The 230,686-nt window shown below is 44.2% G+C and carries 222 protein-coding genes and 2 tRNA genes (2 of these 224 cut by a window edge); 102 read left to right on the plus strand and 122 right to left on the minus strand.

The genetic code is table 11. The annotated features are described in order from the left end of the window. The 3 genes from putA to ACYTXU_RS09790 form a co-directional block, all read left to right on the plus strand. Positions 1–1,818 carry the 3' portion of a bifunctional proline dehydrogenase/L-glutamate gamma-semialdehyde dehydrogenase PutA gene (gene putA, locus ACYTXU_RS09780; protein ID WP_462206533.1) on the plus strand. It extends 1,341 nt beyond the left edge of the window, so only the last 1,818 of its 3,159 coding nucleotides appear in the window; its start codon lies off the left edge, out of view; it ends in the stop codon at positions 1,816–1,818. 370 nt (positions 1,819–2,188) lie between these two features. After that, positions 2,189–3,637, plus strand: coding sequence for a 16S rRNA (cytosine(1407)-C(5))-methyltransferase RsmF (gene rsmF, locus ACYTXU_RS09785; protein ID WP_462206534.1), 1,449 nt, complete (start codon positions 2,189–2,191; stop codon positions 3,635–3,637). A gap of 27 nt (positions 3,638–3,664) precedes the next feature. Further along, positions 3,665–6,529: a M16 family metallopeptidase gene (locus tag ACYTXU_RS09790; RefSeq protein ID WP_462206535.1), complete on the plus strand. Its 2,865-nt coding sequence runs from the start codon at positions 3,665–3,667 to the stop codon at positions 6,527–6,529. Here ACYTXU_RS09790 and ACYTXU_RS09795 read toward each other — a convergent pair. Together ACYTXU_RS09795 and ACYTXU_RS09800 are read right to left on the minus strand one after the other, a co-directional pair. Further along, complete coding sequence (locus tag ACYTXU_RS09795) at positions 6,519–7,280, minus strand: general secretion pathway protein GspB (protein ID WP_462206536.1); 762 nt, start codon at positions 7,278–7,280, stop codon at positions 6,519–6,521. The two genes, ACYTXU_RS09790 and ACYTXU_RS09795, sit on opposite strands and share 11 nt — an antisense overlap. Beyond that, on the minus strand, positions 7,281–8,984 hold the full coding sequence (locus ACYTXU_RS09800) for an ExeA family protein (protein WP_462206537.1): 1,704 nt from the start codon (positions 8,982–8,984) through the stop codon (positions 7,281–7,283). A gap of 102 nt (positions 8,985–9,086) precedes the next feature. Here ACYTXU_RS09800 and ACYTXU_RS09805 point away from each other — a divergent pair, with 102 nt between their 5' ends. Together ACYTXU_RS09805 and ACYTXU_RS09810 are read left to right on the plus strand one after the other, a co-directional pair. Next, positions 9,087–9,557 (plus strand): DUF4124 domain-containing protein, encoded by a 471-nt coding sequence (locus tag ACYTXU_RS09805; protein ID WP_462206539.1) that lies wholly within the window; start codon positions 9,087–9,089, stop codon positions 9,555–9,557. A 42-nt stretch (positions 9,558–9,599) separates the two neighbouring features. After that, a complete protein-coding gene (locus ACYTXU_RS09810; protein ID WP_462206540.1) occupies positions 9,600–10,829 on the plus strand; it encodes a multifunctional CCA addition/repair protein in 1,230 nt (409 codons plus the stop codon). Between the two features lie 246 nt (positions 10,830–11,075). On the opposite strand, the gene ACYTXU_RS09815 is transcribed toward ACYTXU_RS09810, so the two are convergent. From ACYTXU_RS09815 to folB, 6 genes are all read right to left on the minus strand, one after another. Then, positions 11,076–11,900: an undecaprenyl-diphosphate phosphatase gene (locus ACYTXU_RS09815; RefSeq protein WP_462206541.1), complete on the minus strand. Its 825-nt coding sequence runs from the start codon at positions 11,898–11,900 to the stop codon at positions 11,076–11,078. Positions 11,901–12,347: 447 nt separating this feature from the next. Beyond that, entirely contained in the window at positions 12,348–12,611 is a 264-nt protein-coding gene (locus ACYTXU_RS09820) for a hypothetical protein (RefSeq protein WP_462206543.1), read from the minus strand. After that, positions 12,608–13,822 (minus strand): class I SAM-dependent methyltransferase, encoded by a 1,215-nt coding sequence (locus ACYTXU_RS09825; protein WP_462206544.1) that lies wholly within the window; start codon positions 13,820–13,822, stop codon positions 12,608–12,610. The genes ACYTXU_RS09820 and ACYTXU_RS09825 overlap by 4 nt, the downstream gene beginning before the upstream one ends. Before the next feature lie 37 nt (positions 13,823–13,859). Then, positions 13,860–14,576, minus strand: a complete 717-nt coding sequence (locus ACYTXU_RS09830) for an SDR family oxidoreductase (RefSeq protein ID WP_462206545.1) — start codon at positions 14,574–14,576, stop codon at positions 13,860–13,862. Positions 14,577–14,582: 6 nt separating this feature from the next. Next, positions 14,583–15,086, minus strand: a complete 504-nt coding sequence (gene folK, locus ACYTXU_RS09835; RefSeq protein ID WP_462206546.1) for a 2-amino-4-hydroxy-6-hydroxymethyldihydropteridine diphosphokinase — start codon at positions 15,084–15,086, stop codon at positions 14,583–14,585. 3 nt (positions 15,087–15,089) lie between these two features. Next, positions 15,090–15,443, minus strand: coding sequence for a dihydroneopterin aldolase (gene folB, locus ACYTXU_RS09840; RefSeq protein ID WP_462206548.1), 354 nt, complete (start codon positions 15,441–15,443; stop codon positions 15,090–15,092). Positions 15,444–15,681: 238 nt separating this feature from the next. Here folB and plsY point away from each other — a divergent pair, with 238 nt between their 5' ends. From plsY to ACYTXU_RS09860, 4 genes are all read left to right on the plus strand, one after another. Further along, positions 15,682–16,272, plus strand: a complete 591-nt coding sequence (plsY, locus tag ACYTXU_RS09845; protein WP_462206550.1) for a glycerol-3-phosphate 1-O-acyltransferase PlsY — start codon at positions 15,682–15,684, stop codon at positions 16,270–16,272. 539 nt (positions 16,273–16,811) lie between these two features. After that, the gene (locus ACYTXU_RS09850; protein WP_462206551.1) at positions 16,812–17,990 is read left to right on the plus strand and encodes a multidrug effflux MFS transporter; all 1,179 of its coding nucleotides are present in this window, start codon (positions 16,812–16,814) and stop codon (positions 17,988–17,990) included. Between the two features lie 313 nt (positions 17,991–18,303). Continuing rightward, a complete protein-coding gene (locus ACYTXU_RS09855) occupies positions 18,304–19,581 on the plus strand; it encodes a S41 family peptidase (RefSeq protein ID WP_462206553.1) in 1,278 nt (425 codons plus the stop codon). Between the two features lie 233 nt (positions 19,582–19,814). Then, complete coding sequence (locus tag ACYTXU_RS09860; protein ID WP_462206554.1) at positions 19,815–20,111, plus strand: hypothetical protein; 297 nt, start codon at positions 19,815–19,817, stop codon at positions 20,109–20,111. Between the two features lie 117 nt (positions 20,112–20,228). Here the strand turns inward: ACYTXU_RS09860 and ACYTXU_RS09865 are convergent, their stop codons facing one another. The 3 genes from ACYTXU_RS09865 to tsaD all read right to left on the minus strand — a co-directional run bounded on the left by ACYTXU_RS09865 (position 20,229) and on the right by tsaD (position 21,912). After that, positions 20,229–20,453 (minus strand): hypothetical protein, encoded by a 225-nt coding sequence (locus ACYTXU_RS09865; protein ID WP_462206555.1) that lies wholly within the window; start codon positions 20,451–20,453, stop codon positions 20,229–20,231. 94 nt (positions 20,454–20,547) lie between these two features. Beyond that, on the minus strand, positions 20,548–20,772 hold the full coding sequence (locus tag ACYTXU_RS09870; RefSeq protein ID WP_462206556.1) for a hypothetical protein: 225 nt from the start codon (positions 20,770–20,772) through the stop codon (positions 20,548–20,550). Between the two features lie 117 nt (positions 20,773–20,889). Next, positions 20,890–21,912, minus strand: coding sequence for a tRNA (adenosine(37)-N6)-threonylcarbamoyltransferase complex transferase subunit TsaD (tsaD, locus tag ACYTXU_RS09875; RefSeq protein WP_462206557.1), 1,023 nt, complete (start codon positions 21,910–21,912; stop codon positions 20,890–20,892). Between the two features lie 306 nt (positions 21,913–22,218). Between tsaD and rpsU the strand changes: the two genes are divergently transcribed. The 5 genes from rpsU (at position 22,219) to ACYTXU_RS09900 (ending at position 27,414) form a co-directional block, all read left to right on the plus strand. Continuing rightward, entirely contained in the window at positions 22,219–22,434 is a 216-nt protein-coding gene (rpsU, locus tag ACYTXU_RS09880) for a 30S ribosomal protein S21 (protein ID WP_015781188.1), read from the plus strand. 73 nt (positions 22,435–22,507) lie between these two features. After that, entirely contained in the window at positions 22,508–22,954 is a 447-nt protein-coding gene (locus ACYTXU_RS09885; RefSeq protein WP_462206559.1) for a GatB/YqeY domain-containing protein, read from the plus strand. A 503-nt stretch (positions 22,955–23,457) separates the two neighbouring features. Next, positions 23,458–25,236: a DNA primase gene (gene dnaG, locus ACYTXU_RS09890; protein WP_462206560.1), complete on the plus strand. Its 1,779-nt coding sequence runs from the start codon at positions 23,458–23,460 to the stop codon at positions 25,234–25,236. Positions 25,237–25,348: 112 nt separating this feature from the next. Next, positions 25,349–27,199: an RNA polymerase sigma factor RpoD gene (gene rpoD / locus ACYTXU_RS09895; RefSeq protein ID WP_462206562.1), complete on the plus strand. Its 1,851-nt coding sequence runs from the start codon at positions 25,349–25,351 to the stop codon at positions 27,197–27,199. A 138-nt stretch (positions 27,200–27,337) separates the two neighbouring features. Continuing rightward, positions 27,338–27,414: transfer RNA gene (locus ACYTXU_RS09900), tRNA-Ile, on the plus strand. A gap of 87 nt (positions 27,415–27,501) precedes the next feature. On the opposite strand, the gene ACYTXU_RS09905 is transcribed toward ACYTXU_RS09900, so the two are convergent. The 10 genes from ACYTXU_RS09905 to ACYTXU_RS09950 all read right to left on the minus strand — a co-directional run bounded on the left by ACYTXU_RS09905 (position 27,502) and on the right by ACYTXU_RS09950 (position 37,300). Further along, a complete protein-coding gene (locus ACYTXU_RS09905) occupies positions 27,502–28,038 on the minus strand; it encodes a hypothetical protein (RefSeq protein WP_462206563.1) in 537 nt (178 codons plus the stop codon). 54 nt (positions 28,039–28,092) lie between these two features. Next, the gene (locus ACYTXU_RS09910) at positions 28,093–28,440 is read right to left on the minus strand and encodes a low molecular weight protein tyrosine phosphatase family protein (RefSeq protein ID WP_462206564.1); all 348 of its coding nucleotides are present in this window, start codon (positions 28,438–28,440) and stop codon (positions 28,093–28,095) included. Positions 28,441–28,512: 72 nt separating this feature from the next. Beyond that, entirely contained in the window at positions 28,513–28,953 is a 441-nt protein-coding gene (locus tag ACYTXU_RS09915) for a hypothetical protein (RefSeq protein ID WP_462206565.1), read from the minus strand. Positions 28,954–29,053: 100 nt separating this feature from the next. Continuing rightward, entirely contained in the window at positions 29,054–29,308 is a 255-nt protein-coding gene (locus tag ACYTXU_RS09920; RefSeq protein ID WP_462206566.1) for a hypothetical protein, read from the minus strand. Between the two features lie 123 nt (positions 29,309–29,431). Beyond that, complete coding sequence (locus ACYTXU_RS09925; RefSeq protein ID WP_462206568.1) at positions 29,432–29,662, minus strand: ChaB family protein; 231 nt, start codon at positions 29,660–29,662, stop codon at positions 29,432–29,434. A gap of 119 nt (positions 29,663–29,781) precedes the next feature. Next, positions 29,782–31,374: a protein-glutamine glutaminase family protein gene (locus ACYTXU_RS09930; protein ID WP_462206570.1), complete on the minus strand. Its 1,593-nt coding sequence runs from the start codon at positions 31,372–31,374 to the stop codon at positions 29,782–29,784. Positions 31,375–32,140: 766 nt separating this feature from the next. Further along, the gene (locus tag ACYTXU_RS09935) at positions 32,141–32,449 is read right to left on the minus strand and encodes a hypothetical protein (protein ID WP_462206571.1); all 309 of its coding nucleotides are present in this window, start codon (positions 32,447–32,449) and stop codon (positions 32,141–32,143) included. Positions 32,450–32,654: 205 nt separating this feature from the next. Continuing rightward, complete coding sequence (locus ACYTXU_RS09940; protein ID WP_462206572.1) at positions 32,655–33,605, minus strand: polysaccharide deacetylase family protein; 951 nt, start codon at positions 33,603–33,605, stop codon at positions 32,655–32,657. After that, positions 33,595–34,974 carry an amidohydrolase family protein gene (locus ACYTXU_RS09945; protein ID WP_462206573.1) on the minus strand — a complete coding sequence of 460 codons (1,380 nt, stop codon included), beginning with the start codon at positions 34,972–34,974 and terminating at the stop codon, positions 33,595–33,597. Before ACYTXU_RS09945 ends, ACYTXU_RS09940 begins: the two co-directional genes overlap by 11 nt. A gap of 70 nt (positions 34,975–35,044) precedes the next feature. Then, on the minus strand, positions 35,045–37,300 hold the full coding sequence (locus ACYTXU_RS09950) for an EAL domain-containing protein (RefSeq protein ID WP_462206574.1): 2,256 nt from the start codon (positions 37,298–37,300) through the stop codon (positions 35,045–35,047). A gap of 769 nt (positions 37,301–38,069) precedes the next feature. Here ACYTXU_RS09950 and ACYTXU_RS09955 point away from each other — a divergent pair. Both ACYTXU_RS09955 and ACYTXU_RS09960 read left to right on the plus strand, forming a co-directional pair. Then, on the plus strand, positions 38,070–38,831 hold the full coding sequence (locus tag ACYTXU_RS09955; protein WP_462206575.1) for a methyltransferase family protein: 762 nt from the start codon (positions 38,070–38,072) through the stop codon (positions 38,829–38,831). After that, complete coding sequence (locus ACYTXU_RS09960; RefSeq protein ID WP_462206576.1) at positions 38,831–39,784, plus strand: CE1 family esterase; 954 nt, start codon at positions 38,831–38,833, stop codon at positions 39,782–39,784. The genes ACYTXU_RS09955 and ACYTXU_RS09960 overlap by 1 nt, the downstream gene beginning before the upstream one ends. A gap of 7 nt (positions 39,785–39,791) precedes the next feature. Here ACYTXU_RS09960 and ACYTXU_RS09965 read toward each other — a convergent pair whose 3' ends face one another. Next, a complete protein-coding gene (locus tag ACYTXU_RS09965; protein ID WP_462206577.1) occupies positions 39,792–41,162 on the minus strand; it encodes a S41 family peptidase in 1,371 nt (456 codons plus the stop codon). Positions 41,163–41,356: 194 nt separating this feature from the next. Next, positions 41,357–42,418, minus strand: a complete 1,062-nt coding sequence (locus tag ACYTXU_RS09970; RefSeq protein ID WP_462206578.1) for a GlxA family transcriptional regulator — start codon at positions 42,416–42,418, stop codon at positions 41,357–41,359. A gap of 134 nt (positions 42,419–42,552) precedes the next feature. Here ACYTXU_RS09970 and ACYTXU_RS09975 point away from each other — a divergent pair, with 134 nt between their 5' ends. From ACYTXU_RS09975 to ACYTXU_RS09985, 3 genes are all read left to right on the plus strand, one after another. Further along, positions 42,553–43,620, plus strand: coding sequence for a class I SAM-dependent methyltransferase (locus ACYTXU_RS09975; protein WP_462206579.1), 1,068 nt, complete (start codon positions 42,553–42,555; stop codon positions 43,618–43,620). A 2-nt stretch (positions 43,621–43,622) separates the two neighbouring features. After that, the gene (locus tag ACYTXU_RS09980) at positions 43,623–44,105 is read left to right on the plus strand and encodes a DUF4442 domain-containing protein (protein WP_462206580.1); all 483 of its coding nucleotides are present in this window, start codon (positions 43,623–43,625) and stop codon (positions 44,103–44,105) included. Between the two features lie 523 nt (positions 44,106–44,628). Next, complete coding sequence (locus ACYTXU_RS09985; RefSeq protein WP_462206581.1) at positions 44,629–44,784, plus strand: hypothetical protein; 156 nt, start codon at positions 44,629–44,631, stop codon at positions 44,782–44,784. A 64-nt stretch (positions 44,785–44,848) separates the two neighbouring features. Here the strand turns inward: ACYTXU_RS09985 and ACYTXU_RS09990 are convergent, their stop codons facing one another. Continuing rightward, the gene (locus ACYTXU_RS09990) at positions 44,849–45,544 is read right to left on the minus strand and encodes a Crp/Fnr family transcriptional regulator (RefSeq protein WP_462206582.1); all 696 of its coding nucleotides are present in this window, start codon (positions 45,542–45,544) and stop codon (positions 44,849–44,851) included. Between the two features lie 293 nt (positions 45,545–45,837). Between ACYTXU_RS09990 and ACYTXU_RS09995 the strand changes: the two genes are divergently transcribed. Beyond that, a complete protein-coding gene (locus tag ACYTXU_RS09995; RefSeq protein ID WP_462206583.1) occupies positions 45,838–48,672 on the plus strand; it encodes a M1 family metallopeptidase in 2,835 nt (944 codons plus the stop codon). A 44-nt stretch (positions 48,673–48,716) separates the two neighbouring features. Here ACYTXU_RS09995 and ACYTXU_RS10000 read toward each other — a convergent pair whose 3' ends face one another. The 4 genes from ACYTXU_RS10000 to acnA form a co-directional block, all read right to left on the minus strand. Continuing rightward, on the minus strand, positions 48,717–49,916 hold the full coding sequence (locus ACYTXU_RS10000) for an MFS transporter (RefSeq protein WP_462206585.1): 1,200 nt from the start codon (positions 49,914–49,916) through the stop codon (positions 48,717–48,719). A 135-nt stretch (positions 49,917–50,051) separates the two neighbouring features. Then, the gene (locus tag ACYTXU_RS10005) at positions 50,052–50,474 is read right to left on the minus strand and encodes a hypothetical protein (RefSeq protein WP_462206586.1); all 423 of its coding nucleotides are present in this window, start codon (positions 50,472–50,474) and stop codon (positions 50,052–50,054) included. Positions 50,475–50,575: 101 nt separating this feature from the next. Further along, positions 50,576–51,925 (minus strand): MFS transporter, encoded by a 1,350-nt coding sequence (locus ACYTXU_RS10010; RefSeq protein WP_462206587.1) that lies wholly within the window; start codon positions 51,923–51,925, stop codon positions 50,576–50,578. 380 nt (positions 51,926–52,305) lie between these two features. Beyond that, a complete protein-coding gene (gene acnA, locus ACYTXU_RS10015; protein ID WP_462206589.1) occupies positions 52,306–55,005 on the minus strand; it encodes an aconitate hydratase AcnA in 2,700 nt (899 codons plus the stop codon). Between the two features lie 259 nt (positions 55,006–55,264). Between acnA and ACYTXU_RS10020 the strand changes: the two genes are divergently transcribed. Continuing rightward, complete coding sequence (locus ACYTXU_RS10020; protein WP_462206590.1) at positions 55,265–56,371, plus strand: phosphoribosylaminoimidazolesuccinocarboxamide synthase; 1,107 nt, start codon at positions 55,265–55,267, stop codon at positions 56,369–56,371. 52 nt (positions 56,372–56,423) lie between these two features. Here ACYTXU_RS10020 and ACYTXU_RS10025 read toward each other — a convergent pair whose 3' ends face one another. Next, the gene (locus tag ACYTXU_RS10025; protein ID WP_462206591.1) at positions 56,424–57,596 is read right to left on the minus strand and encodes a YncE family protein; all 1,173 of its coding nucleotides are present in this window, start codon (positions 57,594–57,596) and stop codon (positions 56,424–56,426) included. Between the two features lie 110 nt (positions 57,597–57,706). Between ACYTXU_RS10025 and ACYTXU_RS10030 the strand changes: the two genes are divergently transcribed. Both ACYTXU_RS10030 and ACYTXU_RS10035 read left to right on the plus strand, forming a co-directional pair. Next, complete coding sequence (locus ACYTXU_RS10030) at positions 57,707–58,078, plus strand: hypothetical protein (protein WP_462206593.1); 372 nt, start codon at positions 57,707–57,709, stop codon at positions 58,076–58,078. Positions 58,079–58,224: 146 nt separating this feature from the next. Then, complete coding sequence (locus ACYTXU_RS10035; RefSeq protein ID WP_462206594.1) at positions 58,225–59,526, plus strand: hypothetical protein; 1,302 nt, start codon at positions 58,225–58,227, stop codon at positions 59,524–59,526. Between the two features lie 95 nt (positions 59,527–59,621). Here ACYTXU_RS10035 and ACYTXU_RS10040 read toward each other — a convergent pair whose 3' ends face one another. The 6 genes from ACYTXU_RS10040 to ACYTXU_RS10065 all read right to left on the minus strand — a co-directional run bounded on the left by ACYTXU_RS10040 (position 59,622) and on the right by ACYTXU_RS10065 (position 64,775). After that, positions 59,622–60,707 carry a RelA/SpoT domain-containing protein gene (locus ACYTXU_RS10040; protein ID WP_462206595.1) on the minus strand — a complete coding sequence of 362 codons (1,086 nt, stop codon included), beginning with the start codon at positions 60,705–60,707 and terminating at the stop codon, positions 59,622–59,624. Between the two features lie 31 nt (positions 60,708–60,738). Then, on the minus strand, positions 60,739–61,467 hold the full coding sequence (locus ACYTXU_RS10045; RefSeq protein ID WP_462206597.1) for an SIR2 family NAD-dependent protein deacylase: 729 nt from the start codon (positions 61,465–61,467) through the stop codon (positions 60,739–60,741). 25 nt (positions 61,468–61,492) lie between these two features. After that, positions 61,493–62,134, minus strand: coding sequence for a dUTP diphosphatase (locus ACYTXU_RS10050; protein ID WP_462206598.1), 642 nt, complete (start codon positions 62,132–62,134; stop codon positions 61,493–61,495). A 77-nt stretch (positions 62,135–62,211) separates the two neighbouring features. Continuing rightward, positions 62,212–63,024, minus strand: a complete 813-nt coding sequence (gene djlA, locus ACYTXU_RS10055) for a co-chaperone DjlA (protein WP_462206599.1) — start codon at positions 63,022–63,024, stop codon at positions 62,212–62,214. 27 nt (positions 63,025–63,051) lie between these two features. Continuing rightward, positions 63,052–63,744, minus strand: a complete 693-nt coding sequence (murU, locus tag ACYTXU_RS10060) for an N-acetylmuramate alpha-1-phosphate uridylyltransferase MurU (RefSeq protein ID WP_462206600.1) — start codon at positions 63,742–63,744, stop codon at positions 63,052–63,054. Then, the gene (locus tag ACYTXU_RS10065; protein ID WP_462206601.1) at positions 63,741–64,775 is read right to left on the minus strand and encodes an aminoglycoside phosphotransferase family protein; all 1,035 of its coding nucleotides are present in this window, start codon (positions 64,773–64,775) and stop codon (positions 63,741–63,743) included. Before ACYTXU_RS10065 ends, murU begins: the two co-directional genes overlap by 4 nt. A gap of 128 nt (positions 64,776–64,903) precedes the next feature. Here ACYTXU_RS10065 and ACYTXU_RS10070 point away from each other — a divergent pair, with 128 nt between their 5' ends. The 7 genes from ACYTXU_RS10070 to ACYTXU_RS10100 all read left to right on the plus strand — a co-directional run bounded on the left by ACYTXU_RS10070 (position 64,904) and on the right by ACYTXU_RS10100 (position 72,562). Beyond that, positions 64,904–67,309 carry an LPS-assembly protein LptD gene (locus tag ACYTXU_RS10070; protein ID WP_462206602.1) on the plus strand — a complete coding sequence of 802 codons (2,406 nt, stop codon included), beginning with the start codon at positions 64,904–64,906 and terminating at the stop codon, positions 67,307–67,309. 3 nt (positions 67,310–67,312) lie between these two features. Beyond that, positions 67,313–68,596, plus strand: coding sequence for a peptidylprolyl isomerase (locus tag ACYTXU_RS10075; protein ID WP_462206604.1), 1,284 nt, complete (start codon positions 67,313–67,315; stop codon positions 68,594–68,596). Further along, positions 68,593–69,591, plus strand: a complete 999-nt coding sequence (gene pdxA, locus ACYTXU_RS10080; RefSeq protein WP_462206605.1) for a 4-hydroxythreonine-4-phosphate dehydrogenase PdxA — start codon at positions 68,593–68,595, stop codon at positions 69,589–69,591. The genes ACYTXU_RS10075 and pdxA overlap by 4 nt, the downstream gene beginning before the upstream one ends. 21 nt (positions 69,592–69,612) lie before the next feature. Then, entirely contained in the window at positions 69,613–70,422 is an 810-nt protein-coding gene (gene rsmA, locus ACYTXU_RS10085; protein ID WP_462206606.1) for a 16S rRNA (adenine(1518)-N(6)/adenine(1519)-N(6))-dimethyltransferase RsmA, read from the plus strand. Between the two features lie 90 nt (positions 70,423–70,512). Further along, complete coding sequence (locus tag ACYTXU_RS10090) at positions 70,513–70,806, plus strand: PilZ domain-containing protein (protein WP_462206607.1); 294 nt, start codon at positions 70,513–70,515, stop codon at positions 70,804–70,806. Positions 70,807–70,930: 124 nt separating this feature from the next. Further along, positions 70,931–71,572, plus strand: coding sequence for an orotate phosphoribosyltransferase (pyrE, locus tag ACYTXU_RS10095; protein ID WP_462206608.1), 642 nt, complete (start codon positions 70,931–70,933; stop codon positions 71,570–71,572). Between the two features lie 24 nt (positions 71,573–71,596). Continuing rightward, the gene (locus ACYTXU_RS10100) at positions 71,597–72,562 is read left to right on the plus strand and encodes a hypothetical protein (RefSeq protein WP_462206609.1); all 966 of its coding nucleotides are present in this window, start codon (positions 71,597–71,599) and stop codon (positions 72,560–72,562) included. Between the two features lie 43 nt (positions 72,563–72,605). On the opposite strand, the gene slmA is transcribed toward ACYTXU_RS10100, so the two are convergent. The 3 genes from slmA to coaBC all read right to left on the minus strand — a co-directional run bounded on the left by slmA (position 72,606) and on the right by coaBC (position 76,960). Continuing rightward, positions 72,606–73,199, minus strand: coding sequence for a nucleoid occlusion factor SlmA (slmA, locus tag ACYTXU_RS10105; RefSeq protein WP_462206610.1), 594 nt, complete (start codon positions 73,197–73,199; stop codon positions 72,606–72,608). Between the two features lie 43 nt (positions 73,200–73,242). After that, positions 73,243–75,663 (minus strand): phosphomannomutase/phosphoglucomutase, encoded by a 2,421-nt coding sequence (locus ACYTXU_RS10110; RefSeq protein WP_462206611.1) that lies wholly within the window; start codon positions 75,661–75,663, stop codon positions 73,243–73,245. A 97-nt stretch (positions 75,664–75,760) separates the two neighbouring features. After that, the gene (gene coaBC / locus ACYTXU_RS10115; protein ID WP_462206612.1) at positions 75,761–76,960 is read right to left on the minus strand and encodes a bifunctional phosphopantothenoylcysteine decarboxylase/phosphopantothenate--cysteine ligase CoaBC; all 1,200 of its coding nucleotides are present in this window, start codon (positions 76,958–76,960) and stop codon (positions 75,761–75,763) included. A gap of 150 nt (positions 76,961–77,110) precedes the next feature. On the opposite strand from coaBC, the gene radC reads away from it, so the two are divergent. From radC to ACYTXU_RS10155, 8 genes are all read left to right on the plus strand, one after another. Next, the gene (radC, locus tag ACYTXU_RS10120) at positions 77,111–77,785 is read left to right on the plus strand and encodes a RadC family protein (protein WP_462206614.1); all 675 of its coding nucleotides are present in this window, start codon (positions 77,111–77,113) and stop codon (positions 77,783–77,785) included. A 207-nt stretch (positions 77,786–77,992) separates the two neighbouring features. Continuing rightward, the gene (gene rpmB / locus ACYTXU_RS10125) at positions 77,993–78,229 is read left to right on the plus strand and encodes a 50S ribosomal protein L28 (RefSeq protein ID WP_015781237.1); all 237 of its coding nucleotides are present in this window, start codon (positions 77,993–77,995) and stop codon (positions 78,227–78,229) included. 12 nt (positions 78,230–78,241) lie between these two features. After that, positions 78,242–78,397: a 50S ribosomal protein L33 gene (gene rpmG / locus ACYTXU_RS10130; RefSeq protein WP_015781238.1), complete on the plus strand. Its 156-nt coding sequence runs from the start codon at positions 78,242–78,244 to the stop codon at positions 78,395–78,397. Between the two features lie 163 nt (positions 78,398–78,560). Further along, positions 78,561–79,370 (plus strand): bifunctional DNA-formamidopyrimidine glycosylase/DNA-(apurinic or apyrimidinic site) lyase, encoded by an 810-nt coding sequence (gene mutM, locus ACYTXU_RS10135; RefSeq protein ID WP_462206615.1) that lies wholly within the window; start codon positions 78,561–78,563, stop codon positions 79,368–79,370. A gap of 130 nt (positions 79,371–79,500) precedes the next feature. After that, entirely contained in the window at positions 79,501–79,917 is a 417-nt protein-coding gene (locus ACYTXU_RS10140; protein ID WP_462206616.1) for an ExbD/TolR family protein, read from the plus strand. Between the two features lie 178 nt (positions 79,918–80,095). After that, a complete protein-coding gene (locus ACYTXU_RS10145; RefSeq protein WP_462206617.1) occupies positions 80,096–80,509 on the plus strand; it encodes an ExbD/TolR family protein in 414 nt (137 codons plus the stop codon). 92 nt (positions 80,510–80,601) lie between these two features. Further along, positions 80,602–80,901: a DUF3301 domain-containing protein gene (locus tag ACYTXU_RS10150; RefSeq protein WP_462206619.1), complete on the plus strand. Its 300-nt coding sequence runs from the start codon at positions 80,602–80,604 to the stop codon at positions 80,899–80,901. A 20-nt stretch (positions 80,902–80,921) separates the two neighbouring features. After that, the gene (locus tag ACYTXU_RS10155) at positions 80,922–81,824 is read left to right on the plus strand and encodes a hypothetical protein (RefSeq protein WP_462206620.1); all 903 of its coding nucleotides are present in this window, start codon (positions 80,922–80,924) and stop codon (positions 81,822–81,824) included. An 82-nt stretch (positions 81,825–81,906) separates the two neighbouring features. On the opposite strand, the gene ACYTXU_RS10160 is transcribed toward ACYTXU_RS10155, so the two are convergent. The 17 genes from ACYTXU_RS10160 to ACYTXU_RS10240 all read right to left on the minus strand — a co-directional run bounded on the left by ACYTXU_RS10160 (position 81,907) and on the right by ACYTXU_RS10240 (position 97,777). Next, positions 81,907–82,284, minus strand: coding sequence for a YkgJ family cysteine cluster protein (locus ACYTXU_RS10160; RefSeq protein ID WP_462206621.1), 378 nt, complete (start codon positions 82,282–82,284; stop codon positions 81,907–81,909). A 96-nt stretch (positions 82,285–82,380) separates the two neighbouring features. Further along, complete coding sequence (locus ACYTXU_RS10165; RefSeq protein ID WP_462206622.1) at positions 82,381–83,145, minus strand: patatin-like phospholipase family protein; 765 nt, start codon at positions 83,143–83,145, stop codon at positions 82,381–82,383. A gap of 59 nt (positions 83,146–83,204) precedes the next feature. Further along, positions 83,205–83,465 (minus strand): YfhL family 4Fe-4S dicluster ferredoxin, encoded by a 261-nt coding sequence (locus tag ACYTXU_RS10170; RefSeq protein WP_462206623.1) that lies wholly within the window; start codon positions 83,463–83,465, stop codon positions 83,205–83,207. A gap of 106 nt (positions 83,466–83,571) precedes the next feature. Next, positions 83,572–84,054 (minus strand): pantetheine-phosphate adenylyltransferase, encoded by a 483-nt coding sequence (coaD, locus tag ACYTXU_RS10175; protein WP_462206624.1) that lies wholly within the window; start codon positions 84,052–84,054, stop codon positions 83,572–83,574. Positions 84,055–84,095: 41 nt separating this feature from the next. After that, positions 84,096–85,649 carry a GMC family oxidoreductase N-terminal domain-containing protein gene (locus tag ACYTXU_RS10180; RefSeq protein ID WP_462206625.1) on the minus strand — a complete coding sequence of 518 codons (1,554 nt, stop codon included), beginning with the start codon at positions 85,647–85,649 and terminating at the stop codon, positions 84,096–84,098. Next, positions 85,636–86,223: a hypothetical protein gene (locus tag ACYTXU_RS10185; protein WP_462206626.1), complete on the minus strand. Its 588-nt coding sequence runs from the start codon at positions 86,221–86,223 to the stop codon at positions 85,636–85,638. Before ACYTXU_RS10185 ends, ACYTXU_RS10180 begins: the two co-directional genes overlap by 14 nt. A 12-nt stretch (positions 86,224–86,235) precedes the next feature. Continuing rightward, positions 86,236–87,618 (minus strand): coniferyl aldehyde dehydrogenase, encoded by a 1,383-nt coding sequence (locus ACYTXU_RS10190; RefSeq protein WP_462206627.1) that lies wholly within the window; start codon positions 87,616–87,618, stop codon positions 86,236–86,238. Between the two features lie 95 nt (positions 87,619–87,713). Continuing rightward, complete coding sequence (locus ACYTXU_RS10195) at positions 87,714–88,712, minus strand: hydrolase (protein ID WP_462206628.1); 999 nt, start codon at positions 88,710–88,712, stop codon at positions 87,714–87,716. Between the two features lie 17 nt (positions 88,713–88,729). Beyond that, entirely contained in the window at positions 88,730–89,797 is a 1,068-nt protein-coding gene (gene hemE / locus ACYTXU_RS10200) for a uroporphyrinogen decarboxylase (protein ID WP_462206629.1), read from the minus strand. 75 nt (positions 89,798–89,872) lie between these two features. Further along, entirely contained in the window at positions 89,873–91,111 is a 1,239-nt protein-coding gene (locus ACYTXU_RS10205) for an SPOR domain-containing protein (protein ID WP_462206630.1), read from the minus strand. A 12-nt stretch (positions 91,112–91,123) separates the two neighbouring features. Further along, entirely contained in the window at positions 91,124–92,206 is a 1,083-nt protein-coding gene (gene aroB / locus ACYTXU_RS10210; protein WP_462206632.1) for a 3-dehydroquinate synthase, read from the minus strand. A gap of 13 nt (positions 92,207–92,219) precedes the next feature. After that, complete coding sequence (gene aroK / locus ACYTXU_RS10215; RefSeq protein WP_462206634.1) at positions 92,220–92,744, minus strand: shikimate kinase AroK; 525 nt, start codon at positions 92,742–92,744, stop codon at positions 92,220–92,222. Positions 92,745–92,840: 96 nt separating this feature from the next. Next, positions 92,841–94,940 (minus strand): type IV pilus secretin PilQ, encoded by a 2,100-nt coding sequence (gene pilQ / locus ACYTXU_RS10220; protein ID WP_462206636.1) that lies wholly within the window; start codon positions 94,938–94,940, stop codon positions 92,841–92,843. Between the two features lie 11 nt (positions 94,941–94,951). Then, positions 94,952–95,512 carry a pilus assembly protein PilP gene (locus tag ACYTXU_RS10225; RefSeq protein ID WP_462206637.1) on the minus strand — a complete coding sequence of 187 codons (561 nt, stop codon included), beginning with the start codon at positions 95,510–95,512 and terminating at the stop codon, positions 94,952–94,954. Then, positions 95,509–96,138, minus strand: a complete 630-nt coding sequence (locus ACYTXU_RS10230; protein WP_462206638.1) for a type IV pilus inner membrane component PilO — start codon at positions 96,136–96,138, stop codon at positions 95,509–95,511. The genes ACYTXU_RS10225 and ACYTXU_RS10230 overlap by 4 nt, the downstream gene beginning before the upstream one ends. Further along, positions 96,138–96,710: a PilN domain-containing protein gene (locus ACYTXU_RS10235; RefSeq protein ID WP_462206639.1), complete on the minus strand. Its 573-nt coding sequence runs from the start codon at positions 96,708–96,710 to the stop codon at positions 96,138–96,140. Before ACYTXU_RS10235 ends, ACYTXU_RS10230 begins: the two co-directional genes overlap by 1 nt. Continuing rightward, complete coding sequence (locus tag ACYTXU_RS10240) at positions 96,710–97,777, minus strand: pilus assembly protein PilM (RefSeq protein WP_462206640.1); 1,068 nt, start codon at positions 97,775–97,777, stop codon at positions 96,710–96,712. Before ACYTXU_RS10240 ends, ACYTXU_RS10235 begins: the two co-directional genes overlap by 1 nt. Before the next feature lie 278 nt (positions 97,778–98,055). Here ACYTXU_RS10240 and ACYTXU_RS10245 point away from each other — a divergent pair, with 278 nt between their 5' ends. Beyond that, complete coding sequence (locus ACYTXU_RS10245; protein ID WP_462206641.1) at positions 98,056–100,662, plus strand: penicillin-binding protein 1A; 2,607 nt, start codon at positions 98,056–98,058, stop codon at positions 100,660–100,662. 104 nt (positions 100,663–100,766) lie between these two features. Here ACYTXU_RS10245 and rpmE read toward each other — a convergent pair whose 3' ends face one another. The 6 genes from rpmE to ACYTXU_RS10275 all read right to left on the minus strand — a co-directional run bounded on the left by rpmE (position 100,767) and on the right by ACYTXU_RS10275 (position 106,495). Then, positions 100,767–100,976: a 50S ribosomal protein L31 gene (gene rpmE, locus ACYTXU_RS10250; RefSeq protein WP_462206642.1), complete on the minus strand. Its 210-nt coding sequence runs from the start codon at positions 100,974–100,976 to the stop codon at positions 100,767–100,769. A 155-nt stretch (positions 100,977–101,131) separates the two neighbouring features. Next, positions 101,132–103,735, minus strand: a complete 2,604-nt coding sequence (locus ACYTXU_RS10255) for a carboxypeptidase regulatory-like domain-containing protein (protein WP_462206644.1) — start codon at positions 103,733–103,735, stop codon at positions 101,132–101,134. 59 nt (positions 103,736–103,794) lie between these two features. Next, positions 103,795–104,649, minus strand: coding sequence for a fimbrial biogenesis chaperone (locus ACYTXU_RS10260; protein WP_462206645.1), 855 nt, complete (start codon positions 104,647–104,649; stop codon positions 103,795–103,797). A gap of 25 nt (positions 104,650–104,674) precedes the next feature. Then, the gene (locus ACYTXU_RS10265; RefSeq protein WP_462206646.1) at positions 104,675–105,286 is read right to left on the minus strand and encodes a hypothetical protein; all 612 of its coding nucleotides are present in this window, start codon (positions 105,284–105,286) and stop codon (positions 104,675–104,677) included. Between the two features lie 51 nt (positions 105,287–105,337). Continuing rightward, the gene (locus tag ACYTXU_RS10270; protein WP_462206647.1) at positions 105,338–105,868 is read right to left on the minus strand and encodes a hypothetical protein; all 531 of its coding nucleotides are present in this window, start codon (positions 105,866–105,868) and stop codon (positions 105,338–105,340) included. Between the two features lie 315 nt (positions 105,869–106,183). Next, entirely contained in the window at positions 106,184–106,495 is a 312-nt protein-coding gene (locus ACYTXU_RS10275; RefSeq protein WP_462206649.1) for a hypothetical protein, read from the minus strand. Between the two features lie 235 nt (positions 106,496–106,730). Between ACYTXU_RS10275 and priA the strand changes: the two genes are divergently transcribed. The 19 genes from priA to ACYTXU_RS10370 all read left to right on the plus strand — a co-directional run bounded on the left by priA (position 106,731) and on the right by ACYTXU_RS10370 (position 127,934). Beyond that, the gene (priA, locus tag ACYTXU_RS10280; protein WP_462206650.1) at positions 106,731–108,923 is read left to right on the plus strand and encodes a primosomal protein N'; all 2,193 of its coding nucleotides are present in this window, start codon (positions 106,731–106,733) and stop codon (positions 108,921–108,923) included. Between the two features lie 225 nt (positions 108,924–109,148). After that, the gene (locus ACYTXU_RS10285) at positions 109,149–109,709 is read left to right on the plus strand and encodes an SPOR domain-containing protein (RefSeq protein ID WP_462206651.1); all 561 of its coding nucleotides are present in this window, start codon (positions 109,149–109,151) and stop codon (positions 109,707–109,709) included. Between the two features lie 168 nt (positions 109,710–109,877). Then, a complete protein-coding gene (gene hslV, locus ACYTXU_RS10290; RefSeq protein ID WP_015781269.1) occupies positions 109,878–110,417 on the plus strand; it encodes an ATP-dependent protease subunit HslV in 540 nt (179 codons plus the stop codon). 124 nt (positions 110,418–110,541) lie between these two features. Beyond that, positions 110,542–111,876 (plus strand): ATP-dependent protease ATPase subunit HslU, encoded by a 1,335-nt coding sequence (hslU, locus tag ACYTXU_RS10295; RefSeq protein ID WP_462206652.1) that lies wholly within the window; start codon positions 110,542–110,544, stop codon positions 111,874–111,876. A gap of 433 nt (positions 111,877–112,309) precedes the next feature. Further along, positions 112,310–114,163, plus strand: a complete 1,854-nt coding sequence (locus ACYTXU_RS10300; protein WP_462206653.1) for a S8 family serine peptidase — start codon at positions 112,310–112,312, stop codon at positions 114,161–114,163. A 174-nt stretch (positions 114,164–114,337) separates the two neighbouring features. Then, positions 114,338–114,742, plus strand: coding sequence for a gamma-butyrobetaine hydroxylase family protein (locus tag ACYTXU_RS10305; RefSeq protein ID WP_462206654.1), 405 nt, complete (start codon positions 114,338–114,340; stop codon positions 114,740–114,742). 17 nt (positions 114,743–114,759) lie between these two features. Continuing rightward, on the plus strand, positions 114,760–115,527 hold the full coding sequence (gene ubiE / locus ACYTXU_RS10310) for a bifunctional demethylmenaquinone methyltransferase/2-methoxy-6-polyprenyl-1,4-benzoquinol methylase UbiE (RefSeq protein ID WP_462206655.1): 768 nt from the start codon (positions 114,760–114,762) through the stop codon (positions 115,525–115,527). Between the two features lie 33 nt (positions 115,528–115,560). After that, positions 115,561–116,190, plus strand: a complete 630-nt coding sequence (locus ACYTXU_RS10315) for a ubiquinone biosynthesis accessory factor UbiJ (RefSeq protein WP_462206656.1) — start codon at positions 115,561–115,563, stop codon at positions 116,188–116,190. 27 nt (positions 116,191–116,217) lie between these two features. Further along, positions 116,218–117,864: a ubiquinone biosynthesis regulatory protein kinase UbiB gene (gene ubiB, locus ACYTXU_RS10320; protein WP_462206657.1), complete on the plus strand. Its 1,647-nt coding sequence runs from the start codon at positions 116,218–116,220 to the stop codon at positions 117,862–117,864. 36 nt (positions 117,865–117,900) lie between these two features. After that, positions 117,901–118,239, plus strand: coding sequence for a histidine triad nucleotide-binding protein (locus ACYTXU_RS10325; protein WP_462206658.1), 339 nt, complete (start codon positions 117,901–117,903; stop codon positions 118,237–118,239). Positions 118,240–118,262: 23 nt separating this feature from the next. Further along, the gene (gene tatA, locus ACYTXU_RS10330) at positions 118,263–118,520 is read left to right on the plus strand and encodes a twin-arginine translocase TatA/TatE family subunit (RefSeq protein WP_462206659.1); all 258 of its coding nucleotides are present in this window, start codon (positions 118,263–118,265) and stop codon (positions 118,518–118,520) included. 32 nt (positions 118,521–118,552) lie between these two features. Then, positions 118,553–118,927 (plus strand): Sec-independent protein translocase protein TatB, encoded by a 375-nt coding sequence (tatB, locus tag ACYTXU_RS10335; RefSeq protein WP_462206661.1) that lies wholly within the window; start codon positions 118,553–118,555, stop codon positions 118,925–118,927. Beyond that, positions 118,927–119,679 (plus strand): twin-arginine translocase subunit TatC, encoded by a 753-nt coding sequence (gene tatC / locus ACYTXU_RS10340; protein WP_462206663.1) that lies wholly within the window; start codon positions 118,927–118,929, stop codon positions 119,677–119,679. The genes tatB and tatC overlap by 1 nt, the downstream gene beginning before the upstream one ends. A gap of 14 nt (positions 119,680–119,693) precedes the next feature. Then, entirely contained in the window at positions 119,694–120,158 is a 465-nt protein-coding gene (locus ACYTXU_RS10345; protein WP_462206665.1) for a DUF4442 domain-containing protein, read from the plus strand. Positions 120,159–120,269: 111 nt separating this feature from the next. Beyond that, positions 120,270–121,553: a diguanylate cyclase domain-containing protein gene (locus tag ACYTXU_RS10350; protein WP_462206666.1), complete on the plus strand. Its 1,284-nt coding sequence runs from the start codon at positions 120,270–120,272 to the stop codon at positions 121,551–121,553. Positions 121,554–121,747: 194 nt separating this feature from the next. Further along, on the plus strand, positions 121,748–122,242 hold the full coding sequence (locus tag ACYTXU_RS10355; protein ID WP_462206667.1) for a TetR/AcrR family transcriptional regulator: 495 nt from the start codon (positions 121,748–121,750) through the stop codon (positions 122,240–122,242). 12 nt (positions 122,243–122,254) lie between these two features. Then, entirely contained in the window at positions 122,255–123,379 is a 1,125-nt protein-coding gene (locus ACYTXU_RS10360; protein WP_462206668.1) for an efflux RND transporter periplasmic adaptor subunit, read from the plus strand. A gap of 12 nt (positions 123,380–123,391) precedes the next feature. Beyond that, positions 123,392–126,532 carry a multidrug efflux RND transporter permease subunit gene (locus ACYTXU_RS10365; RefSeq protein ID WP_462206669.1) on the plus strand — a complete coding sequence of 1,047 codons (3,141 nt, stop codon included), beginning with the start codon at positions 123,392–123,394 and terminating at the stop codon, positions 126,530–126,532. Next, positions 126,522–127,934 (plus strand): efflux transporter outer membrane subunit, encoded by a 1,413-nt coding sequence (locus ACYTXU_RS10370; RefSeq protein WP_462206670.1) that lies wholly within the window; start codon positions 126,522–126,524, stop codon positions 127,932–127,934. Before ACYTXU_RS10365 ends, ACYTXU_RS10370 begins: the two co-directional genes overlap by 11 nt. A 182-nt stretch (positions 127,935–128,116) precedes the next feature. On the opposite strand, the gene ACYTXU_RS10375 is transcribed toward ACYTXU_RS10370, so the two are convergent. Then, positions 128,117–129,163 (minus strand): AI-2E family transporter, encoded by a 1,047-nt coding sequence (locus ACYTXU_RS10375; RefSeq protein WP_462206671.1) that lies wholly within the window; start codon positions 129,161–129,163, stop codon positions 128,117–128,119. Positions 129,164–129,251: 88 nt separating this feature from the next. Here ACYTXU_RS10375 and ACYTXU_RS10380 point away from each other — a divergent pair, with 88 nt between their 5' ends. Genes ACYTXU_RS10380 through ACYTXU_RS10390 form a run of 3 tightly spaced genes read left to right on the plus strand, consistent with a single transcriptional unit; the run spans position 129,252 to position 132,532 of the window. Continuing rightward, the gene (locus ACYTXU_RS10380; RefSeq protein ID WP_462206672.1) at positions 129,252–130,058 is read left to right on the plus strand and encodes a TatD family hydrolase; all 807 of its coding nucleotides are present in this window, start codon (positions 129,252–129,254) and stop codon (positions 130,056–130,058) included. Positions 130,059–130,084: 26 nt separating this feature from the next. Then, the gene (locus ACYTXU_RS10385; RefSeq protein WP_462206673.1) at positions 130,085–131,962 is read left to right on the plus strand and encodes an MFS transporter; all 1,878 of its coding nucleotides are present in this window, start codon (positions 130,085–130,087) and stop codon (positions 131,960–131,962) included. Positions 131,963–131,977: 15 nt separating this feature from the next. After that, entirely contained in the window at positions 131,978–132,532 is a 555-nt protein-coding gene (locus ACYTXU_RS10390) for an SRPBCC family protein (protein WP_462206674.1), read from the plus strand. A 6-nt stretch (positions 132,533–132,538) separates the two neighbouring features. On the opposite strand, the gene dtd is transcribed toward ACYTXU_RS10390, so the two are convergent. From dtd to ACYTXU_RS10415, 5 genes are all read right to left on the minus strand, one after another. Then, complete coding sequence (gene dtd / locus ACYTXU_RS10395) at positions 132,539–132,976, minus strand: D-aminoacyl-tRNA deacylase (RefSeq protein WP_462206675.1); 438 nt, start codon at positions 132,974–132,976, stop codon at positions 132,539–132,541. A 21-nt stretch (positions 132,977–132,997) separates the two neighbouring features. Then, complete coding sequence (locus ACYTXU_RS10400) at positions 132,998–133,369, minus strand: hypothetical protein (protein WP_462206676.1); 372 nt, start codon at positions 133,367–133,369, stop codon at positions 132,998–133,000. Positions 133,370–133,562: 193 nt separating this feature from the next. Next, positions 133,563–135,386, minus strand: a complete 1,824-nt coding sequence (gene typA / locus ACYTXU_RS10405; RefSeq protein WP_462206677.1) for a translational GTPase TypA — start codon at positions 135,384–135,386, stop codon at positions 133,563–133,565. Positions 135,387–135,558: 172 nt separating this feature from the next. After that, positions 135,559–137,703 carry a sensor domain-containing diguanylate cyclase gene (locus tag ACYTXU_RS10410; protein ID WP_462206678.1) on the minus strand — a complete coding sequence of 715 codons (2,145 nt, stop codon included), beginning with the start codon at positions 137,701–137,703 and terminating at the stop codon, positions 135,559–135,561. A gap of 17 nt (positions 137,704–137,720) precedes the next feature. Beyond that, positions 137,721–139,802 carry a sensor domain-containing diguanylate cyclase gene (locus ACYTXU_RS10415; RefSeq protein WP_462206679.1) on the minus strand — a complete coding sequence of 694 codons (2,082 nt, stop codon included), beginning with the start codon at positions 139,800–139,802 and terminating at the stop codon, positions 137,721–137,723. A gap of 272 nt (positions 139,803–140,074) precedes the next feature. Between ACYTXU_RS10415 and ACYTXU_RS10420 the strand changes: the two genes are divergently transcribed. Next, on the plus strand, positions 140,075–141,163 hold the full coding sequence (locus tag ACYTXU_RS10420; RefSeq protein WP_462206681.1) for a tRNA (5-methylaminomethyl-2-thiouridylate)-methyltransferase: 1,089 nt from the start codon (positions 140,075–140,077) through the stop codon (positions 141,161–141,163). Continuing rightward, complete coding sequence (locus ACYTXU_RS10425; RefSeq protein WP_462206682.1) at positions 141,160–141,393, plus strand: sulfurtransferase TusA family protein; 234 nt, start codon at positions 141,160–141,162, stop codon at positions 141,391–141,393. Before ACYTXU_RS10420 ends, ACYTXU_RS10425 begins: the two co-directional genes overlap by 4 nt. 10 nt (positions 141,394–141,403) lie before the next feature. Here ACYTXU_RS10425 and ACYTXU_RS10430 read toward each other — a convergent pair whose 3' ends face one another. After that, the gene (locus tag ACYTXU_RS10430) at positions 141,404–142,063 is read right to left on the minus strand and encodes a TIGR02466 family protein (protein WP_462206683.1); all 660 of its coding nucleotides are present in this window, start codon (positions 142,061–142,063) and stop codon (positions 141,404–141,406) included. A gap of 55 nt (positions 142,064–142,118) precedes the next feature. On the opposite strand from ACYTXU_RS10430, the gene ACYTXU_RS10435 reads away from it, so the two are divergent. Beyond that, positions 142,119–143,093 (plus strand): class I SAM-dependent methyltransferase, encoded by a 975-nt coding sequence (locus ACYTXU_RS10435; protein WP_462206685.1) that lies wholly within the window; start codon positions 142,119–142,121, stop codon positions 143,091–143,093. A gap of 67 nt (positions 143,094–143,160) precedes the next feature. On the opposite strand, the gene ACYTXU_RS10440 is transcribed toward ACYTXU_RS10435, so the two are convergent. Further along, positions 143,161–145,827: a TonB-dependent receptor plug domain-containing protein gene (locus tag ACYTXU_RS10440; RefSeq protein ID WP_462206686.1), complete on the minus strand. Its 2,667-nt coding sequence runs from the start codon at positions 145,825–145,827 to the stop codon at positions 143,161–143,163. A 435-nt stretch (positions 145,828–146,262) separates the two neighbouring features. Here ACYTXU_RS10440 and glnA point away from each other — a divergent pair, with 435 nt between their 5' ends. From glnA to trmL, 5 genes are all read left to right on the plus strand, one after another. Beyond that, positions 146,263–147,672: a glutamate--ammonia ligase gene (gene glnA / locus ACYTXU_RS10445; RefSeq protein ID WP_462206687.1), complete on the plus strand. Its 1,410-nt coding sequence runs from the start codon at positions 146,263–146,265 to the stop codon at positions 147,670–147,672. A gap of 156 nt (positions 147,673–147,828) precedes the next feature. Beyond that, positions 147,829–148,344 (plus strand): DUF4124 domain-containing protein, encoded by a 516-nt coding sequence (locus ACYTXU_RS10450; RefSeq protein ID WP_462206688.1) that lies wholly within the window; start codon positions 147,829–147,831, stop codon positions 148,342–148,344. Positions 148,345–148,442: 98 nt separating this feature from the next. Continuing rightward, positions 148,443–149,510 (plus strand): nitrogen regulation protein NR(II), encoded by a 1,068-nt coding sequence (glnL, locus tag ACYTXU_RS10455; RefSeq protein WP_462206689.1) that lies wholly within the window; start codon positions 148,443–148,445, stop codon positions 149,508–149,510. Continuing rightward, positions 149,503–150,111: a response regulator gene (locus ACYTXU_RS10460; protein ID WP_462206690.1), complete on the plus strand. Its 609-nt coding sequence runs from the start codon at positions 149,503–149,505 to the stop codon at positions 150,109–150,111. Before glnL ends, ACYTXU_RS10460 begins: the two co-directional genes overlap by 8 nt. Next, a complete protein-coding gene (gene trmL, locus ACYTXU_RS10465; RefSeq protein ID WP_462206691.1) occupies positions 150,112–150,573 on the plus strand; it encodes a tRNA (uridine(34)/cytosine(34)/5-carboxymethylaminomethyluridine(34)-2'-O)-methyltransferase TrmL in 462 nt (153 codons plus the stop codon). Positions 150,574–150,588: 15 nt separating this feature from the next. Here trmL and gpsA read toward each other — a convergent pair whose 3' ends face one another. The 6 genes from gpsA to ACYTXU_RS10495 all read right to left on the minus strand — a co-directional run bounded on the left by gpsA (position 150,589) and on the right by ACYTXU_RS10495 (position 154,406). Next, positions 150,589–151,599: an NAD(P)H-dependent glycerol-3-phosphate dehydrogenase gene (gene gpsA / locus ACYTXU_RS10470; RefSeq protein WP_462206692.1), complete on the minus strand. Its 1,011-nt coding sequence runs from the start codon at positions 151,597–151,599 to the stop codon at positions 150,589–150,591. Continuing rightward, positions 151,599–152,108, minus strand: a complete 510-nt coding sequence (gene secB / locus ACYTXU_RS10475) for a protein-export chaperone SecB (protein WP_462206694.1) — start codon at positions 152,106–152,108, stop codon at positions 151,599–151,601. The genes gpsA and secB overlap by 1 nt, the downstream gene beginning before the upstream one ends. A gap of 26 nt (positions 152,109–152,134) precedes the next feature. Then, a complete protein-coding gene (gene grxC / locus ACYTXU_RS10480; RefSeq protein ID WP_462206695.1) occupies positions 152,135–152,398 on the minus strand; it encodes a glutaredoxin 3 in 264 nt (87 codons plus the stop codon). Between the two features lie 32 nt (positions 152,399–152,430). After that, on the minus strand, positions 152,431–152,856 hold the full coding sequence (locus ACYTXU_RS10485) for a rhodanese-like domain-containing protein (RefSeq protein ID WP_462206697.1): 426 nt from the start codon (positions 152,854–152,856) through the stop codon (positions 152,431–152,433). A gap of 158 nt (positions 152,857–153,014) precedes the next feature. Next, positions 153,015–153,479 carry an NfeD family protein gene (locus ACYTXU_RS10490; protein WP_462206699.1) on the minus strand — a complete coding sequence of 155 codons (465 nt, stop codon included), beginning with the start codon at positions 153,477–153,479 and terminating at the stop codon, positions 153,015–153,017. A 9-nt stretch (positions 153,480–153,488) separates the two neighbouring features. Further along, complete coding sequence (locus ACYTXU_RS10495; protein WP_462206700.1) at positions 153,489–154,406, minus strand: SPFH domain-containing protein; 918 nt, start codon at positions 154,404–154,406, stop codon at positions 153,489–153,491. Positions 154,407–154,594: 188 nt separating this feature from the next. Here ACYTXU_RS10495 and gpmI point away from each other — a divergent pair, with 188 nt between their 5' ends. The 5 genes from gpmI (at position 154,595) to ACYTXU_RS10520 (ending at position 161,204) form a co-directional block, all read left to right on the plus strand. Beyond that, positions 154,595–156,130: a 2,3-bisphosphoglycerate-independent phosphoglycerate mutase gene (gene gpmI, locus ACYTXU_RS10500; RefSeq protein WP_462206701.1), complete on the plus strand. Its 1,536-nt coding sequence runs from the start codon at positions 154,595–154,597 to the stop codon at positions 156,128–156,130. After that, complete coding sequence (locus ACYTXU_RS10505; RefSeq protein ID WP_462206703.1) at positions 156,117–157,292, plus strand: murein hydrolase activator EnvC family protein; 1,176 nt, start codon at positions 156,117–156,119, stop codon at positions 157,290–157,292. Before gpmI ends, ACYTXU_RS10505 begins: the two co-directional genes overlap by 14 nt. Before the next feature lie 27 nt (positions 157,293–157,319). Further along, on the plus strand, positions 157,320–158,570 hold the full coding sequence (locus ACYTXU_RS10510) for a S41 family peptidase (protein WP_462206704.1): 1,251 nt from the start codon (positions 157,320–157,322) through the stop codon (positions 158,568–158,570). A gap of 201 nt (positions 158,571–158,771) precedes the next feature. Then, on the plus strand, positions 158,772–160,646 hold the full coding sequence (locus ACYTXU_RS10515) for a PKD domain-containing protein (RefSeq protein WP_462206706.1): 1,875 nt from the start codon (positions 158,772–158,774) through the stop codon (positions 160,644–160,646). Positions 160,647–160,673: 27 nt separating this feature from the next. Beyond that, positions 160,674–161,204: a hypothetical protein gene (locus ACYTXU_RS10520; protein WP_462206707.1), complete on the plus strand. Its 531-nt coding sequence runs from the start codon at positions 160,674–160,676 to the stop codon at positions 161,202–161,204. Between the two features lie 76 nt (positions 161,205–161,280). Here ACYTXU_RS10520 and nudE read toward each other — a convergent pair whose 3' ends face one another. The 14 genes from nudE to gspC are packed head-to-tail and all read right to left on the minus strand — an operon-like array spanning position 161,281 to position 174,106. Then, a complete protein-coding gene (nudE, locus tag ACYTXU_RS10525; RefSeq protein ID WP_462206708.1) occupies positions 161,281–161,826 on the minus strand; it encodes an ADP compounds hydrolase NudE in 546 nt (181 codons plus the stop codon). 7 nt (positions 161,827–161,833) lie between these two features. After that, complete coding sequence (gene yrfG, locus ACYTXU_RS10530) at positions 161,834–162,508, minus strand: GMP/IMP nucleotidase (RefSeq protein ID WP_462206710.1); 675 nt, start codon at positions 162,506–162,508, stop codon at positions 161,834–161,836. After that, positions 162,487–163,233 (minus strand): type II secretion system protein N, encoded by a 747-nt coding sequence (gene gspN, locus ACYTXU_RS10535; protein ID WP_462206712.1) that lies wholly within the window; start codon positions 163,231–163,233, stop codon positions 162,487–162,489. The genes yrfG and gspN overlap by 22 nt, the downstream gene beginning before the upstream one ends. Beyond that, positions 163,230–163,712: a type II secretion system protein GspM gene (gene gspM / locus ACYTXU_RS10540; RefSeq protein ID WP_462206713.1), complete on the minus strand. Its 483-nt coding sequence runs from the start codon at positions 163,710–163,712 to the stop codon at positions 163,230–163,232. Before gspM ends, gspN begins: the two co-directional genes overlap by 4 nt. Then, entirely contained in the window at positions 163,709–164,944 is a 1,236-nt protein-coding gene (gspL, locus tag ACYTXU_RS10545) for a type II secretion system protein GspL (protein ID WP_462206714.1), read from the minus strand. Before gspL ends, gspM begins: the two co-directional genes overlap by 4 nt. Positions 164,945–164,946: 2 nt before the next feature. After that, positions 164,947–166,041 carry a type II secretion system minor pseudopilin GspK gene (gene gspK / locus ACYTXU_RS10550; protein ID WP_462206716.1) on the minus strand — a complete coding sequence of 365 codons (1,095 nt, stop codon included), beginning with the start codon at positions 166,039–166,041 and terminating at the stop codon, positions 164,947–164,949. Positions 166,042–166,043: 2 nt separating this feature from the next. After that, a complete protein-coding gene (gspJ, locus tag ACYTXU_RS10555; protein ID WP_462206717.1) occupies positions 166,044–166,736 on the minus strand; it encodes a type II secretion system minor pseudopilin GspJ in 693 nt (230 codons plus the stop codon). Beyond that, positions 166,736–167,119, minus strand: coding sequence for a type II secretion system minor pseudopilin GspI (gene gspI, locus ACYTXU_RS10560; protein WP_462206718.1), 384 nt, complete (start codon positions 167,117–167,119; stop codon positions 166,736–166,738). The genes gspJ and gspI overlap by 1 nt, the downstream gene beginning before the upstream one ends. 21 nt (positions 167,120–167,140) lie before the next feature. Next, positions 167,141–167,794, minus strand: a complete 654-nt coding sequence (gene gspH, locus ACYTXU_RS10565; protein ID WP_462206719.1) for a type II secretion system minor pseudopilin GspH — start codon at positions 167,792–167,794, stop codon at positions 167,141–167,143. Then, on the minus strand, positions 167,763–168,233 hold the full coding sequence (gene gspG, locus ACYTXU_RS10570) for a type II secretion system major pseudopilin GspG (protein ID WP_462206720.1): 471 nt from the start codon (positions 168,231–168,233) through the stop codon (positions 167,763–167,765). Before gspG ends, gspH begins: the two co-directional genes overlap by 32 nt. 20 nt (positions 168,234–168,253) lie before the next feature. Continuing rightward, positions 168,254–169,477, minus strand: coding sequence for a type II secretion system inner membrane protein GspF (gene gspF / locus ACYTXU_RS10575; protein WP_462206721.1), 1,224 nt, complete (start codon positions 169,475–169,477; stop codon positions 168,254–168,256). Then, on the minus strand, positions 169,477–171,012 hold the full coding sequence (gene gspE, locus ACYTXU_RS10580) for a type II secretion system ATPase GspE (RefSeq protein WP_462206722.1): 1,536 nt from the start codon (positions 171,010–171,012) through the stop codon (positions 169,477–169,479). The genes gspF and gspE overlap by 1 nt, the downstream gene beginning before the upstream one ends. Then, complete coding sequence (gene gspD / locus ACYTXU_RS10585) at positions 171,012–173,156, minus strand: type II secretion system secretin GspD (RefSeq protein WP_462206723.1); 2,145 nt, start codon at positions 173,154–173,156, stop codon at positions 171,012–171,014. Before gspD ends, gspE begins: the two co-directional genes overlap by 1 nt. Then, entirely contained in the window at positions 173,153–174,106 is a 954-nt protein-coding gene (gene gspC / locus ACYTXU_RS10590) for a type II secretion system protein GspC (protein WP_462206724.1), read from the minus strand. The genes gspD and gspC overlap by 4 nt, the downstream gene beginning before the upstream one ends. A gap of 140 nt (positions 174,107–174,246) precedes the next feature. Here gspC and ACYTXU_RS10595 point away from each other — a divergent pair, with 140 nt between their 5' ends. Both ACYTXU_RS10595 and hslO read left to right on the plus strand, forming a co-directional pair. Continuing rightward, positions 174,247–174,633 (plus strand): RNA-binding S4 domain-containing protein, encoded by a 387-nt coding sequence (locus tag ACYTXU_RS10595; RefSeq protein ID WP_462206725.1) that lies wholly within the window; start codon positions 174,247–174,249, stop codon positions 174,631–174,633. Positions 174,634–174,687: 54 nt separating this feature from the next. Then, the gene (gene hslO, locus ACYTXU_RS10600) at positions 174,688–175,560 is read left to right on the plus strand and encodes an Hsp33 family molecular chaperone HslO (RefSeq protein WP_462206726.1); all 873 of its coding nucleotides are present in this window, start codon (positions 174,688–174,690) and stop codon (positions 175,558–175,560) included. A gap of 14 nt (positions 175,561–175,574) precedes the next feature. Here hslO and envZ read toward each other — a convergent pair whose 3' ends face one another. Continuing rightward, positions 175,575–176,879, minus strand: coding sequence for a two-component system sensor histidine kinase EnvZ (gene envZ / locus ACYTXU_RS10605; protein WP_462206727.1), 1,305 nt, complete (start codon positions 176,877–176,879; stop codon positions 175,575–175,577). 49 nt (positions 176,880–176,928) lie between these two features. Further along, positions 176,929–177,651, minus strand: coding sequence for an osmolarity response regulator transcription factor OmpR (gene ompR, locus ACYTXU_RS10610; protein ID WP_015781335.1), 723 nt, complete (start codon positions 177,649–177,651; stop codon positions 176,929–176,931). Between the two features lie 276 nt (positions 177,652–177,927). Between ompR and ACYTXU_RS10615 the strand changes: the two genes are divergently transcribed. The 3 genes from ACYTXU_RS10615 (at position 177,928) to ACYTXU_RS10625 (ending at position 181,244) form a co-directional block, all read left to right on the plus strand. Continuing rightward, complete coding sequence (locus ACYTXU_RS10615; RefSeq protein WP_462206728.1) at positions 177,928–180,249, plus strand: Tex family protein; 2,322 nt, start codon at positions 177,928–177,930, stop codon at positions 180,247–180,249. A 162-nt stretch (positions 180,250–180,411) separates the two neighbouring features. Next, positions 180,412–180,924, plus strand: coding sequence for a disulfide bond formation protein B (locus tag ACYTXU_RS10620; RefSeq protein ID WP_462206729.1), 513 nt, complete (start codon positions 180,412–180,414; stop codon positions 180,922–180,924). Between the two features lie 23 nt (positions 180,925–180,947). After that, a complete protein-coding gene (locus tag ACYTXU_RS10625; protein WP_462206730.1) occupies positions 180,948–181,244 on the plus strand; it encodes an antibiotic biosynthesis monooxygenase family protein in 297 nt (98 codons plus the stop codon). 585 nt (positions 181,245–181,829) lie between these two features. On the opposite strand, the gene ACYTXU_RS10630 is transcribed toward ACYTXU_RS10625, so the two are convergent. The 4 genes from ACYTXU_RS10630 to ACYTXU_RS10645 all read right to left on the minus strand — a co-directional run bounded on the left by ACYTXU_RS10630 (position 181,830) and on the right by ACYTXU_RS10645 (position 184,114). After that, positions 181,830–182,156 (minus strand): Mpo1-like protein, encoded by a 327-nt coding sequence (locus ACYTXU_RS10630; protein WP_462206731.1) that lies wholly within the window; start codon positions 182,154–182,156, stop codon positions 181,830–181,832. Between the two features lie 18 nt (positions 182,157–182,174). Next, the gene (gene fkpA / locus ACYTXU_RS10635; RefSeq protein WP_462206733.1) at positions 182,175–183,125 is read right to left on the minus strand and encodes an FKBP-type peptidyl-prolyl cis-trans isomerase; all 951 of its coding nucleotides are present in this window, start codon (positions 183,123–183,125) and stop codon (positions 182,175–182,177) included. Between the two features lie 66 nt (positions 183,126–183,191). Continuing rightward, positions 183,192–183,698: a TIGR02444 family protein gene (locus ACYTXU_RS10640; protein ID WP_462206734.1), complete on the minus strand. Its 507-nt coding sequence runs from the start codon at positions 183,696–183,698 to the stop codon at positions 183,192–183,194. A gap of 35 nt (positions 183,699–183,733) precedes the next feature. After that, a complete protein-coding gene (locus ACYTXU_RS10645; RefSeq protein WP_462206735.1) occupies positions 183,734–184,114 on the minus strand; it encodes a DUF423 domain-containing protein in 381 nt (126 codons plus the stop codon). Between the two features lie 125 nt (positions 184,115–184,239). Between ACYTXU_RS10645 and ACYTXU_RS10650 the strand changes: the two genes are divergently transcribed. Next, positions 184,240–185,730, plus strand: coding sequence for a lysophospholipid acyltransferase family protein (locus ACYTXU_RS10650; protein ID WP_462206736.1), 1,491 nt, complete (start codon positions 184,240–184,242; stop codon positions 185,728–185,730). Between the two features lie 5 nt (positions 185,731–185,735). On the opposite strand, the gene ACYTXU_RS10655 is transcribed toward ACYTXU_RS10650, so the two are convergent. The 7 genes from ACYTXU_RS10655 to ACYTXU_RS10685 all read right to left on the minus strand — a co-directional run bounded on the left by ACYTXU_RS10655 (position 185,736) and on the right by ACYTXU_RS10685 (position 192,609). Then, positions 185,736–186,761 (minus strand): glycosyltransferase family 9 protein, encoded by a 1,026-nt coding sequence (locus ACYTXU_RS10655; protein WP_462206738.1) that lies wholly within the window; start codon positions 186,759–186,761, stop codon positions 185,736–185,738. Positions 186,762–186,791: 30 nt separating this feature from the next. Further along, positions 186,792–188,177 carry an MATE family efflux transporter gene (locus ACYTXU_RS10660; protein ID WP_462206740.1) on the minus strand — a complete coding sequence of 462 codons (1,386 nt, stop codon included), beginning with the start codon at positions 188,175–188,177 and terminating at the stop codon, positions 186,792–186,794. A 316-nt stretch (positions 188,178–188,493) separates the two neighbouring features. Beyond that, the gene (locus ACYTXU_RS10665; RefSeq protein WP_462206741.1) at positions 188,494–189,144 is read right to left on the minus strand and encodes an SCO family protein; all 651 of its coding nucleotides are present in this window, start codon (positions 189,142–189,144) and stop codon (positions 188,494–188,496) included. Between the two features lie 18 nt (positions 189,145–189,162). Continuing rightward, positions 189,163–190,110, minus strand: a complete 948-nt coding sequence (gene cyoE / locus ACYTXU_RS10670; protein WP_462206742.1) for a heme o synthase — start codon at positions 190,108–190,110, stop codon at positions 189,163–189,165. After that, positions 190,103–191,212 carry a COX15/CtaA family protein gene (locus ACYTXU_RS10675; protein WP_462206743.1) on the minus strand — a complete coding sequence of 370 codons (1,110 nt, stop codon included), beginning with the start codon at positions 191,210–191,212 and terminating at the stop codon, positions 190,103–190,105. The genes cyoE and ACYTXU_RS10675 overlap by 8 nt, the downstream gene beginning before the upstream one ends. A 13-nt stretch (positions 191,213–191,225) precedes the next feature. After that, positions 191,226–191,837 carry a hypothetical protein gene (locus ACYTXU_RS10680; RefSeq protein ID WP_462206745.1) on the minus strand — a complete coding sequence of 204 codons (612 nt, stop codon included), beginning with the start codon at positions 191,835–191,837 and terminating at the stop codon, positions 191,226–191,228. Continuing rightward, complete coding sequence (locus tag ACYTXU_RS10685; RefSeq protein WP_462206746.1) at positions 191,818–192,609, minus strand: SURF1 family protein; 792 nt, start codon at positions 192,607–192,609, stop codon at positions 191,818–191,820. Before ACYTXU_RS10685 ends, ACYTXU_RS10680 begins: the two co-directional genes overlap by 20 nt. Positions 192,610–192,729: 120 nt before the next feature. On the opposite strand from ACYTXU_RS10685, the gene ACYTXU_RS10690 reads away from it, so the two are divergent. Beyond that, positions 192,730–193,002: a twin transmembrane helix small protein gene (locus ACYTXU_RS10690; protein WP_462206748.1), complete on the plus strand. Its 273-nt coding sequence runs from the start codon at positions 192,730–192,732 to the stop codon at positions 193,000–193,002. Continuing rightward, the gene (locus ACYTXU_RS10695; RefSeq protein ID WP_462206749.1) at positions 192,971–194,005 is read left to right on the plus strand and encodes a DUF3667 domain-containing protein; all 1,035 of its coding nucleotides are present in this window, start codon (positions 192,971–192,973) and stop codon (positions 194,003–194,005) included. The genes ACYTXU_RS10690 and ACYTXU_RS10695 overlap by 32 nt, the downstream gene beginning before the upstream one ends. Positions 194,006–194,039: 34 nt before the next feature. On the opposite strand, the gene ACYTXU_RS10700 is transcribed toward ACYTXU_RS10695, so the two are convergent. Next, positions 194,040–194,759: a 3-deoxy-D-manno-octulosonic acid kinase gene (locus ACYTXU_RS10700; protein WP_462206751.1), complete on the minus strand. Its 720-nt coding sequence runs from the start codon at positions 194,757–194,759 to the stop codon at positions 194,040–194,042. 30 nt (positions 194,760–194,789) lie between these two features. Here ACYTXU_RS10700 and ACYTXU_RS10705 point away from each other — a divergent pair, with 30 nt between their 5' ends. Beyond that, positions 194,790–195,926, plus strand: a complete 1,137-nt coding sequence (locus ACYTXU_RS10705) for a glycosyltransferase family 9 protein (RefSeq protein ID WP_462206752.1) — start codon at positions 194,790–194,792, stop codon at positions 195,924–195,926. On the opposite strand, the gene ACYTXU_RS10710 is transcribed toward ACYTXU_RS10705, so the two are convergent. The 3 genes from ACYTXU_RS10710 to ACYTXU_RS10720 form a co-directional block, all read right to left on the minus strand. Further along, the gene (locus ACYTXU_RS10710) at positions 195,888–196,016 is read right to left on the minus strand and encodes a hypothetical protein (protein ID WP_462206753.1); all 129 of its coding nucleotides are present in this window, start codon (positions 196,014–196,016) and stop codon (positions 195,888–195,890) included. The genes ACYTXU_RS10705 and ACYTXU_RS10710 overlap by 39 nt on opposite strands. A 186-nt stretch (positions 196,017–196,202) precedes the next feature. Continuing rightward, positions 196,203–196,856 carry a winged helix-turn-helix domain-containing protein gene (locus ACYTXU_RS10715; protein WP_462206754.1) on the minus strand — a complete coding sequence of 218 codons (654 nt, stop codon included), beginning with the start codon at positions 196,854–196,856 and terminating at the stop codon, positions 196,203–196,205. A gap of 447 nt (positions 196,857–197,303) precedes the next feature. Then, positions 197,304–198,899 (minus strand): BamA/TamA family outer membrane protein, encoded by a 1,596-nt coding sequence (locus ACYTXU_RS10720; protein ID WP_462206755.1) that lies wholly within the window; start codon positions 198,897–198,899, stop codon positions 197,304–197,306. Positions 198,900–199,187: 288 nt separating this feature from the next. Here ACYTXU_RS10720 and ACYTXU_RS10725 point away from each other — a divergent pair, with 288 nt between their 5' ends. The 9 genes from ACYTXU_RS10725 (at position 199,188) to ACYTXU_RS10765 (ending at position 207,930) form a co-directional block, all read left to right on the plus strand. Continuing rightward, positions 199,188–199,967 (plus strand): hypothetical protein, encoded by a 780-nt coding sequence (locus ACYTXU_RS10725; protein WP_462206756.1) that lies wholly within the window; start codon positions 199,188–199,190, stop codon positions 199,965–199,967. A gap of 13 nt (positions 199,968–199,980) precedes the next feature. Next, positions 199,981–200,829, plus strand: coding sequence for a hypothetical protein (locus ACYTXU_RS10730; protein ID WP_462206757.1), 849 nt, complete (start codon positions 199,981–199,983; stop codon positions 200,827–200,829). A gap of 5 nt (positions 200,830–200,834) precedes the next feature. Continuing rightward, positions 200,835–201,536 carry a hypothetical protein gene (locus tag ACYTXU_RS10735; protein ID WP_462206758.1) on the plus strand — a complete coding sequence of 234 codons (702 nt, stop codon included), beginning with the start codon at positions 200,835–200,837 and terminating at the stop codon, positions 201,534–201,536. Positions 201,537–201,606: 70 nt separating this feature from the next. Continuing rightward, positions 201,607–203,508 (plus strand): aminotransferase class I/II-fold pyridoxal phosphate-dependent enzyme, encoded by a 1,902-nt coding sequence (locus ACYTXU_RS10740; RefSeq protein WP_462209413.1) that lies wholly within the window; start codon positions 201,607–201,609, stop codon positions 203,506–203,508. Between the two features lie 142 nt (positions 203,509–203,650). Further along, the gene (locus ACYTXU_RS10745) at positions 203,651–204,877 is read left to right on the plus strand and encodes an RNA polymerase sigma factor (protein WP_462206759.1); all 1,227 of its coding nucleotides are present in this window, start codon (positions 203,651–203,653) and stop codon (positions 204,875–204,877) included. 78 nt (positions 204,878–204,955) lie between these two features. Next, complete coding sequence (locus ACYTXU_RS10750) at positions 204,956–205,774, plus strand: YciI family protein (RefSeq protein WP_462206760.1); 819 nt, start codon at positions 204,956–204,958, stop codon at positions 205,772–205,774. 73 nt (positions 205,775–205,847) lie between these two features. Beyond that, entirely contained in the window at positions 205,848–206,228 is a 381-nt protein-coding gene (locus ACYTXU_RS10755) for a YciI family protein (RefSeq protein WP_462206761.1), read from the plus strand. Positions 206,229–206,402: 174 nt separating this feature from the next. Further along, entirely contained in the window at positions 206,403–206,972 is a 570-nt protein-coding gene (locus ACYTXU_RS10760; RefSeq protein ID WP_462206763.1) for an NADPH-dependent FMN reductase, read from the plus strand. A gap of 25 nt (positions 206,973–206,997) precedes the next feature. Next, a complete protein-coding gene (locus ACYTXU_RS10765) occupies positions 206,998–207,930 on the plus strand; it encodes an arylamine N-acetyltransferase family protein (RefSeq protein ID WP_462206764.1) in 933 nt (310 codons plus the stop codon). A gap of 4 nt (positions 207,931–207,934) precedes the next feature. Here ACYTXU_RS10765 and soxR read toward each other — a convergent pair whose 3' ends face one another. The 4 genes from soxR to tpiA all read right to left on the minus strand — a co-directional run bounded on the left by soxR (position 207,935) and on the right by tpiA (position 209,967). Next, on the minus strand, positions 207,935–208,405 hold the full coding sequence (gene soxR / locus ACYTXU_RS10770; RefSeq protein ID WP_462206766.1) for a redox-sensitive transcriptional activator SoxR: 471 nt from the start codon (positions 208,403–208,405) through the stop codon (positions 207,935–207,937). A 238-nt stretch (positions 208,406–208,643) separates the two neighbouring features. Then, positions 208,644–208,729: transfer RNA gene (locus ACYTXU_RS10775), tRNA-Leu, on the minus strand. Between the two features lie 19 nt (positions 208,730–208,748). Next, positions 208,749–209,210, minus strand: a complete 462-nt coding sequence (gene secG, locus ACYTXU_RS10780; RefSeq protein WP_462206767.1) for a preprotein translocase subunit SecG — start codon at positions 209,208–209,210, stop codon at positions 208,749–208,751. Positions 209,211–209,214: 4 nt separating this feature from the next. Next, a complete protein-coding gene (tpiA, locus tag ACYTXU_RS10785; protein ID WP_462206768.1) occupies positions 209,215–209,967 on the minus strand; it encodes a triose-phosphate isomerase in 753 nt (250 codons plus the stop codon). Positions 209,968–210,389: 422 nt separating this feature from the next. Between tpiA and ACYTXU_RS10790 the strand changes: the two genes are divergently transcribed. The 7 genes from ACYTXU_RS10790 (at position 210,390) to ACYTXU_RS10820 (ending at position 217,279) form a co-directional block, all read left to right on the plus strand. Next, positions 210,390–211,736 carry a Na(+)-translocating NADH-quinone reductase subunit A gene (locus ACYTXU_RS10790; protein WP_462206770.1) on the plus strand — a complete coding sequence of 449 codons (1,347 nt, stop codon included), beginning with the start codon at positions 210,390–210,392 and terminating at the stop codon, positions 211,734–211,736. Between the two features lie 11 nt (positions 211,737–211,747). After that, positions 211,748–212,953 (plus strand): NADH:ubiquinone reductase (Na(+)-transporting) subunit B, encoded by a 1,206-nt coding sequence (locus ACYTXU_RS10795; protein WP_462206771.1) that lies wholly within the window; start codon positions 211,748–211,750, stop codon positions 212,951–212,953. Continuing rightward, positions 212,946–213,707 carry a Na(+)-translocating NADH-quinone reductase subunit C gene (locus ACYTXU_RS10800; protein ID WP_462206772.1) on the plus strand — a complete coding sequence of 254 codons (762 nt, stop codon included), beginning with the start codon at positions 212,946–212,948 and terminating at the stop codon, positions 213,705–213,707. Before ACYTXU_RS10795 ends, ACYTXU_RS10800 begins: the two co-directional genes overlap by 8 nt. A 1-nt stretch (position 213,708) precedes the next feature. Next, positions 213,709–214,344 carry an NADH:ubiquinone reductase (Na(+)-transporting) subunit D gene (locus ACYTXU_RS10805; RefSeq protein WP_462206773.1) on the plus strand — a complete coding sequence of 212 codons (636 nt, stop codon included), beginning with the start codon at positions 213,709–213,711 and terminating at the stop codon, positions 214,342–214,344. Then, complete coding sequence (gene nqrE / locus ACYTXU_RS10810; protein ID WP_462206774.1) at positions 214,344–214,952, plus strand: NADH:ubiquinone reductase (Na(+)-transporting) subunit E; 609 nt, start codon at positions 214,344–214,346, stop codon at positions 214,950–214,952. The genes ACYTXU_RS10805 and nqrE overlap by 1 nt, the downstream gene beginning before the upstream one ends. Before the next feature lie 19 nt (positions 214,953–214,971). Then, positions 214,972–216,198: an NADH:ubiquinone reductase (Na(+)-transporting) subunit F gene (nqrF, locus tag ACYTXU_RS10815; RefSeq protein WP_462206775.1), complete on the plus strand. Its 1,227-nt coding sequence runs from the start codon at positions 214,972–214,974 to the stop codon at positions 216,196–216,198. Positions 216,199–216,265: 67 nt separating this feature from the next. After that, on the plus strand, positions 216,266–217,279 hold the full coding sequence (locus ACYTXU_RS10820) for an FAD:protein FMN transferase (protein WP_462206776.1): 1,014 nt from the start codon (positions 216,266–216,268) through the stop codon (positions 217,277–217,279). A gap of 35 nt (positions 217,280–217,314) precedes the next feature. On the opposite strand, the gene ACYTXU_RS10825 is transcribed toward ACYTXU_RS10820, so the two are convergent. After that, positions 217,315–217,692 carry a hypothetical protein gene (locus ACYTXU_RS10825; protein WP_462206777.1) on the minus strand — a complete coding sequence of 126 codons (378 nt, stop codon included), beginning with the start codon at positions 217,690–217,692 and terminating at the stop codon, positions 217,315–217,317. Between the two features lie 185 nt (positions 217,693–217,877). Here ACYTXU_RS10825 and nqrM point away from each other — a divergent pair, with 185 nt between their 5' ends. Continuing rightward, positions 217,878–218,138: a (Na+)-NQR maturation NqrM gene (gene nqrM / locus ACYTXU_RS10830; RefSeq protein WP_462206778.1), complete on the plus strand. Its 261-nt coding sequence runs from the start codon at positions 217,878–217,880 to the stop codon at positions 218,136–218,138. Between the two features lie 11 nt (positions 218,139–218,149). Here the strand turns inward: nqrM and ACYTXU_RS10835 are convergent, their stop codons facing one another. The 6 genes from ACYTXU_RS10835 to rlmE form a co-directional block, all read right to left on the minus strand. Continuing rightward, positions 218,150–218,554, minus strand: coding sequence for a CBS domain-containing protein (locus ACYTXU_RS10835; RefSeq protein WP_462206779.1), 405 nt, complete (start codon positions 218,552–218,554; stop codon positions 218,150–218,152). Between the two features lie 140 nt (positions 218,555–218,694). After that, positions 218,695–219,828 (minus strand): OmpA family protein, encoded by a 1,134-nt coding sequence (locus ACYTXU_RS10840; RefSeq protein WP_462206781.1) that lies wholly within the window; start codon positions 219,826–219,828, stop codon positions 218,695–218,697. Positions 219,829–219,931: 103 nt separating this feature from the next. Next, positions 219,932–221,272 (minus strand): phosphoglucosamine mutase, encoded by a 1,341-nt coding sequence (glmM, locus tag ACYTXU_RS10845; RefSeq protein ID WP_462206782.1) that lies wholly within the window; start codon positions 221,270–221,272, stop codon positions 219,932–219,934. A gap of 20 nt (positions 221,273–221,292) precedes the next feature. Beyond that, on the minus strand, positions 221,293–222,105 hold the full coding sequence (folP, locus tag ACYTXU_RS10850; RefSeq protein ID WP_462206784.1) for a dihydropteroate synthase: 813 nt from the start codon (positions 222,103–222,105) through the stop codon (positions 221,293–221,295). Between the two features lie 47 nt (positions 222,106–222,152). After that, positions 222,153–224,078: an ATP-dependent zinc metalloprotease FtsH gene (gene ftsH, locus ACYTXU_RS10855; RefSeq protein ID WP_462206785.1), complete on the minus strand. Its 1,926-nt coding sequence runs from the start codon at positions 224,076–224,078 to the stop codon at positions 222,153–222,155. Between the two features lie 147 nt (positions 224,079–224,225). Continuing rightward, positions 224,226–224,846 (minus strand): 23S rRNA (uridine(2552)-2'-O)-methyltransferase RlmE, encoded by a 621-nt coding sequence (rlmE, locus tag ACYTXU_RS10860; RefSeq protein ID WP_462206786.1) that lies wholly within the window; start codon positions 224,844–224,846, stop codon positions 224,226–224,228. Positions 224,847–224,939: 93 nt separating this feature from the next. Here rlmE and yhbY point away from each other — a divergent pair, with 93 nt between their 5' ends. Together yhbY and ACYTXU_RS10870 are read left to right on the plus strand one after the other, a co-directional pair. Further along, positions 224,940–225,236 carry a ribosome assembly RNA-binding protein YhbY gene (gene yhbY, locus ACYTXU_RS10865; RefSeq protein ID WP_462209414.1) on the plus strand — a complete coding sequence of 99 codons (297 nt, stop codon included), beginning with the start codon at positions 224,940–224,942 and terminating at the stop codon, positions 225,234–225,236. A 47-nt stretch (positions 225,237–225,283) separates the two neighbouring features. Beyond that, positions 225,284–225,970, plus strand: coding sequence for a response regulator transcription factor (locus ACYTXU_RS10870; protein ID WP_462206788.1), 687 nt, complete (start codon positions 225,284–225,286; stop codon positions 225,968–225,970). Between the two features lie 19 nt (positions 225,971–225,989). On the opposite strand, the gene ACYTXU_RS10875 is transcribed toward ACYTXU_RS10870, so the two are convergent. The 5 genes from ACYTXU_RS10875 to ACYTXU_RS10895 all read right to left on the minus strand — a co-directional run. Continuing rightward, on the minus strand, positions 225,990–227,294 hold the full coding sequence (locus ACYTXU_RS10875; protein WP_462206789.1) for a sensor histidine kinase: 1,305 nt from the start codon (positions 227,292–227,294) through the stop codon (positions 225,990–225,992). A gap of 112 nt (positions 227,295–227,406) precedes the next feature. Further along, positions 227,407–228,441: an SAM-dependent methyltransferase gene (locus ACYTXU_RS10880; protein ID WP_462206790.1), complete on the minus strand. Its 1,035-nt coding sequence runs from the start codon at positions 228,439–228,441 to the stop codon at positions 227,407–227,409. 21 nt (positions 228,442–228,462) lie between these two features. Next, entirely contained in the window at positions 228,463–229,257 is a 795-nt protein-coding gene (locus ACYTXU_RS10885; protein WP_462206792.1) for a DUF1295 domain-containing protein, read from the minus strand. Further along, positions 229,248–229,814, minus strand: coding sequence for a DUF2878 domain-containing protein (locus tag ACYTXU_RS10890; protein ID WP_462206793.1), 567 nt, complete (start codon positions 229,812–229,814; stop codon positions 229,248–229,250). Before ACYTXU_RS10890 ends, ACYTXU_RS10885 begins: the two co-directional genes overlap by 10 nt. Beyond that, positions 229,793–230,686 carry the 3' portion of a class I SAM-dependent methyltransferase gene (locus ACYTXU_RS10895; protein WP_462206794.1) on the minus strand. 423 nt of this gene lie beyond the right edge of the window, so 894 of the gene's 1,317 nt are visible here — the last part of the coding sequence; the start codon falls outside the window, past its right edge; it ends in the stop codon at positions 229,793–229,795. The genes ACYTXU_RS10890 and ACYTXU_RS10895 overlap by 22 nt, the downstream gene beginning before the upstream one ends.

A 230,686-nucleotide genomic window follows, 5' to 3' on the forward strand; every position in this document is an offset into this window, starting at 1 on the left:
ATTTTAGAGCGCTATCCCGGTTTGAAATGCCGTATTTATGCGCCAGTGGGTAATCACAAAGAATTGCTACCCTATCTGGTGCGTCGCTTATTGGAAAATGGTGCCAATACCTCTTTCGTTCATCAGTTAGTCGATAAAGCGACTCCTGTAATGAGTCTGGTCGAGCATCCATGTCTTGTGCTGAAGCGTTACCCGACGCTGCACAACGATCGCATTCCATTGCCGCCTCATATTTATGGTCCTGACCGCGTTAACTCAGCAGGTACTAATCTCCACATTAACAGCCAGATCGAGCCTTTTATGCAAAACGTACAACAGTATTTAGACAATCAATGGCACGCCAAGCCCATTATTGATGGTAAAGAGCTTACCACTAACGAAGAAGCCGTTTTCTGCCCGTATGACAACTCGCATCAAATCGGCACCGTACACAAAGTCAGCGAAGAGATGGCGTTAGACGCACTCTCTATTGCGCACAAGAATTTCATCGCCTGGGACATGACACCAGTTGAACAGCGCGCCCAGATCCTGGAAAAAATAGCGGATGTCTTCGAAGAGAACGAACCTGAATTGATTGCTTTATGTAGTCGTGACGGTGGTAAAACCATGCAGGACGGTATTGACGAAGTCCGTGAAGCAGTCGATTTCTGTCGCTATTACGCCAATAAAGCGCGTGAAGATTTTGGTCAGGAAATTACCTTGCCCGGCCCAACAGGCGAAAGTAATCACCTCTATCTTCAAGGCCGTGGCGTATTTGCCTGTATCAGCCCATGGAACTTCCCATTGGCAATCTTCACTGGTCAGGTGGTAGCTGCTTTAGTTGCCGGTAACACGGTTCTGGCAAAATCTGCTGACCAAACCACTTTGGTGGCTTATCGCGCGGTTCAATTAATGCATCAGGCGGGCGTTCCGACCAGCGTCTTGCAATTTGTGCCTTGCCGCGGCTCAACCTTCGGTAACCTCATTTTGTCTGACATTCGCGTTGCAGGCGTTTGCTTCACTGGCTCAACCTCAACCGCGCAAACCATTAACCGCACTTTGGCGACTCGCGACGGCATGTTATCACCGCTTATCGCTGAAACCGGTGGTCAAAATGCTATGATCGTGGATAGCTCTGCGTTACCAGAGCAAGTGGTTGCCGACGTTATTCAATCAGCTTTCACCAGCGCCGGTCAGCGTTGTTCAGCACTACGCGTACTTTATGTGCAGGAAGATGTGGCCGACCGGATTCTGGAAGTGCTTGCTGGCGCGATGCAGGAATTGAAACTGGGCGATCCAACCGACTTGTCTACCGACATTGGCCCAGTGATTGATGCAATTTCACGTGAAGAATTAGCTGGTCACGTTGAGCAATTGCGTGCAACCGGTAACCTGATTGCGGAAACGCCAATGCCTGCTGGTCTGGAAAAAGGCTGTTACCTGGCTCCAACTGCATTCTTTATCAATCATATCAATGACTTGACTCAAGAATGGTTTGGTCCGATTTTGCATGTCATAAAATACAAAGCGAAAGAGCTGGATAAGGTAATTGACCAGATTAACGGTTATGGCTTTGGTTTGACGCTAGGCATTCATTCACGCAACGAAAGCACCGCTACTTACATTGATAAACGTGCCCGTGTGGGTAACGTCTATATCAACCGTAATATGATTGGTGCCACCGTTGGTGTACAACCATTTGGTGGGCAAGGCTTATCAGGTACTGGCCCGAAAGCAGGCGGCCCATTCTACCTGCACCGCTTTGCTACCGAGCACACACGCACCAACAACACAGCAGCGATCGGTGGTAATGCGACCTTGCTGTCGTTAGGCGATTAATTCAATTCGAGGTAAACTAAAGGGCATCAGGGGCTATTAACACTCCTGATGCCCTTTTTTTATGGTTCATCACATATTTATTATGAAGTTATAGGATGGGTTAGCCGCAGGCGTAACCCATCGCTGTATTATGACCGTGTGTTATGGCGATTTGGATTGATGGGTTACGCCTGCGGCTAACCCATCCTATATTTCAAGCTGCTACGATGTTGGGCTCACTCATGTAGTGAGGTTCTGCCGGGGCAGGTCAGCATGTCGGCCCAATTAGCTCTCCCTTAACGCCTTCCTTCAAGGACTTGCGGAAGAGGAACGTTTTTGCATTACCTATTATTTTTTTACGATTATATTCAATTGATATGACCAAAGCGCCATGACTACTATTTCACCAGACTTTATTGAGCACATTGCCCAACAACTTAATGACCCCGATGCGTTACAAGCACTACTGGATTACAGCCAGAAACCGTTGCGCAAAAGTATTCGCATTAATCCGTTACGAGCAGATAAAGCTACTGTCCTCAGCAAATGGCAACAAGCTGGTTATAAGTTGGATCCAATTCCCTGGTGTGATGATGGCTTCTGGATTGATGAAGAGCATAAGTCGCTTGCAGATGGTTTTGGTAAATTGGTACCACATTTAGCCGGGCAGTTTTATATTCAGGAGTCGAGCTCTATGTTGCCGGTAAGTGCATTATTTGCAGCTCATCCCGAACCAGAGATGGTACTCGATGTAGCGGCGGCTCCTGGATCTAAAACCACTCAAATTTCCGCAACAATGAACAACGACGGATTAGTTGTCGCCAATGAACTATCCTCCTCCAGACTCAAGGTCTTGTACGCCAACTTAGAGCGCACGGGAGTCAGTAATACGATTCTGTGCCACCATGATGGTCGTCAGTTCGGCAAAGCCGCCGAGCAAACCTTTGATGCTATCTTGCTGGATGCGCCCTGTGGTGGCGAAGGTACAGTGCGTAAAGATCCTGAGGCATTAAGCAACTGGTCATTGGCTAACGTTTTAAGCATCTCTGAGTTGCAGAAAGAACTGATTATGAGCGCTTTCAATGCGCTCAAGCCTGGCGGCACTCTGGTTTATTCCACCTGTACCCTATCCAAAGAAGAGAATCAGTTAGTATGCCAGCACTTGCTGGATAACCATTCCAATAGCGTTGAAATTTTTCCGTTGAATGCATTATTTGCTGATGCTGATAAAGTCGCAACGCCTGAAGGCTACTTGCACGTATATCCGCACCTTTTTGATAGCGAGGGTTTCTTTGTTGCCTGCTTCAAAAAAAAAGAAGACCCAATCTCAGACGATGAATCAGCACTCAACAGCGAACTTGGCTCCCGCTTTCCGTTTGCTCCTCTAAACAAGAAAGAATATCAAGAAGTTGCGCAGCACTGCTCAAGCCTTGGCTGGCAACTGGAGCCCATCAAAAAGCAACTGTGGAAGCGCGATAACGAAATATGGTTCTTCCCACAAGGTATTGAAAAGCTGATTGGCAAGCTACGAATGAGTCGAATTGGTGTTAAACTGGCAGAAAGCCATCGCAGTGGCTATCGTCTGCAACATCAGGCTGCTATTGCTTTTGGCCATGAATTTAATCAACAAACCTATGAACTCAACAGCAAACAAGCTGTCGAGTATTATCAGGGGCGTGATATCGCTATAGAAAAACTTGCGACTCTTAAAAAAGGCGAAGTAGCTGTCCTCTATCAAGGTGCGGTCATTGGACTTGCTAAAAATTTGGGTAACAAATTAAAGAATTCATTACCCCGATATCTGGTTCAAGACACACCATTTAACACACTTGAATGTTAATGCTTGCTCTAAAGTACGGATAATTTAATGACACTTAATTTTATTAAATACAAAATAACACTTCTTTTACTCAGTCTGATATTTCTGGTTGCCTGCCAAACTTTGCAGCCTGTTGAGGACCCTTACCGTTTACCTTTATCTCCGGCGGTGACCACCGGTGAGCTTGATAACGGCCTCAAATATTATATTCATCCTAACCGCAAGCCTACTGACAAAGCTTATATTACTTTGTTGCTCAATGTTGGTTCATTGCAGGAAGAAGACCACGAACGTGGGGCAGCCCATTTTGTTGAGCATATGGCGTTTAATGGCTCAACCCATTTCAATAAAAATGAACTGATTACTGCACTAGAGCAACTGGGCATGCAGTTTGGCTCAGACATTAATGCATTTACCAATTTTGACAACACTCGTTACCACCTGGAAATTCCAACTGATAATCCTGATAACTGGTCCACCATCACTCTGATCCTTGACGATTGGATGACTGGTATCAAGTTTGATGCCGAAGATGTTGAGAAAGAACGCAAAGTAATACTGTCAGAAAAGCGTGCTCGTAAAGGATTAGGCGAGCGTCTATCCGAAGTGCTCAACCCGATTAGTTTTAGTGGCGCACGCCATGCTGAAAGAATGCCGATTGGTACTGATGAGACTCTCAAAAGCATGACAGCAGAAGACCTCAAAGCCTTTTACCTGAAGTGGTATCAACCACAAAATATGGCATTAATTATCACTGGTGATGTCGAGCCAGAGAACACCATTAAATTGTTCAATAATACCATTGGTCAAATTCAATCATCGAACGATATCAAACCCAAAGAATATTTAATTCCTGGTAAAACTGAGCCCGTTTTTGAAGTCGTTAAAGACCCTGAGATTCTTACTAAATCGATTCATATTCGCTACCAAACCCACAGCGTTACTTTGGATAACTTTAATGCACTACGCTACAGGCTTCTTAACCAAATCGTCGTCAGTCTCTTTAGCAGTAGAATGTATGAGTTAGTTGATAGCGCCGAAAAACCGTTTGAAGGTGCAGACCTGGGTTATTCGCAACTGGGTAATGATAAATTATTGTTTAACTTCTCGGTGACCCCTAAAGATGGAGAATATGAGCAAGGCTATACTCGCCTATTCGAAGAAATCAAACGCGTTGAACAGCATGGATTCCTGCCCAGTGAACTGGAGCGCTATCGTAAAGAAGTTCTCAATAGCAGCTTACTCTCAATCGAAGATCTCGACTCAATACATTCGCGTAGCTTGACCGATCGCTACTTGTCGCATTTCCTGTATGGCGAGCACTACTTCTCTCCTATCCAACGTCACGTATTACTGGAAAGTATTCTGCCTACTATTAGTGCAGCCGAAGTGTCGCAGCACTTCAATCAATTACTATCCAGCAAGCTTCATTCAGTTGTGGCTTACGCTCCGGAAAGTGAACTTCCACCGACTGAGTGGAAGCAGGATATTGTGACACTGATCAGTAAACCGATGAGCCTCTCTCCTTATCAGGAATCCAATCTAGAAGCCCCTCTGCTCAGTGAGTTACCGCAAAAAGGCAAGATTATTGATCAAACTGCCATAGAAGCCGTTGAAGCCAACAAGTACCAACTGAGTAATGGGGCAACAGTTATCATCCGGCCTAGCAATCTGACTAATACTGAAGTCTTATTGTTTGCTTATGCGCCAGGTGGCTACTCGCTTGCCAGCGCCGAACAACAACGCTCAGCAATGGAGTCAGCAAAACTGGTAGCATCGTCGGGAATCGGTGATTATTCAAGAACAGATCTGGGCAAGAAACTACACGATAAAACCGTTCAGCTAAACTTGAATATTGGTCGCTATTATTCTCAGTTATCATCCAGTAGTGCCCCTAAGGATCTGGAGCTGATGTTCCAATTAATCCACCTGTATTTTACCCAGCCCAAGATTGATCCGATTATTGCTGAAAACTATAAGAACTCAATTATTCAGTATCAGCGCAATCGCCTTAATGATCCTGAGCAACGATATGCTGACGAATTACATCTGCTGCTCACTAATAACCACCCCAAGGCGCAGCCTTGGTCAGTTGAAGAAGCAGAAAAAATTGATCATGCAGCTGCTTTAAAATTTTATGAAGACCGATTCTCAAAGGCCAATAACTTTACCTTTATCATCGTAGGTAATATTCAACCCAAAGAAATTGAGCCAATGATCGAACAATACATTGCCAGTTTGCCGGCAACTGAGAAAAAAGAAACCTGGCTTGATGAAAAGATTCGTACCGTACAGAGGGATGTTGAATTTTCACGTGATACAGCACTTGATGAAAAAACCAAAGTTCAATTGCAGTTTCATAAACCTATTTACAACTATGTTTCTGAAACTCGTTTCCGCTTAGGGCTTTACCAGGAATTACTTCAACAGGAACTGCAGGCCACGCTGCGAGAAGAGCTCGGTGAAGTTTATTCAATCGGCGTCAGCGCCAATGTCGAGCGCTATCCGACCGAATGGTTTAACTTATTGATCGGCTTTAATTCGGAACCGGGCCGAGAAGACTTATTAATTGATACCATCCAGGACATTATTGATACGACTTTATCTAAGCCACTGGCACAGGACAAACTGGATAATATTAAACAACAACGTCGCGTATCATTTACGGAGGGGCAACAAAGTAATCATTTCTGGCTCAGTCAAATCACACTGTATGAGCGTGAAAATATTGATTACTCCTATTTCACCAATTACATGGATCGTTTAGACGCAGTTACGATTGATCAGATTCAAGAAACTGCGAAAATGCTACTTGAAGATAGCTATCTGGTGACCAGTATTATGCGGCCAAAAGATGATGCGGATATGGCAACAGAATCGCAAGACAAAGAAGAACAGGCCGTTACGGATTAACGTCTGTCAGACTGGGGACAATCACTTTTTGTCCCTGGTAATCAACCAATAAGTCATTCTCTAGAATATCCACCACAGTTAAATTTTTGCTTATGGCATCCCCAATGCTATAAGCCTTGCCATTCAGCATGACAAACCTGTCTGCTGGTTCTGTAGCATAGATATGAGTGGTATAAATTAAAGTTGGCCAATGGTCATGATCAATGGCGGCCAAAAAGACAGGTTTGTTACTATGGTTGCTCGCCTGACTGTTCCGTGTCTGTTGTTGCATTTCGGCTTGCTCTACAACCTCAGTAACTGGACGTCGGCTAACTGCTTCAACAACTTGAGATGGCGTTAACTGTACAGCCGGCTGCTGAACTTTCAGTGGTTCTTTTTTGATAACCAGGCCCGATGCTGCAGATGATTTCATTGATTCAGAGCTACTCTCATCGACACTCATATTGTTCATTAGAACGTCAGTAGACTCAGTAGTTTCTACTGTTTTCTGTTGTGAGCCTTTGCTCATAGGTTCGGCTTGTTCGCTATGACTGACTACTCCAAGCTTATTGTCACCAAGTTCTGGCTTCAATACTAACCAGAGCACCACTCCAACCAGCACAGCGATAACGACTACCAGTGGTAATAACCAGCGCTTGCTTTCATCCTCTTCAATAAAAGCGGTGTGTTGATGTTCACTATTTAAGTTAGGTACATCACCGTCTTTTTGACCTGACTCAGTCTTTTTGATTGCATCAAGAATATAAGACATTTAGTTCACCGCCTGAAAATTGGTTGATTTAAGTTTGGGTATACTGGGTTCGGCTAAATTGTTAATCACCATAATCGAATGCTTGCCTAAGATGCCATCCGACACCAGACCATGCTCCATCTGGAACAATGCCAACCAATCAGAGACCTGTTCTGAAAAAACATTAGCAGGAAAAATTGCAACACCTTCGCTTGCCTCAATAAAAGCAGTCAGCCAACTAACGGCCGCTCCCCTACCACCAATCCCGACAGGCTCATTAAAACCCGCTGGCTTTTTCCAGAAAAGCTGATACTCACCAGTCCATAGTGGATTCAATTTTTTGCGTTCAATGGTCACCTGGTTATCACCAAATTGCATGACCACCGATTGTTCTTCCATAGCAATCAAGGTTCCCCAGAAGTCACCCCCTTGCGTGGTAGTAAATTTCAGGTTGGCAGGACGATTCAACTGACCTAAAAACTTCCAGTCGGTCAGCCCCTGATCGCAACCCAGTCCATAAGTTCCCGCCAAGCTACAGGCATCGCTCGATTGAAAGGGAAGATAAGATACCCCCCATAACGCCAGTAAATTCTGGCTGGCAATGGCACCGCTTCGATCCCAGCTCTGTTCTCCCCAAAAATCTTCTGCCAGTTCACTGGGGCTTTTATTCACTTCGACCTTTGATGGTTCTTGCGCGGTATCGGCCAGTCCTGAACCATTAGGCTCAGTTACAGTACTGGGGTTCATTCCTGTCTCGGGCTCTTGCTTCTCAGCAAAGCTAACAGTCGCTTTATCGGTTGCCTTATCAAACAAACCAAAAGACCATGCTGTGATACCTAACATCAGCCCAATCAGTAATACCGGGATTGCCCATTTCCAGTGGTCCATTACCAATGGTGCTTGCTGGTATTCAGTTTTATGACCTAGCACCTCTTCAACGGCTTTTTCAACCGTCCGTGTGTCCACATGATGCAAATTGCCTGCAAAGGCTCCCAGCATAGCCCGATCACTGATGACATTAATCAGCCGTGGTATCCCGCCACTGGCTTTATGAATCAGCTTCATAGCTTTAGTTTTAAACACTGGGCGCATAACGCCTGCAATACGTAGACGATGTTCCAGGTAGGATTTCGTTTCGTTAAGTGATAAAGGACGCAAATGGTAACGAGCGGTAATTCGCTGTGCTAACTGGCGCAGTTCTTTCTTGGCCAGTAACTCTTGCAATTCAGGCTGGCCAATTAAGATGATCTGCAAAAGCTTTTTCTGATTAGTTTCAAGATTAGTCAGTAACCTGATTTGCTCCAAAACTTCAACGCTTAAGTTTTGCGCCTCATCAATCATCAAAACCGTATTCAAGCCTTGCTCATGATTATCCAGTAAACGGCGGCTCAGGAGATCAGTAAAAGTTTTCAGACTGGATTCTTTAGGATCGTATTGAATTCCCAGCTCATCACACATGGTGGCCATTAACTCGATGGCATTCAGCTTAGGATTCAGGATATAGGCAAGACGCACATTGGCTGGCAACTGTTCCAACAAACAACGACAAACCGTTGTTTTGCCAGTACCTACTTCGCCCGTTAACAACACAAAGCCACCTCCGGCACCAATTCCATATAACAGGTGTGCCAAGGCATCACGGTGACGCTCGCTCATGAACAAATAGCGAGGATCGGGGGCGATAGTGAACGGTGTTTCTTTTAACCCAAAGAAGTCGTTATACATACCAGTGCCCAAAGTTCCCTATTGAATATTGTATAGTTATTGTGCTTTGCATATTATGACCTATAGTTTACAACCTCTCAATCTAAGGGATAGTCACAGAATATGCACGGGTTTTTACTTACTTTTACGCTCGTCCTGATGCTCTTCATTACTGCGGGCAGCCAGGCCTTCGAAGGCAAAATATACAAGTGGACTGACAAAGATGGAAAAATCCACTTTTCGGATAAACCACCCAAAGATCAGTCTATTAACGTTGAAGAACAAAAAATTGATTCCAGTAAGCTGACCATCACCAGTATGCCTCGCTCACAGAAGCAAACGCCGCTTTCGGCGTCAGAATGTCAATCGGCTATCGACAACCTGAAGCACACGGAACCGCTCTATCGGGGCGAACTGGTGGAAAAATTAGCCGCAAAGCAGATTACTGATGAGCAATTTGCAGAGAGTCTAAAAAAACTGGATGATTTGAGAAGTATCACTAACCCCGAAGCCTGTAGAAAAGCTGAACCTGAAGACCGAGCTTTGCTAAACTGTGTAGCACAAAATAAAGATGCCAGAAGCTGTATAAAATAGTGGTCTAGGGCAACTGGATAACACAACTCACATAAGGTAAGTATGCAAATCTATTTGGTTGGCGGCGCAGTTAGAGACAAACTCTTAGGGCTTGATGTTGTGGATAACGACCATGTAGTGGTTGGCGCAACGCCGGAGCAAATGACAGCCAAGGGCTTTAAGGAAGTAGGCAAAGACTTCCCTGTATTTCTCCACCCTAAAACGGGCGAGGAATACGCTCTTGCCAGGACCGAACGCAAATCAGGCAAAGGATACAAAGGATTCCGCGTCGATTTCTCACCTGAGATCACTTTAGAGCAAGACTTAATTCGCCGCGATCTGACCATCAATGCCATGGCGCAGGATGAACAAGGCAATCTTATTGACCCCTACGATGGGCAAAAAGATTTGCACAACAAAATCTTACGCCATGTCTCCCCCGCTTTCGCCGAAGACCCTTTGCGTGTTCTGCGCGTGGCACGTTTTGCCGCTCGCTTTGCTCATTTAGGCTTTATCATCGCCGATGAAACCTTTGCTTTAATGCAGCAGCTCTCGTTTGGTGATGAGCTAAAGCATTTAACGCCCGAGCGTGTCTGGACAGAAACGGAAAAAGCATTAGCGACCGAATCGCCACAAGTTTATTTTGATGTGCTTCATCAGTGCGGGGCTTTAGCGGTCTTGATGCCTGAAATGGATTGCCTGTGGGGGATTCCGAACCCAGAAAAGTGGCACCCCGAAATTGATACTGGCATTCACACCCTAATGGTTATTGAGCAAGCCACTAAAAAGACGTCTGATTTGCGTGTTCGTTTTGCTGCAGCTGTTCATGATCTGGGTAAAGGCGCCACACCACGTGACCAACTGCCACAACACCGCGGTCATGAAGAGTCAGGCATCCCAATTATCAAAAAACTCTGCAAGCGTCTGAAAATCCCTAAAGTCTACGAACAGTTGGCCACGCAGGTTTCTCGCTATCATTTGCACAGCCACAAAATGTTTGAGCTGCGCCCCAGTACTGTTTTAAAAATGCTGAAAGGCTTGAGTGCTTATCGCAATCCTGACTTTTTAGAAGCCTTTATTCTAACCTGTGAAGCGGATTTTAACGGACGACTGGGTAATGAAGATAAAGCTTACCCGCAAGGTGACCTGCTAAGACAATGCTTCAAGGTCTCTGAAACGGTTGATGTTCAGTCATTAATCGAAAAAGGATACGAAGGAGCCAAGCTCGGCGAAGCCATCGATCGAGCTCGGTTAAAAGCTATAAAAGAGCTCAAAGAGCGTGTTACTCTTTGAGATTCGTTTTTGCAGCAGTTTGTTTGGTTTTTATACAAGGCATCACGTGTGAAGGTGTAGTCATTCTCCATCCACGCGTGATAACGCAGTAGAAGAGCCAAACAAACGCTGCCCTTCGGGTTCAATCAAAAGCGTCCTGCTCTTTGTTGCTCGTCATTAGCTTAGAGTGACTAGGCTACATAACGAGCGTCGCGATCAGAACACTTTTGTCTTGAACAAAAATTGAATATCAAAGAGTAACACGCTCTACCCCATAAATACGATAGCGAATAAAACCACACCTAAAATCAGGCGATACCAGACGAATGGCATAAAACCAATTTTTTCCAGCCACTTCAGAAACAGGTGAATACAGGCAAAGGCACTCAGTGCTGAAACCACAATGCCTAAAATTAAAAAGTCCCAATCAAACTTAGCGCCTTCTTGCGCCAGTTGAACACCTTTTAAGCCACCCGGTAATACAATGGCAGGGATCGACAATAGGAAAGAATAGCGGGCCGCAGCAGTGCGAGAAAATCCTAATAAGGCCGCAGCAGTCATAGTGATACCTGAACGCGATGTGCCCGGAATCAAAGCCAATGCTTGAGCACCACCGATGGTAAAAATATCGCGCCAGCGCAGCTGATACTCATCCTTAAACTGCTCAGGCGATTTGCCCTTGTATTGACGCTCGGCATACCACAACAACAAACCAAAAATAATAGTGGTAATCGCAATCACATAAGTCTCACGCAAATACAAATCGACAATATCAAAAGCTTCAAGGAATAAACCAAACAAACCCACCGGAATAGTGCCAAAAATAACCGCCCAGGCCAGACGCGAATTCGCCGTCGGCTTACCACCCAACACCGCCTTAAACCAGGCACTAATCATCTCAGCCACTTCCTTACGGAAATAAACCAGCACCGCAGTCAGCGTACCAACATGCACCGCCACATCAAACGCCAACCCCTGATCCTGCCACTGCAAAACCTTCGAAGTCAGAATCAAATGCGCCGAGCTCGAGATCGGAAGAAACTCAGTTAAGCCCTGAATTAATGCTAGAAATAATGCTTGAAGCCAGTCCATATAAATATTCTCAATTTTCTAGGTCCCCACTTTTGTGGGAATGACAATAATAAACAATTTTCTGCTTGCTTGATGATTAACACAACCGTCCATAATTACTGATTATTTCAGACTTGCCCCAATTACCCCCTTATGTTGAGCTGAGACCAGAACTAGCTATAGCAATTCAAAACAGGACGTTTTGAATAGTAAAATTCGGGCCAGGGATGGAACGTATTTTACGGTGCGTTAAGTAGCTAGAGCTGGTCGAAGGTAGTCATTCTATGAATGACCTTAATATCGGGGTGGCCTTCTCTTTGATTACTTTCTCTTGGCCACGCAAGAGAAAGTAATTCGCCGAGGGGCGAAAACCAAACTCAGATAAAACACAAAAGTTAATCTTTTTATCAAAATTTATATCAATATCAATCTAACAAACCATAACAACAAAATAACCAGCAATAGTAATTACTTAGTTAAGCCAACATAAAACCCATACAACATCACCTGAATAAAAATCAAAAACCAAAACCAGGCGCCGAAGCCGACGGCTTTGGTGGCGAAGGTATCGAGTTTTTTACTTTTCCAAACCAAGATAGCGGAAAGGGTGGCGGAGATTATTACGGCCAGTCCCACCAGCCAGTACCAGTTATCAAAGCTAGTCGCGGCAAATGCCAATTGGGGCAACAGCAGTAGGGCCAAAACAAAGAGTACTTTGGTGATGATATTCATAGTCGGTGTAATTTATTGCTCAACGCAAAACCTTGTAATTGGATGGGGCAATTCTTTGAAGCGATGAGCACTTTGCAGTTCTCGCCCATCTCATCAGGCATCAGTAATTTCTTAAGTTGATGGCTGATTTTAACCTGCGTCATTGTATCAGATCCGAGCGTTTCCGCTAGCTTTGCCGCCCGCTCTTCGATGCCGCTGGACATTAGAAACAGAGCCTGCTCGCAGTAGCCAACGATCTCGGCCCCTAGCTTATGTGCGGCGTAGGCAATCTGGCTAAAGTTGACCGATGCTGTTATATCCTGCAAGCCAGGTAATAATAATGGAGCATTATGTTTATGCTGACGATAGTAACACTGCAAAGTGCCCTCGCTTCTTTGCGGTGCATAATATTCGTCTGCGCTGTAGCCATAATCGATCAGAATAATGGCACCTTGGGTTAAACACTCAACCAGTCCAGCTAGCCAGAACTCAGTCTGCACATGCTGCTCTGTAGTATAGCCATGTGGCCATTGCTTAACATAAGGATTGGTTTCCAGCATTGGCGCTGTATCTTGCCAACTTAATCTGAAGCCAGAGTCATCCAGTTTAACCTGTGCTTTTTGCAGACTAGTCTTTTGCTTGCGTACCAGATCAACCGGTAATGCATCCGCCACCTCGTTAGCAAAAATAGCACCAGCAAACTCTTCAGGTAATTGGTCAAGCCATTCAAAACGGTTGGCCAGATGCGGGATCTTCTGCTCGATGGTTTGTCGTTGTCGCTGTTTTAAATCAGCTGAAACTTCCAGAATATAATATCGCTCAGGCAAGCTGTCCTGCGCTTCAAGTTCTTTCACTAACTCAACCGCGAAAGCTCCTGTACCTGCACCTAGTTCCAGTACATTGGCTGTACTTTGCTCAAATATTGCAATAAAACTCTTAGCCAGCGTTTGCGCAAATAATGGCGAGAGTTCAGGAGCCGTTACGAAATCACCGCCCTCACCCAGCTTATGACTACCCGCACTGTAATAACCTAAACCCGGTTCATACAAGGCATGATGCATAAATTGACTGAACGGAATTGCCCCTGCTTTTTCAATTTCTCCGGCAATAGTCTGACTTAATTTGTAACTGACTTTTCCCTGCATACCACTGACCCAGGGAACTTTAAGCCCCTTACATTGCTGGGTTAGCCAGTCAAAATAGGTTGGATAATCCTTTAAAAATTGAGTCATATATCTCTTATAAATAATGGGTTCTAAATGTTGTTAATTATAAAAACTCACCACCATCAACCGGAATGATTGTGCCGGTGATAAATGACTGCTTAATTAGAAATGCTATCGCATCAGCGATTGCTTGAGGGTTGCCGGTTCTCTTGAGCGGTATCTGTTCCGCCATTCGTGCAAAATGATCCGCATCAGCTCCCGGCGGAGGCAAAATAGCCCCCAATGCCAGCCCATTGACCTGAATTGCTGGTGCGAAGTCGCGAGCCAACGACTCGGTCAAATGCCATAGTCCTGCCTTCGACAAACGATAAACAATGTGGTCACCGGCAGGATGGTTAATACGAGCATCTAAAATATTGATGATGTGAGCTTGCTGAGGTTTGCTTGCGGCAAAAGCCTGACTGAGCAACAAAGGCGCGCGCAAATTTAAATTCATCACTTCATCCCAATGAGCCAGGATATCAGCCATAGTGTCCTGTTCTGGGAAAATCGCTGCACTATTGATCAAAACTGCCAACTCGCCTAGTTCCGCCGCTTGTCTAATAATATCTTCACAACGATCTGGATGAGCAAGGTCTGCCTGAATCAATGTAACTGGCGCGCCTAACGCCTTAATCTCACTGGCAGTTTGCTGCGCTTGCTCCATCGAATGATGATAGTGCAGTGCAATAGCAAAACCCTGTTTTGCTAACTCAAGTGCAATGGCTCGCCCTACTCGAATGGCGCCGCCGGTTACGATTGCAACTTGTTGCTGACTCATGAATATTTACCTTTGTTCCCGTTGCCAATCAAAATTAATGGGCCACAGCTTTTGCTGATCTCTATTATCAAAAGCTTGCCATAAATCCTGGTAGCTTTGCAGTACGATGGGATGTTTGCGATTCGGTTCAATTTCAGCCAGAGGTTGCAACACAAATGCATGATACAAGATCTCCCCACGCGGCAAACGTATTGGCTGCTCGCAGATAATATCGTCATACAGTAATAAGTCGATATCCAGAGCACGATCGCTAAACTTTTCACCATTTATAAGTCGTCCCGCTTCTTTCTCAATAGCCTTAAAGACCTGCTCGACCTGGGCAATGGTCATCTGAGTTTCAGCTCTAGCAACCAGATTCAAAAAATTATCCCCTTTGAAACCCACTGCTTCACTTTCATAGACTGTCGACAGCTTTAAATGGCTAAACATCTCATCAAGGCGCTGCACACCAAAACGAATCTGCCTCGCTGCATCCTGATTACTGCCGATACTGATAAAAATGTTCGCCATAAATTACTTACTGCCGCGCTCTATAATCACGCCGACATTTTTCGAGCCACGCACAGCGCCAGGCTTACTGAGTTTCAATTTAAGCCAAGGTACATTGAATTCATCACGCACAATCTGAGCTATGCGTTCAGCCAGAGTTTCCACCAACTGGAATTCTGACTCTTCAACAAATGCAATAATGCGCTTAGCCACCGACTTGTAGTCAAGACACTTATCGATGGTATCTTCCTGTGCCGCAGGCTGAATATCGTGCGCCATTTCCAGATCAATGCTGATGGTTTGACGAATTTGTCGCTCCCAGTCATAAATCCCAATGACAGTATCTACTTTTAAGTCTTCAATAAAAACGATGTCCACAGGCGTCTCTTGTTATGCTTTTAAAGTTTGATGTGGGCCATAGGATAGCAAAGAAACAGGCATTTGATTACACAAATCAAAGACTTTCCCATGACCTGATTAAAAAATAACAGTATCCTATAACAAATCCGCTGGCGTTCTGGTTTTCAATCTAACGTTTGTTAATAAGATGGAGTTTATTTAAATTCATGTCTGCTGTTGTTATTTTAAAAAGCTGCGCAAAGGATAAGGATTAACCATGGAATGGCAGCTTGCCGGGCTTTGGGTGCTGGCCTATCTGTCGGGGTCGATTTCGAGTGCGATTATTGTGTGTCGCATTATGGGCTTGCCTGATCCGCGTAAGTTTGGCTCCTATAACCCTGGCGCGACCAATGTTCTGCGCCTGGGAGGTAAAAAGGCAGCTATATTCACCCTGCTTGGTGACATGCTCAAAGCCATTATCCCGATCCTGATTGGTTACGCCCTCGAATTACACACCCGAAACCTTGGCTGGGTTGGCTTCATGGCCTTTATTGGTCATCTCTATCCGATATATTTCCGCTTTCGTGGGGGTAAGGGTATGGCCACCTATTTTGGCGCTCTCGTTGCCCTGTCGCCATTACTGTTGGCTTACTGCATCACCACCTGGCTGATCACTGCATTCTTTACTCGCTATGCATCGCTTGCATCCATACTATCCAGTTTTGCTGTTGCCGCCTTCGGCTTTTATCTGGATCATAGGTACTTCTTCCCGCTGTTTGCCATGTTCCTGTTCATGACTGCAAGACACCACCGCAATATTCGTAACTTATGGAATGGCACAGAACGTAAAATCACTGATAAGAAATAATACAAATAAGCAATTTGAGATGAAACTAAAAACAGATATTTATTCAGGCCAAAAGATATATCGAAAGGGCGATGAATTACCATGGGTGAAGGTATATGGTTCATTTATAATTTATGTATTAGTTATTGCACCAGTTATCTTCAATGAGACTTATGTCCAAAGAGATATAAACTTAGGCTATTTCCTGCTTCTAGGGGGCTTCTTGCCCCTAATTTACTTACTGTTCTACCGTTCAGTTTTCGGTATAGAAGAAGTTCGCTGGATATTCATAAACAGTATTCTTGGTATTTTTGGTACATTCGCAGAACTAAATTGGCTACTAAAATATCTTTACGAGAAGCAAATTTCTGACTTCCCTTTTTACTATCATATAGTTCCTATAATTCACTATATCTTATTAACTTATGTTTTAAGGCAGGCAGTCATTGACACTTTTCGCGCAAGGGACAATGAAAAAAGACGTATCTATGTCAATATTCTTTATGTCATATTTAGCATCTTAATATACTTTTCACTCTATTTTATTAACTAGCTGCTTTATGAACCAAACACGTATATATCATTTGCTTCCTCTGCTGGCTTCAATGGTGGCGATTACGCCGTTGGCAATTGATATGTATTTGCCGGCAATGCCGATCATCGCTAAAGAGTTAGGTACCACATCGAGTGCGATTCAAGTTTCTCTCAGCTTATATCTGGCCGGTTACGCCCTGGGCATGATGATGTTCGGCCCCATCGCCGATCGGATTGGTCGTCGCAAGGTTGCTTTGGTCGGTTTATCAGGCTTTATCATCACTAGCTTATTACTGGCTTTTACCGAATCGGTTAATCAATTTCTGGCTTACCGTTTTATTCAAGCAGCCTTTGGTAGCGGTGCTACGGTCGTTGTACCCGGCATTATTCGCGACCTTTATAAAGAGCACACTGCTAAAGGCCTGTCCTACGTCAGCCTGATTATGATGGTAGCCCCTATGATTGCGCCCGGAATTGGTAGCCTTATTTTGGAGCTGTCAGTTTGGCGTACAATATTCCTGAGCCTTGCCGGTTATGCGGTTCTGATCCTGCTGTTGGTGCTGTGGAAACTGCCACGCGGTTTGCCTTTACGTTCAGATCGTAATTGGCTGCATGAATTTGCCAGCAACTACAAGTTAGTATTTGGCCATCCCGCCTCGAGGCTCAATATCATCAGCTCAATGATGGGTTCCTTCGGCTTTTTCTGCTACATCACCACCATTTCCTTTGTTTATATTGAGTATTTCGGTATTTCTGAGGGTAAATTCAGCATTCTCTTTGGCGCCAATGTGGTCGCTCTGATGATCACCAACATCATCAATAGCCGGGTTGTTGAGCGCGCAGGCTCGGCCAAGATGCTGATGATTGGCACTATCACGGCCAATGTCTTTGCTTTATGCCTGGTTCTGGTCACCATTTTCGATTGGTCGCTTTATTGGACAGTAGTTGCTTTATTCCCTCTGATAGGCTCTTTGGCGCTTATCACGGTCAACTCAGATGGCCTTATCCTCAATCAGTTCCCGCAGCAAACCGGCACTGCAACGGCCGTGATCGGCACCTTACGCTTCGGCAGCGGCGCCCTTGCCGGGCCAGCTTTGGGTCTATTATTCGATGGCACACCACTTAATTTCGCTATTTTAATGTTCACATCGGTTCTGGTTGTGCTGATCGTGCAACTGATAAGACATCGCCTGAAACTCACCTAACTTGTTGTTTTTAAAATAATAGCTCCCAAATTTGTGACCAAATCACTTGCTGGCACAGGTTTTACAATTGATCAGCAAAGTTCACTTGATATTCACATTAAATCGATGCTTATATGGTTAAATGTTAATCAATTGTCTTCTAGGGCAAAAGACTTCAGACCAAAAGTGTCAAACTTTTTTACATATTATGGACAGAATTAGTTGTAAAAAATCCTGACAGGTATATTATAGACATCAGACAGATGTAAAAAATCCTGACAGTTTTAGTGATTGATACAACTTCTTCAATAGGTAACCGACCAGGAGGGTCCAGATGAAGATTTTCAGCAAACAAGCATTATCGCTCCTTTTAGCCCTACCCTTATTAGCGGCTATTACTTCTCATACTGCAGTTGCAGTTAGTCAGGCAGATGCTGAAAAATGGAGCCAGGACATTGATGCTTACTGGAGAGTGCTTGAAGAAAAACACATCGACCTTTACCACCAGTTGACCTATAACGATTTCGAACGTGAAATCAACGCCATCAAGAATCAGCTTCCCTCTTTGACTCATGAACAGATTGTCATTGAGCTCATGCGCCTGACTCGTAAAGTCGGTGATGGCCACACCACTATTCCTCTATGGGATCAGCAATACCAAAAATTTCCGCTGGAACTTAAAGTCATCAATGATGAAGTTCTAGTCACAGGTTCATCTAATGAATACGTTAATTTAATCGGCAATGAATTGGTTGCCATTAATGACACACCAATTGAGCAAGTCTACCAACTGTTTTCAGGGATAGTGCCATTTGCCGAGAACGATTATTCGACCCCTGTCCGCGTCGCTGACTACATGATGACAGCTGAGCTGCTACGCGGCTTCGGCATCATTAACGACCTCAATTCCGTTGAGTTTACGTTTGAAAATATGGGTCAAAGCTTTAAGTATCACTTAGCGGCCAGTAATAAAACCCAAATCACTCAACGCATCAACTTCAAACAGAAGCTCCCCTTCAAGCCTTATGGTGGGGTGGATGATGACCTTTGGTATGGAGCTGCCGACAAAGGCAAAACGGTTTATGTAAACTTCGAGAAATACAGCTCGATGACCAAAATGGATGAAATGTCAGCAGAGCTGCTACGCTTCATCAATTACTACAAAACAGAGAACATCATTATTGATTTGCGCGGCAATGAAGGCGGTGACTTCTTTATCGGGCTTAAGCTGGCGCAGGTGTTAGTACTCGCTAACAGTATTAACTGGAAGTCAGGTGTCTATGTCATGATCGATAATGAAACCTACTCAGCGGCGATGTCGAATGCTTCCCAGTATGCCCAACTATTGAATGCAACCCTGGTTGGCCAACCTACAGGCTCAAAGCCCAATGGCTATCAGGATATGTGGCAGTTTAGTTTGCCCAACTCTGGCTTGATCGTGACCTACTCGAAAAGAATGTATCGCTTTAAAGCCGGTGAAAAAGACGCAATATTCCCTGATGTGGCGATCGAGCTAACCGCTGAAGATTACATGCGCGCAAACGATAAAAGCTTGCAATGGGTGATTCAAGACATCAACAGTCGTAAGACTCATACCGTTGCCCAAAAATAGGAAGAGCTCCTTAACGTAACGAAAAATTCTACCTACCCCTGATGATCTATCATTGAATTTACCGACTCATTTGAGTCGGTTTTTTTGGGGGTTATACAATGACAATAATAAATACATAACAATGAAATAATCTTGCGCTAAAACTAACAGCAAGAAAGAGAGAAATTAACATATAGCAACGGAGAAACGGAATGAAAGCTTCAGGATGGCTTCTGCTCACAGGAATGTTAATAATGCTAGAAACTGCTGGCTGCCAACAGCAGACAGTAGAGCCTCGTATTGATACCAGCAACAAACAAGCTTATATCAAAAGTCTCAATCAAGTTCGCTCTCAAGTTGAAGCGGAGTGCATCGAACAATTTGATCGAGCCATTCGATACGCTCAAAGCCGTTATCAATTACAGCAACAATATAGCTTGCTGCCTGCCAGCAACCCTCTTAACGGGCTCAGTGCAAGAGGAGTTTTAGAGCTGCTACCCGAAAACCAGAAACATAACCCAAGAAGACTGCGCAGCTGGACCACTATTTAGAAAGCCCTAAGCTAATGTCAAAAGGGACTACCTAAAGAAGCAGATATTATTTATAGGATGGGTTAGGCAGCGTTAGCCCAGCCGTAACCCATCATTTCTGAATCTTAAAAGGAGACCTCACGCTTGCTCAGATGGCACAGAACCAGCATCTTTCTCCTTCATAAAGCTCAATATGACTAACGCAATAAGACTCAGCGGAGGAACAAACGCCAGAAAGAAGTGAACAAGGGTCACAGGGATAACGCTTTTAACTCGCGTCTTTGCCAAAAAGTAAGCCAAAGGGGTGGCAATTAAAATCCAAACAAAAATCACATTCATAGCAACTGTTGCATCAATATTCATCTTTCAACTCCATGTTTTAATTCATTCTAAAGAACGATCTTTATAGGATGGGTTAGGCGCTAGCCGTAACCCATCAGCTTATCTTTATTAACCATTAGCCTTGCTCAGATGGCACCGAACCGGCATCTTTCTCCTTCATAAAACTAAATATAACCAGTGCAATAAGGCTTAGTGGCGGAATAAACGCCAGAAAAAAATGAACGATAGTCACAGGGATAACACTTTTAACCCGCGTTCTTGCCAAATAATAGGCCAAAGGGGTGGCAATTAAAATCCACACAAAAATTACATTAGCCGCTATGGTTGCATCAATTTTCATCTTATAACTCCATGTTTTAATTCATTCTAAATAACGATCTTTATAGGATGGGTTAGGCAGCGTTAGCCTAGCCGTAACCCATCAATATCTTAATTCAATCTTCCAACTCTCAATCTTCTAACTCAAGTCAGCAATCGGCCAGCGCGGCTGCGCACGAATCACCGGTTCTTCAAATTCACCCTGCTGCTTGAGAATCGCCTGATAGCGGCAATAACCCGCGTAGGCAATCATGGCGCCATTATCGGTGCAGAACTGCGGTCTTGGGTAATAAGCTTTGCCGCCTTTGCTTGCCAATAAGTCGGAGAGCTTCTGGCGCAATGCTATGTTAGCGCTCACTCCGCCCGAAACCACCAGATATTTATGACCAGTCTGCTCCAGCGCCCGACGACACTTAATATAAATGGTATCCACCACCGCTTCCTGAAAAGCGTAAGCAATATCCGCCAGATCCTGTTCTGACTTATCCGAACTCCGATACAGGTTAGCCACCGCGGTTTTCAGACCACTGAAACTGAAATCCAGCCCGGGTCTGTCAGTCATAGGTCGCGGTAATTTATAAACTCCGGCGCGCCCTTTTTCCGCCAGCTTAGCCAAAGCTGGTCCACCCGGATAACCCAAGCCCATAATCTTGGCAGTTTTATCGAAAGCTTCACCCGCCGCATCATCAATTGATTCACCTAGAATGGTGTACTGGCCTAAACCCTGCACATCCACTAATAAGGTATGGCCACCGGAAACCAGTAGCGCCACAAATGGAAACTCAGGCTGCTCCTCTTCCAGCATCGGCGCCAATAGATGACCTTCCATGTGATGAATGCCAATGGCAGGAACATCCCACGCATACGCCAGGCTGCGACCGATTCCAACGCCGACAAATAATGCACCAATCAGGCCGGGGCCTTTGGTGTAGGCAATGGCATCAATATCAGCAGGCGTGCACCCTGAGTCAGCCATAACCTTTTTAATCAGCGGAATCGTCTTACGCACATGGTCACGTGACGCTAACTCAGGCACCACACCGCCATACTCAGCATGTAACTTCACCTGGCTGAATAGCGCATCCGCAATGATCCCCCGCTCGCTATCATAAATAGCAATGCCGGTTTCATCGCAGGAGGTTTCAATACCCAGTATTTTCATCAAGTTACAACCTTATAATTAGCTGGCTGTCGCGGAATTCCGCGCTCTCAGCAAACGCTTTCTTCAAGCTCTTTCAACAGAACGGGCAATTTTAATCGAGTTTGTTCCATTTAGCGAGTTTGCAACGGATTCCTTTTAAGGCCTGCAATCCGCATTAAATCAATATTTAATGGCTTTCTCTTTGCTTTTTGATCAAAAAATGATTAAAATTTGCGCCCTCTTGGTGATTCTCACGTCTCACCAATGGTAACGTTTTGATTTTATTACTTTTTAATAAACCCACATTTTAAGGTTAGGTGATTTTTAATGCCAAGCGTAAGAGTAAAAGATAACGAGCCTTTTGACGTTGCATTACGTCGCTTCAAGCGCTCATGCGAAAAAGCAGGTATTTTGGCTGAAGTTCGTAAGCGTGAATACTACGAGAAGCCAACATCTGTACGCAAGCGTGAAAAAGCAGCGGCAGTAAAGCGTGCAGCGAAAAAAGTATCTCGCGAAAACGCTCGTCGCATCCGCTTGTATTAATAGTTATTTTAGGCTTTTTCCTGGATTTGCTCCGGGTCAAAGCCTAAATTCTATTAAATAGAAGGATAAACACATGTCTGCTCTAAATGATCGAATTAAAGAAGCCATGAAAGATGCCATGCGTGCCAAAGAAAAGGCCCGCCTGTCAACCATCCGTTTAGTCCTGTCTGCTATTAAGCAAGTTGAAGTCGATACCCGTACTGAGTTAGACGATACCGCTATCCTTGCCATTCTCGATAAAATGGTCAAACAGCGTCGTGAGTCTATCAAGCAGTATGAAGATGCAGGCCGTCAAGAACTGGCCGACATCGAACACGCCGAAATAGAAGTTCTTCAAGAATTCCTTCCAAAGCCATTAACTGATGACGAAATAGCCGAACTTATCGAGCAAGCCATCAGCAGCACTGGCGCAGAATCCATTAAAGACATGGGCAAAGTAATGGGCATCCTAAAGCCACAATTACAAGGCCGTGCCGATATGGGACAAGTCAGCGGAAAAATCAAAAGCCGCTTAGGTTAGTTACACCCCCGCTAATCCTTATAAAACTTCGCCATACCATGGCACCTGTACCTTTTTGACAAATAAGTAAGCCACTTTAAACTGACAACACTTGCAGTTGGCACCCAATTCCCCCGTTAAAAGTTAGCCTCATTGCTCAAAATTATAGAGCTTATAGGATGGGTTACGCTACGCTAACCCATCAAATTGCCTTTATAGCCAGCTATCTTAAATTGTTATGTTTTGGACGCTCCTTTAAGGGACATGAACACCTGTAATTCCTTGCTATGAACATTAACTGATGGGTTACGCTACGCTAACCCATCCTATAAATTAACTCTACGGTTGTAAGGTATGAAGAAGATAGCAGCACCAAGGTCACCTTCCCTGATGGAATTTCCAAATGACCACCCCATACCCATTCAACACCTCAAGCAAAGAACAATTCCAATCCGCGTACTATGTAAAAACAAGTAGCTCTGCTATGATTGCCCAATTAAGCCTTACCTAATTATAAATACTCCATGGGCCTGATCCCGCAACATTTTATACACGAACTTTTGGCTCGGGTTGATATTGTCGACCTGATTGATTCTCGTGTGCCGCTGAAAAAAGCGGGGGCTAATTATAAAGCCTGTTGCCCTTTCCACGGTGAGAAAACACCTTCTTTTACGGTCAGTCAGGATAAGCAGTTCTACCATTGCTTCGGCTGCGGCCTGCATGGCAACGCGATTGGCTTTTTGATGGAGTACGATCGGCTCGAATTCCCTGATGCGGTAGAAGAATTGGCTGCCATGATGGGTATGGAAGTGCCGCGCGAAGAGACGGTGTCCAACAAACCTAAAGTCGACACCTCACTTTACGACCTGATGGAAAAAGTCGCTAACTACTACCAAAAGCAGCTAAAAAGCAATAAAACTGCAATAGATTACCTGAAAAGCCGTGGCTTAAGTGGTGAGATCGCTAAGCAGTTCGCTATTGGCTATGTGCCGGGCGAATGGCGCAATCTGGAAACCGTGTTTCCTAAGCTGCAACAGGACAAGAAACTGCAACAGCAGCTGGTCGATTGCGGCATGCTGATCCGCAAAGACAAGTCGCTGTATGACCGCTTCCGCGATCGCATCATGTTCCCCATCAAAGACAAACGAGGCCGTGTGATTGCATTCGGTGGCCGCGTTATGGGTCAAGGCGAACCCAAGTACCTCAACTCACCCGAAACTCCAATATTCCATAAAAGCAATGAGCTGTATGGCTTATATCAGGCACGTCAGGCCAATCGAAAGCTCAGTCGCTTATTGATTGTCGAAGGCTATATGGATGTTGTCGCCTTAGCTCAATTCGACATCAACTATGCCGTTGCCACACTGGGCACAGCAACCACCAGCAGTCATTTACAGCAGCTATTTCGGGCTGCGCGCGAGCTGGTGCTTTGCTTTGATGGTGATAGAGCTGGCCGTGATGCCGCCCTACGCGCGCTTGAGCATGGCTTATCGCAGATGCGCGAAGGGCGCGAGATCCGCCTGATGTTCCTGCCCGATGGCGAAGATCCGGATTCAATGGTTCGCAAAGTGGGTAAAGAACAGTTTGAACAAATGATCAGTGAAGCCACCCCATTATTTGAGTTTATCCTCGAACACCTGTCTTCTCAGGTCGATTTAGGCTCTGTTTCAGGTCGTGGGCAGCTGGTACACCTGGCTAAGCCCTATCTCGACAAAATCACTGATCCCATCTATCACGAGTTCTTCAGCAGTGCGCTGGCTGAAAAAGCCAATCTTTCGGAAAGCAAGCTGGCCGCCATTATCGAGGCTCCAGCCCAGTCACAACAGGCGCGAAAACCCAAGCCAAACGTGCCACAAAGCCCGAAAGCCAATAAAACACTGCAACTGGCTATCACCCTGCTGTTACAGAAGCCCAGCCTGGCATTAAGCATCAATAATTACGGCTGGTTGCAGACGCTGCCTGATAAAGGCTCAAAACTTTTGCACCAATTACTTGAAATTATTCATAAAACCCCCAAGATCAATACAAGTATGCTGCTTGAGCACTGGCGCGACAATACCAAGCTGTATGATCGGCTGGCCAGCTTAGCCATGAGCGAGCGCGAAGAGCGTATCCAAGGCCATGAGCAGCAGGAGTTACAAGATTGTATTAATCGCCTCTTATTGCACGCCCGCAAGATTCGGGTGGACTATTTGCAACATAAAGCGGCAGAACAAGGTCTAACCAATCAGGAAAAGTCCGAATACCGGCAATTACTATTGCTGGCCAAACAAAGCTCCAACAGTAACAGCGCCAATAAGTAGCGCTTGCTGTAGCAGGGGCAAATTCTGTATAATTCGCGGTTCGCTATGCGCAAGCCGTCGCTTGGTTTTTGACTCGCAAAATGTCTTGCGGGCCCTACAAAGGTTATTCTAGATGTCAGAGAATTCGCAACAGTCACAATTAAAGTTACTTATTGCTCGTGGTAAAGAGCAGGGTTACCTCACTTATGCCGAAGTGAATGACCACTTACCGCCAGATATCGTTGATCCCGAGCAAATCGAAGACATTATTCGCATGATCAATGACATGGGTATCCAGGTTTATGAAACTACACCCGATGCCGATGAGTTATTGATGAATGACGAATCCGTAACCGATGAAGAAGCCGCTGAAGAGGCTGCTGCTGCATTGGCTAACGTAGACAGCGAATTCGGTCGCACCACTGACCCGGTTCGTATGTACATGCGTGAAATGGGTAGCGTTGAGCTACTGACTCGCGAAGGCGAGATTGACATCGCAAAACGCATCGAAGAAGGCATCCGCCAGGTTCTAGGCGCAATCGCCAACTATCCGGACACTATCCGCATTCTGTTAGAAGAGTACGCGCTCTACGAAGAAGAGCAGGTACGCTTAACCGAAATCGTGACCGGCTTTTCTGATGGCGAAGAAGCAGAGTTTGTTCAGGAAGAATCCGAAGCAGCGCAGATCGCAGCCAGTGCCAGCGAAGAACTGGACAGCGATGATGATGCTGATGACGATGATGACGACGAAGATGAAACCGAAGTAGATACTGGCCCAGATCCAGAAGAAGCCGCAGCGCGTTTCGGCGAGTTGAAAAAGCAATACGACAAAACGGTTAAAGCCGTTGAGAAATACGGTCGTTCGCATAAATCAACCATCAAGCAACTAGATGCCATGAAAGAGTTGTTCATGCAACTTCGCCTGGCACCAAGAATGTTTGACTCGCTGGTTACTAACCTGCGTCAGAAAATGGACGGCATCCGTGAGCAAGAACGTTACATCATGATGTTGTCAGTTAACGGCGCTCGTATGCCGCGTAAAACCTTTATCTCAACCTTCTCAGGTTCAGAGACTGATCCAAGCTGGATCGAGCAACACGTCAAAAAGAAAAGCAAATACTCAGAACCTTTGGCCGAACACGCCGAAGAGATTCTAAAAGCACAGCGTAAACTGCAACTGATCGAAGAAAGCTGTAGCTTGAGCGTGCTGGAAATTAAAGAAGCCAACCGCGAAATGTCGATTGGTGAAGCCAAAGCACGCCGCGCCAAGAAAGAAATGGTCGAAGCTAACCTACGTCTGGTTATCTCTATCGCTAAGAAATACACCAACCGTGGTTTGCAGTTCCTCGATCTGATTCAGGAAGGCAACATCGGCTTGATGAAAGCGGTCGACAAATTCGAATACCGCCGTGGTTATAAGTTCTCGACTTACGCCACCTGGTGGATTCGTCAGGCAATAACGCGTTCGATTGCTGACCAGGCACGCACCATCCGTATTCCGGTTCACATGATTGAGACCATCAATAAATTGAACCGTATTTCTCGCCAGATGCTACAGGAAATGGGCCGCGAGCCACAGCCTGAAGAATTGGCAGAGCGTATGGAAATGCCGGAAGACAAAATCCGTAAAGTGCTAAAAATCGCCAAAGAGCCAATCTCAATGGAAACGCCAATTGGTGATGACGAAGATTCGCATTTAGGTGACTTTATCGAAGACACCACCATCGATTCACCAGTCGACGCAGCAACAGGCGAAAGCTTGAAAGAAGTCACTGATGAAATCCTGGCGGGTCTAACGGCACGTGAAGCGAAAGTCTTGCGTATGCGTTTCGGAATCGACATGAATACCGACCACACTCTCGAAGAAGTCGGCAAACAGTTCGACGTCACCCGTGAGCGTATTCGTCAGATCGAAGCCAAGGCATTGCGTAAACTACGCCACCCAAGCCGTTCAGAAAAGCTTAGAACCTATCTTGATGAGTAAGCTAGACGAATAAAACAAAGCATAAATATTGCAAGCGCAGGAGATTTCTCGTAAACTCCTGCGCGTTCTTTTTCAAGAAACACATCCTAAATTTGTAGAACAATTAGGCCCCGCCTGATTAACTACTCTTGGAAAAATGGGCCTTTAGCTCAGTTGGTTAGAGCACCCGACTCATAATCGGTAGGTCCCCAGTTCAAGTCTGGGAAGGCCCACCATTTTTCCTAATCCGTCTTTACTCCCTGCTCGTGTATCCGCCTTTATCTACTCAGGACTACTATAAAGTTTGTGCTTGTCCAGTGCAGCTACTGGTTATGCCCTGACTCTTCAATTTGCCTAAGCTCCGAAATCACCATATGCGAAATGTGAAACAGTTTTGATAATGGATCACGATTTTCACCTAAATCTACTTCTTTTGCAGAATAGCTTGTAACACCACTGCGCCCAATGAAATAGAACTTGACCTCGCCATTTGATGGGTAAGGAAAAGCAGAAGCTAATTTTGTTTGAGGACGAAAGTGATTTGCACCTGAAAGTAGTATTGAGCTCGCTTTCTTTACATTTTCATGCGTCCCCGCACCGATGATACCGCCGCCATTACTGAAATATAGACTTGTTGTGCCGTCGGCTAAAACCAACAAAGTAAAGCTACCGTTTTCAAAGCCTGTTTCCATAAGCAGACCAAAAACTTCATTTGGAAAGTTTTCTGGCGTTAATCCGATTTCTTCGGCCTTTAAATTTAACGCCATTGTTCTCATGCCATCAATTACAGATTGGTTGGCCGAAGCCTCCTGAGCACCAAGTCCAAACAAGGCCAAAATGATAGCGACTATTTTCTTCATGTACGGTACTGCTCCTTATAGGCATAACGCCTCGCTCAGCCGCAGCTTACTTTGTTAAGTGTTTGTCTCACGCTCTAGTATGTCGGAGACCTTACACTCAAGCTCAGACACCAACTCTGAGTCCATATATTTGTACTCATCAGGAATATCTAGCACGAATACTGATTTATGATCCATCATGCGGGTGAACTCGGCCATGAGCCTATTTTGGTGCTTCTTTTCCATGACAAATATGTAGTCAGCCCAGCGGATATCCGCTGAGCTAACTGTTCTCTTAGCATTTGGGCTTGTCCCCGCTGAGCGAGAGTTAAAACCTGAACGTTTTCGCCAGACTGTCTCTCCAGTAGGGCTTCTCCACTGATTTCGACTGCAAATAAAAAGCAGGTTTAAACTATTCTTCATCAAGAATATTATTTCTATTTCTTTTCAGGATTAACAGCCAATCTATCTGTTCCTATTAATTCTCTTACATGCTTAGCAAGGTACTGCATAAGTTGAGTCTATCTCTATTGGCATTTTTTCTTTTATCCATATGGGATTCTGGGTGAATCTACAAGATGGTATATCGACTATTTCATCCTTCAAGTAATTATTCACTAATTCTATACGCACACTCCAACATCGACCTGTCTCACCAAAAGCTTGATCAATAACCTTTACAACTTTGAACTGCAATTCAGGCTCAAATAGCTTTACCTCTTTTACATATCCACGGTCTATATCTCTAGTGGTAGGGTAGAGCGTATAACTGCTACCAATGACGCCATATTTTATTACAGATGTCCACTGAGTTGTTTTATAACATTTCCCTATGATTTCTTTTGCAACAAGCTCATCTGAACGATCATAGTTAAAGATAGCGCAACTGTTAATAGTTATAGCCAATAAAATAATTATCAAAAACCTGTAGTTCAATTATCTACTCCAAAGATTCATAAAAATATAACCAGACAATCCCGTTCATAATTAATGGGGTCAGTGTAATTAATGGGGTCAGTGTACATTAATTTCGCCATCACTTTATTTCTATTCCTGGCTCTATGGCCAATGATGAAAAATGCATATTATCTTTTTGATTTTTATTTTTAACGTAAATTTCGATATCACCTAAGCCAGCTTCACCTTCCCACTTACTTTGAATATGAAAGTGCTGCTCATTGTCATTTCTAATTTCTTGTAATAATGAAATAAAATGATCAATTTCCTCGTTACTTAATCCAAGAGCAAGGCCTTGCCATCCTTCTTCCCATTTTTCTATTTCTGCTATCATAATCTACCTTTCTTAAACCTTATAACATTATATTACCCTGTAAGTGGTGTCAGGAATTAATAGGGTCAGAGCATTATCGGTAAGCTACCGAAACAAGTATCCTCCAGCTCAACCAGTTGTCCCTTACGATTTGTCTCGAACCCACTCCTCGCCTTCCTTGTGATACTCATTTTTTACGGCCGACCAGGCTACCTTGTGAGCGACTTCCTCGCGACTGTCGTCCCCCCTGCGATCCTCGGGGTTCTTGTATTCTTCCCAAGCAGAGTTAAAGGCTTTTTGGTAAATTTCCTGGGCATGCCTGGGCAGATTATTCCGAACACTATCAGGCAGTTCGTCGTTGGATTTGTATGGCATTTTAAAACTCCTTTTTAAATTGTGAGGCCAGAGAACTATTATGAATAAGCATCCAGCTCCAAATCAGTCACACCCAATTAGTCTTACGTGCTTAACTGTTCGTCATTGCCGGCAAGTCATTATGGACTGATTCTGTTACCCTTTTCCAACTTAGCAAGTGCTTTGCGTGCTTCTTCTAGCCTTTCCTCTTTTGAAAAATTCTTTACCACTGTCGGGTGAAATGCGTCACGGTTGGTTATGGATAATGTATTGCTTCCTATATTCATGGCATCTAACGGCACGGGAAATCCGACACTATACACAGTATCTGGGTTACTAATTCCCATCAAGGACAACCATTGAGCGGTTGTTACTGGGCGATCAGCGATTAGTGGATCAATGATCATCTTATCAACGTTTCCGTTGCTACCCTCAACATAGACGACAGGTGCCACATGATAACTCCAGGGAATTTTATTTTTTTTACTTTTTAGGAAACCTGAAGCCCAAGCCTTATCAGCATTGACACCCTCTTTTTCAAACATATCCACCATTAGCTCAGTACGTGCGAATGCACCATCTTGAGATTCTGACCAGGCCATATTTTTCATTGCCTTGGCTTTTTTGAAAAGCGTTTTGGCCTTGTTTGCAGATATAGCCTTAACGGATCCCGGTTCAAATTTGGGCATATCTTTCAAGGCAGCGTGCGTGTAATAGGTATTATCTTTACGGCGAATGCCCGCCGGTAGGAATGCCTTATTTATGTACTGACTGATGATTTCACCATTAACTTTTTCAACCAGGTGAACAAATTGCAGTGCTGAGCGCTCTTCATTGGTCTGAACACCCAGAGAGATGATGTCATCTTTGAACTTTGTTGGGCAGTTAGGAATGATCTCTTTAAGGTAATCGCTGAAGTCTGGATCCTGAAAAGTGAAATATGCGGTGACATTATTCTGTAGATTTTCAGGGACCTTGCGGGCATTAGTAAGGCGAGAATGCTTATACTCTTCGTTATATCGTATAAACGTTGTAAGCAAGCCCCAAACCTTCAAGGCTTCCGGGTCATTTTTAGTGAACTTTGCTTCTCCCTTACTGTTTCGAGTGTAGCTTATAGGCAGAAAGAACTTTTTTTCCCGATCAAATAAAAGATAATGGTTGTCACCACAGGACATAAAAGGACAGGTGCCGGGAGTCAATTCTTCGCACTCTTGATAACCATTTCCCTTCGAGAATAAAAACATAGGTTCCCTTGGACCGGCAACCTCCCCTGCGAATTTTCGAGCATTACCAACAAGCAGCTCTTGTAATGCAGTCAGTTCACTGACTATCTCAGGTTGGTTTTGCTTTGCGGAATCAATATTCTTGCTGAGCCTATTTGCATGGCTGCTAAGTGCCTTCAATATAGTAATGGGAGTTTCGTATTCGGGAACGTCAACATCCTCGTAGACTTCATCACTGAGTAGGTTGTAATAATTTGTTGTGCCATTTTCTGAAACAGACTTAACAGAGAATGGGCGGGCCTCTTTTTCGCCCAGGACAACTCCCATTAACTCACCACTTTCGTCAAGCTGTATGATCGCTTTGTCATCACCTTCTGTACAGTAAGCAATTGGTACATTTTGGGGAACACTGCAGTCATCGAACCGTAATTCATCTGAAAAAATAACAGATGTCGCGTTGGAGTAAAGCGGCAAAGCCAATAGAAGCGCTAAAAGGTATTTAGTTTTCATGTGTAGTCCTGAATAATTATCCATAAAGCCTGTCAGGCTATTTTACTTAGTGTTATTCAGAACATAATAATAACGGCGGCTGTGTTTTGCAAATGACCACCTTCGGAAGGATTTCAAGCTCTGCTTTCTAGTAAGCACTAATTCGTAATTGGCTTGTTCATTTATAAAATGAATCCTTCAACTCTTATAATATAAAAATTATTGGTGTCAGAGTACATTATCGACAAGCTACCGAAAAAAATTTACTTTGGCCACATCAATATTCTCGCTTACTTTGATTGTTACGTCCCTTGTATCCACAGCGTGGACACTCTTCCATTTCATCTAAATACCTTAACCAGCTGCTTGTGCTCTTATTGCTAATTGCATAAAAGAGCCAACTTTTTGAGCAATTAGGACAATTCACTAATAGGCAGGAGATTATACCGATTAAAACTGTAAGCCCAAATATTGAAGTAGCCAGACCGAGATTTGAATCTGTCGCGAATAAATACATCATGTAAATTCCAGACACCACGAAAAACAAAGCAAACAAGTTAAAACGTACTCTTCGGCCTGATGATTTAAACAACTTCATTTGTGCGTACCTAACATTTACCGGACACCGCGGATAACCTTTAATTATCCAACTATTTATTTTAATGTCTGTTATATGGCAAGTTTAAGATAGAACAGACATTAAATGTTGTTTTCTTCTGCCAAGTGGGGGCATAGTGCATTACCAACAATCAACCAACGAGTAATCTACCTTACACTATTTCTCGCATTAATTTACCAGCTCAAATATGACGCCAACGAGAACTGATAACACTGCAAGAAGCAGTGCGGTTCTAGTCAACATAAGGTGCCATTTACCGGCCGCCCCTAGCTGCTCCAACTGAGGTAGATCTGAACCTGGCTGAATGTACTTAGCTTTTAGTGAGGTGATAGGTGGCATTCCCACTGCTAGGGTCTTTGCAGTATCAATGCTTGATTCCGGGTTGCCTCGCTTTCTTACCACTGCTTTTAGCAAATAAGATGCAATAACAGCGATCAGTATAAAAAATAGCGCGGCAATTAGTCCAATTTCGATCATTTGATTGCCTTATCCTTAACTTTGCATTACCGGACACTGCCGATGACCTTTAATTATCCAACTATTTATTTTAATGTCTGTTTTATCGTTAGTTTCAGATAAAACAGACATTAATTTGTTTTTTGCTTCAATCGATAGTAGCAAAGTCGGTATGTTAGGGAAAGCGCATATTTAGGTGTGCGCTCTCCCGTCCATTCAAAGTTAGTTACTGGCATAACTCTTTATATAAAGTCATTACCCCTTCTGGTGGTTCTGGTTGGCCATAGACTGATAGCTTTCTCTTGAGTTGTTTAGCCCAGCGCATTAGCCACGATGGGCCGAAGCGTTTGCTGGGTGCTGTTTCGATTTGATAGGCGGGGGCTTTCATGGCTTGTTCCAGCGTTATAAATTCATAACCGCGTTTTTTTAATAGCGCTATTTGCTGTTCTAAAGTCTCTGCGTTGATTGAGTTGGCGTGTATCAACCAGATTTGTGGGATTTGTCTGTCAAACAGTTCATCGCTCATGGTTTCGAATGCATCAAGGGCATCGTTTAAGTGCAGGAGGTAGTCTTGTTTAATCTGAGCAATATCCTCTTCCGATTCTCTAGATCTATCATAGGCACAGGAAAACAGGTAGTCGGTGTGTTCTATGGTAAATGGCGCGACTTCAAGTCCCTGTTGCTTCAAGAAGTTTTCAAACTCTGTTTTCTCTTCAACACTGTTGCCGGTCTGAGTAAAGGGATGCCTGAAATAGCGATAAGGTTTATTGTATTTTTTTGATAACCATTCGCTGACCACTCGTCCTTTTATAACCGATTCTTTCATGGCGTCTAATGGGGTTTGATTCATTCCAGAGTGATCGAATGTATGATTGCCCAGTTCTATGCCCGCTTCGAGCCATTGCTCCAGAATGGCGATATGGCCATCGACTTCGCCTTCTACCAACAGTTTTTTCTCATTCACAAAGCCAACAGCTTCTATATTATGTTTCTTTAGGCTTGCCAGTAATTTTTCAGTCAAGGCAGTCTTTTCTTCCAGTGACTTGTTGGTACTTGCTGTGAATGGCAGGTCATCAATGGTTACTGCAATTTTTTTGTTCGCTTTGGCCAGACTTTCAGCTGAGTAGAAAGCCATACAATAGACTAATAATAAAATTCCAATTACTTTAATCTTCATTACCTAATCCTCTTTCTAATTCTGCTCCTAACTCTTTTCCTAACTGGCCTTCTAAACCTTTGCGTAAATCTTGTGGCGTGTATGTCACGCCATTCTTTATAATCATTTTAATATCATTAATATTCTGCGGTGCGCTTTCTAAATCGCCCCTTACGATAATCAAATCAGCGCGATAGCCCTCTTTGACATAACCTCGATCTTTAAAGCCTAACAATTTAGCTCCATTGGCACTCATCACCTGAATAGCTTCCTGAATGGTAAAGCCACCCTGGATCAGTAGTTGAAAGTTTCGCTGGTCGGCAAAGCCGGGAATACTGTGTAATCCCGGGTCGGGGCCGATGGTGAGCAAGCCACCTCGCTTGAGGAATAGTAAGTCATGCTCTAGAGTTCTCTCCAACCACTCTGGCTTGAAGTACCAGCTATCATCGGCTTTTTCTCGCCTTTGCAGATAGTTTTCAGCGCGCTCTAAAAGATGCGGAGCAAGATAAGTTTTGTAGGCTGGGTTTATTGGACTCTTCGGCGTTTGCGCTTCAAAGATGGATGGCGTTGAACTGATGGCAACTTTCTCAGCTATCAGCAATTCATGCAATGCCTTTAATGCTTCGCCCTGTATATCCAAGGAGTTGCGGAAACTATTACTTCCATCGCATTCGCCGGCTGATTTGTCTTCAGCGAAATCATAAGCATGGATAAAACCATGCTCAATGGTATCAATACCCAGCTCTGCTGCCTGCTGCATGGTGATGCTGCAAAGGTGGCCGGTGACTTTCGCTCCCCGTTTATGAGCAGATGCGATAATGGCTTTCAGTTGAGATTCTGTGGTGTGGCGGTAGACCTTAAACCAGCTCACGCCTCTGTCGACCCATTGCTCCATCTCTTTATCGATAGCGTCAGCGTCTGTCATGCGCAACATGACTGTATTGCCATCAGGCCCAGTGAAGTATGGCCCCGTTGCTACGATATCTGGGCCAGCAACTTTTCCCTGCTCAATATCTTGCTTAAGTTGCAACTCGCTTAAAGGCTCAGCAGCGCCTGTAGTCTGCATGGTTGTAACACCACCAGCCAGATAGAGTCTCGCACCCGCCTCACCGAGAAAGGTTGCACCGGGCATGTGCAGATGGTTGTGGGTGGCGACAAAGCCAGGGATGAGCGTTGAATTGGTTCCGTCGATCACACGATAAGGTTCTTCTGATTGAATACTGGGAGCGATCTCCTGAATCAGGCCATCGACGATTAGCAGATCAACAGCATCAATTGACTGTTGAGAATCAATGATCTTGATATTCTTAACAAGTAGAGGCGAGGAAGTGTTGGCCAGTGCTGTTGATATACTCAATATCAACAAGATGGTTGTTATAATTTTAGGCATTGCCTGTGCTAATAGTCACGGAGTTTTTGACATAATCTCACCTTCCAGCAGTGACATCAATAATGACGTGTCAGGATTGGCTTGAAAGCTTCTGTTCATTACCTCTAAACTCGGGCGCAGAACCCAGCAATGACAAAACATCCGTGCCTGCAACAGGCTTGGAGATCAGGTAGCCCTGAATACGGTCACAATTTAGGCCTGACAACACCTGATAAGTTTTCAGATCTTCCACACCTTCCGCAACTACGACTAACCCCAGTGCATGAGCTAGTTCAATGGTGGAACTAACAATTTTGAGGGTACGATCATTTTTATGCAGCGAAGCGATAAAACTTCTATCGAGTTTGACTTCATCAACAGATAAATCATTTAAATAGGATAAAGAAGAGTAGCCTGAACCGAAGTCATCTGCGGCACAGCTAATACCCAGCGACTCAAGCTCCAACATAACCCATTTTGCTTTATCTTTCTCCTCCAGCAACTCACTTTCTGTTACTTCAAAAATCAAACTGTGAGTCTCTAAGCTTTTGACGGCCTCTCTGACAAACTCAATAAATGAGTCATCAACCAGGTCCCTGGTGGTAATATTAACGCTGAACTTGATGTTATTTGTTTGTGGTTTATGGCTGTTTATAAAACTGATCACTTCCTGAATAACCCAGCGGGTTACTTTGCTAATGTTACCTGACTCTTCGAGAAGCGGAATGAATAGATAAGGCGAAACCATACCAAGCGTTGGATGAACCCATCTAATTAATGCTTCTACATGGGTAATGGTACTGGTTTTAACATCAATTTGCGGCTGATAATGCAAAATAAATTGCTCACAACCGACTTTATAAAAGTCACTTAGTAGCTTTAGATTTCGGCTGTCAGGTTCAAGATCTGGATTGTAGTCTGCGACAAGAATGCGCTTTCGCTCGGCATAGTTCATCGCTGTTATGGCTTTTCTTACCAGCTCAGAAGATCTGGGATGTTTATCCTCTGGTTTGACTCTAAGCTCATAGACTCCAATCACTGGCACTGGATAAATTTCATTAGTATCTATATCAGCGTGTTCGCCTAAGACGCGAATGACATCATCGACATCTTGTTGAAAATTAGTCGCAACCACAAATAGCCCATCACCAAAGTGTGCCGAAAGAGCCTGATCAAAAATTGACAACTTTCTGGCTACACTGACAACAATATCAATTGCTTTACGATATCCAAATACACTAATGATAGAAACTATATTGGTGATTCTAATGGCAATGACAAATAACTCTTTATTATTGGTAATAGCATTTTTTATTTTATCGTCAAGAAGATCAAATAACGCCTTACGATTTAACAGCTTTGTGGTGCTGTCATGTGTGGCATTAAAAACAAATTTTTTCTGAAGTGCTTGACTACTCTTTAGCTCTCGCTCTAACTGTTCTGTTTTATGGACGACCTTGCGTCTTAGCAGAGTATTAAGTATAAAAATGACAGAAATAATGATAATTAAACTGGCCATCAACCAGGAAAGTTGTCCAAAGCTTTTCCAGAAGCTTTGTGGCTTCCACTCTAGTTCGGACTCCCATTTTTCATAGATTTCACTGTAAGTGCCATCCACGATAATTTGCGCTAATTGACTTTGCAACTCCTCAAGAGTTTTTGCATTCCCTTTCTTTACAGCAAAAGCATAGGGTCTGGGCCAAAATGGGGAGCTAGACAGTTTCACGTTTAATCTATAGCTCTTTGCAAGCCTTTTCGATGTAACAATCACTTCTAAACAGGCATGTGCCTCATTATTTGAAACAAGCGTTAGGCACTCCAGTTCAGTATCGGTTAATACAACCTCAACATCGTAATCGGAACCTTCTATAGCTGTCTTAGCATAGGCGCCTTTAACCACAGCAACTTTTTCCCCTCGCATATCGGCGAGCGTAACCGGTTCCCTATTGTCATTATGAGTAAATAGACCATGTGCAACGTAATAAAATGGCTCGGTAAAATCATAATATTGACTTCGCTCTTTTGAATGAATAAGTGCAATGGCATCTGCACTACCATCCTGCACCGACTGTAAGGCCTCTTCCCAACGCATGAGCTGAATTTCAGTGCTGGCTCCGGAAGATTGTGCCATGGCATATTGCAAGTCAGTTATGAATCCTTCAGGCAATTTTTCATCAGATAAAGATTCGAGAGGCGGGTAATACTCGGAGCCAACATAAGTGATATGCACAGGTTTTGCTGAATCGTTAATTGACTCAGATCCTTGGCTCCCCTGAGATGCTAACAAACAACAAGCTAGTAACAAAAAGGGTAGGTTTTTAAAAGAATTATCCAATATGCGATCCATTCATATTCATATTCCTGTTCAGTTTTTGTACCACACCAATCTTATTTTAGCAATTTAACACTGCAAGAGAATGTTAATAGACTCTAATCAGCTAGCGCCGTCTAATATAAAACCAACGCATATTATTTAATTTATACATTCGCTTTTATCAATTTTTCGTGAAGAACACTAAATACGTTTATTTCTTCTCCGGTAAACTATTTCCTTAAAATCTACTACTGCTTTTCTTGTGCGATAAGCATGAAGACGAACAGGATGTCACAACCAAAATAGTCCAAGCGAACCCCTGCCGCCCCTTATTACCAAGCCTACGGTTACTACTCCTGGACTTAACCTAAAACTACCCTACTATTGTTAATAGCCGGCTGAGCACTCACCGGTGCTTAGCTATCATCCAAGCATCTCTTAATTAAATACCGCTCGTCTTGTCGTTTTTGGCACAAATGTCCCTAAAGTGTATTTTTTCACTTAAGTGCTATCACTATTTTTGCAATAGAATTCTCCTTGAAGCTTACCCCATAAGTGTTCCAAACGATTTGGTTAACCAGAATCATTTTTGCACGTAGGTCATAAGTGAAGGGGAAGACTTTGGCGGGAGAAAAGCTTTAAGTGGAAACTTTCTTTTTAAACGGTTTCTTCATATAAGCTATCTTAATAAGGCTCTAGACTCTCTCAATGCTCGGCCTTGTTGGTCTGATCAACCTCGGTGCTGGGCTCCATTTTTAGTTTTTACTAACTCCATAGTTTACAATTTTCCAAGGTGATACAGGTGACTAAAAAACTCTTAATACTTCTTTACGCAATGGGAGGTTATCTTGCTGGCATAGCAAGCCTTCTATATTTGATGGGATTCATTATTAATATCGGCATACCCAAAGGTATTGATGATGGTGACTCCTTTTCCTTTTGGTGGTCAGTAGTAATCAACGCCAGCCTCATTACTTTGTTTGGTTTACATCATTCGCTCACCGCCCGTACCTCATTTAAAAAATGGGTTAGTGCTTATATTCCAGCCCCAGCACAAAGAGCAACTTATCTTTACCTTACAGCACTGATAACCGCTGTATTGGTTTTCTTCTGGCAACCCATAAACTTAACCATTTGGCAGCTCGAACATCCATACATGGTTAACGTTATTCTCGCTGTGTACTTTTCATTGTGGATTACCATGGTGCTCTGCTCGTTTCCAATCGGTCATTTTCACCTGTTGGGTTTAGCGCATGCCTGGAACAATTTTCTTAATAAGTGCGATGCCGAGCCTCCCTTTTCACGGAAATTCCTATACGGGCTTGTCAGACATCCAATATCAAGCTGCTGGATTTTAATTGCCTGGTGCACCCCAGTCATGACCGTAGGCCATTTGATTTTTTCTGTGGGGGTTACAGTTTATATTTTAATAGCGACACCACATGAGGAACATGACCTGGCAAAAGCCATTGGTCCTCCGTACCTAAAATATCAAAAAGAAGTACCACCTTTCCTACCGTCATTAACGCGTCCTACTAAATCAACTCATCAGGATAAACGATAATGAATGTTTTACCTCTTAAACTTATTTTTGTCATAGGTAACTTGCTGCTTACTAATAACCCGTATGCAAAAGACCAAACAGGTAAAACACCACTGGTCTTTAGCGAGCCCGTCATTGAAACTATCGATTTAGATATCTCAGGAGTAAGCCGTCAGTATCAACTGTATATGCCAGCTGATCTGGCAGCTGGACTGAGTCCCCCTAAAGCACTGCTGTTTGATTTTCATGGCTCAGGAAGCCATCCGCAGGAGCAATTAGCTATCAGCAACTCCCCACAGATTGCTAAGAACATACAAGCTTTGCTAGTTGCCCCCAAAGCTAGTCGCCCCTTCCCTAGAGGAGGCTTCACCTGGAATACTCCTTTCCAAAAAGAATTTGATGATGACATCAAGTTTAGCCGGGCAATCATTGAGCAAATCAAGAACAGGCTTGATCTATCAGGACTTCCGGTGGTCGTAACTGGATTCTCAGGAGGTGCCCGAATGGCTTCACTTCTGGCCTGCAAAATGCCTGACAGAATTGCAGCAGTAGCTCTAGTCGCAGGAGCTCGTCAGCCAGAGCTGGATGGGGAACAGTGCCATGATAAAGATACAACACACATAGTCTCTTTTCACAGCACCAAGGATACTATTAATCCCTATAGGCTAGATGAGAAGTCATCTAGCCCGACTTACTGGAGGTATGGCGTAGAAGAAGCACTTAAAGCCTGGGGCAGTCGTTATAACTGCCAAACAGACCCCAGCCATGTAGAGGTGAGTGACACTGTCGACCAGATTAGGTACCAGCAGTGTGCTGATGATACACGACTAATTTCTTATCGACTTACTGAAGGAGGACATACCTGGCCAGGCAGTCAATTTACATTCCCTGATTACCTTGGTTCAGTCAATACTTCTATTAATGCGACCCAAATAATTAGCACATTCTTTCATGAAGCCTTGTCTGACAAATAGAGCTGAGTTAATTGTTCAGCTCTAACCTTTTCTGTATAGACTCTATCCATAAATGCTCAGGAGTTGAATCATGGATAAAGTAATCAGGCTGTATGCCAATATCATCGATTGGAAAGTCAGGAAGCCTTTCGGTTAGAGAGGTGGCGTACCATAACCTGAACTGTCCGTCAGGCGAGTCAACCTGGTGGACGTTTGACACATCAAGCACCCCCATTGTTGTGCGACCAAAAAGTTTAACCTTAGAGCTCTGCTTGGCAGCCAAAAGGAACTGTTCGGCAGTACTTCCATTTCCTTGATCTATGATAATAGCAACTTTATCAGGTCGAGGCATGACACTGCTTTCTTCATGTACACTAACTGCATATTTGTTAGGTCTAACAAACCCTCCAACATTTTGGCTGAGTTTATCGTAGAGACTTTTAATCCATTTCTTATCTTCATCTGACCAGGCGTCATTACTTAATATTTGCTCATACTTTGAGTTATTTAGAGGTGTGGATAAAAGTTTAGTACCAACGGTTTGTATCGGGTTTGTATATAGCAAAGGAATCAATGCAGAATAACTGGCATCACTGCCACCACCATTACCTCGAATATCAATGATCAGGTTTTCGCGAGCGATGATAAGGCCCAAGTTATCTTCTACAAGCGAATCTATCTTAGCTTTATTTTCATAAGAAAAAGATGGGATTCGAATATAGCCAGTACTGTCAGAAAGTATTTTGAAATATGGCTCACTTCTTTCTATAAACTCTATGTATTGTTTCTCTTCTTTGCTTAACTCAACTTCTGGTTTAAGGCGATACCAGGTTGAAATTCCTGTTTCTAAGATATTGTTAGATATGAGCTTAATCGAATCAATCGCCCTGGGACTATGGTCGCGCATATAAAATTTTCCGGACCACTGTGAGTTAAGTTTTTCGAAATGTAGCTTGATTTGTCCGGGGTGCCAATAAACACCATCTGCCTCAATAATAAATCCAACGTATTTGTCATCTGATTCGGTTATACCAACTGTATAATTACCCGATTTCCAAATACCTTCAAAGTTATTGCCTTCTAACTCACGGACTCTATTTTTAAACTCTGCAATATTAATTGGATGCTTTGGAAACTTCTGGAATTGAATTTTTAATTGCTCATCACTTAATGCCTGTTGCGAAGATTGTTTTGCTCGATAGCCTATTCCGATATGGCCTGTTCGGAAATAATTAAGCCATGCTCTCATTAACTCCTCACACTCTTCAAAGTCTTCAATCAAAGAAGCGTGCTCAAGATGCCTGGTATTATGCTTACTAATTGAATGCTCGCCTTTCTTATCCACAACATGCTGGTAGCCAGCGTCATTTTTGGAAAATGTGTCTATCAGCCAGCTCATGTTTTGGTGACACATACTGAGAGTCTCAGGATTGGCTGAGGTTGTGCCGCTAAAGAAAAAGAGGCTAAGTATAAGGTAACCCATATATCTCATGTTAAGTCCCGATAATTAAAATTAGGCTATTATGCTGTTGCTTTTATTGACGCACAAAACAACCTGTCCTGAATAACCAGACAATGGCCTGTTTGTCTTAATTACTGCAGATGTTTTCGTAACATAGCGAATTTTTTACGGTATTGCGCGGGGGTTATACCAACCATCTTATTAAATTTTCGGCCAAAGAAGCTGGCATCCTGATAACCCACCTCATTAGCAATTGCTTCAACAGGCAGGGTTGTAGTTTCTAGCATTTGCTTAGCTTCTTCTATCCGCAGGGTTAGCACATATTCGATGGGACTCATTCCAGTTGCCAGCTTGAAGCGGCGTTTGAAAGTTCGCTCAGTTAGCCCACTACGTTTGACGGCTTCTGTGACCGGAGCCGGATGTTCGTAGTTTTGCGCTAACCATACCTGACTGTCAGCGATAATGGCATCTTCTGATTGTCTTGCGCGATTCAAATAAACATAAGGTTGCTGACCATGCTCATGCCATTCAATAATTTGCACCTTAGCTGTTTTAATCGCCTCCTCGACTCCAACAAACCTGGAAATCAAATACAAACCCAGATCCATCCACGAAGTGCCGCCACCAGCCATAATCAACCGCTGCCCCTCGCCTGCAGTTACCAAAGCACGATTGGGAGCAAGATGTATTTTAGGGTAGTTATTTTGAAAAAATTCACAGTAGGCCCAATGTGTTGTTGCCTCCTGATTCTCAAGCAACCCCGCAGCCGCCAGCAGCAAAGAGCCTGTACAGGCTGCAGCGACCGTGCCTCCCTTTTGCCAATAGTTTCTCAACCACTGCAACTCCCCCTTGAAGTCTTCAGTTAGCTGAGAGGGTTTAACCTTCGGGTCAACAAACACTTCCAACACACAAACGGCATCAGGAAAGTAATCTTCCGTTAATTTTCGGTGTGGGTGAATGTATCCATGATTAACTGCACTGATAGGCTGGCCTGTCAGGGAGACAATCGACGGCTTGATTAACGAGGGGCCCAGTTCTCCCCGAGTGACAAATGGCCAGTCCCGTCCAACTGAACATAAGAGATCATTCATTCCATACACTGTGGATGGCGTTGCTTGTGAAATAGCCAGAATAGCTACTTCCATGGGGCGTTGTATTTGTTGAGTGTTTTCAGATAGTGCGTTTTGAGTCACGGCATTGATCCTTTCATCCCAATAACTTATTTAATTATGGCATATTTGACCTGAAATTGTACTTTTCAACTTTAATGGTTTCTGGGGAACTGGAATAGGATTACAACTCGAAACTGAAAATTGAAGGACAATATATGACGATTCAAGAAACACAAGCACCGGAAATATTCGCAGAACGCCTGGTAGAAATGCTTAACCATGCCTCTATTACAGTCATGATTTCGCTTGGCCACAAACTAGGCTTATTTGATGCAATGGAGGAGTTGGAAACGGTAGCTCCACACGAGCTTGCCGATAACACAGGATGTAGCGAACGGTATATACGTGAATGGTTATCAGTGATGGTAACTGCAAAAATTATGCATTTTGATCCTGCAGATAATACATTTACCCTACCCAGTAACCATGCCATGTTCTTATGTCGAAAATTCTCACCTGATAACATCGCAGTGACCAGTCAGTTCATACCCATCATGGGCCAAATGGTTCCCCATCTTGAGCAATGCTTCAGAACTGGTGAAGGTCTGCAATATTCAGACTATCCATGCTTCCACTCAGTCATGGCAGAAGATAGCTTCCAAACGGTTGTTTACGCATTGTTCGATCAGATTTTGCCGCTGATGCCTGATGTGTCAGAAAAATTGCAGAGTGGGATACGAGTCCTTGATGCTGGCTGTGGTAAAGGCCTGGCTCTGCTGAAAATGGCCCAGGAGTTCCCTAACAGTTATTTTGTTGGTTATGACTTATGTGGTGATGCTTTTGAAGAAACTGTTGAACAGGCAAGGTTCCTGCGTTTGACCAATATCGAATTTGTCGCACAAGACATGCAGAACTTTAAGCAACCGGAAAGCTTTGATCTAATCACATCATTTGATGCCGTTCATGATCAGGCTGACCCACAAGGATTGCTCGACTCTATCTTCGAAGCTCTAAAGCCCGGTGGAACCTACCTCATGCAGGATATCGCTGGCTCCAGTTATCTTGAAAATAATCTTAAGCACCCGCTTGGTCCACTAATTTACAGCATCTCATGTACGCATTGCACCCCGGTTTCATTGGGACAAAATGGCCCTGGACTTGGTACCATGTGGGGCGAAGAGCTAGCGACAAGCATGCTACAGTGCGCAGGCTTCAGCAAAATAGAGAAATACACTCTCGAGCATGATCCTTTTAATGTCTATTTTATTAACAGGAAATCGTAGCAATGCGCGCTGGGTTACTTAAGTTTTTATTAAATATCTACCCCCCGTACCTTGGTGCGGGGATCCGGGTTAAGCATATCAGCGCTGATTTCAGAACCTTTGAAGTTGAAATGAAGCTTCGCTGGTATAACCGAAACATGATGGGCACCCACTTCGGTGGTAATCTATCCAGTATGACCGATCCTTTCTTTATGCTGATACTCATACACAATCTTGGTAAGAACTATATCGTTTGGGATCAGGCCAGCAGCATGACTTTTAAGCGCCCCGGGAGAAGCAAGGTTTCGGCAAGATTCAAAGTCAGCCAGGAAGAAATTCAAATGATAATGTCAGAGACAGAAGGTGGTGCGCCATTCCGCCCTGCTTTTTTTGTTGATATCGTTGATGAACAAGACAATGTCATTACACAGGTTGAAAAAGTGCTCTATGTGAAGAAAAAAGAACCCAAAAAAATCTACCACAGTCTTTACCAAACGACTCACTAAGATATTTTTTTCTACTGTGTACGCTAGCGCACAGATAATAGTGGCATTTAGGAACACATTATATCCATCAGTTTCAACATGGTGTTGAGCTGATAACTCATGACCTTTAAGGAGAATCCTATGAGTAATAAAGCAAAGCAAGCTCCAGCTAGCAAAAGCGCCCCAAAACAAGCTGCACCAAAACAAAATGCAGCTAAAAGTGCTCCTAGCCGCAGCGGCAAGAAATAATCCCGTTCGATAGCATAGTCCAACCTTTCAACGCCTCGAAAGTTCGCTTTCGGGGCGTTTTATTTATGCAACGTATTCTCTTAAATTATCAAGGTTCTGTTTAATCAGTGTCACTTGCTTCTTCGAACCGGTAGCACTAAAGACTCAAGCAACATATAACTGGCATCTATTCTTAATATCTCACTGCTAAGTTCGACAGCGAACGGATAAAGACTTCGATTAAGCGCATAGTGATCACATCAGCGTACAGCATTCTGCTGCATGCTGAAGACTCGAGAACTTCAAGGAGAATCTTATGAGTAATAATTATGGTAATACCATCAAAGACAAGCAAGCTTCCGCTATCCAAAGCCCGCAAAAACAGGCGGCTCCGAAACAGGATGTAGAAAAACAAAAAGACGCGGAAGTTGCAGCAGAAAAAGGCGCTCCCGGCCATAGTGATAAAAAATAACACTGCTACATCACTATAGTTAAATCTTTGAGCAGCCCGACAGTTGTCTGTCGGGCTGTTTAATTTATAGGTTCTTTAGTTGTTTCAAGTCGTTATAGCACTCGCAGGTTAGCTGCTCCAGCCGCTTGCGGTTCAGTATTTTGATATGGCCTCTCTTGTAATCAATAATGCCTTCCAATTGCAGCTTATGAGCCGCTGCGGAAATACCTTCCCGTCTCACGCCTAACAAATGAGCAATCTCTTCATGGGTAACGTCTAAGATAGGAGCATCAACCTGTTCGACAACTTCCAATAACCAGCAACACAGCTGTTGATGAATGGTATGAAACCGATAACAAGCGACTTTCTGCATCATTTGATGATTAATCCTAGCGCAGGCTTTTAATATCGGCTCTCGAAATTCTCGTTCATTATTAAACCAATACAGTGCCTCTTTGGCGGGTAATACTAAAGCCTCGCCAGACAACAACACCTGAGCCCTAACTGGCGACTTTTTATGTCCGGTGAACATGGCATCTCCGCAAATGTCATGGCGTCCCAGACAGGCTATTTGCACTTCATCACCATCATCCACCTCGTAAATCATGTGGATGACGCAGTTGATAGGAAAATAGAGGTAGCTCAGAGCTTCCTGGCTTGAGAACAATGTTTTACCTGCTGGCAATTCTAACTGCTTAACGCTCGTGCAAAGACGTCTTTGTAGCGATACAGAAAATGAAGAAAAGACATGATTAGAAAGACCATTATTGGTTTTCAACATAACAGGACAACACCCTAAAGGTATAAGTACTCTATGTTACGCTTGCTGCCTTTGTTTAGCTATAGCCGCACAATATGACAGTCAAAACTACTGAAACCTTTGCGCCTAAGAAGCAGAAATAGCCCATATAGTGAGCCCTTAGACAAGAATTGTAACAGTATATTAAGAAACCACTCTGGCTCAAGCCTATTTAGAGTATTATGCTGACAACAGAGCTTGACTAAATTCTCAGCAAATATCTAATAATAGAGAGTTAGTCAGGTAAGAGGTAAATAGTATTTAAGGGGATAACAATGAGTAAATCATGTTTGGCCACCATTTATCTGTTGGTCGGATTGTTAACATTTGGCTGCCAGCCCGATGATCAAAAACAGCAAGAGGATACTCGCAAGACACAGGTTTCAGAGCATGAGACCCTGGTCAAATCAATCGCAGAAACTGAATCTTCGGCAGAAGACACAGTCCTGACCGATCCAGCAGAATTTGAAAGCGACTATCCTGACCAGATTCCGACGGGGCGCCTGCCTGAGCTGGCACGCCCGACAATGTATTGGCTCGACTTAACCATTGATCCGGACCAGGAATCATTCACAGGGACAGTTAAGATCAATATTGAGCTGGACACAGCCACTCAGCATCTCTGGATACATGGCCGGGACATAACCGCTCAGTCGGTTGAAGCCAAGCTTAGTAATGGTGAGTCTATCAGCGGTACCTATCAGGAAGTTGACCCCACCGGTGTGGTTAAAATTGGTTTTAAGAAGCCTTTACCCGCTGGCAAGTTTGATTTAATCATTAACTATCAGGCACCTTTCAACGAAGCTTTGGAAGGCTTATATCGTGTTAATGATGGCGGTTTAAATTATGCCTTTAGTCAATTCGAAGCAACATCTGCACGCCTGGCCTTCCCCGGCTTTGATGAGCCAGCATTTAAAGTCCCTTTCAACTATAAGATAACCGTTCGCGCCGACCATAAAGCCTTTACCAACACTCCGGCAATGACACTCACGGATCTGGATAATGGCTGGAAAGAAATTGTTTTTGCTCGTTCCAAGCCAATGCCAACCTACCTTGTGGCGTTTGCTGTGGGCGACTTAGATGTCGTTGAATGGAAAGCCATTCCTGCTACTGATGTGCGTGACCGCGAAATTCCTTTGCGCGGCATTGCAACTAAGGGCAAAGGAAAAAAACTAACCTATGCTCTGGAAAATACCAAAGATATTTTGAACTCTCTGGAAGAATATTTCCAGATACCCTACCCCTACGCCAAACTCGATATTGTTGCAGTACCAGATTTTAATTTTGGTGCCATGGAAAATGTTGGCCTGATTATCTACCGTGAACAACTGCTGCTATTTGATGACACCATTTCACTGGATCAAAAACGTGCCTACATGAATGTCCATGCCCATGAGTTGGCGCACCAATGGTTTGGCAATCTGGTTACTCCGGTCTGGTGGGATGATATCTGGTTAAATGAAGCCTTCGCGACCTGGATGGCTCATGTCTCCAATAACAAGCTTTATCCTGAGCAAAAATTCCGCCAAACGTTGCTGGAGCGCTCGCTAGGCGCGATGCGTCAGGACAGCCTGATCAACGCACGCCAGATTCGTCAGCCAATTGCCAGCAACCACGATATTCAGTCCGCTTTTGATGGCATCACCTATTCCAAAGGTGGCGGTGTTTTAAGCATGATTGAGTCATTCTTGACCCCGGAAGAATTTCGCGCCGGCATTCAGCATTATATGAAAAAGCATGAGTTTGGAACCGCTACTGCCAATGACTTCATTACCGCTATCGGTGAAAAGTCTACTAAAGTACCGGTCGAAACCATTCGCTCAGCCTTTAACAGTTTCCTGGAGCAACCGGGTATCCCTTACCTTCAGCTTGAGGTCAATTGTGATAACGAACAAGCCACAGTTGAGCTAACCCAGTCACGTTACCTGCCGATTGGTTCAAAAGGGTCGAGCCAGCAAAGCTGGGAAGTACCGGCCTGTATTGAATACGCCATTGATGGCAATCAGCACGAATATTGCAGCGTTATAGATACGCCTGAATTCAGCGTTGAGCTCCCTGAAGCCGGTTGCCCCGACTACGTCATGCCAAATTCGGAAGGCGCTGGCTACTACCGTTTCTCAATGTCTGGTGAGAATTGGCAGAATCTGTTGAAGCATAAAGACATGCTTTCAACCGAAGATATGATCTCAGTCAATGACAGTTTCTCAGCCGCTATCAATGCCGGAAAACTTAGCTTCCTTGACCTGATTGAAATTGCACCTGAAATTATTGATTCAGAATCGCCTCGAGTTGCTATGGCACCGACCGATGTACTGAGCTTTGCTTACGACAAGGTGGCTAATACTAAAGAAGAAAAAGCGACTCTTGCCACCTTAAATCGTGAGCTGTATCAACACAAATTAGATGAGCTTGGACTGATTACCCGCAAGGAAGATTCTGTCGATGAAGTTCAGATGCGCAACGCCCTAGTTAGCTTTTTAGCGGACAAAGGACGAGACAAAAACCTGCGTCATTATTTAACCAAAATGGCTACCGATTACACCGGCTATCAGAGTGACAACAGCCTTCATCCAGCCAAGGCCGACAGTAACGTTATTAATACAGCGATGATTGTTGCAGTTGAAGAGCTTGGCGTTCCTTTTGCTGAACATTTATTAGCTCAATTAAATGAATCTAACGATGGCACCGTACGTGGACGCATATTAATCGGCCTGGGTGCCGTTCAAGATGCAGAGTATGCGGCAGAACTTCGTGAGCTGATTCTGTCCGAGTCATTACGGGATAATGAAATCTATTACATTTTGATGGGGCAAATGGACAAACCCAAACTACAAGATGCAATGTGGGATTGGTTTAAGGAAAATATTGAAGGCGTAAAGTCGCGCATACCTCCGTTTGGCCAGAATCGTTTACCGGTGATTGGTAGTGGTTTCTGCTCAGAAGAGAAAAAGAAAGACTTTGTCGCTTTCTTTGAACCGATTGTTGAAGAGCTCCCCGGCGCGCCACGTCCCTTTAGGCAGTCAGTTGAAAGCATCGAACTCTGTATTGCGAAAGTAGAGCACCACTCGGAGAGTGTGCAACGATACATTGAGCAGCAAACTAATCCATAAGACTGCTTCAGTATAAAAAAGGTGCTCAATTGAGCGCCTTTTTCTTATGGCTTCTCAGCCAGGATTTTTTTCTGAATTAATACAATACAGACAACACCATAGGCGAAAGCAAAAGCCAGAAAGTTATTGATATCATCGAATAACGAAAACAGGTACGGCGCAACTCCTGTTGAGATAATCATCACAGCCGATACCAATGCTCTGATCGCACCTAGATGGGTATTACCAAATACTTCCGCATAAAACGAATTGACCACGGGACCATTCGCTGCGACTGTCATGCCCGCTAAAATCATGAAAGCCATTAGCCACCAGTCACTTTGTCCATACCACAGACAGGCTACTCCCAATAACAGTGGCAACAGATACCAGCGCAAAAACTTACGCGGATGAGTGGCATCCACTAAAGGCCCTGTCACTAATGCCCCAACCACATGGATAACGCCATAAGTGGCCAGAGTGACCGACAGCCATTCAATTTCCCAGCCTTTACCATCCACCAGCAAAGTCTGATGGAAGAAAATACCAGTGATTAAAAAAGCCGGTGCAATAATGGCTGGCAAAATTAACCAGAAACGCCAATCCGCCATCACTTGCTTTCGAGTCCAGTCATTATTCTCGGCAACTTCTTCAGCTCCCTCGGTGTCACGATGAATCGGCTCTAGTTTGGCTTTGTGCAAGCACCACATCATGAAAGGGAACATCACCAAACTACTGACTAAAGCATACAGATACCAACTGCTGGTATGGCCGTAGTTAAGTAACAAGTGCACTGCCATAATCGGCAACACAATCTCACCGGCTCCCATCCCCTGCAAGGCCAGACTCACCGCCTTACCTCTATGATTCGGGATGTAGCGCATCAAGGTCGTTACAGCGATATGAGTCATCAACCCCTGACCACAAAGACGTATGCCCAGATAGGCAATAAACAGCATCCACAAGTTTGTGCTACTGGCAAAAATCACACAGGCAGTGACCAGACCAATCACCACCAGGGTAGTGAACTTCCTAACCGGAATATCATCAATCTTGGCACCGACAAAAAACAGCGTAAAACCGCTAATCAGAGTTGCGACTGAATAGACCAAGCTTAAATTATCCTTTTCTAACAATAAGTTAGTGATCAAATCCTTGTTAAATAGCGAAATAAAGAAGGTCTGCCCAAGGTTACCCAAAAAGACACAGAGAAAACCGAATAGCAGTAAATATTTATTGGATTTAACGAACTGAAGATAATTCATATCAAGCGAACACTAAGTTCTAGAATGGTTGTGGCCGCGTATTATAGAGATTGTTGCTTAAGATCTCTAACCAGCTGAGGGATTTAGCCATTAAAAAAGGCACGTCGCGTGCCTTTTTTAAGATGATGGCTCAAATTAAGATAGCCAACCCCTGCTTTTGCTAAAGTTCGAGAACCATAACAAAAAGATAGCAACAATAGATAACACAGCAGGTAACACCGCTGCTTGTGTACCAATGAGCTCAATGCTATCACTCATAAACAGAATGTAGCTCGCTTGCACCAGTACCGCGATTAATGAAATCAAAAAGAATAGTTGAGCAACACTTTTTCTTAACAGCAATAAAACACTGGCCAAAGCTCCCGCAAAGACGGCGGTTGCAAAAGCGCCCGTCACCCAGGCAGGTGTAGCATTATGCAGCTGCTGCATGGCCTCACTCATTTGCGCAAAAGCTTCCGGCGTAATGAGACGCATGCTGATGTATTGATAAACGCCAACAAGATTCCAGACCAAAGCCAATATCGCAATAATCCAGAACCACATAGGTAACTTATTCATGACCATTTCCCCCATTGTTGTAACTTTATTGTTTAATAACTCTCTTGTTATACCTTAAGGTTTATTGAATTATCAATGGGTTATTCTTCTTGCTCCTCTTCTTACACCTCTTCCTGCACCTCATTTAGACCTAACGCTATCCATGATGACAACAAACACATTAGTGTCATTACTATCATCACTGCATGTAAACCAAAATATTCAGCAATCACACTGAACACGGATCCCGCCAACAGTAGAAGACCTATGATGGTATTGGAAAGCGCCGTATAAGCGGCACGATTATCAGCATCAGCCATATCCACAAGATGGGTAGAGCGCCCCAAACGCACGCCATGATAAGCAATCATTAAGATAAACAGTAACGCTGGCAGTACTATGGATTTGTGTAGCCAGCCTTGCCAATCGAATAAAGCCGTCAGTGCTAAAGCAACAGCAGCAAATAGCCCAGAGTAAATCAAGACTCTGCGACTTGATCGATCCGACAAATGACCCCACACATAACTGCTTAACAAACTCGCCAATGCCGAGGCAAACACCAAGGAGCCCAAACCACTTAACCCATTTGCGACCGCACTTTCCCCGATCAGGGTCACCATAAATGGTGGGGCAAGAGCAGTAGCGATTAAGAGTCCGCGCACAGCAATAAATCGAACCAATTGCCTGTCTTTAATCAATAACGAGAGATTTTCACGAGCGACCGTTAATGGATTACCACCACCTTCTGTTGCGCCTTTCTCTTCAGCCAAGCTGGTAAACAAAACGCTGGCAAAAATCCACAAGGCACCAGCCACTAATAAGCCACCGAGCACTAAGCTTTGCCTTTCTAACCAGCCTGAACTTAACAGCAATGCATAAGCAATTACAGCACCAGCAGCAATCGAAGCAGCCAGTCCGGTTGTGCGTCCACGCATCGACTTTGAAACGGTTTTGCCTAACACATCTTTATAAGAAACTGAGCAGACACTTCGCGCCACCGCAAGCACTGCAAGCAAACTTAAAATAGTCCAACCTGCAACTTCTGGCGCTAGAAAAAGAGCACTCATCGCCATGCCTACTGCACAAGCACCCTGCACGAAGCTTCCCGCCGCCCACGCCCACTTGCGCTGTGGTAAACGACGCAATGCCCCTGCAGTAAACAGTTGTGGTAACAGAGCACCTGCTTCGCGAATAGGCACTAACAAACCGATCATGAAAGATGACGCACCCAGCACTGACAGCAACCAACTCAAAATCAGTTTGGGATCAATCAACCCATCCGCGACCTTTGTAGAGGTTAGCGAGATAACATGAGTAACAACATTTTTAGGTTGATGATGACAAGCCGACTCGGGAATATCTTTGCAGACACGGCCGTCGTCTTCGGAAGTTAGGGATTGGTAAACCGCCTCCAGAGTCGAGGCGGTTTCATTTGAGGATTGTTTTGATTGAGCTTTTAATGACTCAGTCATAAAACTCCTGTGATGGATTAATATTATAAGTTGTATTCATTCACCAACGGTTCTGAACTTAGCAAATACTTTGACTGTATTCATTCCAGTATTAATGGTTTCGCTACTCAGCGAGTTACTTTTCTTGCGTGGTCAAGAAAAGTAACCAAAAGAAGACCACCCCGTGATTGAGGTTTCGCTTCGCTCAACTGCCTTCGTATCCGCCAAATCATTTAACGCACCGTAAAATACGCTCCTTCCCTGGCCCGAATTTTACTATTCAAAACTTCCTGTTTTGAATTGCTATGCCTTGGCTACTACTTAGCTCAATCAAAAGGGGTTTTTGGTGCTAAATCTAAGCACCTAGTCTCTATTTTTGTGTTAGAAGTAACCGCCGTTAATTAAGCCTCATTGATAAACTGACGTAACACATAATGCAGGATACCGCCATTTTTGTAGTATTCCAGTTCTACGCGAGAATCGAGTCGTGAGATCACTTCAAACTTGATGGTTTTTTCATCACTGGCTTTGGCTTCCACCTTAAGTGTTTGCCCGGTCGAAATGCCTTCATCCAACCCGAGAATATTAAATGTCTCATCACCACTTAACCCTAAGGTCTCGGCATCTTCTCCGGGTTTAAACTGCAGTGGCAGCACGCCCATACCAACCAGGTTGCTGCGGTGAATACGCTCGTAGCTCTCAGCAATGACGGCTTTAATACCAAGCAGGGTTGTACCCTTTGCAGCCCAGTCACGAGACGAACCGCTACCATATTCCTGGCCAGCCAATACAATTAAAGGTGTATTTGATTCTTGATACTTCTCTGCTGCATCAAATACGGTCATGGTTTCACCGGTTGGAATAAAGCGTGTGTAACCGCCCTCTTTATCCACCAACTGATTTTTAATGCGCACGTTAGCAAAAGTACCCCGCACCATCACCTCGTCGTTACCACGTCGTGAACCGTAAGAATTAAACAGACGTTTTTCAACGCCCTTACCTAGCAGATACTGGCCGGCAGGTGTATTTTCTGAAAAACCACCCGCTGGAGAAATATGATCTGTGGTTATTGAGTCGCCCAGTTTGAGCAATACTTTCGCGCCTTCAATATTGCCCGGCTCTTCTATCTCCGGCTTCAAGCCTTTAAAGAATGGCGCCTCTTTAATGTAAGTGGATTTATCATCCCATTGATAGACTTTATCTTTCGAGACTTCAAGGTTATCCCACTGCTTATCACCCTTGAAAATCTCGCCATAAGTTTTAGCATAATCCGCAGGGGTCAGAACTTCGGCCATTACCTTCTGGATTTCTTCATTAGATGGCCATAGATCTTTAAAATAAACTGGTTTATCGTCAACCGTGTAAGTTACCGGCTCACTGTCAAAATCTATATCAACACGTCCTGCCAGTGCGTATATCACCACTAGCATCGGCGACATTAAAAAGTTCATTTTGACGTCAGAGTGCACGCGCGCCTCAAAATTGCGATTACCCGACAGCACTGATGACACACTCAAGTCATGTTCTTTTACCGCTTTACCTATCGCCTCAGGCAATGGACCTGAGTTGCCGATACAGGAAGTACAGCCATAGCCGACCAGGAAAAATTTCAGTGCTTCAAGATCATCCATTAAGCCGGAATGCTCGAGATAATCGGTGACCACTTTTGAACCTGGGGCCAATGACGTTTTTACCCAGGGCTTTACTTTCAACCCTAAGTCGTTCGCTTTTTTCGCAACCAGGCCTGCTCCTAACATAACGCTAGGGTTTGAAGTATTGGTGCAGGAAGTAATGGCAGCAATCACAATCGAGCCATCGTGCAACTGGTAACCTTCTCCCGGCACATTAACGGTTTTAATAAATCCCTCTTTGCTATCTTCAACAGTCCGATCTTCATAAAGCTGATATTTACGACCGTAATTTAGCTCCATCAAGGTTTTAAACTGAACCTTCAAGTTAGAGACTTCAATTTTATCCTGCGGACGCTTAGGTCCTGATACCGTAGGCACAATCGAACCTAAGTCCAATTCAACCACGCTGCTGTAGCGAATCTGGTCTTCATCCACCCGCCATAGCAGATTGTTTTTGCAATAGGTTTCAACGCGCTTAATCAAGGATTCATCACGATTGGTATCGTGCATATACTCGAGCGTTCGATCATCAATCGGGAAATAGGTTACTGTGCAACCAAACTCAGGCGACATATTGGAGATGGTCGCTCGGTCGGTCACCGTTAAGTTATCCAAACCATCACCAAACACTTCCACGAACTTGCCGACCACACCGTGTTTACGCAACAACTCTGTAATAGTCAGCACCAAATCGGTAGCGGTTGTGCCGACCGGCATGTTACCGCTCAGTTTCAAACCCACTACTTCCGGCATCAGGAAATAAATCGGCTGACCAAGGATCGCAGCTTCCGCTTCAATACCGCCGACACCCCAGGCAAGCACACCAATACCATTAACCATTGGCGTATGTGAATCGGTGCCGACCAAGGTGTCAAGGAATAAAGCACCATCACGCTCAATCACACCCTTCGCCAAATACTCAAGATTGACCTGGTGACAAATCCCCATGCCCGGAGGTACCACAGTAAGATTATCAAATGCAGTCTGCGCCCACTTTAAAAACTGATAGCGCTCGCGGTTACGCTCGTATTCCATATCAATATTTTGTTCGAGCGATGTTTTGCTGCCGAAATAGTCCACCTGAACCGAGTGGTCAATCACTAAATCTACAGGTATCAGTGGATTAATTTTTTGCGCATCAACGTCATGACGACTCGCTTCTTGACGTAAAGAAGCTAAATCCACTATTCCCGGCACACCGGTAAAATCCTGCATCAAGACACGCGCAGGTTTAAAAGGAACCTCTTCTTGTTCCGGAACCGGCCCCCAGTTCAATAGGGTCTCAATATGCTCGTCGGTAACGCCCAGACCATCACGATTACGTAAGGCGTTTTCTAAAAGAATTCGAATCGAAAAGGGAAGTTGTTTAATATCATGACCTTGCTTGTTTAAAGCAGCCAGACTCCACACATCAAAGTTTTTTCCGCTCACTTTCATCTGCTGCTTACTATCTTGCGATAAATTGCTCATTAGCCTCTCCCTATCCATTAAAAGATCGTTAAATCAGACAGTTATATGAACATCACTATAACGCACTTAGACGCCCATTTAAAAATAAACCCCTCACAATGTGGGTTTATTTTCCCTTTGTCATAGTTTTAATTTATCGGATGCAATGTGAGCGAAAACTAGCCTATAGCATAGATTCTGGTATCATATGCGCTCTAAATTCACCCAGCCATCCCACACTGGGACTGGCTTCGTAATTTCTGGAATAGGACACCTTGGTATGAGCCTTGCACAAAAAGTTTTAGCTGTTAACAACGACCTTCCCATTCGTACAAACCAACCTGTCCATAGCGGAAAAGTTCGTTCCGTTTATTGGCTCACTGAAGAAGACAGCAAACGTCTGATTCAAGAGCGTGGCTATAACGTCGCAGCTGACGCACCACTGGCCATTATGGTAATCAGTGACCGTATCTCTGCCTTCGATGCCATCTGGCACGGTGAAGACGGTTTAAACGGCGTACCGGGCAAAGGCGCAGCGCTAAACGCTATCTCAAACCACTGGTTCAAGCTATTCCGTGAAAACGGCCTGGCCGACAGCCATATTCTGGAAATTCCACACCCATTCGTCTGGATAGTACAGAAAGCACGCCCAGTCATGATTGAAGCGATTGCCCGCCAATACATCACAGGCTCTATGTGGCGCGCCTACGCCAAAGGCGAACGTGAATTCTGCGGCATGCGTATTCCTGATGGCCTGCAAAAAGACCAGAAACTTGATGAGCTACTGATCACGCCATCAACCAAAGGTATTCTGAAAGGCATTCCAGGCGTACCTGAAGCGGATGACGTTAACATCACGCGTCAAAACATTGACGACAACTATCAAGCCTTCAACTTCCGTAACAAAGACGACATCGACTTGTACGAAAAATTGTTAAAAGAAGGTTTCGACGTCATCAGCAGCGAACTGGAAAAATTAGACCAGATGTTCGTTGATACCAAATTCGAGTTTGGTTATGTCACCGACAAAGACGGCAACGAAAAATTGATCTACATGGACGAAGTGGGCACACCAGATTCATCACGCATCTGGGACGGTAAAGCATTCCGTGAAGAAGGTAAAGTAGTCGAAAATTCAAAAGAAGGCTTCCGCCAGTTCTTGCTAAACCACTTCGAAGATTCAGACATTCTTTTGAACAAAGACCGCATGGACGAACGTCAGGCGCTAGCCCGCGACAACGCCCTACCAGTTGATGCATTGATGGATGTTTCCAGAACCTACATCGGTATTGCTGAAAAGATTACAGGCAAGAAAATTGAATTGTCTGATAATCCCAAAGCAGAGATTGTTCAGATTTTAAAAGACGAGTTTAAGCTGGTTGATTAACTCGGTATATTAATTGGCGACTCTCACGAGTCGCCAATCTTATTTTGCCCTGCTAATGTCCGGCAAGATGATTCCACTCAGGCAACAACACGATAGAATTTGGATTGAAGCCATTGGCTTTAAAGGTATCAATTCTATGAGTCACCTCATTACTAGCCATATCCACTACCGTTATTTCACCATCGCTCATCCCGGGTAAATTTAAAAATGAGTTTTGTACAAACCCTAAACTACCATCCTTTGTGAAAGCAATATGGTGAGCTCCTTCAGCTGTCACATATGTTTTTACCAGATTAGGTTTGGCGCTGTTTTTTGAAATATCAAAAACATGCACCTTCCCCGGTTTAGCAGTAGAAACATATAGCGTGTTAGCATCGTCGCTAAAATAGATTTCAAGCGGCACCCCTGCACCCTCAGTTGAAAAATCAAATACTTCAGCAGCATCAAAATCTTTCTTTTTCTCGTCCCAGGTTAAAGTCCATAAAGTACCACCCTGCATATTGGTTACATAAGCAACAACCGGGTTACTGTTAGGTACAAACAAGACTTCAACAGGTGCCTCACCTGCAGGTCCATCCTTGTTCGATACTTTGATTGACTTCATAACCTTGTGAGTACTTGCTTCAATCACTGAAATATAATCACCCGCTTTAGTCATATCTGGACTGACGGTGCTGGTCACTAAGATACGATCAATGTCATTATTAATTGCAATTCCATGCGGATAAGGTTGTGGCATTTTAATCTCATCCAGCACTTTATCCGTTTTGGTGTCTCCAACATAAACATTGTCGGAACCCATACAGGTTAAATACCATTTGCTGTTATCAGCTGAAAAGACAACATCTTCACCCATCTTACAATTATCAAGCTCAATGAGCTTAAGTCGATAGGGGAATTGGTTCAGGTCCATAACCCGTAACTCACTTTTGCCAAGGGCAGTGATATAGGCCTTAGTCATTTTTTTGTCGTAAAAGATATGATGTGCCACTAAGTCAGCAGGCAAAGGAATATCGATTAGGATTTTTCCAAAAGCATCTGATTTTGGGTCTACATCCATGACAGCGATACCTTCTTCCCTTTGTTGTGTTCCTGAAAGCTTAAGGGATTTCAATGAGTCTGCAGGTTTGCTCTCATAATTGATTAAGGCAAGTATTTCGCCTTGGCTAGTGCTCGAATAGGCTCCAAGCACCATAATAATAAGCGTTATAACTAACTTAAACATAAACAACTCCTTGTTCTACTCCGTAAGGGGGACTAATTACTATATATAGTAAAGTGGTGCATTTCACCTCAAATTTGTATATATTTTAACCAAGCAAAGGAGCTGTATCTATGAAACTATCATCCAAAGTCGGAACTGTGTCCATCACCCTTCTCGTTTTAATGCTTTCACTGAACCCGATAACCCTAGATGCTGGAAATACAGCTGACGAGATAGACGTCAATATTGTTCAAGGAAAGGTAGAAGGTGAAGACACTTTAAGATTTAATCAAAACGAAAAAATCACGATTACAATCAAATCAGATAAGCCGATAGAACTTCATGTGCATGGATATGATATTGCGTTAAGTTTAAAAGCAAACGATGTGGCGACATTAGAGTTTGATGCAGTGACCGCCGGAAGATTTGCAGTAACCCAGCATGATGCTCATGGCAGCGATAGTCATGGGGCTATTTTTTATATTGAGATTTACCCTGAATGAGGGTGCAGAGCCGTAAACTAATCTGGATATTCTTAACTGGACTGTGCATTAGTGGTTTAATTAGCAAGCCTCTGTTTGCTCACTCCTTTGGTGAGCGATACGACCTGCCACTTCCTTTATCCATGTACCTAACCTCAGCCGCCATAGTGGTGCTGGTTTCCTTTATCATCGCAGCAGTCTTTTTACGCCAATCAAAACTGGCCAATCTATCACCCTCTTTCGAGCTTAGCTGGTTGCTCCCGCGAGGCTCAACGAGCCGAAAAATCACTAAGCTTATTTTTCAAATTATTGGAGTCGCACTTTTCTTCTTAACATTGATAACGGCTTACTTTGGAGATAATGATACCTTTAATAATTTCTCGCCAACATTTGTCTGGGTCATCTGGTGGGTCGGCTTTACCTTTATCGTAGCTTTGGTAGCGAATGTATGGCCAATTCTTAATCCTTGGCGAACACTTGCACTCTGGAGTCATTTGTTTAGCGTAGAAAATCGACGCCCCTATCCTTCAAAGCTGGCTGCCTGGCCAGTTGTAATTAGCTTCCTGATTTTTGCCTGGCTAGAACTGATTGCTCAAGGACCAGAAATACCAGGTACGCTATTCTGGTTAATCCTAATCTACAGTTTGTATACCTGGATAGGAATGGCCATCTTTGGAATCAAAAACTGGTTGCGACATGCCGACTTGTTCAGTCATTTTTTCAATCTATTCGGTCGCTTCTCATTATTCAATCTTGAAAGTAACAATATAAGAATTCGCATCCCAGGCTCGGGACTTACCCATGACAGGCCATTACACTTTTCTGAAACGGTCTTTGTAATTTTACTTCTTTCAACCGTATCTTTTGACGGCATTTTAGAAACGCCACTGTGGAAAGATCTACTTAATTTTATCGCTGAAAACCAATTGATAAGACCACTGTTAATAGACTTGCAGTCTAGTGGGATAAATATAATCATACTAATCAAAAGCTTGGCTTTGATTGTGATGCCATGTCTTTTATTAATAGTATTAATATTCTTTTGCTATCTAAGCGTTAAAGCTGGAAGAAGAAAAATGCAACTAACAGTTGCTGCTGGACACTACGTATTATCACTCGTGCCAATTGCACTGGCATATCATATAGCCCATTACATTTTTTACTTAATGATTGCAGGGCAACAAATCATTCCACTTGCTTCCGATCCCCTAGGTTACGGATGGGATATTTTTGGCACCAAAAACTATGCAATAGATATTGGCGTGATCAATGCTAAAACCGTATGGTTTATCTCCATATACGCCATCATCATTGGTCATATTATAGGCGTCGTATTAGCTCACTATTCCGCAATAAAGATTTATCAAAACCACAAACAAACGCTAATGAGTCAAATCCCACTGTTATTTTTAATGATTGGATATACCATGCTCAGCCTGTGGATCTTGTCTCAACCCATTGTAGAGTAGTGCCAGTCTTATAAGAGCACTAATGGAGCCATAGAATAGTTGAATGAGGCTTGTGAACACAACCGTAGAAAAGTTTTATTTACCGAGGTATAGCTCTACCTTCTATACCTCGGCAACTTTAAAACTTGCTGCCTAAGCCAGCCCATTTGAATACCTTTATTTTGCTCTAAAACTACATTTAAGTGGTCCATAAAAACTGTTGAGTCAGCAAAGTAATTGGGATAAGCTTTTTTTAGATTAGTTATTGAATCTGTTGATACAAGGGCTACAATTAAATTCTCATTCAAAGCCGCTTCTTTTTCTCTGACTAAGTACTCAGACATTGCGTGCTTGCTATCTTCACTCTTATATGGAGTAACATTTACATTTCCTTTCGATAAGTCAATCAGCAGTAAGTAGTATCCTGCACTACCCTTTCGTAAAACTTTTTCTTCCAGAACATTCAGAGAACCAGCAAAAGCTTCAAACTTATTTTTAACTCCTAACTTATTAACCAGTTCAGTTACAACTTTAAGGGACTTTTCTTGTTCGCTTTCTTCAACAAACTCACCTTCAAATAAAGCAAATTGCTTACTCACCTCCTTAAAAAAATCCTTCCACTCTTTTTTCCCTTGGTTGGACTTGATCGCCTGTTTAGTAAAGAGATCTATAATCTCAACAGCAGTTGCCCAAGAATGCTGAATCCTAGATCTGAGTTGTATTTCAACTTTGTACCGGTTAACTGATACACCGCTATAGTAACCTACTAAGTGAATTCCCCTGTACCCATCAGCTTTAGGCCTCTTAATGTAGTTGTCTTTCAATTCAATATTACTGTCTCTAAGTAGCTCACGCTTTAATTTATGTACTTTCTTTATAGAGGTGACTATTGAGCGGCAACCAGCGATATCCTGCATTGTTCTAAGCTTCATAGTTTCAAACCTCAGAAGCTTACTAATAATGGAAGGAGTTCTTTTAAGTCTATGGACAACAATACCTTTCTTGTCAAGCTTGTTAGTTTTTTCCTCCAGATTTTTTACTGCTTTATCTAAAGGAACAATATGACTAGATCTCCAATTGGATAATACATCCATAGCGGCAGCAAACTCTTCAGGCGACTCAGTTGCAACATTTGGCTTTACTAAAACCTCACCAGCTTTCCTAACTTGCTTTTTAGTATATTTTAATTTTGTTCCTACCAATGCACTCTCCTCCTACTTTTATTAAAATTTATCAAGCTAAAACCTCTCCCGCTTTCCCTGCTATCTGGTAATCCACCACTGAGCTATTGGTCGGCTCGGGGTTTATCTCTATCACTTTCGCGCCTTGGCTTTTGGCCAGTGCGGCGAGTCCTGCGGCGGGATAAACCTGGCTGGAGGTTCCTACGGATAAAAAGAGGTCGCAGGAATAGGCAGCGCTTTCGGCTTCTCGCCAGGCTTGTTCGGGAAGGGCTTCACCAAACCAGACGACGGAAGGTCTAACCTGGCCACCACAATGCTCGCATTCTGGAACCTGTTCTATTGCTTCAACGGATGCTTGGTGGATTTGATTACATTGCAGGCAATGGTTACGCCAGATATTGCCGTGTAGCTCAGTGACGGGATCGGAACCTGCTTTTTGGTGCAGTCCATCGACATTCTGAGTAATTAAGCTGACAAGCTGAGTGCCGTTTTGCTGGGTGCGCTTTTGCCATTGAGCTATGGCGAGGTGGGCTGGATTGGGCTGTTTATCTTTGTTGACGTTTCTTCGCCATTGATACCATTGCCAAACGGTTTGTGGATCTTTGAGGAAGCCATCGATGCTGGCCAGCTGTTGTGGATCGTATTGACTCCATAAACCTTTACCTTCCTGCGCATCGCGGAAGGTCGCTATGCCACTTTCTGCTGAGACGCCGGCGCCTGTTAAAATACAGACGCGTTTGGCGCTTTTGATACAGTCGAGAACTTCCCGCTCGATTTGCATTGAGCTATTTTTTTACTATTAAAGATTATTTACTATCGGGACGCGGATAGTTGTCGGCCAGTTCTTGATAAAGAAGGTGTCTAAAGTCTTCTTCTTCAGAGTCCAGCTTATTCAGAATTTCGACCAACACTTCGTTGTCTTCACGACCATCCCACTCTTTGATGTAGGTACCTTCTTTGTAGCCTTTATCCTGACGGAAAAAGTTTAAGGTATTTTTGCCGACATAGCTTTTGAATAACTCTTCGAACGGCATGTCCATTTGTTGCATACAACCGGCGAAACTGGCGCCATCAAAATGTTGATACATCACGGCCTGTCCTGCCATTGCTTCGAGCGTTTGTTTAAAGTCATCTTTTACCGTTGGTTCAAGCATTTCGTTGGTAAGTTCTTCCGCGATAGCTTCGAAACTCGTCTCACCATCAATACGTGAACTCAAACCAAAATGGAAAATATCCACCAGTTCCATTTTCACTTGCTCGGCATCAGGCTTTTGATGTTTCCACCATTTCCAACCGTAGTGTTCCAACATTTCAGCACACTCAATCCAGATCGCACGATACCATTCAAAACCTTTTTCGAACCACTGTTCATTTACTTTGGAGTTCATTGCATTCTGCATTTCGAGCATCACTGCAATTTGTTTAATCATCGTGTCTTTGTTTGGCATAACGTTTCCTTAAATACTTTATAAACTCCCCACTATTGGGGAATGACCATACTTAAACTGTCTATCACACACTCAAACTACCAATCTTTATGACGTTTAATCAATTCGTAGGCTGCTTTAATTTCCTGAGTCTTTTCGGTAGCCATTTTGATCATCTGCTCAGGCAGCCCTTTAGCTACCAGTTTATCAGGATGATGCTGTGACATCAGCCGACGATAAGCTCTTTTTACACTTTGCTGGTCATCGCTCGCTTTAACACCGAGCACCTGATAGGCCTGTTCGACGCTGGGACCGCTGGCTGCCTGATAGCCTGGACCGCCATGCTGACCGCCCTGTTGTTGTGAATGTTGATAAAAGCGTTGTTGAGCCTGCACCATTTTAATCAGCTGATCAATCATAAAGCCCGGAAAGCCAAGTGACTTGCCCACTTCATGCAAAACGGCTCTTTCGCGTTCATGCACTATGCCATCGGCCATCGCCATGCTGATCTGTACTTCCATGAACATCTGCATTAAGTTGCGACGTCGGTGACATTCGCGCTTAAATTGTTCCAGCACTCCATGCAGGTCAAAGTCCTGTGCTTTACCCTGGCTGAATAATTCGACAGCCAGTTGGCGCGCAGTCTGATCGAGGCCCATTCGTCGCATCACTTCTTCGGCATGGCGAATTTCCACTTCAGTCACGCGACCATCAGCTTTGGCGATATGACCCATTACCGAAAAGGTTGCAGTAAAGAATGCCGCCTGCACGCGCTCTTGCGAACCCGGCTCTAGCTGCTCTTCACCTTTCTTATCAATTTGATGGCCAACCACACCACCTAACACCGCACCGATAGGGCCGCCAAGTGAAAAGCCAATGACACCGCCTAATAATTTTCCAAACCAACTCATACGTTTTTATCGTTCTCTAGATTAAATTCATAAGTTAAATTCAATGGTTTTCAGTTTGCGCTGAAAACTTTCGTTTAGTTTCTGCAAGCGTTCAGGTGTGCCAATATCGTGCCAACGGCCCTGATATAGCTCATAAGTCACTTCATCCTCTTCCATCAACTCGCGCAAGATCGGACCTAATGGAACCGCCTCATCTTCAGGCAGGTCTGCAAACACTTTGGGATGATAAACGCCAATACCTGAAAAAGTCAGCTTTGGCTCACCCTCAGATTTGACCTTGCCACCTTCGGTAACACAAAAATCCCCTTCCGGATGATGTTCGGGATTGGGCACCAGAACAATGTGTGCACTGTTCTCAGGCGCCTTTGTAATAGCTGTATAGTCAATATCAGTCCACACATCGCCATTAACCACAATGAAAGGTTCATTGTCGAAAAAGTCCAGTGCCTTACGAATTCCTCCAGCAGTTTCCAGCGCCTGCTCTTCGGGCGAGAAGCTCAGCTTAACGCCCCAATAAGCGCCGTCACCCAAATACTCCGGGATCAGCTCACCCAGCCATGAAGTATTGATAATGATCTCATCAATGCCGGCTTCTTTAAGTGCTTCAATATGCCACTCAATCAGCGCTTTGCCATTGACCTTGAGCAATGGCTTTGGGCGTTCATCAGTCAGCGGACGCATTCGTTCACCGCGGCCCGCCGCCAGAATCATGGCTTTCATGCACCGACTCCCAGCGCATCTTCTTCTAACCGCTTCTGATAAAGCGGCATAATGGTCTCTTGTAACCACTGATGGAAATTAGCCATTTCAGGATAGTTTTCTGCTTGCTGAAGGATATAGTTGAGGGTTAACGGGATATCTTTCAAGTAATCAGACTTGCCATCGCGGAAATTCAGGCGTGAAAAAATACCCGCGACCTTAATATGGCGCTGCAAGCCCATCCAATCAAACCATCTTAAAAAGGTCTGCTTTTCAAGTGAAAAGGGTGATTGTTCAATATAATAATCAACCCAGGCCAGTACTTTGTCCTGTGGCCATTGGATATAGCAATCGCGCAATAAAGACAGTAAATCATAGGTTATCGGGCCATAGACCGCATCCTGGAAATCGATAATGCCAGGCTCCTGTCCTTCGATATACATGATATTTCTGGAATGATAATCGCGATGAACGAACACTTGCGGCTGCGCTTGAGCACTACGCGTCAGTTGCTCGAAAGTCTTGTCCAATAACAGATGCTCCTGCTCCGAGAGCCGATAATTTAAATAACGACCTAAAAACCACTCGCGAAACAACTCCATCTCAGTATTCAACAAATTACTGTCATAAGCAGGAAGTGAATCAGCATCCTCAATCGACTGCATGGTGACCAGGCTATCGATTGCATTTTTATACAGAGCATCAGCATCTGGCGCAGATTGAGAAGGATTGAGTAGTAGTGGCAAGTACAGCTGATCGCCTAAATCTGACAGCAACATAAAACCATCAGCAAGGTCGTAGGCCAATACCTGCGGGGCATTGACCACTTGCAGCATATCGGCGACTGTTATGAACTGTTCGGAATTTTCATGCTCAGGAGGCGCATCCACGCAGATCCAGCTCTGCTGGTCATTGCCCCAACGAAAATAGCGGCGGAAACTGGCGTCACCGGACACCATGCTCCATTCCATATTTCCAACATGGGGATTTAGAGTGCGAATTTTGGCGTATGCCCAGAATTTAAGAGCTTCTTGTCGACTATCTTTTTCCATTATAGGTTTTCATTCTTGCAAATAAGCGTTTATCATTGTGCCATTCTATCACTTGGTCACTTTCCGCGCCTTGAAACCTATGTAACAAAGCGTTGGTGGCGAATAGCGGAAGGTAAAATAACGGATACATGGTAAGCAAGAAAACTCCTTGGGTACACCCTTTTTTAGCGACTGGCTTCCTGTTTGCGGCATGCTCTATGCCGGCATCTGGCTTGGCTGCTGAAAATCAAACTGCTACACAGGAAACTCTTTCAGAAGAAATTTCTTCAGAAGAATCCCGCTCTGAGCAAACCCTCTCTGAACAAACCCGTATTGAGCAGTCGGAAGAGAATGATTCTGTCAGCAAAGACCTTGGCTTTAAGTTTCCTGAATTCTATACCTGTCCCAGCCAACCAATGGAACCTATCCGGTACCAAGCCGTTCAAAGTGAAGAAACCGGTCCCATTCGAGTCTATTCAGACAGCGCAGTGCGCGAAGGTGATAGAGCCTATTTGAATGGCAATGTAATCGTCACTCAAGATGGCCAGCAACTCACTGCCAATAGCCTGACAGCTGATAACCTGACCCAAAGTTACCGAGCGGAAGGTGACTTATTATTTACTAACCAGAATTTTGTGGTTGGTGCTGATAACCTGAGCTTCCAGGCCCTTGAAGGGAAAACAAAAATCAGCAACACTCGCTTTCACCTATACAGCAACAATGGTAACGGTTCTGCTGAAACGATTACCATTGATAATAACCAGGTTCTAACACTTTCTAACTCCGAGTTTTCTACCTGCCCGACTAATCAGCGCAGCTGGGCATTTGAGTCTGACGAAATTGTTATTGATCGTGAAAGTGGCTGGGGCAAAGCTTACAACAGTGTAGTCAAAGTAGCCGATGTGCCGGTATTTTGGCTGCCCTACATTACTTTCCCAATTGATGACCGCCGCAAAAGCGGTATTTTGCCACCATCCTTCAGTAATTCTGATCGTAATGGTCGTGATGTTAGCGCACCTTATTATTTCAATCTGGCGCCCAACTATGATTTGACCCTTACTCCGCGTTATATGACATCGCGAGGCTCAATGTTGGGTTCCGAGTTTCGTTATTTGACCGAAGCCAGCAACGGTGAATTGTTTTTCGAGTATCTGCCTAACGATAAAGACCCCAATGCCTTGGGTGATAAGCGGTGGCAATATAACGTGCAACATCTGACCGCAATCGATGATACCTGGACCACTGGCATTAATGCCCGTAACGTCAGCGATGATGGCTATTATCAAGATTTTGGCGGTAGCCTGGAAAACAGCAATCAGGATATTTTATCGCAGAACCTGTATGTCCAGCACCGCAGTAACGATTGGTTTTTCCGTACCGAATATCAGGATTGGCAACTACTGAACAGCCCTGTAGAGCGTTACACCATTGCCCCGCGCATACAGGCCACAAGATTTTTTGAGCCTTCTGAGCATGGCTTCAGTGCAAAAATTCATAGCGAGCTAACCCGTTTTGATAAGGACAATGCGATAACGGCTAATCGTTATCATCTGGAACCAACGATCAGTTGGAGTCACGAAACCTTATACAGCTTCTTCCGCCCACAGATCCGTTATTCTTTGACTCACTACCAGCAGGAAGACCTTATCGGCAATGTCGATCATATAACACGCTCCCTACCTACAGCGTCGGTTGATACAGGGCTTTATTTCGAGCGCTTCATAGATGGGGATGATGAGCGCTATACGCACACTTTAGAGCCAAGACTGTTCTATCTTTACACGCCCTACGAAGCGCAAAGTGATATTGGCGTCTATGACACCAGCTTACCAACTTTTAACTTCACCCAGCTGTTCAGCAGCAATCGATTCAGTGGTATTGACCGTATCGGTGATGCCAACCAAATCAGCGGTGCACTGACTAGCCGTATTCTCGATTCTGAAGGGCGTGAAAAGGCATCCATGTCACTGGGGCGCATCGTTTATCTAGCTGACCGTCAAGTGCAACTTATCGACACAGTTGGCCGTGAAACAAAAAAACAGTCAGGGTTACTTGCCGAGGTTAACTGGCGCTGGACTGATGCGATTGAATTTAAATCGGTTATAGAGTGGGATGATCAGACCAACAACACCACTCATGGCTTAATCAATATGCACTATGAGCCTGAACCCAACCACATTATCAATCTAGGTCACCGCTATCGCGAACGCCTGGATAGAACACAAGAAGAAGCAGAGCTAGCTTTTGCGTGGCCAATCAAAGATAATTGGCGGCTTTTAGGCCGTTACAATCAGGATTTGATTGAAAATCGAACCAATGACTCCTTTATTGGTCTAGAGTATGAGTCATGTTGTTGGGCCGTGCGCTTAGTGGCACGACGCTATTTGAATATTCAGCTCGACAGCGAAGGATTTATCTTGCCGGGGCAAAACGATGAACATAACTCCGGCGTCTTTTTACAGTTTGTCTTAAAAGGGATTGGTAGTCTGCGCGGCAGTACCACAGAGTTTTTAGAAGACAGCATTTACGGTTACGAAGATTTATTAGGCAAATAATCTATGATTCTTAAAAAAGCATTAATTAGTTTTACTTTATGCCTTGCGGCATTTTCTCTTCAGGCAGAAGTCATTGATAAAGTTATTGCGCATGTGGATGAAGACGTCATTCTGCAAAGCGAGCTTGATCGTAAAGTGGTGCAAGCCAAACAGCAGATTCGTTCGCGTGGAGGCCAACTACCTCCTGAAGACGTGTTGAAGAAAGAGTTGCTTGAGCAACTTATTATACAAAGTTTGCAATACCAAATGGCTCGTCGCTCAGGCATGCAAATACAACCATCTGAACTGCAACAGTATGCTACTCAGGTAGCACAAAGTAGCGGCATGACACTGGATGAATTCCGCTTAAACCTTGCACGGCAGGGAATTGCATATGAATTGTTTTTAGATGACTTACGCAAAGAAATTTTAACTGGCCAGTTCCGCGATGCTTTTGTTTCACGCCGTATTAAAGTCAGCGATAAAGAGATCGATTCACTCATTCAGGCAATGAACGCACAAAACCAGGTTGAATATAATCTTGGACACATTTTGATTTCAGTTCCAGAAAATGCCGATGAACAAACAGAAAGCCAGGCCAAGCAAAAAGCCTTTGCCGTTATCAAAGAACTTAAAGCAGGGGCTGATTTTGCTGAAACGGCCAGAACAGTCTCAAGCAGCCCTGACGGACAAGAAGGTGGTGACTTTGGCTGGCGCACCGAAAGTAACATGCCTAATCTGTTCGCTAACGTGGTAAGTTTTTTGAGAAAAGGTGAAATTTCACAACCCATCCGTAGTCCATCAGGATTTCATATCCTGAAGTTAAAGAACAAGCGTGGCGAGCAACAGCATTTAGTCCAACAAACCAATGCCCGCCATATTTTAATCCGCCCAGATGCCATTACCACTGAGGCTGATGCTAAACAGCAACTGCAAAATATTCGCCAGCGAGTTTTAGCGGGCGATGCAGACTTTTCAGATGAAGCAAAAAAGCACTCAGATGATCCTGGCTCAGCAAAGTTAGGCGGTGATCTTGGCTGGAATAACCTGGGTGTATATGACCCGGTTTTCGAACAGACCTTAGCAGGGCTAGACGTTAATGAAATTAGTGAACCATTCCAGTCTAACTTTGGCTGGCATATCGTACAGCTTCTAGGGCGTCGTACCGATGATCAAACTGATGCCATGAAACGTCAACAAGCTGTGCGCATTCTACAACAGCGCAAGTTTGGCGAAGAAGTTGAAAACTGGATTCGCGAATTACGTGACGAAGCATACGTTAAGAAGATTGTGGAAGAAGACGCTTGATAAAACCGGCAAGAATTCTGATTACGGCAGGGGAACCTGCCGGGATCGGCCCTGAAATTATCGTAAAACTGGCGCAACTGGACCATAGTGATCAACTGATAGTTTGTGCCTCGCCAACGCTGCTTCAAGATACCGCACAACAGCTACAACTTCCTTTAGAGCTCACCGAGTTTGATGACAGCCAACCAGCTGCAGCTCATCGTTCTGGCCACCTCTGGATCCTTCCTATCGAACTAGGTGTCCCTGCAATAGCAGGCAAACTGGAACAGGGCAATGCTGCTTACGTCATAAAGACTTTGCAAATGGCCCATCAGCTGGCCTCTGACGGTATCATCGATGCCATTCTGACGGGGCCTGTTCATAAGGGTATTATTAATCAATCAGGTTTAACCTTCACTGGACACACGGAATTTTTTGCCGAGCAAAGCAATACCAGCAAAGTGGTTATGATGCTGGCCACCGAAGGCCTGCGGGTTGCGCTAGCAACCACTCACCTACCCTTAAAAGAAGTCTCTGACGCTATAACGCCACAACTTCTAGAACAAGTTATTACCATTCTGGTTAACGATTTACACACTAAATTTTCTCTGAAACACCCCAGAGTTTTAATCTGTGGATTAAACCCCCATGCTGGCGAAGACGGACATTTAGGCCGAGAAGAATTAGATGTCATCATTCCTGCTCTTGAAAGAATACGCCCTCAGGTTAATGCTGAACTGATTGGCCCCATTCCCGCAGACACAGCCTTCCAACCCAAATGGTTAGAGCAAGTCGATGCGGTTCTAGCCATGTACCACGATCAAGGCCTACCAACCTTGAAGTACAAAGGTTTCGGCAACGCGATTAATTTAACCTTGGGCCTGCCCTACATTCGTACTTCCGTTGATCATGGCACTGGGCTGGATATAGCAGGCAAAGGCCTTGCTGATATCGGTAGTATGCAATATACGCTACAATTCACTCAGCAATTAATCCGTAACAGCAAGTCCAACTAACCACTTAAGATATTTAATAACATGGCAAAATCTCGTATGGTTCAGGGGCATCAGGCCCGTAAGCGCTTCGGACAGAACTTTCTATCCGACAACCACTATATTCAACGTATTGTGGAGTCTATTGCGGCGCAAGCTGATGATCGGCTGGTTGAAATTGGACCCGGTCTTGGCGCCATTACCGAGCATTTAGTGAATAAGGTAGCCGAACTGCACGTGGTTGAGCTGGATCGCGACTTGATACCAAGGCTTGAACAAAAGTTTGGGCAATGCAAAAACTTCACCATTCACCATCATGATGCATTAAAGTTCGATTTCAGCCAATTGGCTGATACAAGCCAAATTCGTATTGTCGGCAATCTGCCGTACAACATCTCAACACCACTCATTTTTCATCTACTCAATCAACGTGAAAGCATTAAAGATATGTTCTTCATGTTACAAAAGGAAGTGGTGGAGCGAATTTGCGCACAGCCCGGAACCGGTTCCTATGGCCGCTTAAGCGTTATGGTTCAATATTATTGCCAAGCCGACTTGCTATTCTTAGTGCCACCCGGAGCCTTCCAGCCACCACCTAAGGTTGAATCTGCCATTGTTCGGTTGCAGCCGCATGACACTCTGCCCTTCCCTGTTCAGGACGAAAAACTTCTCAATCACATAGTTACTGCAGCCTTTGGCCAACGCCGTAAGACGTTACGCAACAGCTTGAAAAACTTCATTGATGCCGAGGGTCTTGAGCAACTGGGTATAAAGCCCACAGAACGCGCCGAACAACTGTCGTTACAACAGTTTGTCGATATCTGCCGAAAAGTGGAGTCAGATCAAATAGATTAAGTGTCTGTTTGACCAACAATTTTGCCTCTTTACAGCATAGATGACTTTGACTATTATGGAAATTCATGGAAATCACTCAAGGAGATGAGTATGAAATCTAACACAGTACCTTATATGGAAGATGCACGTCGTTTTTATCGCGTAACCGTTCACCTGCCTGTTGCTGTTCGACAGCATGACTCGCAAGTATTCTTAACTGAAAGCCTTGATATTTCTGAAGGTGGCGTCCTCATAAAAAATAATCTCGGTGACCGAGTCAATTCAGGTGATGTCGTTAAAGTTCATATTGAGGGTATTCTCGGTGAGGACGAAAGCAAAATGATTCTCCATGCAATGCGTATCGTTCGGATTGACGATGAAAAAATTGCCCTGGAATTTGTGTAAGTCTTCTCTCGTTATTTTATAGTCGTCGATTCTTCATCAGCTGTTTCTCATAGACTGATGCTTTTTTTTTCGCCCTGTACGGGCTATCATGCACTCATCTACCATCAGCCCTTCAGCAGCCTTAATGCAAGATTACCAAAAACAGTTTATTGAGCTGGCGCTCAGTAAGAATGTCCTAAAACTTGGCGAATTCACTTTGAAAAGTGGTCGCATAAGTCCCTACTTTTTCAATACCGGTTTATTTGACAGTGGCTTTGATTTAGCCCAGCTTGGCCGTTGCTATGCGCAAACTATCGTAGACAACAAGATCTCTTTTGATCTCTTGTTTGGCCCGGCTTACAAAGGAATTCCGCTAGTCAGCGCCACCTCGGTTGCCCTTTCTGAGCATCATAATATCAATACGCCTTACAGCTTTAACCGTAAGGAAAAGAAAGACCATGGCGAGGGAGGCAATATTGTCGGTAGCGCACTTCATGGTAAAGTCTTAATTATTGATGATGTGATTTCTGCTGGCACAGCCATCAGGGAGTCCATTGATATTATTAAAGATAGTGGCGCAAAACCTTGTGGTGTATTAATTGCATTGGATAGACAAGAGCGCGGGAAAGGTGAACTATCAGCCGTTCAAGAAGTCGAACGTGATTATGGTATTCCAGTCTACTCCATCATCAAGCTGCAAGATCTTATCAACTATTTGCAACAGAACACTGAATTTGGCGATTTCTATGATAAAGTTATCGAATACCGTCAAGCTTATGGCGTCTAACAAACTCAAATCCTTTGGAGCTTTATGAAGAAATCCCTGCTTCTTTTTCTATCCCTGTTACTTGTAAATCAGGTTGCATTCAGTAAAAACTTTTATCGCTATAAAGACAGCGATGGTCGCCTTATTGTTAAAGATTACCTGCCTACAGAGGCAGTCACCCAAGGCTACGAGATCATCAATGAAGAAGGGCGAGTGCTAGAGCGCGTACCTGCGGCCCTTACCACGGAAGAAAAAGAAGCAGAAAGAATTAAACAAGAGCAGCTTGATGCTTTGAAAAAGAAACAAATGGAAGAAAGACGTCGCGATATTTTGTTAATGCGTCAATATAAAACCACGGAAGATATTCAGCGTACCGAAAAAAATCAGACCGCAGCCTTACGAGCCAATATCGATCTCCTTAATGGACACAATGCTAGCCTGACTAAAAAGCTTGAAGATCTACAGAGCCGAGCGGCAAACTTTGAGCGCCAGGGTAAAACAGTTCCACAAAATACATTAAAAGAAATCGATGCCACCAAGTCTCAAATTGAAACTAACAACGCATCAATCACTCGCTATAAACACAAAATTGAAGCGATTAAACAACAGTTCCAAAATGATCTCATCCGTTTCAAGGAGCTGCAGGCAGAACAGTTAATTGAGCGACATCGATCTAATACTGGGGAGTCGGCTATTGGTACCGTTTATAGCTGCACAGATAAATTATCTTGCGATAAAGCATGGAAATTCGCACAGATATTTGCCCATGAAAATGCTTCCAATAAACTGGAAATTGTTACTGACACTTTAATCGTAAGTGGTAAAGCTCAATCAGAAAATCAAATTTCTTTATCCATAACACGAATTCCAGGGGCGGACGAAAGTATGCAAATTGTTATGGAAGTCAATTGTCACTCTTCGCAGGCCGGAACTAAGCTTTGCGCCAGTCAGGAAGTGACCAATCTTAAAGCTCAGTTCAAAGATTATCTAGCTGAAAGAGAAGCTCTATAACATCCCTGTTCTTGATGAGCAGCCCCGATCCCGATATAGGCGTTTAACCCAAATAAACCATCTCTGTAAGCAGGGGCCATTGTTGGTCCCAGCTTGCTAATGGTGATTGTAAGAAATCAGTACGAACATACTGCTGAATACGTCCCTCAACAATAGCCATTAACAAATTCGCACGACAGGCTACATCAGGGGTAAATTTATCATTAGCCGTCACTTCATACTGTCTAAGCTGCTGCTTAAGATGTGTTTCAATGCGGTTAAACAATTGGCTGATGCGGCCTCTCAGACGTTCATGCTCTCCGGCCAAAGCCTCCCCTGTCAGTAATCGACAAATACCCGGATTACGGCTGGCAAAAGTCAACACCAACGTCATTATCTGAAAACATTGTTCTCGGATGTCATCTTGCTCTTTGCTAATACGGTTAAGCCTGGAGAAAAGTGCTTCTTCTGTAAACTCTATTAACCCCTCAAACATTCTCGCCTTACTTGGAAAATGGCGATATAACGCTGCTTCAGAAACCCCTACCTCTTGTGCTAATTTTGCCGTAGTAATTCGTTCCCCAGGCCCTTTCTCTAACATCAGGGCCAAAGCTTGCAAGATCTCATCTTTTCGTTTTGTATTCTTTTTGGTTGTCATAATACTCTCTATATTTTCTCAAACTTTTATCAATTTAGACGTATTAAAAATTAATCTTTAGTTTAGGGGCGATACTCAACAACTGTTCCCTCAACAGTGTTTTGATCTCCTCCAACCCCTCACTGGTATCTGCTTCAAATTTAACCACAATACTTGGTGTTGTATTCGAGGCTCTAGCCAATAACCAACGGTCAGGATACTCTACCCGAATACCGTCAATTGTTGATATATTTCCATCTTCAAACCGCCCTTTTTTAATCAACACTTCTATCAGTTTAAATTTGATTTTATCCGCCACTGGCACATTAATTTCTTCGGTTTCCAGACTCTGTGGCAACTTCTCAAATATTTCTGCCACCGAGCGTGGCTCCTTGCCTAATATCTCAAGTAATCGCGCTGCGGCATATAGAGCATCATCAAAACCATACCAACGCTCTTTAAAATAAATATGCCCACTACCTTCACCACCAAGTTGCGCCCCGGTCTCTTGCATCTTGGCTTTCATCAAAGAATGCCCAGTTTTCCAGATAACCGGATGGCCGCCGTGTTTTTTGATCACTTCAGGCAAGTGACGCGTACATTTAACATCGTAAATGATTTCAGCACCTTTCTTGCGTGACAACACATCCATCGCAAATAGCATCAGCAGACGGTCAGTCCAAACCACGTTACCCTGATTATCAATAACCCCCAGTCTATCGCCGTCACCATCAAATGCTAAGCCAAGATCTGCTTTTTCCTGTAAGACCATAGCCATAACATCTTGCAGATTTTTAGCATGATTTGGGTCGGGATGATGGTTAGGGAAGTTTCCATCAATTTTGGTGTGTAGCCCAATAACATCGCAACCAAGAGCCTGAAATAGACGAGGAGCAATATTACCTGTTACTCCATTGCCGCTATCGATAACCAGCTTTAATGGTTTATCAACCTTAATCTTTGAGGCAACCTCTTCAAGGTATTCTTGTTCAATTTGATGCTCAGTAATCTGACCATGGCCACTTAAAAAATCCTGCTCTCTGATTCTTGTATATAAGGCTTTAACATCCTTTCCGTACAAGGTTTCGCCAGCTAATACTACCTTCAGGCCATTATGGTTAGGAGGATTATGACTCCCAGTCAACATCACTCCTGAATGAGTATCCAGCTTATGAGTGGCGAAATAAAGCAAGGGGGTTGGCACCATACCTAAGTCAATGACATCGCGCCCACTCTCCATCAATCCCTGTTTTAAAGCTTCATGCAATTCTGGACTTGAAAGACGACCGTCTCTGGCAACAACTACTTTTTGCTCACCTCGTGCATAGGCTTCGCTTCCTACAGCCAATCCCAGCGCATACACCACTCCCGCATCAAAATCTTTATCGACTCTTCCGCGAACATCATACTCGCGGAAAATGTCCGCGCTTATGTCATGACCTATAGCTTCCAGGTCATAACCTCCATTATTTTGAGCAGTTTGCTTTCTTGGCGCAGACTGCTCGCCGTCTTCAGCAACGTCTTCATCAACCTCTAAAGCACCTTCCTCAGCATGCTCTGTCTCCGATGACTCTTCAATGGGTTCTTTAAGGCCAGCCACTCGGCGGTAACTTGACGCGATATCATTAAAAAACTTCAGATGAAAATGATCGGGCATATGCTGATCATTAACACCTTGAATGAATTCTAGAGCATCTTTATTCAGTAGCCGCTTTAAACTCAGCATAGGCATTAATGCGGCAATTAAAAGCGCAATAACGGCCCCCAGCATCAATAGAATTGGCAATAAACCAGCCGTGGCCAGAAAGTTACCGGAACCCTGCCAGAATGCGACCGTCCAGTTTGCGCCAAATGGAGTAGAAATCACCAATGGTTGACCCACTCCTGGATTGGTACCAACCGAAGCAATGGTGTGGTGTGACTCGGCAAAACTCTGGCGCAATTCAAAATAAGTGCCAGGGTCTGATGAACCCAGCACATCAATCATCTGACTGGGTTGTACGATAGCCATCACTGCTCTTTCATCATTCAGCTTATGAACAAAAGCTACGTATGAAGGCTGCCCTTTGTTCAAAATCAATTCAGGGGGGACATCCTCACCAGCCATCGATTTTCTTAATAAATCGACCACCACATGAGTCACAACCGGACGACTGTCCAGATTGACCTGAAAATCTTCGGGAGAAAAGAATTGAATCTGATCGGCTTGTGGGATTGAGGCTTTCAAGTCGCGAACTAACTGAGCTTCATCAGTGTCACCGCCAGTTTGGCTAGCGACAGAAATAGTACTTTGGATTTGATTGATCTTTTGTTCGATGAGATCAGCACGCTCTTCAATCTGCGAGCCGATCAATTGCTTTGCTTGTACTTCAAGTGGCTGTTGGATGCCAAGGTAATACAGCACCGCTCCAACCACACACAGCAAAGCCAAACCAATAATTAGTGGTAGTAGAAAAAAGCTAACCAGACTTTTACCTTTCCCCATGCATCCCCCTTATGGATCCTTCACGGTCTCATTGTTTGCATTGATAAAGCAAAGAGCTAATTACAGCAGTTATCGGTCACCTGTAGCAATCGATGAACTATTTTAAGTCAGGTAAGAAACTGACCAACTGTTCTGCTATCACTGTTTTCAGCGCAGGCCCTAACCGCTCTACCTGCATTGCTCCATTGTTTTTATAGTAAACACTCACTTCATTATTGTCACTTGAAAATCCAATATCTTTACGGCTGACGTCATTGGCACAGATAACATTGATGCCCTTCTTGGCCATCTTGGCTGCCGCATATTCTTCGATATTATTAGTTTCTGCAGCAAAGCCAACACAAAATGCTGTATTTTGCTCTGCAGCCCACTTCAAAATATCCGGATTTTGCGTCAACTCGATGGTTAAGCCATTATCCGATTGTTTCTTGAGCTTTTGGGTGGCAGCTTCTTTCGGTCGGTAATCCGATACTGCCGCACAGGCGACAAAAGTATCAACACCTTTAAACTCACTTTGCACAGCTTCAAACATTTGCTGTGCTGTTTGTACGTCGATACGCTTGATTACAGCGCTAGCCATCAGGTTCACAGGCCCGGTCACCAGAGTCACCTCAGCACCTGCTTTCGAAGCCGCCTCAGCAATGGCAAAGCCCATTTTGCCTGAACTGCGATTCGCCAGATAACGCACCGGGTCAATCGGCTCTACTGTTGGGCCAGCAGTAATCAACCAGCGCTGGCCTTGCAATGGCTTATCATTGAAGTGGTCATCAATTCGGTTTAATAAATCAGCAGGCTCCAACATTCGACCAGGGCCAACATCGCCACAGGCTTGGTCGCCCGCATCAGGCCCCCAAATTTCGATGCCTTTTTTGATTAGCTGCTGAATATTATGTTGAGTAGCAGGATTAGCCCACATCTGCTGATTCATGGCAGGAGCTACAGCGATTGGACTGTTAGTAGCCAAACACAACGTCGTCAGTAAATCATCGGCCATACCGGCATTCAGACGCGCCATAAAGTCGGCAGAGGCTGGCGCAATAACAATGAAGTCCGCCCAACGAGCCAACTCGATATGACCCATCGCTGCTTCCGCGGCAGGATCGAGCAGATCATGATGAACAGGATTTCCACTGAGCGCCTGCAGCGTCAAAGGTGTGATAAAAGCTTGTGCGCCTTTAGTCATTACAACCCGCACTCCAGCACCCGCTTTTTTCAGGTTACGACACAGCTCTGCACTCTTGTACGCAGCGATACCACCTGTAATGCCCAGAAGGACTTTTTTTCCTTGCAACTTCATGCTAACCGATTGATTTAACTTAACTTATAATATTTGGCACAGTTTACGCCTTTACGCACAAAATTTATAGCGAAAATCCTAATTACAGTTTTGCTCATACTATTTATCATTCGTCACCTTCAAAAGTTAACACGTAAAACAGGGAAGACCATGAAGATAATGGAATGGCCACAGGATGAAAGGCCAAGAGAACGATTGTTACGCCAGGGCCCACAAAGCCTTTCCGATGCAGAGCTTTTAGCCATTTTCCTGCGCACAGGAACGCAGGGTCTGAACGCAGTCGACCTAGCTCGGCATTTGCTTAGTGAATTTGGTAGCTTACGCGCGCTGCTTGAAGCTGACCTGAAAAACTTCACCAGCCACCTCGGCCTTGGCAGTGCCAAATATTGTCAATTACAGGCCTGTTTAGAGCTTTCCAAGCGCTATTTACAGGAGAACTTGCAACACAGCCAGTCATTCAGCAATCCTAATGACGTTAAACTCTATTTAAAGAGTCTGCTGAGCCATCACAAGCGTGAACAGTTTGTTGCTCTGTTCCTCAATAACCAACACCAGTTGCTATCCTCAGAAACTCTATTTCAGGGCACCATAAACAGTTCCGAAGTACATCCCCGAGTGGTCGTCGAGAAGGCCCTGACTTATCACGCAGCCGCGGTTATTTTGGCTCATAACCACCCCAGCGGCTCATTGGAGCCCAGCCCATCCGATCGCCATATTACTGATAAAATTCAAGAGGCTCTTGGTTTACTGGACATCCGCACTCTGGATCATATCATCGTCGCCCAGGGCGGTAGCTATTCCTTTGCTGAGCACGGGCTACTATAATGGCCAAACGACTGCAGATACCGAAAATCAGTCGTGAATGACCAAATTCAACAAATTAAGCCAGAAACAGGCCTTTTGATCTGAGTTTTGTTGTCAAGCAGGCTGCTTTCTGGTATAAAGTGCGCCCAATTTGAAGAGCTGCGATGTCCGAATATCCAACATCGTGCGCTTAAACCGTTTTTTTGAGTTATTTTTTGGAGGCTATCCATGGCTAAGGTTTGTCAGGTAACAGGTAAGCGCCCAGTGACCGGTAACAATGTGTCACACGCTAAGAATAGAACCAAGCGTCGCTTCTTGCCTAATTTACATTCTCACCGTTTCTGGGTTGAGAGTGAGAAGCGTTTCGTTAGATTACGTGTATCTGCAAAAGGTATGCGCGTTATCGATAAGAAAGGTATCGATACTGTGCTTACTGAATTGCGTGCTCGTGGCGAAAAAGTATAAGGAGCGATAGAGATGCGCGATAAAATCCGTTTAGTATCAAGTGCCGGAACAGGTCACTTCTACACTACAGACAAAAACAAGAAAAACATGCCAGGCAAAATGGAGATCAAAAAATTTGATCCAACTATTCGCCAGCATGTTATCTACAAAGAAGCTAAAATTAAGTAATTTCGCTTAGTCGGTTCTTTATCGAACCGTTAAGCACTTTAAGTTTTCTGCCTCCAAGAAAACGCTTCTATGTACGCAAAAGCCCAGTTTACTCTGGGCTTTTTGCGTTGTAATCGATATTATTAGACCCACTTCCAAACTTCCCCTTATCTTTTGAATTCTAATGCCTGAATTACCCGAAGTAGAAACCACCAAGAATGGCCTGGCCCCACATATTGTTGGTAAGCAGATCACAGCAGTTAATATCTATCAGCCACAATTACGCTGGCCAATTGCCGAAGAGGCCAAAACATTAGTAGGCTTAGCGTCCGATGAGATTGAACGACGTGCTAAATATATGCTGTGGCATTTTGCAACCGGTAGTTTAGTCATGCATCTTGGCATGTCAGGCAGCATGCGCGTCGTCAGCACTCAAACCGCCTTAAAGAAACATGACCATTTTGAAGTAGTGTTCGAGGATAATAGCGCCTTACGCTTTAACGACCCGCGTCGCTTTGGCGCTATCCTGTGGCAACCTAAAGGCGATACCCTGAGTGTTCTGAGCCAGCTGGGACCTGAGCCCTTAAGTGATGAATTTCATGGTCTATACCTTCACCGAGCCTTATCCAAACGCAAAGGTGCCATAAAAAACGCCATTATGGACAACAAAGTGGTAGTGGGTGTTGGCAATATCTACGCCAGTGAGTCGCTATTTATGAGCGGCATTCATCCTAAACGTGCCGCCAATAAAGTCAGTCTGGCACGCTGCAATCTACTGGCTGGCTTTATCAAAAGCGTACTCGAAAAAGCGATTGGTGAGGGTGGGACAACCTTAAAGGACTTCACCCAGACTGACGGCTCACCGGGCTACTTTGCTCAACAGTTAAATGTTTATGGGCGTGCTGACCTGCCTTGTAATCAATGCGGTGCCATCATCAAAAAACAGGTCATAGGCCAACGCTCTAGCTTCTATTGCCCCAAATGCCAACGGTAGATCAGACACTAATACAGATCCGAAACGCTAGCTTCCTTGTAAAACTTCTGCTAAGTTGAAAGCAAGCCTTGCAAATAGACGTCTAAAAGGCTCTGTTGCGCTACTGTCAGAAAAAAACAAGGAGCCAGTCATGCTGAAACACACCAAAAGCAAAACCTATCAAGCCGTAACCTCAGATGCGAAAGTGGATATGACATCTCTACTGGATATCGTTTTCATTATGCTGCTTTTTTTCATCGTCACTACCAGCTTTGTCAAAGCCCAGGCGGTAGATATTGCTCAACCAAGTAACCAATGCCAGGCTAACTGCGAGCAAGACGAGAAACCAATTTTAGTCAGTATCAATGAAGATAGTCAGGTGATTTTTAATAATAGAATCATTGACATAGAGGCTGTTAGAGCCAACATTGAAAGTCAGCTGGTCAACTCTCCCAAAGCTCCATTATTAATTCGAGTTAATGAAATGGCGCAGCATGAAGCACTGATAGGCGCGTTGGATCAGGCTAAACAGGCTGGAATTCAACAAGTTAGCGTTACTCGCTGGTAAGCGTAAAAAGCGAAATGTGATTTACAAAATTTACACTAGACATTTAGTTCTGGATCACATTTAATGTGCCAGCTATACTTGATGAATTGGTGAATTTGTCGCCCAGATGTAACTTTGTAGGGCTGGCCTTAAACAAGCTTAGTCATACAAACAGGCAGAGCGATAGGATTAGAGAAATATGCGTAAAAGAAATAAAGAAGTTGAAGAAACCTCCATTGATATGACACCAATGCTAGACATTGTGTTTATCATGCTTATTTTCTTCATCGTAACAACTTCATTCGTTAAAGAATCAGCGGTCGATTTAGCCCGTCCTACAACAAACCAGGACACTACTCCACCGGAAAACCCTCCACCATTAATTGTGGTATCAATTGATGAGTCGAGTAATGTCATTATGAACGAACGTACTATCGATAAAGAAGCTATTCGTGCCAATATCGAATCCCAACTGGCCGTAGATCCACGCTCTCCAGTATTGGTTCGGGTGCATGAAGACGCTTATAACGAAGTACTGATTGCAGCGGTTGACCAAGCCAAAGATGCAGGCGTTGAAAAAGTTAACGTTGCAAAATGGATTGTTGCAAAATAGCAGCTATTGACAGCTATAAAAATAAAGGCGGCATTAGCCGCCTTTATTTTATCTAGCAACCCAATCCTACCTAATCATTAATAACCTAATATATGCTCAATTTACTTATCATCCTGATCATTGCTCTTGGTATCGGTTTTTGGCTGTATAACAGTCGGATTAGCGAACAGGCTCATAAGACAGCAATTAAAGCCTGTCAGGAAGCCTATGTGCAAAACCTGGATGGTTATGTAGCCCTGAAAAAGGTTTATTTCGATAAAAGCCCAGAGGGTAAGTGGCGCTTTCTACGACGCTATCAATTCGAGTTCGCCACTGATGGGGCTAAACGTTACGTTGGCCACGTTATCATGCAAGGCCGTTGGCCAATCATTGTAGAAATGGAATCAATTTAATAAAATTTAAAGGTAATATAATGAAGCGCATCATAATACTCACCTTACTTGTACTAACATTATCTGCTTGTTTTAAAAAGTACAATGAAGCAGCTATGGCAATCGCCTTCACCCCTAAATCCCAACAAGGGTTATTGATAGGCTCTTTTACCATCACAGGTTATGCGGAGTCAGCCCCTGTATTGGAGTTTACTAACGTGAAAGGAAGCATCGTAAGGTCTATTACTGCCAATAAAGGAATGTTCGGCTTTAAAAGCGATACCCATAGAGCAGCAGCTTCATTATTTTCGATCGAATTGCCTCCTGGGGTGTATTACTTCAGAAATGTATCCATGACAACTGCAAAAACTTTTGGCTATTACACCCACGTTAACACCGACTCTGATGATTTAAGGCTTAAGTTCACTATCGAGTCAGGAAAAATCACTTACATAGGGGACTTGATGGCAGAATACAGTTCAGGTTTTGGAGGGTTCTCTCCCAAACTCAGAGACTTTCAAGTACGAGATCTGTGGCAGGCAGATAAAACATACTTCCACGAGAAGTTTTCTTATTTAGAAGGCACCCAACCAATTATAAATACAGATTTTTTTGAAGCTTTCTATCAACGTCAGGCGGAATACAAAGCTAAATTGAGCTCTAACGACGAAACTGTCCGCATTCAAACCCTCAAAGAAATGTATAACACCAAGTACAACGAGGTTGAGTTATTGGAATATTTATCTCAGCTCTTAATCAGCAACGCTACAGATCCAGATGCCAATCAGGAAGATTATTATGCTTGGATAGCTCGAGTGTTGGGGGCAAGTGATAGAGAAGAGTACATAGAGGTGCTACAACATACTATAGCTAACACTAGCTCAAGTAAAATAGAGCGGCATGCAAAAAACGCTCTTGAAATGTTAATAAGCCGCACCAGTTAAACAGCGATAGGAATACCGTTATTTATCATATCACGCAATAAGGCTGGGCTAGTGACTTCATAAGTCCTCAGGCCAGCCGATACTAGGCGACAATCTCAACATCACCATTCTCAGGGTCAATCTGCACCACATGAATGGGAACCAACCCATAGCGCGCTCGAGCGCGATCACAGGAAGGGTTAATGCCATCAACATTAATCTCGAAATCTCGGCAAGGACTCGGTCTATTCTCATAAATAGTGCAAATAGCATCCTTCCCCACAGTGCCCTGCAAAGCCACACATCTTGGGTTTGCGGCTTGAGTACCACTCATACAGACACGCTGTGGGCTGATTTTTTCAGTTAACTCTGCAGGAACTTTGCCATAGGGTGCCAGAGTGGTTTCACCCCAATAAAAAGACACTCGATAGGTTGCGCAGCATGCGCCACAGGTAATGCAAGGATTCGGATTGGTGCTCATCGCTCAACAGGACGCCAAACAGTCACACAACAAAAGAGCAGTTATTCTAAATGAGACAAAAGAAGCTTGTCTACAAATCTTTTATGAAGGTAAGGCTTAAGGTATTAAGCTTATGTTACCGCCCACAACCGGCATATCCAGCGCTCGCTGAGTTGCCTGATAAGCCTTTTGATAGGCAGTTTGACCCACCTCTAGTTTGAATGGGCCTGAGCGAGGCAAATCATGAATTACCAGGCTGGTTAAATTGTCACGACTGGGAACTTGTATTGCGCTGGAATTCTTACGTCGCCAAGGTGATTTTGAGGCGATGTGATGATAAAAAATTCTCTCTCCTGGTTTAGTTCCTTGCAGAGCTGGCCTATCCTTGATGCCACCATCCAATAAGCGATGATTATTAATAACAATCGGCTGAAACATAAAGGGAATTGCACAGGAGGCATAAATAGCTGAAACTAAATCACCATTGCTCAGAATAACTGTGTCCTTACTCTCCATCGAGTAAGCTGATAATGCGAGTCCTGAGCGACACTCTGCAAACTGTCTAGCGGATAAGGAACTTGCTAGTAGCTGGCGAAATTTCTCACCTCGAAGTAACCCCAATCCAAAGCCCGGATCCCAAAAGTCACTACGATTAAGATGAAATAATAATTTTTTAATTTCGGCTGAACTCATGCCACCCGCCCAGCATCCGGCAATTAACGCCCCGGCGCTCGAACCGGTTAGTTTATGCGGTAGCAGCCGTGCTTCTTCTAAAGCCTGCATGACCCCGGCATGAGCAAAAAAACCAAAGAAGCCGGAAGAGAGCGTCAGGGTAAATGGTTGCTCGGCAAGCCATTCTTTAAGCAGGGGATGACTAGACATCGGACTGCTCTGACAAAAAAGGCGACTTTCGTCGCCTTATCATTTCTACAAGTAAACTACTAACCGACAAACTTATTGCCCGTTAAATTTTCGTACTTAACGATTAATTCTTCCTGCGTCTCCGGATGCTCTTCATCTAATGGAATACAATCCACCGGACACACCTGCTGACATTGTGGCTCATCATAGTGGCCTACACATTCGGTGCATTTATCGGGATCGATCTCATAGATCTCTTCGCCCTGATAAATGGCCTCATTAGGACATTCAGGCTCACAAACATCACAATTAATGCATTCATCTGTAATTTTTAGTGCCATAAGGATCTTTAATCTCTATTACGCAAGTCGCTTTACTATTATCGCCTATATATCGCCCAAGTTCGAGTATTCAAGCCATAATATTTTTGTATAAAGAAGCAGTGAATCAGGACTTAAACTTATCAAAAAGTGCTTGCTCGACCCGCTCATCCACAAAAGCAGAAATATCACCGCCCAAAGACGCTACCTCACGCACCAAAGATGAAGAAATATAGGAATACTTTTCCGATGGGGTTAAGAAAATAGATTCCAGGTCAGGGTCAAGGTGACGATTCATATTGGCCAATTGAAATTCAAACTCAAAGTCTGAAACCGCCCGAATACCGCGCAGAATAGCTATTGCATTGTTCTCTTTAGCAAAATTGGCCAATAATCCACGAAAACCCAAAACTTCCACCTGGGGATTATCGGCAAATATCATACGGACCATATCCACCCGCTCATCCAGACTGAACAATGGTTTTTTGGACGGACTATGGGCAATCGCAATAATCACTTTGTCGAATAAACGGCAGGCACGATCCACCAGGTCCATATGGCCTTTAGTGATGGGATCGAAAGTCCCTGGGTATAAAACGGTTTTCTTCATAATATTGACACAAGATCAAAAGGTCATCTTACTGAAAAGCTTTATGAAATCCTAGGGGTTGCCGCCAACTGACTGGCTAGTTTTGCCACCAGAGCATAAATGGACAACTGCGGATTAGCCCCTATGCTGGTGGGGAAAATTGAGCCATCGAAGATATAGAGGCCTTTAAGGTGATGGAAGCGCCCTGTCTCGTCAACCACAGAACGCTTTTCATCATTACCCATCGCACAACCACCCATTACATGAGCGCTGAATACCAGGGCTTTAAGTGACTCCATCGGAAGCTCTTCTATGGCTGATCTGGCTTGCTGCCAGTTAGCATACGGCTTTGAGTACAAGTGAAGGGGTAAGACCTGCTCTGCACCCGCAGCAAACTGCATTTCAGCCATCGTCAGCAATGCTTTGCGTGCACTACGCCAGAAGTAGTCATTGAGTTCATAGTTCAATTTTGGAAAACCATAGTCATCCAGAAGGACTTCCCCACCGACACTGCGCTCATCAAAGCCATCACGCAGCAAAGCAATTGAACCTTGAATATTGGGGAATTGCTGCATTAACGCGAAATGCTCCTGACCGAAGCTTGTCAGCACTGTGGATGTCAGGAGCGGATGAAGCGGAGCAGCTTCAATTTTAAAGCCCATATAGTCATTATCTGGCCATAAAAAGTGATCGCTATAAATACTTTGCGGTGCTCCAGCGTAACCATTGATTGCTTCGGGCATAATTGCTGCACTAATGACGGTTGGATGCAGAAACGTTCTTTTGCCAATGAGTTTATTGGGATCAGGAACTTGTGAACGTAGCAGAACAGCCGGTGAACCAATAGCTCCAGCGCTCAATATAACCAACGGCGCTACCACGCTAATTTTGTGGTTTTGCATCGGCTGACCAAAGTCATCCATCGCCACCAACTCACAGCCTGTTACTTTATCTTGTTGATATTTAATTCGCTCAACCCTGGCCTTGTAAATTAGCTGTGCTCCAGCCTTGAGTGATGCAGGAATAGTTGTTGTTAGCATTGATTGTTTTGCATTAATCGGGCAGCCCAGACCGCAATAACCCAGATTGGCACAGCCTTTTACGTTTCGAGCAATGCCAGAGTAAGACCAACCCAATTTTTCTGCACCATCGGCAATGGTTTGGTTGTTGGCATTGGCTGGCACCTTCCAGGGCTCAATATTCAATCTCCGCTCCATTGTTTCAAACCATGGAGCAAGCGTTTCCTGGTTATGAGCCTCTATACCAAAATGACTCTTCCAATAAAGCAAAGTTTGCCCAGGTGTTCTAAAGCTAGTGGTCCAGTTAACCGTCGTTGATCCGCCAACTGAACGCCCCTGCAAAATATTGATCGCTTTATCTAACGTCTTACGGCCCGCTGCTTCTTGGTAAAGTTGTGGGTAGGCATCTTTTTCACGCATGTTAAAGTCACGCGCCGTCTTAAGTGGCCCTTCCTCAATAAGCAAAACCTGGTAACCGGCAGCAGCAAAGATTTCTGCACTAACACCGCCTCCTGCACCACTACCAATAATCACCACATCAGCTGACAGGCTTTCTTGCTGCAATGTTGCCGCATCTAATGCATTAGATATTGTCATAAAATGATTCGGGTAAATTGAATTGAGGAGGCCCTGGATAGCCTATTGATTGCCAGCTCATTGGTTCGCCGTAATAAGAGCCGACAATAATTTGATGCAGTCCAAGATAACCTGTGCGTAATAATGTCAGATAGCTCTTCTGCCAACTGGATAAAAAGAACTGCAATGAGTCGACACTTGCTTGATTCCAGCGTGTCCAAATACCGGCAACAAGAGCCTTGCTTAACTGGAAACTGAGCAAGCCAAAAAGCTGTCGCAGCTCCTCTTGAGTTGATTGCGGTAAACCGCTGATGGCACCATCAATATTTCGCAATACTATAAACTTAGACTCATCATCGTTAGGCTGCAAGGCAGGATAAAGATAAGCGGGAATAATTGCCCATAACAGCAATCGTTCATCCATGGTTAAAAAGTGGTAACTGTAATTATCTGTTTCTAGAACATCCACAGATTCTTTTAGCGATAGCTGCCAAATGCTAACGCCGGAAACCACGGCAAGACTGCCCAGCAAAGTTCCTTTGAGAATTCCACGTCGAGTTTTATTAATGTCTGTTTTTTTTGCCGTGCTTTTCATTATGAGTCTCTTTTAGCGACCTCTCATCAGTCGATAAAGCAATTTGCTTAACTTACCATATGGCGGGTAAATTAATTTCGAACTGGCAAATCGAGATTGCTTGAAAATACTTTTGGCATGAGAAAAAGTTTTAAAACCTTCAATGCCATGGTAGTGGCCCATACCACTCTGACCAATCCCACCAAAGGGAAGATTTTCCTGACTGACATGCAGGATAGTATCATTAACTGTGACACCGCCTGAATGAGTTTCGGTCATCAGCCGCTGATAATTATTTTTATTATTTGATAATAGATACAGTGCTAATGGTCGAGGTCGCTCCTTAATCGATTTGATAACATCACCGATCGAATCAAAAATGAATACTGGCAGTGATGGTCCAAAAATCTCCTGCTGCATGATCAACATATCATCGTTAGCATCAAGAACCAGGTACGGAGGCTGTTTTCTACCCGTGGTTTCTGAATCACGAAACAGAGGAACGAGCGTGGCCCCTTTCTCTTTAGCATCATCCAAAAGGGTTTGATGGCGCTCCCACTGTTTGTTATTAATCATTGCCGTATAGTGAGCTCTTTTCCAGTCAGGATAAAAGCTATTGGCTACAGACTTACAGGTGTTCACAAAATTGTCTTTATGCGAGCGGTGAAGGTATACATAATCAGGGGCAAGGCAAGTTTGTCCAGAGTTGAGCAGCTTGCCAAACAATAACTTCTCAACAGCTTTGTCTAACGGGTAACCTTCATCAATAATAGTTGGCGATTTCCCACCAAGCTCCAAGGTGACTGGTGTTAAATTCTCACTGGCTGCCGCCATCACTTTTTTGCCAATATTAGTCGAACCGGTAAATAATATATGATCGAAAGGTAGAGCAGAAAAATGAGCTGCAACTTCTGCATCGCCATTAACAATACTGACCCAATCCCTATCAATATACTTCTCACATAACTCTTTAAATAGCTGGCTAAAGTTTGGGGTAAACTCTGACATTTTAACCATCACTCTATTACCAGCAGCAATTGCAGCGACCATTGGTCCTATGGCCAGATAAAGAGGATAATTCCAAGGCACGATAATACCAACCACCCCTAGCGGCTGATACATAACTTTTGCAGTTGCGGGTTTAAACCAGATGCTTACGTTACGCTTTTCTGGCCTAACCCATGTTTTTATATGTTTACGGGCGTGTTGGATTGTTTTGATTGATGGGAAGATCTCAGCTATCTGGGTTTCGAAAGGTTCGCGATAGGAAAAGTCTGTATTAATAGCTTCAGTAATTGCCTGCTCATTCTTGAGCAACATTTTCTTGAGCTGCTTTAAGGTTTTACAGCGGTCTTGGATAGCAGGATACGGCTGTCTGAAAGCCAACTGCTTGAAATGGTTAAATTCCTGTTCCATTGCCACACTTATGAATATTTAGAATAAACTCAGCATAGCAAATTCTGAATGGAAATCTATAAACAATTTGGCCAGGAAGAACAACACTTTACTGGCTAAAGGAAGCGATCAAAGTACTCAAGAATTGTTTTTTCAAGAAAGAAACTGGCATTGCCAATACTAGCTTCATTCACAAAGCCAACATGACCACCATGAGAGCTTACTCTTAACTCCAGACAATCGGCCAATTGTTCATCGCTTGGGATAATATCCGGCGACATGAAAGGGTCATCTTGAGCATGCAGGATTAATGCTGGCTTGGTAATAGTTTTTAAATAATTAATACTCGATGCTGTGCGATAATAATCTTCTGCATCTTCAAATTCATTGAGCTTTGATGAGACCCGGTCATCAAACTCTCTAAATGAGCCAATAAGCATCAAATCTTTTAAGGTTAAATTGAGCTTTTTTAACAATCGGTCAGGTTCAAATTTGGCCGCTATTTTGCGTTTAAGAGCAGTCAGCAGATAGTGCTTATAAATTTTGGAGAAGCCTTGATCGATTGAATCAGCGCAAATGGACAAGTTAAACGGCGTTGACACAGCGCAACCGGCTGTAATATTAGCTTTATCACCCTGTTCACCTAGCCACTTTAATAATACGTTGGCACCTAGAGAATAGCCGGTAACAAATATCTTCTCGTTTTGCTTTCCACCATTTTGCTTAGTTTTAATTTCAGCTTCCACATGTTGCAAGACCTGATGTAGGTCTTCACTTCGACCCGAGTGGTAAGTCTTATCAAGCCGGTTCATTTCGCCACTACAGCCGCGCCAATAAACCAACACGCCGCGCCAACGACGCTGATGGATTTTAAACAACATTCTACGCAAGTAAGGTGAATCAATACCACCTTCCAGACCATGCAACAGAACTACAGTTGGAGCATTTCGATTAGGGTTCAACCAGTCAATATCTATGAAGTCACCATCCTCTAGCTCCACTCTTTGACGATGGAGCTTAGGTAATGGAATTTTAGGACTCAGTGGAGCCCAGAAGGTCTGCAGGTGACGATTGCTCAGCCACCATGGCGGATTGAAGTCACTTTCCTTGCGCATACTAATTTAATTTACTGTTATGAATGATATGCCTTACTCAACTCGTGTACTGAATCAATGAACACACCTGCTTTTTCAGGTGCGACGGTCTGATGTATACCATGCCCTAAATTGAATACATGGCCAGAACCTTTACCGTAGCTCGCCAAAATTGTCGCCACTTCTTCACGAATACGATCGTCTGCTGCATACAGTATGGATGGATCCATATTACCTTGCAATGCAACTTTACCATCTACTTTAGCACGGGCATCAGCTAAATCTGTTGTCCAGTCGACACCCAGACAATCACAACCTGTTGCCGCCATAATATCAAGCCATGCCCCACCACCTTTAGTAAACAAGGTTACCGGGATCGTTTTCCCTTCATATTCACGTTTCAGGCCATCAACAATTTTCTGCATGTAGCGCAGTGAAAACTCTTGGTAGTCTCTTGGGCTTAAAACGCCGCCCCAGGTATCAAAAATCATTAATGCCTGCGCGCCAGACTCAACTTGTGCATTAAGATATAAAATGATGGAGTCGGCTAATTTATCCAGCAACTGATGCATGACTGCTGGCTCACGATACATCATCCCCTTTACTTCGGAAAAATTCTTAGTGGTACCACCTTCAACCATATAGGTAGCCAGTGTCCACGGACTGCCGGAAAAACCAATTAAGGGCACTTCACCTTTCAACTCGCGACGTATAGTAGCTACCGCATCCGTAACATACTTCAGCTCCTGATTTGGATCAGGCATGGGTAAGGCTGCGACATCCGCTTTCGTTTTTACCGGATTGTGAAAAGCAGGACCTTCTCCGGGTGTGAAATACAGACCCAAACCCATAGCATCCGGTATCGTCAAAATATCTGAAAACAAAATAGCGGCATCAAGAGGATAACGTCGAAGCGGCTGCAAAGTAACCTCACAAGCAAGCTCTGGATTGGTACATAAATCCATAAAACTACCTGCTTCAGCACGTAATTCGCGATATTCAGGCAAATAACGACCTGCCTGGCGCATCATCCAGATGGGGGTTCTATCGACAGGTTGTTGTAAACAGGCTTTAAGATAACGATCGTTTTTTAGCGGGTGGCTCATAGTAGTGTCAGTTAGCCATTGTCATGGGGGCTATTATAAAGATTCTAGCAGTCTAAGACAGCCCAATATGCTATTTTACTGACTTATCTCACTAGCAATGGCAGAGAAGGGGCGAATCCAGGGCTGTTGATTTAATATACGAGCGGGAAGTGACAAAACAGCTTGCTCAGCCTCAGCGCGTGTTGCATAGGAACCCCACAGCACACGGTAACGAACTTCATCGTTAACACTGGCTTTATAAACATAGCTGTCAGCCAGATCTAAAGATTGCTGGAAGTCCATAGCTGCCTGCTGCTTGGTATTTGAATAAAGCTGAATACTGTAATGATCGCGGGATTGCGCTTCAAACCACTGTTCAAATTCTGGTTTAGCCGCAACGACCAACTCGGCAGGATTGGGCTCTGGTTCTGATAAAGCAATCTCAGCGATAGGATCTTCAGCCACATCTTTTTCTTCTGTACTAACACTCTTTTCACTTCCAGGTTGGGAAGCGGATTCTGTATGTCCATCCTCTTCTTGAGCGGCACTCTCAGTTGAGGGTTCTTCGATTATGGCCAACTTTTGATCATGTAAATCTGTGCTTTGAGGCTCGTCTGAGTCGGTAACAATCAGGGCAATAATAAAGACAACCACCGCAGCAGCCAGAATAGCCGATGTCCACCAGCCTTTATCTGCTTTCTCAAATGACTCATTGCTGTCATAACCACTGACCAGTCGTTGCATGCTTTTCTCCGCCTGCTCGATAATGACTCTGGGCAAACCTTTCGACGCATACCAGATAGTATCACTCTGCATTTGCGACAGCTGCATCATTTTAGGCCGATCGGAGAGTTGTTTTAACAAAAACTCATAACAATCTTGTTTGGAAAATAAAGGTAACGAAACGTGGTTATTATAGAAATCTGAGACGCGCTCACTGGTTCCTGTTTCGCCTAATAGAAGCCAAAACACATTATCCTTTGGTTCGGTCATATGCACTAAAAGGCTAGTTGAAGCTTCGTGAGCATCGTCAACAACGACGACTAATGGCTTGTTTCGAGTTGGAGGTAATTGGCTATAAAGCTGATCGAAAGTGCTTAAGGGATGAACTTGGACACGCTGACAATCAACAGATTCATCAAGTAAAAGACGTTTTTCTAAGATCCGTCCAAAAGAACTCTTGCCAGCTCCAAATTCACCCTCAACCAAAGTATAACCGCTATTGACGGCCTTATGTCGAATCAGCGAAATAAGACGCTTCCAGCTTTCAGGTAAATATAAAACTCTGTGCTCGGGTGCAAATGCATTCTTATTTTTAGACTGTTGAAATGCCATGATGTTAGTCGCCTAGCTCACTAATTTAGTCAAGAACTGCTCAATTTCATTGATAGCCACATCTTTCTTAATCATAACCTGTCCAACTTTTTCAGGCAAAATTAGCGTTAACATTTCACTGACATTTTTCTTGTCCAACCGCATCGCATTAGCGAGCTGACTAGAATTCAAGTCTCCGGGTACCTTCGTTGGCAAACCAAAACGTTCGATCAAAGCAATAATCTTATCCCGCTCATTTGCTCCCAGCAATTGCTGTTCATAGCTATAATCGGCAGCCAGACGCATGCCAATCGCTACCGCCTCACCATGCAGTAGCTGCCCATAACCTGCACATGTTTCAATAGCATGGCCAAAAGTATGGCCTAAATTTAACCAAGCTCTAACACCTTGCTCTTTTGCATCAAGGGCAACGATTTTCGCTTTTAAGTTACAGGCCCTTTCTATCATTGTAGTGATTGCTGTTTCATTCAGTTCAAGAATAGACTGAACATTATCGCTAAGCCATTCAAAGAAATCTCTATCACTAATAATACTGGCCTTGATGATTTCACTAATGCCAGCTAAATACTCTCTTTTGGGGAGGCTACTTAATGTAGACACATCTGATACAACCAGACTCGGTTGATGAAAGGCACCGATCAAATTTTTGCCAAGAGAGTGGTTAACGGCCGTTTTACCGCCGACCGAAGAGTCAACCTGAGATAACAGTGTCGTAGGAACCTGAATAACTGACATTCCACGATTAAGTGTTGCCGCAGCAAAGCCGGAAATATCGCCTATAACACCACCGCCAAGAGCTATTACGGTATCATTACGACGTAAACCAACCCTTATCATTTCATTAAGAATTGATTGCCACGAATCTAACGTTTTATATTGCTCACCATCAGGCAATAACCATGTATGAACTTTATATCGGCTGAGGGCTTGCTTGAGTGTGTCTAAATAAAGAGGGGCTACTGTTTCATTTGAAACAATAAAAACAGTGTTGCCTTTTAATGACTTGGCAAAGATCTCTTCTCTAAAAAGATCTTTACCAATTAAAATTTGATAATGTGACTGTTCTGTTGTGAATGATAAGTCTATTTTTTTCAATGGGTTATGGTTTTCAAGCTATAGGTTGTTCCATCAATTCAACAATCTCTTTAGCCACCGATTTAACAGAACTAATGTTGGTTGCAACGGTTAGATCTGCAATTTCCAAATAGAGCGGCTCGCGTTCTTTCATTAATGCCTCTAATGTTTCTCGCGGGTTATCATTTTGAATCAAGGGTCTTCTTTTATCACGTCGAGTTCTTTCTAATTGCTGCTCAATAGATGTTTCCAGGTAGACAACAACCCCCCTTGCAGCTAAGAAGTTACGGCTTTTATCCGAAACAATTGCCCCACCGCCAGTGGCCAGAACTATACCCTGACGCTGTGTAAGCTCTTCCAGAACCGACTCTTCTCTTTTACGAAAGCCATCTTCGCCTTCAATATCAAAGATCCAATCAATTGGCGCACCAGTCCGATCCTCAAGTTCGTGGTCACTATCCACAAACTCAAGCTTTAGAATTTCGGCCAACTGCTTGCCAATAGTTGTTTTACCGGCACCCATTGGTCCCACTAAAAAGATATTGCGCTTACCTTTCATTGTATTTTTTGAACTCTTCGATTACCAAAACAGATAAAAACCAAAAACCCAGGCGTGCGAATTATACCTGGGTTTTCAGTAATTGGGTACGAGTGATTAGTTTTTCAAGCCCTGCTCAATAATTTTTGGTGTTACAAATATGAGCAACTCTTGCTTAATGTCTTCACGCTGGGTATTTCTGAATAACCAACCCAACAATGGAATATCTCCTAACAAGGGTACTTTTGACTCATCGTAAGTTGTTCTGTGCTGGAAGATACCACCGAGAACAATAGTTTCCCCATTCTCAACTAATACCTGAGTGCCAACTTCTTGGGTATTAATCGCTGGAGCAGCGGCAACACCGTCAAAAATTAAAGCATCTCCTCTAGTATCCTGTATGATCCTTAAGTCCAAGATGACATTTCCATCTGGTGTAATCTGTGGGGTCACTCTCAACTCAAGCACTGCTTCCTTAAACTGGATTGTAGTTGCACCGCCACCACCGGCAGCGCCACCAGCGCTTTGCTGATAAGGAATCTCTTCACCAGCTTTGATGTAGGCTTCTTTTTGGTTAGCGGTAATCACTTTAGGGCTAGCAACCACTTCACCACGATTTTCAGATTCCAGCGCAGAAAGCTCCATATCAACAACGATACCATCTTGCAAACGAGCAAATGAAAGACCTAAAGAACCCGCCGGATTAGCAATAGGTAGGTTAACATTGAAGTCACTATCTACTTCTCCAGAGTTCATAGAGTCACTCACACCAAAACGAGCACCAAGGTCACGGGCAAAACCATCATCTGCAGTTACGATTCGAGCCTCGATAAGCACCTGCCTTACAGGGATATCAAGCTGAGCCACTAAGCGACGAACATCTTCCAACTTTGTCGCTACGTCTTGAACTAAAATAGTATTAGTCCTTTGATCAACGGACACTGAACCACGGTCAGAAAGAACACCAACTGATTTGCCTTCCTCCGAGCCCAAACCAGCCTGCAAAATTGCCGCAATCTCACCGGCCTTAGCATAGTTTATTTGAACTAGCTCAGTACGCAATGGTGCCAGTTCTTCCTGCTGCTTATTAGCTTCCAGCTCTTGTTGCTCACGTTGAGCAATAATGTCTGCTGGAGCAATCATCATGACATTACCTTCTTGACGCTTTCCTAAACCTTTCGATTTAAGAATAATGTCTAACGCTTGATCCCAAGGTACATTGACTAAATTCAAAGCCATTGAACCTTTTACATCATCACTGATAACAATGTTAATACCAGCGAAATCACCCAAAGTATGTAAGATTGCTTTCAGATCCATATCCTGGAACTGAAGGGTAAGTTTTTCACCTGAGTATTTAGGCTGTTCACGTTCACGTTTTTCAATTTCTTGTTGAGTAAGCGGTTTTAACTCAATCGTATATTGGTCATTGGCCTGATAAGCTAGGTATTCGAAAGTATCATTTGCTCTAATCGCCAGACGCACACCATTGCTACGAGTACTGGTTTCAACGATCTGTGCTGGAGTACCAAAGTCGATGACATCAAGACGACGAATTAATGCAGGATCAATATCGGCACCCATAAAGTCAGCAATAACTGTTCTTCCCTCTTGACGTAAGTCGACAGCAACATTTGGATTGCCAAGGTTGATAAGCACACGCCCCTCGCCATTGACTCCACGACGGAAATCAATACCTGAAATGTCATAGGCATCATCACTATAAGTCGAAGTACGAGCAGGTTTGCTGGATGAACTGTTGTTCGCTACATTACCCTGGTCAAGCGTCACAACATAGTCGCTGCCTTCTATCTGACTGTTGTATGAAACAAGTTCAGACAAGTTGATCACTACTCGAGTTTTATTTTGAGCCTGTATAGCCGTCACTGAATTAACAACTCCGACACCAACTTCCTTAGTCTTAAAACTCAAGGCTGAGTCCACGCCTTCGAAATCCATCGAAATTCTCGCTGGATTAGCAGTGGTAAACTCCTGCGGGGTTGGAGGCACATCTGAGTAAGTCATTCTCAACTGCACCTTATCGCCCGGCAGAACATTATAGTTAATAGATTCAAGCTGACTGGCATCAACGCCGAAGGATACGAGCATCGCAACAGCGAATACCGAACAGCTTTTCATAAATGTAGTAGTCTTTGTCAACATAGTCGATTTACCTAATTGTGACTTGTTTGTCCATAAATGGTTTGTATTCTTCATAGTCCAGCCCCCTACTGCCCTAAGACAAGGTATTGTGTGCGAGCTTCCCAACACCCACGACCATTGGGAACTATGGCTTCAATAGTGATTTGGTTACTATCAATCTTAGTGATGCGACCATCATCTAAGCCAAGATACTCACCTTCATGAACAGGTTGTATTACGCCTGCACTGTCACCACTTAAAATCTTCACCAGACCGCGGTGCTCTTTGTTATTGGAAATCAGGCCCACATACTGCAATGCATCAAGCCCATATTTTTCTAATTCATGTTTGCGTCGATTTGGATCCGGTTTAATATCTGAAACACAATCGGCATCAATTTGTAAAAGTCGACTTTCAAACTCAGGATCCAAGCTTGCAAACGGGCTACGCATATCCGATGCCGCATAAGAGAATGGCTCGTATGGCTTCACTTCCGGCAAGGCAGGTACGCTAGTCGGTGTCTCATCTTTAATCTGTTGAACCTGTGCCTGTAGGCTGGACAAGTCAGCATCCTCACAACCTGCAAGCATCCCCATCATCACTGATAACCCCAGTAGGGTTGCTATTTTGTTATTACGGTAACTCACTGCTGCTCATCCTCTGATTCATAACGATAAGTTTTGGCAAGTACACTGAAGCTTAAGCGCTCTGCCCCCTCAGACTCCGATTGAGAACCTCTTCTATTGTTTCCAGCTGAACGCGCTGGTTCAATTTTAAAATCATGCAAAGTCACGATACGAGGTAAACCCGAAATGCGGCTGACGAAGTCTGCAATCTGATGATAACTACCAGTCGCCAAAATTTGGATTGGCTTCTCGATATAAAACTCTTGTTTTACTTCATCTAAATACTTATGCGATAACAGCTCGACGCCAGCGCCCGTTGCCGCATATGAAATCTCGTCTAACAGACCAGGAATTTCTGTATTACGAGGCAACTGTTGCAGCAAGCCCTTAAAGGTCTCCTGCATTTCAGCCATTTGATCGCGATAAGCTTGTAAGTTAGCTGCTTTTTTGTACTTGGTTTTGAACTCTTCAATCAACTGCGACTCTTTACTTCTTTCAGATTCCAGCTGACTAACTTGTTCATTAGTATCGAAATAATAACCAAGCCCTAATACCACTAACATCACAGCCACGATTACAAATATCTTCCCCGGAAGAGGCCACGATCCAATGTTATTAAAGTCTTGATATTGACTTAAATCAGCCATTATTGACCTCCTTCCGGTTGGCCATTTTTCATGCCTGGTGTTTTCTGCTCAGCATCCAACACGAATTTCTGTGATGGCATACCTTTACTGTCTTTACTTACATCTCTTAATGCCTTGGTATGAAGCCTTTCTGCTGCATCCATTTTACGCATAAATTCAGAAATGCGAGGGTTAGTTTCGGCCTGACCGGTGAAGGTTAAATTATTTCCTTTCCGTTCCCAGGTTGTTAAGTTAATGCCTTCCGGTACAACATGAACCAACTCATCAAACATACGAACCACTTCCGGACGACTTTGTTGCAAGCCCTGAATTAAGTCCATACGTTTAATCAGCTCTTCACGTTGCTTTTCAAGCTTATTAATTTCCTGAATCTGACGGTCAAGCTGTCTCAACTCGGTTTCGAGAAACTGATTACGCGCCTGTTGGCTTTCAATTCTTGACGCCATTACTGTATGAACCAGAAACCAGATAAGGCCTGCTAAAATAGCCATTAAAAATAGCGTAATGAAGAATTCTTTTTGTCTTTCCTGGCGTAACTCCTCACGCCAATCAAGTAAGTTAATGTGTGCCATTAGTCGAAACTCCTTAGTGCTAGTCCACAGCTAATCATCATTGCTGGCGCATCCGCACTTAAAGCCTGAGTATTCACATGAGAGGATATCGACATCTCAGCGAAAGGATTAGCAACACGTGTTGGGGTTCCCAAATGTTCTTGAATCATGCCATCAAGGCCATCAATTGAAGCACAACCACCCGCTAAGATAATTTCATTAACTGAGTTAAACTCACTGGCAGAAAAGAAGAACTGTAAAGCACGCCCTACTTGTTGGGTAATGATCTCTGCAAACGGGATGAGCACTTCAGTTTCATAATCATCAGGCAAACTACCTTGCTTTTTAGCTAAGCCAGCCTCCTGATATGACAAGCCGTAGCGACTTTGAATTTCCTCAGTTAACTGGTTACCACCGAATAGTTGCTCACGGTTATAAATAACCTGACCATTCCTCAGTACATTCAAACTGGTCATGGTTGCACCAATATCCACAATCGCCACCACTGAATTTTCAATGTGCTCGATAGTTTTCTTTTTGGTTAATTGATAAGCACGCTCGATAGCATAAGCCTCAATATCAACCACTTTAGGAATTAAACCGGCTATTTCCAATGCATCAATACGAGAGTCCACATTCACGCTTCGCGAAGCAGCCAATAACACATCCACTTGATTATCGTTTACCTCAGAGTCTCCCAAAACCTGGAAGTCCAGATTAACCTCTTCCAGTGGATAAGGGATATATTGATCCGCCTCAACCTTGATGACGTCTTCCATCTCTTGGTCAGTCAGGCCTTTTTCCATCTGAATAGAACGAGTGATAACCGCAGAGCCAGAAACGGCCACGGCTGCATATTTAGTTGTAGTACGCGCTTTGTCGACCGCTTTTTTGATCGCATTGCCTACGGCTTCAGTATCACGAATATCACGCTCAACCACAACGCCTTGTGGCAGTGGCTCAACCGCATAGCGGTCAACTCTGTAACGATTCCCCACTTTTCCAAGCTGGAGCACCTTAACAGCGGTGGAGCTGATATCGATACCGATTACCGGTACTTGTTTCTTTTTGAATAACCCCAGAACCATAAATCCTATGCCTCATTCAGTTGGTTCAACATCTTCCCTATACGTTATCTATCTTAGACATGTCCCCAAAAAAGTGAATACTTTTTCATCACGAAAGTTAAACTTTTTTATTAACTAACGTCTCTAAGATACTATATTTACACTGATTTACAAAAAAATTCAGCCTTTTTTTTAGAAAAAGGTATACTGGTGCTCAATTAATTCCCGAGCTTACACGGCCTACAATAGAACTTTCTGAAAAAATGACCATCAATATATTGAAGAAATTAGCCTTTTTTGTGAGTCTACTCACAATATTTATGGTTTTAATCGTTCTTGGCGCTTACCTCTTTTCTGCGCCACAAGTGCCTGCGATTGACTCTTTAAAGAATGTAAAATTTCAAACTCCAATGCGCATTTATACCGCCGATGAGAAACTGATCGGCGAGTTTGGTGATGTTCGCCGCGTCCCTGTCGATCTTGAGCAAGTTCCCCAAGACTTCATTAATGCGCTTATTGCGACAGAAGATCAACGTTTTTTTGAACATAGCGGCGTTGATATTCAAGGACTGTTACGTGTGCTCAAAGTTGCACTCTTCAGTGGTGAGTTTTCTGAAGGTGCCAGTACTCTAACGATGCAGACCGCTCGGAACATGTTTCTGACCCGAGATCAACGTCTACAACGAAAATTGGTCGAAATGTTTCTCGCCATTAAAATGGAAGAGGAGCTCAGCAAGCAGGAAATTCTCGAAATATACGTTAACAAGGTTCATTTCAGCCACCGTGCCTATGGTTTAGGAGCCGCAGCTCAAGTCTATTATGGTAAAGAGCTCACTGAGCTGACTCTACCACAAGCCGCTATGATGGCTGGGTTATTAAAAGGTGAATCAGCCTATAACCCAATCTCCAATCCAGAGCGAGCATTTCACCGCCGTAATCTTGTCTTAAGCCGCATGCTTGGCCAAAACTATATTGACGAGCAAACTTATGAAGCCGCCATTGCATCCCCATTAACAGCTAAAAAGCACACCGCTGAGCTTGATTTGGACGCTCCCTATGTAGCAGAAATGGCGCGCATTGATGTGATTAACCAGTTCGGACGGGATGTCGCTTATAATCAAGGATTAATCGTCAAGACAACCATTGATTCCAAACAGCAAAAAGCTGCCAGCAAAGCTTTGCGTGATGGCCTCTTAGAATATGACCGCCGCCACGGCTATAAGGGACCAGAATTAATATTAGAAGAGTTCGATGCTAACGCAACTGACGAACTGTTAACCCTACTTGAAAGTACTCCCTCGGTGGGACCTTTGGTTCCTGCGGTCGTGCTCAATGTTGATGAGCAATCGATAGAAGTACTCAGTAAAGACAACCAAGTGCTCACTATTAAGTGGCCTGGTCTTGAGTGGGCCGCAAAATATATCAATGATTCCCGCATCGGCAATAAGCCACAGAAGGCAGCGGATATAGTTAGCGCTGGCAGCGTTGTACGTATACTGCAGGTAGCTGACGATGAGTGGCACCTTAGCCAGATACCTGAAGCATCGGCTGGTTTCGTCGCCCTAAACCCACATGACGGCTCGATTACAGCTCTGGTTGGCGGTTTCGACTTCTCTTCAAATAAATTTAATCTTGTCACTCAAGCGCGTCGCCAGCCGGGATCAAACATCAAACCATTCATCTATGCAGCGGCTTTCTCAAAGGGCTTTACTGCGGCGAGTCTGGTCAATGATGCTCCCTATGTGCGTGTCAATGAGTCTATTGATGAAGTCTGGCGTCCACAAAATGACAACCTGAAATATAATGGTCCAACACGTTTGAGAATTGGCTTAAAGCGCTCCATCAATACTATTTCGACACGTTTGATTGACTCTGTCGGTGCTGATTATACCGAGCAATTTCTGGTCAATATAGGCCTGCCTGATGAGCATATGGACCCTTATCAGTCATTAGCTCTGGGTACTGCCAGCTTTACCCCATTAGAAATGGCCTCTGCTTATGCGGTACTTGCCAATGGCGGTTATCAAGTGGATCCCTATTACATCCACGAGATTAGCTCCTCTGTTGGGGACATCTTATACCAGGCCAGCCCCATGCTGGTATGTGATGAATGCGAACAAATGCGCATTGAAAATCAGATCCGAGAGCAGAAACACTCCCCTGAGATTCGTAATGAACCGGCATTACCCATGCCTGAAGATCGTATCGCAAAGCAAGTGGTCGATCCCAGAGATGCTTTCATCATCTATGACATGATGAAAGATGTTATTCATAGCGGTACTGCTACCACTCAGTTAGCGCGCCGCAATAGCTCACTGCTAAAGCGCAACGACCTTGCCGGTAAAACCGGAACCGCCAATGATTATAAGGATGCCTGGTTCTCCGGCTTTAATAGAGAAGTGGTGGCCACTTCCTGGGTTGGATTTTCTGACCACCGCCGCAGCTTGGGACAATATGAGTATGGTGGGCGAGCAGCTTTACCTATATGGGCAACCTTCATGGAGCAAGTGTTAGAAGGTACTTCATCAAAAGAAATGATCCAGCCACCCGGTGTTGTATCCACCAAAATTGATCCCGAAACAGGCAAGCTAGCAGCTCTGGGGCAGACTAATGCTATCTTTGAGTTTTTCCGGGATGACACTGTACCAACAGAAGTTGCTCAACAAGGTGGAGAAGACTTCAACACCATATACAATACTCGCCAACAGGAAGAGCCGGTCGATAGTCTATTTGATGATGAACTCATGCGCCTTTTGGAAGAACCCATTTCTGAACAGGATAAAAAAGAAAAGGACTCTGCCGAAGGGTTAGAAAAACAGCTCGATGATGAGCTTAATCAATTATTACGAGAGTCCGAGCAACAACAGCAAGAAGAGGAAGTCACCGAGCCAGACTCAATTTTCTAACTGAAATACATAGTCGTTTTTGATACTTCTTTTAAACTCAAAGCATAAAAAAAGGCACTTAAATAAGTGCCTTTTTTATGTTCCTTATTAAACCAGCTATTCGCTTAGTTTAATTTACGGTTGCCGAAACGCTTACGGAAACGATCAACACGGCCACCTGAGTCAACCATCTTCTGCTTACCTGTATAGAAAGGGTGGCAAGCTGAACATACGTCCAAGTTTACGTCTGCACCGGTTGAGCCCACTTCAATAACATTACCGCAACTGCAAGTTGCAGTTACTGTTTTATAATTCGGGTGAATACCTTGTTTCATAATATAGATCTCTTGTTACGAGTCGCCATTCGGGCAACAGCCTTATTACTGCGCCAAACACCACTCAAGATTTAAAGAAGCGCGATCATACGCTTAGATACCCTCCAGATCAAGTCTTCGGGGCCTATAATTAAGCGCTAAGTCTATGTTCTGCTCTACTGACGTGGCAGCGATGGTGGCATCAAAATATCGACACCAAACAGGAAGTCTCCATCAATGGAGAAGGCTCGTTCTGCCAGTTTTTGACCACCAATGCCTACCACGCTGATGGTGTAATTGCCGTTCGTCAGACCATCAACGCGATAATATCCAAAAGGGTCGGTCAGAGTTTCAGTCATCACCTCACCATCCTCATTAAACAGCGTTAACCTCACATTCGATAACGCCTGCCCATTGGCCGATCTTAACTGCCCCATGGCACTGTATTCAGACTTAACAGCAAACTCCACATGAGTCACTGATGATGGCGCTACTTTGATGACATGACTTTTTGACTCAGGCACCATATCAATGGGCATAAACTCACCATCCAGCATGATTTTATACAAGCCTGGAGTTACATAATCTAAATAGAAAGTACAAGCTTTTACCGGAACCTTGTAAGCAGCACCATTCAGCAAGACACTGACATGCTCCAACTGGTCACAATCATCATCGGTTTTTAGGGTCCCAGCAATGGTTCCTGCGGTGTTGTAGGCAAGTCGATTATTACTCGGAACAAAGCTACCCTTTGCGACAGTGAAATCCATTGAAATCCTGGCATAGGCCGATAATCCGCCGTCAAACTGCGGATCCGCATCACGTAGCCTTAAGTCAAAATAGACACCAGGCATCAGCTGAGTACGATACTCGGTGAAAATACCCACTCCATATTCATTGGAGTGATTGAGTTCAAAACGAAACTGCTGGTGGTCTGTCCAATCTTTGGGATACCAATAAAATCCCACCGCCTGTTCGATAATGGTATTTTCATAGGTTCGCTCGCCAATAGTATCTTTGTACATACGACCTGACATATAGCCATTTACATTGTCTGCTGCTTTCCACTCGAAGCGACCGGTTTGCTCTTCTGGTTTATGAGTTATCCTGAAACGGGAATCCCGAGAGGGGCGGTAATATAATTCACTCCGATAGTCGCCATCAGAATCTGGGCGCGTTCCAACAGAAAAATTCTGGGTTGGGCTGTAAAAAATACCGGGCTTTATATAACTGACTTTATCGCCTGTTTCCTGATATCTACCTAACAATTCTAATCGCAATGATGGATCGGGCGTATAATAGTAGTAACTGTTGGCAGAGGTAACTTTCTCATCTCTACCCTCATAAAAGTTGGCCTCTTCCTGTCGCACATAAGTCGACATTCGCCAATTTTTACCGAAACCATCCAGCTCTAACTGGGCTGCATTTGCCTCATTACGATTAGCAAAACGCAAGGCGCTAACAAAATTGTTGCCTAAGGAAGTAACAATCCCAGTTGTTGTCACCGAAGAATCATCCAGTAAATAACCTGCTTCAATGGTGGTTCCATCAGTAATACCGTAACGGTATAAAAACATCCCTGCCTCGCCCTGAGCAACGTAATCAGGATCCAGCCAATTTCCTTTGCGCCCCAAAGCAACACTGGTCACCACCTGTCCTTCGCTTAGCAAATAATCTGAGCTGGCTCTGGTTTTTAACTGGCGCTCTAATTCCGAGCGGTTAACAGGGTCAAGTATGACCACTTCTATCTCATTAAATAAGCTAGACTCTGTTCTAAACTCGCCAAAATCATAGGTGCCATCCAAGCGTACAAATGTTTCGCCAACCAATTGATTATTCACATAAAGTTCAGCGATTGCTCCAGGTTCGGCGGTGCCCCGAATGCGCTGCACCGAGTTGCCTAACTCACGAAAAAAACTCGACTGAGAAATATCCTGATAAGCGTTATACGGAATGGCCTGATTGCTGTAAAAATATTGCCCACCGGTTAGAGTAACCGCAGGGGAAATGACTGAAGGACTAACAGTTTGCTTTCCCAGTAACCATTGATGATGGTCGGTTCGTTTGGTCCAAAAATAATCATCCAGCTTCCACTCATCATCATTCAATTTTTCAGCATCTATCAACCAGGAACCTTCAGCTACGGAACCTGTTGCCACCAACTCGCTTCGTTCAGTAATGACATCAAACTCCAGAGCTTCATCATCTTTCTCGACGCCTAGCACTTCATGCGATAAACGAACCTGGCGCAAGCTAAAGGGATCAGGACCGAACTCCACCTCCAATGATTCCGCCAGGGCCTCCCCTGGCTTTTGTTCTTCTTGCCACGGCGGCAGAAAAGTCACCGCATATTTGGCCGGATCAAAGCGCGCATTAACTTTTAAATATTCATTTAAAGTGCCCAGAGAGGCCCATAACTCACCATCAATGCGGTAAGTGACTCGCGAAGACATCTCCACCTCGCTGCCAGGCACGCGAATGGTTAAAATTCCGTGTTCTAAGGTATAGCTTGCTTGAATAACAGGAAAAACTTCTTTGATTGGAACCAGATAATCACTTTCAGTCTGGACGATATCCAAAACTAAAACTTCTTTTTTATTGACCTCAAGGCCGACCAAAATCTTACGAAAACCATAAGAGCGTCCGCCACCATAGCCTGAACTGGCAGCATCGAATAAGGCATTTTGAATATTTACCGGACGATGAAAATCGAGCGGATCTTTTGTTGAAGACTCAACGAAAGGTTCACTTTGTGTTTGAGAATAAGATGCCAAAGGCATGCACAATAGCAGCCCCGACAAAAACAATTTTGTCCATGAAATCGCTTTCAATTGTTAATTTATTCCCCAGAGTTAATTCTATAGACTTCGGCAAAGCTTTGATCACCAACAGTGGCCTTGATTGCCACAACGTAAGGTTCATTTAATAGTTCTTTAATAGGCACTGGCGAAGTAACCTGACGACGTGTTCCTGCAAAAACAGGCTTCGCGGATAGTCTGCCACTAGCCAAAGCACCCAATTTATTGACCGTCATTTTATTGCTGTCTAATCGCTTCAGGATATCTGCATCCGAGCCGGCCTCTGATGCTTTCATCGCAATAAAAACACCCTCCGGTCGAACATAGGCATTACCTTTACTGGCGATATCAAATACAAACTGCAACTTGATCGGATCAAAATCCATTCCCAACAATTCAGCTTCTCGCTTAACCTCACCAAAATAGGCGTAAATGGGCACCCCAACATTGAATTTGAAATTTAAGCCTTTACCTTCGTCAGTAAGTTGTCTGAAAAACACCATCGCTCGATGCTCGCCATCCTCCGGTTTAACACGAGGGCGAACAGCCAGGCGTACCGTCTGCTGACTCTTAGCGGGAATGGTCAAACGTACCGGGTTTATAATCAGCCACTGATTAAGACTTTGTTCATTAGGGGGTAAAGAGCGGTAATTATTGTTGGCATCAAAATCCCAGTTCTGAACATTCACTTCTACCACCATCGGTTTACTGCCCAAATTAAGAACCGTAATACTCTCTGAGGCTTTTTTATCAGGTGTCATCTCGATTCGTGAAGGAGAAATCGCCAGTTTAGGTTCTAAATTTTGTGCAGCTTTCACTTCGGCGCTGAGCAACAACACAAAACCAAAGGCAAAAGCCGTTTTTAAAATAGCGGAGATAGAATTGAATGGGGACATAGTCGGGCTCATGGATGGTTGGACACTAGATACAGTTTATCAGTGCTTGGTTACCGTTCCAATTGTCATAAATACTGACCGACAAGTTTGAACTATAACTCCCAGACTCATTAGCCTGCGAAACGTCGACAGTCAGTCGCACTCTTCCTTCGGCTGTAATCAACTTACCGTTGCCATGATGGCGTCGCAATTCGGTAATAATGGTTTCAACATTGGTCACTGTTAAACATGAGTTTGCACTGCTACAGATTTTGTTGTCGCCAATTGCCAAACCACTAAATTCATACTGAGCGGAGAGAAAGCCTTTAAAACCACCACCGCTATTGGAAGTTACTCGCCAAACCCAGTCGCTGGTGTCGGTGGTGACGATGCCATTAAACGAATTATTGACGTCAGTTGCTATGTTGAGATCAAGTGGCGTACCGATCGTAATCTGACCTGTTTTAGTAGTGTTGAAACCAACTGATTGCGAGGAACTATCATTGCCGGTACCTGTCAGATCACCGCGTCTTAGCTGAATGGTTAAACGCGACGACTCACATCGGGCATCAGACTGTTGAGCAGCCTCAGCTTCTCCAGCACTGAACAGGCTAAAAGCAGAGACTAGAGCTATGACAAAAAAAGCCGAACAATTCATGCTCGGCTTTTTAGTACAGGCAAACATTTGAATAGACCCGCAAACTCGATATTAAGAACCTACAACAGTAATGGTGTAGCTAGCGCTTACGTTGTCGGTTGTGATTTGTGACAAGTCTAAATCAAAAGAAACAGAACCAGTCTGTAAAGAAGGCGATGGTGTGGTAATTTGCTCGATAGCTAAATTGCCAACTGATGCATCACTGCCATTATCAACAATTGAAGGCTGTAAACTTGTATAACCAAAGCTACGAACACCCCAGCTGTTATCAAGAGTAATCGTAGGGTTTGTACCTGCAGCATTGTTAGTGAAGGCCAAATCAACTAAACCAGCGTTAATCTCGCCAGTCTTAGGTGTGTTGTCACCAACTGCACAGTCATCAGTTGTACAGTTTGAATCAAGTAATGGACCAAATTGGTCAGCAGCCATTGTTAAATCAATGTCAGTGTATCCATAAAGGATCACCACATTAGGTAGATCAATGTCTACATCTACGTCAAGTGAAGCTGCATTAGTCACAGGAGCAGCCATAAAAGCTGGTAACAAACCAAAAGTTAAAGCAGTTCTTTTCAAATAGTTCATGGGAGAAACCTCTATCGAGTCGAATTTTGTGAACTGTATCACGGAAAAGAACAAAAGATCGAGTCACATATGCATTACTTTTTGTATGAATTTTGTAGCGCTAATTTGATACATTTTGATACAAAGCAGGGTAATCAATTGCTTAGATCTCAAATTCAACAAGTCACATTTGACTTGTTTATTTGTTAAATATGAATCAGTTACAGAATAACTGCTTGACACATCTTAGCATAAAAAAACGACCCAAAAGGGTCGTGAAATGTTATGTAAAATTATTACTATTATAAAAAGAATTCAGCCTAACTCATACGATTACTAGTCTTTACTGAGTTCAAATAGCGCTTTTATGGCAACCAGTAACGTCGCAGATCCAACAAAATAACCAATATTATGCATGATATCGCCGATCGTTTGTCCGACCATTGGTAGTGAATCTAAGGAATATGCTGACATCATAAATGCAATAGCTGCGATTAAGAAACGACGAGTCTCCCCACTGGAAATATTTAAAAACCCAACGACCAGACCTAATGCTGCTAATAGCCACGGAAACCATTCCACATTAATAAAAGCACCAATGATCGCGATGATCAGACCTGCCAGAAAAGCTAAAGTACCGATTTTCATAGATTACCCCCATTGTTGATATTTTTGGTTGATGTATTTTTCTGATTTGCATATATATTGTGTTCTATCGACACTTTTGTTAGCAAATCTTGTAGACAATGCTACATTAACAGACTTTTTCTTGAACACAAGTCGTACCAGTACAATTCTTGTACGCATTACCGCTCAGAAATTAAAGTTGCCTTAACCGTCCAGTCTTTCTATCCTTAGCCCAACTTCAACCGATAATCATCCCATGTCCCAATCCAGGCTCATTCTTAACGTCGCAGTACCCACGCCCTTGCGTCGCAGTTTCGACTATCTAGTGGGACAGTGTGCAATACCACCTGTAGGTGGCCGAGTAAGAGTTCCCTTTGGGCGACAGCAATTGGTAGGGGTGGTCATTGGCCATAGTACAGAATCATCCACCCCTGAACATAAGCTAAAGTCCATTCTTGAAGCGATTGATGAGCAACCTTTACTGCCCTCCCATTTATTTAAATTGCTTTTATGGTCAGCTGATTATTATCAACATCCGATTGGCGATGTGTTTAATACCTGCTTACCTGGCTTGCTCAATAAAGGTGAACCAGCAGTTTTAGAACCCGAATACTACTGGCAATTAACAGCAGAGGGTGAAAAGAGTTTTGAGACCCTGAGCAAAAACGCTGTTAAACAGCATAAGATTCTCAACTGGGCTTTGCAGCACCAGAAAGTTATAAGCGCAGCGCACCTTCAAGAGCTAGAATTGATTCCCAGTCAACTTAAACCGCTGGTCGACAAAGGCTGGCTCATTAAAAAAGAGGTTGAACTTAATACCAAACCCTATACTCAGAGCAATCAGCCATTGAGCTTAAATCCTGAGCAACAGGATGCCGTCAGTGCCATGCAACAATCGGTCGGTCAATTTCACGGCTTCCTGTTAGATGGTGTAACTGGCAGCGGCAAGACCGAGGTCTATCTTCAGCTCATTGAGCAGGTACTAATAAAGGAGCAACAGGTACTGGTACTGGTGCCTGAAATTGGGCTCACGCCACAAACCGTAGAGCGTTTTCAACGTCGCTTTAATTGCGATATAGCTATGCTTCACTCAGGTTTAACAGACAGACAACGCTTGAACATTTGGCTAAAGGCAAAGCAAGGACTTACTTCGGTTGTCATTGGCACCCGCTCAGCCCTGTTCACTCCCTTTTCCGATCTCGGTTTAATCGTCGTTGATGAAGAGCATGACATATCTTATAAACAACAAGATGGCTTCCGTTATTCGGCCCGAGACTTGGCCATTCTGCGCGCCCGGGATGAACGGGCGCCGATTGTGCTAGGCAGCGCCACCCCATCCATGGAGTCAGTCCACAATGTCAATCAAGGCAAACTCACTCATTTAACATTGCGCAAACGAGCCGCCGACGCCAAGCCACCGCACATTAAAGTGCTGGATATTCGTCAACGCCATCTGGAAAACGGTTTGTCGCAACCATTGATTGACAATATGAAACACCACCTGGACAAGGGGAACCAGTGTCTGGTATTTCTCAATCGACGCGGCTTTGCTCCCAGTTTGATGTGCCACAATTGTGGATGGATTGCAGATTGCCAGCGCTGCGATAAGCACATGACATTGCATTTGCAACAAAAGCGATTGCATTGCCACCATTGTGACAAACAGGTCTTCATGCCAAAAAAATGTCCAGACTGCGGTGAAACTGAACTTTTCCCTATTGGTCTGGGAACCGAACGCCTTGAGCAAGCTTTAATCAAAGCATTCCCCAATAAGAAAGTGGTTCGTATCGACCGAGACAGTACTCGTCGCAAACAGGCCATGCAGGATTACGTCACCGCCATAAAAAATAATGAGGTGGATATTTTAGTCGGCACACAGATGCTGGCCAAAGGACATCACTTCCCCAACCTGACCATGGTCGCAGTGGTCGATATCGATGGCTGCCTGTTCAGCGCCGACTTTCGGGCAACAGAACGCACTGCACAACTGCTGACCCAAGTTGCTGGACGCGCAGGTCGTGCCGACAAACCAGGAGAGGTGGTTATTCAAACTCACCACCCAGAACATCCTTTATTACTTAGCTTATTTACTCAAGATTACCAATCGCTGAGCCAGCAGATATTATCCGAACGCCAAGAAGGGCAATTACCACCCTACACTTCTATGGCACTGTTTCGCGCAGAAGCCAGCACACTGCAATACCCAATGGAGTTTTTAAGCGAAGTCGCAAAGCAATTGGGCCAAGTTCCCGGTCTTGATTGCTTTGGCCCATTTCCAGCGCCAATGGCCAAACGTGCCGGAAAAATGCGCGCGCAGTTATTATGTCAGGCCGAGCAACGCGGTTTGATACAGCGCGCTGTGAAGCCCGTTATTTCCAGCATCGAACAGCTACCCAGTGCGCGAAAAGTTCGCTGGTCAATCGATATTGACCCGCAGGATCCTTTTTAAAAGAGTGAGCAAGTCGAATGTTGCAGTAGCACCGGCTCACACATTTCATATTGCCAGTTGGCTAACCGCTGAATAGCCCTTACAATACTCACCATTGATAATTTTCCCTGACTGGATTAAGTACCTGATTAGGGTGTTTTGCTTTCGTGCTTGCTGACTTTATTCAACAATCATTACCTAAGACCGTACTTTGCCTTTTTAAGTACATAATAAAAGAGTTCAAGAATGACCAAGGATTACGCCAAAAAACGTAAAACAGCGCGCAAAAGTAATAAGCGTAGCTCACGTCAAACCCCGCCTTCTCGCAAGCAAGTGTCGCCTATCCTGGTATTTGTCGGTGGAATCTTAGTCACACTAGTTGCTGTTTTTTTGTGGCTGCTGGTCAAAAAGCCCGAAATCATTAAAGAAGTAATGCCCGTAAAGGAACAAGCCCCAACAGAACAAGCGCAGGAAACAAAACAACAAGCAGCGACTGAAGAAACTGCCTCAGAACCTACTTTTACTTACCATGAGACCTTAACCAATAAAGAAATCAAGGTTGATGCAACACAAGCTGTGCAAACTAATAGCAGCAAAACCTATGTCATGCAGTGTGGTGCTTTCAGGAAAGTGGAAGATGCAGAATCATTAAAGGCAGAAATGGCCTTTATCGGCTTTCAGGCCAATGTGGAAGAAAAAGACGGCTGGTATCGAGTTCGCCTCGGGCCATATAGCACCAAGCGTGCCGCAGAAAGCGACCGCCATAAATTACAGGATAATAACTATCAGGACTGTCGTATCTGGTAACACAGCGTATTTAAAGTGAATACCACTCTCCCACATCAAAGCCCGATTTATTCGGGCTTTTTGTTACAATTTACCACCATCGCTAAACTGTAAATTCTCCTTGAATTTACTCCCTCAGACCCCATCTAGCCTCTATTGCCAAGAATAAGACAGAATGCGGAGACAGTTTTGGAACAATATCGTGGAACGACTATTTTATCAGTGCGACGAAATGGCACTGTAGTGATCGGTGGTGATGGCCAGGTATCGCTGGGCAACACCATTATGAAAGGCAACGCGCGTAAGGTTCGTCGCCTCTACAATGATCAGGTAATCGCAGGCTTTGCCGGCGGTACAGCTGATGCCTTCACCTTATTTGAGCGCTTCGAGAAAAAGCTCGAAGCCCACGGTGGCAAATTGATGCGCGCAGCAGTTGAACTGGCCAAAGATTGGCGTACCGATCGTGCGCTACGTCGCCTGGAAGCCTTGCTGGCAGTTGCTGATAAAGAGAACTCTCTGATCATTACCGGTAATGGTGATGTTATTCAGCCTGAAGATGATTTGATCGCTATTGGCTCTGGCGGCCCGTTTGCTCAATCAGCCGCGAAAGCACTGATGCAAAAAACCGATTTAAGTGCGCGTGAAATTGTTGAGACTGGGCTTACCATCGCTGGTGACGTGTGTATCTATACCAATCATAACCAGACGATTGAAGAGCTTAGTTATTAATGGTCTTTAGTGCCTTCATCATCACTATTTGCTACCTATTGAGTTAGCTACTCAATCAACAATACCGAATTCACAGAATCAAAGCTTCTTTAAATAAAGAGCACCTAATAAAGAGTATTACATTATGTCTATGACACCTCGTGAAATTGTCCATGAACTGGATAAACACATTATTGGCCAGAAAGATGCCAAGCGCTCAGTCGCCATTGCCTTACGCAACCGTTGGCGAAGAATGCAGGTTGACGAAGATCTGCGTAACGAAATCACCCCTAAGAACATTTTAATGATTGGCCCAACAGGCGTCGGCAAAACTGAGATTGCCCGCCGCCTGGCTAAACTGGCCAACGCTCCTTTTATTAAAGTTGAAGCCACCAAATTTACTGAAGTCGGTTATGTGGGTCGTGACGTCGAATCAATTATCCGCGATTTGGTGGATGCAGCCTTCAAGATGCTACGCGAGCAGGAAATGGCTAAAGTACAGAACCGTGCCCATGATGCAGCAGAAGAAAGAGTACTTGATGCTTTATTGCCACCGCCGCGTAAATCAAGCGATAGCCAGTGGGATGAGCAACCCCAGGCTCAAGATTCTTCGGCTCGCCAGATTTTCCGCAAGAAACTGCGTCAGGGCGAGCTTGATGATAAGGATATCGAAATTGATGTTGCCCAAATGGCAGTAGGTATCGATATCATGGCACCTCCCGGCATGGAAGACATGACCAGCCAGTTACAATCCATGTTCCAAAGCATGTCACCGAGCAAAAGCAAACAGCGCAAATTGAAAGTGAAAGATGCTCTGAAAATGCTAACCGAAGAAGAAGCTGCCAAGCTGATTGATCAGGAAGAGTTAAAGATTAAAGCCGTGGAAGCAGTTGAACAACACGGTATCGTCTTTCTTGATGAGATTGATAAAGTTGCCAAGCGTGGTGAACAGAATGACGGCGGTGTATCGCGCGAAGGTGTGCAGCGTGATCTATTACCCTTAGTCGAGGGCTGTACCGTCAATACTAAATACGGCATGTTAAAAACTGACCATATCCTCTTTATTGCCTCCGGCGCTTTCCATTTATCAAAGCCGTCTGATCTGATTCCTGAGCTTCAAGGTCGCTTGCCTATTCGTGTCGAATTGCGAGCCCTAACCCCAGATGACTTTAAGCGTATCTTAACCGAACCTGATGCCGCATTAACCAAACAGTATCAAGCACTGTTAGCTACCGAAGGTAAAACCATAAAGTTTGACGAAAGCGGCATCGAAAAAATTGCTGAATACGCTTTCCAGGTTAACGAGAGCACAGAAAATATCGGTGCTCGTCGACTGCATACGGTTATGGAGCGGCTATTAGATGAAGCCTCGTTTGATGCCAGTGAAGATGATGAGACATTATTGATTGATGAGGCTTATGTCACTAAACAGCTCTCCGAGTTAGCTGATGACGAAGACTTGAGTCGCTTTATTTTATAAGACAATTAATTTTAACTATTACAAAAAGCCCCGCATAAGCAGGGCTTTTTTGTTTAAAAAAAGCAAAGAATAGTTCAACGCCTTGAAATACCTACCTTTTACGCCATAGGTATTTACTGATTAGCAATTTCAATCCAATAGATACTATCTAAGATAAATACAGGGGTCATCCCATTTTTTAACAAAAAGCATGGCCGCATCACAAAGAAACCATAAACGCATTAAAACAAAAGTAACTGGCGATAGTAACCACTAACTTTATATTTGTCATATATTTGTAACATTCTGTACAAATTAGACCGTCGTCAAAATTTACTTATTAGTTTGCCTTAAATGCATAAATTATATTGTTCCGAACTCCTGAATTTTATAGAGTCCTAAGACCTCGATTTTCGAGGTATATAAAATAAACAACACTAAGGGGTGTTTTAACATGAAATTAAACCAAGTAGTCGCAGGTGTTCTGCTAGCTACGGGCGTAACCGGCGCATATGCTGGTGAGTTCAAAGCAGCAGCTCAACCTGAAAAAGCCATCAAAGGGCAATATATCGTTGTTCTAAAGGATGATGCGGTGGCAGCTAATATGGGACTATTTTCTAGCAATGCTTCTGAGCAAGCTATTGCTATGGTAAGCGACAACCTGAGCCGCAAGTATCAAGCTCAAGTTCAGCGCACCTTTACTAAAGCCGTTAAAGGCGGCGTATTCAACATGTCTGAGAAAGCTGCACAAAAGCTAGCTCAGGATCCTAACGTTCTTATTGTTGAAGAAGACCAAATCGTTAGCATTAATGCTACTCAGAACAATGCCACTTGGGGCCTTGATCGTGTTGATCAGCGTAACCTTCCATTGAGTGGTTCGTACACTTACAACACAACCGCAAGCAACGTAAACGCTTACATCATCGATACCGGTATCTTAGGTTCGCATAGTGAGTTTAGCGGTCGCTTTATGGGTGGTTATGACTTCATCGATAACGACACAAATCCAAATGACTGTAACGGTCACGGTACGCACGTTGCCGGTACTGTAGGTGGTTCTACTTACGGTGTTGCCAAAGGCGTTAAACTTTATGGCTTGAAAGTTCTAGGTTGTAACGGTAGCGGTACTAACTCTGGTGTTATCGCAGGTATTGACTGGGTTGCTAACAACCACGTTAAACCAGCTGTTGCTAACATGAGTTTAGGTGGTGGCGCTTCTTCTACTACTGATAACGCTGTTGCAAACCTTGTTGCTTCAGGTGTAACTGTTGCAGTTGCTGCGGGTAACGATAACAGCAACGCTTGTAACTACTCACCAGCTCGTGAGCCAAGCGCAATCACTGTAGGTTCAACAACTTCTAGCGATTCACGCTCAAGCTTCTCTAACTATGGTACTTGCTTAGATATCTATGCTCCAGGTTCAAGTATCACTTCAGCTTGGTCAAATGGTGGTACTAATACTATCAGCGGTACCTCAATGGCATCTCCACATGTAGCCGGTGTTGCTGCTCTTTACTTAGCAAACAACCCTAGCGCTACTCCTAGCCAGGTTGAGTCAGCAATTAAAAATGCTGCAACTTCAGGCAAAGTAACCGATGCAAAATCAGGTTCACCTAACTTGTTATTATACAGCTTGTTTGATGGTTCAACTCCAGATCCGGATCCAGAGCCAGAACCAGGTAACGAGCTACAGAATGGCGTATCGGTAAGCTTCTCAGGCGCTACAGGCTCAGAAACTGACTTCACTTTCGAAGTTCCATCTGATGCTTCTAACGTAAGCTTCGACATGTCTGGTGGTTCAGGTGATGCTGACTTATATGTCAAGTTCGGTAGCGCACCAACCACTTCTAGCTACGACTGTCGTCCATACCGTAATGGTAATACTGAGTCTTGTGACTTCACGGCACAAACTGGTACTTACTATGTAATGGTTCGTGGTTACACTAGCTACTCAAACGTTAACTTAGTAGCAACGCATGATGGCGGTGGTACTAACCCTCCACCAGCAGGCGGTAGCGAAACACTTGAAAACCTTTCTGGTGCTTCAGGTAGCTGGTCACACTACTACATTGATATCCCAGCTGGCATGAGCAGCCTGGATGTTCAAATGAGTGGTGGTTCAGGTGATGCAGACTTGTATGTTCGTCGCGGTGCTCAACCAACGACTTCAAGCTACGATTGCCGCCCATATAAATGGGGCAACAACGAGAGCTGCTCTTTCTCTAACCCAGCTCAAGATCGTTGGTACATCAGCATCCGTGGTTACTCTTCTTACTCAGGTGTAACTCTACAGGTTGACTGGCAGTAATTATCGCTTTGGCGATAGATAGAAAAGCTGACCTTCGGGTCAGCTTTTTTTATGTCTGTTATTTTTAAGGGAAAATACTGTTCTTCTAACCACCAAAACACCATTTAACTTTACAACCCAGTTCAATATTTCTGATACAATCACAACAATCTCGCCGAGCAAGCTTTAAGTAAAATGACGCAAACAGGCAATCAAATACCTACAGCAATCAAACTGCATCAAAAAAGCCAACAACTAGAAGTCGCTTTTCCGGGCAACACCTATTTACTGCCTTATGAATACCTGCGCGTATTTTCTCCTTCTGCTGAAGTTAGAGGCCATGGAAATCAGGAAATGACCTTGATTGGCGGTAAAAAGAATGTTCAGGTTACCGATATCGAAGCGGTAGGCCAATATGCTATTAAACTGACCTTTGATGACGGCCATGACAGTGGCCTGTATACTTGGCAAACACTTTATGAACTTGGTCGGGATTACCATCAAAACTGGCCAAAATATCTGAACAAACTTCAGGCTGCTGGACTTTCTCGAAGCAAAGATCCCGCAGTTAATACCTTTAATCCGAACACAACCGACTAAATTGCGAAGCAACGACTATGACAGAGCAAAACAAGAAAGCTACAGAAAATACCACTCACTTTGGTTACCAGACTGTAGACAAAAGCCAGAAAGCCTCCAAAGTCGCTGAAGTCTTTCATTCGGTAGCCGCCAAGTACGATGTGATGAACGATTTGATGTCTTTTGGTGTGCATAGAATCTGGAAGCGCTACACCATTGAACGTGCATCAGCACGACCAGGTCAGACAATTCTCGATATTGCTGGTGGTACTGGCGATCTAACCGCCAAGTTCTCCAAGATTGTCGGCCCTACTGGTAAAGTCGTATTAGCGGATATTAACGAATCAATGCTTAGAGTTGGCCGTAATAAGCTGGTGGATAACGGCATTGTTGGTAATGTGGAATACGTACAAGCAAACGCGGAATGCCTGCCTTTTCCGGATAACTACTTTGACCGAATCACCATTGCTTTTGGTTTACGCAATGTGACCGAAAAAGAAAAAGCTCTTGAATCCATGTATCGCATATTAAAACCTGGCGGTAAATTATTGGTGCTTGAGTTTTCAAAACCAGCACTTCCTGCATTGTCCAAAGTCTATGATGTATATTCTTTCTCTTTGTTGCCTGCGATGGGCAAAATGGTTGCCAATGATTCTGAAAGCTACAAATACTTAGCTGAGTCCATTCGCATGCATCCCGATCAGGATACTTTAAAACAAATGATGTCGGACGCTGGTTTTGATGAGGTTGAATACACTAACTTAACCGGTGGCATCGTCGCTTTACACGTCGGTAAGAAATTCTAAAATCTATCAAGTTGAAGAACACCGGATTAGCCCATGATTTTGCCACTATTTGCACCAACCATCGAAATGCTCATCAATCAAGCGATCAGGCTCGACCCTGGTGCACAATCACGCCTGCATTTATTAGATGGAAAAATCATAAAAATAGAACTAACCGATTTAAAGGTAGTTTTCTTCTTTGTCATCGAAGACAACTTGATATTAGTTAAACCAGAATGTAACGAGCAGGCCAATGCTGAACTGAAAGGCACTTCATCCAGCTTCTTTAATCTGGCTTTAAGCGAAAAAGGTTCTGATTCTATATTTAAAGGTGAAGTACATTTTGCGGGCGAGATCGGCACGGCACAAAACTTTCAAAACTTCTTCAAACAACTTAATATTGATTGGGAAGAACACCTATCGCAATACACTGGCGATATTGTCGCTCACCAGATGATTAGCAGTGGCAAGAAAGTAAGTGACTGGCTACAGAAAACAGTAGCTACAACCCAACAAAATCTGAGCGAATATATTCGTTTTGAGGCTAAGTTATCGCCCGCATCAATTGAGCTTGAAAACTTTTATGATGCCATTGCCGATCTGAAATCTGATAGCGACAAACTTAAGCAAAAAGTTGAACGACTATCTCAAAAGATAACGAACAGAAACCATACTAATCATTAGCTATGAATATACCAGCGAGACGCTAGCATGAATGCCATTAGACAATTACACCATGCACTTAAAATTAACCGAACACTGGTGCATTATGGTTTGGACGAGTTTCTGGCGCCCACACCTTTGGCACGCTTCCGCCCGCTGGCTAAGCTTTTTTCATTAAGTTTTCGTCGTAAGGCGAAGGACAAATCTCGCGGTGAACGACTTCGCCTGGCCTTGACCGAACTTGGCCCTATTTATGTGAAACTCGGACAAATGCTCTCTACTCGCCGCGACCTTGTGCCGCCGGATATTGCTGATGAATTGGCCAAATTACAGGATCAGGTTCCACCTTTTGCATCAGACATTGCCCGCTCCATTGTTGAAGCCCAATTAGCCACTAAAATTGATGCGGTATTTACCAGTTTCACCAGTGAGCCATTGGCTTCTGCCTCAATTGCTCAAGTTCACGAAGCCACCTTGAAGAGTGGCGAAGAAGTGGTGGTCAAAATCCTGCGTCCAGGCATACGCCGAAAAATCCTTCGTGATATGCAAATGATGCACTCTTTGGCGAATTGGGCAGAAAAATATTCCAGCGAAGCGCGGCGACTACGTATTATCGAAGTGGTTAAAGAATACGATAGCACTTTGGCTCGTGAAATCGATTTGCGCATCGAAGCCGCCAATACCTCTCACCTTCGCCATAATTTTGCAGACTCTGACTTGCTGTATGTCCCTAAGATTTATTGGGATTATACTCGCGTCAAAATGCTGGTTATGGAAAAAATATCCGGCATCCCTATCGGCAATATTGAAGCGCTTAAAGCCAGTGATGTTAATATGAAAGCGTTGGCTGATCGCGGTGTTGAAATCTTTTTTACTCAGGTTTTCCGAGACAGTTTTTTTCATGCTGATATGCATCCGGGTAACATTTTCATTGATATCACTAATCCGCAGGAACCTCGCTATATTGCTATCGATTGCGGCATTATGGGTACTCTTGATGAAAGTGATAAACGTTATTTAGCCGACAACTTCCTCGCTTTTTTCGACCGCGATTATCGTCGCATTGCTGAGTTACATGTTGAATCAGGCTGGATTGATGCGGATGTTTCGATTCCTGAGTTCGAGTCAGCCATTCGTGCTGCCTGTGAACCTATTTTTGGTAAGTCACTGGCTGAAATTTCGTTTGGCCACTTCCTGATCCAACTGTTTCAAACCGCACGTCGTTTTAACATGCAGGTTCAGCCTCAATTGGTATTACTGCAAAAAACCTTGTTATACGTTGAAGGGCTAGGCCGTCAGCTATACCCGCAACTGGATTTATGGAAAACCGCCCAGCCCTACCTAAGACAATGGGTTCGCGAGCAGATTGGGCCGAAAGCCATGTTTGAGGATATTAAGCGTCAGTTTCCCGACTGGTTACACAAAGCCCCGAAATTGCCGGGATTACTGTTCGATAACTTTCATCGTATCGGGCAGAGCCTTAATCAATTTGAACAACTCAAAGCCCAGTTCACAGAACTGGAACGCCATAAATTAGAACAACAATATGCGCTGAAACATGCCTTCATTGGTGGCTCGCTGGCCATTTTGAGCGGCATTAGTTATCTTGCGGTACCCCATGACTGGTGGCCAGCAGCAATTCTCGGCGCAGGTGCTGCCTGGTTTATGATAAAAAGTCTGTGGCCCACTAAATAACTGCATGACTGATGTTTACCAACAAAAGGAGACGTTATGAGTGACTGTTTATTTTGTAAGATTATTGCGGGTGATATACCTAGCGATAAGGTCTATGAAGACGATAAAATTCTGGTGTTTAAGGATATCGCTCCTAAAACACCGACACACTTACTGATGATCCCTAAGCAGCATATTGCCAGCTTGGCTGAAGTTACGGAGCAGGATGCTGACATCATGGGTTATATGATGACTAAGGTTCCACAGATAGCTAAAGAAGCTGACCTGGATAGTGGTTTCAGAACCGTTATAAATACAGGTGATGATGGCGGTCAGGAGGTGTATCATATCCATATTCACATTTTAGGCGGCGCTGGTCGCATGCCATTTGTATAAGCCATAAAGCTTGAGGTAAAAGCATGAAACCTGGTATTTGGGAATTACTCATACTATTAGTTATTATTTTGTTGTTATTCGGCACTAAAAAACTACGCAATGCCGGTGGCGATATTGGCTCCGCCTTTAAGAACTTCAAAAAAGCGGTCAAAGATGAAGATAAACAGAACGATGCCAAAAATGTCGAAGATCAATCTGAAGATGCTGACTTTGACAGCAAACCACAGCAGGAAAAAGCTGAGCAAAGCTCTACCGATAACGGCCAAGATAAAAAGTCCTGAAACCGTCTCATCAATAACCGTAAGCCTGAATTATGCCTTTTGATATTGGTTTCTTCGAACTATTGCTGATAGTAGTCATCGCGCTAGTGGTGCTTGGCCCTGAGCGCCTGCCCAAAGCTATGCACACAGTCGGACGCTGGGTTGGCAAGGCCAAGCGTGGCTTTAGTCAGTTCAACCAGCAAGTCACTCGTGAACTCGAGATTGAAGAAATGAAAAAGCGCATTGCCGAGCATGAGAAAATGATCATGGAGCAGGCGGAATCTGATGAAGAGCTACAACGCTTGCGTGAAGAAGCACAAGCAACTATTGCTAAAGCAGAGCAGGCATTAAAACAAAGCGAACAGGCACTGGTTAACGAACAACAAAAACTCCAGTCGTCTAACACCAGCCCAGACAAATCATCCTGATGAGCCAAGATCCAGAACAACCTTTAATTGCCCACTTGCTTGAACTGCGTAATCGCTTGCTACGCATCGTTTTAGTCATCGTCTGCCTTTTTATTGGACTAGCCTTCATTGCCAATGAACTTTATCTTTTGCTGGCTAAACCACTGATCGAACAATTACCCTACGGTTCCAGCTTAATTGCCACCGATGTTACCTCACCATTATTCGCGCCCTTTAAACTGGCATTTGTGGCTGCTTTTTTCATAGCTATGCCTTATGTGTTACATCAAATATGGATGTTTATTTCGCCCGGCCTCTATCAGCATGAAAAGCGTTTCGCCATCCCGCTGCTACTCACCAGCATTATTCTGTTCTACGCAGGCATCGCTTTTGCTTACTACTTAATCTTCCCTATTATTTTCGGCTTCCTGTCCGGCATTGGCCCAGAAGGGGTCAGTTATTTGCCAGATATCAACAGCGTTTTATCAATAGCACTTAAACTTTTCTTTGCTTTTGGATTAGCTTTTGAAATTCCCATCGCCACCATGCTATTGATTTGGTCCGGCATGGCCAGCCACCAGTCACTCAGTGATAAAAGGCCCTACATCGTGGTCGGTGTCTTTATCTTCGCCATGCTGTTAACACCACCCGATGTTATTTCTCAGGTATTGCTCGGTATCCCCATGTGGATCCTGTTTGAACTAGGCCTGATATTCGCCAAAGTGTATGCGCCTAAAGCTGCTCAGGAAAATGCAGAAGAGCCTGGCGACTAACAATACTGAACCCGATGAAACATTTAAGCGCAAAAAAACTGAAACTAACAATGAATCTGTGGCCACCCTTTTGGGGATCCGGCATTAAGGTTTTAGAACTCGATGATGATTGGCAATATGCCAAAATTCGTCTGCGTAAATATTGGTTTAATCGGAATTACGTGAACACGCATTATGGCGGTGCTCTGTTTTCGATGACCGATCCCTTCTACATGTTGCTACTGTTGCATAAGTTAGGGCGTAACTATGTGGTGTGGGATAAAAAGGCCGAAATCAAGTTTATAAAACCCGGGCGCAAAGACGTGTTTGCCGAGTTTAAACTCACCGAACAGGACTTGCTGGATATCAATCTGCAACTCAAAGACCAAGATGTTATTGAGCCTGTATTTGAAGTGGATATTCATGATGAAGATGGCCAGCTCATTGCCAAAGTCTGGAAGACTATTCATATTGCCCGCAAAGAATCCACAAAGCGTTAACAGCTACTTCAATTAAGCCTGTCAAAAGACTTAGGATTTGCTCAAAAAATACGCTAGCATAATGTAACAGTCATATTTGCATTATGCTCGTATTGATGAGGGCAGGCTTTAATGAATCGACCTTTTGTCAGCAATGACATCGCAACAGAGTTGATTGCTACCCTACCTGGGGCAGTCTATCGGCTTGAATACAAAGGGGATGAATTCCGTTTTTTATACATCAGCGATGGCATCGAACAGATATGTGGTGTTACGCCAGAACAAGCCATGGCGGATATTGAGTCTATTTTTTCCCTGATCCATACCGATGATTTTGACCGAGTCATTAATGAGAGTCTAACTACTGCTCAACACGGTGTTGTCTGGCACGGTGAGTTCAGAATGTGCCTAAAAGACGGGCGGACTATCTGGGTTGCGGCCTATGATCGCCCTCAAGTTTTTGATGATGGTTCTATCATCTGGACCGGCTATGTCATCGACAATACAGAGCACAAAGATTTGCACAAGGCTTTGGAAGACAGTGAAGCCAAGTTCCGTGCTTTTGTGGAAACCGCCAATGACATTATTTACAGCGTCTCTTCCGATGGCTGCTTTACTTATGTCTCACCCAATTGGAAGGAAAAGCTGGGGCATGAACCTTCCGAAGTTATCGGTCAACACTTTACGCACTTTGTTCATCCTGATGATGTTGAGCGCTGTACTCAGTTTCTGATTCAGCTTTACGAAGAAGGCACCAAGAAAAGTGGGCTTGAGTATCGAGTCAGACATAAGAACAACTACTGGTGCTGGCACACCACCAATGCTTCACCGATCTTTGATGAAGAGGGACACATATCCTCGACTGTGGGTATCGCCCGTGATATCACAGAGCGCAAGTTTATTGAGCAGCAAATCGAGCACCAGGCACATTACGACACCCTGACCGATTTACCCAATCGCTCTTTATTCTCGGATCGTCTTGAGCAGGCGATACGCATGGCTCATCGGCAACATGAGCAATTAGCGGTGCTGTTCGTGGATTTGGATAAATTCAAACCGGTCAATGACAATTATGGCCATGCCATTGGCGACATCCTTCTGCAACAGGTTGCCCAGCGCATGCGTGATTGCCTGCGTGAATCGGATACCGTCGGTAGAATTGGTGGTGATGAATTTCTGGTGCTGCTTCCTCATGTTGAGTCCAGTGAAACCAGCGTTCATATTGCCGAGAAGTTGTTACAGGCGATCGCAAGCCCTTTTCGAATCAATCGTATTGATATCGAGATTTCCTGCAGTATTGGTATTGCTTTATACCCCACTCATGGCAATACCGTCCTGGAGCTTATTCAAATGGCCGATCAAGCTATGTATAAAGCTAAAAATCAACAGGGAAACCTGGTCTCCGTTGCTGATTGAGTGCTGATTTAATCTCAAATAAACACATTTTTACATTTCACCGTTTCATTTAAGCTTGTTATTTCAATTTACACTCGTGTAAAATGAATGAACGTTCATTTTACCATTTATTTCTCCTATCTATGCCTAAAAGAGAACAAATACTGGAGGCAGGAATTCGCTTATTCGTAGAGCGAGGCCTGCAGGGCACTTCCATGTCACTATTAGCAAAAGAGGCTAATGTGGCGACAGGCAGTGTCTACAATTACTTCGAAAGTAAAGAGCAACTGATCAATGAAATCTTCTTATATGTGAAGAAACGCGAAGCAGAGTTTCTACTCGAGCATTATCATTCGCAGGACAGTTACGAACAAAGATTCAAGGAGCTTTATCGCTCAACGATCCAGTTCATGCTGGATAACTGCCTTTACTTCCGCTTCAGTCATCTTTATGGATTATCTCCTGTTATTGAAGATAAGACTCGGGAGCAACTACTCCACGTGTTTGAGCCTTTCATCAAGCTCTACCAGGAAGCCTACGATCAGGGAATCATTCGTGTGAACACCATTCCTGATACTCACATCCAGATCTATGGTGGCTTTAGCTATTTTATGCACTGGCAATATCTCAATAACCAGTCAATTGATGAGTCACTGGTTGAACAAATGGTCGAATTCGCTTGGGCCGCTATTAAAAATTGGAATCACTAAGGATTTACCCCCATGAAACATGCAGTAATTATTAGCGCACTCCTTGTTACTTTTGCTGGTAATGCAATGGCTGCCGACCAGGCTCAGCAAGCAGTACCAGTGCAAATCACGGAAGTTAGCGCAGGAAAAACCACTCTAACCGAAAACCTACCCGGTCGGGTGCTGGCCATTCGCACCGCAGAAGTGCGCGCCCGTGTTGATGGCATTCTGGAAAAACGTATTTTTACCGAAGGACAGGACGTTAAAAAAGGGCAATCACTGTTCCAAATTGACGACCGAATCATGAAAGCCAATGTAGCTGCAGCGCGCGCAGACCTGAATACTGCCAAGGCACAACAAAAACTCACTAAACAGACGCTCAAACGTTATGAGCAGCTGTTAGAACAAGGTGCGGTTAGCCAACAGGAGTTTGACACCTACCAGGCACAAAGCCTGCAGGCCGATGCCCAGGTTGAACAAGCTAAAGCCCAATTACAAAAAGCCCAGATCAACCTGGATTATGCCACTGTTGAGGCTCCTATTTCTGGACGTATTGGCCGGGCACTGGTAACCGAAGGAGCGCTGGTCAGCGCTACCTCAGCCACTCATTTAGCCACCATAGAACAGCTGGATCAGGTCTATGTTGACTTCACTCGCTCCGCCACTGAAATCAATCAGTTACGTGAGCTGTTTGCTAATTCTGAGGCAACTGATGCTGCTTCAAGAGAAGTGCAAATCCTGTTTGCTGACGGTACGCCTTATAGCCATCCGGGACAATTAGAGTTTTCCAGCTTGTCAGTGGATCCGGATACAGGCTCGGTTGCTCTTCGCGCAACGGTTAAGAATCCTGATTATCAATTGCTACCCGGTATGTTTGTCCGAGTCAAAGCTCCTGTAGCTGACTCATCAAGTTTAGTTCAGGTGCCGCAGAAAGCAGTCCAGTTGACCGGACAAGGCGCTGTGGTGAAGATCATTCAGAATGGTAAGCTCGCTTTCCAGCCGGTGGAGCTCGGGCCTATGATGGGTCAGAACTGGGTCATCAAAAGCGGCCTTAAAGCTGGCGACCAAATCATCACCAGCAATACCCAGTTTCTACAACCTGGAACTCCTGTACAAGCGATGTCCGATCCATCCAATAGCTCGCACACACAACAATAGGGATAACAGACAATGGCACAGTTTTTTATCAACCGGCCCATTTTTGCCTGGGTGATCTCGCTATTAATTCTGCTGGGCGGCACACTGGCGGTGCAAAATCTGCCGATCATGGCCTACCCTGATATTTCGCCACCACAGGTCACCATCAACGCCACCTATCCGGGTGCTTCGGCCAAAGTGATCGAAGATACCGTCACCAGCGTCATCGAAGAAGAGATGAACGGCATTGAAGGGCTACGTTATATTAAATCGGAAAGCTCGCGCACCGGTACCTCAACCATTATTCTAACCTTCGCAACCGGTACAGATACTGATATTGCCGGGGTGGAAGTACAGAACCGCTTAAAAAGAGTGGAAGCTCGCCTACCCTCATCGGTTCGTACTCAGGGGGTGAATATTGACAAAACTCGCCCTGACTTTTTGATGGTGGTATCCCTCTACTCACCCAATGGTAGCCATAATGCAACCGACCTCGGGGACTATATTGACCGTGCCATCCTGGGTGAAATACGCCGTATTGACGGTATTGGTAGCGCACAGCTATTCAGTGCGACTTATGCCATGCGCATTTGGGTTGATCCAAAAAAGATGGCTTCTTATGCCATTACTGCAGACGAAATAGCACAAGCTATCCGCAACCAGAATGCGCAGCTGGCTACTGGCGAGCTAGGCTCCTTGCCAGCGCCAGACGACCAGCAAATCAATGCCACCATCTTAGTGCCCTCTCGGCTGAATACACCCGAGCAGTTCGGTAACATCATCCTGCGCTCTTCATCAGATGGAGCCATAGTCCGACTTAAAGATGTGGCAATGGTCGAGCGTGGCGCTAATAGCTATACCGCTCAAGCCTTTCTGAATGGCCAGGAATCAGCAGCCTTTGCCTTAAAGCTAAGCAATACTGGTAACGCCTTAGAAGCTGCCGAAGCGGTCAAAGCCAAGATGGCGGAGCTCGAGCAATACTTCCCTGACGATATGTCCTGGGTTGTGCCGTACGACACGTCAATCTTCATAGATGAGTCCATTGGTCAGGTTTTGCAAACTCTGATCGAAGCAGTGTTTCTAGTCACTTTGGTGATGTTTCTGTTCTTACAGAGCTGGCGCACTACCATCATTCCGCTGATTGTTGTTCCAGTATCCTTGATTGGTACCGGCATGGGACTCTACTTATTAGGCTACTCCATCAACATGCTAACCATGTTCGCGATGGTGCTTGCGATTGGTATCGTGGTCGATGACGCCATCATCGTGGTTGAAAATATCAAAAGGATTATTGATCAGGAAAAACTTGGGCCATATCAGGCAACGAAAAAAGCCATGAAGCAGATTTCTGGTGCCATTATCGGTACCACCGCGGTACTGATTGCGGTCTTTATACCGATGGCATTTTTCTCTGGCTCGGTAGGTCGCATTTATCAGCAATTCTCTTTAACTATCGTATTAAGCGTTTCCATTTCCGCATTTTTATCACTGTCTCTTAGCCCGGCAATTGCACAAGGCTTTTTAAAAACGGACAAAAAAGAAAAAAAGGAATGGGCCTTCTTCCGCTGGTTTAACCAAGGCTTTAACTGGTTCACTGAAACCTATATGAGCCAGGAAAAGAAACTGTTTAATAAACGCGGTCAGCTCATCACAATGGCCATTTTTGTAGTCATCTGCGGGCTTGTCGGCTGGCGTTTTGCCAGTATGCCCACCGGTTTCGTGCCTTCGGAAGACCAGGGCTTCATTGTCGCATCTTCCTTGATGCCTTCCGGCTCAACCCGTAGCCGCACGCTGGAATTAACCAAAAAAACCGATGAGTGGTTCCTGCAACAGCCAGAAGTTGAGCGAATCATTACAGTTGCGGGTTTCAGTTTTTTCGGTACTGGCCAAAACACCTCGATTACCTTTGTTAATCTTAAGTCATGGGCTGAACGAGAAGGCATGCGTAACGCAGACGAATTCGCGGCTGCCGCGACTGCCGAGTTCATGAAATATTCCGAAGGCTCGACTTTTGCTTTCAACATGCCCCCCATTCCGGGGCTTGGTAACAGCAGCGGTTTTGACTTCCAGCTACTGGACAAATCTGGTGTTGGTACCGACCAGCTTATGGGTGCCGCATTCCAATTGGTCGGAATGGCTTCTCAGTCAGGCAAGTTTGCTGAAATTCGCCCCGATACATTACCGCCAGCGCCGTTACTGACCATTGAAGTGGATCGCATTAAGGCGCGCTCATTAGGCATCGATATCGGCGAATTAAACAGCACCTTACAGATCGCTCTTGGTTCGGCTTATATCAACGACTATGTAGAAGGGCAGAAAGTCAGACAGGTCTGGCTACAGTCCGACGCTGAAACGCGCTCAACGCCGGATGAAATCCTGAGCATGCAGGTACGCAACGACCAAGGCGATCTGGTTAACCTTTCTGAAGTAGCTAAGGCCCACTGGACCGAAGCGCCAGCCAAGCTGACTCGTTACAATGGCTCACCCTCGCTACCCATAACCGGTAGCGGTGCACCTGGGGTTAGTTCAGGTGAAGTACTGGCGCTGATGGAAGAATTCGCACAGACACTGCCTAAAGGATTGGGTTATGAATGGTCAGGACAATCGCTAGAGGAAAAAGTCGCAGGCAACCAAACCACTTTGCTGTTTTCCCTGTCATTCCTGGTGATCTTTCTGGTGCTGGCTGCATTATACGAAAGCTGGTCAGTACCACTTTCAGTTATTCTGGTCGCACCGCTGGGTATTTTAGGTTCGATTATCGCCGCATTTATTGGCGGATTACCCAATGATATTTATTTCAAAGTTGGACTGATTACCATCATCGGCCTATCCGCTAAGAATGCCATTTTGATTGTTGAATTTGCCCGTGAAGCTGAAGGAGAAGGCAAGAGTCCACTGGCAGCAGTAACTGAAGCCTGTCGGCTACGTTTACGTCCGATCTTAATGACCTCCTTGGCCTTTATCATGGGAGTGTTACCACTGGTGCTCGCCACCGGAGCTGGTTCAGCCAGTCGTCAAGCCATCGGCACCAGCGTGGTTGGCGGTATGATTTCTGCTGCAATACTCGCTATTATATTTGTGCCTGTTTTCTATCTGCTGGTACGTAAGATTTTTCCGCGCAAACTCAAGCATTATGAAATGGCTGCCAGAGGAATGGAGATTAATGATGATTAAAAGAAGTTTAACGCCTTTAGCGGCATTATTCATATTATCGGGCTGCCTGTCCATGGCGCCTGATAACGAGCGACCAGAGTTGCCAGTGGCAGAAAACCTCGCCATTTCTGAGCAACAATCAGAAGTCGCCGAGCAAATCGTTTTACGGGAATGGCAAAGTTTCTTTACCGACACAAATGCAAAAGCATTGATTGCTCAGGCGCTGGAGCATAACCGTGATCTGCGCATCGCAACAGCTCGCGTGGCCGAAGTTAAGGGACGTTACCAGATACAGTGGGAAGAATTTGTCCCCGGATTCCGTGGCGAGGTCAGCCAGACCCGAGGCAGAGACTTATCGACCTTTACTGGCGGTAGCGTCATGTTTAACCGCTACGATGCATCGGTCGGACTCGTTTCTTACGAGCTCGATTTGTTTGGTCGCATTCGCTCTCTTAGCGACGCTGCTTTAAATCAGTTTTACGCCACCGAGCAGGCGCAACGCTTCGTCAAAATTTCTGTCATCGCAGAAACTGCTAACGCCTACTATTCCTGGTTGTCAGCAAAGGAAAACCTGAGCCTTGCACAGCAAACCCTTGATAGTCGTCAGGAAAGTCTCGATCTGATTCAAAAGCGCAAAGACAATGGCATCGCCAGCGATCTGGATTTAGCGCAGGCCCAGGCAGCCTTAGCACAAGTATCAGCGCGCAAATCCCAGCTGGAGCGCCTGTACGCGGTATCGAAAACCAACCTTGAGCTTTTAATTGGCACACCACTCTCTCAGGTCTCATTGACTGACAATCAACAGATGCCAGCATTGATGAGCCTTGAATTGCCAGACAATATCAGTTCAAACGTTCTGCTAAGCCGACCTGACGTATTAGCCGCTGAACATCAGCTGTATGCTGCCAACGGTAACATCGGTGCGGCGCGTGCTGCTTACTTCCCCAGCTTACGCCTAACCGGTGACTTTGGTTTTGCCAGCAACGAGTTTGATAACCTGTTTGACGGTGACTCGGAAACCTGGACCTTCATGCCATCAATTTCAGTGCCAATTTTTGGTAATGCCTTAAACGCACAGCTCGATGTTGCAAAAGCACAGAAGGAACAAATGGTTGCCACCTACGAACAAACCATTCAGCAAGCCTTCGCTGAAGTCTATCAATTGATGGTTAATCGCAAGAGTTATAATGCTGAGCTGAATGCTAATCTTGATCTGGTTAAAGCTCAAAAGCGTCGCCTGTATTTAGCGGAAGCCAAATACAAAGCCGGCCTCGCCAGCTATCTGGAAGTACTCAGTGCACAACAGGATCTCTTTGCAGCAGAACAGGCCAAACTGGAAAGCGAACGAGCAAGACTTGCCAATACGGTCACCCTGTATAAAGCTCTGGGTGGCGGGGATACTGCAATGCAAGAAAGCGAATAATTGTGCTTGCTGAAAGAACTTACTGAAAGAACTTATTGAAAGAGTTTGATGGGTTACGGCTAATGCCTAACCCATCCTATAAAAGTATATATCAATGTCAGTGTTGTAGTCTGGAATTTAGTAGAAAGTTATAGGATGGGTTAGCTCGAAGAGCCTAACCCATCAATTAGCTATCTTTAGTACTACTTATCGCCCAGCATAATCCCGATCCACTGAGTTTCCTTATTCGCATCCAGGAAGATTTTTACAATAATGGTCAGCGGTACTGATAACAACATTCCAACAGGCCCCAACACCCAGCCCCAGAATAATAATGATAAGAATACAACCAATGTAGAAAGGCCTAGGCCTTTACCCATGAATTTAGGTTCTATGATATTGCCCACAACAAAATTCACGGCTAGATAGCCCGCAGCAGCCAGTAGTGGCGTGGTTAAACTTTCTGAGGTTAACCAGGCTAACAACACCGCTGGGATAGCTGCAATGATCGAGCCAATGTTCGGAATGAAATTAAACATGAAGGCAATCAAGCCCCACAGGAAGGGATATTCAACACCAATCACCCACAGCCACAGACTGATAATCGCGCCGGTTAATAAACTAACCACGGACTTGATTGATGCATATTGTTTAATCTTGGTGATCACTTCCCCCAAACCAAGATGCGCTTTACTTTCCACATTAGGGAATGCACGTCTCATTTTGTCACCAAAGATACTGGCTTCCATCAACAAGAAAATGGAGGTCAGAATAATTAAGAAGGTATTGCTAAGCACACTGCCCAGGCCATTTAGGATTGCAGCCGATAAGTTCATCATAACGCCAGGAGAAAAGCGTTCCGCCAAGGGTGTTTTCGGGACTTCAACACCAAGCCCTGCAAGCCAGACAACCAGACCATCGAATTTTGCCCGCAGCATCATTTCATAGCGAGGTAAATTGTTGGAAAATTGCTCGACCGAATTGCCCACCAATGTACCGATCATAAAAAAGAACAGGCTCATAATGACAACGACTAAAATAATAGCCAGCCAATCAGGCATGTCTTTTTTAATGATCGGCAGTTTTACTTTGGCAAAGAAAAAATACAGCGGTCCTAAAATGATCGCCACAAATAATGACAAAATGACTGGCACCACAAACACGCTGGCTGCTTTTAGCCCTGCAATGATCAGAAAAGTTGCAGCGATGGCGACCAGCGCGTTAGTAACTCTGGGGGTTTCTGCTGACATGGTATTCCCTTTTTTGTTATCTCTTTGATTTAAGGCAGATTTAGTTTATAACATCTTACAAGGTTTTTTCTAATGCCAATCAGACTTTATGGCGCAATCTGCACAATTACAATTCATTGATATTGGGGTCAATCTCACCAGCAATCGCTTCGATAAGGACCGAGAGCAGGTGCTTGAACGTGCTTTAGCAAACGGTATCGAAGCCATTATCATCACTGGCACCAATGCACGAGAGAGCAAGCAAGCGCTCACCCTGGCTCAGCAATATGAGCATTGCTATGCTACTGCAGGCTGCCATCCGCATGACGCAGAGCGCATGAGTCCTGATGATTTTGAATCTATCAAAGCATTGCACAAAGAAAGCAAAATCGTGGCTGTTGGTGAGTGCGGATTAGACTTTAACCGTAATTTTTCCACGCCCGAAAGCCAGATACGTGTATTTAAACAGCAACTGGAAATGGCTTGTAATCTACAGAAACCTTTATTCTTACACGAGCGAGATGCCAGCGATACCATGCTGGAACTGCTGCAGGAATACCAAGGTGAGCTTCCACCAGCAGTTATTCATTGCTTCACTGGCTCTGAGCAGGCGCTGGAGCGGTATTTAGCGTTTGGTCTATACATAGGCGTCACTGGCTGGATATGCGATGAGAGACGCGGACAGGAGCTTGCAGGCATGGTTCATCGAATACCTGATAACAGGCTGATGCTGGAAACCGACGCTCCCTGGCTTACTCCCAGAGATTTACGGCCAAAACCTAAAGATGGACGCAATGAGCCCATGTTGTTACCGCATATCGCGCAAAAGGTCGCGAGCTGTCGGCAACAATCAATAGAGCACCTTGCCGAAATCACTTACAGGAATGCGCAGACTTTTTTCAATTTGCCAAACTAGATCAGAAATTATAAGAGGGATAATAAGTGGCCAATCAGTTTTCATTATTTAAAAAACGATTCTTTTCATCCTATTTCGTCACCCAGGCGCTGGGGGCAATGAATGATAATATCTTTAGACAAGCAGTTATTATATTAATCTCATTCAAAGTTGCTTCTGAAATTAATTTCAGTGAAAACATAATGACTAATATGGCTGCTGGGCTATTCATATTACCATTTTTCCTTTTCTCTGCTACCGCTGGCCAAATTGCAGAAAAGTTTGAGAAGTCGGCTTTAATCAGAAAGGTTAAGCTGTTTGAAATAATCGTGATGATATTTGCAGCGATTGGTTTTTACTTTAATAACATCTGGTTCTTATTATTTGTTCTCTTCTTAATGGGCTTCCAGTCGAGCTTGTTTGGGCCAATTAAATACAGTATTTTACCGCAGCATCTTGATGACAGTGAACTCCTCGGAGGCAATGGTTTAGTTGAGATGGGTACTTTTCTGTCCATTATTATAGGTACCATCATTGGTGGTGTTTTAATGGAACGCGGTGCTAGTGGGACTCAAATACTAAGCGTAGTATTAATAACACTCGCCGTTATTGGTTATCTATTTAGTAGAAGAATCCCCCCCACTCCTTTAGCTCAACCAGATTTAAAAATAAACTGGAATCCAGTTACTGAAACTTGGAAAACGTTTAAGTTCGCCAGAAAACAAAGAGTTGTATTTTTATCGATTCTTGGTGTTTCCTGGTTCTGGTTCTATGGCAGCGTGTTCCTTACCCAGATCCCAAACTTCACCCGAGTAAGCCTGAATGGTAATGAGCTCGTAGCAACATTGATCTCAGCCTGCTTTTCAGTTGGCATTGGTATTGGTTCAGTTCTGTGTGAAAAGCTGTCAGGCCGCAAAGTAGAACTAGGCCTGGTACCTTTTGGTGCAATCGGTATGACCTGGTTTGCTATCGATATTTTTCTTGCTAATCCCCATAGCGGCTACGAAGGGCTTTTATCACCAGCACAGTACCTGGCTCAAGATGGCTCCGTTCGAACTCTGTTGAATTGTGCTTTTGTCGGTATCTTTGGCGGCTTTTACATTGTGCCGCTATATGCACTGATTCAAGAGCGTTGCGAGCGCTCACATTTGTCACGGGTGATTGCCGGTAATAATATCCTTAATGCACTATTTATGGTGGTCGCTGCGGTATTAGGCGCGGTGTTACTGGGTAATGGCATGACCATTCCTCAATTCTTCTTACTGGTTGCTATTCTTAATGCCTTGGTCGCCATCTATATTTTCACGCTGGTTCCTGAGTTCCTGATGCGCTTCCTGGTCTGGATTCTAATCCACACCATTTATCGCGTCAGAAAAAAAGGGTTAGGTCATATTCCTGACGAAGGTGCCCATGTTTTGGTATGTAATCACGTCAGTTATGTGGATGCGCTAATCATTGCGGGCTCTATTCGCCGCCCCGTGCGTTTTGTGATGTATCATAAAATCTTTAAGATTCCAGTTTTAAGTTTTATTTTTCGCACAGCTAAAGCAATTCCCATCGCCGGTGCCAATGAGGATAAAGAATTGCTGAATAAAGCCATGTATCAGATTGCAGAGGCACTTGATAATGACGAAGTAGTTTGTATCTTCCCTGAAGGGAAATTAACTTCAGATGGCGAAATGAACGACTTTAAGTCAGGCATTGAACGTATTATTGAGAAGTCACCAGTTCCGGTCATTCCTATGGCGCTGCAAGGTCTATGGCAAAGTTTGTTCAGCCGTAAAACGGTCAATAAATTTATCGACCGTTTAAAACGATTAAGAACCAAGGTAACATTAGTAGTTGGCGAGCCCATCAAGCCGCAGAATGTATCAAAAGAGTATTTACAGGAAGTCGTTAGCGAACTTCGTAGCAATAAACCGTAACAGGATTTATATCGTATGAAATTTTTAAAGTATGGCTTTATTTTTATCGGCACCCTTTTTATGGTGTTGGTTGCCATCGGTATCTTTAAGCGTGACTTTGATAGCAAAGCCAGCGTCACTATTGATGCTCCGGTGCAGCAAGTCTTCGCTGTCTACAACAACCCCCTCTTATTGAATCATTGGCTGGCAGAATTCCACTCACTGGAGAATGTTAGCGGTTCTTTGAATGAGGTTGGCAGTGAATGGACGATGAACTACAAATCTGCCGAGGGTAACTTAATTAAGATGCAACATACTCTGACGTCTTATGTTGCTAATCAGCAAATCAGTTATGATTATGCTAATGAGTGGTTAACGGGCCAAACAACAGTTACCTTTGAACCCGCAGATAACAACACAACAACCGTCACGATGGTGCAACAGTACTCAGGCAAAGGTATAGTACAAAACGCTATTTTATTCTTAATCCAGGGCAGTATCGAAGATGTCAGTCAATCAAACCTTGAGAGCCTAAAAAAACTCATTGAGCGAACTGAAGCTGACGAAATGAATGGCGAAATTGATTATTAAAAAGTATTACACTTTTAACTGAAAAGTAACTGGTCCATCATTAATTAGATGGACCTTCATATCGGCACCAAACTCACCACACTCAACCTTGTCATAATGTGCGTGAGCTTGCTCTACAAAATAATCAAATAACTCTTTTCCTTTCTGTGGCGGAGCTGCTGAAGAGAAGCTTGGACGCAAACCGCTTCGTGTATCAGCTGCCAAGGTAAATTGCGGCACCAGAAGCAAACCACCATTTACATCCTGCAAAGATAGATTCATCTTATCTTCTGCATCGCTAAACACTCGGTACTTCAAGATACGCTGGAGCAACTTATCGGCAATAGCCTGGTCATCGTTTTTTTCAACACCCAACAAAACCATCAGTCCCTGTTCGATAGCACCGATCGTTTTGCCATCGACAACTACTTTCGACTCCAGCACACGTTGTAATAAAGCTATCATCCGTTAGTTACTCTATTCTTATTAATTATCGTTTTCTTGCTCTTCACTCTCTTCATAAATCGTATCTTCATCATCGACACGCTCAATAATCACACGACCATCCGCCCCACGTCTTTCTTCAAGATTCATATCTTCTTTCACGGTAGCGTATGCGGTCTTGATACATTCTGACTGAACTTCGGTGGTAAGCTCTTGCCCGCTAATGCAGCGATCAAATTCGTACTGCAAAGCTTCTTCAACAGTAGCATCAAGCATCTGTGCGCGAGCTGGTTGACCGCCCTCGCCGTAAAATAAGTAACTCAATGCATTAACTGCGTCGGTGCCTTGTGTTGTAGTGCAAGCGGTTACTCCAACCAGTGAGACGCCCAGCGCCAGCAATTTAATCTGCTTCATAGATGACCTTTTTGTAATTTATGGTGTATCTGATTGGCTTGAATGCAAATGGTTGCAATTTTTTTAGCCCTCTGCAAAAAGTGTAACGATTTTATTAAGTTATTGCTAACTCATTCACCTAATTTGATAAATCGCGGGCATAAAAAAGCCACTAACTGCCAGGCAGCTAGCGGCTTTTAGTGTCTTTTAAAGCTTAAGACGCTTTCGGCGGACGACTGGCGCGTTTACGGTCAGTTTCCGACAAGTGCTTTTTACGCAAGCGGATACTGGTTGGCGTCACCTCAACCAGTTCATCATCATTAATGAACTCTAACGCTTGCTCAAGCGTTAATTTTACTGGTGGAGTTAGAACCTGCGCTTCATCAGTTCCTGAAGCACGCACGTTAGTAAGCTGTTTCCCTTTCAAGCAGTTGACGGTCAAGTCATTTGAACGGCTATGAATACCGACAATCTGGCCTTCGTATACTTCATCACCGTGCTTAGCAAACAAACGACCGCGCTCTTGCAAGTTAAACAATGCATTGGTCAAAGCTTTACCAGTCATGTTAGCAATTAGCACGCCACTGGCTCTTTGGCCAATATCACCACCCTTATGAAGACCGTAATGGTCAAAAGTATGGTACATCAGACCAGAACCAGAAGTGAGTGTCATAAACTCGGTCTGGAAACCAATCAAGCCACGACTTGGCATCATGAAGTCTAAACGAACGCGGCCTTTACCGTCCGGAGACATATTGGTTAATTCCGCTTTACGCGTTCCCATACGCTCCATAACACTGCCTTGATGTTGCTCTTCAACGTCAATCGTCACTGTTTCGAATGGCTCTTGCAGCTTACCATCAATATTTTTAAGAATAACTTCAGGGCGCGACACTGCAAGCTCAAAACCTTCGCGACGCATGTTTTCAATTAAGATACCCAAATGCAATTCGCCACGTCCTGAAACGCGGAACTTATCCGGGTCATCAGTTTCTTCGACACGTAGAGCAACATTGTGTACCAACTCTTGTTGCAAACGCTCAAGAATATTGCGCGACGTGACGTACTTGCCTTCTTTACCTGCAAACGGTGATGTATTCACCTGGAATGTCATGGTTACGGTTGGTTCATCAACAGACAAAGGTGGTAATGCTTCTACCGCATTTTGATCACAAATTGTGTCTGAAATCTTCAACTCGCCTAAACCGGTAATAGCAATAATATCGCCTGCATCAGCTGAATCGACTTCATGGCGGTCAAGACCCAAATAACCAAGTACCTGGCCAACTTTGCCATTTCGTTTAGTGCCATCAGCGCTGACAATAGTGACCTGCTGATTTTGTTTTACGCTACCACGGCTCACTCGGCCAACACCAATCACGCCAACATAGGAGTTATAGTCCAACTGCGAAATTTGCATCTGGAAGCCACCCTCTGCATTGGCTGGTGGCGGTGCCACATTGTTCACAATGGCTTCAAACAAGGGCTGCATATCAGTGCCGGTATTTTCCGCATCACGACTCGCCCAACCATTTAAAGCTGAAGCATAAACCACTTCAAAGTCTAATTGGTCGTCAGTTGCGCCTAAGTTATCAAACAGATCAAACACCTGATCCATAACCCAGTCAGGACGAGCACTCGGCTTATCAATCTTGTTAATAACAAGAATCGGCTTTAGTCCCTGAGCAAATGCTTTTTGCGTAACAAAACGAGTTTGCGGCATCGGGCCTTCGGCTGCATCAACCAACAACAACACTGAGTCCACCATAGACATAACACGCTCAACTTCACCACCGAAGTCAGCGTGTCCTGGAGTGTCAACGATATTAATCCGGTAGTCATTCCATTTAATGGCAGTATTTTTTGCCAAAATGGTAATGCCACGCTCTTTTTCCAAGTCGTTAGAATCCATCACACGTTCTTGAGGGCCTGCGCGGTCGCCCAAAGTGCCCGACTGTTCCAACAGTTTATCAACTAAAGTTGTTTTACCGTGGTCAACGTGGGCAATAATCGCAATGTTGCGTAGCTTATCGATCATAAATTTCTCAAAGGTGAAAAAATGGCGCATATTCTATACTAGATAGCGCCATTCGCACAGAAAATAGTCAGTTTTATTTTAGACCTAAGAATTGGCTCATAGATTATGCTGAGATATCAAGAAGATAGCTGAATCACACACCCAAAAATAATTACTTAATAGCTAGCTTATACTACTGGCTGCCGCATGTTATTCGGTTTCTGCCGTTATTTTTACTCTGATATAGGAGCTGATCAGCTTTAGACACAAGGTGGTGGTAACCAATGTCAAAGTCATTTTCTAAGCTATAAACACCAATACTTACGGTTAAACTTACCGCTTCTCCATTAGCTGAAACTTTATGGTTGGCAATTTTTTCACGAAACTCATCCAACATACGACAATGCTTACTGATATTACCGCCGGATAAAAATACAACGAATTCTTCCCCACCATATCTGGCAACAAAGTCTGTTTCTCTTTGAAAGTACTCTTTTAACTCTTTGGCAATCATAACTAGACAGTCATCCCCTACCGAGTGACCCCAAGTATCATTGACAGCCTTGAAGTGATCCACATCTAAAATTGCAAAAGTCAAAGGTGTTTTATTACGACACCCTAATTTAAAGATTTCATAGACTGACTTTTCAAACCCTCTACGATTAAATATTTTAGTAAGCTCATCCTGCACACTCATTTTTTCGAGTTGCTCATTCATAGCTACAAGTTCTGCAGTTTTAATTTCAACCTCTTTTTTTAAGCTTTCTTGATACTCAAGCGTAAGGTATTGCGCTTCCTTAAGCTGCTCTCTAACAGACTCAATTTCGATACTTGTTTGGGCGTTCCTGGCAGGATCTAATATTGGTCTATGAGCAGCGAAGTTCCTTACCAAATTTTCAAGTGGCTTAGTAATTTGCTTGGAAAACCTTCTGGTTACGGCTAGTGAGAATATTGCGACTATCAGCAATATCACTGTTAACCTCAAAAAGTTGCGACCATAAGAACCAATCAAAATATAAGGTTCCGCTAAAGCAATAACTCTCCACCCATGCTTGGTCACATCAGCATGGTATAAATATTGATTTCCTTTCAGTTCAAAAACTTTCATCTTATTGGTGAAAGTAGGCGTCACATCAATAATTTCAAAATTTTCTAAGGCATTTAGTTCAAGCTCAGAAGATGCATAGATAATATTTTTGTATTTATCTTTAATTATGATATGACCATCCGATACAGACATACTTGCCTCAATGTGCTCGAATTTTGGGACATTCAATGAGCCTTCTACAATCCCCATAAATTTACCTGCATCGTTTATAATGGGAACACTAACAGCAACGATGGGGTCATCACCGAACCCCCTACCTTGAAAGACCTGAGAAACGTATGGGGTCAGTTCATTTTTAGGTACCTTAAAATAATCTCTGTCCTCAACTAATCTTTCACTCTGGGGTGCTGAACTCATTTTTTCATAGAATGCTTTTGGTGAACCACTAACAATCATCCCCTGACTATCAGTAATAATCATTGAAATGAAACCACCATACAATTGGTTCCATTGATTAAGCAGCTTTTCACCTTCTATTTCAGATATTGGTTGAGCTGCAATAACTGACTCTAAACTGTTTATTGCTTTAAGATGGTAATCTATATGATTATTCAAATAACTAGTGTAATGCTCTGCTCTTACCTCTAATAATTCTTCGATTTGTTCCTCAGTATTATTTGCTGAGGTGTCCGAGAGAAATAACGATATTATTAATGCCGGTAATGAAATACTATTTAACGTTAATTCAAACACTCTATCTGAAAGCTTTGGCACATCAAGCTGGTTCTCAAGAGAAAACCATTCTCCAGGTATAAATGGTTTCAACAAAGCTACAATGGACACCATTAATACACCATTGATGGCTTGCTTAAGAAGAATGACCTGCATAAAGTCTAGAGAGGAAATGTCATAAATAAACGTGATAGTTAAATAAGCTATTGGAATCCCAATAAATAACCAAAAGATAACATCTGCCAGCAATAGCAACATTCCTTTTCTAAGGAAAAAGTTTAGAACTAATACTTCTAAAATTGCGGATAGGAAAAAGACGTAATTCTCAGTTTGATAGACAAGTCCTGCGGCGGTAAGTATAGAAGCTATAATTGCAGGTGAGACACCTCGAGTTATCAAACAGACAATAACAAACACCTCCCCTAAATGGAGGCTTAAATTGCCATACAGGGGTATTATTAACCATGCATTTGCTACTAGCCCAAGCACCCCATAAATAGTTCCCAAGGTTAGCGCCTGGTGATAATTACTCCCTGATAACTTTTGTGCAAAATTCATCCCTATCAATAGTCCTTTTACTGTTTATCAAAGGTCAGCTTATTTCTACCACTCTCTTTACTTTCATAGAGTAGCTTATCCGCATTGGAGACCAGCTTATCATAGCTAATATCTAAATTTTCGACGATGCTGTATGCTCCAATACTGACTGTAATCGAAATAATTTCATCCTCATAATAGACTTCATGGTTGGCAATATTAATTCTTAACTCTTCAAGCATTTTTTTATGCACTTCAGCGTCTCCGCCAGCAATAAAGACAACAAATTCTTCGCCACCATAACGCGCTATAAAATCCGAATCCCTTTTAAAGCGTTTTTTCATTTCCTGAGCAACCATTATAATGCACTCGTCTCCAGCACTATGCCCCCATTCATCGTTAACCTTTTTAAAGTGGTCTATGTCTAATATAGCTAACGTTACTGGAGTTGCGTGACGTACGGAAACTGCAAATGCATTTTTCGCATTTTGATTAAAACCACGACGGTTATAAATTTTAGTTAACTCGTCCTGCACACTGACCACAGCCAATTTTTCATTTGCTTCGCGAAGTTCTTTTGTTTTTTCGTCTACTTGCTCCTGCAGTGTTTTTTGATACTCGAGCATAAAGAACTGCGCTTGTTGTAACTGGTCTCTGACAGATTCAATTTCAATACTACTATAGGTTGTTCTAGGTTTTGCAGGTATCGGGTCATTCGCTGAAAAGTAATGCACAATATTCTCTAAAGGACGAGTGATTTGCTTTGAAAATCTTCTCGTTACTAGTAACACAATAGAAGCAATCACCAATAAACTGATAATTAATTTGTAGAAGTCACTTTTGTAGGCATCAATCAGTGCATCCGGCGAACTTAATGCATATATTTTCCAGCCAGTATCGGTAATACTTTTTTTATACAGAAAATAGCTGCTATCCAGTTCAAGCAAGGGGAGTTCCTGTGTGTAAACCTGTTCCGCTTCACGCACTTCAAATTCAGATAAAGGCTCAAGATTTAATGGATTCGAGGAGTAAACTATATGTCCTTTCGAATCTGTAACTATGACAAGAATATTTTGACTGTCGGGACTGCTTTCAAACTTTTTGAAATTTGCCAGGTTTAAGGTTGCCTGGACGATCCCTGCAAACACATCCCTCTCATAATATGGAGCGCTAATGGCTACAATCGGATCATTACCATAACCTCTTGCTTGAAACACATCAGAAATATAATGAGCATTTCTAGAGTGAGGTACCTGAAAATATAACCTATCATCGACCATTTTTTCTTCGCGCGGTAAGCCTAACAAAGTTTCCTGAAAGTCTTCAGGGGCTCCATGGGTAACAAAGCCAACCTCATCAGTTATCAGCATTGAAAAGATATCAGGGTATTGATTATGCGAATCTAGTAGCAGCTCTAATTTTTCTGTCTCATTGTAAAGCTGCCAGCTTAATGCATTGCCTAGATTGTCGACCATGCGCTGATGAAAGATTAAATGATTGTCGGTAATCTCAGCATAATGCTCAGCTTGTATTGCCAGTAAATCGCTTGCCTGCTCTTCTGCAATTTTGGCTGAATTGTTTGATAATATCAGAGTGATTACCAGAGATGGCAACACAATACTAATCATTGACAGTTCAAATATCCGGTACGATAACTTCGGTAGCTTTACTTGCGCATCTATTTCGTACCAACGCCTTGGGATAAAAGGTCTCAGTAAAGACGCTGCCGAAACCACTAACACACCATTTAACAATTGCTTCAGCATGATGACCTGGATAAAGTCACTAGACGTAATCCCATAGAAATAAATGACAAAGAAGTAGGTAATGGGAATACCAATAATTAGCCAATAAACCACATCGGCCAGCAGTAACAACCAACCTCTTCGGCTGAGCCAATATAAAAATACAATTTCGATTAAGGAGTTGATGAAGAAAGCGGGATTATGCGTTTCCAGGTAGAGGCCGACTGAACCGATTAAAGCAGCCAGAGCAGCAGGATAGAGTCCCCTGGTCATCAAACAGAATATGACAAAGATTTGTCCAAAGTGCAGGCTTAGGTTGCCATAGAGGTGCACTATTAGAAAACTATTAACGAGAAGTGCCGTAAGGCCAAACACAGCGGCGTAGCCCAGCTCTTTTAATATGTCTTGTCTTTGTCTTCCAGTTTCCAGAATTTCCTCCTGTTACCAGCAACTCTATAGTAACCTAATCCACTGATATACCAAACTTTTTTTGTTTCGACACCCGTCCAACTGAGTACTGTCTGTGCTTTATATTATTTTTTATCGCCCTATAGCGCTTCACCCTTTGCCTCTGGTGGCTTGCTAATATATAATCTCTGTCCATTTTTTGAGCACTTTATAATGCGTAACTTATTGATTTTCTGATTATGACTCAAGCTACTTCTGCACAAAACTCTAAAACCACCCCACAAAAGCAACGAAAAGCTGTTGCCTTGATTTCCGGCGGCCTGGATTCTTTACTCGCTGCCAAAGTCATTCAGGAGCAAGGAATTCATGTAGAAGGCATTAACTTTTACACCGGATTTTGTGTCGAGGGGCATACTCACGCCATACGCAAAAAAGACAAAGACAAACAAAAACGCAACAACTCATTATGGGTTGCAGAACAACTGGGTATTAAGCTGCATATTATTGATATATCAGAGGAATATAAAGACATCGTGCTTAACCCTAAACACGGCTATGGCGCTAACCTGAACCCTTGCCTTGACTGTAAAATCTTTATGGTTAATCAGGCCCAAGCTTGGGCCTGGGCCGAAGAAAATGGTTTTGACTTCATCATTACCGGCGAAGTCATTGGTCAGCGACCAAAATCTCAGCGCAAAGAGACCATGCCCATTATTGCTCGCGAATCTGGTGCTGAGGACCGTTTATTACGCCCCTTATGCGCCAAAAATCTTATGCCTACCCTTCCCGAGCGAGAAGGCTGGGTTGATCGAGAAAAACTTCACGATTTCTCAGGCCGCAGTCGTAAACCTCAGTTTGAATTGGCAAAGCAATTTGGCTTTGAGGACTTTGCACAACCTGCGGGTGGCTGCTGTTTCTTAACCGATGCGAATTATTCAGCTAAGCTCGCCGACCTGTGGGAAGCGCGTGGCGAAAGACGTTACGAGCTTGACGATATAATGCTGCTTAAAGTTGGACGCCATATTCGTCCAAAGCCTAACTTTAAACTTATAGTCAGTCGTGAAGAAGGGGAAAATAACTTTCTGACGGGTTATAAAAAGCAATTTACCAGCATCCACACCGTCAGCCATGGCGGACCTTTGACCTTGCTGGATGGCTCCTTTGATAAAGATGACATCAAACTGGCGGCACAAATAGCCGCTCGCTACTCCGGCGGTAAAAGCGCAGAATCGGTAACCGTACAAGTTGAGAACTACAACGGCACATCTTATGTCATGGATGTTCCACCTCTACCGGCTCATGAAGTCAAGGAAGAGTGGCACGTATGAGCAAACACCATGAACTCGATTGCTCCAACTTACTGTGTCCGATGCCAGTCATTAGAACCCAGAATGCTCTCAAAGAACTTCAGGTCGGCGAATTCCTGAAAGTAACCTGCACTGATCCTGGCACTCTAAGTGATATCCCAACCTGGTGTCGTATTAATCAGCAAGAAGTTGTTGAAACCACAGAGCAGGGTAGAGAAATCACCTTCATCATAAAAAAAACCGCTAATTAGCGGTTTTTTCTTAGCCTGAATATTTAAACCAACAATTAAAAGCTACGGTAATTCTTTCCGAATCGCCAAAGTACGGTTTAACTTCATGTAATAGCCAAGATGGGAACAACACTAATTGCCCCTCCTGTAAATGAATCAGCTTATTTCCACGACTAAACTGTCCTCTCATGTTAGAGCACGACTTATCAATGAAGCTGGTTGTAGATATCTGTGGTGATATAAAGTTTAAACCACCACTATCGGTATCACCTTCGACCTTATCACCTGCTGACACACAGTACACACCTGACCAAGAGGCCATAGGGTGATTATGAATGCCAAAATATCCGCCCTTACTGGTTATGTGATACCAACTTTCAGAGGCTATATGAAGTTTTTTCAGTGTATCAATATCATACTGATTTAAAGTACCAATTAACTGATACAGTTGTCCCCAGCAAAACTTCTGAAGTTCTTGTACACAATCATCTTTCCAATCAAACAAATCAAACGAACTTTCGAAAACCTGTTTGTTTTTATTAACAAAACCATGCTGATCAACTTGACTATTTTCGGCATGTTTTCTGAATAGTTGAGCGAGCTTTTGGTTAAGCTCTTTATGCGACGCGTTATGTGCAACCCCCAAGGGTACAGAAAACATTGGAATAATTTCATTCTTTAGTGTGTTCATTTCGAAATATCTTTCTTATACTGAGTTTCATTTTGAATAGATACTATCATTAATTATGAAGCATTGGTCAAATTATTGGACTAGTTCCAATACTCTTAATAGTTTTGCTGAATCTGACGCCTCAAAAGGTTATACGGGTGCTATAAAAGACTACTGGTTTACTGTTTTTTCTAACCTAAAACCTGGCAGCCGTATTGTAGATATTGGATGCGGTAATGGTGCCTTGGCTTGCCTTGCTGTGGAATACAGTAATCAGCACAACTTGAATCTTGAAGTGCATGGTATAGATGCTGCAGATATTAATCCTTTGAACGCTTTAAAGTCGGATAAAGACTCCCTACAACTCCTACAAAAGATTAACTTTCATCCAAACACGCCTGCTGAAAAACTGCCTTTTGAACCACAGTCGGTGGATATGTTCATTAGCCAGTTTGGGTTTGAATATGCTGATATAGAGCAAGCTCTTAAGCAGTGTATCAAATCGCTGTCTGATCATGGCTCAATCAACCTTATGACCCACCATCCCGAGTCATCTATTTCGCATGATACAGAAGCTGGCGCGAATCTGCTCAAGAATATTCTTCATGCTAGCCCCTTGTTCCTTCAAATCGACTTATTACTCGACATAGCATCACAAGTAAAGGCCTCTGGACAGTATCACACTTGGCAGCAGAACCCTTACAACCAATCAATAAGTAAAACCATAAAATGGATTTTGGATACTCTTAAAACAGAGTTTAAAAATGAGATTTATGAGACATGGCTACAAGACGTGTTCAACAGAGTCATACCAGTGCTACAGAACCTTGGAAAAGAAGAGCCACAAAAGCTTCGTCAATACCTTGCTCAGCAGTACAGCATCCTTGAAGAGCACCGTATACGCCTAGGAGACCAGCTTAATGCAACGCTAACTGATAGCAAAATTGATGCTTTAAAACAGCAGGCACAAAGCTTTGGAGCTAACAATAAAGTTTCAACTTTCACAATCAATAGTCAACCTTTTGCATGGACCATCAGCATTCAATCATGAATTAGTTATACTCATAAAAAAAGGCGAGGAAATCCTCGCCTTTTTTATTTCGCTTGTTAACTTAAACTTAGAAAGTTTGAGTATAACGAACGTAAGCTACGCGACCATAACCATTGTATAAGTAGTAGTTATATTCACGTCCATCAAAGTCTTCGATAGTTGGGTATTTCTCGAAAACGTTTTGAGCACCTACAGAGATTTGACCATCCCATGAAGTGTTATAGCTTACTTGCAGGTCGTGAGTAGTCCACACGCCCATGTTACCAGAACGAGCAACACCATCACCATCGTTAGGGTCAGTTGTGCCACGTACATCAGTGTATTGACCACCGATTGTGTTCACGTTCCAAGCAATAGTGAAATCACTAATGTTGTACACGTTTTGCAACACTGCACGCCATTGTGGAACACCTGGGTCACGAGCTAAGTTACGACCACCGTCAATGCTTAAGTCATGAATCCAAGAAACTTGGAAGTTTGAAGCCAAACGACCAGCATCTTCGAAGTCAAAGTTAAAGCGAGTGTTCACATCAACACCGTTAGTCTCAAGGTCACCCTCGTTACCATAACCGGTTAAGATTTCATCGATTGAACCATTTGGACGACGGCTTACACCTAGACCTGGAGGGATTGGATCGCCAGCTAGCTCACGATTAATCAAACCTTGTGAACTGAAGAAAGCAATTCGGTTATCCACTGCGATATCATAGTAATCTACTGTAAAGTTGAACCAATCAGTAGGCTGATAAGCTACACCAAGTGCGTACTGTTTAGATTGCTCAGACTCTAGGTCTGGGTTAGCAATACGGTAAGCATTGATTTGTACTTCACAATCAGGAGCCTGACCGAACACTACACATGTTTGCGGATCTTGAACTGGATCAGCTGAGAATGCAGTTTTCTGAGTCAAAATATCCAAAGTTGGAGCACGGAAACCTTCACCATAAGATGCGCGAAGTGTTAACTCATCCATTGGCTGGTAACGCATAGATACTTTAGGAGAGAAATCATTACCATAGTCTGAGTAGTCATCGAAACGGCCTGCAACAGACAATTCGAATTCTTTAGTGAATGGTAACAATGTTTCGAAGTAAGCAGCGTTTACATCACGGCCACCACCAGCTGAGTTACCAGCAGAACCACCAACTAGACCAGCTTCAGATTGCGAGTCATATTGATCACTGTAGTACTCTTCGCGACGGTCAGCACCAACGAACATTTGAATTGTGCCACCATCTAGCTCACCCAAATCAAATGCTGCAGAAGCAAAGATCTCGTCGAAGTTAAAATCACTAACACGAGAAGTTGTTACTACAGAACCTGAAAGTACTTCATCAGGGTTATCGAATGGGTTCTGGATGTCATAACCATAACGATATGTAACTGGGTCAAACGTTGTGCCAGTTGAATCGTAACCAGGGTTAAAATCGTTAATAAAGCCCCAAGCTGTTAAACCAGCGATGTAGCCATTACCAATTTCAGTTGTGTTGTTACGTACACGACGCATGCTGAAGTCTAGCTCAACATCACCAACAAAACCTGTAGCACCAACTAAGAAGTCAACATTTTCGTTGAACACTTCGTTGTCACGGTTACCAGTAGCTGCAAAACGGTGGAACAAATGTACAGGTACATTAGCACCAATACCTGGATCATACGCTACAGCATTTGGGTTGTTTGCGTCATACATCCACGCGTTAGGGTTGGTTGGGTTGTTGTAGCTGTCTTCTGCGATAGCGAAACCATAGAAGAAGTTACTGTCTGGACCCGGAGCATAACGACCAAATGAATCGTTTTTAGCAATGTTTGCATTTGCATACAACTGCCAATCATCATTGATCATGTGAGTAGCTTTCAAATACAAAGACTCATTGGTAGATGAGGCTTCATTCGCATTAGTTGCGTTGAAGTTATACGCACAAGCTGCGCCATTGATGTAATAGTTCTCACCTTCACACCCGCCTGGAATTGCTGTAAAACCATTCGAGAAGTCAGTTAGAATCCAGTTATTACCATAAATAGAAGCGCCTGGCTCAACCCATGGGAATGCACGTTGGAAAACGATTTCACGCTTGTTCCAAGAAACACCACCTAAAAGGCTAGTAGTGTCATTCGAAGAACCGAAGATTACGCTACCAGCTTCACGCTCGCCGCCTTCAGAAGGAATGCTTGGCTCGCCTTTTTGTAAGCTGATTTCTGCGCCGTTGTAATCTTTACGAGTGATTACGTTGACAACACCACCGATTGCATCAGAACCATAAATCGCTGATGCACCATCAGTCAAAATCTCGATACGCTCAATTGCGCCCATTGGGATTGAGTTCAAATCTTGGCTAGAACCTGTTGATGGAGACATAGTCAAACGACGACCGTCAACCAACACTAAGCTACGAGAAGAACCAATACCACGCAAGTCAATCATCGCAACACCTTGCGCTGATGAACCAGATTGTGGACGGAATGAACCTGTAGTATTAAACGTTGTGTTACGTAATAATTCAGCCGCTGAAATCTCACCAGAAAGTTCGATTTGCTCACGTGTGATTACTGTAACAGGGTTTGCACCTTCAACGTCAGTTCTCTTTAAGCGAGAACCTGTTACAACAACTGTTTCAGTATCTTCAGCTTCTTCTTCCGCAGCGAAAGTAGCTGGAGCTGCAACAGCCATTGAAGCCGCAAAGCCGCTATACAAAGCGTACTTAACTGCTTTAGCTATCATTGTCTTGTTAGTCATAAAATCCTACCTATAGATAAGTTGGTAAATTTTCTTTCTTTTTTACCCAAAACCGAATTTTGTCGTGCCACAATAAAGTACCACGGCTAAACGCAGCCTTGGAGAGTGTTATAGTTATCATAATTTTCTATGATTGGTCAACAAGTTTTACATTTAAGTTACCAAAGCACATTGGGTGTCTTAGCTATATAGGAGTAGGCTTTGAGCCAGATATTAGGGCAAAAAAAAGATTTTCTCCTGTATCTTTTTTAACCACCTATATTTCATGTCTTGATGTCAGATCAGCAAACCAATCTCAATTTCTCACATCCACTCAGATTGCACCATTATGGTGCGTTAGCTTTGTACTTTCCTGCCTTAACTATTAGTTTTAATTGTTTGCCCTGCTTATAATAGCCACCATCAAATTCTTTTTGACACACTGGAGCAAGAAAAATGTCAGTTGAAAACGTTCTTAAAATGATTGAAGAGATGGATGTTAAATTTGTTGACCTTCGTTTTACCGATACTAAAGGTAAAGAGCAGCACGTCACGATTCCTGCACGCTTAGTGGATGAAGAAATGTTAACCGAAGGCAAAATGTTCGACGGTTCTTCAATCGCTGGCTGGAAAGGCATTAATGAATCCGACATGGTGTTAATGCCTGACGCCGAATCTGCGGTTATGGATCCTTTCTTTGAAGATGCCACGCTAAATTTACGTTGTGATATTTTAGAACCGTCAACCATGACAGGTTATGATCGTGACCCGCGTTCTGTTGCACGTCGCGCTGAAGAGTATTTGAAATCAACGGGGATTGCTGATACTGCATACTTCGGTCCAGAGCCAGAGTTTTTCATGTTCGAAGATGTACGTTTCAAAACGGATATGAGCGGTTCATTTGTGAAAATCGATGATCCAGAGGCAGCCTGGAATTCTGACAAGGCTTACGAAGGTGGTAACTATGCCCACCGCCCTCGTGTCAAAGGCGGTTACTTCCCAGTACCACCAGTAGACTCATCACAAGATATTCGTTCGCAAATGTGTCTGGTAATGGAACAAATGGGTTTACGCATTGAAGCACACCACCATGAAGTTGCAACTGGCGGTCAGAACGAAATCGCAACTGAATTTAACACGCTAATGAAAAAAGCTGACGAAGTTCAGATCTTAAAATATGTAATTCACAACGTAGCGCACGCTTATGGCAAAACTGCTACTTTCATGCCAAAACCAATCGTTGGTGATAACGGTACCGGCATGCACGTTCATATGTCTTTAGCCAAAGATGGCAAGAACCTTTTTGCCGGTGACAAATACGCAGGTCTTTCTGAAGAAGCCTTGTATTACGTTGGTGGTATTATTAAGCACGCGCGCGCGCTTAATGCGATTACTAATCCATCCACTAACTCATTTAAGCGTCTGGTTCCAGGTTTCGAAGCACCGGTCATGTTGGCTTATTCAGCGAAAAACCGCTCAGCGTCAATTCGTATTCCACACGTAACCAGCGCTAAAGCTCGTCGTATCGAAGTTCGCTTCCCTGACCCTATGGCTAATCCATATTTAGCTTTTACTGCACTGATGATGGCTGGCTTAGACGGCATTCAGAACAAGATTCATCCCGGCGATGCAATGGATAAAGATTTGTATGATTTACCAGCGGAAGAAGCGAAAGCTATTCCAACCGTAGCCAAGTCATTAGAGCAAGCTCTCGATGCGCTTGATGCCGACCGTGAGTTCTTAACTCGTGGCGGAGTCTTCTCAGATGATATGTTAGATGCTTATATTGCCCTTAAACGTGCTGACATTGAGCTTTTAAACATGACAACTCATCCAATTGAGTTTGATATGTACTACAGCTTGTAATCAGACATTGAGCAGGCTTTTATAATAACTTTAACGCTCAGTAAAAGTTGATTTAGATTTACCTCAAAGCCCGGCATCCGCTGGGCTTTTTTTGACTCTCGGCACTAACTGGCTAATACTCTGTCTAATTGGTACATCATTTTCAGGAAGATTGAAATGTCGCTTAAAGCTTCACACTTACTTAAACTATCACTACTGATGATTAGTTCAGTCTGGTTATCTGCGGCTGACGCTACAGTTCTGTACAAGAAAGTCGACAAAGATGGCAAGGTAACCTACACCGACAAACCTAGTGATGATGCGGTGATGATCACCGTGCAAACAGACCAAAATCAGCAGCAATCTGAAAGTAATCGCGATGAGATCAGCGACAGTAAAAGCTACGAGGTATTTTCAATTGACAGCCCCAGCAATAGTGAAAAGGTCTACTCTCATGATGGTTCAGTTAATATCGTGATCGGTATTACTCCTCAAGTACAACCTAGTCATAGTATCCGCTTGCACATGGATGGCGTACAGGTTGGCCAAGATCAGAAAATTCCTTATTTCAATTTGCGAGATGTTGATAACGGTACCTATGAGCTACTAGCCATTGTCATTGATGATGAAACTCAACAAATCGTGCAAACCAGTAAAGCTGTTACTTTTCACTTACTGCCGACATCCAATTGAAATTAGTAGACAGGCTTGAATTTTCATGGCGCACCATTTTGGTGCACTACTTACTTTACCCTGTTATACTGTGACTCATTTTCCATATTGCTCCCGCGATGAATACCACAGCTCTGCTTGATCAACTTTCCACGGCTGTCATGCTATTCGATACGCATGGCCGTTTCGCCTACCTGAATCAAACCGCAGAAAGTGCTCTGATAACAACTTCAAAAGTACTGTTGGGACAGCGCTACAGCTATTTCATAGCCAGTGACAGCTTACCCCTACGAGAGCTTCTGAAAACACTTAAGGACAACGGCAGTTTTGCTCAAGATGACTTGAGACTGGAACTTCTTAATGGGCGTAATATTATTGCCAATTTTACCGGACAGTGGGTGCATCTGGATAAACCCTATTTGATGGTTGAGTGGCAGGATCGGCAAAACATTAAGCGCTACCAACACGAACTTGGCATTCTGCAACAAAACCAGCTCAACAATAAACTGCTCGCGCAACTGGCTCACGAAGTGAAAAATCCACTAAGCGGCATAGCCGGAGCAGCACAGCTTCTTGCTCAGGAGCTATCCTCGGAGCAGCAGGAATTTACCGACATCATTCAACATGAAATCGAGCGCCTGACTAAGCTGGTCGATCGTATGTTGCTCGGTGGCAAGAAAGCCAGCAAAGTGTCTCTTAATATTCACGAAATCACCGAGCAGGTATATGATTTCTGCACCATTAATCTGCCCAACCATATTCAGCTCATAAGAGATTATGATCCCAGCCTGCCCGAATTGAGTATTGCTCCCGAATCGGTTTATCAGGCGTTACTCAATGTTGTACAAAATGCCATTGATGCCTGTGCCGAGCAGGCACAAGCAACGGTCACTATTAAAACTCGCGCTATCCCGCGCCACAGCATTGGTACTAAACAATACCCACTCACTATCCGCATCAGTGTGATAGACGATGGGCCAGGAATCGATCCGGCACTTCAGCCTAATGTATTCGTACCCCTTATCAGCGGAAAAGACAGTAGCGGACTGGGACTGGGTATTGCACAAAGTCTGATACAGCAGCAAGAAGGCATCATTGAGTTTACCAGTGACTCTGCCGGCACAACCTTTTCCATCTCCCTGCCTGTCATTAAAACTGAAGTGGTAAGGGGGCCTGACGATGAGTGAACAAGCGACCATATTAGTAGTCGATGACGACAGCTCTATTCGCTGGGTATTGGCTCGTGCGTTACACAATGCCGAGTTTAAAGTTATCTCCTGCGATAATGGGGCAGAAGCGATTGAACTTGTGAACATGCACCAGCCCAATATTGTCATTACCGATATTCAAATGTCTGGCATGAGTGGGTTAGAACTTCTGCAAAAGCTTAATCAATCTCACCCCGGCCTGCCGGTGATTATGATCACTGCTTATGCTGATACCGATATCGGCAGCAAAACCCACGAGCTGGGAGCGTTTGATTACCTGCCGAAACCTTTTAACATCACTCAGGTCATCAGCATTTGTCGCAAAGCCCTGGACAGTCAGCAGCCCGATACTCATTTGCCGGCCTGGCAACAACAGATACACAAAACCATTGAGCAGCATTACCACCAGGGACAAACTGAAGTACTTCAACAAATACAGGATGATTTTGAACGCTTTATGGTAGACAATGCTTTGCGCCTGACCCAGGGACATAAACAAAAAGCAGCCAAGCTACTGGGCTGGGGCCGTAATACTTTGACCCGCAAGCTACAGCAATGGCAGCAGCAGGATAACGACTGAATGTACCATATCGTTTTATTTGAACCCGAAATTCCGCCGAATACTGGCAACATCATTCGCTTATGTGCCAACACTGGCTTTCAGCTCCATTTAATCAAGCCGCTCGGATTTGAAATTGACGACAAGCGAATGCGTCGCGCTGGACTTGATTATCATGAATGGGCGCAAGTTAAAATTCATGAGAGCTATCAAGAGTTTCTCGATGCCGAGCAGCCCAAGCGATTATTCGGCCTGAGCACTAAAGCCAAACATTACTTTCATCAGGTTAGCTATCAGGATGGGGATTATTTGATGTTCGGGCCAGAAACTCGAGGTCTGCCCAATCATATCTTAGATGACATGGGTGAATATCTTCTGAGAGTCCCAATGCGGCCAGACAGCCGGAGTTTGAACCTTTCTAATACGGTTGCTATTGTAACTTATGAAGTGTTGCGACAGAGAGATTTTGAGGGGTTTATGTAGACTGACGGTTGAGCTTTAATCTACCGCTTCAGATTTAAGGTCACGAGTTAACAGTTCATGCGCAGCCTGACGGGCATCAACACCTTCGTAGATAATGCGGTAAATAGCATCACTGATTGGCATTTCGACCCCTAATCGCTCAGCCAACATTCTAACTTCTTTGGCATTACGAACACCTTCAACCACCTGACCGATGGCGTGCTCGGCTTCGTCACGGCTAGCGCCTTTTCCTAAAGCTAAACCAAACCGACGGTTGCGCGATTGATTGTCTGTACAGGTTAATACCAGATCACCCATGCCAGCCATACCATTAAAGGTTTCTGGCTTGCCGCCAGCAGCCACTCCTAGCCGAGTCATTTCAACCAGACCCCGGGTAATCAAAGCCGTTCGCGCATTAGCACCATAACCTAGTCCATCCGCAATGCCCGCGCCGATAGCGACTACATTTTTTACAGCACCACCAACCTGTACACCAACAATGTCATCGCTGGTATAAACTCTGAAACGGTCATTATGTAAAGCCAGAGCTAATTGCTCGGCAAAATCGTCATTATTGGCAGCCAGCGTGATTGCAGTAGGCATACCAATAGCCATCTCTTTAGCAAAAGTTGGCCCTGATAAAATGGCGTGCGGCATACTATCGCCTAAAATATTTTTAAGCACATTACCCAGTAGATCACCGCTTTCCGGATCGAGACCTTTGCTCGCCCATACCAGCTTGCTGTCTTCATCCACATAAGGCTTAATCAGGTTAAGGGTATCGCGAAACGCATGACTTGGAACCGCCACCAAAATGATTGGCTGGTCTTTTAATGCTACATCGATTTGATGAGTAACTAATAAGTTATCGGGGAAAACAACATCAGGAAGGTATTTAGAGTTTTGTTTTGCTTGCTGCATTTCAACAACATGCTCAGCCTTACGAGCCCATAACCGAACACTGTGGCCGTTACGGGCAAGTAACACTGCCAATGCGGTTCCGTAAGAACCAGCTCCAAGAACCGCAAAGGAAAGTTGTGCAGACATTAAGCGTTCGCTTCGCCTTGACCTGCTTGCTGCTGCTGAGCTTGCTGCATAGCTTGCTCATACAATGCATTGAAATTAATCGGTTGCAAGGTGAAACGTGGGAAGCCACCACGTGAGATAGTTTCTGAAACAGCCTCACGAACGTAAGGAAGTAATTGCTCGCAGCAGAAAGTTCTTAACATGCGATTTCTTACTTCATCTTCCAAACCTTTGACACCGAATACACCACCGTATTTCACCTCAGTGATATAGGCAGTCTTCTCGCCATTCTTAGCAGTAACAGTCACTTGCAACTCAACTTCGTGACTGTTGTTGTCTAAATCTTTAACCTTGTTATTAAGGTTAACATCAATGCTTGGCTTGTATTGCTCAAGGAAAATCTCTGGTGAGTTTGGAGCTTCAAAAGAAATATCTTTTGCATAAACTGTTTGGATAACAAGTTGCGCACCTTCAGGGGTCTCAACTTGCTGTTCACCATTACTTCCAATATTTTGATCTTGCTCTGCCATAATTTTCTCTCTTAATTTTTAACGAATCATTCATTATTGTCTTGCAAAAGTGGCAATAACTCACCCTTGCGGTGTAATGCATACAGGTCATCACAACCACCAATTGCACGCTCTTTGATAATAATTTGAGGGACGGTATAGCCACCGGTTAGAGACTCCATATGAGCTCGTAACTCTGAGTCCCCATCCACAGGAATCTCTTGGTAATTAACCTGTAATTCATCTAATAATGCTTTCGCTCTGACGCAAAATGGGCAGTAACGAGTAGTATAAATGGTTACTTGTGACATCTTAGCTCTCAAATACTGTCGGATGTTTTAGCTTAGCCTTTAGCTAAAGGCAAGTTTTCTGTAGTCCAGGACTGGATTCCACCTTTTAACTTATGTACTTCGGTGAAACCTTGTTTTCTGAGTTGCATCGCAGCATTACCTGCTTGCACACCTGCGTTACAGACCATAATGATGGGGGTCTCTTTGTGTTTTTCAAGGTCCTTGATACGATCCTTAAGCTTGCCAAAAGGGATATTGATGGATCCTGGGATATGCCCCTTATTGAAATCCGCAATCGCTCTCAGATCGACAACCACTGCATTTTGCTTATTGACCATTTGCGTCATTACGAGTGGAGTCAATGACTTACTGCCACTGGTCATGGTTTTAATCAAGCTGATTATTAATAATGCGGCGAATACTAGCCAGGCAGTGCCCAGAAAAGGGTGATTACCGTAAAACTCGAGTAGTTGTTGCATCTGCAGATAAGCCTTTGGGTTTCACAAAATAGAGACAGCGCATTATACACAAAACAGCGCCAAGACCTAGATCCTATAGGCCCATGTAGTCAAAAATATCGCTACTTAAGACAGCAACGGAGGCGCTAGCCTCCGTGTAAATTAGCTGCCTAAAATCACTAAGCGTCGGGATTAACCGGCTCAACCTTTAAGGTTGCCCCTTCAAAACCGACCACCTTCACCTTTTGTCCTTCGCCTAAGTCTGGGCCTTCTACTCGCCAGTAGGAATCACCAACCCTGACTTTACCCACACCATTAACGATAGCGTTGCTCAGATTAAACTCACGACCGACCAATGACTTACTACGCTGATTCAAATATCCGGTATCATCATCCTGATCAAGCTTGTGCTTTTTTGCATATAGCTTCCACAAAATCAGGCTAGCAACCGATATTAACGAAAAAACAAACCACTGAATTTCAGGAGGCATCAAGCCGGGCATGATTAACTGTAAAACACCAACAGCCAATGCCCCTACGCCAAACCAAAGCAGAATGGCACCCGGCGCAAACATTTCCAGAATCAGTAACACCAGCCCAAAAGCCAACCAGTGCCAATATTCAATTTGCAGGAAAAACTCCATAGTTACCCCTTACTTTTTACCAAATGATTCTTTAGCAATCTCAGCAATACCAGCTACTGAGCCGATCACGGAAGAAGCTTCAAGTGGCAACATCAACAGCTTCTGATTCTCAGACGTTGCGATTTTCGCCAATGCATCTACGTATTTTTGCGCAACGAAATAGTTAATAGCCTGCACGTTACCCTCAGAAATCGCTTTTGAGACCATTTGTGTTGCATTCGCTTCCGCTTCTGCCTGACGCTCACGCGCTTCTGCTTCTCGGAAAGCCGCTTCTTTTTGTCCTTCAGCTCTTAAGATAGAAGACTGCTTCATGCCCTCTGCTTCCAGAATCTCCGCTTGCTTGGTACCCTCTGCATCAAGAATTTGGGCACGCTTTAAACGCTCAGCCTTCATCTGTTGTGCCATCGCGTCAACCAGATCACGTGGGGGCAAAATGTCTTTAATCTCTATACGTGTAACTTTCACACCCCAGGGATTTGTTGCTTCATCGACAATCGTCAGAATCCGGGCATTGATTTCATCACGTTTGGACAACATCCAATCCAGATCCATACTACCCAGGACGGTACGAATATTAGTTTGTACCAGGTTTTGCATAGCACGCGGTAACTGATTCACTTCATAGGTTGCTTTAATCGGATCGACCACCTGAAAAAAGCAAACCGCATCGATGGTGACCGTCGCATTATCTTGTGAAATAACCTGCTGTGCCGGAATATCCAGCACCTGCTCTTTCATATTAACCCTGGCACCGACTTTATCGACGACAGGCACAATCAAGTGCAGACCTGGCGATAGCGTTTTACGGTACTTGCCAAAGCGCTCGACGGTATATTCAAAGCCCTGAACTACCGTTTTAATACCCGAAAATAAAAGAAAAACTACAAATACTACTAACACAATTATAGTTATTAGACCTGCTTCCATGATTCATCCTCATTTTTGTTGAAATTTTATAAGCTCTCAACTATAGGGAGTTTTTTGCAATGAAATCAAATATTTTTATGTAACTAAGTTTTTGACCACCGGTCTAAAACTTGTCCATGTCGGCTGGCTTAGCCTCCCCCCAAAAGGTACAATAGCGCCAACTTCACGCAAGCTAATATCAATAATTCATGAGTAATACGCCAAAACCTATGGCCCTAATTATCCTTGATGGTTGGGGTTACAGCGAAGATCCAACGGATAACGCCATCATGGCGGCCAACACACCTAACTGGGATAAGTATTGGCAACAATATAGCCATACCTTAATTTCAGGCTCTGGTACTGATGTTGGGCTACCCGATGGTCAGATGGGAAACTCAGAAGTAGGCCACTTAAACCTGGGCGCAGGCCGTGTGGTTTATCAGGATTACACTCGCATTAGCAAAGCAATTGTCGACGGTGACTTTTTTGACAATAAAACTTTAGTTACAGCGATTGATAAAGCCGTTGCGCAGAATAAAGCCGTGCATTTAATGGGACTAGTCTCTCCGGGTGGCGTCCACAGCCACGAAGAACACTTCCATGCGGCACTTAAACTGTGTCGTCAGCGTGGCGCAAAACAGGTCTATATTCATGCTTTTCTGGATGGTCGCGATATGCCTCCTCGTAGCGCAGAAGCCAGCCTGGAATTGATGCAGCAGGTATGTGAACAGCAGGGCGTTGGCCGCATTGCCAGCATCATCGGTCGTTATTATGCCATGGACCGCGACAACCGCTGGGAGCGTATCGAAGAAGCTTATCAAATGCTGACCGAAGGCAAAGCCACTTATCAAGCCGATAACGCTGTTGCTGGATTACAAGCCGCTTATGCACGTGATGAAAATGATGAATTTGTAAAGGCTACCACCATCGGTGAACCAGTAGCTATTCAAGATGGTGACAGTGTTATATTTATGAACTATCGCGCTGACCGCGCACGCCAGTTAAGCAAAGCTTTCGTCAATGATGACTTTAATGGCTTTACACGTAAGCTTCGCCCGCAGCTTGCTGACTTTGTGATGCTTACCGAATATGCTTCTGACATTCCAGCCAGCACCGCCTACCCACCGATTGCCATGACCAATGTGCTGGGCGAACACTTGATGAAACTCGGTAAAAAGCAATTGCGTATTGCTGAAACCGAAAAGTATGCTCACGTGACCTTCTTTTTTAATGGTGGTCGAGAAGAACCTTTTGCTGGCGAAGATCGAAAACTGATCCCTTCTCCCCAGGTAGCAACGTATGATTTGCAGCCAGAAATGAACGCCTCTATGGTAACCGACCACCTGGTTGAAGTGATCGAGCGCCAGAGCTACGATGTGATTATCTGTAACTTTGCAAATCCTGATATGGTGGGACACACTGGTAATTTCGATGCTACCGTAAAAGCTATTGAAGCGCTGGATGTGTGCATTGCCCGCATCGTCCAGGCGTTAGAAAAAGTCGGTGGCGAAGCTTTAATTACTGCCGATCATGGTAATGCAGAAAAAATGGCGGATGCTTCAACCGGCCAAGCCCATACGGCACATACCAGTGAGCCGGTGCCTCTTCTCTATGTTGGACGAAAAGCAACAGTAAAAGTCAGTGATGGAGTTCTCTCTGATTTAGCGCCTACCATGTTAAGCTTAATGAGCTTGCCCATTCCAGATGAAATGACGGGGCGTCCTATTTTTGAAGTTAACTGATTTTCGCGTTCACTCCTACTTTAAGCCAGCATCCCAGCTTCTGCTGTTGGTGCTGGCTTTGGCATTCTCATCTTTTGGGCATACCGCTCAGAATCAACAACAAGCCGAACAAGAGTTGCAACAATTAAAGCAGGTCATTGGCCAGTTACAAAAACGCTTAGCTGAAAATCGCAGTCAACAAAGTGATACGGAAAAATCGATTCAGGCTATCGATATTAAACTCTCTAAAGTAAGCAAGAAACTCCACGACACCCAAAATAAAATCACACAAAATAAGAAACAACTGAGCAAACTGCAAAAGCAAAAAACTGAAAAGAACATCCTTAAAGAACAGCAGAGAAAGCAGCTGTCATCACAGCTTCGCAGCGCCTATATTGCCGGTCAGGAAGAATACGTTAAGCTTCTTTTAAACCAGGAAGACCCAGCTAAGATTTCGCGCATGCTGCAGTATTACCGTTACCTCAATGAAGCACGTATTCGTGACATTGAGGCTTTACAAAAAACCTTGCAAGAATTACAAGAGGTTGAACAACAGATCAATTTAAAAACTCTTGAGTTAAGCGAACTTGAGACACAACAAAAACAACAAGTCGAACAGCAGCTTTCTTTAAAATCACAACAAACCGATGCACTCAAAAAGCTCAAACAAGACTATCAAAATCAAAATACTCGCCTGGCACAGTTGCGAAAAGATGAACAGGAATTACAGGCAATTATTTCGTCATTGCAACAAACGCTTGAAGAGTTCGCCCCCAAACAATCTCTTAAAGGATTAGCTAAATACAAAAACAAACTGAGTTGGCCAGTGAAAGGATCCGTTGAGCACCGCTTTGGCAGTAATAAATTTGAAAATAAAGTAAAGTGGAATGGTATTGTCATTAATGCATCAAGTGGACAAAGTGTGCAGTCCATACATAATGGACAAGTCGTTTTTGCAGACTGGTTGCGCGGGTTTGGACTAATGGTTATTATCGACCATGGTCAAGGCTATTTATCTCTTTACGGACAAAATGAAAGCCTGCTTAAGTCCACCGGGGATTGGGTTGAAGCGGGTGAACCAATTGCTACCATTGGTCGTAGCGGAGGAAGTTCAGAGCCAGGCCTATACTTTGAAATTCGCTACCAGGGTAAACCACAAAATCCACTAAGCTGGATTAAATAATTCTATGAAGAGTGCTGAGGGAATATTATGAAGCGCATTGCATTTTGTTTCGCTCTATTGTTGGCGGGTTTACCTATTGTCGGCCAGGTAGAGCATCCTCAAGATGTTACTTCTGACGAAGAAGCCCCAACACAACCCTCAATTGAAACCCTTCCTCTAGACGAGCTGGCGGCGCTGGCAGATATCTACGCTGAAATCAAAAAATCTTATGTTCACGAGCTAACTGATAAAGAAATTCTTGATGGTGCCATTCGTGGCATGCTTCACAACCTCGATCCTTATTCAAGTTACCTCAATGCTGACGAATTTGCCCAACTTGAAGAAAGTGCCACCGGAGACTACGCTGGTATAGGGATCGAAGCAGTCCATCTTGAAGATGGGATCAAAGTCATAGCTGTTATTGCAGGCTCACCAGCAAAAGAAGCAGGGCTTGAAGTCAATGATTTGATTACCTCAATCGGTAATGTTTCTGCGAAGGGGCTTTCAGACGTGGAAGGTTCAGATTTAATGAGAGGGCCACCGGGCAGCAAAGTCACTTTGACCGTGCTCAAAGCAGGCAATAAGAAAACCCTGTCGATTACTATTACCCGTCAAATTATTCATACCACCAGTGTGCGATACCAGTTGCTTGAACAGGGTATTGGTTACGCACATATCAATGAATTTCAAATTCGCTCCGCCAACGACTTGAGCAAAGCCATAAGCAGTCTGGAAAAAGAAAACAAAGGGGCACTGGCCGGCTTTATTTTGGATTTGCGAAATAACCCTGGCGGATTGCTTGATGGCGCCATTGAAGTGAGCGACCTTTTTCTGGATGGTGGCGTCATAGTTTCTACCAAAGGACGCCTGCCAGAAGGTAATGAATCATATACAGCAACTTCCGGCGATATTTTACGTGGCAGACCTTTGGCTGTACTCATCAACGGTAGCTCAGCCTCTGCTTCTGAGATTGTAGCAGGCGCTTTGCAGGATCATCACAGAGCAACCATCGTCGGCACCGAGTCTTACGGTAAAGCCATGGTGCAAACCATTTTACCAATACACGGTGGTAATGCCGTTAAACTCACAACCTCGCTGTATTACACGCCAGATGGAAAATCTATTCAGGGCTCTGGGATTTCACCTGATATCTCGGTTGATTTTGAGCCTTTAGCATCTTCCCAAAACGATCCGAGCACCACGCGTGCTGGTGAAGTGCTAAATGATTATAAGCGTGATAATCAGGTGATGGCAGCCTTGAACCACCTGATTCAGCTCAAAAACCCTACATCCCTCTGAATCAGAGAAGCACCTTTAAACAATATATCCTATTGAATTAAAAGGTTTTTCTCTCTTGGAGCAATTCCTTCAGATTATCTTCACGATAACTCTGTCAAGCTTCTATGCAGACTCTGATATTTACAAAGATTCTGTACTTGTTCATATTCTATATAGGTGACATCGTTTATTCTTGTTTAATCGGACATTTGGAGAATATCAATGCAGCTCATTCGTGGCACTCTCATCATCGCTACTTTATTCCTTCTTGCTGCTTGTAGCGGCAGCGGAGGCTCTGACAACCAGACACCGACCAACCAGACGCCAACGGCTAATGCCGGTGCAGATATTACGGTTACTGAAGGTGAACTGGTTGAACTAACAGGTTCAGGCACTGACAGTGATGGAACTATAAGCAGTTATAGCTGGAGTCAGATTAGCGGAACCAGTGTCGCTCTCAGTTCGACCAATACTGCAACCACTAGTTTTACCGCGCCGGCCACAGCTTCAAGCCTACAGATTACTTTACGATTAACTGTCACCGATGACGACGGGGCCAGTGACAGTGATGATATAGTTATCACTGTAAACACCGCCAACGCTCCTGCAACAGTGACCGTTTCAGGTAAAATAACCTACGATAATGTTCCTCATAACACAACTACCAACGGACTTGACTATGCCAACACCACACAGGATCCGGTGCGGGGAGCTACCATTCAAGCACTTGAGGGAAGCTCGGTAATAGCCAATTCTAAAACTGACAGTAACGGAAACTACAGTTTCAATTTACCTTCTTTAACTGATGTAAGGATTCGTGTTCGCGCTGAATTAATCCAATCTGGCCCGCCAAGCTGGAATACCAGAATAGTGGACAATACTAATAGCAAAGCCCTGTACGTACTGGATTCTGCCATTTTTTCAACTGGCGTTGCCAATCAAACGTTAAACCTGAATGCAGCATCTGGCTGGGGTGGCGCTGGTTATACTTCGACTCGTGCAGCAGCCCCATTCCATATTCTGGATCGAGTTTACGATACCATTTCAAAACTCGAGGCTGTTGATAGCAACATCGTTCTACCCGCATTGAACATAAACTGGAGTGTTAACAATATTCCTCAGTCCGGTGATCGCACCCAGGGACAGATTACCACTTCATTTTATAGCAACGGCGAAATCTATTTGCTGGGTGCTGAAGATACCGATACCGACGAATATGATGGGCATGTGATTATTCACGAGTGGGGACATTATTTTGAAGATAAACTTGCTCGCTCAGACAGCATTGGTGGGTCTCATGCGGGTGGTCAGCGGCTTGATATGCGCGTCGCCTTTGGCGAAGGCTTTGGTAATGCATGGTCAGGCATGATCACTGATGATTCCTTCTATCGTGACTCTTATGGTTCAAATCAAGCTCAAGGCTTTTCCATAAATGTTGAAAACAATAATGTCTCGAACAAAGGCTGGTTTAGCGAAGGTTCAGTGCAAGCAATTCTGTACGATATTTATGACGGTTTGAACGATGATACCGTCACTCTTGGACTGGAACCAATTTACAACATACTGATTAACGAGCAAAAAAATAGCGAAGCCTTTACCAGTATCTTTAGCTTCATTACCTATCTCAGACAGAATAACCCCGGACAGGTAGCTCAAATTGACAATCTTGTGGGTGGACAGAACATTGTGACCAATATAGATATTTGGGGCAGCAACGAAACCAATAATGGTGGTAATACTGCCAACCTTCCGGTTTATGTAACCATTACGCCGAATAATTCCGCAGTTGAAGTCTGCACCAATACCACCAATGGCAGCGATAGAAATAAACTGGGCAACCACAGATTGTTGCGTCTGAACATATCAACAGCCGGCAGCTATACGCTTCGATTAACGCCAAGTGGCGCCAATGATGTTGATGCATATCTTTATTCTAGAGGTTCTCTGATCGCCTTTAATCAGGATGCAGGAACGGGCGTGGTCAACGTTACAACGAACCTTCAGTCTGGAATATACGTCGCTGATACACTCGCTTATGACTCGGGTGGTACAAACATTGCCGCTGCCTGTTATGACGTACAACTTATTAGCAACTAATACACGAATATATTTAAGGCATACATTATGAAAGCAATCACTACATTACTATCCATTACTGGATGTCTGCTTCTTGGCACCGCCTCGCTTGCTGCCTGCGCCAACCAAAGCGAAACAACTAACACCCATCACAACTATCAGAGCCCGGGTAAACCTGGTGCTAAAATCGCCATCAATTATCGAGTCAGCAAAGACCGTGTTGCGGTAGGTGAAGCTGTGCAAATCCATCTATCCACCAGCAACAACAAACAGGAAGTCATTGCGCGACTGCAAACCAGCGATAACTTATTGTTGTCGGATAACTCACAAATGACCTTTAAAGCCACCGTGCAAGGACAGCAATCAGAAGAACAGGTTATTACAGTGATTCCCCAGTCCGAAGGCATTCATCTGGTCACTATTTTTGCCAAAGAACTGTCGCTAGCTCATGAAAAACCTATCGCGATACAAATTGTTGCAGGCAGCAAGCCAGTCGGTGAATACCTCGAAATTAATGGCACACTGGAGCAACAGGAGGATGGAGAACAAGTTATTTCGATGCCAGCTGAGGAAAAGTAACTTTCGTTTTTAGCATGTCCGAACAATTTGCATAAACACAAAAAAGCGAGCTAATGCTCGCTTTTTTATTTATCTTTTATTGTTTAGATAAGTAGCTCTTCAATAAGTATAAAGCTGCAATACTACGTGCCTCACTAAACTCTTCAACCTCTAACAGTTTATCCATCTCACTAATTTTCCACTCAACGACTTCAATCGGTTCCGGTTCATCACCCTCCAGTTTGCTTGGGTATAAATCCTGCGCAACGACGATATCCATTTGATGACTTAAGTAACCCGGAGCTAAACTCACTTTACGTAAAACTTTAAGTTGCTTTGCTGCATAGCCCACTTCTTCCTGCAACTCGCGGTTCGCTGCTTGCTCACTGTCCTCACCGGCATCGATCAATCCTTTAGGAAAGGCCAGCTCGTAACGTTCCACACCAGCGGCATACTCTTTGATTAACAGCATGGTATCGTCATCGAGAAGCGGTAATATCATCACAGCTCCATGCTCTCCTGCTTTCAACCGTTCATAAATGCGATAAACGCCATTAGAAAACTCCAGCTCCATTTCTTCCACACCAAAGATACGTGTTTGTGCAATAAGCTTGGTCTGTTTAATTTTTGGCGGTTGTTGCATAATGATTTTATCCAATAATTTCATTTAGCTGGTTAATATGAGGAAATCTCAGGTCGTCTTTTATAGGTAGCGATGAATCGGGCTGGCATACTGAGAGCACCAGCTTAACACCGGATTGTTGCGCTACGGTTAAAATATCTTCTGAGTCATCAACGAATAAACACTTATCCAGCGGTATATTCATTTCCTGCTGCAATCGAACCCAGAAATCCGGTGACTCTTTTGGCCGGGAGAATTGATGCGATGAATAAATCTCATCAAAAAACTTAGCAATAAGAACGCGATCCATTTTAACGGCTAAGGTATCAGGATGCGCATTGGTGACCAAAACTAATCTTTTATTATGTGACTTAGCTTTATTCAAGAACTCAACAGTACCAGGCCTAATGGCAATATTATGAGCAAGCTCGTACTTGTGCTTAATAATATCAATCCCCAACCGCTCACTCCAGAAATCGGTGCAGTACCACTTAAGGGTTCCTTTATATTCGTGGTACAAATCGAACAGTTGCTTTTGAGCCGCTTCAAGCTCTATGCCCAATTTGCTAGCATAGAGTTTTGGTACTTGTCTTAACCAGAAATCATTGTCAAAAGCCAAATCGAGTAGCGTGCCATCCATATCCAGTAATATGGCATCCAGTTCATCCCACTGGCTTTGCGTTAAGGCAGGCGACCATTCCACTTGATAAATATCCTATTGTTTTCAACTCGACCCAGCTGAGTGAGCCACTGCTTGATATGAGAAGGAACATCTGTCTGCGTACTAACGTTAAGTTGATATTGTTTATCAAAACCAACTTCAAGAGTACCTTTTAAATCCAACATTCCGGGGTTTTCAGTAATCATCAGTAGAGCTCGACCATTATCTGTTCGCGCGACAGTGAAATGAATATCACCAAGTTCAAGGATCGAGTTAGGGTAGCCAATAATCGCATTTTGCCAATAGCCGTGAGCATCTAGTGCTATGAGCTTATTGGGATTAACTGTTATCGACTTCACTTCACCAATGAAGCGACCTGAAAGCTCAGAGATAGGCAACTTTACCCAGTCCAGAATACTGTTCGCCTCGAGTTGATAACGCATATCCTCGATAGCTATTTGTTGCTTGTTTAGTTTGATGGCACCATCAAGTAAAAGGTTTTGATCATCAATGCGAATATCCGAACTTAAATTACCAAGCAAAAGATGCCAGAAACTGATATCTACTGAAACCTTCTGAATCGAGCGTCCTTTATAAGACACTGAGTCCAGAGAGGAATTCCACACGCTCCCCGTCGGGTTATTAAGCGAAACTGTCGAAAAATTTGATGTAAACCACGGCAGCACCACGTTTGCGGGGGCCAATGAAATAACAAACGCCAATAATAAAATGAAACCTGATACTAAACCTAAAACCAATTTCTTCATGAAGCTTTAATCAACTTAATGGAAGCATCCACTTTACCGACGGCGTCCTTTCTTGAAACTCTTAATGTATCCACAACCAGTCCGCGGCGCTGCTCCAACTCTGAAATCCACCGTAAAAGTTGGTCAAACTCAACATTATCAAGTCGCAACTGAATCTCTTTATTTCTTTCGCGTTCTTCAATTCTTGAAAAACTCAAACCAAAGCTTTTAGCCGTTTGATTGACCAGCTGGTTGAGGGAAATATTGTCATTACTGGCGGTTGCCGGACCTGCGCTTTTGATAGCTGCGACCTGCTTTTGTACTGTTACAAGCTGACCTTCATAGTAACTCAAATCATCATTAAGACTGTTAAAGTAGCTCCTGAGTGGTAGCACAAGCAATAAAAAAATTAACAATACCGCCAAAGCAGCGGCCAGCGCTACCACCATATTTTGCTCGCGTTTCTGGAGTCCTGTATACCAGGTTTTTAATGCGCTCATTGCTCAACCCCCACTGAAATTCTAGCTGACCAGACACCACCACTTTCTGAGGCATTTCGCATTTCAACTTGCACTCCTGATGACTCCAGCTTATTTTGCGCTGCTGTTAAAGTCGCATACTCGGCTGCTTCAACATCGAAGCTCAACTGTGCCTGACTAGACAAGTATTCCAACTGAGAAACCTTAATGGTATTTGGATTGATAGCCGACAATGACTTGTCTAACAACAACATAAAACTATTTTCTGAAGCGGCGCTGCCTCCTAAAGTCGAAAAACGATTCGAAACTTGTAATACGCCAGTATTAACATCATTGATGTTGGGAAAGACTTCCTGAACACTTGTTAACAACTGTTGCTCAAGTTGTGAGCGCTGTTGGCCCAGCACGATCATTTGGCTAATCAAATAAACTAGTCCGACTGCAATCAATGCACTTGCTGCAATGGCGGGTAATTTCCATTGACCAAAACTAAACTGGTTTTTCTTTTGTGAAGAAAACTCCTGTTGCATTAGATTGATCGATGAATACTTAAACTGGCTACACAACCATTCAAAGCTATTATCAACAGGCATTTTCTGAATGGCTAAACCTGCAACGCCCGACAATAAATTTGTTTCTTCCACTGGGCTGTAGATACGTACTGCCTGTGAAACGGTTTGCTCATTCTCAAATTGGCTTTGCAAATTCCAGGTTATCAGATCGTTCAGCATGTCTGCTTCCGTCGACCAATATTCATTAGCAGACTGCCTGACTAAAACTGAGTCGTCATGCTCCAATAACGACCAGGCATCCTCAAACAAGGGTAAACAAGCCGCATCAGAAACTGCAAAGTCTGGCTCAATGGAGGCTTCTTTAAGTTTTTCGACCACATTGGATAAATAGGCTTTATCCACTACGTTAACTGCAAGCATGCCATCACTATTGACATGGCCTAACGCAAACATTTGCAGTTCAACATTATCCAATACCTGCTCCTCTAGAATATAAGGAACAGCTTTTTCAAGTTGTTTACGGTTACGCGTTGGCGCTTTGACATTAAAGCAACGTACTCGACTGGCGGGCAGCAATAAAATAACTTCTCGCTCACTTGCCTGCTCCGCAAGTGCGATCATGTCATCTAATAATAGTTCACCTTGCTCACGAAACCCTGGACCTGACTCTTCCTCGCTGAAAAGCCCCCACTCCAATGATTCTTCATCGCTTTTTAATCGAATAAATAATCGATCTTTCATTGCTAATCTCCAATATGGCGTGCAACCACCTCAAATTCACTGTCAGTTTTCATCAGTAATGACTGCACTTTGGCACTGCCTGATTGCACCATAGCGGTGGCAGTTAATTGCATGTATTGGCTGTCAAAAACTAACCTGCCACGCCCATCCTGAGACACTTTACCACTGCCTAACGTCTCAAAAAAGCTGGCTTCATCATAACCATCTTCCGGTAATTGTTCTAATGCCTGTCTCACTGTAGACAGATCCACGTCTTCCAATAAAATCCAGACTAACTCAGCATGCTCAGGCTTCACAGTGTTGACGTTGATCGTTCCCTGCTCGGTAGGCAACACACAGATATAATCTTTTATGCTGTCATAAACCTTGGCATCAAACCCTTTAACCACCACCAGCTCACTGGTATGTGCTAAAAAGGTATTTCCCGTTCTATAAGGTATCTGATACCCGGTATAGGTGTAGTCCTCAGCGCCATCAATTCCACTGGGTTCCATGTCATCGTCAATCCAGTCACGAGCGGCCGTTGCCAACGCAAGTGGAGCCACTTCATTGCCTTCAAGTAATGGCTCAATTAATTTAGCGAACAGCCTTTGCCCCGGCAAAACTTCATCCGCCCGACCATTACCGGACTCACCGACCACTTGTAAACCTCCGCCACCATCGCCTCGTCCAGACTCTTCTTCATTTGGAGCTCCGGCCTCAGCTACTGGCTCCATAATAATACTGTTAACATTAAAGCAACTGTGCATGTCTCTAATTGAGCCTTGCAGTTGTCCCATATTTTGCTCAATAGGAAACATCATGGCGCTTTGTGCCCATGGCTGATTACGGTGCACTCGCTCCTGTTTACTTTCTTCAAAATATTGCTGCAATAAACTTTTAGCAAACTCTTCAGCGCCGTACATATACTGATAAGCTTTCGAGCTGTTAATGATGTTAGCAGTTCGTCGGTTGTTCATATTCTGGTTAGACAGAATATGAATAGCCATAATACTCAGTACTGTAAATATGACGAGCACCGTAATCAAAGCAATACCTTGTTGCCGATTGGCTTTAAAGGCTCCGGTTGATAACGCTGTACAATATCGCCTGCTCAAACCTAACGCCTCTCTTCCGAACCACGGTCAGACTCTCTACCGCCATCTCTTCCGTTTTCATCCCTGGCGCCACCACGTTCACTGGCACTAAAGTCGGTCAATGGGAAAAGGCGCATAATTTCACCATAATCTTGCAATACAATGGATACCCTTAAAGCTTCAGGCATGGCTCCCTTTGTACCTCGGTCAATGATCCAGTCCTCTTTCCAGCTATCGCCCTCTAAGAACTCTACCTTAAATTCAGTGACCCCTTTCAACACAATGCGAGTCAGTTCTTGACCCTCCTGTGCGGGATCAATGTAAAGCCAATGGTGGCGTAGCAGCTCGTCATCAACAAACTCATATTTTAAATGTTGTAGCTCACTGCGTTGCAGCTTTGCCGGATTCCGCCAACCTGCGCGAGTAAACTCCAGGTAACTATTAACACTATTGCTTTCGCCAACAATCAGTGGTGAAACATCTCCATACTCGTCCCTACGAGTACGAGGAACCAGATAACGAACATCTTCTTCCAGCTGACGAATGGCCATTTGCACTTCTCGCAAACGTTGAATTTGTCTGTCGTTAGCATCCGAAGCTTTTTGTACAAACGCAAATACCTGTAGCGCTCCAGCTACCACAATACTAAACACAAAAAGCGCGACTAATATCTCGGTAAGGGTAAAAGCTGACTGCTTCAGATCTAATCTTTTCATCAGCCTTTCTCTTTTTTCCCGACGAAGCCTATCATCGCATAGCTACCCTGCTCACCCATTAAAATAGTGACAGTAACCCTACGCATATTTTCATCTGCAGTATTTTCGACTTGCTGCTCCCAGCGCCACTCCTGGCCTGCGAACTCAACTTCACCCTGCTTACGACCTGTCGCAGGCCACTCATCCTCAAGTTGCAATTCAGCCAGATGATTTTGTGCGATGTAGCTGGCCAAGGTTCTTTCTTTAGCGTTGCCAATTGCTGTAACACTAGCAGCATATAAACCGGTCAACATGGGCGTAATAAAAATAGCAAAAACCGCCAAAGCAATTAACAGCTCCAGCAGACTTAAACCTTTTTGTCGTTTGCCCATATTTAATTTCATAGGTATCTTTTATTATCCCCGTTACAAGGATTCGTCCAGTTCCAGATCCCAGTCATGTCGATAATGACCAGTCATCGCCGGAGTGAGGTTTATATCACCCAGATAATTACCAGTAATTCGATAAAACCTGGCATCATCTCGATCCAGGCCAATGGTCACTGTGAACTCATTCATCTCACCGCTGGACAGTATAAAGATTTGTGGCGGCTCAACCTTTTTCGTCTGGTCGTCTTCAGCCTGTTCGCTTTCTGTGTCACCCTTAACCGCTTCTTCATCTGCTGAACTGCCAAGCAAAGCTTCCTGTCCTTCCACATTGACATACATCTCAATCGGCTCATCCAGCTCGACTTTCTTCAACAGGGCATGATCCTGCAATGGGTTCCAACGATCACCGTCATACAATAAAAAGCTGTACCCATTCTGCTCTACTCGTATACCAATCTCCACACCACGAAGAATGGATTCCTCCTGCGCAATTTGCATTAAACCAAACAGTTGGTAGGCCTTATTCTTGAGTTTCGCAGCGTCATTATCGGAAAAAGCAATTACTGCAACAGAAAGCATAATGCCGGCAATTGCCAGCGCTATAAGAATTTCAAGCAGGGTGAACCCTGCTTGAATAGTTGATTTGCGAATAAACCGCTTACTGATTGTCGCGGCTGAAATTAACATCATGTACATTCCAAGGACTGATGTCCATATTCTCGCCTTCACCGCCAGGTCGTCTATCTTTTCCTAATGTGTACAAATCATAATCATGCTGTCGCCCTGGCTCCATGTATATATACTCTTGACCCCAGGGATCCGTTGGTATAGCACGACTACCTAGATAACCGTTGCGTGGATAGTTTTGTGGGATTGGGTTAGTGGTAGGTTTTTCGATTAATGCTCTCAAACCCTGCTCGGTGGTAGGATAAAAACCATTCTCAAGCTTGTAACTCTGTAAGGCCATCTCAATAGTACCCAAATCTGATTTAAGCTTTTGGATCATAGCTTTTTCGGTATTACCCAATAAGCTTAATGTCACTACAGTACCCATAATGGCAACGATTGCTAAGGCAATCAAAATCTCAGTCAAGGTAAAACCTTTCTGTTTACGTAATATACGTTTCATTTTAACTCCGAAAAAAATTGTTAACCTGTAATAGAATTTGTCAGTTCGAAAATTGGCAACATCATTGCCAGTACAATAAACATAACCATGCCACCCAGTGCCAAAATGATCAGTGGGCCCATAATGTTGAGCGCTACATCGACACTATTTTCAAATAAGCTTTCCTGATTATCTGAGACCTGTTGCAGCATCTGCTCCAACTCTCCGCTAGCCTCACCACTGCCAATCATGTGAATCATCATGGGTGGAAACAATCGCGACTGTTGTAGTGCCACTTTGAGGCTAGTACCTTCGCGAACTTTTACAGAAGCCTCCGCTACCGCCTGTCTCATCTTAAGATTAGACAATACTTTTCCGCCAATATTCATAGCTTCCAACAGTGGCACGCCACTGGAGTGTAAGATACTGAGAGTACTGGAAAACTGCGCTGTATTCAGATTGCTTGATAGGCGCCCAAAGACTGGCATTTTTAAAATTTTGGCGTGCCATCTTCGTTTATTGTCTTCATTCCGAAGCCAATAACGAGCACCGATAAACATTAATATCAGTAATATCAACGCATAAAGCCCGAAATTAATCACGAAGTCACTGATACCAATTAAAATTTTGGTTAAAACCGGCAGCTCCTGACTCATATGAGTAAATTGCTCAACCACTTTAGGTACCGCAAACACCATAAGACCGGAAACAACGCCGACTGCGACAATAATTAATACTACTGGGTAGACCATTGCCGCCGATACTTTAGTATTAATTTTCTGACGGCGCTCAGTATAATCAGCCAGGCGGTTCAGAACTTTGTCGAGATGGCCAGCTCGTTCACCGGCAGCCACCATGGAGCGATACAGTTCACTAAAAACATTAGGGAATTCGGCCATACCATCAGCCAAAGTGTGCCCCTCAAGAACTTTAGCTCTCACCCCTAAAATAATACTTTTGACTTTGCCTTTGTCGGTCTGATCGGCTACTGCTTTTAATGCTTCTTCAATCGGCAAGGCAGCTTTAACCAAGGTTGCCAATTGGCGAGTGATTAAGGCAAGATCGGCAACTTTAATCGATGGTTTAAAGAATCCGCCGGAGCTTTTTTCGCGAGCTTTTTGCGCATCACCGATATGCACCACTTCCAGTGGTGTCATATCCTTTTCTCTTAATTGCTGGCGAATTTGTCGAGGAGTATCTGCTTCGAGAACCCCTTTCTTTTGCTTACCACGAGCATCCAGAGCTACATATTCAAACGCGGCCATTAATCCTCCCGCGTAACGCGTAGCACTTCTTCGACTGAAGTCATCCCTTCAAGTACTCGTTTACGACCATCCGCACGGATGCTTGGCGTCAGCTTACGAGCATGCCGCTCCATTTCCTGCTCACTGTTGTTGTTGTGAACCATTGTGCGCATTTGCTCATCAATAATCACTAGCTCATAAATACCCTGACGACCACGGTAACCATGGTAGTTACACGCTTCACAACCATCAGGATGATAAATGGTCGGCGGTTCAGAGGCATCAAAGCCCATTAACTCACATTCTTTTTGATTTGCTGGTGCAGGCTTTTTACACTCTGGACATAATTTCCTGACCAGGCGCTGAGCTAGAACACCCAATAAACTGGTTGAAAGCAAGAAGGGTTCAACCCCCATATCCTGCATACGAGTGACAGCACCAACAGCAGTATTGGTGTGCAAAGTCGAGAGTACCAAGTGACCGGTCAAACTGGCCTGGACAGCAATTTGCGCTGTTTCCAGATCACGAATCTCACCAACCATGACCACATCCGGATCCTGCCGCAAGATAGCCCGCAAGCCGCGCGCAAAGGTCATATCTACTTTAGGGTTAACCTGAGTTTGACCAATACCATCAAGCAAGTATTCAATCGGATCTTCAACCGTTAAGATATTGCGACTGGCATTATTCAGAAGCGATAAACCAGCATACAAAGTGGTCGTTTTACCGGAGCCCGTTGGACCGGTCACTAGAATAATACCGTGCGGCTTATGCAAAAGATCGTCCATCAGTTGCATGGTTTTGGGTTCCATTCCCAAGTGCGAAAACTCTAGACGACCGGCCTCTTTATCAAGTAAACGTAGCACCACTCGTTCGCCAAAACTTGAAGGCATAGTCGACACACGAACATCGACTGCACGATTGGCAATTCTTAAGGCAATACGACCATCCTGCGGAATGCGCTTTTCAGCAATATCCAGCTTGCCCATTACCTTAATACGAGATACCAACAGTGGGGCAAGTTTGCGATTGGGTTGCAATACTTCGCGTAAAACGCCATCCACTCTGAAACGCACCGAAAGAGTCTTTTCAAAGGTTTCAATGTGGATATCAGAAGCGTTTTCTTTGATTGCTTCTGTTAGCAGGGCATTGATTAATTTAATGATTGGAGCGTCGTCTTCTGCTTCGAGAAGATCTTCGGTTTCAGGTAACTCTTCGGCTAACCTGAATAAGTCCATTTCATCGCCTAAGTCTTCCATGGTTTGGCGAGCATCTGCCGTTCCCGACTGATAAAAAGCACTTAAACGACTTTCAAATTCTGCTTCATCCAGCTTTTCGATTTTGAATCGATGAGGATAATGGCGACGGACTTCAAGTAAAGCTTGTGGCGCGGTACCTTCGCGCATGAAGCATTGCATACCGTCCTCGGTTCGTATCAAAAAGACACCGTGGCGACGAGCAAAACTAAAAGGCAATGGGCGAAAGCCAACCTCTTTAGCAGGCGTTTCCGTCGCTAAATCTTCGACACTCTGTTCATTTGCCATTTGCTCAGCCATTAGTTTTCTTCAGCCTCGCCTTCGTCTTCCTGTAGCTCACTGCCATCTTGCATGTATTGCTCATACGTTGGAGGTAGCACAAGAGCTTCATCATAGGTCGGAAGAACTTCAGACTCTTCTTCTGGCATTAAGCTGATACCACGATTTGCCTGTTCAATTTGCTGGGCACGAATATAGCTGTATTTAGCACTACTTAATTCACGTAACTCTGCATCGTCTTTTAACACAGTCGGGTGAATAAAGATCATCAGGTTACGCTTAATTTTCTGTGTACGCTGTGATTTAAAAGCGTGACCAAGCACGGGAATATCACCGAGAATAGGCACTTTCTGTGAGCTTTGTTGAATATCATCGTCAATCAGGCCACCAAGAACGACCATGCCACCATCAGGCACCAGAACAGAAGTCTTAACTTCGCGTTTATTGGTTACAACATCAACGTTGGTTGAGCCGGCAATTGATGAGACTTCTTGCTCAATATCCAAGCGAACATAGTTGCCTTCATTAATTTGTGGGGTTAGTTTTAACATCACACCCACATCTTTACGCTCAACATTCTGGAATGGGTTCGAGTTATTATCACCGAGCGTCGAGCCAGTAATAATTGGAATTTCCTGGCCAGACTTAAAAATGGCTTCTACATTATCCAGTGTGGTAACACTCGGACGCGATAAGGTATTAGAGTCAGTAACGCCTTCTAGCGCACGAATAAAAGCCCCCCAACTGAAACCATCGGGTCTAATTTTGGCAACACCCAAGCCAAGGCCTTGCATACCGCCTAATACTTCAGCAAGAGCTGCGCCATTATCACCACCGGTACGAATAGTTTCAGTCCCTGTAATCACGCCCGTATCAGGATCTCGCACAAAAACTTCTTCTTCTGTTCCGCGTGCAGCGATTGCGCCGGCAGCAACCTGCCCAATACCAGGGCCGGTGTTAGTAAAGTTCACTACACCACCCGGGGTCGTATTGCTACCCTCAGGAGAGAACAACCATTGAATACCAAGCTCTTTGGCTTTGTTGTCGGAGATTTCAACGATAATCGCTTCAACATGCACCTGCTTACGACGGATATCAAGCGCGCGGATCACAGAGTCAAACTCACGCATGATATCTGGCGGTGCGGTCAAGACTAACGCATTGGTTTCTTCGTGGGATTGGATACTATATAAGGAACGCTGTGCTGCTACGGCACCACCGCCGCCTGCTCCACTGCGGCCTGAAGCTGCAGCTTCTTCTTTCTGTTTGATTTCACCGATACCAGATAAAACTTCAGCTACCTGCTCGGATTTTGCATACTTCAAAAATACAGTTTTGGTATTACCCATAGAATTCAGAGGGCGATCCAAGCTGCCAATCAAGGCTCTTAGTCGAACACGTTGACGATCATTAGCGCTCAATAAAATACTATTGGTTCTTTCGTCAGCGACATAGCGAGGTTCTTGTACTTCGTTGCCTTGTGGCTGACGGCCACTACGATTTAAGCTTTCAAGAATTCGTACGATCTCGCTGGCTGATGCATGTTCTAGCGGAATCACCTCAATCTCTTCATCGTTGGCCTTATCAGTACGGTCAATGATTTCAGTGATACGGCGTACATTTGATGCTGAATCGTGAAGAATTAAAGTGTTAGTTCCCTGTACGGCAAATAAATGACCTGAAGTAGGCGATACTAGTGGGCGCAACACATTCATGATCTGCTGGGCATCAACATTCTGTACCGGAATAACTTGCGTAATATAACGATCACCATAATCATCCAAATTACCGACATTAACCGGCGAATATTCTGAACGAGCCTGTTGATCAGGAATAATTTTTACTACTCCATTAGCTTCAATTGCCTGGAACTTATGAACCTGTAATGCAGACACAAAAATGTTATAAATCTGATCTTTGCTGTAATCAACGTTGCCCGCAGTAATAATAGTCACTTTAAGACCTTTGACTCGCGGGTCAACAATCATTGTTTTGCCGGTTATCTTGGCAACTGTTTCAACCACTTCGCGAATATCTGCATCTCGGACATTGAGTCTTTCAGCATTTGCGCTCAAAGAAGTTAGCAACAAACCTGCCGCGCAAAGCGTCATGGTCAAATTGTTGCCAAGCTGTTTTATTCGGGATTTCTTGAGTGTCTGTATCATTGGATTCTTCTCTCATTTGGATCTGGCTTCTGCTGCGACTGCAGCTCAGACAAACCCAGCAATAATGTTACGGGCTGTCCATCTCTTTCAATGGTGACTTCCAGTGAGTCGGCGCTGCTCAACTCGGTAGCAATCCCCAACAATCCTTGCTCATTGAGTTGGGTGCCATTAACTGACTTTATAACGTCATTTCTGCGCAGGCCTAAGCGAGCAAACATTCTTGGATCCGAACCAGGGGCCACTTTAAATCCAGTGACCACTCCACTGGCATCAACCACGGGCTCAAACTTTGCCAAATCTGCCAATGACTGCGGATCAGTGAACAGCTTATCTTTCATATCCACAAGCTCACTGGTTAGTCGACTATCGCGGCGCTTATCAATCGTTCTTTCCTGCTCGCTTGATTCGACAGGAGTTATCGAACTCTTGGAGTTCGACAATGCATCCTGATTCAGTTGTTCCTCTAAAGTGAGGGTTTCCAACTTACCGTTATTTTTCAGAACAACTTTATGAGTTTCAACCTGCTGCAATACAACATTGCCGCTCACTTCCAATTTATCATTCATAAAATAGGCTTTTTCGTCACGACCGTTAGCCTGAATAATGGCACTGGATAGTTCAGCGTTGGTCGAAACATAGGTGCCAAGCAGCTTTAAGTTTAAGCGAGTTTCCTCTGCTTGAACTGTTTGTGCTGCTTCTTTACCGGCTTCACCAAAGACATGCAAAGACACCAGCTTGTTGACATCAACAGCCGGACGCTTAGTCTGTTGGGGTTGGTTCATAGTGACAGGTGCTATTTGTTGTGCTGGTTGAAAAAAACCAATCCACAACCATATCAGCTTTGCTACTATATATAAGGTCAGCACAGTCAATAAGACGGCTAGTACCTGCGCAATCAACCTACCCCGTTGTTGCACAAACTGGTTTATTTTATGAGTTATAGGATTCATGAGTTACAGTTGTCACGAAAAGTCGCATTGTTCCCTCGTAATTGTTCGGCATCCTTCCTGAAGATCGCCTATAATCGAGATATTCCCACGCAGGGACTGAGAAAGCAAGCAAGATACTGTAAAGAACAGTAAGGTTCAAGATGGCAGTTGACATTTATATCAGATTAGACAAATGGCTCTGGGCTGCTCGATTTTTCAAGACTCGAGCACTCGCCAAAAAAGCCATAGAAGGCGGGAAAGTGCACTGTGACGGGGTTCGCGGAAAACCCAGCCGCCAAGTTCAACTGGGGATGTCCATTAAAATTCGACAGGGTTTTGCCGAAAAAACCGTTATTGTAGAAGGGTTATCAGAACAGCGAGGTCCCGCCAAAGAAGCGCAAGCTCTTTACAGCGAAACCGAACAAAGCATTCAAAAGCGCGAGGAGCTGGTGGTACAACGTAAATCGATGCCGCACTCTGAGCATAAACCCGATAAAAAACAACGTCGTCAGATCCACCGCTTCTTGCGACAACAGGATCAAGACTAAAAAAACAGTCCTCAAAGCCCAACCATTGATTCGAACAGAAATTAGAGAGAACCGATGTCAGACCATATTCAACGATTCACCTTCGCCAACTTACCTATTCGCGGTGAGATTATTACTTTAGAAACCAGTTTTCAGACCATCTGTAACCAGCACCAGTACTCAGAAACTCTGCGTCATCTACTTGGTGAGGCTTTGGCTGCTACGGCTTTAATGGCTGAAATTATTAAGATTGACGGCAAAGTTGCGCTACAACTACAAAGCCCCTCTCAGGTAAAACTCCTGGTAAGCGAATGCAACAACCTGGGGCATCTGCGTGGGGTTATGCATCCCCTTGATCCTGATGTCACCCATTATAACTTTAAAGAATGGACACAAGGTGGGACTCTGGCCATTACGATTGAACCCGAGCAGGGTCATCGTTACCAGGGGATTGTTTCCCTGGAAAAAGACAGCCTGTCGGAGTGCCTGGAAGATTACTTTTCAAGTTCTGAGCAATTACCCACCTATTTAAAGCTATTCGTCAGTAAAGAGCGTGTCACAGGTATTTTCTTACAGACCATGCCGGATGGAGAAAATCAGGATAAAGACAATAAAGCAGCTTTTGAACATGTCACGACTTTGGCCGAGACCATCACTGATGAAGAAGCCTTGACCCTGTCTCATCATGACCTGCTGTATCGCTTGTACCATCAGGATAAAGTCACTCTTTACGACGAAAAAAGCATCAAATTTCAATGCAACTGCTCACGTGAGCGAAATGAACGCGCACTTTTGACCATCGAGCCGCAGGAATTGATGCAATTAGCAGAAGAACATCAAGGTAAAATCGAACTAGTGTGTGATTTTTGCAGCAGAAAAGAAGTATTCACTGAACAGGAGCTTGTGCAATTAATCACTACTAATAAAGGCTCAAAAGCCGTTAACTAGCAAATAATTACGGGTTAGTGAACAGGGATTTGTAAGCGCGCTTCTAACCCTTTCTCAGCACGGTTATGTAAAGTGACCGTGCCACCATGCATTTCAGCAATCCGGCGAACAATGGCCAAACCAAGACCTGAGCCACCACCACTACGCGCTGAGTCGCCGCGCGAAAATGGCTGAAACAAATGTTCCATGTCAGCGTCTTTAATGCCCGGACCTTCATCCAACACAGATAGCTGAATCATGTTGCTTTCTATCTTGGTCGTCACTTTTAACGGTGGCCCTGCATATTTCAGGCCATTCATGATCAGGTTAGTGATTAATCGCTTCATTGCCAGTGGCTTGAAATAAATCTTAGGCAATTTCCCCAATTCAAAGCTGATATCCTGAGTCTGCAAGCGAACTGACTTAATACACTCTTCGACCAGGGCATTTAAATCACCCAGCTGTTCGCGCTCATCACGACCATCGCGTACGAAAGAAATGAACTGGTCGATAATCTGATCCATATCCTCGGTATCGCGCACAATACCTTCACGTAGCTCATCGTCTGCTTCGCCCATAAATTCAGTAGCTAAGCGGATACGGGTTAATGGTGTGCGTAAATCATGAGAAACACCGGCCAGCAACAAATTACGATCCTGTTCCAGCTGTTGCACATTGCGCGCCATCTGGTTGAAGGCTCGGGTCACGGTGACCATCTCTTCAAGACCTTCTTCTTTAAGCTGGCCCGGATTATCACCGCGTCCAATCTCACGCGCGGCAAACTCCAATCGGCGCAAGGGACGACTGATCTGCTTGGTGAAAATCCAGCCACCCAATAGACTCAACAATAAAATCACTGAGATATAGACCACAGGCGGGTGGATGTAAAAGCCTTCGAAAGGATCCATCGCGATTCTTAGCCAGACATTGGTATGTTGCGGTGACTTGATCCAGTAATAAATGTTGTCTGATTCTTCGACCCGCATTTCGGTTTGCGATTCGCTGACGCCAAGACTCTCGGCCAGCTGCTCGGTCAATATGCTATAAGGACGCGCTTCTCTAAGCTGTTTTGGCTCACCCATTCGCGTGGAAATAAACTGAATACGCTGGTTATCCATAATCTGCTGGCGAACCGAGCTATCAATTTTTCCTTCGAATTCAAGCGCCTGTAGCTCGAGTGAGGTTTTGACATCCGCTGAAAGCAACTGCACCAGTTGTTTCATGGATGGCTGCGCTACATACCAGGATATGGACAGATAGGACACCCACTGATTAATCAGCAACAGGCAACCGACCAATACGGCAATACGACCAAAAGCTGATTTAGGCAGAATACGCATAAAAGCTATTTGATAAGACTTTTAAGGAAAACAGAGTAAGACCTGATGATCAGGCCTCACCACCATCGGGAACAAACACATAACCCACGCCCCAGACTGTCTGGATATAACGCGGGTGAGCGGGATCGGCTTCAATCAAACGACGCAAACGAGATACCTGCACATCGATACTACGCTCCAACGCTGAGTAATCACGACCGCGAGCCAGGTTCATCAGTTTATCGCGCGACAAGGGCTGGCGAGCATGTTCAACCAGAGATTTGAGTACCGCAAATTCGCCACTGGTTAATGAAATAGGATTACCGTCATCAGTCATTTCGCGGGTTGCCAGATTCAAAGTAAAGCGACCAAAGCTGACCACTGTTTCCGAATTACTTGGAGCCCCTGGAATATGTTTGGCCTGACGACGAAGCACTGCACGAATACGAGCCAGCAGTTCACGCGGGTTGAAAGGTTTCGCCAGATAATCATCAGCACCCACTTCCAAACCGACAATACGATCCACTTCATCGCCTTTAGCGGTCAGCATGATAATCGGGATTGGATTGTTCTGCGAGCGCAAACGGCGACAAATTGAGAGGCCATCTTCACCAGGAAGCATCAAATCTAACACCATTAAATGATAGTTCTCACGCTCCAGAAAGCGATCCATCTGTTCAGCATTTTCTACGGTACGAACCATAAAGTCCTGCTCTTTGAGATAACGCTCTAACAGACTTCGTAAACGAACATCATCATCAACAACTAATATCTTCGGAGTTTCTTCAGTCATAACCCAACATTCCTTCTACTTTTTTTGCGCTTTCTATTAGTTTCACCAATAACTTTTATCAGAAAGGCCATTCATTGTCTTGTCTTTCTATCGTTTTTTCAGAATCAATAATTGGCCATTAAAACAAACAATTAGCTATGCTCCTCAGTGCTTTATCCCTTATTTACTCAAAGTTGAGTGCTGGGTCAAAACCGACTTGGGCATTTTGTTCTTTTTTCATAGGTGCTGAAGCACTATACTATGCCGCCATATTTTCCCCAATAAGCACTTAACAAGATGTTACAAATAAACCAACAGATAGCTCAAGAGTTAAATGTTCGCCCGCAACAGGTTGAAGCAGCGGTTCGCTTACTTGATGAAGGCTCTACAGTGCCTTTCATCTCACGCTACCGTAAAGAAGTCACCGGTGCGCTGGATGACACACAGCTTCGTGATCTTGAGCAAAGGTTAGGTTATTTGCGCGAGCTTGAAGATCGCCGAGCTGCCATTCTTAAGAGTATTGATGAACAGGAAAAACTCACCCCTGAATTAAAGTCATCGATTAATGCGGCCACCACCAAAAGTGAATTGGAAGATTTATACCTGCCGTATAAACCTAAGCGTCGCACCAAAGCCCAAATCGCGCGCGAAGCAGGCCTGGAACCACTGGCCATGGATTTGTGGCAGAACCCAACACTTGATCCAGAAGCCGAAGCAGAAAAGTACCTCAATCAGGAACACAAGATCGAAACCACTAAAGATGCACTGGATGGTGCTCGTCAGATCTTGATGGAGTTGTTCGCCGAGAATGCCGATCTACTGAAAACCCTGCGTGACTATTTGTGGAACCATGCCTTTATTCACTCGACCGTAATCGAAGGCAAGGAAAAAGAAGGCATCAAGTTCTCTGATTACTTCGATCATAACGAAGCCTTTAAAACCATTCCGTCTCATCGAATTCTGGCTTTATTGCGTGGCCGTAATGAAGGCATTCTCAACCTGCAAATGATGTCTAATCAGGACCTTATCAAGGATCCTGAAACCAGTGACCCTTGCCTATCAATGGTCGCCGAGCATTTCAATATCAAAGATCAGAAGCGAGCTGCAGATCACTGGCTACAGCAAGTAGTACTGTGGACCTGGAAAATCAAATTGCATCTTTATCTTGAGACTGAATTATTAGCGAAAGTACGCGAGCTTGGCGAAACCGAAGCAATTCGTATTTTTGCCCGCAATTTGCATGATTTATTAATGGCCGCTCCCGCTGGCGCGAAGACCACTATGGGGCTTGATCCAGGTTTGCGCACCGGTACTAAGGTAGTGATTGTGGATGAAACCGGCAAACTGCTAACCCAAACCACTATCTTCCCACATGCACCACAAAACCAGTGGGAGCAATCGCTACGCAAACTGCAAACTCTGTGCGAAATGCATAAAGTTCAACTGGTTAGCATTGGCAACGGCACCGCATCGCGTGAAACTGACAAGCTGGTTGCAGAGCTGATCAAAATGACACCACAGCTTAAGTTGCAAAAAGTCATGGTCAGTGAAGCAGGCGCATCAGTCTATTCAGCATCCGCACTGGCCGCGCAAGAATTTCCTGATCTCGATGTGACCTATCGTGGCGCAGTCTCAATCGCCCGTCGCTTACAAGATCCTCTAGCGGAATTAGTTAAAATCGAACCTAAGTCGATTGGCGTTGGTCAGTATCAGCATGATGTCAGCCAAAGCCAGCTGGCCAAAAGCCTCGACGGTGTGGTGGAAGATTGTGTAAACGCCGTGGGGGTCGATTTGAATATGGCTTCCATGCCCTTGTTAACCCGCGTGTCCGGTTTAAGCAAAACCATTGCCCAGAATATCGTTAACTGGCGTGATAGCAATGGCCGCTTTAATAACCGTAAGCAGTTATTAGAAGTTGAGCGCATGGGCCCAAAAACCTATGAGCAGGCCGCCGGTTTCTTACGTATCCGTGATGGTGATAACGCTCTGGATAGCTCCTCGGTTCACCCCGAAGCCTATCCGGTGGTTGAAAAAATGATGCAGGCACTCGACATGCAGGATGCTCATCAACTTATGGGTAACTCAGATAAGCTGCGTCAAATCAAAGCTCAAGACTTCACGGATGACACCTTTGGTTTGCATACCGTCAATGACATCTTGAAAGAACTGGATAAACCCGGCCGCGATCCTCGACCTGAATTCAAGATGGTTCAGTTCAAGGAAGGTGTTGATACTCTGAACGACCTGAAAATTGGTATGGAACTCGAAGGCGTCGTCACTAATGTAACCGCATTTGGTGCCTTTATTGACGTTGGCGTGCATCAGGATGGCCTGGTTCACTTATCGATGATGGCCAACGAGTTCATCAAAGACCCTGCCGAAGTGGTTAAAGCGGGTGATATCGTCAAGGTTTGGGTGATGGACGTTGATATGCAGCGTAAACGTATTAGCCTTTCAATGATTGGCCCAGATGCTCAGGCTGCGTCTAAACCAGCGCAAAAGCGTGACGCTAAAACTCATAAAAAAGGCCCTATGAAAGGAAACCATTCCAATAAGCGTGGTCAAAATAAGCCACAGGGTGCTTTTGCTGATGCCCTGGCAGCTGCTTTGAAAAAATAGCAGGCTCAACTGAGCGCGCGAGCGAATGGTTACAAATTGACACTTTTAATCGTGCATTGCCCTAAGTACTATTGCAATGCACATCTGCTTGCACTTTGACTGAAGTGCAGGTAGTGTGCGCTATTCGCGTGCTGTGAACTAACAACACATAGAGCATAAAACATGAATTTAAATAACCGTGGCTGGAACTTTTTAGGTGCTTTCATCTGTTATCAGTTATTGGTAACGGCCCTTTATTTTCAGTACGTTGATGGCCTAGAGCCCTGTCCATTGTGCATGTTCCAACGTGTCGCTGTGGCAGCAATGGGTATTGTATTATTGCTTAACGCCATTCATAACCCTGCGATCCACTCCATCAGTAATCGTATCTACCAGATTTTAGGTCTGCTAACCGCTCTAGTTGGCATTGGCATTTCTGGACGTCACGTCTACCTGCAAAACCTGCCAGAAGGCGAAGCGCCTGCTTGCGGTGCTCCGCTTGATTACATGATGGATATATTGCCTTTCATGGAAGTCATTCAAACCGTTTTAACTGGTGCAGGTGAATGCGCCAAAATCAGCTGGCGTTTCTGGGGAATTTCCATGCCCGGCTGGATGCTTATCATTTTCATCATAGCGGCGCTGGTATTTGGCTTTAGACTGTTTAAAGCATTCCAGCAACCAAAACCACTTTAATCTAAAGCACAATTGAGGCTCTTATGATCCGAGTTATTATCGAGCGAGTGATTCAAGAAGGTAAACTTGACGATTATCATGCACTGATCCGCCAAGCGAAAAATAAAGCCAGTAACTCCGCAGGCTTCTTAACCGGCGAGATTTTCCACGTTAAAGACAACCCCAATCACGTCATCGTTATGTCATGCTGGGACTCATTTGAGACCTGGGAAGTGTGGGCTGAATCAGAACATCGACTTGATTTGCTTGATGCCATAAGGCCATTACTTGAGTCAGATGAAAAAGTTACTGTATTAGAAAGCAGTCATCTTAAAAGCTAGATGCTTACCTACCGAATTTAATCAAACTTTCCCCAAGACAATGGATAGCACCAATTTCCCCCTTATATTGAGCTAAGGCACGTACAAAATATAGCAATCAAAATCGTGGATGATTTTGATAAGAATTTTCAGCACATGGATGTGATGTAAATTCTGGTGCGTTAAGTATTTTGGGAGTGGCGCAGGAAGTCACGCGTAGCGTGGCCTCAATATCGGGGTGGTCTTCTTTTATGAAGTACATCCTGTACTTCACCCTTCGGGCTAGCTTCGCTATTCAAAATCGTTCCTGACGATTTTGTGGTTACTTAGAGCAAGACAAATTTGTCTGGAACAAATTTGAACAGCGGAGTGAAACGACGCTGGCTTAAGCAGAATACAGGGATGTATTCTGTAAAAGTAACTCGCTGAGTGGCGAAAGGACAGGTGCAGGAATGATTATAAAAAGATATAGATTTACCAGAGGCATTTCCTACGGTCACCCTCCTTCGCGGGCGACCACAGGAAGTGCCCGTGGTGAATGACATAACTGCTTGAAGGTACAAATAAAATCCTAGACTAACATCGCATCAAGACTGAACAATCAGTCTAAAAATACTTCGGCCACTCTTTTTTTAACTGCCCCGTCATAGCCATAAATAACATCTTATAATCTGCCATTAATGACCATAAAGGATAAGTGAAGGTGGCTGGTCGATTCTTCTCAATCACGAAATGGCCAATCCAGGCTGGCCCATAACCAACGACTAATACTAGTGGTAGCCACACCCATTGCTGGGTTGCAATCAAAAAGATCAGTAACAGCAATGAAGCTGTAGTGCCAACATAATGAAACAGGCGGTTACTCGGCAAGCGATGCTCACCGAGATAAAAAGGCCAAAACTCTTTAAAGCTTTTGATACTTTTGTCCGCCATAGTTGTTCTTACATCTAATTACTGGTCATCGCCAGTTGCTTCTTTAACTTCCTCTTCAACTTCTTCGGCAACTTCTTCAACAGTTTCCTCAGTCGCTTCAGCAGCCTGTTCCAACTCTTGAGCAGCTTCTTCTACTTGCTCTTCAAGCTGTTCATCAATGGCTGGCTCTTCTGCAGGCTGAACTGGCTCAGTTGGGTTGATTTCAAGTAGTTCAACTTCGAAAACAAGCGTTGAATTGCCAGGAATAGCGCCACGGTCCATTTCGCCATAAGCTAAATCAGGCTTGATCACAAACTCGTATTTATCGCCAACATTCATCAACTGAACGCCTTCAGTCCAGCCTGGAATCACACCACGCAATGGAAAGTCGATGGGCTGTTTACGCTCATAAGAACTATCGAACTCTTTACCGTCAATAAAGGTACCACGGTAATGAACTCTGACAGTGTCTTCTGCAGCGGGGCTGTCTTCGCTGCCACTGGCTTCAACAACACGATACATCAAGCCAGATTCAGTAGTTTTAACGCCTTCTTTCTGTGCATATTCTTCGCGGAAAGCATCGCCAGCAGCCAGGTTTGCCTCTGCTTCTTGCTGAGCTTCGGCTTCTAGCTTGGCTTGATGCTCTTCCATTTTCTTGTTTAAGTCACTTTGAAAAGCATCCATTTGCTCAGCAACTTCTTCATCCGTTAACTGAGCATTACCGGCAAAGCCATCCTTAATACCTTCAGCAACAATCTGAGGATCAATCTCGACTCCGTATTCTTTAAGCGACTCAAAATTCTGACCCATTTGAGTCGAGAAATTTACGCCAATCGCATAAGCGGTTTTATCGTATTCACCTTTGAATTCTGCAACTTTCTGTGTTTCTTCAGTTTGTTCAGACTGTGTTTCATTGGATTGCTCACAACCTATTAATACAGCGCTTAGCGCTAGTGCTAATGTCGTTTTCTTCATCGTTAGTTTTCTCACTTCAATTTCCCCAAATAGTGGTTGAAAAACAGGCATTGTGCAGGAGTTGCCTACAAAATGCGAGGTCTAAACTTGTAACTTTTGAACTATGCCACCTAGTTCAGAAGCTTCCTGTAAAGCTTCATCCGCTTCAATTCTTGACTGAGCCTGAGTTTGAATATAGAGCCGTAGGTTACTCATTGGTTCAATTGAATGAGGTACGATCGGCCAGAACGGCAATAGGCTCTTAATGGCTTGTTGTTGAACCAGTTTTTCACCTTTCAGCTCAACAGCCAACAGTTTTTTATATTCGTCCTTCTGTCCCAGATGTTTTGCCTGTCGACGTCTGTTACGAAGATCTGAAACAGCTTGGGTCGCTTGCCGGCCATCACGTATCACTTTCTTCCAGATAACCATATCCATTGCAATACCCTGCTTTTCAGCCCATAAGGCCAATAGCACATAGTTTACATTCAGTTGATAGCTATCTTGTAATTTAAGCAGCAAGGGCTTGGCCTGCGTTACCTCATAAAACAGGCACGACCAATCCCAGAAGTTATCCTGGTGATGTTGTAATAGCTGTTCCTTGACCATCAACTTACCCCATTCGTTGATACAGGTACTTAAACTTAATTCTTGTTCTCGACCTTGCTGACTAAGACAGCCCAGAAAAAGACCAGCCAGCTTATTATGAGAAGGCTTCCGCCGAGAGGGATTACTTTACGGATCAGGTCATTGCCCGTCAATGCGTAAAAATACAAGCCTCCGCTGAAGCCTACGATACCGGCAAACATTAACCAGCCAGCTAACTCTCCTTTACCATCTGCTATAAAGCCCGAGACGAAACCGACCGCCAACAGGCCTAATGCATGGTAAATCTGATATTGGACACCCAGTTCGAACAACCTTTGCATATCGCTGTTCAGGCTTAGTGCGTGCGAGCCGACTGCTCCTAACGCTACCCCAAGCGCCATAAACATGGTGCCATGTAAGATAAAATGCTTTTTCATCTATTATTAGAGAAGTTTAAAAGGGCCTTAGTATTACATGAGAAAAGCGGTTTACAAAATCTGCGGTTTTATAATGGGTCGCTTTACGGGTAAAATGATGGAAATTTTCTAATGATTTGAATCTCTTGGCTAAAAAACCCAGCAAAGTATCGTCTTTCTTCATTGGCCTGGCCTTTGGCTTACTGAAACTGTTCGCAAAGCTCCCCTATCCGTTTGTTATTGCTTGCGGTCGTCAGCTAGGTCGTCTGCTATATCGAGTTAAGAGCCGTCGCATCATTGTTGAAGCCAATCTCCGCTACTGCTTTTCCAATGTAAGCTACTCTGAACGCCAGAAGCTGTGTAAACAGCATTTTTTGGCACTTGGAGAGGGCTTTGCTGAATTAGCGCTGGCTTGGTATAAACCTTTTAGCAAGCTGGAAAAATACCATGAGATTCGTGGCCTTGAACATTATGAAAAGGCGCAGGCGACTGGCCGCGGTATTTTCTTTCTAGGCTATCACAACACCAGTCTGGAACTGTCGGGCGCCATTATGTCCCGCTACCTTGAGTTTGCCGCGTTTTATCGTCCAAATAAAAATCCAGCACTCGATCATCATATTCAAAAAGGGCGCAATAATCGTACCCAAACCATGGGCCGCAATGATATTCGCTCAATTGGTAAATGGTTAAAGTCTGGTAAGAATCTGTGGTTTATGCCGGATCAGGATATGGGTCGTAAAGCCACTGTGTTCGCTCCCTTTTTTGGCAATCCTATGGCAACACTTAACTCGCCAATGCGCATCACCAAGCTAGGCAATGCCATTGTACTGCCAGTCAGTTACCACAAAGATTCCAACGGTAAAATGATTGTTGAAGTATTACCGGAAATTGAATTTACCGGAAAGGATGATATCGATTGCACTATGACCAACAAAATTCTTGAGGCCTGCATCATGCAAGCCCCTGAGCAATATTATTGGGTTCACCGCCGTTTTAAAACCTTGCCGGAAGGTCAGCGCACTATCTACAAGCAAAAGCCACCAAAACTAAACACTATTAGTGCAGAGCAACACGATGGCGGCATAAGTGCCGGTAAAGTATTAACCCGACAAGATGGCTTGCCAAAGCTGGTACGCACCTTTGATGGGCAGTTGCTTAATATCTTCCCGCGTCGCACCAGTCTGGCGATTGATATCACTCGCCAAGAACTTAAGCGCATGCTGGATAAATGTTCGCTGTTTACCTTCCGCGGCTTTTATACCATCACTCCGCAGGAATTTACGTTATGTGAGGAGCGCAATGCCTATATGTTGCGCTATCTGGAAGTACCCGGTGTTAGCCTGAGCCATATCCCTGCTGATCGTCATGAACCAACCGCTATTCTGCTCGGAAGCTGGCTTAGACATCTACATAGTGAAGGGGTTTATTTAAGTGACATTCGTCAGGCCAATATTCAGATTTTACCCAACGGGGCTTTTATTCTATTAAATCCAACCAACTGCGAATTTTTTGACCGTGAACTTAAGGAATCTTTGCGTGAAAAAGATCGTCAAAAGATGATAGAAGCGATTGCGTTATTAAAAGACAGTCAGCGTTGCCGTGAGTTATTTATTGAGCAGTATCAGATGAATCCGTAAGCGACTCATCTCTTAAAAATACTGCTCACTTTATCCATCACATCATCAACACTGATCAGCTCCATTGCCTGGCGGTTATGCACTCGCGTCCGCCATGAAACTTGATTCAGCTCTTTACCTAGAAACTGTTTTACTGCCTGTTCAAACTTATCGATAGTATAACTCTGATTCAGGTAGGGGCCGGAGAGCTTGCTGGGCGCTACTGCATACAAACCTATAACTGGCGTGCCTACTGCATTGGCGATATGAGCCGGACCAGTGTCTGGTGCAATACAGGCTTTTGTTTTCTGCAAAATAGCAGCCAGCTGCTGTAAATTGGTTTTTCCCACACAGTTAATGACACCGACTTGTTCTTCAATCTGCTTCGCCAGAACCTTATCCAAATCATCTGGCCCACCGGTTAACACTATCGGTAAATCGTATTCCTGCTTAATCTGCTGAATCAGCTGAACATAATTATTGACCGACCAGCAGCGCTCTAATTTGCTTGCCGCGGGATTAATGACAACAAATTGTTCGGGCAACTTAAGCTCAAGAGTAGACTGCTGACTTTCATCTGACAGTTGAATGAGCCAATCGTCTGTAGTCACTTCAAGCCTAGAGTTAGTTAACTGTTCAGCAAAACGCCTAAAACTATCGTGCAGATGCTCATCCGCAAAGGCTATTCTTTCGTTAGTAAATAACCACTGCCAATCACGTGCGCGAACTTTATCAAAACCAATTTTGCGGGTACTTTTAATTAGCGGATAGATTAAATTTGCACGTGCGCTTGCCTGCATTGCCAAAACGGCATCAAACTTTATGGGTGATAATTGTTTTTTTAGCGCTCTATAGTCTGAAATGCTTTTGGGCTTATCAATGGCAATAAAATGCAACCGAGGATGAGTGGAGTGTTTTAATAATGAATAAGCTGCCTTACCTATAATCCAATGCAGCTCCAGTTCAGGCTCTTGTCTTAATAAAGCGCGCACCACCGGCAACACCAGTGTGCAATCACCAATTGCCGATAACCTGACTAGCGCAACCTGCATTTTAAGTCCTTAAGGTCTTTACATTATTCTTTATTCGTACTCTCTATTCGACAGTGGCTCTTTATCCAGTGTGATGTAAGCGCCTGCTCGAATACCCATTTTTAAGAATAACACCGAACTGAGTGCTCGCAGTAGCATAAAGGCATAAAAAGCCCACCACAAGCCGTGGTTGCCAAAACTTTTGGTCAGGAAATACAAAGGCACAAAGCCAACTAAAACGGCAATCAGCATAGAGTTACGCATAGCGCTGATTTGCGAGGCACCAATAAAAACACCATCCAACCAGAAGCTCCAGACTGATACCAGAGCCATAAAAATAATATACAGATGATAAGGCTCAGAGGCCTCTATCACACTATCAATGGTGGTGATCAAACCAATGAATTCCTCAATGAACAGCCAGAAGACAAGTGCAAAAATCACACTGACCAGTAATGACCATAACCCGCCAACATTAATGCTGGAGCGAAAGTCCCGCCAATTATTGCGGCCAATCGCCTTACCCACTAGAGCCTCAACAGCATTAGCAAAACCATCCAGGCCATTAGCAATTAACAACAGGAAATTCAGCAGTATGGCATTGATTGCCATCACTTCATCGCCGAGCTCAGCACCACGGGCATGAATGGTAAAAAAGACCAACTCCAACGCCAGGGTACGAATCAATAAATCGCCATTTAAACTCAATAACCTTTTCAGCTTGTGCCATGCCAGCTTAAATTTCTCAGCAATGGGATACTGAGCTAACAGACGCACCACATGATATGCACCAAACGCAAAACCGACCGCTTCGGCAATCACGCTGGCCAATGCAACACCCTCAACTGTCATACCCAGGCCCAATACAAAATACAGATCCAGAATCACATTAAGCAGGTTAATAATCAGCAGCATCCAGAACGGAATACGCGCCGTCTGCATACCCAGAAACCAGCCAATCATCACCGCATTGAGCAAACTAAACGGCAGCCCCCAGATCCGAGTATTCCAATACGCCAGAACACTCGACTCAACCTCTGGAGAACCCTCAATCCACCATAAAATCAGCTCAATCAACCAAGGATTTAACAGTAGCGTCAGCAATGCCACCGACAGCCCCAACAAAGAAGACAAAAACAACCACTGCCGAATCGCCACATGATCTTCTGCACCATAAGCCTGCGCCACCAGCCCCGTCGTAATCATCCGCAGAAAACCCATGGTCCAGACAATAAACGTAAACAACGCCGCACCCAGCCCCACCGCCGCCAGATAAAACGGCTCAGGCAAATGCCCCATCACCGCCGAATCCACCAGCCCCACCAAAGGCACCGTCATATTCGACAGCAACATCGGCAACGCAATACGCCAAATCGCCGAATGCTGATCACGACGGGTTAGGTCTTGTTTTAGGGTTTTATAGGTCCAGAGTTTCATGTTGTGTTTGATGATTAGTATTGGACTGATGAATAATCTTTAGATGGAGGTTTCGCCACTCGGCGAGTCACTTTTTCTTGCGTGCCCAAGAAAAAGTAACCAAAAAGAAAGGCACCCCAGTCGTTAGGTCCTTCGGACTTCCCTCGCTCATCAAAGTTATTACGGGCCGCCAATACGAAACGTCCTGTTTCGAAGTGGCTAAATTGGGCGTCCTGCCCAACTTGCCCTATAACTTTTCTTCTCTCGCCTAACTCTAAGGGGGACTCTTGGAGCCAGCCTGCAACTTTATCTTTTTCCTAATACTACCAGTCTGGGATTAGAATTCTGACTGTTCTCTTAAAATTTGAAAATCCCTCGCCACGGTCCCCACTAAGTCTTCACCCGGTAACACTTCATCTGGCGTCAGTAACGCATAACGTCGTCCAAGTGGGTCGATAATAAACCAGCGAGCTGTATGTTCGACCAGGTAGTTATCCGGATCATCATGGCCGGGTATTTTATAGAAAGTGACACCAATCGATTCAGTCAGTTTGCGGGTTTCTTCTAAACCAGCATTGAGACCTATAAAGTCTTTGTTAAACGCTGGCACATATTTAGCCAGTCGCTCAATGCTATCACGCTCGGGATCGACTGAGACCATCACTACCTGGGTTGAATTAGCGATATCTTGCGGTAACTTTTGCATGACCTGATTGATATTGCTCATTGCGGTTGGGCACACATCCGGGCAGGTGGTAAAGCCAAAAAAGACAATACTCCAGGTACCGATAAAGTTTTCCTGATTGAACGTTTCGCCGTTATGGGTCTTGCCCTCAAAAGGTGCTATCGCACGCGGTTCACCAAAGGTGCGCATCATTTGCATTTCTTTTGGCGCAAACAATAACTGATAGGACATGACACCAGCTGCTAGCGAAAGAACTGCAACTATAATAAAAATCATTCTGGCAAATGCTGAATTTTTCTGCATGTTAGCCTCTAGTCTAGATTAAAAGTTAATAAAGGGATCGACATAGTGGTCGATCAATAAGAATGCGAATAAGAAGGTTAGATAACCAATGGAAACACCAAATGTTTTCATGGCAATGCCTTCACGCTCACGATACTTAAGCACCACGGTGTAATACAAAAACCAAAGCCCCAAACCCACAGCAGCGACCAAATAAATAATACCGCTCATACCAGTCAGGTAAGGTAGCAATGTCGATAAGATTAATAGAACCGTATACAGCACGATGGAAGTCTTGGTGAAATCTTCGCCATGTGTGACTGGTAACATCGGAATCTCAGCTTTAGCATAATCTTCGATGCGATGAATCGATAGCGCCCAGAAGTGCGGTGGCGTCCAGGTGAATATGATCAGCACCAGTAACCACGCATGTGGATCGGCAGAACCCGTCACCGAAGTCCAACCGAGCAGCGGAGGAATAGCACCTGATAGACCACCAATCACAATGTTCTGTGGCGTCGCACGCTTCAAAAACATGGTGTAAACAAAAGCATAACCGACCAGCCCGCCGAGCGTTAGTACAGCCGTTAAGGGGTTAACCAGGAACCACAGCATAGCCATAGCAACAATGGCCAGCACTGCTGAAAAGATAACGGCATTACGAGGCTTAACACGACCTTGCGCTACTGGACGCTGCATAGTGCGAGCCATCATGGTATCAATGCGCGCATCGACCACATGGTTAACCACTGCTGCGGCACCCGAAGCAAAAGCAATACCCAAAGTGCCGAAGATTAAAGCATTTAATGGTGGGAACCAGCTTTGAGTCACATCGTTGGCCAAAAACATACCCACTACGGCAGTAAAAACCAACAAATAAACCACTTTCGGTTTGGTCAGTTCATAATAATCACGCCAGGTGATAGGGCGACCTTGGCTTTTCGGCACACCCTCTGTTGCCTGGGTTTGCTGATTCGAATTAGCCATGCTTGCCTCCCTCTTGCTTGGATTGTTTAAATTGCCAATTAACCAAAAAGTTCACTGCAATCAAGGTTAATAATAAGACGACACCACCACCATTATGGGCAACGGCCACATACAACGGCAGAGCAAAGATAATATTACTGAAGCCCAGCAGCATTTGTCCGATGAGCACTAATGCCAATGCACGCCCAAAGTGACGTATCAGTACACTGTCTCTTTCACGAATCATCAGAATTGCCAATAAGCCCACCACCAGGAAGACAAGATAAGCACCGATACGGTGACTGACATGAATCGCTACTTTTTGCTGGTGATTTAAAACGCCACCTTCGTAATTGATAAAGGATTCGCCCTGAGCTTTAGCTAAATCAGCTTCGAACTTTTCCTGTTCCAGAGCCTTGAATTCATCAAACTCGAACCCCTTTTGCCACAGATCATAACCACCTTTAAAGTCAACATTCTGTGTCCAGCCATCATTACAGAAAGGTAGTTCAGTACAGGCCGTTGCCGCATAGTTAGCCGCAGTCCAGCCGCCCAATGCGATTTGCAGTATCACCACTATAAAACTGACCAGCGCCAACTTTTTGAATTTCTTGGCGACAACCTGCGACAGTGAAACAATCTTCGGTCTTAATTGCAGAATGTACAAAAACAACAACGATATGATTGAGAAGCCACCCAACAAATGCAGCATGACCACAAATGGATGCACTTTTAAGGTCACTGTCCACATCCCCAGTAAACCCTGGAAGATGACCAGCGGTAGAAGTATGGAAGGAATTAGAACTGGAATGGTTGGGTCTTTGCGTCGCCCTCTCCAGGCTCCGATAAAGAGAATGATAATCACCAGACCAATCGCTTTAGCGAAGTGGCGGTGAATCATTTCAGGCCAGGCTTTATCAGCCTCAAACACCTGATTGTATTTAACCTCGGCCTGCTTAATATATTCAGCATCTTGCGGCACAGTGAAATGACCATAGCAACCCGGCCAATCAGGGCAGCCCAGGCCAGCGTCACTAAGACGCGTCCAGGCACCCAGCAAAATCACGCACAGCGCCAGAATACTGGCAAAAATTGCAAATCTACGTAAAGTTCTTTTTTGCATTAATAGTACCTACTTACAAACCTGTGGCCTTAATGGCACGTCGCACATCATCACGCAGACCTTTGCTGCGCATCATCGCTTCCTGCTCATCAGCTACTGGCTCGTAGCGCATGAAAATATTGCCATGCACATCCATCAAATAAATCTTGCCAGCCTCAAGTTGCACGCTGTCGCCCTCAGTCGGCTTACCATTGCCACGTGCCAGACGTAACTGTTCGCTGTCCTGCACCTTATCTTCATAAATAATGTCATCTGGGAAAACGATCAGTCGGGTAAGCTTTTCAGACTCTTTACCCAATGTGGCGTGAGTCTGCGTCAGCCAATGAATGTTCAATTCGCAAACTTCATCACAGGTGTTCTGCTCAGGAAAATAAATCCACCACCACTGAGTTTCGAAATCTTTGAAGTGTAACGGCTGATCATCAACACCAAACCATTCAAATTGATCGAAATGAGGATAAGGAGTTTCCAGAAGGGTGCCGTTATTCTTGGTTGCCACATGGAACCAGCCCATATGCATTGCTACATAGGCCAGAATTACCGGTGCGGCAAATACCAGGACCAGAGCTGAAACGACTTTTCGGTTTTGACTGCGTACTTTCGGGTCAACCGTTTGCTGACTCATCTTGTCTCTCTCGCTTTAGATTTAGATTTAACACAATGAATAAAATGATCAGCACCAAGGCCATCCCAAACCACTGAACCGCATAGGCAATATGCTTTTCCGGAGGACTTGCCACCAACTCCCACTGCCTGACGAAGGGGGAACTGGAATCTGCCTGCTGCCTGACCACAAAAGGAGCGGTATGATACCCTATTTCGCCCGCTTTTTCTGCAATAGTTTCCAGATCAAACTGGCCAATGAGCCAGGCATTATCGAACTTTTGCCACTGGGCATTTTGCGCCACAACCTGATTGGAGCCCTTGGAAAAATAGAGCTGGCCTGAAAGCTGATTATCCGTAAATTCCGGGATATCGGGTACTTTTTGGTAAAAATCTTGACGCGGAAGCCAGCCACGGCTAACCAGTACATACTCAGGCAGCTGGCCAGAAGTGTCTGCCTCGACTTGCCACAAGCCATAAACCTCATAACCCAATCGTCCCTCATGCTTTTGGTTATCAACCACCAGATGAATACCATGAACAGGAGCCCCGCTAACGGTAACTTTGGTCTGGTCGGGCTGCTCTAATTGAAGTGCCTGTTGCAAGCCAATGCTTTGCTGACTGGATTTAGCCTCAAGGCTCGCTATCAACTCGCGCTTTTCTTGAGCACGATCCAGTTGCCAGACACCTAGACGCAGCAGAACTGGGAGCAATAATAAGAAGGCAATGGTTGGGAGCAAGGTAGGCGTAAAACTGCGTTTACCCAGCGATATTTGAAACAAAGGTTTAAACAAAACAAGCCCTTAACATTCTACTGCTTCTGTTTTTATAGCCAATCTGCGTATAATGCGGCACTAGTACCCATGAAATACAATCTGTCGCTGGCGGATTGGTTAAAAGCAAAGAATTAGATTATGTGGATTAAAATTGTACTCATTATATTGATGCTCGCCATATTATTCAGCCTTTTTAGAGGCCTGTTCTTCTTGGGCAAGGGCGATGAAGAGTCGAGCAGAAAACTGGTTAAGGCACTCAGCTGGCGAATCGGTTTATCTATCTTGTTGTTTATCATCGTAATTTTGCTACATTACTTTGGTGTTATAGAGTTTAGAGATAGCGTTCTACCGGTAGAAACCTCCGTGCAAGGAAGTAGCAATGAATCAGTCCAACTCCCAAAATCCTGGTAAGTTTTGTAATCAATGTGGGCAAAAGACCTTTCGCCCACAAAGAACCATCAAAGAATTATTAGTCGAGTTTGTCGAAGATTGGTTGAACTACGACTCTAAAGTTTTCAAAACCGCTCGCATGCTGGTTAAGCCGGGCGCCTTATCTCGTGATTACTTCACCAATTCTCATCATAAAAATCATTACGTCACCCCCATCAAACTTTATCTGATCTTATCGATAATTTTCTTCTTAATGACTAAGTTTGGTGGCTTCAATATCACCAATGTACAAATAGGTGGAGCAGATCTAACGGTTGAAGAACAGGCAGAAATTCAAAAAGAGTTAGCCGATGCACGAGAGCAGCTAGCGAATAACCCTAATGTTAGCCCTCAGGCATTGCAAGTGATCGAAGAGGCTCAAAGGATTCCTCTTGATAGCAGCCCCGTTGATCCCATGGAGCAGGCTCTTAACTGTAAATCTGAAGCGAAAAACATGTTTCATCTATGGCCTCAGTGGTTAGATCAGGCATTAGAAGAGCGTATTGATAAACTGTGTGACACCTACCACGATATATCCTACTTACCAGCAGAAAAGCAAAAGGCCGCCCGTACTGCTCTGGGGGTTGCGATTGTGCAAAACATGATAGAAGTGATTCCGCAAACCATGCTGTTCGCTCTACCAATTTTTGCCTTGCTACTGGGCTTGTTTTATTTATTCAAAAAGCGACTGTATGTTGAACACCTGGTTCTGCTGATCCACAGCCACAGCTTCATGTTTGCAGTGATTCTACTGTACTTAGGCTGGGTTCAATTAGTCAGCTGGCTACCACAACTGCAAGTACTCCACCTCGGTTGGTTCGTTTTCTTAGGCTTAATACTCTATTTGTTTTATGCCCAGAAAAACTTTTATCAAACAGGCTATTGGGCAACCAGCTGGCGCTTCCTGCTGTTTGGTTTGCTCTATACGATGATTTTCGGCTTTATGCTGGTAGTGGCTTTGCTGGTTGGATTGATGTCAACTTAATACAGGTCTGGATGAAGGCAGGATGCGAATAAGCTTATCTTTTCTCGCCTTTATATCCTTCAAGAAGGTGATTCCAATCTTCTTCTAGCCAGTTAAAGTCAGGGTATTTCGAGTCTTCTTTCCTAAGCGAGCGCTGTAGTCTTGGTAGGTTAGTTTCCAACTTAGCACTATCAGTCGAGATTAGCCGCCCCTTGTCAAAGTCTATCAACCAGAACTTGCCCTGATCATCCAACAGAATATTGTGAATATTTAAATCAGAATGATAGACGCCTTGCTCATGAAACTGTCTGATAAGAGCCCCCACGGCCTTCCACTCATCAGCAGAAAGAGAACGCTGTCGCAAAATATGAAAAAGGTCCTGAGCATTTTTTATCAGCCCAATGATGATTGAGGCTCGGTAAGTAAAACCATTTTTATCTACCATCAAAGCCACTGGCTCAGGCACGGGCAATCCCTTCTTACGCATTTTACGCAGCAAAGAAAGCTCACGATAAGCGCGCGTTCGCTTTAACCCGGTAAACAGATAAGAGTCTTCAACCCACTTTGATAAAATGCCACCCCGGTAGTACTTTCTAAGCACGAACTGCTCATCCTGCTGTTGAAAAAACCAGGTAGTATTTCGTCCGGTTGAAGATCCAATGATAGCTCCCTGCTCTGTTAATAATTTTGCATCAAACCAGTCGCTAGTAACCTTGTCGCGAAAACGCTTAGTCGTCACCAGGAACCGATTTCTGTCAACTTGTTGAATTTTCACAGAAACGTAAGCGGGACAGATGGTTGGTTTATGGCTTACTATACATTAAAATCGACGCAAGTCCCTAATTTTCAAGGTCATACTGTGTTAGAAAACTTTCCTCAGTCACCACAAGCCATCTGCATTTTGCGCCTCTCTGCTATTGGCGATGTGTGTCATGCAGTATCGACCGTACAGGCTATTCAACGCCAATACCCGGATGCATTAATCACCTGGGTCATTGGTAAAGTCGAAGCGCAGCTATTAAAGCATTTACCTGATGTTGAATTTGTCATCTTCGATAAAAGTAAGGGCATTAAGGCGTATGCTGAGTTGCGTAACGCTATGAAAGGTCGGCAATATGATATTTTGCTGCACATGCAATTAGCATTTCGTGCCAATCTTGCTGCTCACTTTATCCCTGCCACGATCAAGCTAGGCTTTGAGAAAAAAAGGAGCAAAGAATTACACTCGCTGTTCGTCAACGAACACATCACTGATAGTAAAGGCATGCATGTTTTAGAAGGGTTCAGAGATTTCGCCCGCGCCATTAGCGTGCCAGACAGCAAGCCATTGTGGAATATTCCACTACCACAAGAAGTCGAACTGTGGGCAGCCAATCAACTACCACAAACACGCTTCGTCGTTCTTTCCCCCGGAGCAAGTAAGGCTGAGCGAAACTGGCTAGCTGCACGTTACGCCAAAGTAGCAACCTATTGCCACAATAAAGGCTATACCGTAGTCATGACCGGCGGCCCTAGCGCCATGGAGCGTTCACTGGGCGATAGTATATTGAGTCATTGCAAAACACCTATGGTCGATCTCATTGGCCAAACCAATCTCAAACAATTACTGGCAGTATTAAAAAAAGCTCAGTTTGTTATTGCACCGGATTCGGGACCGGCTCACATGGCAGTCACTCAGGGAACGCCGGTGATTGGCCTCTACGCCCACAGCAATCCGCAGCGTACAGGACCTTACTTATATTTAGACTATGTTGCTGATGCCTATACTGCATCAGCAACACAGCAACTCAACTGCTTACCTAGTGAGATTCCTTGGGGTTATCGATTAAAAGGCGACAACCTGATGCAACAGATTACTGTTGAACAGGTTACCCAATTAATTGATCAGGTGATGCGAGACTTCCTAGATGAAAATATTGTAAACCAGAATGATTACCAGTAAGACAGCAATGACACCCTGACAAATATTTAAGAACACATCTTCGGCATCATACTCATGCACATGTTTTGGCTTAACTGCTTTAGTTTTCATGGATTCTCCTTGCTTTCGCTGTTATCCAATGAAGCTCCAGTATTCATGAAAAAGTCAGCATTGTCCTGTCTGTTTCCCGAACTTTTCAAACGACTTAAAAAGCAATGACTTAGATCAACATGCAAAATTTTAGACTGCCGTAGAACAGACTTTGTTCAGACTTCTGTCAAAAAAACAAAACAGCTGTTACACGAATAGTATAATCACCGCCTGTGTTAGAATAACCATCAACAGAATAAGCAACAGTACTTTTAACTTTTGGTTAAGGATTTGATGCTTTTCTGTCTGATGCTTTTTTTTGCGCTCGCCGACAAAAAGCTCAATGTTGAATAACTTTAACTCTGAACTGTTCACAGGCCTTTTAATTTTTTTGTCAGTCCCTATACCATTTATCTTCTCGCCGCCTGTGCTTGGGTATCTATGATGCTCAGACCTGGTACTAATACCATGACTTGTCAGGAAATCATCATGACGCCTACCGCGGCTAAGATAGGGCTCTGGATTTAGAGCTCTATAGGAAGGGGTATTGCATAACATATAACCTTGGCGAGTTATTGTTTTCAGCTCTGGACTGCGGTGCTCAGCCACCTGTCGAAAAATTTTACGCAACTTGGAAATGCTGCAATAAATTGCATCATCACTAATTGACACTCCATGCCATACTTCTTTAAATAAAAGGTCTTTAGTAACAAGTTCTCCAGCATGCTCATTCAAGCACACTAAAACTTGCATCACTTTGGGCTCTAACTCAAATGCTCTTTCATCAATTGTAAGCTGATTAAGAGCAGGATTGACCTTCCAATCAACCAGTTTAAAACCGTCAGACAGGTACTGTTGCATTGCCATTTCCTTGTCTTATGACATGGGCCAGTATGTTATCGGGGGGTTGTATCTCCAACTCCAACCGTTAGACCATAAAACTGGAGAAAAGTTATTTTCTCATATCAAATGATACTGAAAACCAACATGCTAACCAAAAGCAAAGCAATAAGAATCCAGCAGGCATCAAGAAAAATATCTTCTAGATCTAAACGAAAGGCTTTCTTAGTATTAGTGTTCATAATGGTACTCCTTGTACTAGTTATTAATAGCAAAATATGCTTGTTTAGTACCTATATGACACGAGTTATCAGAAAACTGTTGTGAGTAAGTGTAACTAAGTTTGTCTTTGCTGAATTATCTGCTCCATTTTTGAGAATCTATGTCTAATTGATGACAATTTCACTTGCCAGACATAATTCAAAATATATTTCAGGGATTAATGTTTCTCGTCGGAAAAGAAGTAAATTAAAAACTGGTGGTGGCGGTTATGCTAAAATCCACCCCGCTCAGATAGTCTGAGTTTACCGGTGCTGCTAAATTGATGTTGACCAGATTGCGGCCACTAGAGCGTGAAAAGAACAGTCTGATACCAAGCCCAACACCAATTAATGTGCCTTCTTCCTGGTTAGGGTAAAGCGTTTCACCACGGGCTCGCCCCACATCGACAAATCCCGCAAAGCCCACATCGACTAGCTTGAATAGATTTATCCCTGGATAGTATCGCTTTTCTAAGTTCGCCAAATAGGCTTGCTTGCCATGTTGATATTGCAATGGATAACCGCGTAACCCACTCTCACCCCCAATGGCAATCGGTCTATCGATAAAGGGATTTTCAGCACCCCAATACTGAGCCTTCAGATACCATATTCGAGTATCTGAAGCATGATGAAAATATTCTAAGCCGGTAGAGTAGTAATAGGTAGTTTCAACGCTACCATCAGGTTCAACACCATCGCTGGACAGCCAGGTGGTATAAAGATGTTCTTGATTTATCTGGTTGGTATAACGGCTGTCCCATCGCCAGTGCATAGCCTTTTGATACTTACTATTACTGGTATTAACCCCCAATCTTAAATTATGGCTCCAGCCTAATTGGACATCCTCTGTTCGGCCAATTAAATACAGGTTCTTGGTTTTAATAAAATTGTCATCAATGTACTCAATGCCAAACCAGGGGTGGGTAAAATCACGTTCTTCGGGCAACCCGATAGTCATCAATTTTTCAATGAAGCTATCCTTACGCTCGGTGTAACCGACTTCGTATCGCACAGTCCGATCATCGACCAACCCTTCAGAAAATCCGTAGGATAGCTCGAAATGATCAATCTCATGGCCAAAGACATTAACCTCTTCATCGTTGCTATAAATGGTGTCTTCACGACGCTCCGTATTAATATAAAAATTTGCGCTCCATTCGTCATCCAACGTATAAAAAGGTTTATTCAAGCCTAATGAGTACTGCTCACCATCCGAGGTATCGGATAAGACCAAGGCCGCTTGCAAATGACTTTCAGTGGAAACTTGTGACGCAAGAACCAAAGAGTAACCCGTTCGTTCCTGTTCTTTGAAATATAAAATGGTGGCTCTTAAGCCATGACCTAGAAGGTTTTCATCCTGAATACCATAAGAATAGTCGGTAACCCCACCTTCTCTGCTAATATCAACCGTCGGGACTAAGGTCCAGTTTTCCCAGGTTTGAACCTCAACAATAACGCCATCTCCCGTTTCAGACTTTCTCCAGGTAACTTTGGCATCGCGCAGAAAAGCCTTTGCTCTTAATATCCTTTCAGCTTCGTCAATAGTTCTGACTGAAACCAGGTCTCCTTCTTTAAAGGGTAATAAACGACTTATCACGTAAGGACGTGTATCAATATGAATCTGGTCAGCCGTTTCATACAGCCAGCCGGTACGCTCTTCTTCACTAAAGATTGGGTTAATGGTAACAACAATTTCTGCAATTCTGACTTTGTCTTCGCCTTTGACAATACAACATAAGGTTGCCAGAAACATGGCAAGCGTTACTTGCTTTATTACCTTTAAAATTGCCACAGATTGCTTCAAGTCCAGTCCTTATAATACCTGTTACTTAGCTAGTCTTCTCACTTTATTCCATCATAGAGTCACCAATCATGAAAGTCATGCGCTGAATTTTTCGTCATTTTTCATAGCCTTAACAATGCAAATCTGACTACCAACAATTATTGACAAAACCCTGCTCATTGCCTAGCATCATGACAAAGGGAATTTTAAATGGTTACACAACTTCAGAAAGGACTCACTTCTCAGGTTGAGCAAGTGTCTTTTCTGTAAACAGTTTTTAAACCAAAAAACTAAGACAAGGAGAAAGTTATGTCTGGAAGTAAAGAAGCCGTTGAATTGGCTACCCACCTACCCGAAATCGGTTTTCCCGAATTCACCACCAAATTAGTTAGCGATGTTTTTGATACGTTAATCGCCTCTAATTTACGCCAAACCGAAGCCTATGTTGAGTTATTAAAGCAGACAGGTAAATCATTGCAGGCGTTTATCAACGATACCAAGGATGACATCGATGGCAATATGCTGTTGCAATTCCTGTCCAAAGTTGTTGGCGCGGATAATGATGGTAACCCTGTCGTTAAGCCTAATGGTACTTTAACTCAAGGCCAGGCGAGCGATCTAAACAAGGCTGTTGAAGTCAAAGATGCTGGACTTGATTCTGATAATAAAGTCGTCACACACGGTTCACTTGATGATACTAAGTTTCAGAAGATCCTGGACGCAGTTGCTAACCGACTCGCAGCAGATAAGTACACCCTGCTTAAAGAAATGGTTAAGCAAGGTCTGTTGCGTCTGGTTATTGAGCAAGGCGAAATTGAAACCCGTCTGACCTTCAATACCTATGGTTCGTCGTATTTACAAAACCGCTCGACTGACTACAATCGGAAGAATTTTAACTTCCGCGCAAAAGCCAAAACAGGCGGTCTACTATCGGGATGGGTAAAAGCATCGGCGTCGACTTCATATAACAGTATTAAAGTTTCCACGGCCACTAAAACCGATATCGATCGCTCAAGTAGTAGCGTGCAGATTTACGGTCGAGTCCATTTAAACTTTAAAACTGATTACCTACCATTAGACCAAGACTAAGCGGGAGAACATCATGTCAGAAGAAATTTTGACGCCCGCTGATATGGGCTTCGCCGAATTCGTGGCGAAGCTCATTTCTGAAGTGTTCGATGCGGTCGTCACTTCACAAGCGGAGCAACAAGAAAAACTGCTCGAAATCAAAGAGCTGGCAAGCTTGCCCGAGTCTTTATTTGTCGACTCATTGCTTCAACGCGATGAATTTTTTGACCAAATTGATCGGGTATTAACATCCTATTTCCCCACCACTGCCAAAAATATGCCACATGCTATTTACCAAGGCGCTCCCTACAAAGCGAAGAAAGGCAATACCAACGAATCACCGGCTATATTTGATGAACTGGGACTTGACCTTAGCGAAAGCGAATCAGCCAAAAAGGGTAAACTCACCAACCAGGATGTGCTAGCGGTTTACCAAGCTGCGGCAACTCCCTACGCACAACAAAAGCGTAATGCCATGTTGCAAGCATTGGAGCAAGGATTCTCCAATATCGTTGTCGATAGCGGTAAGATTAATGCAAAGTTCACTTTCGGAACCTCCATCGATAAAAGTGCTGAAGATGAAGAAGATTCAGCCCCGGCAAAGCCCAAAGCTAAAGTCCCACCCAAGGCAAAATCCCCCGTTCTGGATAAACGAGTCAAGTTGAAAGAGTCACTGCGTAAAAATTTGATTGATAATAAAACCATTAGTTCCAGGAGCAGAATTCTGGCTAATCCCACGCTCAAAGCGAGCATCCTAAAACCCAACCTTACAAAGGACATCAAAGTTGCCATTCGTCCAGTAAGCAATAAAGATCCGCAAGCTACTACAGCAAAAGCCAATATTTACAGCGAAATTGAACTTAACTTTAAATCTATCAGGTGAACCTAATGGCTGATGTGAATATTGACGATATTGTCCATATGGTTCATGGCGAGCTTACTTCAGCAGTGGCTAATACCACAAGTTTCCTGGACGCACCTTTGGTGGAAATATCCACCATCAAGGTGCGCATGGGGCAACAAATGACTTCGGATGGCGCCCATACTCTCCAGTTGGATCCGGCGAAATATCCGCTATCAAATAATGGCTGGCAATTGGAGATAACCTATGACGCCAAGTCTCCAGAAAATCGCTCCCATATTGATAAGCTGACAGAAAGCGGCACCCCGGCTTATAGCTCTTATGAGTTCTTATCTGGACTATCCATCAGTCATATGACCAACTCAGTTGCTCAGCATCGTAATCTACTCAAGAAACATGGCATCACTACCATTACTCAATTGAGCGAGTCCGAGCCAATACTCATAAAGCAACTCGCCAAAACATTATCACCAACCAACATACGCAACGCACAAACCCTCACCCGCTTGGCTCTTACTATTCCGGATGTGAATGTACCTGAGGATTTATTATCACTGAAACTTGTTCAGTTTCTTGATGCGTTTCCTTCTTTCAATAAAGCTGACTACGACCACTATCAATGGAATACTCTTGAAGTTATCTACGAATGGTTACAGCAATTGGAGCTATGCCTGGACTCACAATTTTTTACCTCTTTGACCTTTAATAAATTACTGCTAAAGGGTTAAGCTCTTTGCTTTATATCTGCTTTTGCTTGTATGCTTGAGCAATACTTCAGAAGCTTACCGGACAACCATGGTGCTACCGCTACTTAAAATTCTCCTTATTGAAGATGACGGCTCTATCCTCTCAGAATTATCGAGTAATCTAACCAGGACCATTACCAACTTTGAACGCACTGACGTCACTATTGAGGTGATTAACTGCCCTGATCTGGTAACCGGGATTGAGCACATTCAAGAAGATGGTGATATTCAGGCGGTCATTTTAAGTTGGCAGATCCGCGAAAATGCTATTGCCAATCGCTACGCACAGTTTATAAGCCAATTAAAATCTATTCGCCTTGAATTACCAGTTTATGTGTTAGGCGATGATAGCAAAGGACTGGATATTGTTAATGAATCCGAAGACATTGAGTCCTTCTTTTTTAAAGATGATGTTTTATCCGATCCTGAGTCCATTCTTGGCTATATCATTAACGACTTTGATGATCGTTGCGAAACACCTTTTTGGACGGCTTACAAACGTTACGTAGCGGAGTCTAATGATTCCTGGCATACGCCTGGACATAGTGGTGGCGCCAGCTTTAGAAATTCACCTTATATCAGCGACTTTTATCAGTTCTACGGTCGCAACGTTTTCGTCGGTGACCTCTCAGTTTCAGTTGATTCACTCGGTTCGCTATCCGATAGCACTAACTACATTGGCCGAGCACAACAAGCCGCGGCAATAACCTTTGAAGTCAAACGAACCTACTTCGTGACCAACGGCTCTTCTACCTCCAACAAAATCATCCTACAAACACTGTTGCGCAAAGGTGACAAAGTCATTATTGATCGAAACTGCCATAAGTCAGTGCACTACGGAATACTGCAATCAGCAAGCATGCCGATTTATCTTTCCAGCATTCTCAACCCCAAGTACGGTATCTTTGCACCACCGTCACTGGCTGATATGAAACAAGCAATAGAACAAAATCCTGACGCAAAGTTATTAGTGCTAACCGGCTGTACTTACGATGGCTTACTCAGTGATCTGAAGCAAGTGGTTGAGCTGGCTCATAACCATAATATTAAGGTCTTTATTGATGAAGCCTGGTTTGCCTATTCGTTATTCCATCCAGAGTTTCGTGACTACTCAGCGATCAATGCCGGGGCAGACTATGTCACTCACTCAGCCCACAAGGTGGTCTCAGCCTTTTCGCAAGCCTCTTACATTCATATCAATGATCCCGATTTTGATGAGGACTTCTTCCGTGAGATCTACAGCATTTACGCCAGCACCTCACCCAAGTATCAACTAATCGCCTCGCTTGATGTATGCCATAAGCAATTAGAAATGGAAGGCTACAAAATCCTCAATGCCTTGCTTAATCATGTGACTGAATTTAAGCAACAAATGGCCAGCCTGAGCAGAATCAAAGTGCTGGATAAAAATGACTTTAAGTCACTGTTCCCGCATTTCGAATCCGACAACATGGGCCATGACCCGCTTAAAATCCTCATTGATATTAGTGAACTACCCTACTCACATAAAGATATCCATAAGTACCTGCTAGACGAGGTTGGGCTCGAAATTGAGAAATACACCCACAGCACGATTCTTGTTTTGCTAACTCTTGGCGGTACCCGCTCCAAAATTATTCGTCTATATAACGCATTGAAAAAACTGGATAGCGGCCGCGTAAAATTAACCACGGCCAGTCGTCGTTCTAAAATCCCCAATAACCTGCCACCAATCGAATTGGCCTGTTTACCCAATGAAGCCTTCTTTGGCCAAAGGGAATGCTTACCCATTTCTGAAGTCGAAAATCGTATTTGTGCAGGCTTGGTGACACCTTATCCACCAGGTATTCCGCTACTGGTTCCTGGCCAAATCATCCGACGTGAACAGCTAGACTACCTGAACGCACTAACCAATCAGAACCTGACTATACAAGGTAGCTTCGATGGAGAAATCTATGTGCTGAAGCAATCTTAAGTTCAGAAATAAAAGCCACCAGCGCTGACACCGGAACGGTTCGTGTTATTTAAATGCGCTTTTTGCAACAGAGTCAGGATCACTAACCCTGTAAAAAGAGTTATGTTACATTAGGTCTCTTTCAAGCAGACGCTCCTGATTGATGGAACAAGAGATTACAAAACTGTATCACCAAGAATCGCGTTGGGTGCTAGCCACCTTGATTCGATTACTTGGTGACTTTGATTTAGCTGAAGAAGCATTACACGAAGCTTTTATTGCGGCGCTTGCTCAATGGCCGGAGTCCGGCATTCCGGAAAAGCCGCGCGAGTGGCTGGTCTCAACCGGGCGCTTTAAAGCAATTGATCAGCTAAGGCGACAACAAAAATTTCAAGACATCAGTCAATACATCTCACAGCAACAACTGCAAGATGCCGAACAGGAGGATCTGGAGTCTTATCAACTATTTGATGATGACCAGTTACGCCTCATCTTTACTTGCTGCCACCCATCACTTGCCACAGAATCACAAATCGCTCTCACCTTACGAGAAATCTGTGGACTAACCACCGAGGAAATAGCGCAAGGTTTTCTAACCAAACCACCGACCATTGCACAACGCATTGTTAGAGCTAAAACTAAAATTCGTGAGGCCAATATTCCCTATGAAGTTCCTGACCTTGCGGATCTTCCCGAACGGCTAGATGCGGTACTTCATGTTATCTATCTACTGTTTAATGAAGGCTACAATGCAACTCAGGGTGATGAACCGATTCGCATTCGCCTGGTGCAGCACGCCATAGAACTGTGTCAGCAACTGGAACAATTAATCCCACGTCCGGAAACCAAAGGGTTGCTCGCTCTGATTCTTATCCAACACTCACGCCGCGATGCCCGCCATGATGCGCAAGGCGATATTATCACCCTGGAACATCAAGACCGTTCGTTATGGCATCAAGAGGAGATTGCTCAGGGCTTACAGCTATTAGTAGCATCATTGCAAAGTCGCATTCGTCATCCTTTTACCCTGCAAGCGGCTATCGCCGCACTGCATGCTGAGGCAAAAAGTTTCGCGCAAACCGATTGGCCACAAATCATTGAACTCTATGACGTATTGCTCAGCATACTGCCCTCACCGGTGATTGAGCTGAATCGTGCGGTCGCTGTCGCCATGCACCAGGGTGCTGCCGCCGGCTTAATTCTAGTTAACGATTTAATCGAACGAAAACAGCTGCTTAACTATCACCTGACATACGCAGTATTAGGTGACTTTCACCTCAAGTTACAGCAGCATCAAAAAGCTCGTGATGCCTTTAACACAGCCTTAGATTTGACCAACCAGGAAGCCGAAAAACGCTTTATTCATAAACGGATCAAAGAAATTCCATAATTTTTTCAGCAATGTGTCGAAATCAGCTTTTGCCATTCGATTAGGTAGTGACATTAAGCAAAATGGAAAGGATAAATTATGAGATACATGATCATACGTAAGTCTGATGAACACACCGAAGCCGAAGTTATGCCAACAGAGGCATTGCTGAAAGCAATGGCCGACTACAATGAAGAAATGATCCAGGCCGGAGTTATGATCCGCGGCGAAGGATTAAAGGCCAGTAAGTACGGTTTTCGTGTCGCAGTTAACCAAGGAGATCCGATTATCACCGATGGTCCCTTTGCCGAAACTAAGGAGCTATTGGCCGGCTACTCCATGATTGAAGTTGACTCCAAGGAAGAAGCTATCGCGTGGGCAAAGAAGTGGCCATCCATCGACGGCGAAGCTAATGCACAACTGGAAGTACGCCAACTATTCGAGTTAAGCGACTTCGAACCCAGCGATGCCCTCGACCAGATTGAAGAACAGTTTGTGCGTAATGAAAAGCGTCCGCACAGTGGCTGCCCTTATCTGATTTTCGATGGTAACTGTAAAGAAGCCTTCGAATATTACGCTGAAGTTCTAGGCGGTACTATCGAAGAACTGATGACTCACCGTGAATCACCGATTGCCAATGACACCGCAAAAGAAGATCTGGATAAAGTGCTACATGCTCGCTTAAACCTTGGCAGCCTCACCCTAATGGCCTCGGACTCGCCTAAATCGCACTACGCAAAACCACAAGGTATGCATGTCCAGATCCAGCCCACTTCTGAAGCTGAAGCAGAACGTATTTATAAAGCTCTTGCTAAAAATGGCGATGTGCAGATGCCACTGGAAAAAACCTTCTGGGCAAAACGTTTTGCCATGCTAACTGATCAATTTAATATTCCCTGGATTATTAATTACGAATGAAACGTGACTGGTGCCTTAAGTTTCTTAAGGCACTTCTATAAGCAGCTGATATAAAAGAACGTAGGGATTGACTATGAAATACATTGCACTGGTTTATTACCAAGAAGACATCATGAACGCCATGACACAACAGGAATGGGACTCACTCAATCATGAATGCATGGATTGCAGCGAGCGACTTACCGAGTCAAAGAATCTGATAGCCGGACAGGCGTTACAGCAGGTATCAACCGCCACCACAGTCAGAGTTCGAGATGGTAAAACAATGACCATGGATGGCCCTTTTGCTGAAACCAAAGAACAGTTAGCCGGTTTTTATCTACTCGAAGCCAACGATCTTAATCACGCCATACAACTGGCCAGCAATATACCGCCAGCTCGTTTTGGCAGTATCGAAATTCGCCCCATTCGCGAATTACAGCAATGCGACAATATCGCTGGTGGCAATGGCTAATTCATAACTGTCGAGTGATTTTTATGTCGCTTATTAATAATGAGTGATTAAAGAAGTTAATCACCTCAGAGAATATTTCAATCGTCATCGGCGACCATAATCATTGACCTCAAGCTAACTTGAGGTTTTAGAATTCAGATTCCATTAAATGGCAACCCCAATCAAGGAATCATTATGAGTGACAACACAATACATTTAGGCATTATCTACGGTAGCGCACGCCAGGGTCGTTTCTGCGACACCATCGTCCGCTGGGTTTTGAGCCACTTGTCGCACGATGAAGAATTTACAGTCGATAAATTCGACCCTAGAGAACTCAATCTTCCATACGACATGCCATCAGATAGCGCAGACATAGAAGCTTATAAAGAACGTCTGGCAGCCTGCGATGCCTTTATTGTCGTGACACCAGAATACAACCATGGTTATCCGGCTCCCTTGAAAGTCATGATCGATGCTGCTCGTGAAGAATGGCAACGCAAGCCTGTCGCCTTCGTTTCTTATGGCGGCATTTCCGGCGGACTCAGAGCGGTCGAGCAGTTGCGGCAGGTGTTTGCTGAACTGCACTCGGTAGGTTTGCGAGACTCGGTCAGCTTTGCCAACCCCTGGAATCTATTCGATAGCTCAGGTCACTTGAAACAACCTGAAGAACTTGCCAGTAATTTTAAATATATGTTGAGCCATCTTAAATGGTGGGGATATGCGCTGATGCAGGCGCGACATAACAAGCCCCTAACTCATTGACATATAGCACTAAAAGGATACGGTTATGCAATCACAATCACAATCACAATCACAATCAGAATCACAATCACAATCACAATCAGAATCAGAGTCTATTGAGATAAAAAACTATTTGAAGCGCATTCAATTAACAGACAAAGCTAGCGTTGGTGACTTAAAACCAACGTTAGCTCTACTGCAACAATTAATTCATCAGCACCTGCTCCACATTCCGTTTGAAAATATCAGTCCCTTTTTACAGACGGGGGTTGAGCTTGAGATAAATGCCATTAGCCACAAGATGCTTCATCGAGATCGAGGCGGCTACTGCTTTGAGCACAATAAATTATTCCTTCAGGTGTTAAAGCAACTCGGATTCAATGCTCGCAGTCTGGCTGCCAGAGTCACCGTTAATCAGGATATCGATGACATTGATGTAGCGAAAACACACAGATTCAACATCGTCGAAATAGAAGACCAGCGTTACATTGTGGATGTCGGGTTCGGCCTATACACACCACCACTGCCTATTCGTTTGAGTAATGAAGAAAAGATTAGTCACCATCCACTTGGCACCTATAAAGTCATCTATCGTAATGGCCTGCATACTTTAGTAACTTTGCTTAGCAGCGAGTGGAAAGAGCTGTATCGCTTTACGCTAGAAGAAGTTCAGGAAGCAGATTTTGACATGGCAAATTGGTACTTAACCACACACCCCGACTCAAAATTTGTGAATAGTCTGATCGCTTCCCGACTGACCGGCGAAGGGCGTTATTCGCTAAATAACTGCCAGCTAAACTTTTATAGTCATCAAGGTGACAAAGACAGCACTAACTTAAACTCAGCCTCAGAACTGATTACCTGTCTTAATGATATTTTCGGGCTTCGAGCCCCAAATCAAAAACACCTCGAAAAGAAGCTTACTCAAACCTTCTTTTCTCAACAGAGAGGACAGCCGGCTATAGCTACAGCAGTATAAAAAATTAACGCTTAGACTTTTTAGAAGCCGGCTCAAGTAAACGAGGTCCCGCCCCCTGCTTCCCCTGTTCATCCTCAGGATTAAACAAGGGGCAGGCAGTGACCGATAAACAACCACAGCCAATACAACCTGACAGACGCTCGCGCAACAGGATTAGCCGCTCAATCCGTTCGTTAAGATCATCCTTCCACCCATTGGCCAGCTCTCCCCAGTCTTGTGCCGTTGGGGTGCGCCGTTTTGGCAAAGATGACAAAGCGCTTTTCACCTCCTGCAACGGAATGCCCACCGTCTGAGCCGCCTTAATCACCCCCAAACGTCGCAACACATCGCGCGCGTAACGCCGCTGATTCCCAGCCGTTCGAGTCGACTGGATAAGCCCCAAATCCTCATAGTAATGAAGTGCTGAAACAGCTAAACCACTTCGTTTAGAAACCTCACCAACCGATAGCATCTGCTTACTCTGTTTTATTCCCATAACACTCAGAAATCACATAATAATATTACTTAAACTACCGCGTTAACTAGTCCGGCGCAAACGAATACAAGCCGAATAATGAGTAGGTTACCTTCCATTGGAGACATACCCCCAAAAGTACCCCTAAATGTTATGAGATGGCAAAGAATTTCGTGGGACTAACTGGCACAAAAAAACCCATGAAAACGTTAATTTTCATGGGCTTAGATACTGCATGGGATTACTTGATATTTGAATGTGGTGCTCAGAGCGGGACTTGAACCCGCACGGCCTACGGCCACTACCCCCTCAAGATAGCGTGTCTACCAATTCCACCACCTGAGCAATATAAAAAGCTAACCGATTACTGACCTTGGTCGTCTTCTTTCTTTTCTTCTTCAGTTGCTTCTGGAATAGATTCAGAAATAGCCTGGTCGTCTGCAGCTGGTATTTCAGTGCTGATTTCTTCCTGAGTATCTGATGGAATCTCAGAAGGAATTGCTTCTTCTGTCTCTGCAGGGATTTCAGAAGACTGGATACCCACCTCTTCAACCTGAGTTGCTTCAGGGTCATCCAGAAGGTCAGACTTAGTAACTTCTTTCTGGCCAATCGCATGGATAGTCAGCGCTAGTGCAAAGAATAATATTGCTAGCACTGTTGTACTCTTGGTTAGAAAGTTTCCGGCGCCTGGAGCACCAAATAAAGTGTTAGAAGCCCCGGCACCAAATGAAGCGCCGATTTCTGCCCCTTTACCCTGTTGGATCAAAATGATACCAACCAGTAATAAGGCAACTACTAACAAACTGATCATTAAAAATAATTCCATCGTATTATCCTGCTATTTTGCAAATCGCGATAAATTCATCTGCTTTTAAAGAAGCCCCGCCAATCAATCCACCATCGATATCAGGCTGAGCCAACAATTCTTCAGCATTGGCCGCTTTCATACTGCCGCCATAGAGTATCTTCATATTTTCAGCAACCTGAGCATTTTTACCACGTAAATGAGCTCGAATCGCTGAATGAACTTCCTGAGCCTGCTCTGGAGTTGCGGTAACGCCAGTGCCGATTGCCCATACCGGCTCATAAGCCACAACGGCATGGTTTAATGCATCAATACCCAAGGCGTCGATAACTGCGTCCAGTTGCTGCTGCACTACTTGCATAGTGGAGCCTTTTTCTCTTTGTTCAAGGGTTTCACCCACACAAAGAATAGGCGTTAATCCAAATTCAATGGCCTTGCCAACTTTATGAGCTACCAAAACATCCGTTTCGCCATACAGGCTACGGCGTTCAGAGTGCCCAACAATCACGTATTGGCAACCATAATCTTGCAGCATGTCGCCACTGATTTCACCAGTATAGGCGCCCTGCTTTTGCTCGCTTAAGTTTTGTGCTCCGACTGCAATCTTATGATTACCAATCAGACTCTCGACCAGAGGTATATAAATAGTAGGTGGGCACACTAGCACGTCACTTTTCATGCCAGCATCCAACTGCTCAGTAATCCCCTTCATGAGTGACTCAATGAATGGCTTACTACCGTGCATTTTCCAGTTGCCTGCAATGAGCTTTGTACGCACTTGGATAACTCCTCTTTTATACCACTCTTAAACTTGCGCGGATTGCCTTAATTTTGCCAGTCATTTTGTGTTAAACGCCCAGCGGCAATCGCCCCTTTTAACAAAAGGGCGCAAATATTAACCGAGGGCAGACTTTAAAACAAGCTCTGTTGACTCTGATCAGTAGTTTTTGCCTTTTATGGGCTGATTTCCCCAGAAAAAGCATGGATTTTGAACTATCGATCCAAGTATAATACGCGCCGTTTAAGGTCGATTGGCTAATATTTGACCTTAATTTGGAACTATGGCGCCTGAAAATCCGTAAATAACAACAAGATACGACTGGTTGTAGCACGCTACACACCAGGTCTTTTTGTTATTGGCATGATTTTGCAGCGCACCATAGTGAAGTGACAACCATCAGGTATTAAAAGTAGCGACCTATGATTAAGATTAAGAAAGGCCTGGACCTGCCTATTGAAGGGCAACCAGAGCAAACGATCTCAGCTGGTACTACGGTAAAAACCGTCGCCATATTAGGCGAAGATTATGTTGGTATGAAACCGACCATGCATGTGCAGGAAGGGGACACAGTTAAGAAAGGCCAGATAATCTTCGAAGATAAAAAAAACCCAGGAGTAAAATACACTGCTCCAGCAGCTGGTACGATTAAAGCCATTAACCGTGGTAATAAGCGTAAGCTGTTGTCGGTAGTGGTTGAAGTTGCCGAGCATGAAGAAGCGGTCAGCTTTAATAAGTTTAGTCCTGAGCAACTGTCTGGCTTGAGTCGCGAAGCGATTGTCGAGCAAATGGTTGATTCGGGCATGTGGACTGCGCTGCGCAAACGTCCTTACTCAAAAGTTCCAGCGATCGACAGCGAAACTCAAGCGATTTTCGTGTCAGCAATGGATACCAATCCGTTAGCTGCCGATCCTGAAGTCATTATCAGTGAGCAGAATGAAGCCTTTAACTACGGACTTGATATTCTTGCTCAACTTTCTGGTGACAGGGTTTTTGTGGCGACAGCCCCAAGCTCCTCACTGACTAAAAGCAGCAATGCTAAAGTCAGCTATGAAGAGTTTTCTGGCCCGCATCCTGCAGGCTTAGTGGGTACTCACATTCATTTCTTATATCCTGCTTCTATGGACCATCCCGTATGGTACATCGGTTATCAGGATGTGATTGCATTAGCCAAGCTATTCATTGAAGGCGAACTTCATACTGATCGTGTTATCGCTTTAGGCGGTACCATGATTAAGAAGCCACGCTTGATTCGTACTCGCGTCGGCGCTTGCATTGATGAGCTGATGGCTGAAGAAGAAAATGATGCGGATAACCGCCATATTTCTGGTTCAGTGCTCAGTGGCTTTAATGCAATCGATGCTCGCGGCTATTTAGGTCGTTATCACAATCAAGTTACCGTGATCCGCGAAGGTCGTGATAAAGAGTTCTTCGGCTGGGCCATGCCTGGTACTGATAAATTCTCGGTGACTCGCGCATTCTTTGGCCACCTGTTCCCGAAAAGGCGTTTTAACATGACAACCACGACCGGTGGTTCAGATCGTTCTATTATGCCAATTGGTAACTATGAGCGTGTCATGCCTTTAGATATTCTGCCGACTCAGCTTTTACGCGCTATCGTCACAAACGACACAGTACTCGCACAGGAGTTGGGTTGTCTGGAGCTGGACGAGGAAGATTTAGCCTTGTGTACCTATGTTTGCCCGGGCAAATATGAGTACGGCTCCATTCTTCGCGAAAATCTGACCAAGATTGAGAAAGAAGGATAAGAGAGGCTACCATGGGTTTAAAAAACTTTATTGAAAAAATCGAGCCGCATTTTGAGAAAGGCGGCAAGTGGGAAAAATGGTATGCCTTGTACGAAGCGGCAGCGACCATTTTCTATACACCGGGTCATGTCACCAAAGGCGGCACGCACGTCCGTGACAACATTGACCTGAAACGCATCATGATCATGGTTTGGCTTGCTACTTTCCCGGCCATGTTCTGGGGCATGTGGAACGTTGGTTTTCAAGCGCAGCTTGGACTAGCCGAAGGCTTAACACTGCCTGACGCCTGGCAGGTTGATTTCTTCCAGTTCTTCGGTGGTGCTATCACCCCTGAAACTGGCGTGCTTGGCCTGATGTTCTATGGTGCCTGTTTCTTTATTCCAATCTATGCAGTTACCTTTATCGTCGGTGGCTTCTGGGAAGTCTTGTTTGCGAGTATTCGCGGTCATGAGATCAACGAAGGATTCTTCGTCACTTCGATTCTTTTCGCATTGATCCTGCCTGCCGAAATTCCGTTATGGCAAGTAGCTCTTGGTATTTCCTTCGGTGTCGTGGTTGCTAAAGAAATCTTCGGTGGTACCGGTAAGAACTTTATGAACCCTGCGCTAGCCGGTCGTGCATTCCTGTTCTTCTCTTATCCAAGCGAAATTTCAGGTGCCGAAGTATGGGCGGCAGTCGATGGCTTTACCAGTGCAACTCCGCTGGCAGCTGCTGCTGCAGGCACTATTACCGATTACGGCATTAATCAAAGCTGGTGGGATGCTTTCTTAGGTCGCATTCCTGGTTCAATCGGTGAAGTATCAACTCTGATGATCCTCATCGGCGGTCTCTTCATTATCTATGCTCGTATTGCTTCATGGCGCATCGTTCTAGGTGTCTTGTTCGGCATGATCGCGATGACACTTATTTTGAACACCGTCGGTAGTGAAACTAACAAGATGTTTGCCATGCCTTGGTACTGGCACTTGGTTACTGGTGGTTTCGCCTTTGGTATGTTCTTTATGGCGACCGACCCTGTTTCAGCGTCTTTAACCAACAAAGGTAAATGGTACTTTGGTGCCTTAATTGGTGTCATGGTTATATTGATTCGCGTAGTCAACCCAGCCTTCCCTGAAGGTATGATGCTTGCGATTCTATTCGCCAACCTGTTCGCGCCATTGATTGACCACTTTGTGGTGCAAAGCAACATCAAGCGGAGGACTCGTCGTCATGTCTAAGAAAGAAAGTCCAATGAGAACCATTGTGGTTGCAGTGATTCTGAGCTTAGTCTGCTCGGTGATTGTTTCTGTTGCCGCCATTAAGTTAAAGCCTTTACAGGAAACCAATAAGGAACTTGACCGTAAGTTGAACATCCTTATTGCTGCGGGGTTAATCGATGGTCAGGCGCAAGCAACCAAAGAGCAAATTGAAGATACTTTTAAACAGATAGAGACTCGTGTTGTTGATTTGTCGACCGGCGAATACGTTGAACCTCCTAAAGGTTTCGAGCAACGTAAAGCCGCTAAAGATCCAAGCATGAATGTTCGAATTGAAGATGATATCGCTGGCATTAGAACGCGCTCTAAATTGGCCAATGTTTATCTGGTCAAGAAAGATGGACAACTGGACACTATTATCCTTCCTTTCCATGGCTATGGTCTATGGTCAACCATGTATGGTTTCCTGGCGCTTGAGCCAGATACAACAACGGTTGTTGGCCTGAAGTATTATGATCAGGCTGAAACTGCCGGTCTTGGTGGCGAAATTGAAAATCCAAAATGGCGTTCTATCTGGCCGGGTAAAGAAGTTCTAAACGAGCAAGGCGAGCCTGTTATTCAGGTGGTCAAAGGTGAAGCTAAGAATGAACATCAGGTTGATGGACTCTCTGGCGCAACCCTGACCAGCGTTGGTGTTGAGAACTCATTACGTTATTGGTTAAGTAATGATGCCTTTGGCCCATACTTGGCAAAAGTAAGAGCGGGGGAATTGTAAAATGGCATTTGATAAACAAGAAGCCAAATCGGTTCTTTTATCACCGATTTTTAACAACAACCCAATCGCCCTTCAGGTATTGGGGATTTGTTCTGCGCTGGCAGTAACCAGTAAACTCGAAACTGCATTGGTGATGAGTTTGGCTCTAACGACGGTTGTTGCCTTCTCAAACCTTATCATCAGTTTGATTCGTAAACAGATTCCATCAAGCATTCGTATTATCGTGCAGATGACGATTATTGCGTCTTTGGTAATTCTGGTTGACCAGGTGTTGAAAGCTTACGCTTATGAAGTTTCTAAGCAGCTTTCAGTATTTGTTGGCTTGATTATTACCAACTGTATCGTAATGGGACGCGCTGAAGCTTATGCCATGAAAAATGGTCCTGCGATGAGCTTCCTCGATGGTTTAGGTAACGGTCTTGGTTATTCGGTATTGCTGATTATTGTCGGTATCATCCGTGAGCTATTGGGCTCTGGTAAACTGTTAGACTTTACCATCTTCCCTACAACTGCTGACGGCGGTTGGTATCACACAAACGGTATGCTACTGCTGCCAGCGAGTTCTTTCTTTATTATCGGTTTACTCATCTGGGCACTACGTACCTGGAAAACCGATCAAGTGGAGGATGCTGAATAATGGACCATTATATCTCCCTATTTGCAAAAGCGGTTTTCGTCGAGAACATCGCCCTGGCATTCTTGCTGGGTATGTGTACCTTCCTGGCGGTTTCGAAGAAGGTTCAAACTGCCATTGGTCTTGGTATTGCTGTTGTTATCGTGCAGACGATTACCGTTCCAGTAAACAACCTGTTGCTTAACGGCTTGTTGAAAGAAGGCGCTCTGGCCTGGGCTGGCTTTCCAGAAGCTGATTTAAGCTTCTTGGGCCTTATCGTCTACATCGGTGTTATTGCCGCGCTTGTTCAGATTCTGGAAATGACTTTAGACAAGTTCTTCCCGGCACTTTACCAATCGCTTGGTATCTTCTTGCCACTAATTACCGTGAACTGCGCCATCCTGGGTGGCTCTTTGTTCATGGTTGAACGTGACTATAGCTTCCCTGAATCAATCGTTTACGGCTTCGGCTCAGGTTTTGGTTGGGCTTTAGCGATTGTTGCCCTGGCCGGTATTCGCGAGAAGATGAAGTACTCAGACGTTCCTGATGGTTTACGTGGATTAGGTATTACCTTTATCACCGTTGGCTTGATGGCCCTTGGCTTTATGTCTTTCTCCGGCATCAAACTGTAACGAGTAAAGAGGTTAACTAATGAATGAAATAATATTAGGCGTTGCCCTGTTTACGGTAGTGATTTTTGCACTAGTACTAGTGATCTTATTCGCTCGTAAACAACTCGTAAGCACAGGCGATGTTCATATTGATATCAATAAGGACGCTGACAAGGCTATCACTGTCCCTGCTGGCAGCAAGTTGCTAAATGCATTGTCCGATAGCGGTATATTCTTATCGTCAGCTTGTGGTGGCGGTGGTACTTGCGGGCAATGTGTCTGTAAAGTGCTTGACGGCGGCGGCTCTATTCTGCCTACCGAAGAAAGCCATATCACACGTCGTGAAGCTCGAGAAGGTTACCGCCTGTCATGTCAGGTTGCGGTTAAGCAAGACATGAAAATCGAAGTGCCTGAAGAAGTCTTTGGTACTAAAAAATGGGATTGTGAAGTTATCTCTAACGATAACAAAGCAACCTTTATTAAAGAGCTTGTTCTTAAAATTCCTAACGGCGAAAGCGTACCTTTCCGTGCTGGTGGTTATATCCAAATTGAAGCACCGCCGCATAAGGTCAAGTTCAGCGAGTTTGATGTTCCTGAAGAGTACCGTGGTGACTGGGAACGCTTTAAGCTCTTTGACCTTGAGTCAGAAGTTAAAGAAGAAACTATTCGCGCTTACTCAATGGCTAACTATCCAGAAGAAGAAGGCATTATCATGTTGAACGTGCGTATCGCAACGCCTCCGCCACGCGATATGTCATTGCCACCAGGCAAAATGTCATCTTACATCTGGGGCTTAAAGCCAGGTGATAAAGTTACCATTTCAGGTCCTTATGGTGAGTTCTTCGCCAAAGATACAAATGCTGAAATGGTCTTTATTGGTGGTGGTGCCGGTATGGCTCCAATGCGTTCGCATATCTTTGACCAATTACGTCGCATCAAAACCGACCGTAAGATCAGCTTCTGGTATGGTGCTCGTAGTTCACGCGAGATGTTCTATGTAGAAGATTTCGATATGTTGGCTAATGAGAACCCTAACTTCGAATGGCATGTGGCGCTTTCTGATCCGCAACCCGAAGACAACTGGGAAGGTTACACTGGCTTTATTCATAATGTTCTTTTAGAGAACTACTTGAAAGACCACCCAGCTCCAGAAGATTGTGAGTACTATATGTGTGGACCGCCAATGATGAACGCGGCCTGTATCCAAATGCTTGAAGATTTGGGTGTTGAGCGCGAAAACATCCTATTGGATGATTTCGGTGGTTAATCCGCTTGGGTTATAACCGAACGTTCTATAAAATAGGCAGTCTTATGACTGCCTTTTTTGTGCTTATATGATTCGTTTAATCAGCTCTATTACTCTTGTCCTTATCCTTACCGCTTGCCAGCAACAAGAACCACAATACTCAAAGCTATCAGGCAACACTATGGGCACAAAATACAACATTACGTTTGAGTCCGACGACGTTCCTGTTGAAGATCTAAAATCTGCTCTGACACAAGAACTGGCGATCATTAATCAATTGATGTCTACGTATATTCCAGACAGTGAGATCAACCAGTTTAATAGGTTAGATAACACTCAGTGTTTTCGCTTTTCCGATCGAAGCTGGAGCGTGCTAGTTGCTGCTAAAGATGTTTACCACCAAACCAACGGGGCTTTTGATATCACTGTTGGCCCACTTATCCAGCGCTGGGGCTTCGACGCGGCCGAGTATGATGACAAGGTGCCTTCTGATGAAGAAGTTATAGCCTTAAGGGAAGCCGTTGGCACTGATCAGCTTGAATTTAACTTTGCAGAGCAGTGTATCTCTAAAACTTATCCTGAATTAACGATCAACCTTTCTGCAATTGCCAAAGGTTACGCTGTGGACCAGCTCGCCAATATCATGGAAGAGTTTAAGATAGCCAATTACTTGGTAGAAATAGGTGGTGAAACCAAGGGAGAAGGTGTCAATCTTCATGGTTATCCTTGGCGGATAGCAGTGGAAAAGCCATCCAATAACGCCTCTCAACAAGAACTGTTAGTCATTGCTCTTGAGAATACCTCAATAGCAACCTCGGGGGATTACCGTAATTATTTTGAAGTGGCTGGTAAGCGTTTTTCGCACACCATCGATCCAGCAACCGGCTACCCTATAGATCATAATCTAACTTCTGTTTCTGTCATTCATCCCAGCAATATGTATGCCGATGCTTATGCTACGGCTATGAGCGTTATGGGCAGTGAGGCCTCTCTTGCGTTTGCTGAGCAGTACCAATTGCCAGTGCTGGTCATTCAGCGACAAAACGATGAATTAATCACTCGTCAGAATAACCTTTTTCAAGAATTATTGATTAAACAATAAGTGAGCCAAGCTTTCACGCTCGGCTCAAGAAGGGCTTATAGGGAAAGCTCGTATTTTTGACCCGGGTGTCTCAAACCACCACACTTAAAACTAACCTGCATGCTGTAAGGTGCAGGGCCAGTCACACTTTGCACAACAATGTTAAAGCCACTAACATTATGATAATAAGCCTGCCCATAAGGCGGGTAACCACCATTATCAGTAGTGGTAACTTTACTTTCGCAGCGCGACTCTACCATTGAATAAACATTTGATTGGGTTGTGCAAGCATAGAAACTGAGGCTGCCACAATTAAAAGTTTCTGTCCCATTAAAGAATTCAATGTAAGGATCATTATGGTTTCCATGGTTGTACTCTTCTGCTACAGCCGCACCACTGACAGCCAAACTCAATAATAACACTAGGTATTTCATACATTAACTCCAAGTTTACTCATATTCTATCGACCCGAATTGGTCAGTAGTAAAGTTATCAGCAACTTGAAGATATCGCCTCAAAATAGCAGGGGTAAAATCAGCCCATTTCTATATTTACCCTTTTTTACCCAGCAAATTTTCTCGTTCATTTTTTATACTAAGGCTTATATTTAAGCACTAATATGATAAAATATAGCACTCTATTGATTAATGAGCTCCGCATCGTGACTAGCACTTTCTTCCTGGCATTCATATTATTTGTAACCGTAATGGTGATTATGGCCGTTGGCTATTTATTTCAAAGGAAGCGAATCGGCGGTAGTTGCGGTGGCCTTGATGCCTTAGGAATTGAGAAGGCTTGTGATTGTGATAAGCCTTGCGCCAAAAAGCGTGCTCGCCTTCGCAACGAGCGACGCCTTAATGTAGAAATTCTGGAAGACTAATTGCTAGGTAGTTAGTCTTTACGGCCTACAAACTGAATCGCTTTTAAGATACTTTGTCTCGAAATCATCCCCACTAACTGACTTTTCTCCATAACTGGATACATCCGGCAGTTATCTTTCAAGAATCGCTCAGCGACGTCAGCAATATTATCATCTGGGTGTACAGTTTTAACTTCCTTGGTCATTAGATCCATCACTCTATGTCCTAAATCACCATGATAAATGGCACTTAAGACAGTATGCAGACAATCTTTTTCGGAAATAAAACCCACTAATCGATTATGGTCATCCATCACTGGAGCACCGGTTAAGCGGTATTCCAACATTGTCTGAGCAGCTTCTACTATATCTGTTTGTGGTTTTAATGTGATCATTGCCGAGGTCATATAATCTCTGACATGAACGGACTTTATCATAAAGCTACTCCTTGATTTTATTGTAAGAATAGAAAAGCTATTTAGCTTGGCCTTCGATTTGATAGTAGCTTATTTGTCAGAAAAAACAAAGCCCAGCAAGATGCTGGGCTTTGATAGAGGTCAAAAACTATCTAAAAATATTATTTAGTAGTCATTGTCTCAGCGTGTGCTTCTGCACGACGGTTAAGAGCGCGACCTTCTTCAGTTGAGTTATCAGCAATTGGCTGGTCTTCACCATAGCCTTTTGCAGTCAAGCGAGAAGCATCAATACCGAAGTTGCTCACTAAGTAATCTCTTACTGAGTTAGCACGACGCTCTGACAAGCCTTGGTTATAAGCACTTGAACCTACGCTATCTGTGTGACCTTGAATCTCAGCATTCACACTTGGATATTGACGTAAGAACTCAGCTACCTTGGCGATTTCGGCAACCATTTCTGGCTTGATTTCGTACTTGTTAGTATCGAAGTTTAAGCGCATATCAACAACAACTTCTTCTGCAACTTTAACTTCACAACCTCTCTCGTCTACCTGCGCACCAGGAGCTGTACCCGGACATGCATCTTTGTAATCATGAACGCCATCATTATCACTATCTAAAGGACAACCATTAGCATCTACAGGAGCGCCTGCTGGAGTACCTGGGCATTGGTCATTAGCGTCTAATACTCCGTCACCATCAGAATCTTTCGCTTTCTCGACTGGTTTTGGAGCTGGAGCAGCACCTGACTTGACGGTGTCGCCAAAGAAATAACCATAGCTGATGTACCATACTTGATGATCACCACGCTCACCCGAATCTAACCAGTCATAACCAACACGCATGAAAACATTATCTGTAGCAAAGTGTTCTAGACCAACACCTACTTTGTAATAACCTTCTTCAAGATCTGGATGATAGGAATTGTACTTGTCGCCTAACTCACCATAACCGAGCTTTAGGAATGGATGAGTGGTAGCGCTACCCATCCAGCTGGTGTCATTTAATAAAAGATTTAAAGCAGTGTTCTCAACGTCAGTACGAGCGCCAAGAGTGAAATTTGGGATCTGGTTGAAATAGTTATATTCAACTTCAAGAGCAATGTCCTTATTAAAGAACCAGCCAAGACCCACACCGCCTGATTGATTGCTGCCTGAATTCCAGTGAGAATCCATTTCTAAATCATACCAACCAACATGACCATAAAAACCATGACGGTCCTGCACTTCTTCTGCAGCAAAAGCAGTTGAACCTAAGGCCAACAAGCAAGCTGCGGTTAACAATTTTTTCTTCATTGTAATACCCTCGTTAAATTATTCATTTGTGTATCCATGGTGCTTCGCATTATAACGGAAACAACAAGTTAGATACAAAATATAAGCAAGGTTTGACATAATTTTACATTTTATGGGCTAGATCTCGCACTTTTTGTGCCAACTTTTCGGCCATTTTTAATGCCAAATCTGCATCATTAGCTTCCACCATAACCCGGATCAGTGGCTCTGTACCTGAAGCGCGCAATAATACACGTCCTTGCTCAGCCAGCTCAGCATCAACGTCTGCAGCCAACTGTTTCAACTCCGCTTGAGCCATAATCTCTTTTGCACCGGTTACTCGCACATTAATCATAGTCTGCGGGAACAAAGGAAACTTCTCTGCCAAATCACTAATCGGCTGAGACTCATCTTTTATAACTCTCAGCACTTGTAACGCTGCAATAATGCCATCTCCGGTCGAGTTGTAATCCAGGTTAATAAGGTGTCCAGATGACTCACCACCAATCAGCCAGCCATTCTTTTTCAGGCATTCCATAACATATCGATCACCCACATTGCTGCGTTCAAAGGGAATATCAAACTGCTTTAAAGCATTTTCAATCGCCATGTTGGTCATCAAGGTGCCAACCACCCCCCCTTTTAGCTGCCCTTTTTGTTTTAGATGATATGCCATCATAAACATCAGCTGATCGCCATTTATAACTGTGCCTTTGGCATCAACCATCATCAAGCGATCACCATCGCCATCAAAAGCAATCCCAATATGGGCCTGGTGTTCAACGACTGCTTTCGACAAAGGTTCCAGATGCGTTGCGCCACATTCACGATTGATATTTAAACCATCAGGTTCAACACCGGTTTTTATAACTTCAGCACCCAACTCCTTAAACACATAAGGAGCAATATGATAGGTTGCACCATTAGCGCAATCCAAAACGATTTTCATGCCTTCCAAATTAAAAGCATTAGGTACACTGGCTTTACAAAACTCTACGTATCTGGCTGCTGCATCATCTATGCGATAGGCCTTCCCCAGCTGCTCTGATGGCAATGAAGTCATTTCTTTTTCTAATAAGGCTTCTATTTCCAGCTCTACAGCGTCTGGTAGCTTAGTCCCTTCAGCAGAAAAGAATTTAATCCCATTGTCTTGAAATGGATTGTGCGAAGCGCTGATGACAATGCCAGCATCAGCTCGGAAAGTTCTTGTTAAATAGGCGATCGCTGGTGTTGGCATGGGTCCAACAAGAAAACTGTCTACCCCGGCTGAAGTTAAGCCCGCTTCCAGTACAGATTCAAACATATAGCCTGAAATTCGTGTATCTTTCCCGATAACAATTCGCCCTTTTTTACCGAGCACCTTGCCAGCAGCCCAACCGAGTTTTAAAACAAACTCTGGCGTAATAGGAAACTGACCAACAGTTCCTCGAATACCATCGGTGCCAAAATATTTTCTCTCGCTCATTGTTGTTTTTCCTTTTCTTATTAAGCTTGCTCAAATGCGCAATATAACTTTACTGCTTCAACGGTTGCTTTTACATCATGCACTCTAAGAATATTTGCACCTTTCGTCAAAGCATACATAGCAGCAACAACACTGCCATTACTTCTACTATTTATGTCAGCATCCAAAATGGTACCGATCATTGTCTTTCTTGAAACACCGACTAGCAAAGGGAAATTAAGTTCTTTAAAACTGTCTAAATGTTTCATCAGTTCACAGTTATGCTGCAAACTTTTACCAAACCCAAAGCCAGGATCGAGGCAAATTCTATCCGTACTAATGCCAGCTTTTTGGCAAGCTGTCACTCGTTGCTGTAGAAATGATTTCACATCGTCGACGACGCTCTCGTAATGTGGATTCTGCTGCATCGTTCTTGGCTGTCCTTGCATGTGCATAAGGCATACTAAGACTTCTTCGTTACTGGCTATTGCATCAAGCGCTCCGGCTTCTTGCAATGCACGTACATCATTGATCATGCTGGCGCCAGCTTTGATTGCTTCTTGCATTACAACAGCTTTACTCGTATCGACCGATACCGCTGTACCACTGGCAACGATTGCTTCCACCATAGGGATGACCCGGTCCAGCTCTTCGCTTTCGGAAACCGCCTGAGCTCCAGGCCTGGTGGATTCACCACCCACATCAATAATATCAGCCCCTTCCCGGCGCATAGTTTCGATACGGCGCAATGCAATATCTTTGCGCACATAATTACCGCCGTCTGAAAATGAGTCGGGAGTTGTATTCAAAATACCCATGACCAGCGGCCTATTCGATTGCAACAGTTCTTTCATGGTAGTTACTTTCCGCACAATGAAAAAAAGGGCCAAAAGGCCCCTTTTTAATCAACAGATGGTTCTGTTACTGGTGAGTCTTTTGGCGCATCAGGTTGAGGTCCTGAGCCACCATTGCCACCGGGCCCTTTTGTATCCGACCAATTAGCCGGCGGGCTGGGTTCGTCACCGTCCATGATTTGTTTAATTTGCTTAGCATCAATGGTTTCGAACTTCATCAAAGCGTCCGCCATTGCATGTAACTTATCCATATTATCCTGCAAAATTGTTTTGGCGCGATTGTAGTTACGATCAATGATTTCGCGTATTTCTGCATCAATGGCTCGAGCGGTATCGTCCGAAATATTTTTGTGCTGAGTTACGGAGCGGCCCAAGAAAACTTCGCCTTCATCTTCTGCATAAGACAATGGACCTAACTTATCAGACAAGCCCCACTTGGTGACCATATTACGGGCTAGGCCAGTGGCGCGTTCAATGTCGTTAGATGCACCTGTCGTCACCTTGTCAGAACCATTGATGATCTCTTCTGCAATACGACCACCAAATAATGAGGATAACTGACTTTCCAGTGCTTCCTTAGATAAGGAGTACTTGTCCTGTTCCGGCAAATACATGGTCACACCCAGTGCCCGGCCACGCGGAATAATACTCACTTTATATACTGGGTCGTGGCTAGGTACTTTCAAACCAACAATGGCATGACCGGCTTCGTGATAAGCTGTATTCAACTTTTCCTCTTCCGTCATCACCATTGAGCGGCGTTCTGTACCCATCAAGATCTTATCTTTCGCTTTTTCAAACTGTTCCATGCCGACAACACGCTGGTTATCACGAGCTGCGAATAATGCCGCTTCATTAACCAAGTTTGCTAAATCGGCACCGGAAAAACCAGGCGTACCACGAGCAATTACTCCCGGCTCAACATCATCGCCAATCGGCACCTTACGCATATGTACTTTAAGAATCTGCTCACGACCTTTAATGTCTGGCAAACCAACCACAACCTGGCGGTCAAAACGGCCCGGACGCAATAAAGCCGGATCCAGCACATCAGGACGGTTGGTAGCAGCGATCACGATCACGCCTTCGCCACCTTCAAAACCATCCATCTCAACTAATAACTGGTTCAAGGTTTGCTCACGCTCATCATGACCACCACCTAAACCGGCACCACGATGGCGACCAACAGCATCGATCTCATCGATAAAGATAATGCAAGGAGCATGCTTTTTAGCCTGCTCAAACATATCGCGGACACGAGATGCACCGACACCGACAAACATTTCAACGAAATCAGAACCGGAGATAGTGAAGAAAGGCACTTTGGCTTCGCCAGCAATGGCGCGAGCCAATAATGTTTTACCAGTACCAGGAGGGCCAACCATCAAAACACCCCGTGGAATTTTGCCGCCCAGGCGCTGGAACTTACGCGGATCGCGCAAGAAGTCTACTAATTCACTGACTTCTTCTTTGGCTTCTTCAACGCCGGCCACATCGGCAAAAGTGGTTTTAACCTGATCTTCGCTCAGCATGCGCGCCTTACTTTTACCAAAAGACAATGCACCGCCACCTTTGCCACCGCCCTGCATCTGGCGCATGAAATAAATCCATACCGCAATGAGTAGCAATATTGGTCCAAAACTCAACAGGAAGGTACCGATACCACCACCTTCGCGTTTTTTGCCCGAGTAGGTAACGTCATTCTCCAGAAGAATTTCATTAAGCTTCTCTTGGCCACCAGCAGGTATTTCAGCATTGATTTCTTGGTTACTGCTAACGTCTTTACCAGTAACGAGGCCGTTGTTGGGATTAATCACAACATCATCGACCTGTTTACTCTCGATCTGTTTCACAAACTCAGAGAATGTCACCTGACTACTGTCTTGCTGACGCTCTTGTATTGCATCAATCACAATAAACAAAATAACCGCCGCAATGGCCCAAAATAGAATGTTCTTTACTAAATCGTTCAAAACCTGAACCTCGTTCTTGGCAACTCTTTGCCTTTAATAATAACTACACATTATGCCATGCTTTGCTAGCAACGAAAGCCCTGAAGCTTAACAAAACGTAACAAACACTACTATCGAGATAGTGTTTTTTATCGCATCTTTTCTCAACTAGCCCTTAAAACCCAAACCGACTACGTAAACTTCTCTGGAACGCCCTCTGGAGGCATCTGGTTTGCGAATGAGAACCTTATCGAACATCTCTCGACATTGGCGGATATAGTCATCAAAACCTTCACCCTGGAAGACTTTGACGACATAGTTGCCACCTTTTGCCAGTACAGTCTGCGCTAGCTCTAACGCCAATTCACACAAATACATACCGCGCGGTTGATCAACCGCATCTACACCACTCATGTTGGGGGCCATATCCGATAAAACAAGGTCTGCCTTGCGCTCGCCTATCTTATCGAGTAATTGATTAAGAACCGCTTCTTCGCGAAAATCACCCTGAATAAAGTCCACATCGGGCAAGGGATCCATTTCCAAGATATCCAAAGCAAATATTTTACCCTGACTACCCATTTTATAAGCAACGTATTGTGACCAGCCGCCTGGAGCAGCTCCCAGGTCAACGACGGTCACGCCTTTGCCTAGCAGCTTGTATTTCTGGTCAAGCTCTTCCAGCTTATAAACCGCCCGTGAGCGGTAACCGTCTTTTTGCGACTTTTTGACATAAGGGTCGTCAAAATGCTCTTTCATCCAACGGTGGCTACTTTTACTTCGTGACATAAAGAAAATATGCTTGTTTTTTCCTCAAATAAGTCTCTATTGTACCTTTTTTCAGGTAAAATGACTGCTAATTATCACTATCAGAAAGATGTAATGACTCAATTAAGCAACAACCAGGTAAAATTCTTACGCGGCAAGGCGCACAGCCTGAAACCAATCGTTATGGTCGGAGCCAATGGCGTCACCGATAACGTGCTCGAAGAAATCAATAATGCACTAAATCATCACGAGCTCATCAAGATTAAAGTCAGAGCTGAAGAACGTGAAGACAAGCAAGCCATGATTGACCATATTTGCCAGAAAACCAAAGCAAGCAAAATTCAGGTCATCGGCCATAACCTGTCTATTTACCGCAAATCAGACTCCCCTAAAATCATTTTGCCTAAATAGCCAAATTCAGCTACCTTATGAGCTGCTTCTAATTTTCAGGGACTACCATGGCTTACAGCATTCTACTGGTCGAAGATCACAAAGAGTTGGCCGCCACAACCGGCGAATACCTTGAAGCCTGTGGCTATATTGTTGATTATGCAATGGACGGCATAAGCGGACTCAATCTGGCCAAGGACAATCAATACGATGCTTTGATTCTGGACGTCATGTTGCCTGGCATGGATGGCTTTACGATTTGTCAGCGCATCCGTCAGGAAGCCCAGTCTGACATTCCTATTTTAATGCTGACCGCGCGCGATCAGTTAAGTGATAAGCTCGATGGCTTTGATGCTGGTGCCGATGACTATCTGATTAAACCTTTCGATTTTGAAGAACTGGATGCGCGACTCAATGCCATCATTCGACGCCATAAAGGTGAACTGGACTCGAAGCCTTTAGTTATTCATGACCTTGAGCTTGATCCGAAAACCTTGCAAGTTAAACGCCAAGGGCAGAAGCTCAAGTTATCTCCGACAGGTTTGCATATTCTGAAACTATTAATGCGCAAATCACCGGAAGTGGTCACTCGCGAAGAACTTGAACGTGAGTTGTGGGGCGATCTTGTACCTAATAGTGATGTTCTGAGAAGTCATTTGTATAACTTACGTAAAGTCATTGATAAACCCTTCGCAGAACACCTTTTACAAACCGTACCCGGCCTGGGAATCAAAATTATCACTCCTGAACAGTAAGCCTGGAAGAGTCCCTTAACTATTTTTCTGCGGCATGTTCTTTTAGCGTTAACTGAATCTGGGTACCTTTTGCCAACTGGCTATCAATTGAAATTTGCCAATTCATCTGATCACAGATTCGCTTCACAATGGACATGCCAAGCCCAAAGCCTTTGACCTGCTCCTGGTCACGATTCGCCCGATAAAATGGTTCGAAAATCCGCTGCAGGCTATTCTCATCCATACCAATACCGGTATCCGACACCCTGACAAAGTTTCGACCAATAAAAACTTGGATGGAGCCCTTTTCCGTATAGTTGAAAGCATTCAAAATAATGTTGTTCAAACATATAACCAATAAACGCTCGGAGATACGCATTTTAAGTTGAATATTGCTATGCAGACTGGTGGTGATTTGTTTGTCAGGATAAAGGCGCTCGATGGCGTTCAGCTGATGCTTAACAATGGCATTAATATTAAGCGGTTCTTCCGAAATATCAGGCTCCTGGTTTCTGGACAGCAAGAATAACGCTTCAAGCAGATCCTCCATCTCTTTAACCATTGGCTTCATGCGCAGAACAATTTTCTGCTGAGACTGGTTGAGCTGCTGCTTTTCCAGCAAAGATATGGAGCCTTTTAAAACGGCCAGCGGCGTTCTTAATTCATGACTGGCATAGCGTGTAAAATTTTTCTCACGTGTAACGTACTCATTAACACGTTCAGCATACTGATCAAATGCCTGTAATAAAGTCATTACTTCAGCATCCGCATTCTTCTCTATTTCGGTGAAATCCAACTTCAAATCAGATCGCTCAGATACTTCTACACTGTCCATTAAGCGCGATAATTTAACGACCGGAGAAATAGCACGTCGAGAAAGCATGTAGGTAATCCACGCTGGAAGATAAATAATCAACAGGACGAAAGCGAGTGGTGCGATACCAAAGTAAAAAGACAGCCGCGCCACCTGGCCTTCTTCAAATACCAAATACAAACGCTTGCCATGTTTTTCAGAAATATGAACAAGCGGCTGCCTGTTGTCCACATCGACTCTTTGATAACCAACCTCTAAAACTTCTAGATAATCAGGCACCTCTTCTGATGAATCGCTGGAAGACATATAACCGGTAAGGTTCAAGGTGTTAGGTAGGTTAAAATTTGGGTTTTGTTGATAGTTGGTCCAGAAAAATTCTGCTTCGCCTTCTAGTGCCTGCTTGATCAGAACATTTTCTACCACTTTTGCAGCGCCGTAGACACCTAATAAAGTCACCGCGCTAATCAGCAATAATTGTATTGCCATCGCCTTGATGATTTTATAATGTATGCCGCGTCGCTTTTGACTCATTGGAATATCCGTTTAACCCTAGGTTTGATTCGTTTAATTATTATTCAGCCATTGAGTAGCATTGTACAAAGCGCCTTACTCTGAACAAACCGTTTATCTATTAATCAAGCAGCTATCGCTTAACAAATCTGTAGTGCGCCACCATCCACTCATTTCCATCAGCATAACCAAATAATTCAGCACAAGCCATAAAGAAAATGCGCCACCGATGAAACCAGACTTTGCATTCATCTTTGCCATAAACTGTCTCAAATAACGGCATGACTTGCTTTTGATGCTGGTCCAGATTTTCGAGCCAGGCATTTGAGGTCTTCTCATAATGCTTGCCGTTGACTAACCAACGCCTTTCGAGCTGTAGCTGTTGCTGGAAGTTCAAGAAAGTATCAGCAGCGGGCATTTGACCACCACTAAAAAAGTAACGGCCCATCCAGTTATCATCCCCATCTTCTAAAAAAGGGTACATTAGATAACGGTGACAAAACACGTGTAAAAATACTTTGCCATCATCTTTGAGCCATTGGCTAATTCGTGCAAAAAGCACATCATAATTTCTGACGTGCTCAAACATCTCAATTGAAATGATCCGATCATACTGACGCCCCGGATCAAACTGATTAATGTCCTGCGTCATGATAGTGATATTGTTTAAACCACGCTCTTTAGCCTGCTTCTCAATATACTCACGTTGCGAGTTAGAGTTTGATACCCCTGTAATCGTACTATTAGGATACTTAGATGCAAGAAACAAGGTTAGAGAACCCCAGCCACAGCCTAACTCTAGAATATCCTGCCCATCAACAAACTCTCCACGCTCAGCATACAGCTCCAGCATCGCCAGCTCAGCTGCCTCTAGGTCATTAACACCTTGTGGCCAATAAGCACTACTGTACTTGAGATTTTTACCTAAAGCGTAATGATAGAACTCTGAGGGAACTTCATAGTGTTGCTCATTGGCTTTGTCGGTTTTAATCGCCACCTCGGAAGCTTTCAGTTCCTGTAAAAATTCATGGTGTCGCTCTGCCTGAGCTTCGCAGTCAAACGCTGACTCTTCGGTCAATCGTTGCTCACAAAGCTTCCGGATCCCCAGTCGCACCAGACGATCGGGTAATAATCCTTTTTCAATTAAGTTAATAGCTTGTGCAATCATATAGTTCTCCACCATCAGCCGCTACTGGGCTTTATTAGCACTTGATTTTATAGGTCCCAAAAGAAATTTATTGGTCTTTTTCTGATATGCTCGATAATCATCACCTTTGCTACGAATATTTTGCTCTTCATTAAAAGGAATACCGGTCAACTTCAATAGAAAAAATAGCATTAATATCGGGTAGATAAATAGCAACCACCCTTGCTCGGCATGCCAACCAATTAGCGGATAAGCAAACCAATGAGTCCATTCAAAGAAATAGTTTGGGTGACGCGAGTAGCGCCAAAAGCCGATATTACAGACTTTGCCTTTAACATCCTTTCTACGTTTGAACTGTCGCAACTGATAATCAGACAGAGTGACACCGATAAATGAAATAACCGCTACGCCAATTCCTAAGCCATCAAACATATCCATGCTGTGACTAGCTGAAGCAACAATATAAACGGGGTAACTAAAGGCAAATGCCAGCCCAGCCTGGAACATGAAAAAGATAAACAATTTTACCTGGGTATTGTCCGACCAATGCTTTCGCAACTGTTGGTAACGTCCATCTTCGTGATCGACCTGATAGCGATCGATTAGGTGCCAAGCTAAACGTGTATACCAGGCAATCGGAATCAGTAATACAACATAGCGATGGAAACTATTACCCGTTGCCATCCAGACATAAATCAGACCACATACGACAATTAACAGTGCCCAGGTGATATCCACAATATCAGTGTTCTTGGTATGCCATTGCCACAACCAAGCCGCAGCCTGTCCTACAACGCACAAAGCAATTGCAATCAGTACAGCGGTATCTAATTCCATGAGGCTTCTCTTTTTCCTGCCTGATGTTCTTTATAGCTTGACGACTCTCCAAAAATGGTGATGAGCATAACCATGACCAAAGTCCATCCAGCAGCCAGTGCTGCTAATGCCAACACCGGTTGATTCAATGTCACCGCACCAAACTGTTGTGCAGCCAGATATGAAACTGGCCCACCAATCGCTCCCATCAAAACCCCAATAGCTTTATAGTCAAAAATCCAGGATAGAGAATGATTAATGGTTAATCCAAAAGCAACCCACAGCATAATAATCCAGATCGGAGCCATAAATGAATAGGGCCATTGCATCTCATAACTAATCAAACCTAATTGCAACCAGACACTATCAAGAATCAGGCCCAAAGCCATTAAGGTCAGAACAATGGTTATATCATTAGCTTTACGATTGACCGGGTGTAATTGCCACAACAAAAAGGCCAACAAAAGACCGGCACCCAGCCAAATATGCTGATAAACAACGCCAACAACCAACGCAAACCATACTGTTTGCAGCAGCACAAAGTTTAATACTTTGTTTAACTTTGTAAGGCTAACCATTGCTGCCTCTTATTGGTTGGTTTGGCAAACAGTAGATGCACATCGCTAATAGCTTTCTCAAGAAAACCACCTTCGCAGTAACAAAAATAGAAGTCCCACATTTGAGTAAAAGACGAGTCAAACCCTTGCGATTTCACTTGCTCAATATTACTAAAGAAACGTCTGCGCCATTCGTTCAATGTTTTGGCATAACTGTCGCCAAAATCTTCCAGGTTAATCAATCGCAAATCGGATGCTTGTTTTGCAGTATCAACAATAGCCGACACACAGGGGATAAAGCTACCAGGGAAAATATAGCGCTTAATGAAGTCCACCGACTTAAGCGCCTGCTTGTAGCGAGAGTCTTCGATAGTGATTGCCTGAATTAAGGCCATACCGTCCGGCTTTAATAAATCACTACACTTTTTCAGGTAAGTGTCCAGATATTGGTGCCCTACTGCTTCAATCATCTCAATCGATACCAACTTGTCGAACTGGCCTTTTAAGTTACGATAGTCTTCTTTAAGCACAGTAATGTTGCTTTCCAGTCCTTCTTCTTTAACTCTTTTCTTGGCGTGTTGGTATTGCTGCTCTGAAATAGTCGTGGTCGTGACATGACAGCCATAATTTTTGGCAGCATAAATCGCAAAACCACCCCAGCCTGTTCCAATTTCAACCAACTTATCATTAGCATTTAAATCTAATTTTTCACAGATTGTTTTTAGCTTAAGCTCTGAGGCTTTCTCTAAAGTGTTCGCCTTTTCTGTGAATATTGCCGAGGAATACATCAGGTGTTTATCAAGGAATAGCCTAAAGAAGTCATTGCCAAGATCATAGTGAGCGGAGATGTTTTTGCGGCTACCCTCAACGCTATTGCGATTAAAAAAGTGCCA

The sequence above is a fragment of the Kangiella sp. M94 genome (assembly GCF_054926195.1).

Excerpts from the sequence above, each read along its gene's own strand:
- rsmF (WP_462206534.1), top strand. The coding sequence starts at position 2,189 with ATGACTACTATTTCACCAGACTTTATTGAGCACATTGCCCAACAACTT.
- ACYTXU_RS09790 (WP_462206535.1), top strand. The coding sequence starts at position 3,665 with ATGACACTTAATTTTATTAAATACAAAATAACACTTCTTTTACTCAGT.
- ACYTXU_RS09795 (WP_462206536.1), bottom strand. The coding sequence starts at position 7,280 with ATGTCTTATATTCTTGATGCAATCAAAAAGACTGAGTCAGGTCAAAAA.
- ACYTXU_RS09800 (WP_462206537.1), bottom strand. The coding sequence starts at position 8,984 with ATGTATAACGACTTCTTTGGGTTAAAAGAAACACCGTTCACTATCGCC.
- ACYTXU_RS09805 (WP_462206539.1), top strand. The coding sequence starts at position 9,087 with ATGCACGGGTTTTTACTTACTTTTACGCTCGTCCTGATGCTCTTCATT.
- ACYTXU_RS09810 (WP_462206540.1), top strand. The coding sequence starts at position 9,600 with ATGCAAATCTATTTGGTTGGCGGCGCAGTTAGAGACAAACTCTTAGGG.
- ACYTXU_RS09815 (WP_462206541.1), bottom strand. The coding sequence starts at position 11,900 with ATGGACTGGCTTCAAGCATTATTTCTAGCATTAATTCAGGGCTTAACT.
- ACYTXU_RS09820 (WP_462206543.1), bottom strand. The coding sequence starts at position 12,611 with ATGAATATCATCACCAAAGTACTCTTTGTTTTGGCCCTACTGCTGTTG.
- ACYTXU_RS09825 (WP_462206544.1), bottom strand. The coding sequence starts at position 13,822 with ATGACTCAATTTTTAAAGGATTATCCAACCTATTTTGACTGGCTAACC.
- ACYTXU_RS09830 (WP_462206545.1), bottom strand. The coding sequence starts at position 14,576 with ATGAGTCAGCAACAAGTTGCAATCGTAACCGGCGGCGCCATTCGAGTA.
- folK (WP_462206546.1), bottom strand. The coding sequence starts at position 15,086 with ATGGCGAACATTTTTATCAGTATCGGCAGTAATCAGGATGCAGCGAGG.
- plsY (WP_462206550.1), top strand. The coding sequence starts at position 15,682 with ATGGAATGGCAGCTTGCCGGGCTTTGGGTGCTGGCCTATCTGTCGGGG.
- ACYTXU_RS09850 (WP_462206551.1), top strand. The coding sequence starts at position 16,812 with ATGAACCAAACACGTATATATCATTTGCTTCCTCTGCTGGCTTCAATG.
- ACYTXU_RS09855 (WP_462206553.1), top strand. The coding sequence starts at position 18,304 with ATGAAGATTTTCAGCAAACAAGCATTATCGCTCCTTTTAGCCCTACCC.
- ACYTXU_RS09860 (WP_462206554.1), top strand. The coding sequence starts at position 19,815 with ATGCTAGAAACTGCTGGCTGCCAACAGCAGACAGTAGAGCCTCGTATT.
- ACYTXU_RS09865 (WP_462206555.1), bottom strand. The coding sequence starts at position 20,453 with ATGAATATTGATGCAACAGTTGCTATGAATGTGATTTTTGTTTGGATT.
- ACYTXU_RS09870 (WP_462206556.1), bottom strand. The coding sequence starts at position 20,772 with ATGAAAATTGATGCAACCATAGCGGCTAATGTAATTTTTGTGTGGATT.
- tsaD (WP_462206557.1), bottom strand. The coding sequence starts at position 21,912 with ATGAAAATACTGGGTATTGAAACCTCCTGCGATGAAACCGGCATTGCT.
- rpsU (WP_015781188.1), top strand. The coding sequence starts at position 22,219 with ATGCCAAGCGTAAGAGTAAAAGATAACGAGCCTTTTGACGTTGCATTA.
- ACYTXU_RS09885 (WP_462206559.1), top strand. The coding sequence starts at position 22,508 with ATGTCTGCTCTAAATGATCGAATTAAAGAAGCCATGAAAGATGCCATG.
- dnaG (WP_462206560.1), top strand. The coding sequence starts at position 23,458 with ATGGGCCTGATCCCGCAACATTTTATACACGAACTTTTGGCTCGGGTT.
- rpoD (WP_462206562.1), top strand. The coding sequence starts at position 25,349 with ATGTCAGAGAATTCGCAACAGTCACAATTAAAGTTACTTATTGCTCGT.
- ACYTXU_RS09905 (WP_462206563.1), bottom strand. The coding sequence starts at position 28,038 with ATGAAGAAAATAGTCGCTATCATTTTGGCCTTGTTTGGACTTGGTGCT.
- ACYTXU_RS09910 (WP_462206564.1), bottom strand. The coding sequence starts at position 28,440 with ATGAAGAATAGTTTAAACCTGCTTTTTATTTGCAGTCGAAATCAGTGG.
- ACYTXU_RS09920 (WP_462206566.1), bottom strand. The coding sequence starts at position 29,308 with ATGATAGCAGAAATAGAAAAATGGGAAGAAGGATGGCAAGGCCTTGCT.
- ACYTXU_RS09925 (WP_462206568.1), bottom strand. The coding sequence starts at position 29,662 with ATGCCATACAAATCCAACGACGAACTGCCTGATAGTGTTCGGAATAAT.
- ACYTXU_RS09930 (WP_462206570.1), bottom strand. The coding sequence starts at position 31,374 with ATGAAAACTAAATACCTTTTAGCGCTTCTATTGGCTTTGCCGCTTTAC.
- ACYTXU_RS09935 (WP_462206571.1), bottom strand. The coding sequence starts at position 32,449 with ATGATCGAAATTGGACTAATTGCCGCGCTATTTTTTATACTGATCGCT.
- ACYTXU_RS09940 (WP_462206572.1), bottom strand. The coding sequence starts at position 33,605 with ATGAAGATTAAAGTAATTGGAATTTTATTATTAGTCTATTGTATGGCT.
- ACYTXU_RS09945 (WP_462206573.1), bottom strand. The coding sequence starts at position 34,974 with ATGCCTAAAATTATAACAACCATCTTGTTGATATTGAGTATATCAACA.
- ACYTXU_RS09950 (WP_462206574.1), bottom strand. The coding sequence starts at position 37,300 with ATGGATCGCATATTGGATAATTCTTTTAAAAACCTACCCTTTTTGTTA.
- ACYTXU_RS09960 (WP_462206576.1), top strand. The coding sequence starts at position 38,831 with ATGAATGTTTTACCTCTTAAACTTATTTTTGTCATAGGTAACTTGCTG.
- ACYTXU_RS09965 (WP_462206577.1), bottom strand. The coding sequence starts at position 41,162 with ATGAGCTGGCTGATAGACACATTTTCCAAAAATGACGCTGGCTACCAG.
- ACYTXU_RS09975 (WP_462206579.1), top strand. The coding sequence starts at position 42,553 with ATGACGATTCAAGAAACACAAGCACCGGAAATATTCGCAGAACGCCTG.
- ACYTXU_RS09980 (WP_462206580.1), top strand. The coding sequence starts at position 43,623 with ATGCGCGCTGGGTTACTTAAGTTTTTATTAAATATCTACCCCCCGTAC.
- ACYTXU_RS09985 (WP_462206581.1), top strand. The coding sequence starts at position 44,629 with ATGAGTAATAATTATGGTAATACCATCAAAGACAAGCAAGCTTCCGCT.
- ACYTXU_RS09990 (WP_462206582.1), bottom strand. The coding sequence starts at position 45,544 with ATGTTGAAAACCAATAATGGTCTTTCTAATCATGTCTTTTCTTCATTT.
- ACYTXU_RS09995 (WP_462206583.1), top strand. The coding sequence starts at position 45,838 with ATGAGTAAATCATGTTTGGCCACCATTTATCTGTTGGTCGGATTGTTA.
- ACYTXU_RS10000 (WP_462206585.1), bottom strand. The coding sequence starts at position 49,916 with ATGAATTATCTTCAGTTCGTTAAATCCAATAAATATTTACTGCTATTC.
- ACYTXU_RS10005 (WP_462206586.1), bottom strand. The coding sequence starts at position 50,474 with ATGAATAAGTTACCTATGTGGTTCTGGATTATTGCGATATTGGCTTTG.
- ACYTXU_RS10010 (WP_462206587.1), bottom strand. The coding sequence starts at position 51,925 with ATGACTGAGTCATTAAAAGCTCAATCAAAACAATCCTCAAATGAAACC.
- acnA (WP_462206589.1), bottom strand. The coding sequence starts at position 55,005 with ATGAGCAATTTATCGCAAGATAGTAAGCAGCAGATGAAAGTGAGCGGA.
- ACYTXU_RS10020 (WP_462206590.1), top strand. The coding sequence starts at position 55,265 with ATGAGCCTTGCACAAAAAGTTTTAGCTGTTAACAACGACCTTCCCATT.
- ACYTXU_RS10025 (WP_462206591.1), bottom strand. The coding sequence starts at position 57,596 with ATGTTTAAGTTAGTTATAACGCTTATTATTATGGTGCTTGGAGCCTAT.
- ACYTXU_RS10030 (WP_462206593.1), top strand. The coding sequence starts at position 57,707 with ATGAAACTATCATCCAAAGTCGGAACTGTGTCCATCACCCTTCTCGTT.
- ACYTXU_RS10045 (WP_462206597.1), bottom strand. The coding sequence starts at position 61,467 with ATGCAAATCGAGCGGGAAGTTCTCGACTGTATCAAAAGCGCCAAACGC.
- ACYTXU_RS10050 (WP_462206598.1), bottom strand. The coding sequence starts at position 62,134 with ATGCCAAACAAAGACACGATGATTAAACAAATTGCAGTGATGCTCGAA.
- djlA (WP_462206599.1), bottom strand. The coding sequence starts at position 63,024 with ATGAGTTGGTTTGGAAAATTATTAGGCGGTGTCATTGGCTTTTCACTT.
- murU (WP_462206600.1), bottom strand. The coding sequence starts at position 63,744 with ATGAAAGCCATGATTCTGGCGGCGGGCCGCGGTGAACGAATGCGTCCG.
- ACYTXU_RS10065 (WP_462206601.1), bottom strand. The coding sequence starts at position 64,775 with ATGGAAAAAGATAGTCGACAAGAAGCTCTTAAATTCTGGGCATACGCC.
- ACYTXU_RS10070 (WP_462206602.1), top strand. The coding sequence starts at position 64,904 with ATGGTAAGCAAGAAAACTCCTTGGGTACACCCTTTTTTAGCGACTGGC.
- ACYTXU_RS10075 (WP_462206604.1), top strand. The coding sequence starts at position 67,313 with ATGATTCTTAAAAAAGCATTAATTAGTTTTACTTTATGCCTTGCGGCA.
- rsmA (WP_462206606.1), top strand. The coding sequence starts at position 69,613 with ATGGCAAAATCTCGTATGGTTCAGGGGCATCAGGCCCGTAAGCGCTTC.
- ACYTXU_RS10090 (WP_462206607.1), top strand. The coding sequence starts at position 70,513 with ATGAAATCTAACACAGTACCTTATATGGAAGATGCACGTCGTTTTTAT.
- pyrE (WP_462206608.1), top strand. The coding sequence starts at position 70,931 with ATGCAAGATTACCAAAAACAGTTTATTGAGCTGGCGCTCAGTAAGAAT.
- ACYTXU_RS10100 (WP_462206609.1), top strand. The coding sequence starts at position 71,597 with ATGAAGAAATCCCTGCTTCTTTTTCTATCCCTGTTACTTGTAAATCAG.
- slmA (WP_462206610.1), bottom strand. The coding sequence starts at position 73,199 with ATGACAACCAAAAAGAATACAAAACGAAAAGATGAGATCTTGCAAGCT.
- ACYTXU_RS10110 (WP_462206611.1), bottom strand. The coding sequence starts at position 75,663 with ATGGGGAAAGGTAAAAGTCTGGTTAGCTTTTTTCTACTACCACTAATT.
- coaBC (WP_462206612.1), bottom strand. The coding sequence starts at position 76,960 with ATGAAGTTGCAAGGAAAAAAAGTCCTTCTGGGCATTACAGGTGGTATC.
- radC (WP_462206614.1), top strand. The coding sequence starts at position 77,111 with ATGAAGATAATGGAATGGCCACAGGATGAAAGGCCAAGAGAACGATTG.
- rpmB (WP_015781237.1), top strand. The coding sequence starts at position 77,993 with ATGGCTAAGGTTTGTCAGGTAACAGGTAAGCGCCCAGTGACCGGTAAC.
- rpmG (WP_015781238.1), top strand. The coding sequence starts at position 78,242 with ATGCGCGATAAAATCCGTTTAGTATCAAGTGCCGGAACAGGTCACTTC.
- mutM (WP_462206615.1), top strand. The coding sequence starts at position 78,561 with ATGCCTGAATTACCCGAAGTAGAAACCACCAAGAATGGCCTGGCCCCA.
- ACYTXU_RS10140 (WP_462206616.1), top strand. The coding sequence starts at position 79,501 with ATGCTGAAACACACCAAAAGCAAAACCTATCAAGCCGTAACCTCAGAT.
- ACYTXU_RS10145 (WP_462206617.1), top strand. The coding sequence starts at position 80,096 with ATGCGTAAAAGAAATAAAGAAGTTGAAGAAACCTCCATTGATATGACA.
- ACYTXU_RS10150 (WP_462206619.1), top strand. The coding sequence starts at position 80,602 with ATGCTCAATTTACTTATCATCCTGATCATTGCTCTTGGTATCGGTTTT.
- ACYTXU_RS10155 (WP_462206620.1), top strand. The coding sequence starts at position 80,922 with ATGAAGCGCATCATAATACTCACCTTACTTGTACTAACATTATCTGCT.
- ACYTXU_RS10160 (WP_462206621.1), bottom strand. The coding sequence starts at position 82,284 with ATGAGCACCAATCCGAATCCTTGCATTACCTGTGGCGCATGCTGCGCA.
- ACYTXU_RS10165 (WP_462206622.1), bottom strand. The coding sequence starts at position 83,145 with ATGTCTAGTCATCCCCTGCTTAAAGAATGGCTTGCCGAGCAACCATTT.
- ACYTXU_RS10170 (WP_462206623.1), bottom strand. The coding sequence starts at position 83,465 with ATGGCACTAAAAATTACAGATGAATGCATTAATTGTGATGTTTGTGAG.
- coaD (WP_462206624.1), bottom strand. The coding sequence starts at position 84,054 with ATGAAGAAAACCGTTTTATACCCAGGGACTTTCGATCCCATCACTAAA.
- ACYTXU_RS10180 (WP_462206625.1), bottom strand. The coding sequence starts at position 85,649 with ATGACAATATCTAATGCATTAGATGCGGCAACATTGCAGCAAGAAAGC.
- ACYTXU_RS10185 (WP_462206626.1), bottom strand. The coding sequence starts at position 86,223 with ATGAAAAGCACGGCAAAAAAAACAGACATTAATAAAACTCGACGTGGA.
- ACYTXU_RS10190 (WP_462206627.1), bottom strand. The coding sequence starts at position 87,618 with ATGGAACAGGAATTTAACCATTTCAAGCAGTTGGCTTTCAGACAGCCG.
- ACYTXU_RS10195 (WP_462206628.1), bottom strand. The coding sequence starts at position 88,712 with ATGCGCAAGGAAAGTGACTTCAATCCGCCATGGTGGCTGAGCAATCGT.
- hemE (WP_462206629.1), bottom strand. The coding sequence starts at position 89,797 with ATGAGCCACCCGCTAAAAAACGATCGTTATCTTAAAGCCTGTTTACAA.
- ACYTXU_RS10205 (WP_462206630.1), bottom strand. The coding sequence starts at position 91,111 with ATGGCATTTCAACAGTCTAAAAATAAGAATGCATTTGCACCCGAGCAC.
- aroK (WP_462206634.1), bottom strand. The coding sequence starts at position 92,744 with ATGAAAGGTAAGCGCAATATCTTTTTAGTGGGACCAATGGGTGCCGGT.
- pilQ (WP_462206636.1), bottom strand. The coding sequence starts at position 94,940 with ATGAAGAATACAAACCATTTATGGACAAACAAGTCACAATTAGGTAAA.
- ACYTXU_RS10230 (WP_462206638.1), bottom strand. The coding sequence starts at position 96,138 with ATGGCTGATTTAAGTCAATATCAAGACTTTAATAACATTGGATCGTGG.
- ACYTXU_RS10235 (WP_462206639.1), bottom strand. The coding sequence starts at position 96,710 with ATGGCACACATTAACTTACTTGATTGGCGTGAGGAGTTACGCCAGGAA.
- ACYTXU_RS10240 (WP_462206640.1), bottom strand. The coding sequence starts at position 97,777 with ATGGTTCTGGGGTTATTCAAAAAGAAACAAGTACCGGTAATCGGTATC.
- rpmE (WP_462206642.1), bottom strand. The coding sequence starts at position 100,976 with ATGAAACAAGGTATTCACCCGAATTATAAAACAGTAACTGCAACTTGC.
- ACYTXU_RS10255 (WP_462206644.1), bottom strand. The coding sequence starts at position 103,735 with ATGCCTTTGGCATCTTATTCTCAAACACAAAGTGAACCTTTCGTTGAG.
- ACYTXU_RS10260 (WP_462206645.1), bottom strand. The coding sequence starts at position 104,649 with ATGTCCCCATTCAATTCTATCTCCGCTATTTTAAAAACGGCTTTTGCC.
- ACYTXU_RS10265 (WP_462206646.1), bottom strand. The coding sequence starts at position 105,286 with ATGAATTGTTCGGCTTTTTTTGTCATAGCTCTAGTCTCTGCTTTTAGC.
- ACYTXU_RS10270 (WP_462206647.1), bottom strand. The coding sequence starts at position 105,868 with ATGAACTATTTGAAAAGAACTGCTTTAACTTTTGGTTTGTTACCAGCT.
- ACYTXU_RS10275 (WP_462206649.1), bottom strand. The coding sequence starts at position 106,495 with ATGAAAATCGGTACTTTAGCTTTTCTGGCAGGTCTGATCATCGCGATC.
- priA (WP_462206650.1), top strand. The coding sequence starts at position 106,731 with ATGTCCCAATCCAGGCTCATTCTTAACGTCGCAGTACCCACGCCCTTG.
- ACYTXU_RS10285 (WP_462206651.1), top strand. The coding sequence starts at position 109,149 with ATGACCAAGGATTACGCCAAAAAACGTAAAACAGCGCGCAAAAGTAAT.
- hslU (WP_462206652.1), top strand. The coding sequence starts at position 110,542 with ATGTCTATGACACCTCGTGAAATTGTCCATGAACTGGATAAACACATT.
- ACYTXU_RS10300 (WP_462206653.1), top strand. The coding sequence starts at position 112,310 with ATGAAATTAAACCAAGTAGTCGCAGGTGTTCTGCTAGCTACGGGCGTA.
- ACYTXU_RS10305 (WP_462206654.1), top strand. The coding sequence starts at position 114,338 with ATGACGCAAACAGGCAATCAAATACCTACAGCAATCAAACTGCATCAA.
- ubiE (WP_462206655.1), top strand. The coding sequence starts at position 114,760 with ATGACAGAGCAAAACAAGAAAGCTACAGAAAATACCACTCACTTTGGT.
- ACYTXU_RS10315 (WP_462206656.1), top strand. The coding sequence starts at position 115,561 with ATGATTTTGCCACTATTTGCACCAACCATCGAAATGCTCATCAATCAA.
- ubiB (WP_462206657.1), top strand. The coding sequence starts at position 116,218 with ATGAATGCCATTAGACAATTACACCATGCACTTAAAATTAACCGAACA.
- ACYTXU_RS10325 (WP_462206658.1), top strand. The coding sequence starts at position 117,901 with ATGAGTGACTGTTTATTTTGTAAGATTATTGCGGGTGATATACCTAGC.
- tatA (WP_462206659.1), top strand. The coding sequence starts at position 118,263 with ATGAAACCTGGTATTTGGGAATTACTCATACTATTAGTTATTATTTTG.
- tatB (WP_462206661.1), top strand. The coding sequence starts at position 118,553 with ATGCCTTTTGATATTGGTTTCTTCGAACTATTGCTGATAGTAGTCATC.
- tatC (WP_462206663.1), top strand. The coding sequence starts at position 118,927 with ATGAGCCAAGATCCAGAACAACCTTTAATTGCCCACTTGCTTGAACTG.
- ACYTXU_RS10345 (WP_462206665.1), top strand. The coding sequence starts at position 119,694 with ATGAAACATTTAAGCGCAAAAAAACTGAAACTAACAATGAATCTGTGG.
- ACYTXU_RS10350 (WP_462206666.1), top strand. The coding sequence starts at position 120,270 with ATGAATCGACCTTTTGTCAGCAATGACATCGCAACAGAGTTGATTGCT.
- ACYTXU_RS10355 (WP_462206667.1), top strand. The coding sequence starts at position 121,748 with ATGTCACTATTAGCAAAAGAGGCTAATGTGGCGACAGGCAGTGTCTAC.
- ACYTXU_RS10360 (WP_462206668.1), top strand. The coding sequence starts at position 122,255 with ATGAAACATGCAGTAATTATTAGCGCACTCCTTGTTACTTTTGCTGGT.
- ACYTXU_RS10365 (WP_462206669.1), top strand. The coding sequence starts at position 123,392 with ATGGCACAGTTTTTTATCAACCGGCCCATTTTTGCCTGGGTGATCTCG.
- ACYTXU_RS10370 (WP_462206670.1), top strand. The coding sequence starts at position 126,522 with ATGATGATTAAAAGAAGTTTAACGCCTTTAGCGGCATTATTCATATTA.
- ACYTXU_RS10375 (WP_462206671.1), bottom strand. The coding sequence starts at position 129,163 with ATGTCAGCAGAAACCCCCAGAGTTACTAACGCGCTGGTCGCCATCGCT.
- ACYTXU_RS10380 (WP_462206672.1), top strand. The coding sequence starts at position 129,252 with ATGGCGCAATCTGCACAATTACAATTCATTGATATTGGGGTCAATCTC.
- ACYTXU_RS10390 (WP_462206674.1), top strand. The coding sequence starts at position 131,978 with ATGAAATTTTTAAAGTATGGCTTTATTTTTATCGGCACCCTTTTTATG.
- dtd (WP_462206675.1), bottom strand. The coding sequence starts at position 132,976 with ATGATAGCTTTATTACAACGTGTGCTGGAGTCGAAAGTAGTTGTCGAT.
- ACYTXU_RS10400 (WP_462206676.1), bottom strand. The coding sequence starts at position 133,369 with ATGAAGCAGATTAAATTGCTGGCGCTGGGCGTCTCACTGGTTGGAGTA.
- typA (WP_462206677.1), bottom strand. The coding sequence starts at position 135,386 with ATGATCGATAAGCTACGCAACATTGCGATTATTGCCCACGTTGACCAC.
- ACYTXU_RS10410 (WP_462206678.1), bottom strand. The coding sequence starts at position 137,703 with ATGAATTTTGCACAAAAGTTATCAGGGAGTAATTATCACCAGGCGCTA.
- ACYTXU_RS10420 (WP_462206681.1), top strand. The coding sequence starts at position 140,075 with ATGACTCAAGCTACTTCTGCACAAAACTCTAAAACCACCCCACAAAAG.
- ACYTXU_RS10425 (WP_462206682.1), top strand. The coding sequence starts at position 141,160 with ATGAGCAAACACCATGAACTCGATTGCTCCAACTTACTGTGTCCGATG.
- ACYTXU_RS10430 (WP_462206683.1), bottom strand. The coding sequence starts at position 142,063 with ATGAACACACTAAAGAATGAAATTATTCCAATGTTTTCTGTACCCTTG.
- ACYTXU_RS10435 (WP_462206685.1), top strand. The coding sequence starts at position 142,119 with ATGAAGCATTGGTCAAATTATTGGACTAGTTCCAATACTCTTAATAGT.
- ACYTXU_RS10440 (WP_462206686.1), bottom strand. The coding sequence starts at position 145,827 with ATGACTAACAAGACAATGATAGCTAAAGCAGTTAAGTACGCTTTGTAT.
- glnA (WP_462206687.1), top strand. The coding sequence starts at position 146,263 with ATGTCAGTTGAAAACGTTCTTAAAATGATTGAAGAGATGGATGTTAAA.
- ACYTXU_RS10450 (WP_462206688.1), top strand. The coding sequence starts at position 147,829 with ATGTCGCTTAAAGCTTCACACTTACTTAAACTATCACTACTGATGATT.
- glnL (WP_462206689.1), top strand. The coding sequence starts at position 148,443 with ATGAATACCACAGCTCTGCTTGATCAACTTTCCACGGCTGTCATGCTA.
- ACYTXU_RS10460 (WP_462206690.1), top strand. The coding sequence starts at position 149,503 with ATGAGTGAACAAGCGACCATATTAGTAGTCGATGACGACAGCTCTATT.
- trmL (WP_462206691.1), top strand. The coding sequence starts at position 150,112 with ATGTACCATATCGTTTTATTTGAACCCGAAATTCCGCCGAATACTGGC.
- gpsA (WP_462206692.1), bottom strand. The coding sequence starts at position 151,599 with ATGTCTGCACAACTTTCCTTTGCGGTTCTTGGAGCTGGTTCTTACGGA.
- secB (WP_462206694.1), bottom strand. The coding sequence starts at position 152,108 with ATGGCAGAGCAAGATCAAAATATTGGAAGTAATGGTGAACAGCAAGTT.
- grxC (WP_462206695.1), bottom strand. The coding sequence starts at position 152,398 with ATGTCACAAGTAACCATTTATACTACTCGTTACTGCCCATTTTGCGTC.
- ACYTXU_RS10485 (WP_462206697.1), bottom strand. The coding sequence starts at position 152,856 with ATGCAACAACTACTCGAGTTTTACGGTAATCACCCTTTTCTGGGCACT.
- ACYTXU_RS10490 (WP_462206699.1), bottom strand. The coding sequence starts at position 153,479 with ATGGAGTTTTTCCTGCAAATTGAATATTGGCACTGGTTGGCTTTTGGG.
- ACYTXU_RS10495 (WP_462206700.1), bottom strand. The coding sequence starts at position 154,406 with ATGGAAGCAGGTCTAATAACTATAATTGTGTTAGTAGTATTTGTAGTT.
- gpmI (WP_462206701.1), top strand. The coding sequence starts at position 154,595 with ATGAGTAATACGCCAAAACCTATGGCCCTAATTATCCTTGATGGTTGG.
- ACYTXU_RS10510 (WP_462206704.1), top strand. The coding sequence starts at position 157,320 with ATGAAGCGCATTGCATTTTGTTTCGCTCTATTGTTGGCGGGTTTACCT.
- ACYTXU_RS10515 (WP_462206706.1), top strand. The coding sequence starts at position 158,772 with ATGCAGCTCATTCGTGGCACTCTCATCATCGCTACTTTATTCCTTCTT.
- ACYTXU_RS10520 (WP_462206707.1), top strand. The coding sequence starts at position 160,674 with ATGAAAGCAATCACTACATTACTATCCATTACTGGATGTCTGCTTCTT.
- nudE (WP_462206708.1), bottom strand. The coding sequence starts at position 161,826 with ATGCAACAACCGCCAAAAATTAAACAGACCAAGCTTATTGCACAAACA.
- gspN (WP_462206712.1), bottom strand. The coding sequence starts at position 163,233 with ATGAAGAAATTGGTTTTAGGTTTAGTATCAGGTTTCATTTTATTATTG.
- gspM (WP_462206713.1), bottom strand. The coding sequence starts at position 163,712 with ATGAGCGCATTAAAAACCTGGTATACAGGACTCCAGAAACGCGAGCAA.
- gspL (WP_462206714.1), bottom strand. The coding sequence starts at position 164,944 with ATGAAAGATCGATTATTTATTCGATTAAAAAGCGATGAAGAATCATTG.
- gspJ (WP_462206717.1), bottom strand. The coding sequence starts at position 166,736 with ATGAAAAGATTAGATCTGAAGCAGTCAGCTTTTACCCTTACCGAGATA.
- gspI (WP_462206718.1), bottom strand. The coding sequence starts at position 167,119 with ATGAAATTAAATATGGGCAAACGACAAAAAGGTTTAAGTCTGCTGGAG.
- gspH (WP_462206719.1), bottom strand. The coding sequence starts at position 167,794 with ATGATGTTAATTTCAGCCGCGACAATCAGTAAGCGGTTTATTCGCAAA.
- gspG (WP_462206720.1), bottom strand. The coding sequence starts at position 168,233 with ATGAAACGTATATTACGTAAACAGAAAGGTTTTACCTTGACTGAGATT.
- gspF (WP_462206721.1), bottom strand. The coding sequence starts at position 169,477 with ATGGCCGCGTTTGAATATGTAGCTCTGGATGCTCGTGGTAAGCAAAAG.
- gspE (WP_462206722.1), bottom strand. The coding sequence starts at position 171,012 with ATGGCTGAGCAAATGGCAAATGAACAGAGTGTCGAAGATTTAGCGACG.
- gspD (WP_462206723.1), bottom strand. The coding sequence starts at position 173,156 with ATGATACAGACACTCAAGAAATCCCGAATAAAACAGCTTGGCAACAAT.
- gspC (WP_462206724.1), bottom strand. The coding sequence starts at position 174,106 with ATGAATCCTATAACTCATAAAATAAACCAGTTTGTGCAACAACGGGGT.
- ACYTXU_RS10595 (WP_462206725.1), top strand. The coding sequence starts at position 174,247 with ATGGCAGTTGACATTTATATCAGATTAGACAAATGGCTCTGGGCTGCT.
- hslO (WP_462206726.1), top strand. The coding sequence starts at position 174,688 with ATGTCAGACCATATTCAACGATTCACCTTCGCCAACTTACCTATTCGC.
- envZ (WP_462206727.1), bottom strand. The coding sequence starts at position 176,879 with ATGCGTATTCTGCCTAAATCAGCTTTTGGTCGTATTGCCGTATTGGTC.
- ompR (WP_015781335.1), bottom strand. The coding sequence starts at position 177,651 with ATGACTGAAGAAACTCCGAAGATATTAGTTGTTGATGATGATGTTCGT.
- ACYTXU_RS10615 (WP_462206728.1), top strand. The coding sequence starts at position 177,928 with ATGTTACAAATAAACCAACAGATAGCTCAAGAGTTAAATGTTCGCCCG.
- ACYTXU_RS10620 (WP_462206729.1), top strand. The coding sequence starts at position 180,412 with ATGAATTTAAATAACCGTGGCTGGAACTTTTTAGGTGCTTTCATCTGT.
- ACYTXU_RS10625 (WP_462206730.1), top strand. The coding sequence starts at position 180,948 with ATGATCCGAGTTATTATCGAGCGAGTGATTCAAGAAGGTAAACTTGAC.
- ACYTXU_RS10630 (WP_462206731.1), bottom strand. The coding sequence starts at position 182,156 with ATGGCGGACAAAAGTATCAAAAGCTTTAAAGAGTTTTGGCCTTTTTAT.
- ACYTXU_RS10640 (WP_462206734.1), bottom strand. The coding sequence starts at position 183,698 with ATGGTCAAGGAACAGCTATTACAACATCACCAGGATAACTTCTGGGAT.
- ACYTXU_RS10645 (WP_462206735.1), bottom strand. The coding sequence starts at position 184,114 with ATGAAAAAGCATTTTATCTTACATGGCACCATGTTTATGGCGCTTGGG.
- ACYTXU_RS10655 (WP_462206738.1), bottom strand. The coding sequence starts at position 186,761 with ATGCAGGTTGCGCTAGTCAGGTTATCGGCAATTGGTGATTGCACACTG.
- ACYTXU_RS10660 (WP_462206740.1), bottom strand. The coding sequence starts at position 188,177 with ATGAAACTCTGGACCTATAAAACCCTAAAACAAGACCTAACCCGTCGT.
- ACYTXU_RS10665 (WP_462206741.1), bottom strand. The coding sequence starts at position 189,144 with ATGCAGAAAAATTCAGCATTTGCCAGAATGATTTTTATTATAGTTGCA.
- cyoE (WP_462206742.1), bottom strand. The coding sequence starts at position 190,110 with ATGGCTAATTCGAATCAGCAAACCCAGGCAACAGAGGGTGTGCCGAAA.
- ACYTXU_RS10675 (WP_462206743.1), bottom strand. The coding sequence starts at position 191,212 with ATGCAAAAAAGAACTTTACGTAGATTTGCAATTTTTGCCAGTATTCTG.
- ACYTXU_RS10680 (WP_462206745.1), bottom strand. The coding sequence starts at position 191,837 with ATGAGTCAGCAAACGGTTGACCCGAAAGTACGCAGTCAAAACCGAAAA.
- ACYTXU_RS10690 (WP_462206748.1), top strand. The coding sequence starts at position 192,730 with ATGTGGATTAAAATTGTACTCATTATATTGATGCTCGCCATATTATTC.
- ACYTXU_RS10695 (WP_462206749.1), top strand. The coding sequence starts at position 192,971 with ATGAATCAGTCCAACTCCCAAAATCCTGGTAAGTTTTGTAATCAATGT.
- ACYTXU_RS10705 (WP_462206752.1), top strand. The coding sequence starts at position 194,790 with ATGGCTTACTATACATTAAAATCGACGCAAGTCCCTAATTTTCAAGGT.
- ACYTXU_RS10710 (WP_462206753.1), bottom strand. The coding sequence starts at position 196,016 with ATGAAAACTAAAGCAGTTAAGCCAAAACATGTGCATGAGTATGATGCC.
- ACYTXU_RS10715 (WP_462206754.1), bottom strand. The coding sequence starts at position 196,856 with ATGCAACAGTACCTGTCTGACGGTTTTAAACTGGTTGATTGGAAGGTC.
- ACYTXU_RS10725 (WP_462206756.1), top strand. The coding sequence starts at position 199,188 with ATGTCTGGAAGTAAAGAAGCCGTTGAATTGGCTACCCACCTACCCGAA.
- ACYTXU_RS10730 (WP_462206757.1), top strand. The coding sequence starts at position 199,981 with ATGTCAGAAGAAATTTTGACGCCCGCTGATATGGGCTTCGCCGAATTC.
- ACYTXU_RS10735 (WP_462206758.1), top strand. The coding sequence starts at position 200,835 with ATGGCTGATGTGAATATTGACGATATTGTCCATATGGTTCATGGCGAG.
- ACYTXU_RS10745 (WP_462206759.1), top strand. The coding sequence starts at position 203,651 with ATGGAACAAGAGATTACAAAACTGTATCACCAAGAATCGCGTTGGGTG.
- ACYTXU_RS10750 (WP_462206760.1), top strand. The coding sequence starts at position 204,956 with ATGAGATACATGATCATACGTAAGTCTGATGAACACACCGAAGCCGAA.
- ACYTXU_RS10755 (WP_462206761.1), top strand. The coding sequence starts at position 205,848 with ATGAAATACATTGCACTGGTTTATTACCAAGAAGACATCATGAACGCC.
- ACYTXU_RS10760 (WP_462206763.1), top strand. The coding sequence starts at position 206,403 with ATGAGTGACAACACAATACATTTAGGCATTATCTACGGTAGCGCACGC.
- ACYTXU_RS10765 (WP_462206764.1), top strand. The coding sequence starts at position 206,998 with ATGCAATCACAATCACAATCACAATCACAATCAGAATCACAATCACAA.
- soxR (WP_462206766.1), bottom strand. The coding sequence starts at position 208,405 with ATGGGAATAAAACAGAGTAAGCAGATGCTATCGGTTGGTGAGGTTTCT.
- secG (WP_462206767.1), bottom strand. The coding sequence starts at position 209,210 with ATGGAATTATTTTTAATGATCAGTTTGTTAGTAGTTGCCTTATTACTG.
- ACYTXU_RS10790 (WP_462206770.1), top strand. The coding sequence starts at position 210,390 with ATGATTAAGATTAAGAAAGGCCTGGACCTGCCTATTGAAGGGCAACCA.
- ACYTXU_RS10795 (WP_462206771.1), top strand. The coding sequence starts at position 211,748 with ATGGGTTTAAAAAACTTTATTGAAAAAATCGAGCCGCATTTTGAGAAA.
- ACYTXU_RS10800 (WP_462206772.1), top strand. The coding sequence starts at position 212,946 with ATGTCTAAGAAAGAAAGTCCAATGAGAACCATTGTGGTTGCAGTGATT.
- ACYTXU_RS10805 (WP_462206773.1), top strand. The coding sequence starts at position 213,709 with ATGGCATTTGATAAACAAGAAGCCAAATCGGTTCTTTTATCACCGATT.
- nqrE (WP_462206774.1), top strand. The coding sequence starts at position 214,344 with ATGGACCATTATATCTCCCTATTTGCAAAAGCGGTTTTCGTCGAGAAC.
- nqrF (WP_462206775.1), top strand. The coding sequence starts at position 214,972 with ATGAATGAAATAATATTAGGCGTTGCCCTGTTTACGGTAGTGATTTTT.
- ACYTXU_RS10820 (WP_462206776.1), top strand. The coding sequence starts at position 216,266 with ATGATTCGTTTAATCAGCTCTATTACTCTTGTCCTTATCCTTACCGCT.
- ACYTXU_RS10825 (WP_462206777.1), bottom strand. The coding sequence starts at position 217,692 with ATGAAATACCTAGTGTTATTATTGAGTTTGGCTGTCAGTGGTGCGGCT.
- nqrM (WP_462206778.1), top strand. The coding sequence starts at position 217,878 with ATGATAAAATATAGCACTCTATTGATTAATGAGCTCCGCATCGTGACT.
- ACYTXU_RS10835 (WP_462206779.1), bottom strand. The coding sequence starts at position 218,554 with ATGATAAAGTCCGTTCATGTCAGAGATTATATGACCTCGGCAATGATC.
- ACYTXU_RS10840 (WP_462206781.1), bottom strand. The coding sequence starts at position 219,828 with ATGAAGAAAAAATTGTTAACCGCAGCTTGCTTGTTGGCCTTAGGTTCA.
- glmM (WP_462206782.1), bottom strand. The coding sequence starts at position 221,272 with ATGAGCGAGAGAAAATATTTTGGCACCGATGGTATTCGAGGAACTGTT.
- folP (WP_462206784.1), bottom strand. The coding sequence starts at position 222,105 with ATGAAAGAACTGTTGCAATCGAATAGGCCGCTGGTCATGGGTATTTTG.
- rlmE (WP_462206786.1), bottom strand. The coding sequence starts at position 224,846 with ATGTCACGAAGTAAAAGTAGCCACCGTTGGATGAAAGAGCATTTTGAC.
- yhbY (WP_462209414.1), top strand. The coding sequence starts at position 224,940 with ATGACTCAATTAAGCAACAACCAGGTAAAATTCTTACGCGGCAAGGCG.
- ACYTXU_RS10870 (WP_462206788.1), top strand. The coding sequence starts at position 225,284 with ATGGCTTACAGCATTCTACTGGTCGAAGATCACAAAGAGTTGGCCGCC.
- ACYTXU_RS10875 (WP_462206789.1), bottom strand. The coding sequence starts at position 227,294 with ATGAGTCAAAAGCGACGCGGCATACATTATAAAATCATCAAGGCGATG.
- ACYTXU_RS10880 (WP_462206790.1), bottom strand. The coding sequence starts at position 228,441 with ATGATTGCACAAGCTATTAACTTAATTGAAAAAGGATTATTACCCGAT.
- ACYTXU_RS10885 (WP_462206792.1), bottom strand. The coding sequence starts at position 229,257 with ATGGAATTAGATACCGCTGTACTGATTGCAATTGCTTTGTGCGTTGTA.
- ACYTXU_RS10890 (WP_462206793.1), bottom strand. The coding sequence starts at position 229,814 with ATGGTTAGCCTTACAAAGTTAAACAAAGTATTAAACTTTGTGCTGCTG.